General features: G+C 70.9%; 156 protein-coding genes and 1 riboswitch. Of the genes, 81 read left to right on the forward strand and 75 right to left on the reverse strand.

Features of this window, described 5'->3' with window-relative positions; all coding sequences use genetic code 11:
* A partial coding sequence (locus AB0B50_RS37620) for a hypothetical protein (RefSeq protein WP_229863171.1) occupies nt 1–193 on the forward strand: 193 nt, incomplete at its 5' end.
* Nucleotides 194–419: 226 nt separating this feature from the next.
* On the opposite strand, the gene AB0B50_RS37625 is transcribed toward AB0B50_RS37620, so the two are convergent.
* Nucleotides 420–1,427 carry a stage II sporulation protein M gene (locus tag AB0B50_RS37625; protein ID WP_362340409.1) on the reverse strand — a complete coding sequence of 336 codons (1,008 nt, stop codon included), beginning with the start codon at nt 1,425–1,427 and terminating at the stop codon, nt 420–422.
* An 88-nt stretch (nt 1,428–1,515) separates the two neighbouring features.
* On the opposite strand from AB0B50_RS37625, the gene AB0B50_RS37630 reads away from it, so the two are divergent.
* Nucleotides 1,516–2,466 carry an RDD family protein gene (locus tag AB0B50_RS37630; RefSeq protein WP_362340411.1) on the forward strand — a complete coding sequence of 317 codons (951 nt, stop codon included), beginning with the start codon at nt 1,516–1,518 and terminating at the stop codon, nt 2,464–2,466.
* Here the strand turns inward: AB0B50_RS37630 and AB0B50_RS37635 are convergent.
* Together AB0B50_RS37635 and ahcY are read right to left on the reverse strand one after the other, a co-directional pair.
* Nucleotides 2,463–3,077 (reverse strand): hypothetical protein, encoded by a 615-nt coding sequence (locus AB0B50_RS37635; protein WP_362340413.1) that lies wholly within the window; start codon nt 3,075–3,077, stop codon nt 2,463–2,465. The genes AB0B50_RS37630 and AB0B50_RS37635 overlap by 4 nt on opposite strands.
* Before the next feature lie 130 nt (nt 3,078–3,207).
* Nucleotides 3,208–4,662, reverse strand: a complete 1,455-nt coding sequence (ahcY, locus tag AB0B50_RS37640; protein WP_362340415.1) for an adenosylhomocysteinase — start codon at nt 4,660–4,662, stop codon at nt 3,208–3,210.
* 358 nt (nt 4,663–5,020) lie between these two features.
* Here ahcY and AB0B50_RS37645 point away from each other — a divergent pair, with 358 nt between their 5' ends.
* Nucleotides 5,021–7,099: a fructose-specific PTS transporter subunit EIIC gene (locus AB0B50_RS37645; RefSeq protein WP_362340417.1), complete on the forward strand. Its 2,079-nt coding sequence runs from the start codon at nt 5,021–5,023 to the stop codon at nt 7,097–7,099.
* Nucleotides 7,100–7,201: 102 nt separating this feature from the next.
* On the opposite strand, the gene AB0B50_RS37650 is transcribed toward AB0B50_RS37645, so the two are convergent.
* From AB0B50_RS37650 to AB0B50_RS37680, 7 genes are all read right to left on the reverse strand, one after another.
* The gene (locus AB0B50_RS37650) at nt 7,202–8,161 is read right to left on the reverse strand and encodes a cation transporter (RefSeq protein ID WP_362340419.1); all 960 of its coding nucleotides are present in this window, start codon (nt 8,159–8,161) and stop codon (nt 7,202–7,204) included.
* Nucleotides 8,162–8,269: 108 nt separating this feature from the next.
* A complete protein-coding gene (gene manA, locus AB0B50_RS37655) occupies nt 8,270–9,445 on the reverse strand; it encodes a mannose-6-phosphate isomerase, class I (RefSeq protein WP_362340421.1) in 1,176 nt (391 codons plus the stop codon).
* Nucleotides 9,446–9,529: 84 nt separating this feature from the next.
* A complete protein-coding gene (locus AB0B50_RS37660) occupies nt 9,530–10,732 on the reverse strand; it encodes an SIS domain-containing protein (RefSeq protein ID WP_362340423.1) in 1,203 nt (400 codons plus the stop codon).
* Between the two features lie 47 nt (nt 10,733–10,779).
* Nucleotides 10,780–10,956, reverse strand: coding sequence for a Trm112 family protein (locus AB0B50_RS37665; RefSeq protein ID WP_362340425.1), 177 nt, complete (start codon nt 10,954–10,956; stop codon nt 10,780–10,782).
* A 185-nt stretch (nt 10,957–11,141) separates the two neighbouring features.
* Entirely contained in the window at nt 11,142–12,506 is a 1,365-nt protein-coding gene (locus AB0B50_RS37670) for a phosphomannomutase/phosphoglucomutase (protein ID WP_362340427.1), read from the reverse strand.
* Nucleotides 12,507–12,684: 178 nt separating this feature from the next.
* The gene (locus AB0B50_RS37675) at nt 12,685–14,301 is read right to left on the reverse strand and encodes a lactate permease LctP family transporter (protein WP_362340429.1); all 1,617 of its coding nucleotides are present in this window, start codon (nt 14,299–14,301) and stop codon (nt 12,685–12,687) included.
* A gap of 215 nt (nt 14,302–14,516) precedes the next feature.
* On the reverse strand, nt 14,517–14,942 hold the full coding sequence (locus AB0B50_RS37680; protein ID WP_055702413.1) for a DUF3499 domain-containing protein: 426 nt from the start codon (nt 14,940–14,942) through the stop codon (nt 14,517–14,519).
* A gap of 262 nt (nt 14,943–15,204) precedes the next feature.
* Here AB0B50_RS37680 and AB0B50_RS37685 point away from each other — a divergent pair, with 262 nt between their 5' ends.
* Nucleotides 15,205–15,666, forward strand: a complete 462-nt coding sequence (locus AB0B50_RS37685; RefSeq protein ID WP_362340431.1) for a metallopeptidase family protein — start codon at nt 15,205–15,207, stop codon at nt 15,664–15,666.
* Between the two features lie 19 nt (nt 15,667–15,685).
* Here the strand turns inward: AB0B50_RS37685 and AB0B50_RS37690 are convergent, their stop codons facing one another.
* From AB0B50_RS37690 to AB0B50_RS37700, 3 genes are all read right to left on the reverse strand, one after another.
* Nucleotides 15,686–17,179 (reverse strand): DUF5719 family protein, encoded by a 1,494-nt coding sequence (locus tag AB0B50_RS37690; protein ID WP_362340433.1) that lies wholly within the window; start codon nt 17,177–17,179, stop codon nt 15,686–15,688.
* On the reverse strand, nt 17,176–20,853 hold the full coding sequence (locus AB0B50_RS37695) for a glycosyltransferase family 2 protein (RefSeq protein ID WP_362340435.1): 3,678 nt from the start codon (nt 20,851–20,853) through the stop codon (nt 17,176–17,178). The genes AB0B50_RS37690 and AB0B50_RS37695 overlap by 4 nt, the downstream gene beginning before the upstream one ends.
* 285 nt (nt 20,854–21,138) lie before the next feature.
* Entirely contained in the window at nt 21,139–21,402 is a 264-nt protein-coding gene (locus tag AB0B50_RS37700; RefSeq protein ID WP_016642094.1) for a WhiB family transcriptional regulator, read from the reverse strand.
* 665 nt (nt 21,403–22,067) lie between these two features.
* On the opposite strand from AB0B50_RS37700, the gene AB0B50_RS37705 reads away from it, so the two are divergent.
* The 3 genes from AB0B50_RS37705 to AB0B50_RS37715 are packed head-to-tail and all read left to right on the forward strand — an operon-like array spanning nt 22,068 to nt 24,928.
* Complete coding sequence (locus tag AB0B50_RS37705) at nt 22,068–22,583, forward strand: cysteine dioxygenase family protein (RefSeq protein ID WP_362340437.1); 516 nt, start codon at nt 22,068–22,070, stop codon at nt 22,581–22,583.
* Nucleotides 22,584–22,616: 33 nt separating this feature from the next.
* Nucleotides 22,617–23,573: a 2-phospho-L-lactate transferase gene (cofD, locus tag AB0B50_RS37710; protein WP_362340438.1), complete on the forward strand. Its 957-nt coding sequence runs from the start codon at nt 22,617–22,619 to the stop codon at nt 23,571–23,573.
* Nucleotides 23,570–24,928: a coenzyme F420-0:L-glutamate ligase gene (locus AB0B50_RS37715; protein ID WP_362340440.1), complete on the forward strand. Its 1,359-nt coding sequence runs from the start codon at nt 23,570–23,572 to the stop codon at nt 24,926–24,928. The genes cofD and AB0B50_RS37715 overlap by 4 nt, the downstream gene beginning before the upstream one ends.
* Nucleotides 24,929–25,029: 101 nt before the next feature.
* On the opposite strand, the gene AB0B50_RS37720 is transcribed toward AB0B50_RS37715, so the two are convergent.
* The 3 genes from AB0B50_RS37720 to AB0B50_RS37730 form a co-directional block, all read right to left on the reverse strand.
* Nucleotides 25,030–26,028, reverse strand: coding sequence for a DNA-3-methyladenine glycosylase 2 family protein (locus AB0B50_RS37720; RefSeq protein ID WP_362340442.1), 999 nt, complete (start codon nt 26,026–26,028; stop codon nt 25,030–25,032).
* A gap of 103 nt (nt 26,029–26,131) precedes the next feature.
* Nucleotides 26,132–27,214 carry an NDP-sugar synthase gene (locus AB0B50_RS37725; protein ID WP_362340444.1) on the reverse strand — a complete coding sequence of 361 codons (1,083 nt, stop codon included), beginning with the start codon at nt 27,212–27,214 and terminating at the stop codon, nt 26,132–26,134.
* A 105-nt stretch (nt 27,215–27,319) separates the two neighbouring features.
* Nucleotides 27,320–28,732 carry a peptidoglycan recognition protein gene (locus tag AB0B50_RS37730; RefSeq protein ID WP_362340446.1) on the reverse strand — a complete coding sequence of 471 codons (1,413 nt, stop codon included), beginning with the start codon at nt 28,730–28,732 and terminating at the stop codon, nt 27,320–27,322.
* Nucleotides 28,733–28,870: 138 nt separating this feature from the next.
* Here AB0B50_RS37730 and AB0B50_RS37735 point away from each other — a divergent pair, with 138 nt between their 5' ends.
* From AB0B50_RS37735 to AB0B50_RS37750, 4 genes are all read left to right on the forward strand, one after another.
* A complete protein-coding gene (locus AB0B50_RS37735; protein WP_362340448.1) occupies nt 28,871–29,623 on the forward strand; it encodes a TIGR03089 family protein in 753 nt (250 codons plus the stop codon).
* A gap of 213 nt (nt 29,624–29,836) precedes the next feature.
* Complete coding sequence (locus tag AB0B50_RS37740; protein WP_362340449.1) at nt 29,837–31,132, forward strand: LCP family protein; 1,296 nt, start codon at nt 29,837–29,839, stop codon at nt 31,130–31,132.
* A gap of 225 nt (nt 31,133–31,357) precedes the next feature.
* Nucleotides 31,358–33,133 (forward strand): LCP family protein, encoded by a 1,776-nt coding sequence (locus tag AB0B50_RS37745; protein WP_362340451.1) that lies wholly within the window; start codon nt 31,358–31,360, stop codon nt 33,131–33,133.
* A gap of 122 nt (nt 33,134–33,255) precedes the next feature.
* Nucleotides 33,256–34,881, forward strand: coding sequence for an LCP family protein (locus tag AB0B50_RS37750; RefSeq protein ID WP_362340453.1), 1,626 nt, complete (start codon nt 33,256–33,258; stop codon nt 34,879–34,881).
* 112 nt (nt 34,882–34,993) lie between these two features.
* On the opposite strand, the gene AB0B50_RS37755 is transcribed toward AB0B50_RS37750, so the two are convergent.
* Nucleotides 34,994–36,040 carry a glycosyltransferase family 2 protein gene (locus tag AB0B50_RS37755; RefSeq protein WP_362340455.1) on the reverse strand — a complete coding sequence of 349 codons (1,047 nt, stop codon included), beginning with the start codon at nt 36,038–36,040 and terminating at the stop codon, nt 34,994–34,996.
* A 258-nt stretch (nt 36,041–36,298) separates the two neighbouring features.
* On the opposite strand from AB0B50_RS37755, the gene AB0B50_RS37760 reads away from it, so the two are divergent.
* On the forward strand, nt 36,299–37,669 hold the full coding sequence (locus AB0B50_RS37760) for an LCP family protein (protein WP_362340457.1): 1,371 nt from the start codon (nt 36,299–36,301) through the stop codon (nt 37,667–37,669).
* 27 nt (nt 37,670–37,696) lie between these two features.
* Here AB0B50_RS37760 and AB0B50_RS37765 read toward each other — a convergent pair whose 3' ends face one another.
* Complete coding sequence (locus AB0B50_RS37765) at nt 37,697–38,245, reverse strand: acyl-CoA thioesterase (RefSeq protein WP_362340459.1); 549 nt, start codon at nt 38,243–38,245, stop codon at nt 37,697–37,699.
* 129 nt (nt 38,246–38,374) lie between these two features.
* On the opposite strand from AB0B50_RS37765, the gene AB0B50_RS37770 reads away from it, so the two are divergent.
* Together AB0B50_RS37770 and AB0B50_RS37775 are read left to right on the forward strand one after the other, a co-directional pair.
* Nucleotides 38,375–39,727, forward strand: coding sequence for an LCP family protein (locus AB0B50_RS37770; protein ID WP_362340460.1), 1,353 nt, complete (start codon nt 38,375–38,377; stop codon nt 39,725–39,727).
* A 132-nt stretch (nt 39,728–39,859) separates the two neighbouring features.
* Nucleotides 39,860–40,987, forward strand: coding sequence for a dipeptidase (locus AB0B50_RS37775; RefSeq protein WP_362340462.1), 1,128 nt, complete (start codon nt 39,860–39,862; stop codon nt 40,985–40,987).
* Nucleotides 40,988–41,008: 21 nt separating this feature from the next.
* Here the strand turns inward: AB0B50_RS37775 and AB0B50_RS37780 are convergent, their stop codons facing one another.
* A complete protein-coding gene (locus AB0B50_RS37780) occupies nt 41,009–41,425 on the reverse strand; it encodes a VOC family protein (protein ID WP_362340464.1) in 417 nt (138 codons plus the stop codon).
* A gap of 13 nt (nt 41,426–41,438) precedes the next feature.
* Nucleotides 41,439–41,801 (reverse strand): VOC family protein, encoded by a 363-nt coding sequence (locus tag AB0B50_RS37785; RefSeq protein ID WP_362340466.1) that lies wholly within the window; start codon nt 41,799–41,801, stop codon nt 41,439–41,441.
* Nucleotides 41,802–41,888: 87 nt separating this feature from the next.
* On the opposite strand from AB0B50_RS37785, the gene AB0B50_RS37790 reads away from it, so the two are divergent.
* The gene (locus AB0B50_RS37790) at nt 41,889–42,428 is read left to right on the forward strand and encodes a CGNR zinc finger domain-containing protein (RefSeq protein WP_362340467.1); all 540 of its coding nucleotides are present in this window, start codon (nt 41,889–41,891) and stop codon (nt 42,426–42,428) included.
* 182 nt (nt 42,429–42,610) lie between these two features.
* Here AB0B50_RS37790 and AB0B50_RS37795 read toward each other — a convergent pair whose 3' ends face one another.
* Entirely contained in the window at nt 42,611–43,954 is a 1,344-nt protein-coding gene (locus AB0B50_RS37795) for a UDP-glucose/GDP-mannose dehydrogenase family protein (protein WP_362340469.1), read from the reverse strand.
* A 175-nt stretch (nt 43,955–44,129) separates the two neighbouring features.
* On the opposite strand from AB0B50_RS37795, the gene AB0B50_RS37800 reads away from it, so the two are divergent.
* The gene (locus AB0B50_RS37800; protein ID WP_362340471.1) at nt 44,130–45,287 is read left to right on the forward strand and encodes an acyl-CoA dehydrogenase family protein; all 1,158 of its coding nucleotides are present in this window, start codon (nt 44,130–44,132) and stop codon (nt 45,285–45,287) included.
* A gap of 203 nt (nt 45,288–45,490) precedes the next feature.
* Here the strand turns inward: AB0B50_RS37800 and AB0B50_RS37805 are convergent, their stop codons facing one another.
* Genes AB0B50_RS37805 through AB0B50_RS37815 form a run of 3 tightly spaced genes read right to left on the reverse strand, consistent with a single transcriptional unit; the run spans nt 45,491 to nt 48,380 of the window.
* Nucleotides 45,491–46,714, reverse strand: a complete 1,224-nt coding sequence (locus AB0B50_RS37805; RefSeq protein ID WP_362340473.1) for a dipeptidase — start codon at nt 46,712–46,714, stop codon at nt 45,491–45,493.
* Nucleotides 46,715–46,731: 17 nt separating this feature from the next.
* Complete coding sequence (gene purE, locus AB0B50_RS37810; protein ID WP_362340475.1) at nt 46,732–47,265, reverse strand: 5-(carboxyamino)imidazole ribonucleotide mutase; 534 nt, start codon at nt 47,263–47,265, stop codon at nt 46,732–46,734.
* On the reverse strand, nt 47,262–48,380 hold the full coding sequence (locus tag AB0B50_RS37815) for a 5-(carboxyamino)imidazole ribonucleotide synthase (RefSeq protein WP_362340679.1): 1,119 nt from the start codon (nt 48,378–48,380) through the stop codon (nt 47,262–47,264). The genes purE and AB0B50_RS37815 overlap by 4 nt, the downstream gene beginning before the upstream one ends.
* Nucleotides 48,381–48,627: 247 nt before the next feature.
* On the opposite strand from AB0B50_RS37815, the gene AB0B50_RS37820 reads away from it, so the two are divergent.
* Entirely contained in the window at nt 48,628–49,137 is a 510-nt protein-coding gene (locus AB0B50_RS37820) for a GtrA family protein (RefSeq protein WP_362340477.1), read from the forward strand.
* Between the two features lie 39 nt (nt 49,138–49,176).
* Here the strand turns inward: AB0B50_RS37820 and AB0B50_RS37825 are convergent, their stop codons facing one another.
* Together AB0B50_RS37825 and AB0B50_RS37830 are read right to left on the reverse strand one after the other, a co-directional pair.
* Nucleotides 49,177–50,445 (reverse strand): ATP-binding protein, encoded by a 1,269-nt coding sequence (locus AB0B50_RS37825; protein WP_362340479.1) that lies wholly within the window; start codon nt 50,443–50,445, stop codon nt 49,177–49,179.
* Between the two features lie 128 nt (nt 50,446–50,573).
* A complete protein-coding gene (locus AB0B50_RS37830) occupies nt 50,574–51,251 on the reverse strand; it encodes a response regulator transcription factor (protein WP_055544110.1) in 678 nt (225 codons plus the stop codon).
* A 471-nt stretch (nt 51,252–51,722) separates the two neighbouring features.
* Between AB0B50_RS37830 and AB0B50_RS37835 the strand changes: the two genes are divergently transcribed.
* On the forward strand, nt 51,723–53,210 hold the full coding sequence (locus AB0B50_RS37835) for an oligopeptide:H+ symporter (RefSeq protein WP_362340481.1): 1,488 nt from the start codon (nt 51,723–51,725) through the stop codon (nt 53,208–53,210).
* Nucleotides 53,211–53,321: 111 nt separating this feature from the next.
* Nucleotides 53,322–54,149 carry an alpha/beta hydrolase gene (locus tag AB0B50_RS37840; protein WP_362340483.1) on the forward strand — a complete coding sequence of 276 codons (828 nt, stop codon included), beginning with the start codon at nt 53,322–53,324 and terminating at the stop codon, nt 54,147–54,149.
* 134 nt (nt 54,150–54,283) lie between these two features.
* Here AB0B50_RS37840 and AB0B50_RS37845 read toward each other — a convergent pair whose 3' ends face one another.
* The 6 genes from AB0B50_RS37845 to AB0B50_RS37870 all read right to left on the reverse strand — a co-directional run bounded on the left by AB0B50_RS37845 (nt 54,284) and on the right by AB0B50_RS37870 (nt 60,026).
* Nucleotides 54,284–55,654 (reverse strand): hypothetical protein, encoded by a 1,371-nt coding sequence (locus AB0B50_RS37845; RefSeq protein WP_362340681.1) that lies wholly within the window; start codon nt 55,652–55,654, stop codon nt 54,284–54,286.
* Nucleotides 55,654–56,808, reverse strand: coding sequence for a hypothetical protein (locus tag AB0B50_RS37850; protein ID WP_362340485.1), 1,155 nt, complete (start codon nt 56,806–56,808; stop codon nt 55,654–55,656). Before AB0B50_RS37850 ends, AB0B50_RS37845 begins: the two co-directional genes overlap by 1 nt.
* A gap of 50 nt (nt 56,809–56,858) precedes the next feature.
* The gene (locus AB0B50_RS37855; protein WP_362340487.1) at nt 56,859–57,842 is read right to left on the reverse strand and encodes a hypothetical protein; all 984 of its coding nucleotides are present in this window, start codon (nt 57,840–57,842) and stop codon (nt 56,859–56,861) included.
* A 48-nt stretch (nt 57,843–57,890) separates the two neighbouring features.
* Nucleotides 57,891–58,631, reverse strand: coding sequence for an LPXTG cell wall anchor domain-containing protein (locus AB0B50_RS37860; protein WP_362340489.1), 741 nt, complete (start codon nt 58,629–58,631; stop codon nt 57,891–57,893).
* Between the two features lie 266 nt (nt 58,632–58,897).
* Nucleotides 58,898–59,407: an ATP-binding protein gene (locus AB0B50_RS37865; RefSeq protein ID WP_362340491.1), complete on the reverse strand. Its 510-nt coding sequence runs from the start codon at nt 59,405–59,407 to the stop codon at nt 58,898–58,900.
* Between the two features lie 250 nt (nt 59,408–59,657).
* Complete coding sequence (locus AB0B50_RS37870; protein ID WP_362340493.1) at nt 59,658–60,026, reverse strand: STAS domain-containing protein; 369 nt, start codon at nt 60,024–60,026, stop codon at nt 59,658–59,660.
* A gap of 250 nt (nt 60,027–60,276) precedes the next feature.
* Here AB0B50_RS37870 and AB0B50_RS37875 point away from each other — a divergent pair, with 250 nt between their 5' ends.
* Nucleotides 60,277–61,215 carry an RNA polymerase sigma factor SigF gene (locus tag AB0B50_RS37875; RefSeq protein ID WP_362340495.1) on the forward strand — a complete coding sequence of 313 codons (939 nt, stop codon included), beginning with the start codon at nt 60,277–60,279 and terminating at the stop codon, nt 61,213–61,215.
* A 75-nt stretch (nt 61,216–61,290) separates the two neighbouring features.
* On the opposite strand, the gene AB0B50_RS37880 is transcribed toward AB0B50_RS37875, so the two are convergent.
* The gene (locus tag AB0B50_RS37880; RefSeq protein WP_362340497.1) at nt 61,291–61,983 is read right to left on the reverse strand and encodes an aspartate/glutamate racemase family protein; all 693 of its coding nucleotides are present in this window, start codon (nt 61,981–61,983) and stop codon (nt 61,291–61,293) included.
* A 206-nt stretch (nt 61,984–62,189) separates the two neighbouring features.
* On the opposite strand from AB0B50_RS37880, the gene AB0B50_RS37885 reads away from it, so the two are divergent.
* Nucleotides 62,190–65,192, forward strand: coding sequence for a hypothetical protein (locus AB0B50_RS37885; RefSeq protein WP_362340499.1), 3,003 nt, complete (start codon nt 62,190–62,192; stop codon nt 65,190–65,192).
* Here AB0B50_RS37885 and AB0B50_RS37890 read toward each other — a convergent pair.
* Both AB0B50_RS37890 and AB0B50_RS37895 read right to left on the reverse strand, forming a co-directional pair.
* A complete protein-coding gene (locus AB0B50_RS37890; protein ID WP_362340501.1) occupies nt 65,168–65,485 on the reverse strand; it encodes a hypothetical protein in 318 nt (105 codons plus the stop codon). The two genes, AB0B50_RS37885 and AB0B50_RS37890, sit on opposite strands and share 25 nt — an antisense overlap.
* Nucleotides 65,486–65,872, reverse strand: coding sequence for an ATP-binding protein (locus AB0B50_RS37895; RefSeq protein ID WP_362340503.1), 387 nt, complete (start codon nt 65,870–65,872; stop codon nt 65,486–65,488).
* A gap of 114 nt (nt 65,873–65,986) precedes the next feature.
* Here AB0B50_RS37895 and AB0B50_RS37900 point away from each other — a divergent pair, with 114 nt between their 5' ends.
* The 8 genes from AB0B50_RS37900 to AB0B50_RS37935 all read left to right on the forward strand — a co-directional run bounded on the left by AB0B50_RS37900 (nt 65,987) and on the right by AB0B50_RS37935 (nt 70,449).
* Nucleotides 65,987–66,838 carry a helix-turn-helix transcriptional regulator gene (locus tag AB0B50_RS37900; RefSeq protein WP_362340505.1) on the forward strand — a complete coding sequence of 284 codons (852 nt, stop codon included), beginning with the start codon at nt 65,987–65,989 and terminating at the stop codon, nt 66,836–66,838.
* Nucleotides 66,819–67,112, forward strand: a complete 294-nt coding sequence (locus tag AB0B50_RS37905) for a DUF397 domain-containing protein (protein ID WP_362340507.1) — start codon at nt 66,819–66,821, stop codon at nt 67,110–67,112. The genes AB0B50_RS37900 and AB0B50_RS37905 overlap by 20 nt, the downstream gene beginning before the upstream one ends.
* 14 nt (nt 67,113–67,126) lie before the next feature.
* The gene (locus tag AB0B50_RS37910) at nt 67,127–67,678 is read left to right on the forward strand and encodes a DUF6879 family protein (RefSeq protein ID WP_362340509.1); all 552 of its coding nucleotides are present in this window, start codon (nt 67,127–67,129) and stop codon (nt 67,676–67,678) included.
* A 94-nt stretch (nt 67,679–67,772) separates the two neighbouring features.
* The gene (locus AB0B50_RS37915) at nt 67,773–68,000 is read left to right on the forward strand and encodes a hypothetical protein (RefSeq protein ID WP_362340511.1); all 228 of its coding nucleotides are present in this window, start codon (nt 67,773–67,775) and stop codon (nt 67,998–68,000) included.
* Nucleotides 67,978–68,505 (forward strand): DUF6879 family protein, encoded by a 528-nt coding sequence (locus tag AB0B50_RS37920; protein WP_362340513.1) that lies wholly within the window; start codon nt 67,978–67,980, stop codon nt 68,503–68,505. Before AB0B50_RS37915 ends, AB0B50_RS37920 begins: the two co-directional genes overlap by 23 nt.
* A gap of 20 nt (nt 68,506–68,525) precedes the next feature.
* Nucleotides 68,526–69,380: a helix-turn-helix transcriptional regulator gene (locus AB0B50_RS37925; protein ID WP_362340515.1), complete on the forward strand. Its 855-nt coding sequence runs from the start codon at nt 68,526–68,528 to the stop codon at nt 69,378–69,380.
* A gap of 226 nt (nt 69,381–69,606) precedes the next feature.
* Entirely contained in the window at nt 69,607–69,840 is a 234-nt protein-coding gene (locus AB0B50_RS37930; RefSeq protein WP_362340517.1) for a DUF397 domain-containing protein, read from the forward strand.
* Nucleotides 69,841–69,942: 102 nt separating this feature from the next.
* On the forward strand, nt 69,943–70,449 hold the full coding sequence (locus AB0B50_RS37935) for a hypothetical protein (RefSeq protein WP_362340519.1): 507 nt from the start codon (nt 69,943–69,945) through the stop codon (nt 70,447–70,449).
* Here the strand turns inward: AB0B50_RS37935 and hutI are convergent.
* The 4 genes from hutI to hutU form a co-directional block, all read right to left on the reverse strand.
* The gene (gene hutI / locus AB0B50_RS37940; RefSeq protein ID WP_362340521.1) at nt 70,412–71,584 is read right to left on the reverse strand and encodes an imidazolonepropionase; all 1,173 of its coding nucleotides are present in this window, start codon (nt 71,582–71,584) and stop codon (nt 70,412–70,414) included. The two genes, AB0B50_RS37935 and hutI, sit on opposite strands and share 38 nt — an antisense overlap.
* Before the next feature lie 252 nt (nt 71,585–71,836).
* On the reverse strand, nt 71,837–73,189 hold the full coding sequence (locus tag AB0B50_RS37945) for a formimidoylglutamate deiminase (RefSeq protein WP_362340683.1): 1,353 nt from the start codon (nt 73,187–73,189) through the stop codon (nt 71,837–71,839).
* Nucleotides 73,186–74,388 carry an allantoate amidohydrolase gene (locus tag AB0B50_RS37950; RefSeq protein WP_362340684.1) on the reverse strand — a complete coding sequence of 401 codons (1,203 nt, stop codon included), beginning with the start codon at nt 74,386–74,388 and terminating at the stop codon, nt 73,186–73,188. The genes AB0B50_RS37945 and AB0B50_RS37950 overlap by 4 nt, the downstream gene beginning before the upstream one ends.
* 56 nt (nt 74,389–74,444) lie before the next feature.
* Nucleotides 74,445–76,109: a urocanate hydratase gene (gene hutU, locus AB0B50_RS37955; protein ID WP_362340523.1), complete on the reverse strand. Its 1,665-nt coding sequence runs from the start codon at nt 76,107–76,109 to the stop codon at nt 74,445–74,447.
* Nucleotides 76,110–76,239: 130 nt separating this feature from the next.
* Between hutU and AB0B50_RS37960 the strand changes: the two genes are divergently transcribed.
* Nucleotides 76,240–77,751 carry a diaminopimelate decarboxylase gene (locus AB0B50_RS37960; RefSeq protein WP_362340525.1) on the forward strand — a complete coding sequence of 504 codons (1,512 nt, stop codon included), beginning with the start codon at nt 76,240–76,242 and terminating at the stop codon, nt 77,749–77,751.
* Nucleotides 77,752–77,923: 172 nt separating this feature from the next.
* Nucleotides 77,924–79,234, forward strand: a complete 1,311-nt coding sequence (locus tag AB0B50_RS37965; RefSeq protein ID WP_362340686.1) for an APC family permease — start codon at nt 77,924–77,926, stop codon at nt 79,232–79,234.
* Nucleotides 79,235–79,243: 9 nt separating this feature from the next.
* Here AB0B50_RS37965 and AB0B50_RS37970 read toward each other — a convergent pair whose 3' ends face one another.
* From AB0B50_RS37970 to AB0B50_RS37985, 4 genes are all read right to left on the reverse strand, one after another.
* The gene (locus AB0B50_RS37970) at nt 79,244–79,693 is read right to left on the reverse strand and encodes a PIN domain-containing protein (protein WP_362340527.1); all 450 of its coding nucleotides are present in this window, start codon (nt 79,691–79,693) and stop codon (nt 79,244–79,246) included.
* On the reverse strand, nt 79,656–79,898 hold the full coding sequence (locus AB0B50_RS37975; protein WP_362340529.1) for a hypothetical protein: 243 nt from the start codon (nt 79,896–79,898) through the stop codon (nt 79,656–79,658). The genes AB0B50_RS37970 and AB0B50_RS37975 overlap by 38 nt, the downstream gene beginning before the upstream one ends.
* Nucleotides 79,899–79,964: 66 nt before the next feature.
* Nucleotides 79,965–80,798, reverse strand: a complete 834-nt coding sequence (locus AB0B50_RS37980; RefSeq protein ID WP_362340531.1) for a MurR/RpiR family transcriptional regulator — start codon at nt 80,796–80,798, stop codon at nt 79,965–79,967.
* Nucleotides 80,795–82,357, reverse strand: coding sequence for an aromatic amino acid ammonia-lyase (locus AB0B50_RS37985; RefSeq protein WP_362340533.1), 1,563 nt, complete (start codon nt 82,355–82,357; stop codon nt 80,795–80,797). Before AB0B50_RS37985 ends, AB0B50_RS37980 begins: the two co-directional genes overlap by 4 nt.
* 266 nt (nt 82,358–82,623) lie before the next feature.
* On the opposite strand from AB0B50_RS37985, the gene AB0B50_RS37990 reads away from it, so the two are divergent.
* Complete coding sequence (locus tag AB0B50_RS37990) at nt 82,624–84,051, forward strand: cytosine permease (RefSeq protein ID WP_362340535.1); 1,428 nt, start codon at nt 82,624–82,626, stop codon at nt 84,049–84,051.
* A gap of 11 nt (nt 84,052–84,062) precedes the next feature.
* Nucleotides 84,063–84,479 (forward strand): hypothetical protein, encoded by a 417-nt coding sequence (locus AB0B50_RS37995; RefSeq protein ID WP_362340537.1) that lies wholly within the window; start codon nt 84,063–84,065, stop codon nt 84,477–84,479.
* 333 nt (nt 84,480–84,812) lie between these two features.
* On the opposite strand, the gene AB0B50_RS38000 is transcribed toward AB0B50_RS37995, so the two are convergent.
* On the reverse strand, nt 84,813–86,204 hold the full coding sequence (locus tag AB0B50_RS38000; protein WP_362340539.1) for a cystathionine beta-synthase: 1,392 nt from the start codon (nt 86,202–86,204) through the stop codon (nt 84,813–84,815).
* 155 nt (nt 86,205–86,359) lie between these two features.
* Between AB0B50_RS38000 and AB0B50_RS38005 the strand changes: the two genes are divergently transcribed.
* Nucleotides 86,360–87,373 carry an SGNH/GDSL hydrolase family protein gene (locus AB0B50_RS38005; RefSeq protein ID WP_362340541.1) on the forward strand — a complete coding sequence of 338 codons (1,014 nt, stop codon included), beginning with the start codon at nt 86,360–86,362 and terminating at the stop codon, nt 87,371–87,373.
* A gap of 222 nt (nt 87,374–87,595) precedes the next feature.
* Here AB0B50_RS38005 and AB0B50_RS38010 read toward each other — a convergent pair whose 3' ends face one another.
* Nucleotides 87,596–89,392 carry an AMP-dependent synthetase/ligase gene (locus AB0B50_RS38010; RefSeq protein WP_362340543.1) on the reverse strand — a complete coding sequence of 599 codons (1,797 nt, stop codon included), beginning with the start codon at nt 89,390–89,392 and terminating at the stop codon, nt 87,596–87,598.
* 298 nt (nt 89,393–89,690) lie between these two features.
* Between AB0B50_RS38010 and AB0B50_RS38015 the strand changes: the two genes are divergently transcribed.
* The 6 genes from AB0B50_RS38015 (at nt 89,691) to AB0B50_RS38040 (ending at nt 94,719) form a co-directional block, all read left to right on the forward strand.
* A complete protein-coding gene (locus AB0B50_RS38015; protein ID WP_362340545.1) occupies nt 89,691–90,461 on the forward strand; it encodes a metallophosphoesterase in 771 nt (256 codons plus the stop codon).
* An 82-nt stretch (nt 90,462–90,543) separates the two neighbouring features.
* Nucleotides 90,544–90,984, forward strand: coding sequence for an SRPBCC family protein (locus AB0B50_RS38020; protein ID WP_362340547.1), 441 nt, complete (start codon nt 90,544–90,546; stop codon nt 90,982–90,984).
* A 177-nt stretch (nt 90,985–91,161) separates the two neighbouring features.
* Nucleotides 91,162–92,322 (forward strand): ArsA-related P-loop ATPase, encoded by a 1,161-nt coding sequence (locus tag AB0B50_RS38025; protein ID WP_362340549.1) that lies wholly within the window; start codon nt 91,162–91,164, stop codon nt 92,320–92,322.
* Between the two features lie 58 nt (nt 92,323–92,380).
* Nucleotides 92,381–92,845, forward strand: coding sequence for a DUF5304 domain-containing protein (locus AB0B50_RS38030; protein ID WP_362340551.1), 465 nt, complete (start codon nt 92,381–92,383; stop codon nt 92,843–92,845).
* A 52-nt stretch (nt 92,846–92,897) separates the two neighbouring features.
* Entirely contained in the window at nt 92,898–93,851 is a 954-nt protein-coding gene (locus AB0B50_RS38035; protein WP_362340553.1) for an ROK family glucokinase, read from the forward strand.
* A gap of 106 nt (nt 93,852–93,957) precedes the next feature.
* A complete protein-coding gene (locus AB0B50_RS38040) occupies nt 93,958–94,719 on the forward strand; it encodes an endonuclease/exonuclease/phosphatase family protein (protein ID WP_362340555.1) in 762 nt (253 codons plus the stop codon).
* Here the strand turns inward: AB0B50_RS38040 and AB0B50_RS38045 are convergent.
* The 4 genes from AB0B50_RS38045 to AB0B50_RS38060 all read right to left on the reverse strand — a co-directional run bounded on the left by AB0B50_RS38045 (nt 94,716) and on the right by AB0B50_RS38060 (nt 97,945).
* Nucleotides 94,716–95,717: a CU044_5270 family protein gene (locus AB0B50_RS38045; protein WP_362340557.1), complete on the reverse strand. Its 1,002-nt coding sequence runs from the start codon at nt 95,715–95,717 to the stop codon at nt 94,716–94,718. The genes AB0B50_RS38040 and AB0B50_RS38045 overlap by 4 nt on opposite strands.
* Nucleotides 95,710–96,330 (reverse strand): RNA polymerase sigma factor, encoded by a 621-nt coding sequence (locus tag AB0B50_RS38050; RefSeq protein ID WP_362340559.1) that lies wholly within the window; start codon nt 96,328–96,330, stop codon nt 95,710–95,712. The genes AB0B50_RS38045 and AB0B50_RS38050 overlap by 8 nt, the downstream gene beginning before the upstream one ends.
* Before the next feature lie 183 nt (nt 96,331–96,513).
* Nucleotides 96,514–97,173 (reverse strand): hypothetical protein, encoded by a 660-nt coding sequence (locus AB0B50_RS38055; RefSeq protein ID WP_362340561.1) that lies wholly within the window; start codon nt 97,171–97,173, stop codon nt 96,514–96,516.
* Nucleotides 97,166–97,945 (reverse strand): alpha/beta fold hydrolase, encoded by a 780-nt coding sequence (locus AB0B50_RS38060; RefSeq protein WP_362340563.1) that lies wholly within the window; start codon nt 97,943–97,945, stop codon nt 97,166–97,168. Before AB0B50_RS38060 ends, AB0B50_RS38055 begins: the two co-directional genes overlap by 8 nt.
* 170 nt (nt 97,946–98,115) lie before the next feature.
* Here AB0B50_RS38060 and AB0B50_RS38065 point away from each other — a divergent pair, with 170 nt between their 5' ends.
* The 5 genes from AB0B50_RS38065 to AB0B50_RS38085 all read left to right on the forward strand — a co-directional run bounded on the left by AB0B50_RS38065 (nt 98,116) and on the right by AB0B50_RS38085 (nt 103,199).
* Complete coding sequence (locus tag AB0B50_RS38065; protein WP_362340565.1) at nt 98,116–98,859, forward strand: lysophospholipid acyltransferase family protein; 744 nt, start codon at nt 98,116–98,118, stop codon at nt 98,857–98,859.
* A gap of 25 nt (nt 98,860–98,884) precedes the next feature.
* Entirely contained in the window at nt 98,885–100,126 is a 1,242-nt protein-coding gene (locus AB0B50_RS38070; RefSeq protein ID WP_362340567.1) for a DUF5931 domain-containing protein, read from the forward strand.
* A gap of 140 nt (nt 100,127–100,266) precedes the next feature.
* Nucleotides 100,267–100,920, forward strand: a complete 654-nt coding sequence (locus AB0B50_RS38075) for a response regulator transcription factor (protein WP_362340687.1) — start codon at nt 100,267–100,269, stop codon at nt 100,918–100,920.
* A 158-nt stretch (nt 100,921–101,078) separates the two neighbouring features.
* The gene (locus AB0B50_RS38080) at nt 101,079–102,107 is read left to right on the forward strand and encodes a 6-phosphofructokinase (RefSeq protein ID WP_362340568.1); all 1,029 of its coding nucleotides are present in this window, start codon (nt 101,079–101,081) and stop codon (nt 102,105–102,107) included.
* Between the two features lie 87 nt (nt 102,108–102,194).
* Nucleotides 102,195–103,199 (forward strand): 2-hydroxyacid dehydrogenase, encoded by a 1,005-nt coding sequence (locus AB0B50_RS38085; protein ID WP_362340570.1) that lies wholly within the window; start codon nt 102,195–102,197, stop codon nt 103,197–103,199.
* Here AB0B50_RS38085 and AB0B50_RS38090 read toward each other — a convergent pair.
* The 3 genes from AB0B50_RS38090 to AB0B50_RS38100 form a co-directional block, all read right to left on the reverse strand.
* A complete protein-coding gene (locus AB0B50_RS38090; protein WP_362340572.1) occupies nt 103,145–105,088 on the reverse strand; it encodes an anthranilate synthase family protein in 1,944 nt (647 codons plus the stop codon). The genes AB0B50_RS38085 and AB0B50_RS38090 overlap by 55 nt on opposite strands.
* A 108-nt stretch (nt 105,089–105,196) precedes the next feature.
* On the reverse strand, nt 105,197–105,268 hold the full coding sequence (locus AB0B50_RS38095) for a trp operon leader peptide (RefSeq protein ID WP_362340689.1): 72 nt from the start codon (nt 105,266–105,268) through the stop codon (nt 105,197–105,199).
* Nucleotides 105,269–105,278: 10 nt separating this feature from the next.
* Nucleotides 105,279–105,878 carry a TetR/AcrR family transcriptional regulator gene (locus tag AB0B50_RS38100; protein ID WP_362340574.1) on the reverse strand — a complete coding sequence of 200 codons (600 nt, stop codon included), beginning with the start codon at nt 105,876–105,878 and terminating at the stop codon, nt 105,279–105,281.
* Nucleotides 105,879–105,923: 45 nt separating this feature from the next.
* On the opposite strand from AB0B50_RS38100, the gene AB0B50_RS38105 reads away from it, so the two are divergent.
* The 3 genes from AB0B50_RS38105 (at nt 105,924) to AB0B50_RS38115 (ending at nt 108,648) form a co-directional block, all read left to right on the forward strand.
* Nucleotides 105,924–106,874 carry a DUF2867 domain-containing protein gene (locus AB0B50_RS38105; protein ID WP_362340576.1) on the forward strand — a complete coding sequence of 317 codons (951 nt, stop codon included), beginning with the start codon at nt 105,924–105,926 and terminating at the stop codon, nt 106,872–106,874.
* Nucleotides 106,875–106,909: 35 nt separating this feature from the next.
* Complete coding sequence (locus AB0B50_RS38110; protein WP_362340578.1) at nt 106,910–108,262, forward strand: class II 3-deoxy-7-phosphoheptulonate synthase; 1,353 nt, start codon at nt 106,910–106,912, stop codon at nt 108,260–108,262.
* 152 nt (nt 108,263–108,414) lie between these two features.
* On the forward strand, nt 108,415–108,648 hold the full coding sequence (locus AB0B50_RS38115) for a (2Fe-2S)-binding protein (RefSeq protein ID WP_362340580.1): 234 nt from the start codon (nt 108,415–108,417) through the stop codon (nt 108,646–108,648).
* 37 nt (nt 108,649–108,685) lie between these two features.
* Here AB0B50_RS38115 and bfr read toward each other — a convergent pair whose 3' ends face one another.
* Nucleotides 108,686–109,165, reverse strand: coding sequence for a bacterioferritin (bfr, locus tag AB0B50_RS38120; protein WP_362340582.1), 480 nt, complete (start codon nt 109,163–109,165; stop codon nt 108,686–108,688).
* A gap of 165 nt (nt 109,166–109,330) precedes the next feature.
* Between bfr and AB0B50_RS38125 the strand changes: the two genes are divergently transcribed.
* Nucleotides 109,331–109,963, forward strand: a complete 633-nt coding sequence (locus AB0B50_RS38125; protein WP_362340584.1) for a sulfite oxidase-like oxidoreductase — start codon at nt 109,331–109,333, stop codon at nt 109,961–109,963.
* A 47-nt stretch (nt 109,964–110,010) separates the two neighbouring features.
* Here the strand turns inward: AB0B50_RS38125 and AB0B50_RS38130 are convergent, their stop codons facing one another.
* The 6 genes from AB0B50_RS38130 to thiO form a co-directional block, all read right to left on the reverse strand.
* Entirely contained in the window at nt 110,011–110,523 is a 513-nt protein-coding gene (locus tag AB0B50_RS38130) for a DUF4396 domain-containing protein (RefSeq protein ID WP_362340586.1), read from the reverse strand.
* Between the two features lie 91 nt (nt 110,524–110,614).
* Nucleotides 110,615–111,496: a deoxyribonuclease IV gene (locus AB0B50_RS38135; protein WP_362340588.1), complete on the reverse strand. Its 882-nt coding sequence runs from the start codon at nt 111,494–111,496 to the stop codon at nt 110,615–110,617.
* Between the two features lie 289 nt (nt 111,497–111,785).
* A complete protein-coding gene (gene pknB / locus AB0B50_RS38140) occupies nt 111,786–113,741 on the reverse strand; it encodes a Stk1 family PASTA domain-containing Ser/Thr kinase (protein WP_362340590.1) in 1,956 nt (651 codons plus the stop codon).
* 126 nt (nt 113,742–113,867) lie between these two features.
* The gene (locus AB0B50_RS38145; protein ID WP_362340592.1) at nt 113,868–114,662 is read right to left on the reverse strand and encodes a thiazole synthase; all 795 of its coding nucleotides are present in this window, start codon (nt 114,660–114,662) and stop codon (nt 113,868–113,870) included.
* Nucleotides 114,663–114,669: 7 nt separating this feature from the next.
* Complete coding sequence (thiS, locus tag AB0B50_RS38150; protein ID WP_362340691.1) at nt 114,670–114,894, reverse strand: sulfur carrier protein ThiS; 225 nt, start codon at nt 114,892–114,894, stop codon at nt 114,670–114,672.
* A 5-nt stretch (nt 114,895–114,899) separates the two neighbouring features.
* Nucleotides 114,900–116,102 carry a glycine oxidase ThiO gene (gene thiO, locus AB0B50_RS38155; protein WP_362340594.1) on the reverse strand — a complete coding sequence of 401 codons (1,203 nt, stop codon included), beginning with the start codon at nt 116,100–116,102 and terminating at the stop codon, nt 114,900–114,902.
* Nucleotides 116,100–116,213: riboswitch (TPP riboswitch) on the reverse strand. (Overlaps the previous gene by 3 nt.)
* Nucleotides 116,214–116,430: 217 nt before the next feature.
* On the opposite strand from thiO, the gene AB0B50_RS38160 reads away from it, so the two are divergent.
* The 5 genes from AB0B50_RS38160 (at nt 116,431) to AB0B50_RS38180 (ending at nt 120,786) form a co-directional block, all read left to right on the forward strand.
* The gene (locus AB0B50_RS38160) at nt 116,431–117,597 is read left to right on the forward strand and encodes an FAD-dependent oxidoreductase (RefSeq protein WP_362340693.1); all 1,167 of its coding nucleotides are present in this window, start codon (nt 116,431–116,433) and stop codon (nt 117,595–117,597) included.
* 87 nt (nt 117,598–117,684) lie between these two features.
* Nucleotides 117,685–118,050 (forward strand): Rv2175c family DNA-binding protein, encoded by a 366-nt coding sequence (locus tag AB0B50_RS38165; RefSeq protein ID WP_362340596.1) that lies wholly within the window; start codon nt 117,685–117,687, stop codon nt 118,048–118,050.
* 98 nt (nt 118,051–118,148) lie between these two features.
* Complete coding sequence (thiE, locus tag AB0B50_RS38170; protein WP_362340598.1) at nt 118,149–118,796, forward strand: thiamine phosphate synthase; 648 nt, start codon at nt 118,149–118,151, stop codon at nt 118,794–118,796.
* Between the two features lie 141 nt (nt 118,797–118,937).
* On the forward strand, nt 118,938–119,855 hold the full coding sequence (gene metF, locus AB0B50_RS38175) for a methylenetetrahydrofolate reductase [NAD(P)H] (RefSeq protein ID WP_362340600.1): 918 nt from the start codon (nt 118,938–118,940) through the stop codon (nt 119,853–119,855).
* A 46-nt stretch (nt 119,856–119,901) separates the two neighbouring features.
* A complete protein-coding gene (locus AB0B50_RS38180) occupies nt 119,902–120,786 on the forward strand; it encodes a hypothetical protein (RefSeq protein ID WP_362340602.1) in 885 nt (294 codons plus the stop codon).
* Between the two features lie 61 nt (nt 120,787–120,847).
* Here AB0B50_RS38180 and AB0B50_RS38185 read toward each other — a convergent pair whose 3' ends face one another.
* The 5 genes from AB0B50_RS38185 to AB0B50_RS38205 all read right to left on the reverse strand — a co-directional run bounded on the left by AB0B50_RS38185 (nt 120,848) and on the right by AB0B50_RS38205 (nt 126,952).
* Nucleotides 120,848–122,371, reverse strand: coding sequence for an NAD(P)/FAD-dependent oxidoreductase (locus tag AB0B50_RS38185; protein WP_362340604.1), 1,524 nt, complete (start codon nt 122,369–122,371; stop codon nt 120,848–120,850).
* 60 nt (nt 122,372–122,431) lie between these two features.
* Nucleotides 122,432–123,046 (reverse strand): DUF4126 domain-containing protein, encoded by a 615-nt coding sequence (locus tag AB0B50_RS38190; RefSeq protein ID WP_362340606.1) that lies wholly within the window; start codon nt 123,044–123,046, stop codon nt 122,432–122,434.
* 375 nt (nt 123,047–123,421) lie between these two features.
* Nucleotides 123,422–124,042: a TetR/AcrR family transcriptional regulator gene (locus AB0B50_RS38195; RefSeq protein WP_362340608.1), complete on the reverse strand. Its 621-nt coding sequence runs from the start codon at nt 124,040–124,042 to the stop codon at nt 123,422–123,424.
* 56 nt (nt 124,043–124,098) lie between these two features.
* Nucleotides 124,099–126,183: a YhgE/Pip domain-containing protein gene (locus AB0B50_RS38200; RefSeq protein ID WP_362340609.1), complete on the reverse strand. Its 2,085-nt coding sequence runs from the start codon at nt 126,181–126,183 to the stop codon at nt 124,099–124,101.
* Nucleotides 126,155–126,952 carry an ATP-binding cassette domain-containing protein gene (locus tag AB0B50_RS38205; protein ID WP_362340611.1) on the reverse strand — a complete coding sequence of 266 codons (798 nt, stop codon included), beginning with the start codon at nt 126,950–126,952 and terminating at the stop codon, nt 126,155–126,157. Before AB0B50_RS38205 ends, AB0B50_RS38200 begins: the two co-directional genes overlap by 29 nt.
* Nucleotides 126,953–127,123: 171 nt before the next feature.
* Between AB0B50_RS38205 and AB0B50_RS38210 the strand changes: the two genes are divergently transcribed.
* From AB0B50_RS38210 to AB0B50_RS38220, 3 genes are all read left to right on the forward strand, one after another.
* Nucleotides 127,124–127,672, forward strand: a complete 549-nt coding sequence (locus AB0B50_RS38210) for an SAV_6107 family HEPN domain-containing protein (protein ID WP_362340613.1) — start codon at nt 127,124–127,126, stop codon at nt 127,670–127,672.
* A 108-nt stretch (nt 127,673–127,780) separates the two neighbouring features.
* Nucleotides 127,781–128,608 carry a methyltransferase gene (locus tag AB0B50_RS38215; protein WP_362340615.1) on the forward strand — a complete coding sequence of 276 codons (828 nt, stop codon included), beginning with the start codon at nt 127,781–127,783 and terminating at the stop codon, nt 128,606–128,608.
* 275 nt (nt 128,609–128,883) lie between these two features.
* Nucleotides 128,884–129,297 (forward strand): DUF3040 domain-containing protein, encoded by a 414-nt coding sequence (locus AB0B50_RS38220; protein ID WP_362340617.1) that lies wholly within the window; start codon nt 128,884–128,886, stop codon nt 129,295–129,297.
* A 234-nt stretch (nt 129,298–129,531) separates the two neighbouring features.
* On the opposite strand, the gene AB0B50_RS38225 is transcribed toward AB0B50_RS38220, so the two are convergent.
* The 4 genes from AB0B50_RS38225 to AB0B50_RS38240 form a co-directional block, all read right to left on the reverse strand.
* On the reverse strand, nt 129,532–131,955 hold the full coding sequence (locus AB0B50_RS38225) for a DUF3488 and transglutaminase-like domain-containing protein (protein WP_362340619.1): 2,424 nt from the start codon (nt 131,953–131,955) through the stop codon (nt 129,532–129,534).
* A 67-nt stretch (nt 131,956–132,022) separates the two neighbouring features.
* On the reverse strand, nt 132,023–133,390 hold the full coding sequence (locus AB0B50_RS38230; RefSeq protein WP_362340621.1) for a DUF58 domain-containing protein: 1,368 nt from the start codon (nt 133,388–133,390) through the stop codon (nt 132,023–132,025).
* Complete coding sequence (locus AB0B50_RS38235; RefSeq protein ID WP_362340623.1) at nt 133,390–134,412, reverse strand: MoxR family ATPase; 1,023 nt, start codon at nt 134,410–134,412, stop codon at nt 133,390–133,392. Before AB0B50_RS38235 ends, AB0B50_RS38230 begins: the two co-directional genes overlap by 1 nt.
* 189 nt (nt 134,413–134,601) lie before the next feature.
* Entirely contained in the window at nt 134,602–135,159 is a 558-nt protein-coding gene (locus tag AB0B50_RS38240; protein WP_362340625.1) for a carbonic anhydrase, read from the reverse strand.
* A 420-nt stretch (nt 135,160–135,579) separates the two neighbouring features.
* On the opposite strand from AB0B50_RS38240, the gene rsmH reads away from it, so the two are divergent.
* The 16 genes from rsmH to AB0B50_RS38320 all read left to right on the forward strand — a co-directional run bounded on the left by rsmH (nt 135,580) and on the right by AB0B50_RS38320 (nt 153,283).
* Entirely contained in the window at nt 135,580–136,539 is a 960-nt protein-coding gene (gene rsmH, locus AB0B50_RS38245) for a 16S rRNA (cytosine(1402)-N(4))-methyltransferase RsmH (RefSeq protein WP_362340627.1), read from the forward strand.
* An 88-nt stretch (nt 136,540–136,627) separates the two neighbouring features.
* Nucleotides 136,628–137,242: a septum formation initiator family protein gene (locus AB0B50_RS38250; protein ID WP_362340628.1), complete on the forward strand. Its 615-nt coding sequence runs from the start codon at nt 136,628–136,630 to the stop codon at nt 137,240–137,242.
* A 6-nt stretch (nt 137,243–137,248) separates the two neighbouring features.
* A complete protein-coding gene (locus tag AB0B50_RS38255; protein WP_362340630.1) occupies nt 137,249–139,207 on the forward strand; it encodes a penicillin-binding protein 2 in 1,959 nt (652 codons plus the stop codon).
* Between the two features lie 19 nt (nt 139,208–139,226).
* A complete protein-coding gene (locus AB0B50_RS38260; protein WP_362340632.1) occupies nt 139,227–140,879 on the forward strand; it encodes a UDP-N-acetylmuramoyl-L-alanyl-D-glutamate--2,6-diaminopimelate ligase in 1,653 nt (550 codons plus the stop codon).
* Between the two features lie 4 nt (nt 140,880–140,883).
* Complete coding sequence (gene murF, locus AB0B50_RS38265) at nt 140,884–142,299, forward strand: UDP-N-acetylmuramoyl-tripeptide--D-alanyl-D-alanine ligase (RefSeq protein WP_362340634.1); 1,416 nt, start codon at nt 140,884–140,886, stop codon at nt 142,297–142,299.
* On the forward strand, nt 142,296–143,366 hold the full coding sequence (mraY, locus tag AB0B50_RS38270; protein WP_362340636.1) for a phospho-N-acetylmuramoyl-pentapeptide-transferase: 1,071 nt from the start codon (nt 142,296–142,298) through the stop codon (nt 143,364–143,366). Before murF ends, mraY begins: the two co-directional genes overlap by 4 nt.
* Nucleotides 143,348–144,787, forward strand: coding sequence for a UDP-N-acetylmuramoyl-L-alanine--D-glutamate ligase (murD, locus tag AB0B50_RS38275; RefSeq protein WP_362340638.1), 1,440 nt, complete (start codon nt 143,348–143,350; stop codon nt 144,785–144,787). Before mraY ends, murD begins: the two co-directional genes overlap by 19 nt.
* A 49-nt stretch (nt 144,788–144,836) precedes the next feature.
* On the forward strand, nt 144,837–146,147 hold the full coding sequence (ftsW, locus tag AB0B50_RS38280) for a putative lipid II flippase FtsW (protein WP_362340640.1): 1,311 nt from the start codon (nt 144,837–144,839) through the stop codon (nt 146,145–146,147).
* Between the two features lie 6 nt (nt 146,148–146,153).
* Entirely contained in the window at nt 146,154–147,248 is a 1,095-nt protein-coding gene (murG, locus tag AB0B50_RS38285; RefSeq protein WP_362340641.1) for an undecaprenyldiphospho-muramoylpentapeptide beta-N-acetylglucosaminyltransferase, read from the forward strand.
* 14 nt (nt 147,249–147,262) lie between these two features.
* Complete coding sequence (locus tag AB0B50_RS38290) at nt 147,263–148,054, forward strand: FtsQ-type POTRA domain-containing protein (protein ID WP_362340643.1); 792 nt, start codon at nt 147,263–147,265, stop codon at nt 148,052–148,054.
* Between the two features lie 275 nt (nt 148,055–148,329).
* Nucleotides 148,330–149,556: a cell division protein FtsZ gene (gene ftsZ / locus AB0B50_RS38295; protein ID WP_362340645.1), complete on the forward strand. Its 1,227-nt coding sequence runs from the start codon at nt 148,330–148,332 to the stop codon at nt 149,554–149,556.
* Nucleotides 149,553–150,284 carry a peptidoglycan editing factor PgeF gene (pgeF, locus tag AB0B50_RS38300; protein ID WP_362340647.1) on the forward strand — a complete coding sequence of 244 codons (732 nt, stop codon included), beginning with the start codon at nt 149,553–149,555 and terminating at the stop codon, nt 150,282–150,284. Before ftsZ ends, pgeF begins: the two co-directional genes overlap by 4 nt.
* Nucleotides 150,285–150,290: 6 nt before the next feature.
* Nucleotides 150,291–151,010 (forward strand): YggS family pyridoxal phosphate-dependent enzyme, encoded by a 720-nt coding sequence (locus AB0B50_RS38305; RefSeq protein WP_362340649.1) that lies wholly within the window; start codon nt 150,291–150,293, stop codon nt 151,008–151,010.
* 124 nt (nt 151,011–151,134) lie between these two features.
* Nucleotides 151,135–151,770, forward strand: coding sequence for a cell division protein SepF (gene sepF / locus AB0B50_RS38310; RefSeq protein WP_055699897.1), 636 nt, complete (start codon nt 151,135–151,137; stop codon nt 151,768–151,770).
* An 81-nt stretch (nt 151,771–151,851) separates the two neighbouring features.
* On the forward strand, nt 151,852–152,142 hold the full coding sequence (locus AB0B50_RS38315) for a YggT family protein (protein ID WP_362340651.1): 291 nt from the start codon (nt 151,852–151,854) through the stop codon (nt 152,140–152,142).
* A gap of 46 nt (nt 152,143–152,188) precedes the next feature.
* On the forward strand, nt 152,189–153,283 hold the full coding sequence (locus AB0B50_RS38320) for a DivIVA domain-containing protein (protein ID WP_362340652.1): 1,095 nt from the start codon (nt 152,189–152,191) through the stop codon (nt 153,281–153,283).
* 186 nt (nt 153,284–153,469) lie between these two features.
* Here AB0B50_RS38320 and ileS read toward each other — a convergent pair whose 3' ends face one another.
* On the reverse strand, nt 153,470–156,631 hold the full coding sequence (ileS, locus tag AB0B50_RS38325; protein ID WP_362340654.1) for an isoleucine--tRNA ligase: 3,162 nt from the start codon (nt 156,629–156,631) through the stop codon (nt 153,470–153,472).
* 597 nt (nt 156,632–157,228) lie between these two features.
* Between ileS and AB0B50_RS38330 the strand changes: the two genes are divergently transcribed.
* The 6 genes from AB0B50_RS38330 to AB0B50_RS38355 all read left to right on the forward strand — a co-directional run bounded on the left by AB0B50_RS38330 (nt 157,229) and on the right by AB0B50_RS38355 (nt 163,268).
* The gene (locus tag AB0B50_RS38330) at nt 157,229–158,293 is read left to right on the forward strand and encodes a TraR/DksA C4-type zinc finger protein (RefSeq protein WP_362340656.1); all 1,065 of its coding nucleotides are present in this window, start codon (nt 157,229–157,231) and stop codon (nt 158,291–158,293) included.
* A 78-nt stretch (nt 158,294–158,371) separates the two neighbouring features.
* Complete coding sequence (lspA, locus tag AB0B50_RS38335; RefSeq protein ID WP_362340657.1) at nt 158,372–159,115, forward strand: signal peptidase II; 744 nt, start codon at nt 158,372–158,374, stop codon at nt 159,113–159,115.
* Between the two features lie 81 nt (nt 159,116–159,196).
* Complete coding sequence (locus AB0B50_RS38340; protein ID WP_362340658.1) at nt 159,197–160,138, forward strand: RluA family pseudouridine synthase; 942 nt, start codon at nt 159,197–159,199, stop codon at nt 160,136–160,138.
* Nucleotides 160,135–160,602: a GNAT family N-acetyltransferase gene (locus AB0B50_RS38345; protein WP_362340660.1), complete on the forward strand. Its 468-nt coding sequence runs from the start codon at nt 160,135–160,137 to the stop codon at nt 160,600–160,602. The genes AB0B50_RS38340 and AB0B50_RS38345 overlap by 4 nt, the downstream gene beginning before the upstream one ends.
* 225 nt (nt 160,603–160,827) lie before the next feature.
* On the forward strand, nt 160,828–161,583 hold the full coding sequence (locus tag AB0B50_RS38350; protein ID WP_362340662.1) for a heparin lyase I family protein: 756 nt from the start codon (nt 160,828–160,830) through the stop codon (nt 161,581–161,583).
* Nucleotides 161,584–161,681: 98 nt separating this feature from the next.
* Nucleotides 161,682–163,268: a Na+/H+ antiporter gene (locus AB0B50_RS38355; RefSeq protein WP_362340664.1), complete on the forward strand. Its 1,587-nt coding sequence runs from the start codon at nt 161,682–161,684 to the stop codon at nt 163,266–163,268.
* Nucleotides 163,269–163,343: 75 nt separating this feature from the next.
* On the opposite strand, the gene AB0B50_RS38360 is transcribed toward AB0B50_RS38355, so the two are convergent.
* Entirely contained in the window at nt 163,344–164,441 is a 1,098-nt protein-coding gene (locus AB0B50_RS38360; RefSeq protein WP_362340666.1) for a mechanosensitive ion channel domain-containing protein, read from the reverse strand.
* A 44-nt stretch (nt 164,442–164,485) separates the two neighbouring features.
* Here AB0B50_RS38360 and AB0B50_RS38365 point away from each other — a divergent pair, with 44 nt between their 5' ends.
* Complete coding sequence (locus AB0B50_RS38365; RefSeq protein WP_362340668.1) at nt 164,486–165,055, forward strand: dienelactone hydrolase family protein; 570 nt, start codon at nt 164,486–164,488, stop codon at nt 165,053–165,055.
* A 66-nt stretch (nt 165,056–165,121) separates the two neighbouring features.
* On the opposite strand, the gene AB0B50_RS38370 is transcribed toward AB0B50_RS38365, so the two are convergent.
* The 5 genes from AB0B50_RS38370 to AB0B50_RS38390 all read right to left on the reverse strand — a co-directional run bounded on the left by AB0B50_RS38370 (nt 165,122) and on the right by AB0B50_RS38390 (nt 171,497).
* Nucleotides 165,122–166,633 (reverse strand): serine/threonine-protein kinase, encoded by a 1,512-nt coding sequence (locus AB0B50_RS38370; protein WP_362340670.1) that lies wholly within the window; start codon nt 166,631–166,633, stop codon nt 165,122–165,124.
* A gap of 44 nt (nt 166,634–166,677) precedes the next feature.
* Nucleotides 166,678–168,402 carry an alkaline phosphatase D family protein gene (locus AB0B50_RS38375; RefSeq protein ID WP_362340672.1) on the reverse strand — a complete coding sequence of 575 codons (1,725 nt, stop codon included), beginning with the start codon at nt 168,400–168,402 and terminating at the stop codon, nt 166,678–166,680.
* A gap of 143 nt (nt 168,403–168,545) precedes the next feature.
* Nucleotides 168,546–169,364 carry a thioredoxin domain-containing protein gene (locus tag AB0B50_RS38380; protein WP_362340674.1) on the reverse strand — a complete coding sequence of 273 codons (819 nt, stop codon included), beginning with the start codon at nt 169,362–169,364 and terminating at the stop codon, nt 168,546–168,548.
* Between the two features lie 40 nt (nt 169,365–169,404).
* The gene (locus tag AB0B50_RS38385) at nt 169,405–170,091 is read right to left on the reverse strand and encodes a hypothetical protein (protein ID WP_362340695.1); all 687 of its coding nucleotides are present in this window, start codon (nt 170,089–170,091) and stop codon (nt 169,405–169,407) included.
* Between the two features lie 77 nt (nt 170,092–170,168).
* Nucleotides 170,169–171,497, reverse strand: coding sequence for a DUF2252 domain-containing protein (locus tag AB0B50_RS38390; RefSeq protein ID WP_362340676.1), 1,329 nt, complete (start codon nt 171,495–171,497; stop codon nt 170,169–170,171).
* A 202-nt stretch (nt 171,498–171,699) separates the two neighbouring features.
* Between AB0B50_RS38390 and AB0B50_RS38395 the strand changes: the two genes are divergently transcribed.
* The coding region (locus AB0B50_RS38395) for a PHP domain-containing protein (protein WP_362340677.1) at nt 171,700–171,893 on the forward strand (194 nt) is incomplete at its 3' end.

Consider the following 171,893-nt stretch of genomic DNA (forward strand, 5'->3'; position numbering starts at 1 on the left):
GGCGTTGACTTTTGGCACGCTGTTGAGTTCTCAAGGAACGGACGCTTCCTTTGTACTCACCCTCTCGGGCTTTCCTCCGGGCGCTTCCCTTCGGTATTTCGTGTTTCCAACCTTACCAGATCCGTTTTCCGTTCCGTTCCCGGTTCGGATTTCATTTCCGGTGGCCGTTGGAGGGCCTTTGCCTTTCGGCTGATCCGACTTTATCAGAAGTTTTCGACCGGACTGACCGGCTCAAGATTTCCGATTGATCGGGGTGGCTTCTCGATTAATGAAATTCAAGAAGCAGGCAGATGTTAACCGCTGTCGCTGGACTTGTCCAGCTCTAGGCAACTGTTCGAATCTACCTCCCCAGTCCTTCCGTGTCAACGGCTTTCTTGGGGCGGGAAGGAGACTAACAGGTCAGAGGGGCCGTACGCACATCACGCTGCGAGGGGGACGGACGCGCTGCGTTCTGCCTGGTCCAGGTCCCCTGTCTCGCCCTCGCGGGCCGCCCTGCCGCCCAGCACGTAGACGTACGCGAGGAATGCCAGTTCAGCGGCGATACCGATGGCGATGCGGGCCCAGGTCGGCAGGCCCGATGGGGTGACGAAGCCTTCGATGGCGCCCGATACGAAGAGGACCAGGGCCAGGCCGATGGCCATGCCCAGGGCCGAGCGGCCCTCTTCTGCCAGGGCGGTCCTGCGTGTGCGTGGGCCCGGGTCGATGAGGGTCCAGCCGAGGCGCAGGCCTGTGCCGGCGGCTACGAAGACTGCGGTCAGTTCCAGGAGACCGTGTGGCAGGACCAGGCCGAGGAAGGTGTCGAGGCGGTCGGCCGAGGACATCAGGCCGATGCCGACGCCGAGGTTGAGCATGTTCTGGAAGAGGATCCAGATGACGGGGAAGCAGAGGAAAGCGCCCAGGACCAGGCACATCGCGGCGGCCTGGGCGTTGTTCGTCCAGACCTGGGCGGCGAAGGACGCTGCGGGGTGGCTGGAGTAGTACGTCTCGTACTCACCGCCTGGGCGAGTCATCGCTCGGAGCTCGTCGGGGGCCGCGATCGAGGCCTGGACCTCGGGGTGGGTGCCGATCCACCAGCCGATCACTGCTGCCAGGAGTGTGGAGAGCAGGGCCGTGGGGACCCACCAGCGGCGGGATCGGTAGACCGCCGCTGGGAAGCCGTGTGTCAGGAAGCGGGTCACGTCTCTCCAGGAGGCGCGGCGTGTGCCCGTCACGGCACTACGCGCGCGTGCCACCAGGTGCGTGAGGCGTCCGATGAGCTGAGGGTCCGGTGCGCTGGACTGGATCAGGGAGAGGTGGGTGGCGGTGCGTTGGTAGAGGGTGACGAGTTCGTCGGCCTCGGCTCCGGAGAGGCGGCGTTGGCGGCGCAGCAAGGCGTCCAGTCGGTCCCACTCGGCTCGGTGGGCGGACACGAAGACGTCGAGGTCCATCAGGTGGCTGCTCCTCGTACTGCGGCGCGTGACTGTTCAGCTTGGCAGACTGGCCAGTCCTACGGCAGGGCAGGGAAGGGTGGCGGGCGTGAGTGAGCTTGTGACGGGCGAGGCGGTGGCGCTGGAGCTGCGTCCCGCGAAGCTGCCGAGCCGGGCGCTGGCCGTGCTGATCGATTTGGCCGTGGCGTGGGCGGTCTATCTGGCGGTGACCATCGGGGTCATCGCGTCGACGTCTTCGTTGGACGATGCCGCGGCTGCCGCGGTCGCGGTCGCCAGCTTCGTACTCGTCCTGGTCGGTGGTCCCATCGCGGTGGAGACGCTCAGTCGTGGGCGGTCGCTGGGGAAGCTGGCGTGCGGGCTGCGGGTGGTGCGGGACGACGGTGGGCCGATCCGGTTCCGGCACGCGCTGGTGCGGGGGGCCGTGGGGGTCGTCGAGATCCTGATGACGTTCGGGGTCGTCGCGTGCATCGCGTCTCTGGTGTCGGCGCGTGGGCGGCGGCTCGGCGATGTGTTCGCGGGGACGCTGGTCGTACGTGAGCGGGTGCCCGCGGGGCAGGCCGCTTTCGTGCCTCCGCCTCCGCCCTGGATGGTGGGGCGGTTCTCCGGGCTCGATCTGTCCGGGGTTCCCGAGGGGCTGTGGCTGGCCATTCGGCAATACCTGACGCGGATGGGGCAGTTGGATCCGCAGGTGGGCTGGGCGATGGCCGAGCGGCTTGCCGGCGATCTGGCGGAGCGGACCGGGGCTCCGGTGCCGCAGGGTGTTCCACCGGCCGCGTTTTTGGCGGCTGTTGTGCATGAGCGGCAGGCACGGGATGCGCGGCGTGCCTTCGGCGGTGCGGTTGCTGCCGAGAGCCCTGCCGGTTCTGCCGGTTCCACCACTTCTGCCGGTCCCGGTGCCGGTCCGGCGCCGGCTCATGCGCCTTCGCCCGCTGCCCCCGTGGCGGACAACTCCGGCTCGGTGTCCGAGCGTTACGTGGCGCCCGTCGAGCAGGGTACGGAACCCGCGCCTCCGGCCACGGGGTTCGTGCCGCCTGCCTAGGTGAAGGTGGACGGCGGGGTTTCGAGGTGTTCGAGCTCGATGCCGGGGGCCGCGAGGACGACGTCGCCGGCGATGTGCACCGCGTGCTGTTCGCCGGTGTCCAGGGCTGTGACCTGGTATTCGTCCACGATCAACGGGCCGTTGTCAGTGGCGTGTGCTTCGCTTTTCAGCAGGGCCCAGGACTGGTCGAGGGTGCGGGGGGCGAGGACGGGGTCCGTGAAGGCGACCAGGCGGATGCGGGTCGCAGGGGAAGCGGGGGTCAGGCTCAGCAGCCGGGCCGTCGCGACGAGGAAAGCGGGGGAAGTGCCGGTGAAGGCGTGCGCGGGGGCGTTGTCTTCGGTGGCGTGGGCGCCGGTGGAGTCGGTGCGGACCCAGGTGACGCCGTTGAGGGCGCCGGCGCGGACCTGCCAGTCGCCCGCGTGGAGTTCGAGGCGGATGGGGCGGCCCCGGTCGTCGAGCGCGAGGTCGACGGAGCCCGCGGGGGTGCCTGAGGGGGTGGTTCGTTGGGACACGTAGCGCCAGCCGGAGGGGCCGGGCGCGCAGTGGAAGTGTTCTTCACCGAGGGGGGTGTGATCGTGCGGATCATGGAGCGAATATCGGCCGCGGGGCATGGGTCTCGGTCCTCGGTCCTGTTCCTGGCGTGAGTCTCGTCGGCCACGGCTGGTGGGCCGCAAAGGGGCAGGCCCCCGCCGCTGGGGCGAGGGCCTGCTGAAGTGGTGCTGACCGGCGGCCGGTCGGCCGTCAGTAGCGGTAGTGGTCCGGCTTGTACGGGCCCTCGACCTCGACGCCGATGTACGAGGCCTGCTCGGGGCGGAGCGTCGTGAGCTTCACGCCGAGCGAGTCGAGGTGGAGGCGGGCGACCTTCTCGTCCAGGTGCTTGGGGAGGACGTAGACGTCGGTCGGGTACTCCTCCTGCTTAGTGAACAGCTCGATCTGGGCCAGCGTCTGGTCCGCGAACGAGTTGGACATCACGAAGGACGGGTGACCGGTCGCGTTGCCCAGGTTCAGCAGGCGGCCCTCGGACAGCACGATCAGGACCTTGCCGTCGGGGAACGTCCAGGTGTGGACCTGCGGCTTGACCTCGTCCTTGACGATGCCCTCGATCTTCGCGAGGCCGGCCATGTCGATCTCGTTGTCGAAGTGGCCGATGTTGCCCACGATCGCCTGGTGCTTCATCTTGGCCATGTCCGAGGCCATGATGATGTCCTTGTTGCCGGTCGTGGTGACGAAGATGTCGGCCTTGTCGACGACCTCGTCGAGCGTGGTGACCTGGTAGCCGTCCATCGCCGCCTGCAGCGCGCAGATCGGGTCGATCTCGGTGACGATCACTCGGGCGCCCTGGCCGCGCAGGGACTCCGCACAGCCCTTGCCCACGTCGCCGTAGCCGAGGACGACCGCGGTCTTGCCGCCGATGAGGACGTCCGTGGCGCGGTTGATGCCGTCGATCAGGGAGTGGCGGCAGCCGTACTTGTTGTCGAACTTCGACTTCGTGACGGCGTCGTTGACGTTGATCGCCGGGAAGAGGAGCTGGCCGTCACGCTGCATCTCGTAGAGACGGTGGACGCCGGTCGTGGTCTCCTCGGTCACGCCGCGGATCTCCGAGGCGAGCTGGGTCCACTTCTGCGAGCCCTCGGTGATGGTGCGGTTGAGGAGCTGCAGGATGACGCGGTGCTCGTCGTTCTCGGCGGTGTCGACCGAGGGGACCTTGCCGGCCTTCTCGTACTCGACGCCCTTGTGGACGAGGAGGGTGGCGTCGCCGCCGTCGTCCAGGATCATGTTCGGGCCGCCGGTGGGGGTGTTCGGCCAGGTCAGCGCCTGCTCCGTGCACCACCAGTACTCCTCCAGGGTCTCGCCCTTCCAGGCGAAGACCGGGACGCCCTGCGGGTTGTCCGGGGTGCCGTTCGGGCCGACCGCGATGGCGGCGGCCGCGTGGTCCTGGGTGGAGAAGATGTTGCAGGAGACCCAGCGGACCTCGGCGCCGAGGGCGACCAGGGTCTCGATGAGGACGGCGGTCTGCACGGTCATGTGCAGGGAGCCCATGATGCGGGCGCCGGCCAGCGGCTGGGAGGCCGCGAACTCCTTGCGGATCGACATCAGGCCGGGCATCTCGTGCTCGGCGAGGGTGATCTCCTTGCGGCCGAACTCGGCGAGGGAGAGGTCGGCGACCTTGAAGTCCTTGCCGTTGATGAGAGTCATGAGTGAGCTGCTCCTCGTGGATGGATCGAGGGTGGACATGGCTGACCTGCGGCGTTGGGTACACGGGTGCACCGACGCGCGCAGCGCAGTCCGTCGGAGGCCCTCTCTCCCTCGGACGATCCGTGCTTGGACCGCCCGACCGCCATCAGCAGCGACGTCTGGCTCGGTCTCAAAGCTACACCGATTGGCCCAGCAACCCCCAGCCCGCCTCTGGGCACGTCCTGACTGGCGGATAGGCCGTCAGACCCGGACGATATGGGACCTTTGCGCTTTTGATCCTGCGCTTATGTGTTGCAGGATGCCTTGAGATCGGGAACATTTGCGCGATCTTGTTTGGCAAAGGCGTAAGGAGATCCACGTGACCAGTCCGGCCGAGCCCCCCATAGGCGGGGCCAGCAGCGGGCAGCGGAGGTTGAAGCTGCTCGCGGTGACCGCCTGTCCGACCGGCATCGCCCACACGTACATGGCGGCCGAGAAGCTCTCGCAGGCCGCGGAGAGCCTCGGCATCGACATGAAGGTGGAGACGCAGGGCTCCATCGGGGCCGAGAACGTCCTCTCTGACAACGATGTCAGAGACGCCGACGGCATCATCATCGCAGCCGACAAGGACGTCGACCGCAGCCGCTTCGTGGGGAAGCGGGTGCTCTCCGTCGGCGTCTCCGAAGGCATCAGCCACCCGGAGCGGCTGATCGAGCAGGTGCAGAGCGCGCCGGTGCACGGCGGAGGCGGGGGCGGCGGTTCCGCCGAGCCGCTCTCCGGCGGCGGGGGCGGGGGCGGCAGGGAGCGCAGCGTCGCGTACAAGGCGCTGATGAACGGCGTCTCGTACATGATCCCGTTCGTCGTGGTCGGTGGTCTGCTGATCGCGATCTCGCTGTCGCTGGGCGGGCACACCGACCCCAAGGGCGGTCTCGTCATCCCGGACGGCTCGTTCTGGATGCATGTGAACCAGATCGGTGTCATCGGGTTCACGCTGATGGTGCCGATCCTGTCGGGATACATCGCGTACGCCATCGGGGACCGGCCCGCGCTGGTGCCGGGCATGATCGGCGGGTGGATCGCCAACACCGGTGAGCTGTACGACTCCAAGGCGGGCGCGGGCTTCATCGGGGCCATCGTCACCGGCTTCCTGGCCGGCTATCTGGTGCTGTGGATCAAGAAGGTCAAGGTCCCGAAGTTCGTCCAGCCGATCATGCCGATCATCGTGATCCCGATCGTCGCGACCACTGCCCTCGGCTTGTTCTTCATCTACGTCATCGGAAAGCCGATCTCGTGGGTCTTCGAGCATCTGACGGACTGGCTCAGCGGGATGACCGGCACGAGCGCGATCCTGCTCGGCGCGATCCTCGGCCTCATGATCGCCTTCGACATGGGTGGTCCCGTCAACAAGACCGCCTTCCTGTTCGGCGCGGGACTCATCGCCACCGGCAACCAGACCGTCATGGGCATGTGCGCCGCGGCGATCCCGGTCATGCCGCTCGGGCAGGGGCTCGCGACGCTGATCCGCAAGCGGCTCTACACCGAGCAGGAGCGGGAGACCGGTCTCGCCTCGTTGTTCATGGGCTTCTTCGGGATCTCGGAAGGCGCCATTCCGTTCGCCGCCGCGCGGCCCGCGCAGGTCATCCCCGCCAACATGCTCGGCGGCGCCGTCGCCGGTGCCGTCGCCGGCTTGGCGAGCGTGAAGGACGCGGTGCCGCACGGCGGGCCGATCGTGGCGGTGCTCGGTGCCGTGGGCGGCGTGCCGATGTTCTTCGTGGCCATCGCCATCGGTTCGGTCGTCACGGCGCTCACGACCGTGACGCTGGTCGACCTCAGCGAGCGCAAGCGGCGCGGGGCTCCCCTGGTCGACGTGCCGGGCGGGCCCGAGCCGGTGCTCGCCGGGGTGGGTGCCGGTACGGGTGGTGCGGCTGTTGCCGCCGGGGCGCTGCAGAAGACCCCGTCGGCATCCCCTGCCGCCGCCTCCCCCGCCCCCGAGCCTGCGGGCGAGGTTCTTTCCGGCTATCTCAGCGAGCAGACCGTGAAGGTCCGGCTGGCGGCGGGCGAGAAGGAGGCGGCGATTCGCGAGATGGCCGAGCTGCTCGCCACCACCGGCAAGGTCAACGACGTGGAGGAGCTGGTGCGGACGGCGCTGCGGCGCGAGACGCAGGGCACCACCGGGCTCGGCGAGGAGATCGCCATCCCGCACGCCAAGACCGATGCCGTGGACTCGCCGATCGTCGGCTTCGCGCGGTCGGCGGAGGGCATCGAGTGGGGCGCGCTCGACGGCACGAAGGCCAAGCTGATCTTCATGATCTCCGTGCCGGAGGCCGCCGCCGGGGACGAGCACCTGCGGATTCTCGCCCTGCTGTCGCGGAAGTTGATGGACACCGGCTTCCGGGAGCGGCTCGAGGCGGCGCCGGACGACGCCGCGATCCTCGATGTGCTGCGCGAGGTCCGGTAAGTCCGGTCGTCGGTCCAGTGAGCAGTCAGGACCTTCCGGATACGTGGATGGGGCCCCGCACCGAGAAGGTGCGGGGCCCCATCCACGTACGCAGAAGAAACCTCAGTGGCCGCCGGGTGACTTCGCCGGGTTCTCGCCCGCCGCGGCCGCCGACTCGCTGTAGATGTCCGGCTCCAGATAGATCACGCGGGCGATCGGGACCTCCGCGCGGATGCGCTCCTCCGCGGCGTTGATCGCGGCGGCGACCTCGGCGGCCGTGTCGTCGTGCTGGACGGCGACCTTGGCGGCGACGAGGAGCTCCTCGGGGCCGAGGTGCAGCGTGCGCATGTGGATGACCTTGGTGACCGTGTCGCCGTCGACCAGGGCCTTCTCGATCTTGGCGACCTCTTCGGTGCCCGCGGCCTCGCCGAGCAGCAGGGACTTGGTCTCCGCCGCCAGGACGATCGCGATCAGGATGAGCAGGACGCCGATGCAGAGCGTGCCGATGCCGTCCCAGACGCCGTCGCCGGTGGCAAGGGCGAGGCCGACACCGCCGAGGGCGAGGATCAGACCGACGAGCGCGCCGAGGTCCTCCAGGAGGACGACGGGCAGCTCGGGGGCCTTGGCGCGGCGCACGAACTCCTTCCAGGAGAGGTTGCCGCGCAGCGGGTTGGACTCCTTGATGGCGGTCCGGAAGGAGAAGCTCTCCGCGATGATCGCGAACACCAGGACCCCGACGGGCCAGTACCAGTGCTCGAGCTCATGCGGGTGCTTGATCTTCTCGTAGCCCTCGTAGATCGCGAACATGCCGCCGACCGAGAAGAGGACGATCGAGACCAGGAAGGCGTAGATGTAGCGCTCGCGGCCGTAGCCGAACGGGTGCTGCGGGGTCGCCTCGCGCTGGGCCTTCTTGCCGCCGAGGAGCAGCAGTCCCTGGTTGCCCGAGTCGGCGAGCGAGTGGACGCTCTCGGCGAGCATCGAGGACGAGCCGCTGAAGATGAACGCGACGAACTTCGCCACCGCGATCGCGAGGTTCGCGGCAAGTGCCGCGACAATCGCCTTTGTTCCGCCTGACGCGCTCATGAGTGCGGGGTGTCCCTTCGCCTTCGTACGTACCGACCACGGTGCCGGGCACGCTTTGCCCGGCCTTTGCGGTGGGTCATTGTTGCAGCACGGGAGGGCGTTGGTGTGTCAGGCCACCACAGTGGCACGGAAAACCGTGCCCACCCCGGACACTTCGACCTTTTCGCCCGCGGGGACGAACGCGGACTGGCCGGGCGTCAGGGTCAGTTCGCCCGCGCGGACCGAGCCCGCGGCGCAGAGCAGGATCTGCGGGGTCACGGCGGTGAGGTCGTGCGCGGCGGCGCCCTCGGGCAGCACGAAGCGGGAGAGGCGGAACTCGTCGATCGGGGTTTCGTAGACCTCCTCGCCGTCGGGCGAGCCCGCCGCGGCAGCGGCTGATGTCGCGGCGGGGCGCAGGACGCCGGGGTCGGTCGCCTCGAAGCGGACGATGCGCAGGAGTTCGGGTACGTCGACGTGCTTGGGGGTCAGGCCGCAGCGCAGGACGTTGTCGGAGTTGGCCATGATCTCGACGCCGAGGCCGTCGAGGTAGGCGTGCGGGACGCCGGCGCCGAGGAACAGGGCCTCGCCGGGCTGCAGTTGGACGTGGTTGAGGAGCATCGCCGCGATGACACCGGGGTCGCCCGGGTAGTGGTGGGCGATGTCGACGTACGGGGTGTAGGCACCCCCGAGGCGGCGGGCGGCGGCCGTGACCTCGGTGACCGTCTCGGCCATCTGCTCGGGGTCGGCGCTCAGCACGGCCGTCAGGACCTCGCGCAGGGCGGCCTCTTCGGGGTGGGCGCGCAGCAGGTCGACGTACGGCTTGAGGGAGTCCACGCCCAGGGCCTCCAGGAGGTCCGCGGTCTCGGCGGGGTCGCGGAAGCCGCACAGGCCGTCGAACGGCGTGAGGGCGCAGATGAGTTCGGGCTTGTGGTTGGCGTCCTTGTAGTTGCGGTCCGGCGCGTCGATCGGGACGCCGCGGCGCTCCTCGTCCGCGTACCCCTCCTTCGCCTGCGCCAGGTTCGGGTGCACCTGGAGGGAGAGCGGGGCCCCCGCGGCGAGGATCTTGAAAAGGAAGGGCAGGCGCGGGCCGAACTTGGCGACCGCTTCCTTGCCGAGCTCGCGCTCCGGGTCCGCCTCGATGACCTCGTTCAGCGCGCCGCGCTCGGTGCGCGAGGGCGCGCCCGGGTGGGCGCCCATCCACATCTCGGCCTGCGGCTCACCGCTCGGTGCCACGCCGAGGAGCTCCGCGATGGCGGTGGTGGAACCCCAGGCGTAGGGGCGGATGGTGTTGGTGAGGCGGTCCACGGAGGGGATCTCCCTTGCTACGTACGCGAATGCTGAACTGCGGCGGTGACCGGTGCCGTGGTCAAGAGGCGACCCGTGCGGTGGTCATGATCCGTCCCCCGAGGCGAGCGCCAGGTAAACGGCGGCGAAATCCGTGACGGCGATCAGCTCCGCGAGTGCCTCCAACTCGTCGCCGCTCTCCGGCTCGAGCTCGCTGAGCGCGACGTCGTGGCTGTTCGCCAGCTCCCGGGCGGCGGGCGCGGCGCTGAGGCCGCCCGCGTCGACGGGCCGGTCGCGGAGCAGCACCACGCGCGCGCGGAGGGCAGCCGGGTCGTCGACACGGTCGCGGAAGAAGTCGTCGGTGTCGTCGCCGCCACCCGCGAGGCCGCCCGCGAGGAGGGCGCCGTGCGCGGGCAGGGCCTCGGGCAGTTCGGCGGCGAGCGCGGCGTGTCCGGCGAGCTCGGCGAGGGTGGCGGCGAAGCGTCGCCCTGTGGCGCCCGCGGCCTGCCCCTCGGTCCAGATCAGCGGGAGCGCGTCGGCGAGCTCGGCGGCGAGCGTCTTGGCGGGATTGCTGTACGTCGCGATGGCCGGGCCGCAGCGTTCCGCGACGCCGTCCAGGCGGTCGGCGACCTTCTGCAGGGCGTCGACGGGGGCGGCGACCAGGCCGGTGCGGTCGAGGAGCACGAGCAGCGGGACGAGGAGGGCCCACAGGGTGCCGGGGGCGCCGGGGGCGGCTTCGTCCTCGACGCGGCGTGCCTCGTACGACGCGGAGCCGCGGGTCGCCTCGTCGTGCGGGCCTTCGTACGCGCCGTAGGGCGAGGTGGCCATGGGGACCGTGAGGCCGTGGCTGCCCTCCACGCTCTCGGCGATCGGGGTGCGCGCGGGGGCGACCGCGACGACCGTGCAGCCGCGGCGGTACGCCTGCTCGGCGAGGAGCGAGAGGCCCGGTTCGGCGCCGTCCGGGGTGGCGATGAGCAGCAGGTCGACGGGACCGGCCCAGCCGGGCAGCGCCCAGCGCAGGGCTCCCCCGGCGGGTGCGACGCCGGTCGGGGTCAGCCGGACCACGGGGCAGCCCGTGCCCGCGAGGGCGTCGAGGAAGTCGGCGACGCAGACGGCCGCGGTGCCGGGGCCCGCGATCAGGACGGCACGGGGGCGGCCGTCGGGCTTGAGGTCCGTGAGCCCGGCCTCGGTGGCGTGCCGGACCGCGGTGCGGACGCGGGCACCCGCCTCTGCCGCGCCCCTCAGCAGTCCGCGGCGGTCGGCGCGGGCCAACGCCTCGGGGGCGTCGAGCAGCGACTCGTCGAGCATGGGTGTCAGGCCTCCGATCGCGGTGCGCGGCTTCCTGCGTGGGTCCCTCAGGCGGGGCGGCGGGCCTCGTCGACCAGGAGGACGGGGATGCCGTCGCGGACCGGGTAGGCGAGACCGCACTCCTTGGCGTCCGCCGTGCAGACCAGCTCGGTGTCCGTCTCCTTGAGAGGGGCGTGACAGGCCGGGCAGGCGAGGATCTCCAGGAGGCCGGCTTCGAGCGGCATGGGGTGGGTCCCTTCGAACGGATCTGATGGGGTGCGCGCTGCTTCGGTGCGGCGATCGCGCGCGGTGTCCGCCGGGGAACCGCACCGCCACCGCGCAGGATGCGGCCTGGTCAGCCTACCTCCGCGCGGGGCTCGGCGTGGGGGTGCGGGGAGGGTCGTGGCCGGCCCTCCCCGCGGGCGCCGCGTCAGCCGCGGATGATCGCCAGGGCCTCGTCGCGGACGCGCGCCATGGTGGCCTCGTCCCGGGCCTCGACGTTCAGGCGCAGCAGGGGCTCGGTGTTCGAGGCGCGTACGTTGAACCACCAGTCGGCGGCGGTCACGGTGAGGCCGTCGAGCTCGTCCAGGGTCACGCCGTCCTTGCCCTGGTGGGCGGTCCTGATGGCGGCGAGGCGGGCGCTCTGGTCGTCGACCGTGGAGTTGATCTCGCCGGAGCCGGCGTAGCGGTCGTACTGGGCGACGAGGCCGGAGAGCGGGCCGTCCTGGCCGCCGAGGGCCGCCAGGACGTGGAGGGCGGCGAGCATGCCCGTGTCCGCGTTCCAGAAGTCCTTGAAGTAGTAGTGCGCGGAGTGCTCGCCGCCGAAGATCGCGCCGGTCTTGGCCATCTCCTCCTTGATGAAGGAGTGGCCCACGCGCGTGCGGACCGGCGTGCCGCCGTTCTCCTTCACGACCTCCGGGACCGACCAGGAGGTGATGAGGTTGTGGATGACCGTGCCCTTGCCGCCGTGCTTGGCCAGTTCGCGGGAGGCGACCAGGGCGGTGATGGCCGACGGGGAGACCGGGGCGCCGTTCTCGTCGACGACGAAGCAGCGGTCCGCGTCGCCGTCGAAGGCGATGCCGAGGTCGGCGCCCTCGGCGCGCACGCGCTTCTGCAGGTCCACGATGTTGGCCGGGTCCAGGGGGTTGGCCTCGTGGTTGGGGAAGGTGCCGTCCAGCTCGAAGTACATCGGCACGACGTCGAGGGGCAGGCCCTCGAAGACGGTGGGGACGGTGTGCCCGCCCATGCCGTTGCCCGCGTCGACGACGACCTTCAGGGGGCGGATCTTCGTGAGGTCGACCAGGCCGCGCAGGTGCGCGGCGTAGTCACCGAGGGTCTCGCGCTGGGTGAGGGTGCCGGCGGTGGCCGCGGGCTCGGGGGCGCCGGTCGCGCTCCAGCCCTCGACCAGGGCGCGGATCTCCGCGAGGCCGGTGTCCTGGCCGACCGGGGCGGCGCCCGCGCGGCACATCTTGATGCCGTTGTACTGCGCGGGGTTGTGCGAGGCCGTGAACATCGCGCCCGGCAGGTTCAGCGCCCCCGAGGCGTAGTACAGCTGGTCCGTCGAGCACAGACCGATCTCCGTCACGTCCACGCCCCGGGCCGCGGCACCACGCGCGAAGGCCCGCGAAAGACCCGGCGACGAGGGGCGCATGTCGTGCCCGACCACGATCGCGTCGGCCGCCGTGATCTGCGCGAAGGCCGCCCCGAACAGCTCGGCGAGTGACTCGTCCCACTGGTCCGGGACCACCCCACGGACGTCGTACGCCTTCACGATCTGGGACAGATCAGCAGTCACGGCCAACCCTCTCTGCAGGTTCTGCTAGCTCAGCGAGTACGGAGAGCTCTCCGCGGTCACCACAAAGCTACCCGCTGGCGCCGACAGCGGGCCGGGCCCGGGCGGCAGACGTCCTGGGGCCCCGGCGGCAGACGTCCTGCGGCGGCATCCCGACGTCCCACAGTGGCGTCCAGACGTCTCACGGCAGCATCCAGCCGAGGACTGCCGTGCTCTGTCCCACCACGATCAGACACATCACCAGGAGCAGGCCGAGGCTCCACGGCAGGACCTTGCGCAGCAGATCGCCCTCCTTGCCCGCGAGGCCGACGGCCGCGCACGCGATCGTCAGGTTCTGCGGGGAGATCATCTTGCCGAGGACACCGCCCGAGCTGTTGGCGGCCGCGAGGAGTTCCGGCGAGAGCCCCGACTGCTGAGCCGCCGTCACCTGCAGGGCGCCGAACAGCGCGTTGGCGGAGGTGTCGGAGCCTGTCACCGCCACGCCGAACCAGCCGAGCACGGGCGACAGGAAGGCGAGCCCCGCCCCGGCGGCGGCTACGTAGTGTCCGATCGTGGCGGCCTGCCCGGAGAGGTTCATGACGTACGCGAGAGCCAGCACGGACGTCACGGTGAGGATCGCGAAGCGCAACTCGTGGACGGTGGCCGCCCATTCGCGCACCGCCACGCGCGCGTGCACCCCGATGACCGCCGCCGTGCCCACTCCGGCCAGCAGGACGAGGGTTCCGCCGGTGCCGAGCAGTGGAAGCGAGAAGACGTTGCCGCCGACCGGATTCCCCGAAGGATCACCGACGTTCAGGAAGGGCCAGTCGAAGGTGCGCGTCGCCTTCGCGAGCAGGTCCTTGACGGCGGGGATCTGGGCGAGGGAGAAGACGGCGACGATGAGGGCGTACGGGGCGTAGGCGCGCAGCACTTCGGGGCGCGGGTCGTCGTGGTCGAGGTCTTCGCTGCGCGCACCGGTGAGGACCGCGACGCGGACGGGTTCGGTGGCCGGCCTGCGCGCGTGCGGCACGGCCATCAGCGCACCCGCGCCCGCCAGGGCCGCCCCGATGTCGGCGAGTTGGGCGGAGACGTAGTTGGAGGCCGCGAACTGCGCGACGGCGAAGGCGAATCCGCACGCGAGGGCGGGCACCCAGGTCTCGCGCAGACCGCGCCGTCCGTCCACGAGGGTCACCAGGAGCAGCGGTACGACCAGGGCGAGCAGCGGTGTCTGGCGGCCGACGACCGTGGCGACGGTGTCCAGCGGAAGGCCCGTCACCTGGGCCAGCGTCACCACCGGTGTGCCCATGGCCCCGAAGGCGACGGGCGCGGTGTTGGCGACCAGGGCGACGACGGCCGCGCGCACCGGGTCGAAGCCGAGGGCGACGAGCATGACGGCGCTGATCGCGACGGGCGCCCCGAACCCGGCGAGCGCCTCCAGGAGCGCCCCGAAGCAGAAGGCCACGACGAGCGCCTGGATGCGAGGGTCGTCGGAGAGCCGCCCGAAGGAGCGGCGCAGGATGTCGAAGTGCCGGGTGCGGACCGTCATGCGGTACACCCACAGGGCGTTGACGACGATCCACAGGATGGGGAAGAGGCCGAAGAGAGCTCCTTGCGCGGCGCTGGAGACGGTCTGACCGAGCGGCATGCCGTACGCGAGCCAGGCGACGAGGACGGCGACCGCGAGGCCGATGAGCCCTGCCCTGTGCGCCTTCATGCGGACGGCGCCGAGGAGGACGAGGACGGTCAGGAGGGGCAGGGTCGCGACGAGTGCGGACAGGCCGAGCGAGTCGGCCACGGGCTCCAGTTGCTGCGTGAACACAGGCGGCTCCCCGGTTTCCGTGATGTTTCCGTGATGCGGAAAGTGATCTCTCACGAGTGGGGGAATGGTCGTGTCCGCAACAAGCGCACGTCAATGGGGCGTGCGGCAACTGTTGTTCAGCAATGAACGACAGGGCTCTACGGAGCGACTCCGATACCGACAGGCCTCTACGGAGCAGCCCCGTCAATGACAGGCCCCCTACGGAGCGAAGCCGTTCAGGACTCCGGCGACCGCAGCACCCGGAGGTGGCCACGGCGGGCGACCTCCATCGGGTCCGCCGTGCGGGCACCGCCTCCACCGGCCTCGGCGGCGCGCTCCTGCGGACGGGCCGCCTCGCGCACGGCGTTGGCGAGCGCTTCGAGGTCGTCGCCGGAGGGACGGGCGGGACCCGAGGCGTCGGCGAGCCGGACGACCTCCCAGCCGCGCGGGGCGGTGAGGCGCTCGGAGTGCTCGGCGCACAGGTCGTAGCAGTGGGGTTCGGCGTAGGTGGCGAGGGGGCCGAGGACCGCGGTCGAGTCGGCGTAGACGTACGTCAGCGTCGCGACGGCGGGACGGCCGCAAGCGGTGCGCGAACAGCGACGTACAGGGCTCACGACGTTGGACGGTACCGCACTCTTGAGCGGGCCGCGACGACTCTCCACGAGGTCACTCCACCGTGTCGTGCCGTGATCCGCGCGCGAATCCGCCGCGAGGGCAAGGCGTTGACCTGCGCAGACGCCAGTGGCCACGGGGACGGGCGGTGTTGAATCCGGTCACCACATGGCGCGAATCACGTCATTTGGCGCGAGATCGACGGTCTGGGAGAGATACGGAATCGAGTCCAAGCTTGGCCGGAATGGTCAGGAAGTGACATGGCGCGCAGCGTGCGGAAAGGGCGATCTCGGGGACTACGCTTCGTCAGTGATGGACGACCCCGTACAGCCCCGCTCCGCAGACCCGAGGCCCCGCCGCCGCGACCGCCACGGCCGAGGCATGCGTGGCCCCGTGGCACCGCCCCAGGTCCCGCTCTCCGCGAGCCGTGCCGAGGCCTTCACGGACCTCGTGCAGGACTCGGTGGAGCGCCTGGAGCGGCGCTGGCCGCAGCTCACGGAGATCGAGTTCCTGGTCCTCGAGGTGCCGCCCCTGGGCGGTCCCGGAGGGCCCGACGGGGAGTGGCGCGACGAGGTGGTGCCGCTCGGCGGCACGATCACGGCGTCCGAGGGGCGGCCCGCCCGCGTCGTCATCTACCGCCGCCCGGTGGAGATCCGCACCAAGGGGCGCGACGAACGCGCGGCCCTGGTGCACGAGGTGGTCGTCGAGCAGGTCGCCGAACTGCTCGGCCTGTCCCCGGAGTCGGTCGACCCGCGCTACGGGGACGAGGACTGAGCCCACCAAGAGGTCCGCGCTACTTCTGCAGCACCGAAAGATCCCGCTCCGCCTCCGGCACCGCGACCGTCCCCCGGTCGTCGGGCAGCGCCTGGATCGTGAACATGGGAATGCCCTCCTCCGGCAGGGACAGCATCCGCGAGCCGTAGACGGCGCCGCCGGACACCGGCTCCACCGTGAGTGCGTACGCGCCCTTGAGCCCATCGGGCACCGGCGGGTCCGTGATCGCCAGCGTCGTACCGCCCTTGACGGTGTACGTCTTCGAGGCCGGTGAGCCGCCCTCGGTGCCGGCCGACGCCGTGACCTTCACCTTCGCCGACTTGCCCGGGGCTACCAGGGAGAGCGTGGAGCCCTTGGCGCGGTTGTCGGCGACCGTCGCGCGCGTGCCCACCGCGCTCGTCGCCGGGATGAACGCCGTCTCCTGCTTGCTGCCCTTGCCCCGGGTGACGCGCAGCGCCGCCACCACCGGCACCGACTTCTCCGTCGGCGTCAGGAGCAGCGATCCCGCCTCGCCCTTGGTGATGTCGCCGAGGTCGGCGGCGGCGGTCATGCCGGACTTCACGTGCAGGCTCTCGTGCCCGGCCGGGGTGATCGAGCCGGTCCGCGAGACCAGCTGGATCTTCAGGTCCGCGTCGTCGGAACCGGGCGTGAAGGCGACCAGGCGCACCGAGGTGGCGTCCTTGGGGATGCCGGGCAGGACGAGGCTGCTGTCGGGGTCGGTGGACGCGGGCAGCCAGTCGCCGCCCAGCTTCTCGTCGGAGGACTGCACGGCGGCCGCGACCCGGCCGCTGCGCACGATCACGTGCATCGTGAGGTTCTCGGTCTGCTTCTCCGCGAGCGTGGACAGCAGCACCGGGACGCTGGAGTGCGGCTGCACCTGGATCGAGTCGCCCACCGCGGACGTGACCTCGCCGTCGGGGCCGAAGAGCTCCACGTCGACGACGGCGGCGGAGTCGTCCGGGTTCGTCAGGTGGATGTAGTCGCTGCGGTCCTTCACGGTGCTCGCGCCCGGGAACCAGAAGTCCGTGTCGGGCGCGGTGCAGTTGGTGCCCTGGACCCCACGGCCGCTGCCCGCCGCGTACGTCGTGGTCTGCTGCACGGTCCAGCCGGGGGCGAACCGGCCGTCGGCCGTGCCGATGAGCGCGGGCGACTCGGCGCCCGACTCCTCGCCCGCCACCGGCTCGCCCGGCGCCTTCTGCTTCAGGAAGGGCTTGGCGTTCTTCTTGTCCTCCTGCTTGGCCGCGTCCGTCAACGCCCGGCTCACGGGCAGCAGTTCCGCCTTGCCCTTGCTCTCGGCGCCGCTCGACTTGGGAGTGAAGGCGGTGTACGAGGTCTCGGCGAGGTCGGAGGCGCTGGGCACCGGGCAGAGCAGGCTGGTGCGCTCGACGGGCAGCCGCGCCGCGGCCTTCGCCCCGTCGCCGCCGGTGCCGTCAGGGCCGCTGAACGCGGCGAACCCGGTGACGGCGCCGAGCGCGACGACCACGGCGATCAGGGACTGGGTGGTGCGGTTCACTGCTGGCTCCCGTCGGGGCGCTCACTGTCGGTGCCGTGGGGCGGCTGCGGGGGCAACGGCGGCATCGGGGGCTGCTGTTGGTCGTACGAGGTGTCGTAGGACTGCCCGTACTGCTGCTCTCCGTAGGCACCGCCCGCTCCTCCGTAGGAGGCGTACGGGTCGTACTGGCCGCCCTGGTAGGCGTCCGCCTGGTACGGCTGCTGCTCGTAGGACCCGGACGGGTACGCGCCGCCCTGGTGCTGCCGCTCGCCGCCGTACGCGCCGTGCTCGGCGCCCGCGTGGGCCGGTGTCTCCCACTGCTCGTAGGACTGCGCCTGCTGCGGCACCGCGGCAAGGCCCTCCTCCGAAGGAGGAGGTACGTCCTGGCCCGCCTCCTGCCCGGCCTGCTCGCTCTGGGCCCGCAGCCTGCGCGCCCTGCGGCCCTCGCCCTCCATCGCCTGGGCGGGGATGACGGGCTCCTCGGGGAGGTCGTCGTCGACGTCGCGGCGCCGTCCGGGCAGGGCGAGCACCACGAGGACGACGGCGAGCGCGCCCTGCGCCCACAGCCATGCCTTGTGGCCCACCGGGGCGTCGAAGGTGACGTCGAGGTGGCCGCCCGCGGTGGGCAGTTCGAAGCCCTGTGCCCAGCCGTCGACCGTGGTGCGGGTCAGCGGGCGGCCGTCGAGGGTCGCCGTCCAGCCGGGGGCCGCCGAGTCGGCGAGCCGCAGGACGCGGCCCTCGTCGCCGGACTCGATCTTCGTGTGCAGCTCGACGGGTCCTGCCGCGACGGGCTCGGGGTCGCCGGTCTCGGGGACGATCGCGGCGCGCGCCACCTGACGGTCCACGCGCCACAGGGCACTGCCGTCCTCCTGGCTGAGCCGGGTCAGGCCGGGGGTGGCGTCCAGGGTGCGGCTCATCTGGCGGGGCGCCCCGTCGCGTACGAGGACGTAGCGCACCGCGTAGCCGCCGAGCTGGTCGGCCTGGTCGGCGCCGGAGCCCGCGACGAGCCGGGCGACGATCTTGTCGAGCCGGTCGTCCGTGCCCGATGCCGACGCGAGTTCCGCGTCGCCGAGCCTGCCGCCCGATCCCCGTACGAGTGTGTAGGAGACCTTGGCCGCCGAGTCACCGGCGAGGACGAGGGTGCGGGCCTGGTCCTCGGTGCCGCTCTCCTCCGCGACGAACGCGGGCACCTGCACCGGATCACGCCGCTCCAGGGGGCCGTCGGCGCCGCCGATCATCCACCCGGCGGCCACAAGGAGCGGCCCGGCCGCCGCGGCGAACGCGATGAGCGCGGCCACCGGCTGACGCCAGCCGAAGCTCTGCTCGGCGACACGCGCGCGTGCCCCGTCGGCGCCGAGGGTGGCGGCGGCAAGGAGCGCGATGCCGTAGCCGAGGGTGGCGGGTCCTGCCCATGCCGAGCCGTTCGACAGGACGGCGAAGACCAGCGAGACCAGGGCGGCCGCCCAGGCGGTGCGGATCGCCGACTGCCGCTCGCCGCGCAGCAGGGCGCCGAGGGCGGCGAGCACGATGCCGATGAGCAGCAGCCCGTGCACGGTGCCGGGGCCGCCGGGGCTCGCGCCGAGCAGGTCGAGCGCGGTCGCCGAGCCTGAGCCGAACTCCAGGCCCGCTTCCTTGAAGAAGCCGAAGGGCAGCAGCGTCAGGGACCACGGCGCGAGGACGAGCAGCGGTGTGCCGAGCGCGGCGAGGAAGCGCAGGGCGTAGGCCGTGATGTCGCCGCGGCGCACCACGAGGAGGGCGAGGCCGAGCACCAGGGCGATCGGCCAGACGATCGGCGTGAAGGCCGTGGCGAGGGTCAGCAGCAGCGTGTACGCCCATGTCGCGCGCCACGTCCCCCGGGTGCCCTCCGGAGAGGCGAGGCCGCTCGCCGCGATGCCCGCGCGCGCGATGAGCGGCAGCAGGACCGCGAGGACGGCGGTGCCGATGCGGCCGCCCGCGAGCGCGCCCGTGGCGGCGGGCAGGAAGGCGTACGCGACCGACGCCCACGCGCGCAGCAGGCGCGAGGGGACCAGTGGCCGTGAGGCGAAGTACGCGGCGAATCCCGCCAGCGGCACGGAGCCGACGAGCAGCACGGTGACCGCGAGCCCGGTGGAGCCGAAGAGCAGCGAGGACAGCCCCGCGACGAGCGCGAGGTAGGGCGGCGCGGACTGCGTGCCGCCGGTGCCGACGGGATGCCAGCCGTCCAGATAACGGGCCCACAGCTCCGAGGAGTCGCCCGGTGCGGGCAGCAGCGCGCCGCCCGCGAGCGCACCGGTGCCGAGCAGCGCGCGGCAGGCGATGAGCGCGGCGAAGAGCAGCACCACGAAGAGCATCGGTCCCGGCTTGCGGGCGATGCGCTTGAGCCGGGCGAACTGCTCGATCTCCAGGAAGTCCGCGTCGTCGCCGCCGGGTCCGGACTCGACGGCGCCGTGGCGTCCCGCGCCCGCGGGGGCCTCGGGGTCGGAGCGGCCGACGAGGCTGCCCGCCGCCTGTTCGATGGTGGCGCGCACGGTGGCGCCGGGCGGCGGGAAGAGCGGCCGCATCTCGCCCGCGTCGAGGGCGGGCTTGCCGCGCGTCTTGCGTGCGCCGAGGATCCGCCCGGGGCGCAGCAGTGTCGCCAGGAGACCGGCGATCTCGTCGAGGGCCTGGCCGGGCGCCTTGCCGACGAGATAGGCGACGGTGCGCAGGAGCGTGCCGACGACGACCCGGAAGAACACCCAGGGCAGCACGGCCGTACGGGCGTTGACGAGCAGGGTGTAGCTGGCGCCCGCCTTGTCGACGCGGTGCGGCGAGGTCGAGGTGCGGCCGACGCAGTCGACGGTGCGGCGCTCGCGCGAGGAGGCCTCGGCGTGCCGCACGACGGCGTCGGGGGCGACGAGGACGCGGTGCCCCGCGGCGTGCGCGCGCCAGCACAGGTCGACGTCGTCGCGCATCAGCGGCAGCCTGCGGTCGAAGCCGCCCAGCTGTTCGTAGACGTCGCGCCGGATCAGCATGCCCGCGGTGGACACGGAGAGCACGGGCCGTACGTGGTCGTGCTGGCCCTGGTCCTGCTCGCGCCGGTCCAGGCCGGTCCAGCGGCGGCCGCTGTTGGCGATGGAGACGCCGACTTCGAGGAGCTGCCTGCGGTCGTACCAGCCGCGGAGCTTGGGTCCGACGACGGCGACGTCCTTGCCGAGCTCGCGTTCGTTCTCGACGGCGCGCAGGAGTTCGGCGAGGGCGTCGGGGTCGGGCGCGCAGTCGTCGTGCAGCAGCCAGAGCCACTGCACGGGTTCGCCGTGCGGCAGGTCCGGCATGTCGTACGCGTCGTCGCGCCAGGTCCGGCTCACCGGGTCCCAGCCGCTGGGTCGCTTGAGGTACGGCAGCTCTTCGGGGGTCAGCACGCCTGCGGTGCGGACGGCCTCGTCGACGGCGGTGCCGAAGCCGGAGCGCCGGGCGAGGTGCAGCACGCGGTCGGGGCCGAGGGCCTCGGTGACCAGGCGGGCGGAGTCGTCCGCGCTGCCGGTGTCCGCGGCCACGGCGTTCTGCACGGGCCGCTCCTGGCCGAGCAGCCCTGCCAGGGCGTCGGGCAGCCAGCGGGCGCCGTCGTGGGAGACGAGGACGGCGGTCACGACGTGCCGCGGAAACTCGGGCGGGCGGGTTGGGTCGAACCCGGCGGCGGCAGCGTCGTGGTGGGCTGCCGAATGGCTGTGCACGGACATCGAGGTACGGGCCCCGGTTCGATGGACTGCGGTGGACGCCTGCGCCCTGCGGGGGCGCAGGGGCGTCTCGGACGGGGCCCCACACTAACGGCTGGCACAGGTACGGCCCGCCGCCTGTGGATGACCCACGGGCGACGGGCCGTTGGTTGCGCATTGATTGAGGGAGGTGTGTGCCGAATTGGTCGGGCGGCACGCACCGTCGGGGGTCGGCTTGCCGCGTGCCGCTTCACGCACGCGCGTTCTCCTACGTACACGCACGCGTGGTGCGTGCGCGGGCGGTCGGGATCAGACCGCCGCCTTCTTCAGTCGCCGTCGTTCACGCTCCGACAGTCCGCCCCAGATGCCGAAGCGTTCGTCGTTCGCCAGTGCGTACTCAAGGCATTCCGAGCGGACCTCGCAGGCGAGGCAGACCTTCTTGGCCTCGCGCGTGGAGCCGCCCTTCTCGGGGAAGAAGGACTCGGGGTCGGTCTGGGCGCACAGCGCGCGCTCCTGCCAGCCGAGTTCCTCGTCCGCGTCCTCGACCAGCAGTTCCTGAACCAGCTCGGTCATGTGCGCCCCTCGTCTGTCTGTGCGTCCCCGTCGTGCTTGCCGTTACCGATTTCGGCTGAACGACACGAGTGAAATTACAAGTGTGCCGATCCGGGCCAGTCAAGCCGAGATCTGCTATTGGGCCCCTTATTCACTCTGCGGAACCAAGGCTATGCGGAAAGTGTTCAAATCGGCATAAACCGTGACACTCGCGAGGGACCGTTCCGGCACCGCCCCTCCCGTGAGGTCTCGAAGGAGTTTCGAAGAGGTCTCACAAAGAAGGACGTTGATGTTTGAGTGCCGGTTGCTGCGCCATGTGTCCGGTGCGGCGAGTGCACAAACCTTTCGCCTGAGAGAACAACCGGATGAGGTGAAACATATCCCACATTGCGGACATCGAGTTGACACCGAAGGTGTGAGCCGGTGTCCTGGTGGGCATGCTCGCAAACCTGGCTCTTTCGATGACCCGCACCAGCGGGTCCATCGGTGCTGCCCACGCGCGCTGTTGCTGTTCCTGCTCCAGCTGTTGAGTTCCTCCAGCTGTTGAGTCGGCTCCCCGAGCCGCTTCTCCTCGCTCCACCCTTCCCCAAGCTCTCGGCTCCGCTCGAGCAGGGGAGACCCCACTCACCGCGCTCCACCTTCCTTCGCGACACCCCAGCACTCTTACGTTGAGGAACCACCGCACGATGAACAGCGACAGCGACCTCCAGATCGCCGGCGACATCCTCGAAGTCACCCACCTCCTGCAGCCCGCCCGCGAGCACCCCGCCACCGTGGCCGAGTTCGTCGGCCTCGCCCGCTCCATCGCCGCCGACCGCTCCCAGTGGGAACACCTCGTCCGGTACGACGCCACAAGCCGCTGGTACCACCGCCTCAAGACAGGTCCGGGGTACGAGGTCTGGCTGCTCTCCTGGGTGCCCGGACAGGGCAGCGGGCTGCACGACCACGGGCCCTCCTCCGGCGTACTCACCGTTCTGCAGGGCGAGTTGACGGAGCGCACGGAGCGCGGCGCGCGGGCGCTCGGGGCGGGCGCACAGCGCGTCTTCGCCTCCGGGTACGCCCACGACGTCGTCAACGACTCCCTCGAACCGGCCGTCAGCCTGCACATCTACTACCCGGGCCTGACCGAGATGCCGATGCACGCCGCGCAGTGCGCCGCCGCCACCGTCGAAGGCGCCGCGGAGGATGTCGTAACCGCCTGACACGCTGTCGTACCCGCCTGACATGCTGGGGACATGCGCATTGTGGTTCTGGCCGGCGGCATCGGCGGCGCCCGTTTCCTCCGTGGACTCAAGAAGGCCGCGCCCGACGCGGACATCACGGTCATCGGCAACACCGGTGACGACATCCACTTGTTCGGGTTGAAGGTCTGTCCCGACCTGGACACCGTGATGTACACGCTCGGCGGCGGCATCAACGAAGAGCAGGGCTGGGGACGTACGGACGAGACGTTCAAGGTCAAGGAAGAGCTCGCGGCGTACGGCGTCGGGCCCGAGTGGTTCGGGCTCGGCGACCGGGACTTCGCCACGCACATCGTGCGGACGCAGATGCTGGGCGCCGGATATCCGCTGAGCGCCGTCACGCAGGCGCTGTGCGAGCGGTGGCGGCCGGGGGTGCGGCTCATCCCCATGTCCGACGACCGCGTCGAGACGCACGTCGCCGTCACGATCGACGGCGAGCAGAAGGCCGTGCACTTCCAGGAGTACTGGGTACGCCTGCGCGCCTCCGTGGACGCGCACGCCGTCGTGCCCGTCGGCGCCGAGCAGGCCAAGCCCGCGCCCGGCGTCCTGGAGGCCATCGCCGAGGCCGACGTCGTGCTCTTCCCGCCGTCCAACCCCGTGGTGAGCGTCGGCACCATCCTCGCCGTGCCCGGCATCCGCGAGGCCATCGCCGAGGCCGGTGTGCCGGTGGTCGGGCTCTCGCCCATCGTCGGGGACTCCCCCGTGCGCGGCATGGCCGACAAGGTGCTCGCCGCCGTCGGCGTCGAGACCAGCGCCGCCGCCGTCGCCGAGCACTACGGCAGCGGGCTCCTCGACGGCTGGCTCGTCGACAGCGTCGACGCGGGCGTGGTGGAGCGGGTCGAGAGCGCCGGGATCCGGTGCCGGGCCGTGCCGCTGATGATGACCGACGTCGACGCCACCGCCGAGATGGCGCGCGAGGCGCTCGCGCTGGCCTCGGAGGTGCGGGCGTGAGTGCCCCCTCCTTCACGGCGTGGGCCGTGCCCGGACTGCCCGAGGTGCGGGAGGGCGACGACCTCGCCAAGCTGATCGCGGCCGCCGAGCCGGGCCTCGCCGACGGCGACGTACTCCTCGTCACGTCCAAGATCGTCAGCAAGGCGGAGGGGCGTGTCGTCCTGGCCGACGACCGCGAGGCCGCCATCGACGCCGAGACCGTGCGGGTCGTGGCGCGGCGCGGGACCTTGCGCATCGTGGAGAACCGGCAGGGGCTCGTGATGGCCGCCGCCGGTGTCGACGCCTCCAACACGCCTTCCGGGACAGTGCTGTTGCTGCCCGTGGATCCTGACGCCTCGGCCCGTGCCGTGCGGGACGGGGTGCGGGAGGCCCTGGGCGTGGACGTCGGCGTCGTCGTGACCGACACCTTCGGGCGGCCCTGGCGGTCCGGGCTCACCGATGTCGCCATCGGGGCGGCCGGAGTGCGGGTGCTCGACGACCTGCGGGGCGGCGTGGACGCGTACGGGAATCCGCTGAGCGCGACCGTCGTCGCCACCGCGGATGAACTCGCCGCCGCGGGGGACCTCGTGAAGGGGAAGGCCGCGGGGCTGCCCGTCGCGGTGATCCGCGGGCTGGCTCACGTGGTGGGCGGCGCGGAGTCCTCCACGGAGACCTCCCCGGAGAGTTCCACGGAGTCCTCCACGGAGGGCTCCCCGGACGAAGGGGCTCGGGCGTTGGTGCGTGGTGCGCGCGACGACATGTTCCGGCTCGGGACGTCCGAAGCGGTGCGGGAAGCGGTGACGCAGCGGCGGACCGTACGGGAGTTCACCGACGAGGAGGTCGATCCCGGGGCCGTGCGGCGGGCCGTGGCCGCGGCCGTCACGGCGCCCGCGCCGCATCACACGACGCCGTGGCGTTTCGTGCTGCTCGAGTCCGAGGCCTCGCGGGTCGAACTGCTCGACGCCATGCGGGACGCGTGGGTCGCCGATCTTCGGCGGGACGGCAAGTCGGAGGAGTCCATCGCCAAGCGGGTGCGGCGGGGCGATGTGCTGCGCAAGGCGCCGTACTTGGTGGTGCCGTGCCTGGTCATGGACGGCTCCCATACGTACGGGGATGCTCGGCGGGACGGCGCCGAGCGGGAGATGTTCGTCGTCGCGGCGGGGGCGGGGGTCCAGAACTTCCTGGTCGCGTTGGCCGGGGAGCGACTGGGGTCGGCCTGGGTTTCTTCGACGATGTTCTGCCGGGATGTCGTGCGGGAGGTTCTTGGGCTGCCGGGGTCTTGGGATCCGATGGGAGCGGTGGCTGTGGGGCATCCGGCGGGTGAGCCTCCGGCTCGGGGGGAGCGGGCCGTGGAGAGCTTCATCTCCGTACGGTGACGGGCCGGGGCCTGGCAGTTCCCTCTTCGGGTGCGGGTTCGTGGGGGCTGATCGCGCGGTTCCCCGCACCCCCCAACGGGGCGCCTTCCCTGACCTGAGTCTCACAACGCCGCGATGTTGCCCCTCGGCATCCGCGGTTCCCTGCGCGGTGGGGTTCTGCCGCTGAGCAGGATCAGGCGGGCCGCTCTGTGGCGTTGGCCCTGGTAGGGGGCCAGAAGGCGCAGCATCTCGGCGTCGTCCGCCCTGCGGTCGTCCGCCAAGGCGTAGCCGACGATGCCCGGCAGGTGGAGGTCGCCGACCGTCACCGCGTCGGGGGCGCCGTTGCTGCGCTGGACCGTTTCCGCCGAGGTCCAGGGGCCGATGCCCGGGATCAGTTCCAGGCGGGCCTGGGCCTGGGGCGGGTCCATCGACGCCGCTTCCTCCATGCGGGATGCCCTGGCCACCGCCCGCAGGATCGTGGCCGCCCGCTTGTCGTCCACGCCCACCTTGTGCCACTCCCAGGAGGGGATGAGGGACCAGGTGCGGGGGTCCGGCATGACGTGCATGCGGCCCTCAGCAGGGCCTGGGGCCGGCTCGCCGTACTTGCGGACCAGGAGGCGCCAGGCCCGGTACGCCTCGTCCGTCGTGACCTTCTGTTCCAGGATCGACGGGATCAGGGACTCCAGGACCAGGGACGTGCGCGTCAGGCGCAGGCCCTGGCGGCGGCGCTCCGTCGCCGCGACCAGGCGGTGGCGGGGCGAGAAGGCCGTCGGGTCGTCCGACTCGCCCAGGAGGGACGGGAGTTGGTCCAGGAGCCAGGGTCCGCCCGGCCCCCATGCCTCGGCCTCCGCGGTCCCCGCGCGCAGAGCGACCCGAAGCGTGCCGGGGCCCTGCGGTGTGCGGCTCGCGCGCCAGACCGAGCCGTCGGGCGTCGTACGGAAGGTGGGGTCCGCGGGCCCGCGGCGCAGCGGGCCGAGGGTGAGGCCCAGGTCCAGGGGGTAGGGCGGCCGCCAGCTGCGGGTGTGCGCGGCCGTCGAGGGGCGCGGGACACCTGCGGGTACGGCCGCTTCGCCGCCGCGCACGGTGGTGCGAGTGGGGCGCGGGGCGAAACGGGACGACATTCGTACGAGGGTAGGGGACGGCCGACGCCGCCGGGGCGGATACCGCGGCTTCGGGGCGGATACCGGCCCCCACCAGGGCGGATACCGGTCCCCGCCGGGACGGCTACTGGTCGGAGGAGAAGCGGACCGCGCCCGCCGGCAGCGTGGCCTCGCACCAGACGCGTACGCCTTCGCGCAGTTCGTTGTCGGAGCCGATGGTCGCCCGGTCGCCGATCACCGCTCCCGAGAGCGCCGAGCGGGCCCCGATCCGCGCGCCCTCACCGATCAGGGAGTCCGTGATCACCGTGCCCGGCTCGATGACCGCGCCGGACAGGATCGTGCTGCCGGAGATCCGCGCGCCCTCGCCGACGCGTGCGCCCTCGCCGACCACCGTGCCGCCGGTGAGCTTGGCGTCGGCGGCTACGGAGGCGCTGGGAAGGACCAGGCGGTCGCCGCAGCGGCCGGGGACCGCCGGGGAGGGGGCGCGGCCGAGGACCAGGTCCGCCGAGCCGCGCACGAACGCCTGGGGCGTGCCCAGATCCAGCCAGTACGTCGAGTCGACCATGCCCTGGAGATGGGCGCCGGAGGCGAGCAGACCGGGGAACGTCTCGCGCTCGACGGAGACGGGGCGGCCCGCGGGGATCGTGTCGATGACCGAGCGCCGGAAGACGTACGCGCCCGCGTTGATCTGGTCGGTGACGATCTCCTCCGGGGTCTGCGGCTTCTCCAGGAACGCCGTGACCCTGCCGGTCGCGTCGGTGGGGACAAGGCCGTAGGCGCGCGGGTCGTCGACCTTCGTGAGGTGCAGGGAGACGTCCGCGCCCGCCGCCTCGTGGGTGTCGACCAGGGCCCGGATGTCCAGGCCCGTGAGGATGTCGCCGTTGAAGATCAGGACCGGCTCGTCGGGGGCCGAGTGCAGGCGCGATGCCACGTTGCGGATGGCGCCGCCCGTGCCGAGGGGTTCGGTCTCCGTGACGTACTCGATGTGGAGGCCGAGCGCCGAGCCGTCGCCGAAGTACGGCTCGAAGACCTCGGCGAGGTAGGAGGTGGCGAGGACGATGTGTTCCACGCCCGCCGCGCGGGCCCGCGCCAGCTGGTGGGTGAGGAACGGGACGCCCGCCGCCGGGACCATCGGCTTGGGGGTGTGGACCGTGAGCGGTCGCAGCCGGGTTCCCTTGCCGCCGACCAGGAGGATCGCTTCTGTCACCTGTCGTCTCTGCTTCCTGCTGGGGCCGGCCGAACTTGAGTTTCGGCCGGCCAGTGTATGCAGACGGATGTGCAGGCCGTGCAGTTCGTGCGGTGCGACCGGGCCTCAGCGGCCCTGGAAGCGGGCCGAGGTGGACCGGGCCTTGCCGAGCTTCTTGTACAGGCGGCTACCGGGGCACTCGGTGGCGAACCCGTCCCGATGGCCGGAGATCACCCGGAGTCGGACGTTCTCGCCTTTCTTGTACAGGTTGCCACCGCCGGACTTCAGGTATGTCGTTCCGCGCGGATTGGCGCCGTACAGGCCTAGCTTCCACGCGGTCAGCCGGGCGACGGCGTTCACGGCCGCCTTCGGGGGGGTGGAGCTGCTGTACGTGCCGAGGACGGCGATGCCCATGCTGTTCGCGTTGAAACCGAGAGTGTGGGCCCCCAGGACCGGCTTGGCCACACCTCCGGCACGTCCTTCGTAGATGTTTCCGCACCGGTCGACCGCGAAGTTGTAGCCGAAGTCACGCCAGCCGCTGCTCTTGACGTGGTAGCGGTAGATGCTGCGCAGCACGGATCCCGCCTGTGAGCAGCGGTAGTTGTTGCCGGACGCGCTGTGGTGCACGAAGGCGGCCTTCACGGTCTTGGTGTACGCGAAGTCCTTCTCGCGGAGCTTCTCGTCGGCGCCCCAGCCCTTGCGCGTGATGATGCGCGGGCGCGGTCCGACGTAGGGCCGGGCTTTGCCGACCGCCTCGAGGCCGCCGCGGACGGCGATCAGGTCGTCCTCCGTCTGCTGCTTGGTCAGCTCCGGGATCGCGGCGGCGCCGAGCGGGGCGAGGTCCGCGTTCACGGCCGAGGTCGCGGCGGACTCCACGGTCATGGCGGTGGCGCGCGGCGCCTCGGCCTGGCCGCCCTGGGGCGGGGGCTCCTCGCCCGGGTCGACCAGCTCCAGGCGCAGGCCCTTGGGGAGCGGGCCTTCGGTCGCGGCCCGGTTCGCGTACGCGTCCGCTCCCACCTCCACTCCCGCTCCCGCTCCCGCCTCCGCATCCGCGTCTGCTTCCGCGCGTACGCGGATCTCGACGCCGTCCGAGTCGCCGACCCACAGCGGCGCGGTCGAGCCGCGGACCGTGCCGGTGCCGCGCTCGGGGGTGTCCGGGTCCGCGGCGTGCTCGTGGTTGTGCGTCTCCACGTCCTGCCAGCCGGACCAGGTGGTGGTGCCGGTCGCGCGGGTGCGGACCTGGACGGTGCCGTGCAGTTCGGCTTCTGGGTTGTCCCAGACGACGCCGACCAGGGAGAAGGGGCGGACGTCGCGCTGGGCCAGGCCCTGTTCGCGCGCGGCGGCCGAGCCGAGGGAGCGGTCGGAGCCGAAGGGGGTGAGCGGGAGGGACTGAGTGCTGCCGGGGACCGCCTCCGCGGCGGTCCCGGTGGCCGGGGCGGCGGGCGTCGCGGCTCGGGCGCCGGACGACGGCAGGGTGAGGGGCAGGGCCAGGGCGGCCGCGCACGTGACGCCGATCGAGGAAGCAAGAAATCCACGCATACATCTGATCGTTGGCATAACGGAACATATCTGTCCATTGGGGAACTGACGGACCGTCGGCCGGGAGCGGTCCTTCCGGTCGCCCGCACTCCCCCGCCACGCCGAGGGGCGCGTGGGGGCCCGCGTACGCTTGCGCCCGTGAACGCCAACGACCGCACCCCTGCCGACCTGCTGCGATCCGCGCTCGCCTCGGACCCGGGCCGCCCTCTTGTCACCTTCTACGACGACGCCACCGGCGAGCGCGTGGAATTGTCCGTGGCCACCTTCGCCAATTGGGTGGCCAAGACCGCCAATCTGCTCCAGGGCGATCTCGCCGCCGAGCCCGGTGACCGGGCCGTGCTGCTGCTGCCCGCGCACTGGCAGACGGCGGTGTGGCTGCTCGCCTGTTCGTCGGTGGGCGTGGTCGCGGACGTGGGCGGCGACCCGGCGGGCGCCGATCTCGTCGTCAGCGGTCCCGACGCACTGGAGGCGGCGCGCGCCTGTTCCGGGGAGCGGATGGCGCTCGCGTTGCGCCCGCTCGGCGGGCGGTTCCCGCAGACTCCGGACGGCTTCGCCGACTACGCGGTCGAGGTTCCGGGGCAGGGGGATCAGTTCGCTCCGTACGCGCCGGTGGACCCCGACGAGGTCGCCCTCGTGGTCGGCGGGACCGAGCTGACGGGGGCGGAGGTCGTGGAGCGGGCCCGGGACGATGCGGGGCGACTGGGCGTCGGGCCTGGCTCCCGTGTTCTCTCCGGTCTGCCGTACGCGACCTGGGACGGGCTCAGTGCCGGGCTGTACGGGTCGCTTGCCGTGGGCGGGTCCGTGGTGTTGTGCCGGCACCTTGATCAGCTGGCCGAGGGCGGTCTTGAGAAGCGGGTCGAGGACGAGCGGGTGACGGTCACCCTGCGGTGAGCTGACTGCCAGGGCGGTTCGACTCCGGGTGCGGGTCCGTGGGGGCTGGTCGCGCAGTTCCCCGCACCCCTGACGGGGCGCCCCCATCAGGGCTCACCCCTCCCCCGTTCGGCGCACGTCAGCCCCTGGCCCAGAGGCCCCGCACCCCGCGTCGGTCCATGGTCGTAGAGGACGCACCACGCACCGACGCAGCCATGAGGGGTGGACGCACACGTGACCGACACCGAAGGCAGCCCGCCCGAGCCGAAGGCCACGTACGGGCCCGGGGCCGGGGCGAGCCCCACCGGCGCGGGTGCCGTCCGTCGCAGGCGCCGCTGGCTGCGCCGCACCGCGATCGGCGCCGCCGTCCTGGTGCTCGGCGCGGGCGGCGCGGGATGGGCGGCGTACGAGAAGCTCAACGGCAACATCACCAAGGACACCGACGCGGCCGCCGAGCTGGCGCGCTACGAGAAGGAGCGCCCGACGCCGCTGGTGCACGACGCGCAGAACATCCTGCTGCTCGGCTCCGACACCCGCGCGGGCAAGGGCAACCGCAAGTACGGCAGGGACCCCGGCACCCAGCGCTCGGACACCACGATCCTGCTGCACCTGGCCGCCGACCGGCAGAGCGCGACCGCCGTGTCCGTCCCGCGCGACCTGATGGTGGACATTCCCGCCTGCCGCAGGCCCGACGGTTCCCGTACGCGGGCCCAATTCGCCCAGTTCAATTGGGCGTTCGAGTTCGGCGGGACGGCCTGCACGATCCGTACCGTCGAGAAACTCACCGGAATCCGCGTCGACCACCACATGGTCGTGGACTTCACCGGCTTCAAGGACATGGTCGACGCGATCGACGGCGTGCAGGTCTGCGTGAAGGCCCCGATCGACGACGCCGACGCCCACGTGAAGCTCGCCGCGGGCCTGCGGACCCTGAACGGCGAGCAGGCGCTGGGATACGTGCGCGCCCGCAAGAGCCTCGGCAATGGCAGCGACACCGACCGGATGGACCGCCAGCAGGAGTTCCTCGGCGCACTCGTCAACAAGGTGCAGAGCAATGACGTCCTCTTGAATCCGACGAAGCTCTATCCCGTTCTCGACGCGGCGACTTCTTCGCTGACCACCGACCCCGGACTCGCGAGTCTGCGGGGTTTGTACGAACTGGTGCGCGGGATGCGCAATATCCCCACAGAACGGGTGCAGTTCCTCACCGTTCCCCGCAGGTCGTACGCCTACGACGCGAACCGCGACGAACTCGTGGAACCCGCGGCGGAGCAACTCTTCACGCGCCTTCGCACGGACACTCCGGTCGAAGTGGCCCCGCAGACGCCCGAGTCCCAGCAGGAGGAGGCCTCCTACGAAGAGGAGTCCTCGTACGAAGAGGCCTACGAAGAGGGATACGAGGACGGCTACGAGGAGTACGACGACTCCGGCGAGTACTGGAGCGACGAGAAGCCGGACGACCCTTCGCATACGCCGTCTCCCGCGCCGACATTCCGGGGCAACACGGCTGCCGGGTCCACCTGCGAGTAAAGCGATCCCCAAGGGAAGGCCGCGCTCCACAAAGAAATAGGGCGGATTGCCCAGTTGTAGGGGAGTGGAATTTGTCACCGGCGTCGTTCGACGCTGAACTGGGCGGATAGTGTGAGCGATCCGGTGCGCCGGGCCAATCGGCCGCGCATCGCTGGAACGACTGACCGAGCGCCTTCTTGAGGGGGGAAAGGCGCCGCGTGGCCCCGACGGAGGACGCAAACAACCGTGGACGCGCAAGGCCGTGGGCGGGCGGAGAACATCGACCCCGCAGACCAGTGGGTGCTCAACCCGAACACCGGCGACTACGAACTGCGACTGAGCCCCTCCGCAGGGCAGTCGGCGGTGCCTGGACCTCGTAGGAACGCACCCCGTCAGGGCGGCCGCGGCCGCCCCACGCCGGGCCGTGAGCGGCCCCGCCAGGACGAGCGTCGAGACGAACGCAGGGACGAGCGCGACGAGCGCCGCGAGGTGCCCGGGCAGCGCAGGCGCCGCGTCAAGGAGCCGGAGACGGCATCGGGCGGCAGGCGCAAGCAGAGGCCCCGGAAGTCCAAGGGCAAGACCAAGGGCAAGAAGGTCATGGTCTGGACGGGCGGCACGCTCGCCTTCCTGCTGGTGGCGGGCTGCACCGGCGGCTACCTCTACTACCAGCACCTCAACGACAACATCACGTCGATAGACGATGACGGCGCGGGCACCGGCGGCTTCAGCAAGGACCGGGCCATCAACATCCTCGTGATGGGCACCGACAAGCGCAGCGGCAGCGGCAACAAGGGCTACGGCGACGAGGGCAGCGTCGGTCACGCGGACACGACGATCCTGCTGCACGTCTCCAAGGACCGGACGAACGCGACCGCGTTGAGCATCCCGCGCGACATGATCACCGATATCCCGGACTGTCCGACGACGATGAAGGACGGGACCAAGAAGACCATCCCGGGCTCGCAGAACGTCCGCTTCAACGAGAGCCTCGGGCAGTACGAGCGCACACCGAGCTGCACCATGCGCACGGTCACGGAGATCACGGGGATAAAGCTCGACCACTTCATGGTGGCCGACTTCAACGCGGTCAAGACGCTCTCCAGCGCGGTCGGCGGCGTGGACGTCTGTCTCGCCAAGGACATCGACGACCCCAAGTCCCATCTGAAGCTGTCCAAGGGCAAGCACACGATCGAGGGCGAGGAGGCACTCGCCTTCGTGCGCACCCGGCACACCGTGGGCAACGGCGGCGACCTGAGCCGGATCGAGCTGCAGCAGCAGTTCCTCAGTTCGCTGATGCGCAAGCTGAAGTCGAGCGACACGCTCACCGACCCGACGAAGATGATCGACCTCGCGGAGGCGGGCACCAAGGCCCTCACGGTCGACTCCAAGATCGCCGACATAATGAAGCTCAAGGACCTCGGCATGGAGCTCGGCAAGCTCGACATGAAGAACCTGAGCTTCGCCACGCTGCCGGTCAAGGACAACCCCGCGGAGAAGGTCCCCATCACGGTCGTCCTCGACCCGCCCAAGGCCGACCCGCTGTTCGCGATGATGCGCGCCGACGAGTCGCTGACCGAGGTGAAGAAGCAGCAGAAGAAGGAGAAGGCCGCGGTGGCCGCCCGCCTCAAGGGCCCCAAGGCCGACGCCTCCGAGGTCCGCGTCGACATCTACAACGGCAGCGGGAAGACCGGCGCCGCTCAGACAACTCTCACATGGCTGCAGAACAATGAGGGCGTGCTCAAGTCCAGCCAACTGGGGAACGCACCCTCGGACATCAAGAAGACGACGCTCGAGTACGCATCGGACCAGGCTGACCAGGCCCGTCGGCTCGCCGACATCATGGGCCTGCCCGCCGCCGCCCTGAAGCCGGGCAAGAGCGAGAAGAACGCACAGGGCCTCCCGGCCATGAAGCTGACGCTCGGCGGCGACTTCAAGGGCGCGGGGGTGCCCATCGCCGCTCCGTCGAAGGCGCCGGAGGGGATCCAGAAAGTCGAAGCGGATAAGACTGTGTGTGCCAAGTGACCTGAAGCGGTCGTTCTGCGTCTAACAATGCGCCAAGGCGCACGACACCGGGGGGATGTCGTACCGGCGCCAAGTCGACGCGGAGCGACCGCAGTTCAGGACAGGGGCGGGAGGGGCTGGGGATGAAACAGGACAGCGTGCGGAGGGAAGGGACCAAACGGTCCGTGGAGCCTTCGGACGGGGGCGGTGAGCCCCCGGAGGGCGCCGGAGACGGAGGCGGCAGGCATCGGCACCGCAGGCGGCCGGGCGGCGGCGAGCGTCCGCCGCGCCGCAAGCGCAAGGTGCTCCGCTGGTCGGCAACGGTCCTTTCCGTACTGATACTTGGCACGGCCGGCGCCGGTTACCTCTACTACCAGCACCTCAACGGCAACCTGGAGACCGACGTCCTGAACCTGGGCGACCAGCGGGCTCCGGAGCCGACGCCCAACGCCGCGGGCCAGACGCCGCTGAACATCCTGCTCATCGGCTCGGACGCGCGGGACTCCAAGGAGAACCAGAAGCTCGGCGGGGCCAAGAACACCTTCGGCTCGCCGCCGCTCGCCGACGTGCAGATGCTGCTCCACGTCTCGGCGGACCGCACCAACATGTCGGTCGTCAGCATGCCGCGCGACACCCTGCTGCAGATCCCCAAGTGCACGGACCCGGACGACGGAAAGGTCTATCCGCAGACCGGCCCGCGGTACATGACGAACGAGTCCCTCGGCCGCGGCGGCCCCGGTTGCACCGTCGCCACCTGGGAGAAGCTCACCAACATCCACATCAACCACTTCATGATGGTCGACTTCTCGGGTGTGGTCTCCATGGCGGACGCCATCGGCGGCGTACCGGTCTGCGTGGACAAGAACATCCACTCGCGGGACGCCAAGGGACACGGCTCGGGCCTGAAGCTGAAGAAGGGCACCACCGAGGTCAAGGGCGAGCAGGCCCTGCAGTGGCTGCGCACCCGCTACGGATTCGAGGGCGGCACCGACATCAGCCGCGCCAAGGCCCAGCACATGTACATGAACGCGCTGGTCCGCAAGCTCCGCGAGAACACCGGCCTGACCAGCCCCAACCAGCTGCGCAAGCTCGCCGAGGAGGCGACGAACGCGCTCACGGTCGACGACGGCCTCGGCAGCCCCAAGAAGCTGTACGACCTGGGCAACGAGCTCAAGAAGGTCTCGCCGGAACGTACGACGATGACGACCATGCCGTTCGAGTACGTCGGCGAGCGCGTCATCCCGAAGCCCGAGGACGCCGAGCAGCTCTTCCGCCTCGTCCGCGACGACATCCCGCTGGACGGCAAGGGCAGGAAGAAGCCGGCCAAGGAGAAGCTGTCGGACGACCCGGCCGCCGCGGACGACAAGATCGCCGTCCAGGTGCAGAACGGCACGCGCAGCGCGACCGAGCCCCCGGCCGGCGGACGGGCGGGCGCCGTGGCGCAGATCCTGGCGGGCAAGGGCTTCACGAAGGCCGCGCCGGACACGGCGACGACGCTCAGCGAGGAGCGGACCGTCATCCGCTACCCCAGCGTCGACCTGGAGGGCGACGCCCAGCGGGTCGCCAAGTCCCTGGGTCTGCCGCTGAGTTCGGTGAAGAAGTCGACGGACGTCTCCGGGGTCACGCTGGTCGTCGGCGCCGACTGGCGCGAGGGTGACGTGCCGCCCAAGCCGAAGAAGAAGGACGACAGCACGCCGGATTCCGCGGACGCGCTCAGCGGCTCCGACAAGAAGGCGTGCATGAAGGTGGACCCGATCTACACCTGGTAGACGACGTTCACCCGGTAGACGGGACGACCTTCACCAGGTGAACGGCTTCGGGGCACGTGACGCACACGTCACGTGCCCCGAAGTTCCGTACTGAGTACGCCTGTTGGGTCGCTCAGGCCTGCTGGGTCTCCTGGGTCTCCCCCATGACGGCCGGGCGGCGCGAGGCGATGACCTTCTTGGCCAGCGCGCGCGGGCTGGTGAGGAAGCCGAAGCCCCACGACATGTGCATGGTCGCGAGCGCCACCGGGATCTGCAGACGGGCCTTGAGCGGCAGCCCCTTGCCCGCGGGGACGGACCCGGCGACGATCGCCGCGAGGTAGCCGCCGGGGATCACGAAGCCCCACGGCGTGAGGGCCGCGCCCACCACGGCGCCCGCCGCGATGGCGCAGACCGCGGTCGGCGGCGCGAGGTAGCGCAGGTTGATGGAGCCCTCGTGGTAGCGGGCGACGACGTGGCGCCAGCGGCCGTAGTCCTTGTACTGCTTGGCCAGGGCCTTCACGCTCGGGCGCGGGCGGTAGGAGACCTTCAGCTCGGGCGAGAACCAGATCATGCCGCCGGCCTCGCGGATGCGGAAGTTCAGCTCCCAGTCCTGGGCGCGGATGAACTCTTCGTTGTAGCCGCCCTGTTGCTCCAGGGCCTCGCGGCGGAAGACGCCCAGGTAGACCGTCTCGGCCTGCTGGGCGTCGCCGCCGGTGTGGAAGGCGGCGTTGCCCACGCCGATCTTCGAGGTCATGGCGGCGGCCACGGCCTGCTCCCAGGCGTTGGTGCCCTGGGCGTGCATGATGCCGCCGACGTTCATCGCGCCGGTCTCCTCCAGGAGGCGCACGGCGGTCGTGATGTAGCCCGGCGAGAGCGCGGCGTGGCCGTCCACACGCACCACGATCGGGTGACGGGACGCCTTGATGGCGGCGTTCAGCGCCGCGGGGGTGCGGCCCGTCGGATTGGGGACGGTGTGGACCCTCGGGTCTTCGCGGACCAGCTCGGCGGCGATCTCGTCCGTGCGGTCGGTGGAGGGGCCGAGCGCGACCACGACCTCCATCTCGCCCGCGTACTCCTGCTGCAGGATCGCGTGCACCGCCTCGCGCAGATGCCGTTCCTCGTTGAGGACGGGCATGATCACCGATACGGCGGGAGGCTGCACCTCAGACTTCGCGTTCATCACGCGTCACGTTACCGCGAACGGGGGACACGGGCGCGCGCCGTCCGGGTCGCTACCCCGGGCCGCATTTCGTATGGCCTTACGTTTCTCGGGTTCCCGGATCTTCGCCCACCCCCAGCCCGGACCCGTCTCCGCGGAGGTGTCCTCCACGTGCCCACACCGCCCCGCTCCCCCGCCCCCTCCCCGCGCCGCCCCCGTCCGCAGGACCGAAAGCCCGCCCGGAAGTCAGCCGGGCGGGGAAAGCGGCCCCGCTGGGCCATGCGGGTGGCGACCACCTTCTCCGTGACGGTCCTTGCCGCGGCCGGCATCGGGCACGGCGTCGTCACCAGCCTCGACACCGGGATCAAGCGGGTCGACGCCTTCAAGGACATGAAGAACAGGCCCGCGCCGGGCAACGGCATGAACGTCCTGCTCGTCGGCACCGACGGCCGCGACAAGATCAGCGCCGAGGAGAAGGCGAAGTACCGCCTCGGCGGCGCGCCCTGCCACTGCACGGACACGATCATGATCGTGCACATCTCGGAGGACAGGGACCGCGCGAGCGTCGTGAGCCTGCCCAGGGACTCGTACGCGGATCTGCCCGCGCACACCGACCAGACCACCGGCGAGAAGCACCACGAGCACGCCAACAAGATCAACGCGGCGTACGCGGAGGGCGGTCCCAACCTCACGGTGCGCACCGTCGAGCACATGACGAAGGTCAAGATCGACCACTATCTGGAGGTCGACTTCACCAGCTTCATGAAGACCGTGGACGTGCTCGGCGGCGTGGAGATCTGCACGGCACGCCCCCTGAGGGACTCGCACACCGGGCTCGACCTGTCGGTCGGCACGCACGAGCTGAACGGCGGCGAGGCGCTCCAGTACGTGCGCTCGCGGTACGTCGACGGGGCCTCCGACCTGGGGCGCATGCAGCGTCAGCAGCGCTTCCTCGCGGCGCTCATCGCGAAGGCGACGGGCAGCGGCGTCCTGCTGAATCCGGTCAAGTTCCGCGACGTGACGCGCACCCTGCTGGGCTCGGTCCGCGCGGACAAGGGCTTCGGGACGGGCGACATGCTGGACCTCGGGCGGGCGATGCGGAACTTCTCGCCGTCGTCGTCGGAGTTCACGACCGTGCCGCTGAGCGCCAAGGGCAAGAGCGTCCCGGGCATCGGCTCGACGCTGAAGTGGCACAAGACCAAGTCGAAGAAGCTGTTCGAGGCGTTGCGCGAGGACCGCCCGCTGGCCCCGCACCGCAACAAGGCCAGGACGGCGCTCGTGGGCGTCTCGCCCCAGCAGATCCGGGTCCAGGTGGACAACGGCACGGGGACGCCGGGGCTCGGCAAGCGCGTCGACGCGGCGCTTCGGGCGACGGGCTTCCGGACCACGCGGGTGCCGGGGAACGTCCCGGGGGCGAAGAAGAAGCCCGCCGAGCGGACCGTCGTCGCGTACGACCCGCGTTGGGACCGCTCGGCGAAGTCCCTGGCCACGGCGCTTCCGGGGTGCGAGATGCGGAAGGTCAAGGGGCAGGGCGCGACGCTGAAGGTGATCGCGGGCTCGGACTTCAAGGCGGTGCGGCCGGTGCGGGCGGAGGACGCCTACCAGGGCGAGTTCGGCGCGGTCACCGGGGACCAGGTCGTCTGCCCCTGAGCGGCGCTCCTGAGGTGAGCGGACGGCTCAGTCGTCGAAGCCCTCCGCGGCCCGGGACTCGCGCAGTTCCTTGATGGCCCGGCGCCGCGCGAGGCGGTGCGTGCGGCGGATCTGGGCCTCCTGGTAGCGGCGGCGGTCGCGGTCCGTCTCGGGGAGGACCGGGGGGACGGTGCGGGGCTTGCCGTCCGCGTCGACCGCGGCGAAGACGAGGTACGCGGAGCCGACCTGCTGGGCGGGCGTCGACTCGTTCCAGCGCTCGGCGAGGACCCGGACCCCGACCTCCATGGAGCTGCGTCCGGTCCAGTTGACCTGGGCCTTCACATGGACGAGGTCGCCGACGCGGACCGGTTCGAGGAAGGCCATCTCGTCCATGGACGCGGTGACCGCGGGGCCGCCCGAGTGGCGTCCGGCGACGGCTCCCGCCGCGTCGTCGACCAGTTTCATGATCACGCCACCGTGCACCGTCCCGAGGAGGTTGGTGTCGTTGTGGGTCATGATGTGGCTGAGGGTGGTGCGGGACGCCGAGGTCGGCTTGCCCGGAATCTCCGATTCTGGACTGGGAGCCTGATCTGTCATGCGCTCCACCCTATGCCGGACGTATGTCCGAGCCCTCCTCGGTCGCTTTGCATCAGCTCTGCAACAGCCCTGGCCCGAAATCCCGACCGCCCTGTAAGCCTCCCGGCCCGGCACTGCACACTAAGCCACATGAGCGATTGGCCAGACGATCAGGCGGGCGGCCGAGGACACGGCCGCGGCAGCGGGAACGCCCAGCCCGAGGGCGCCCGCGTGATGCGGCACATCCAGCGCGGCCGGCCCTCCCGTCCGGCAGGCCCACCGCCCGGCCAGGTCCCCTCCCAGCCGGCGTACGACGAGTACGGCGACCAGTACGGGAACGGACAGCCCTACGGCGACGCCCGCGACGACGTCTTCGAGCCGCGGACCCCGCGCCAGGACCCGTACGGGCAGAGCCAGGGCTACGACAGCGGCTACAACACCGGCCAGGTCTACGGCCAGCCGAACAGCGGCAACGGCGCGGGCCGGGGCGGCGACGGACACCCGCCGCGCGGCCCGCGCCCCGCGCCGAACTGGCGGCGCCGGATCAAGATCGGGTCGATCACCCTGGTGAGCGTCCTGCTCGTGACGTCCGTCGCCACGTACTTCTGGGCCGACGGCAAGCTCAAGCGCGAGGTCGACCTCTCCAAGGTCATCGAGCGGCCCGAGGGCGGCGCCGGCACGAACTACCTGATCGTGGGCTCCGACAGCCGCAAGGGCATGTCCGACGAGGAGAAGAAGAAGCTCCACACGGGCTCGGCCGAGGGCAAGCGCACCGACTCGATGATGATCCTGCACGTCGCGGACGACGGCGGGAACACGATGATCTCGCTGCCCCGCGACTCGAACGTGACGATCCCGTCCTTCAAGGGCGCCGAGTCCGGCAAGCTCTACCCGAACACCGGCCGCCAGACGAAGCTCAACGCGGCGTACGCGGAGGACGGCCCCGAGCTGCTCGTGCGCACCATCGAGTACAACACCGGCCTGAAGATCGACCACTACGCCGAGATCGGGTTCGGCGGCTTCGCCAAGATCGTGGACTCGGTCGGCGGCGTCGAGATGGACATCCCGAAGGCCTTCAAGGACAAGTGGTCGGGCGCCGACTTCGAGGCGGGCAAGCAGACCCTGAACGGCCAGGAGGCGCTCGCCTTCGTCCGCACCCGGCACGCCTTCGGCAGCGACCTGGAGCGCACGAAGAACCAGCAGAAGTTCCTCTCGGCCCTCGCCAACCAGGTGGCGACGCCCGGCACGATCATGAACCCGTTCAAGCTCTACCCCACGATGGGCGCGGGCCTGGACACGCTGGTCGTCGACAAGGACATGGGCCTGACCGACGTGGCCTCCATGTTCTGGGCGATGAAGGGCATCAGCGGCGGCGACGGCACCTCCATGAACATGCCGGTCGCGGGCTCCGTGGGCAGCAACCTGCTCTGGGACAAGGCCAAGGTCAAGCAGCTGGTGAACGAGCTGAACAACGACGAGAAGGTGACGGTCTCGGGCAGCTGAGACGCTCCCGCGGCGCGGCGGCGGGGCCCTTTGGCGGTACGCGTACCCCCGAACGGTCCGCCCGCCGCGAAGCCGCGGCGGCTCCGTGTCACGGTGGTCCGAACTGCCACCGCCGACGTCCGGAGCCCTGCCATGGCAGACCTGCAGGAGGAACTCAACACCACCGCCGAGGCCGGGGAGCTCGACAAACCCCCCGCCCCGCCCGAGCCCGTTGCCGAGCCGCTTCCCGTGCGGGAGCCCGACCCCCAGCCGGAGACCCGGTGCGCGCGGGCCCACGCCCTGCTCACCGCGCACCCCGTCGCCGACGGGTACAGCGGTCTGCCGCGGAAGCTGCGCGAACTGCCCTGGTACGACTTCGAGACGGGCGACAGCGGCCTGGAGAGCGACATCCCGCGGCTGCGCGAGGGCCGGGTCGGGGCGCAGTTCTGGTCCGTGCACGTGCCCGAGGGGACGAGCCCGGACCGGGCGGTCGGCACGACCCTGGAACAGATCGACCTCGTCAAGCACGTCGTCGACGCCCACCCCGAGGGCCTGCGGCTCGCCCGCAACGCCTCGGAGGCCGCCGACGCGCGCAACTGCGGGCGCATCGCCACGCTGATCGGCCCCGCCCAGGGCGGCGCGCTCGGCGACTCGCTGGGCACGCTGCGGGCGCTGCACAGCCTGGGTCTGTGCGCGGTCACCCTCTCCGGTACGTCGTGGGCGGGCGCGGACGGGCTGACGACGTTCGGCGAGGAGGTCGTGCGGGAGATGAACCGGCTCGGGGTCCTCGCGGACCTCTCCGGCGCGTCCGAGGCGACGGCGCGGCGGGTCCTCGCCGTCTCCAAAGCTCCGGTGATCTTCACCCGCTCCGGGGCTCGTGCTCTGCGCGAGCATCCGGCGAACCTCGGCGACGACCTCCTCGCCGCGGTCGGTGCCGCCAAGGGTCTGTGCCTGGTCCCGCTCGCCGCCGAGCGGACGGGTCCTTCCGTACGTGATGTGGCGGACCACCTCGATCGCGTACGCCGCGTCGCGGGACCGGAGTGCGTCGGCCTGTCGGGGACGTACGACGCCGCCGAGGCGCACCCGGAGGGCCTCGGCGACGCGTCCTGCTATCCGCGCCTGGTGGCCGAGCTGCTCGAACGCGACTGGTCCGAGGCCGAGTTGGCGCTGCTCACCTGGGGCAACGTCCAACGGGCGCTGCGCGGCGCGGACTTCACGGCGCGGGCCGCGCGGGAGCGGCGGGCCGCGTCGACGGCGACGATAGAGCGCCTGGACGGGTAGCCGGGGTCAACGCCTCCCGACTCAAGGGATCTTGCAGAGGCAGAAGGGGTGCCCGGCAGGGTCGGCGTACACGCGGAAGTCGCGCTTGCCGCCGTCGTCGTCCAGGTCGAGCGGGCGCGCGCCGAGGGCGAGCACCTTCTCCTGGGCGGCGTCGATCTCCTCGTCGGTGCGGCCCGCGTCCAGGTCCAGGTGGATCTGCTGGGCGTTGACGTCGGAGCGGGGCCACTCGGGCGGGCGCAGGCCCTCCACCTGCTGGAACGACACCTTGACGCGCCCTTCGGCCACGAGGTCGATCCAGTCGCCGTCGTCCTCGATGGTGCCGCCGATGACCTGGGCGTAGAACTCGGCGAGTTCGCGTGGGCGTGGGCAGTCGAGGACGACGTTGCGCAGGCGGGCGATGGGGGTGGTGGGAGTGGTGGGGTCCTGGGCGTCAGTCATGGCTTCCTCCTGCTCACTCGGCACACAGACAGAACGGGTGCCCCGCGGGATCCGCGTAAACCCGCCAGCTGCGGTTGCGGTCGGCGGCGTCGAGGACGGTGGCGCCGAGCGCGAGGACCTGCTTCTCCGCGGCGTCCATGTCTTCCACCGTGAGGTCCAGGTGGAACTGCTGCGAGCCGTCGGTCGACGGCCACGTCGGCGGCACATGGCCCGGGGACTCCTGGAACGCGAGGGGCGTGCCGTCGTGGCCCTCCAGGTCGACCCAGCCCTCGAAGTGCTGGGCGGGGGTGCCGCCGATGACGGCGGCGTAGAACTCGGCGAGGGCGAAGGGGTCGGGGCAGTCCAGGGCGACGACGCGGAGCTTGGCGAAGGGCATAGCTCTCCTCCCGGAGGAATTACCGGTTAATTGCTTCAGCCGGTAACGGTTACTTCATGCTCCCGCAGAAGGGGTAACGTCGCAACCATGAATGACAGAGCGCCCGCGCCGGGAGGGCTCGCGCTGGTCCAGGAGCTGGTGAACACGCTGAACGTGGAGACGGGCGTGGACGCGCTGGCCACGGAGGAAGGGCTGAGCGCGTTCGGGCTCGCGCCTGGCGAGGCTGCCGCGGCGCGCGAACTCCGGGAGTCGTTGCGGGCGGCGTGCCTCGCGCACGCCGGGCATCCGCCGCACAGGGCGGTCCCCGACCTGACCGGGCTCCTGGCCTCGGCGCCGCTGGTGGTGACGGTGGACGCGGCCTCCGGTGCGGCGTCACTGGCGCCCGCGGACGCGTCGTCGCTGACCGCGCGGGTGGCTTCGGCCATCGCCGAGGCGATCACCGCGGGCACATGGCTCCGCCTCAAGGCCTGCGAGGCGTCGGACTGCCACTGGGCGTACTACGACCGCAGCCCGGCGGGGCGGAGCCGGTGGTGTGACATGGGGGTGTGCGGGGCGCGGGCGAAGATGCGGGCCTATCGGGCACGGGGGCGCGCCGCTGGGGGTGACCGAGTAGAGCGCCGTGGGTAATCAGGTCCGTCGCATGTGCGGGTTTGATTGGGTTACTCGCGCAGTTCCCCGCGCCCCTGAAGGGGCACGCCCCAGGCCGACGGAGGCGCCCCTTCAAGGGGCGCGGGGAACTGCGCGACCAGCCAAGAACCGGCCCGCAGACTCCGAACCACCGAACGAGGCAGCCCCTGTGGAGCGAACCGTTAAGCCGCCGGACGGCCCATCGCTCGGTACGTCCAGCCGGCGGCACGCCAAGCCGCCGGGTCAAGGGCGTTGCGGCCGTCCAGGATGACGGGAGCCGCGGCCACCGCGGCGAGGTCCGCCGGGTCCAGCTCGCGGAACTCGCGCCACTCCGTGAGGTGCAGGACGACATCCGCGCCGCGCACCGCGTCGACCGCCGAGTCCGCGTAGCCGAGGGTGGGGAAGAGACGGCGGGCGTTCACCATGCCCTTGGGGTCGTAGACCGTGACCTGGCCGCCCTGGAGGTGGATCTGCCCGGCGACGTTGAGCGCCGGGGAGTCACGGACGTCGTCCGAGTCCGGCTTGAACGTGGCGCCGAGGACCGCGACCCGCTTGCCGAGGAAGGACCCGCCGCCCAGCGCCTCCCGCGCCATCTCGACCATCTGGCCGCGCCGGCGCATGTTGATGGAGTCGATCTCGCGCAGGAAGGTCAGCGCCTGGTCCGCACCCAGCTCGCCCGCGCGCGCCATGAAGGCGCGGATGTCCTTCGGCAGACAGCCGCCGCCGAAGCCGATCCCGGCCCGCAGGAACTTCTTCCCGATCCGGTCGTCGTGCCCGAGCGCCTCCGCCAGTTTCACGACGTCGCCGCCCGCCGCCTCGCACACCTCGGCCATCGCGTTGATGAACGAGATCTTCGTGGCCAGGAAGGAGTTCGCGGAGGTCTTCACCAGCTCGGCGGTCGGGAAGTCCGTGACGACGAAGGGCGAGCCCTCCTCGATCGGGGTCGCGTACACCTCGCGCAGCAGCTTCTCCGCGCTCTCGCTGCGGACGCCGACCACGATCCGGTCGGGGTGCAGCGTGTCCTGCACGGCGAAGCCCTCCCGCAGGAACTCCGGGTTCCAGGCCAGTTCGGCCTCCGCGCCCGCCGGGGCGAGCTCCAGGAGCCGCGCGGCGAGGCGGTCCGCGCTGCCGACAGGGACGGTGGACTTGCCGACCACCAGGCACGGCCTGGTGAGGTGCGGCGCGATGGACTCGACCGCGGCGTCCACGTACGACATGTCGCACGCGTACTCACCGTGCTTCTGCGGGGTGTTCACGCAGACGAAGTGGATGTCGCCGAACTCCGCGACCTCCGCCGGGTCCATGGTGAAGCGCAACCGACCGCTGGAGCCCTCGATGCCCGCGACGTGCTTGCGCAGCAGTTCCTCGAGGCCGGGCTCGTACATGGGGACCTCGCCCCGCTGGAGCATCTCGACCTTCTCGGGCACGACGTCCAGGCCGAGCACCTCGAAGCCGAGCTCGGCCATGGCCGCGGCGTGCGTGGCGCCGAGATAGCCGGTGCCGATCACGGTGATCTTGAGGGCCATGCGGTGCTCCAGAGGTGCGGGGGCTTCGGTGCGGGTCGAGCATAGTCGCGCGTGCGCAGGCCCCTGAAAGGGCACGATCTCCGCTGTCGCCAAGCTCACGTATCCCTCGCACGGCAGGCGACACTAAAATTTGGGTTACTTAACGGTAGTTAGCGTCCTGGGAGCGTGAGAGACCTTGGCCGGATCGGCTGATTTCGACCTGTACCGCCCGTCCGAGGAGCACGACATGCTCCGCGACGCGATCCGCTCGCTCTCCGAGGCGAAGATCGGTCCGTTCGCCGCCGCGGTGGACGAGGAGGCCCGCTTCCCGCAGGAGGCGCACGACGCGCTGGTCGCCAACGACCTGCACGCCGTCCACGTACCGGAGAGCTACGGCGGCGCGGGCGCCGATGCCCTCGCGACCGTCATCGTCATCGAGGAAGTGGCCCGCGTCTGTGCCAGCTCCTCGCTGATCCCGGCCGTGAACAAGCTCGGCTCGCTGCCCGTCATCCTCTCCGGCTCCGAGGAGCTGAAGAAGAAGTACATGACGCCGCTGGCCAAGGGCGAGGGCATGTTCTCCTACTGCCTCTCCGAGCCGGACGCCGGTTCGGACGCGGCGGGCATGAAGACCAGGGCCGTGCGCGACGGCGACTCCTGGGTGCTCAACGGCGTCAAGCGCTGGATCACCAACGCGGGCGTCTCGGAGTACTACACGGTCATGGCCGTGACCGACCCCGAGAAGCGCTCCAAGGGCATCAGCGCCTTCGTCGTGGAGAAGGGTGACGAGGGCGTCTCCTTCGGCGCCCCGGAGAAGAAGCTCGGCATCAAGGGCTCCCCCACCCGCGAGGTCTACCTCGACAACGTCCGCATCCCCGCCGACCGCATGATCGGCGAGGAGGGCACGGGCTTCGCGACCGCCATGAAGACCCTGGACCACACCCGCATCACGATCGCGGCGCAGGCCCTCGGCATCGCCCAGGGCGCCCTCGACTACGCCAAGGGGTACGTCAAGGAGCGCAAGCAGTTCGGCAAGCCGATCGCCGACTTCCAGGGCATCCAGTTCATGCTCGCGGACATGGCGATGAAGATCTCGGCCGCCCGCGCGCTGACCTACCAGGCCGCCGCGGCCTCCGAGCGCGGTGACGCCGACCTGACCTATCTGGGCGCGGCGGCGAAGTGCTTCGCCTCCGACGTCGCGATGGAGGCCACGACGGACGCCGTCCAGCTCCTCGGCGGTTACGGCTACACCCGTGACTACCCCGTCGAGCGCATGATGCGCGACGCGAAGATCACGCAGATCTACGAGGGCACGAACCAGGTCCAGCGGATCGTGATGGCCCGCAACCTGCCGTAGCCTGCGGCGCTTCAGCGGTGACGGTGCCCTCCCCCTGGCCTCAGGGGGAGGGCACCGTCTCGTGGCCCCTTCAGGGGCGCGGGGAACTGCGCGAGCAACCAAGAACAAAGCCGCACCCGCGGCGACCGCCGTAGGCAGACGCGACTGCGGGTCCTTCGTGGCTGAGCGCGCAGTTCCCCGCGCCCCTTACGGGGCGCCCTGCCTCAGCCGTCCAGTTGGGACAGCGTCGCGATCGACGGGCCCCGTCGGGAGCTGATGTCCCGGGAGACGTCCTCCGCCGCGCCCAGCACCCGTACCGCGTTCCGCCACGTCAGCTTGGCGAGGTCCGGCTTCGACCAGCCGCGGGTGAGGAGCTCCGCGATCAGGTTCGGGTAGCCCGCCACGTCGTCCAGGCCGGACGGGGTGAACGCCGTGCCGTCGAAGTCGCCGCCGATGCCGATGTGGTCGATGCCCGCCACCTCGCGCATGTGGTCGAGGTGGTCGGCGACCGTGGCGGCCGTGGCGACGGGGCGGGGGCTGCGCTCCTCGAAGGCCGCGTGGACCTTCATGGCCTCCGGCGTCGTGTCCAGGTGGTGGAAGCCGTGGGCGCGCATGTTCTCGTCCGCGGCCAGGGTCCAGTCGACCGCCGCCTGGAGGACGAACTTCGGCACGAAGGTCGCCATCGCCACGCCGCCGTTGCCCGGCAGCCGCTCCAGGACGTCGTCCGGGATGTTGCGCGGGTGGTCGCACACCGCGCGCGAGGACGAGTGGGAGAAGATCACCGGCGCCACGGACGTGTCCAGGGCCGCCCGCATCGTCGTCGCCGCCACGTGGGAGAGGTCCACGAGCATGCCGGCGCGGTTCATCTCGCGTACGACCTCGTGGCCGAACGGCGAGAGGCCGCCGACACCGGGCTCGTCCGTCGCCGAGTCCGCCCACGCGATGTTGTCGTTGTGCGTGAGCGTCATGTAGCGGACGCCGAGCGTGTGCAACGCCCGCAGCGTGGCCAGGGAGTTGTTGATGGAGTGGCCGCCCTCGGCGCCCATCAGGGACGCGATGCGCCCCTGGGAGCGGGCCTCCTCCATGTCCGCGGCCGTCAGGGCGCGGGCCAGGTCCGAGGGGTAGCGCGTCAGCAACTGCTCGACGCAGTCGATCTGTTCGAGCGTGGCGCTGACCGCGGCGTCGCCCGCCAGGTCCGTGCGTACGTACACCGACCAGAACTGGGCGCCGACGCCGCCCGCGCGCAGGCGGGCGATGTCGGTGTGGAGGTTGCCCGTCTGATCGGCGGCGATGTCGAGTCGGTCGATGTCGTAACCGGCCTTCTCGCGCAGCGCCCACGGCAGGTCGTTGTGGCCGTCGACCACCGGGAACTCGGCGAGCAGCGAACGCGCTTCTGCCAGCTCCTCGGGATGCGGCTTCTCGGGATGCGTCGTCTCGGGATGCGTCATACCCGTCACTGTGCCGGTCACTTCCCCGGGCCGAAGCCGAATCCGGAACCCGCTCCCTCGACCTTGGCGCGCAGCCGCTTGCCCTTCTCCGTCGCCTGGTCGTTCAGCTCCTGCTGGAACTCCCGCATACGGGACTGGAGTTCGGTGTCGTGCGCCGCGAGGATGCGGGCCGCGAGGAGGCCCGCGTTGCGCGCGCCGCCGACCGAGACCGTCGCCACCGGGACGCCCGCCGGCATCTGCACGATGGAGAGCAGGCTGTCCATGCCGTCGAGGTACTTCAGCGGGACCGGCACGCCGATCACCGGGAGCGGGGTCACCGACGCCAGCATGCCGGGCAGGTGGGCCGCGCCGCCCGCGCCCGCGATGATCGCCTTGAGACCGCGGTCCGCCGCCTGCTCGCCGTACGCGATCATCTCGTGCGGCATGCGGTGCGCGGAGACGACGTCGACCTCGAAGCGGATCTCGAACTCGTCGAGGGCCTTCGCCGCGGCCTCCATGACGGGCCAGTCGGAGTCGGAGCCCATGACGATGCCAACAACGGGGGAAGTCATTCGGTGATCGTTCCTCTGAGGTAGCCGGCTGCGTGACGGGCGCGCTCGAGCACGTCGTCCAGGTCGTCGCCGTAGGTGTTGACGTGACCGACCTTGCGGCCGGGCTTCACGTCCTTTCCGTACATGTGGATCTTGAGCTGCGGATCACGGGCCATGCAGTGCAGATAGGCGCTGTACATGTCCGGGTAGTCGCCGCCGAGGACGTTGACCATCACGGTCCACTCGGCGCGCGGGCGCGGGTCGCCGAGCGGCAGGTCGAGCACGGCGCGGACGTGGTTCGCGAACTGAGAGGTGATCGCGCCGTCCTGCGTCCAGTGACCGGAGTTGTGCGGGCGCATCGCGAGTTCGTTGACGAGGATGCGGCCGTCGCGGGTCTCGAAGAGCTCGACCGCGAGGTGGCCGACCACGCCGAGCTCCTTGGCGATGCGCAGCGCCAGCTCCTGCGCCTCGCCCGCCAGGGCCTCGGCCAGGTCGGGCGCGGGAGCGATCACCGTGTCGCAGACGCCGTCGACCTGACGGGACTCGACGACGGGGTACGAGACGGCCTGGCCGTGCGGCGAGCGGACGACGTTCGCCGCCAGTTCGCGTACGAAGTCGACCTTCTCCTCGGCGAGCACCGGGACGCCGGCCCGGAAGGGGGCTTCGGCGTCCTCGACGGAACGGACGAACCACACCCCCTTCCCGTCATAGCCACCACGCACCGTCTTCAAGATGACCGGGAACCCATCGCCCTCGGCCGCGAAGGCGGCCACGTCGGCCGGGTCCTTCACGATCCGGTGGCGCGGGCACGGCACACCGATCTCCATGAGCTTCGCGCGCATCACACCCTTGTCCTGGGCGTGCACCAACGCGTCGGGCCCCGGACGGACGGGAATGCCGTCCGCCTCCAGGGCCCTGAGGTGCTCGGTGGGTACGTGTTCGTGATCGAAAGTGATCACGTCGCAGCCCCTCGCGAACTCGCGCAGCGTGTCCAGGTCGCGATAGTCGCCGATGACGACATCGCTGACGACCTGCGCCGCGGAATCCTGAGGGGTGTCACTGAGGAGCTTGAATTTCAGGCCGAGGGGGATGCCCGCCTCGTGGGTCATGCGGGCGAGCTGACCGCCGCCGACCATGCCGACTACCGGGAACGTCACACCCCCAGGGTATCGGCCGGTATCGGCCACCCGGGAACGGCCGGAACCGATGGCTCCCGGCCCCTCCTGTCACAGCGGCGCCACAGTGTCCGAGCGCCCACGCGCGCCGATGATGGCCGCTGGTTAGCATGGCTGGGTCGACACGACCGAAACACCAATCCGTCGGCACGTACACGACAGGTACCAAAACGACCGGTACGAATCGACGGGGGCTGGGGCGACCACCATGACGGAACGGGGCGCACTTCGGGTGCGGCTGGATCGGCTCGCACGCGAAGTTGCCAAGTTCGGGGCCGTGGGGGCGGTCGGAACCCTGGTGAACTTCGGCGTCTTCAACCTCGTGCGGCACGTCACGGATCTGCACGTGGTGCGCGCGAGCGTGATCGCCACGGTCGTCGCCATCGTCTTCAATTACGTGGGCTTCCGCTACTTCACGTACAAGGACCGCGACAAGAGCGGCCGCACCAAGGAGCTCACGCTCTTCCTGCTGTTCAGCGCGGTCGGCCTGGTGATCGAGAACGGCGTGCTCTACGCCGCGACGTACTGGTTCGGCTGGGACGGCAGGCTGCAGGCCAACTTCTTCAAGTTCCTCGGCATGGGCATCGCCACGCTCTTCCGCTTCTGGTCGTACCGCACCTGGGTCTTCAAGGCGCTGCCCGCCCGCGAGGCCGTTGCCCATGCCGAATCGTTCCTGGAGGAGTCCGAGGAGCGGCCCGTGGCGCGACGGGCCGGCTGACGCCCCCGGCGTTCCCCTCCGGCGTTCCCCTCCCTGCACTCACCTGACGGTTTCGGCCTCGCCCTCGCCCCTCGAAGGGGGCGTACGCGACAGGAAGAGCCCGAAGACCGGCGGCGTCGTCTGCAGCATTTCCAGTCGGCCACCGTCCGCCTCGGCCAGATCACGGGCCACCGCGAGGCCGATTCCCGTCGAGTTGCGGCCGCTGATCGTCCGCTCGAAGATCCGCGCGCCGAGGTCGGGCGGGACGCCCGGACCCTCGTCCGTGACCTCGATGACCGCCTGGTTGCCGACGACGCGGGTGCGCAGCGCGACCGTGCCGCCACCGTGCATCAGGGAATTCTCGATCAGCGCAGCGAGGACCTGAGCCACCGCGCCCGGCGTGCCCACCGCCTCCAGGTGCCGCTTGCCGGAGCTGACGACGGCGCGGCCCGCGCTGCGGTAGGCCGGGCGCCACTCCTCCAACTGCTGCTTGATGACCTCGTCCAGGTCGAAGGAGACCGCGGATCCCGTGCGCGGGTCGCGGGAGTTGGTCAGGAGCCGCTCCACCACGTCGGTCAGGCGCTCGACCTGGGCCAGCGCGATCGTCGCCTCCTCCTTCACCGTGTCCAGCTCGTCGGTGACGGTGATCTCCTCCAGGCGCATGGAGAGCGCGGTCAGCGGCGTGCGCAGCTGGTGCGAGGCGTCGGCCGCCAGGCGCCGCTCGGCGGTCAACATGCGTCCGATGCGCTCGGCCGAGGAGTCCAGTACGTCGGCCACGCGGTCCAGCTCCGGGACGCCGTACCGCTTGTGGCGGGGCCGGGGGTCGCCCGAGCCGAGGCGCTCCGCGGTCTCGGCGAGGTCGGTGAGGGGCGACGCGAGGCGGTTGGCCTGGCGCACCGCGAGGAGCACCGCCGCGACGATGGCGAGCAGCGCCACGGCCGCGATGATCAGGAGGGTGCGGCCGACCTCCCGGGTGACCGCCGCCTTCGGCTCCTCGACGGTGACCTTCTCGCCCTGCTCGCCGGGGCGGGTGGCGCTGATGACGTCCCCGGTGGGCCGGGTGCCGATCTCGATGGCCTTGCGGCCGGGAATGTCGATGCGGGCGTAGCGGTCGGTGGCGACCTGGTCGCGCAGGATGTCGCCGCTGATCTTCTCCTCGCTGATCAGTCGGCTGTCGACGATGCTGGCGAGGCGCAGCGCCTCGGAATCCACGCGTTCCTGGGCGCTGCTGCTGATGGTTCTCGTCTCCACGATGACGAGGCTTACGCCGAAGACCGCGATGACTACGAGGACTACGGCGAGGGTGCTGTTGATCAGTCTGCGGCGCATTTACTCAGTGTCCCGCGCCGAAGGAGTTGCCTCTGGCGGTTCGGCGGCGGGTGCGGGTTCGTTGTGCTTGCTCGCGCAGTTCCCCGCGCCCCCTCTACGGGGCAGGCCCCCTTACGGGGCGCCGCCGCTCAGCTCTTCTCGAACCTGAACCCCACGCCCCGCACCGTCGCGATGTACCGCGGATTCGCCGCGTCGTCGCCGAGCTTCTTGCGGAGCCAGGAGATGTGCATGTCGAGGGTCTTGGTCGAGGACCACCACGTCGTGTCCCAGACCTCCCGCATCAGCTGGTCCCGGGTGACGACGCGGCCCGCGTCGCGCACCAGGACCCTGAGGAGGTCGAACTCCTTGGCGGTGAGCTGCAGTTCCTCGTCGCCCATCCAGGCGCGGTGCGACTCGACGTCGATCCGGACGCCGTGCGTGGCCGGCGCCTCCTTCGGCTCCGTGGCCCCGCGGCGCAGCAGGGCCCGGACCCTGGCGAGCAGTTCGGCCAGGCGGAAGGGCTTGGTCACGTAGTCGTCGGCGCCCGCGTCCAGGCCGACGACGGTGTCCACCTCGTCGGCACGCGCGGTCAGGATGAGGATCGGCACGGTGAGCCCGTCGGCCCGCAGGCGTCGGGCCACCTCCAGGCCGTCCATGCCGGGCAGCCCCAGGTCGAGCACGACCAGGTCGACGCTGCCCTGCAGTCCGGCGTCGAGAGCGGTGGGGCCGTCCTCACGCACCTCGACCTCGTAACCCTCCCTGCGCAGGGCGCGGGCCAGCGGCTCCGAGATGGACGCGTCGTCCTCGGCGAGCAGTACACGGGTCATGAGGTGATGGTAGTCCGCAGTGGACAACGGTCGTGCGGTGATCGCACAGTGGAGGTCAGGGCCTGCGGCTATGGGAAGCGATTCTGAGAAACACCTTTGATTGTGTGCTGTTGGTTGCAGCGACACCTGTGATCCATCTCTCAAGTCCTTCCATATGCATCCCTGACGTGTCGTATGGTGACCCAACGCCTGATGCACTACTCAAGGACCTATGGCCCGCTGTGCGCGCCTTAGGTCTCTTTTATGTGCGGGCCGGCTTCGGCCAGCCTTGAAAGGAATGACCTGTGGTCGGGCCCTGCGCGCGAGGATGCGCCCAGGGTGTGGATCCCGGAGTCGCCGTCCTTCACCTCCTTATTGCGGCGGTGAACCTCCCCTGGGCGTGGGGTTGGACGTACGACAACGGTGCCGACCGCCCCCCACCGGGCGCGCTCACGCTCCTGTCGCGCGTCCCGAACCCACGAGGATCGACCCATGGCGTCCAGCCTGACGAAGGACTCCGCCAGTACCCCTGGCTCCGAGAAGACCTTCTTCGGCCACCCCCGCGGACTGGCCACTCTGTTCATGACCGAGATGTGGGAGCGTTTCTCCTACTACGGCATGCGCGCCCTCCTCCCGCTCTACCTGGTCGCCCCCGGCGGGCTGAACCTCGACGCGGGCACCGCAGTCGCCATCTACTCCGTCTACATGTCGACGGTGTACCTGCTCTGCCTGCCCGGCGGCTGGTTCGGCGACCGCGTCTGGGGCCCGCGCAAGACGACGGCCATCGCGGCCTCCGTCATCGTGCTCGGCCACCTCATCCTGGCCCTGCCCGCCGACGCGACCTTCTACCTCGGTCTGCTCTTCGTCGCCCTCGGGTCCGGCCTTCTGAAGGCCAACATCTCCACGATGGTCGGCCACCTCTACGACGGCCCGACCGACCCGCGCCGTGACGGCGGTTTCACCGTCTTCTACATCGGCGTGAACCTCGGCGCCTTCTTCGCGCCCCTGACCATCGGCACGATCGGCGAGAGCGTCAACTGGCACCTCGGCTTCGCGCTCGCCGCCCTCGGTATGGCGTTCGGTCTGATCCAGTTCCTGCTGGGCAGCCGCCACCTGTCGGAGAAGTCCGACATCGTGCCGAAGCCGCTGAGCGCCGCCGAGCGTGCCTCCACGCTCAAGAAGGCCATGATCTGGCTGCTCATCGCGGTGGTCTTCTACGCGATCGTCGTGGGCACCGGTCAGTACACGCTGACCTGGGCGACCGTCCCGCTGCTGCTCATCGGTCTGATCGTCCCGATCGTCGTGCTCGGCCGCATCAAGCGCGACAAGGAGCTCACGCCCACCGAGCAGTCCAAGATGTCCGGGTACATCTGGTTCTTCATCGCCGCCGCCGTCTTCTGGATGATCTACGACCAGGGCGCGTCGACCGTGGCGCTCTTCGCCAAGGACCACGCCGACACCAGCGTCTTCGGCTGGGAGTTCCCGGTCTCCTGGTTCCAGTCGATCAACCCGGTCCTCGTCATGGCGCTGGCCCCGATCGCCGCCTGGCTGTGGCTGTACCTCAACCGCAAGGGCAGCGAGCCGAACACCGTCGTCAAGTTCGGCATCGGTCTGGTCCTGACCGGCATCTCCTTCTTCGTCTTCCTGCTGCCGCTGACGTCGGCCGGCGACGGCAAGGTCAGCCCCTGGTGGCTCGTCCTGATCTACTTCTGCCAGACCGTCGGTGAGCTCTGCATCTCCCCGGTCGGCCTGTCGGTCACGACGAAGATGGCCCCGGCCAAGTACGGCTCCCAGATGATGGGTGTCTGGTTCCTCGCCGTGACGGCGGGTGACGCGGTCGCCGGTCTGCTCTCCACGTACGGCGTCGACCTGAACAAGACGGGCGTCGTGGCCGCGGAGGCCGCGCTCGCGGTGTTCGCCGGTATCGCGGTGTACATGTACCGCAAGCGCGTCAAGGAGCTCATGGGCGACGTCCACTGACGTCCCGAGCCGTCACCGATTGACCCGAACTGAGGGCCGCCGCACCACCCGGTGCGGTGGCCCTTGGCGTTTCTGCCGGTGTGCGGACGTCCGCCGGTGGAGCATCTGGCCATGCGCCGTACGCTGCTCACCCTGGCCCTCTGCGGGGCACTGCTGTCGTCCAGTGCCGCCGCCGAGGCAGCCCCCGAACCGACCTCCGGGCGGCTCTTCTCGTACGGGGACCATGCCCGCCAGAACATCACCGTGTACGGCGACGGGGGCCCCGCCCTGGTGATCCTGCACGGCGGCTACTGGTCCAAGGACACCGACTGGAGCGGCTGGGCCCGGTGGTTCGCGGCCCGCGGCTTCACCGTGTACGACACCGACTACCGGCTCACCTCGGACGCGGTCTGGCCCGCGCAGCGTGACGACGTGCGGGCGGCGCTGCGGTGGGTGAAGCGGCGCGAGGGCGGCGAACGGCCGCTGGTGCTCGGCTCATCGGCGGGCGGCCATCTGGCCCTCCAGGCGGGGGCGTACGGGAAGGGGCGCTCGCGGGTACGGGGGGTTGTCGCACTGTCCCCCGTGGCCGTGCCCTACCGCGCGTGGACGGACGGAGCCGCGCCCGGTGCCTCCGCCGAGCGGCGGGCGCTGCGGCGGGCCGCGCAACGGCTCGCGGGGTGTTCCCCCGACCGCGGGGCGTTGCGCTGCTGGGAGCGGTGGGGCGACCTGGCGGTCACGTCCCACGCCTCGGGCGCGGATGACGCGCCCCTCCTGCTCATCCACTCGGCGGGGGACTTCGTACCGCCGGTCCACTCGGCGGAGCTTGCTGCTGCGCAGGGCCGGGCGGGTCTTGGGGACGTGACGGTACGGACGGTGCGGGGTTCGGCCCACGGGGCCCCGCTCCTCAAGGCCCCCGGCATGGCGCAGTCGGTACTTCGCTGGCTTCGGGGCCACGCTTAGCGCCCTGAAGGGGCGCGGGGAACTGCGCGCTCAGCCACCGACGGGCCGCAGACGCGTCTGCCTCCGGCGGTTCGGCGGCGGGTGCGGGTCTTTTGTGGTTGCTCGCGCAGTTCCCCGCGCCCCTGGTGGGGCGCCTAGCGCAGGCCCTTTCGTCGGCTCGGCAAGAACGTGAAGACCGCGCCGCCCAGAAGGATCACGGTCCCCGCCACGAGCCCAAGCGCCCTCAACGCCCCGTTGTCCTCCGCACCGGTATCCGCGAGGCCGCCGCCGGAGGCCGAGCCGCCACCCGTGGCAGCACCGCCGCCCGTGGTGGAGCCGCCCGCCGAACCGCCACCGGAACCGGACGCCCCGCCGGGCTGGGCGGAGGTGTCCAGTTCCAGCGAGACCTCGGCCTTGGTCGGCGTACAAGTCGTCGTCGTACCGAGGGCCTTGACCGTCAGGACGCCGGGCGACAACGTCGACTTCCCGTCCGCCCCCGGCTTGTACGTGCCGGTCAGGTCAGGGATCGTCATCGGGTCGCCGGACTTGATCGGCTCCTTGTTGGTCGGGCCCTCGACATGCACCGTGCCCTTGTCCGAGCCGCCCAGCTTCACCTCCATCGACGGCTTCACGGAGTCCGCCGGGATGTCGGCCGGGCTGTCCATCACGGACTTCTTGAACTGCACGGTCAGGCCGTAACTGCCGCCGTCCTTCTTGGCGTTGATCTGGACCGGCGAGGTCGCTTCCTTGTCGCCGATCGGCGTCTTGCACTGGTAGGGGGTCATGACTTCCTTGCCGGGGAAGTCGGTCTGCCCGTCGCCGCCGCCGGATGTGCCGCCCGAGGTCCCGCCGGTGTCACCGCCGGAGGACCCGCCCGCCGTACCGCCCGTACCACCGGTGCCACCCGTGCCACCGGTGCCGCCCGTGTCACCGCCGGTCGAGCCACCCGACGTACCACCCGTGCCGCCCGAACTGCCGCCGCCCTCCGTCACCTTGATGGTCGCGCCCGCCTTCACCTGCTCCTTGGGCGCGCACTTGGTGTCGGTCGAGATCGGCTTGCTGACGTTGATGTCGTACGCGTCCGGAGTCAGCGTCACCTCGCCCGCGGCGGTCAGCTTCAGCTTGCCCTTCATGTCGGACAGGATCATGGGGCTGTTCTTCTTGATGGGCGGGTTCTTGCGCTCCCCCTCCACCTTCAGGTCGCCGGTCTGGCCGCCGCCCAGCTTGATGGTGCCGGTCGGCCGCACCGTGTTCTCGTCCAGGTCGAGGACGTCCGGGTTCTTGGACGCGGCTCGGGTCGTCTTCCACACGACGTCGACCTCGTCGCCCACCTTCGCCGTGGCCGGCGCCGTGATCTCCACCTCCGTGGTGCCCTGCACGGGCGGCAGGCCGGAGATCGACGGGGGGATGCACTCCGTCTTGTACGACACTTCGGCGGCCTGTGCGGGGCCCGCCGTGAACAGGGTTCCCGCTCCGCCGAGCAGGAGCGCGACCGAGGCCGCGCCCGCTCTCCGTCGATGCGTGATCACGTGTTTCCCTTCGTCGGACTGTTGTCGGACGGTGCGGAGAGCCGGCCTGCGGGTGCGCCGGGGTCTGTGTCGGGGGTGAACCACGGCAGGGCGGTCGTGGCCGTCGGCTCCGTCGTGCCGGAGCCGTCGCCCGTGCCGGAGTCCCCCGAAGATTTCGTACGCGGTGTACGCGGTGTACGCGACGCCCTGGCCCTCTCGTCGGCCTCGACGGCACCCTGCGGCAGCCGCAACTTCGGCAGCCGCTCGGCGAGTTCGGCGATGCGGCCGCCGCGGTGCCGTCCGCCGCGGGAGACCCGGCGGCGGTGGGGGCGCAGGCGGTCGACGACCGCCATGCCGATGCGGAAGACGGCCGCGGGCACGACGACGCAGAGCAGGATCCAGAAGAGGGTCACGCCCCAGGGACGCCCCACGCCCCACGGCTGCTCGGCCAGGACCTTCCCGCCGAACTTCAGCGAGACGAGGTAGTCGCCGTGCGCGCCCGCCGAGAGCTCCACCGGCAGCTTGATCTGCGCCTTCTTGCCGGGCGCGATCGTGCCGCGCCACTGCTGTTCCTCCCACTGCGGGGCGAACACGCCGTGGGAGGTGCCGACTTGGAAGACCGGGTCCTTGACGGGCGCCGAGCCGACGTTGCCGACCGTGAAGACCAGCTTGCGCTGAGCCGGGGCGCCGAACCAGGTCAGGATCCCGCTGGAGCCCTCCAGGCGGGTGTCGGTGAGAACGGAGAGCTTGCCGTCGGCGCCCGGCGCGGGCAGCGCCTTCGCCGGGTGGCCCGCGACCTTCAGCGCGGTGTCGACCTGCGCCTTCTCACCCGTCACCGTGGCGACGTGGACGACGCAGGGGCAGGGCTTGGGCGGTTCGGCCACGGGGAGCTTCTTGCTGAAGGCGCCGTCCTTGTCCGTGGTGACGGCGAGGCCCTCGGAGTTGGCGCAGGAGTTGGTGCCGCCGATGACGCCCCTGCCGGGCGTGGACTGGCCGCAGACGAGCATCATGAGCAGCGCATCGGAGCGCCAGCCCTCACCTTTGACGGTGACCGAACCGCCCTTGCCCGCCTGGGACTTGGAGAGGGTGACGGTGGGCTTGTCGGCCGCGGCCGCCGACCCCTGCGGCAGCAGCGCGAAGCCGATCACGGCCAAGGCGGCCAGGACGGCCACGACGGCCGACGGTACGGAACCGGCCCTCGACCGGCTCCCGCTCTTCCCCTTCACAGTGCCTCTCCCGTCCCCGCTCGGGCCAACTCCCTTGCGCCGCTCTCCCGTTCGCCCTCCGGTTCGGGCACCTCGGGGCCGCGTCTCCGTCTGCGTACGAGATACGTCGCGCCGCCCGCGACGGCGAGCAGCAGGACGCCGCCCGTCACCGCGCCCCACGGCACGAAGCGGCCCGATGCCGTGGCGGTGTCGTGGGCGCCGCCCGACGCCGTGGCCGTGAGCTTCACGTCGACCGCGTCGAGCGCGGGGGCGTCCGGCCACGGCTCGGTCAGCGAGACGCGGCGCCCCGGCAGCAGCTCGACCGGCAGCCTGCGCGCGGGGCGGTCGACGAGCGTGCCGAAGACCCCCTCCGCGTGGACCGCCAGCTCGGGGGTCAGCACGGTGTTGCCGCGGTTAACCAGGTCGTACGCGATGCGCTTGCGGCCACCGTCGATCTTCACGCGCTCCACGGTGAGCGCCGAGAGCGTCGGCCCGCCGACCCTCAGGTGCACGCGCACGCCCACCGTGTGGCCGCCGCCGCTCGCGACGATCGCCCCGGGGTGGTCGCCGGGCAGCGCGTCCTCGGGGACCGTCATGGTGAACGGCACCTCGGCTCGGGTGCGCGGCGGCACCTCGACCTGGCGCTTCGCGAAGGTGATCCAGGCCCCGGTGTCCTTCGGCTTCCCCTTGGCCGGGGTGAGGGAGAACGCTCCGGAGCCCGTGTTGTCCGCGTCCGCGCCCCGCAGCGTGACCGTGCGGGGCTTCGCACCCGGGTTGGTGACGGACAGGGTGTCCTGGAGCACCGTGCCCGGGGTGCCCTCCGCGTAGAAGTAGGGCCGCCCGTCCTTCGCCGGGCGCGTGCCACCGCCCGCGGACGGCGCCGCGGACCACGGGGCGGAGCCGCCGCCGTCCGCGTGCGCGGGGGTCGCGGCGACGGCCAGCAGGACGGCCGCGCACAGCGCTGCGCGCGCGGAGGACAGCTTCGGCGGCTTCGGCGGCATCGGCGGCTCCTGGGGGCCTCGTTCGGTGGGCCGGTCTCTCGGGTCGCGCTACCGCGAGCGCGCCGCCTGGTTCCTGCGGGTCAGCCAGAGCGCGCCGGCCACGCCCGCGAGCAGCACGGTGCCGCCGAGGGTGCCGAGCGCTATCGCGGAGTCCGCGGGGCCGGTCTGCGGGAGCTCTTCGCCGCCGGAGGGTGCGCTGCCGGAGCCGCCGGAGGCGCTGTCGCCGCCGGTCGAGCCGCCCGACGTACCGCCGGATCCCGTGTCGGAGCCGCCGCCCGAGCCCTTGACGTCCAGTTCGAGGGAGGGCTTGGGGTTGTTGGACGGCGTACAGGTGGTGGTCGTGCCGAGCGCCTTGATGGTGAGGACGCCGGCCGTGAAGGTGACCTTGCCGCTCTTCTTGGGCGTGTACGTGCCCGACAAGTCACTGATCTTGATGGGGGTGTTTGCGGGGATCGCCTCGGCGTTCGTGGCGCCGGAGACCGGCACCGTGCCGCTCTCCGCCCCGCCCAGCTTGATCAACGCGCTTGGCTTCATCGCGCCCTTGCCGAGCTCCACCGGGCTGGAGGAGACGCCCTTCTGGAAGGACATCGTGAGCTTGTAGCCGCTGCCGCTCTTGACGCTCTTGATGTCGATCGGCGAGACGGCGCCCTTGTTCCCGATGGGCGTCTTGCACTGGTAGTTGACGTCCTGGACGGTGGCCTGCGCGGCGGGGGCGGCCAGCAGCACCGCTGAGCCGCCGGCCAGGACGGTGGCGAGCGCGAGCGCGGCCGATTTTTTCGTGTGCGACACCTCGTTTGTCCCCTCATGCCGGTCGTGGCGTGCCGCGGTGCGGAGTTGCTCGTGTTACTGACGGCACATCAGATTGGGCGCTCAAGGTACGCCCGGGACCTTGTCGAGGGAAGACAAAGGACGCGCCGGATCCGTAGTGATCCGGCGCGTGTGCGAACCGTGGGTAACAGCCGTGGCCCTGGGCGAGCGCCGGGCAGGCGCTGGACGGGCACCGGGCAGGCGCCAAACAGATGCTGGACGGGCACCAGGCGGGCGCCCGGCAGGCGCTAGGCGGGCGCGCCCAGCTCCGCCCAGACCGTCTTGCCCGTGACCCCTGGGGTCCTGACGACACCCCAGTCCAGGCAGAGTCGCTGGACGATGAACATGCCGTGCCCGCCGGGCCGCCCCGCGCGGTGCGGCGTGCGCGGCGCGGGCTGCCCCGCGCCGCGGTCGGAGACCTCGATGCGCAGGACCTTGCCGTCGCAGGAGAGCCAGAGCTCGTCGGGTCCCTCGGCGTGCAGGCAGGCGTTCGTGACGAGCTCGGACACGACCAGGAGCACGTCCTCGGCGGCGGCCCGCCGGTCGGCCCCGTCCGCAGGCAGCCAGCCCCACGCGTGGAGCGCCTGGCGCGTGTAGTCCCGGGCGAGCGGGACGATGCCGCTCGCGCCGTTCAGGCTCAGCCTGCGGACCTGTCGAGCCGCGGGCACCCCGGAGACCCGGTCCGCGGGAGCGTCCGCGACGGCGGCCTCGGACTCCGGGCCGCGATCGCCCGGCGAGTAAGGCCGGGTGGTGCTCATCAGCGCTTCACCTCACCGACAAGAGGACTGAGGACTCTGGACAAGTAGAGAACTCTGGGCGAGTAGGGGACATCGGCTGCTTGCCGTTCTGACTGTTGACTTGAGAACCGCTGTCGGCGGATCCAGGTCTCTCCTGCCCGGCCGAACCGTGAGAACACCCACTTGTTCGGCACGGTCCGTGTGACGCTGGTAACGCCATGATCACGCAGAGACAACTGACGCGTAACTTTCGCGCGTGACCGGCACGGGCTCAGTCGGCCAAAGCCGCGTCGAGCGTCCGGTGGACGGTGAAGACGGCCTCCGCGCCGGTGATCTCGAAGACCCGGGCCACCACCGGCAGCATCCCGGCCAGATGGACTCCGCCACCCGCGGCCTCGGCCTTGAGCCGGGCCCCGAGCAGCACGTTGAGCCCCGTGGAATCACAGAACTCAAGACGTGAGCAGTCGATGACGAGCCGTGCGAAGCCCTCCGAGAGGCAGTTCTCGAGTGGCTCACGCAACAAATCGGCGGTGTGGTGATCCAACTCACCCGCCGGGGTCACGACGGCACTCGTGCCCTCTTTTCGCACCTCGACCAGAAGGCGGCCCCTGTGTGCGCTGCCGACCGTCCCGCGGTCCATGCCGTCACTCTCTTCCGACCGTCGTGGCTGTTGATGACGCCCCTGAACATTACGCCTTCCGTACGGCCCGGGGTACCCGAACATCCCCCCGAATTCGGACATTTCACCGCAGAACGCACTTGCGACTCACGCACGGAAGCGGGTAGGGGTAGAAGGGACAGCAATCGACACGGACGGCTTTGGAGGCGCCGCACACCGCAGTGCACGTATTGGCATCGGCAGCCATATGCCGAGAACGATGGAGGACACCATGTCACCCCGGCTCGACGAATCGCGTACTGACCAAGCGACGTCGACACCCCCGCCGAACCGCTCCGCAATCGAGATCCCGGGTCCTGCCCACGAGCCGCAGCCGGCTCAGGACGCCCCCGAAGGGCTCCACAGCCTTCCCGAGCTCCCCGAGATCCCGCCGTACGACGAGGTGGGGCCGCTGGATGCGCGGGCCCTGTCCAAGACCCTCTTCGGGCGCCTCGAGTCGCTCGAGGAAGGCACGCACGAATACGCGTACGTCCGCAACACCCTGGTCGAGCTCAACCTCGCCCTGGTGAAGTTCGCGGCGTCCCGGTTCCGCTCCCGCAGCGAACCGATGGAAGACATCATCCAGGTCGGCACGATCGGCCTGATCAAGGCGATCGACCGCTTCGAACTCAGCCGCGGCGTGGAATTCCCCACCTTCGCGATGCCGACGATCGTCGGCGAGATCAAGCGCTTCTTCCGCGACACCAGCTGGTCGGTGCGGGTACCGCGCCGTCTGCAGGAACTCCGACTGGACCTCGCCAAGGCGGGCGACGAACTCGCCCAGCAGTTCGATCGCGCCCCCACGGTGGGCGAGCTCGCCGAGCGCCTGGGCATCTCCAACGACGAGGTCGTCGAGGGGATGGCCGCCTCCAACGCCTACACGGCGAGCTCGCTGGACGCCCAGCCCGAGGAGGACGACTCCGAGGGCGCGCTCGCGGACCGCATCGGCTACGAGGACCACGGACTCGAAGGCATCGAGTACGTCGAGTCGTTGAAGCCGCTGATCGCCGAACTGCCGCAGCGCGACCGGAAGATCCTCGCGCTGCGCTTCGTCGCCAACATGACGCAGTCGGAGATCGGGGACGAGCTCGGCATCTCGCAGATGCACGTCTCGCGCCTGCTCTCACGGACGCTCGTCAGGCTGCGCAAGGGGCTGACGCTGGAGGAATGACGCGGGAGTGATCCGGTCCGGGGGTGCCCCGGGTCCCGGGAGTGACTCCATCGGTGGACGCCGCCCTCACCTGCTTCACATGCTGAGGGCGGCGTCCACTGCCGCTTCCGCGTGCAGGCGGGTCGTCGGGAAGACCGGCACGGGGCTGTGCTCGGCCCCGATGAGCAGCTCGATCTCGGTGCAGCCGAGGATGACGCCTTCGGCGCCCTCGCGCACGAGGTCCGCGATGACCGCCTGGTAGGCGGCACGGGACTCCTCGCGTACGACGCCGAGGCACAGTTCCTCGTAGATCACGCGGTGGACGAGGGCACGCCCGGCCTCGTCCGGCACGAGCGCCTCCAGGCCGTGCCCGGTGAGCCGTTGGCGGTAGAAGTCCTGCTCCATGGTGAACGCGGTGCCGAGCAGCCCCACGCGCCGCACGTCCGCGCGCAGGACCGCCTCGGCGGTGGCGTCCGCGAGGTGCAGCAGCGGCACGGAGAGCGCCGCCTCGACCTGTCCGGCCACCTTGTGCATGGTGTTCGTACAGATGAGCACGAGATCGGCGCCCGCGGCCTCGACTCCCCTGGCGGCAGCGGCGAGTACGTCCCCCGCCCGCTCCCACTCCCCCGCGACCTGCAGCCGCTCGATCTCGGCGAAGTCGACGGAGTACAGCACACAGCGGGCGGAGTGCAGCCCGCCGAGCCGCTCGCGTACGAGTTCGTTGAGCAGCCGGTAGTACTCGGCGCTGGACTCCCAACTCATGCCGCCGATGAGGCCGATGGTCTTCATGGGGTCAGGATGCCGTACGACGGAGAGGGCCTTGGGAGGGGCAGCTCCAAGCCACGGCCGAGGCAACAGAGCCACGGTTCCGTACCGGGCTTCGCGGGCATGTGGCCCCCGAGGGGGTGTGGTGGATGCCAGGGCCGCTGCGTTACACGGATGCCGTGCGACTGCTCGGCGGAAGCGGACCAGCCGTTGAGGCACTGGACCGCGTCGTGGGCGGAGCCTTGACCACCGCCGTCGGCGCCGCGCCCGAGCTGCTCCTGTCACTGGTCGGGGCCGATGCTCAACTGGCCCGGCTCAGCAGCTCGTTGGTTTCGGGGGCTGCCGAGCGGATACATGGCCTGGGCCGGTTCGAGCGCACCGAGCGCCTGGCCGCAGCCCACGCGGTGATCGTGGTGGCCGCCTACGGTGACGCCGTCGCCGCTGCGCGTCTGCCCTTCGACGAGCGGGACCTCGCCGAGACCCGGACCGATTCCGTGCGACTCGCCACCGGCGATGCCCCCGAGTCCCGCCGCCTCACCGCCGTCGCCGATCACCTCCTGCGTTCGCAGCTACCGTTGCCGTCCCCGCACGAGCCGTACGAGGCGACCCTGGCCGCGCTGTCCGGCTTCTACGCCTCCATGTCCAGGCACATGGAGGCGTACGTGTCCGGCCTGGCCCTCTGGGACGAGATGGCGGCCGAGACGCGCGAGGAAGTCTGCGAAGCCCTGCACAGACGCATCCCACCCGCCGCGCTGACCCGTTACGAAGAGCTGTTCCGTCAATTGGCCACGGACTTCCCGGATGTGGGGATCTGGGCCGACCGCGTGGAGCACCGGGCCACCCGGCTCACGGTGCGTCGCCTGGAGGACATGGTCGCGCGGCTTGCGGACGGGGATCTTCCGGCCGGTCGTCTGGCCGCCCTGCGGCGCGCCGGGGCCATGCCCTTCGATGCCCCGGTCCTGGGGGCGGAGGGCGTCGCCGCTGGGATGTCGATCCCGAGCCTGCGAGAGGCGTACATAAGCCCGGACTTCCGAGTGGCGGGGTTCGCGGCAACGGACCCGCTCACCAGTGAGTGGTGGTGGCGGGAGCAAGAGGCGCGCCATGGCCTGGACGCGTTTCTGGAGGGTTTGCTGACCGCACCCACGGCGGTCGGGACGCCGATACTGCTCCTTGGCCTTCCGGGATCGGGAAAGTCGCTCTTGACCAAGGTGCTCGCGGCCCAGCTGCCCGCCGACGACTTCCTGGTGGTGAGGGTCCCCCTGCGGGACGTGCCCGCCGACACAGGGGTACAGGAGCAGATCGAGGCGGCGATGCGGCAGGCCACCGGCGAGCGGGCCATGGGCTGGGCGGATGTCGTCCGCGCGGCCGACGGCGCCCTGCCCGTCGTACTCCTCGACGGGTTCGACGAGCTGCTTCAAGCAACAGGGCTGCATCAGTCCGACTACCTGGAACGCGTGGCGGACTTCCAGCGGCGCGAGGCCGCGCTCGGTCGGCCACTCGCCATTGTCGTCACGAGCCGCACGGTCGTCGCCGACCGTGCCCGGCTGACACCGGGTGGGATCGCGATCCGGCTCGAACCCTTCAACACCGCGCAGACCGAACAGTGGCTGGCGGTGTGGAACGGCAAGAACACCGCCTACTTCGACCGTCACGGCCTGCGTCCGCTCACCGCCGAACAGGCACTCGCCAAGACCGACCTCGCGAGCCAGCCGCTCCTGCTCCTGATGCTGGCGCTGTACGACGCCGAGGACAACGCCTTTCAGCGTGAGGCGGGCACGCTCGCGAGCTACGAGCTGTACGAGCGGCTGCTCGCCCGGTTCGCGCGCAGAGAAGTCCTCAAACACGAGGCACGGCTGACCGACACAGAGGTGGCCCAGTCGGCGGAACACGAACTGCTGCGGCTCTCGGTCGCCGCCTTCGGGATGTTCAACCGGGGTCGGCAATGGGTCACCGAGGACGAACTGGATGCGGATCTAGGGGCGTTGCTGCCACATCAGGCAGCATCGCCGACGGAACTGCGGGCGGTGCTGACCGAGGCGCAGACAACCATCGGGCAGTTCTTCTTCATCCACCGCGCGGAGGCGTTCCGCGACGACATGCGGTTGCGGTCGTACGAGTTCCTGCACGCGACCTTCGGCGAGTTCCTGATCGCGCGGCTCATCACGCACGAGCTCCAGGACCTGCTGGCGGGCGAGCGCGCAGGAGCTCAGCGGCCCCGGCGCTCCCGCACCGACGACTCGTTCCTGTACGCGCTGCTGTCCTTCGCCGCCTGCGCGGGGAGCGGGCCGGTCACGGCATTCCTGACAGAGGCACTGCGATCGCTGCCACCACAGGACCGGGACGACCTGAACCGACTCCTGTTGCCGCTGTTCCACGATTCCCTGGACCAGCGGCACAACTCCTCGTACGCCTCCTACCGGCCAAGCACACGTTCCGCCCCTGCGGCGCATGCCTGCTACCACGCCAACCTGCTCTTCCTTGTTCTCGTCGTGGCGGAAGAGGTGACGGGGCGTGACTTGTTCCCCAACGAGCGGGACCCGGTGACCGGGTGGCGCAGAAGCATGCTCCTGCTCGAATCACAGCTGGGCCCGGAGCAGTGGTCGGCACTGGCGAACCGGCTGCGGTTGGAGCGGGCGTGGGACGGCGAGCGGCGCAGCATCAAGGTCGGACTGGCTGGTGAATCGGCCCCCGGACTGGAGCAGGCCTTCCCGACCGTAGACCCGTTCTGGACCTACGACGGAGTCTTGGGGCCGCCGTACAGCGGCTGGGTGCACACCAGCTCGGACGACGTGTTGTGGCACGCCTACCTGCGGTGCGACCAAGATGCCGACGCCCTGCTGCAGGTGGCCCAGGTCCTGGACGAGCTCGGGATCGGCATAGCGCTCACCAACCATGTCGTCCTCCCCGACGGAGAGTCGGTCTCTGCAGCCCGGTTGTTGCTCGAATTGTGGAGCAAGGCCGGAGACTTCTCGTCCGTACACCGGGATGCCCTGCGGGCGTCGCTGAGATCCCTCTCGCCAGAGGACGGCTTCGCCGAACGCTACTTGTCGGCCGTGCTGCGCCAGTGGGAACTGACGGGACATCCTGTACCGCAGGACTGGGTGGACCGGGCCCGCGCCGTGATCAACACTCCTACGGAGCGGGGAGCACTCGACCGCCTCCTCGACGAATTGCCGCAACCACCGGCCCGCTCCCGGACCTCGCCGCCTCAGGCGGGCAGCGCCACGCCGTGAATGACGGCCGGGCCGTAGTCGACGCCCTCCAGGGCGAGGGCGAGTGCCAGTCGCCGTTCGGCCTGGAGTAGGCGGCGTTCGGCGGCGCGGTAGTAGGGGCGGGTGAGCGGCACTCCGCTGACGTCGATGGGGTGGTCCTCGGCGACCTCACGGGCGTATGGGCTGCGCGGGAGGCGGGCTCGGGCGCGGGGGCCTGGGCGCGGTCGGCACGGTGGCGGCGCCTCCTCCTCCGCGACGTGGGCGCGACGTGTGCCCGTGCCGGGCAGGAGCCGGGCGAGCAATCTGCGCAGCACCTACCCCTCCCCCAGCTCGCACCAGACGGTCTTGCTGTCGGGCCCCTGCTCCACGCCCCAGCGCAGCGAGACCGCGTCGAGCAGGGCCAGGCCGCGCCCCGTCTCGTCGTCGCCGCCCGCCGTGCGGAGCACGGGCCAGACGCGCGGGTCGGGATCGGTGACGGCCACGCGGATCCGGCCGGGGGCGCGGGTGAGGCGGACGGTGACGGGGGTTCCCTCGCCGAGGTGGCGGATCACGTTGCTGAGGAGTTCGCTGACGCAGAGTTGTACGTCGGGGTGGGGCGCGCCGTACGGGTGCCCGCTCAGGGTGCGGCGGAGTTCGGGGACGGCTTTGGGGACGGCGAGGAGGTCGAGTTCGAAGGTCGGGACGGGGTCCAGGTCTTGCATGGGGTACGCCTTCCGTGCGCACTGTGATGGTTCGGTCACACAGTGACGTGGGGCGGCGTAACGTGACAGAGGTTTGGGTTGCGCAGGGCAACTGGCAAATGGCGGTGGTGAGTTGTGCCTCCTCGTAAAGATCCCGACGCGTCGGCGAGCGTTCCGGCCTTCTATGGCGCGGAGCTGCGCTTCAAGAGGGAAGCCGCGGGCCTCACCCTCGAAAGGCTGGCCGAGGGCAGCTATCGGGGCGTCTCCTTCCTCAGCCAGATCGAGCGCGGCGAGCGGCGCATGCCACTCGATCTGGCTCAGCACGTCGACGACAAGCTCCAGACCGACGGCTTTTTCCAACGCCGTTGTGAAGATGCGCGCAAGGCCCGCCAGGGCGGTCACGCCGAGTACTTCGCGGATGTCGCGGAGATGGAGCGGTATGCGGAGTCCATTGAGGAGTGGGCTCCGATGCTGGTTCCTGGGTTGCTGCAGACGCGGGCATACGCGGAGAACGTCGTACGGACCTCATTGCCCTGGCTGCGGCCGGACACCGTAGAAAAGCAGGTCACCGCACGCATGGAGCGTGCGGAACTGTGGGAGCTGGAGGCGCCTCCGGCTTTCTGGGCCATCCTGCACGAGTCGATGATCCGCAAGTCGATTCTTCCGCCGGGGCAGATGGCGGACCAGCTGGAGCGCATCCTGACGGTGGTCCGGTCCGCCCAGGGTGTTTTGCAGATCCTTCCGGAAACGACAGCGGCCCACCCCTTCATGATGGGCATGACCAAGGTCATGACCTTCCCAGACGCCCCTCCCGTGGTGTACACGGAAGGCCTTCACAGCGGCCAACTCATCGACTACCCACGGCTCGTGAAGGACTACCGCAAGTCGTACGATCTGCTCAGGGCCGCCGCACTGCCGCCTGAGGCGTCCCTCGCCATGATCGAGGATGCGGCTGAGGATTACCGAAATGGCAAGCCACGAGATTGACTTGAGCGTCGCAGTCTGGCGCAAGAGCAGCTACAGCAACGGTTCCGGAGGCGACTGCGTCGAGGTGGCTGAGCACTTCCCCGGCGCCGCCCTCTGGCGCAAGAGCAGCCACAGCAACGGCACGGGCGGAGAATGCGTCGAGGTCGCCGACGGCCTCCCCGGCGTCGTCCCCGTCCGCGACTCCAAGGTCACGAACGGCCCCGCCCTCCTGATCCCCGCGACCGCGTGGAGCCCCTTCGTCGACGCTGTCACGAAGGGCGAACTGACCACCTGAAAGGGAGGCCATCCGTGCTCTTGGAGGGTGAGGAATGGCGCCAGTTCTTCGACGCCTTCGAACGGGAGGCCTGGCGATTCGAGGCGCAGCCGACGTACACCATGCCCAAGGAACGGGAGAACGCCGCCCGCTTCCTGCGGGGCGAGGCCAAGCCCTCCGGTCACAACGCCCGCTGGCGTGAACGGGTGCGCGGATACGTCGAGTCCGGCAGGCACATCGGCCGCGTCCGCGTCGTGCGTCGGCCGCTCACCGACTACCAGCGGTACCAGTTCGCGTGGGGCATCCCGGGCAACATCGCAGCGGGTGAGGACATCCGCGTCCTGGACGTGACGCGGGAGGATTACGGCTTGCCGCTCTCGGGGCGCGATTGGTGGATGTTCGACGATTCCCGCATCGCCCACCTGAACTTCCGGACGGACGGCACCCAGATCAATCGCGAATCGTACGAGGGAGATCCAACGCCCTACCGGGAGTGGAAGCGCACAGCCCTGGAGCACGCCGTACCTTTCGAGGACTACGCGGTCGATCACTCTCCGGGAGAGGCGCGACGATTGCGGGAACCTTAACCCCACGCAAGTTCGTGCAAGTTCCGTGCGGAGCAGGGCGAGTTGGGCGCAAGCTCGCACTCAGAGATCGTCTTCCACGAACGAGGTGGTCATCATGGTGCTGCGCATGTTGGGCAAGGACCCAGAGTCTCCCGAAGGCAAGTCCGCGACGATCTACTACGACGACGTGCCGGACCGGTACTTGGTCCAAGGGCTGAAGGTCCTCGACGAGGAACGCCTCTCACAGATGGACCTTCCGGACCATGAGGCGGTCGTGGAGATCCCGAAGTACATGGTGCAGTTCTTCCCGGAGGTGAGCGGTGGCCGTGGAGCCGACGTTTGAGGAGCTGTTCCGGCAGGCCAAGCGCTCTGCTGTGCACCTGGAGATGCGGGACGGTTACATGCGTTCCGACCTGGATTTCGTCTCTTGGTCACGGGCCCCGCAGAGCGTTCCGCCACTGCGGCCGCCTGAGACGAGGCCGTGGCTTTCGCTCATGAAGGAGATCACCAGCCGCGGAGTTGAAGTTCGTCGTGCGCGGATCTTCTCCGAACCGATGAGCGACTACCTGCGCTACGAGCATCACCTGACGCCGAGCAACGTGGCAGCCGGTGAAATCGTGCGTTGGCTGCCGCGCCGCCAGGCATCGGATCTCGCGCTCCCGGGCAACGACTTCTGGCTGTTCGATGACAGCCTCGTCCTCTTCCTCCACTTCACGGGTGAGGGAGAGCTGTCCCCCGAGGGCGACGAGGAACGGTCGCGTGCACCAGCAGTGGTCCGGCTGTGCTCCACGGCCTTCGAGGCCGTATGGAAACGGGCCGTGCCACACGAGGAGTACAGGCCGATCTGAGCCAGCGGAGCCGATATTCCGTGTCCCCGCCTTCGCAGCCATCGAGCGTTCGGCAAGCCAGAGAGGCGCTCGGGAAGCGCCTGCGCGAAGTCCGCAAGGCATCTGGCCTGACAGGCCGCGCTCTGGCGGCGAAGGCTGGTTGGCACGAGTCGAAAAGTTCGCGACTTGAGAACGGCAAGACCCCACCCTCGGATGAGGACATCCGAACCTGGACCCGCATCTGTCACGCACAGCATGAAACTGCGGACCTCATCGCGACGGCTCGCGGCATCGACGGCATGTACGTCGAGTGGCGCCGCGTGGAGAGCGCTGGGCTGAGGCGTGTCCAGGAATCCGTACTGCCGCTGTTCCTGCGAACCCGCTGGTTCCGCTTCTACCAGTCGCAAGTGATCCCCGGCCTGCTCCAGACCGAGCACTACACGCGCGCCATGCTCAGCACGGTCGTTGCGCTGCGGGAGGTCCCTGCCGACATTGACGACGCGGTGACCGCCCGTATAAGCCGCCAGCACATCCTGCACGCCGGGGGACGCCGCTTCGCCTTCCTGATCGAGGAATGGGTTCTGCGGTCAGTCATCGGCTCCTCAGAGACCATGGAGAACCAGCTCGTCCACCTCATCGGTCTGACGGCCACCCCAGCTGTGAGCCTCGGTGTGATCCCCATGGGGGTTGCGCGGGGCAACGCATGGCCCGCCGAGTCATTCGCCATCTACGACGAGAAGCAGGTATCCGCCGAGCTGGTATCCGCCTGCCTCACCGTGACGCAACCACGCGAGATCGCTGATTACGCGAAGAGCTTCACCGAGCTGGCGGGCATTGCCGTTTATGGAGCCGCAGCCAGGCAGCTCATCGCCTCAGCCATCGACGCGCTCGGGTGAAGGGGTGCAAGTACGTAGAAGTTCGTTGATTCCCGGCTTCCACGATCCTTACCTTCGACTGACAGGCCCCACGTAATCGACGGTTGAGGTGACAAGGGTCAAAGAGCAGTAGCGCTCGACAGATTCCGGTGAGTCGGCCGCCCGGAACCAACCGGCAGATGTTGCTCCCCCTCAGGTAAGGATCCGCGATCTCCTTGCCGCCCACTCCCACAACGGAAGGTGAACCATGCCTGGAACCGACATCTACAGCCTCCCCCTCTCCGAAGCCGCCGTCTTCAGCAAGGCCTGCGGCGGCAACACCCACCCCGACGGCGAATCGTGCGTCACCCTCGCCAAGATCGGCGAGGGAGCTTGGGCCGTGGGTGACAGCAAGCGGCCCGATGTCACGCCTCTGCGCTTCACCACGGCCGAGCTGAACGCGGCCGGTATCGACCCGGCGAGGTTCGGGCTCTCGGCCTGACCCTCGCATGCCTCGCACCTCCGGCCGGGCTCCATTCCCTCCGCAGGGCGGGTCCCGGCCGGACGCCACCGTCGCTCCGAACTCCCCTGAAGGGGAAGACCGTTGCACCACCACGGCTACCTGTGGACCGGCCCAAAGCAACGCTTCGACGACGAGGCCCTGCGTCGGCCGCCGCCCCCGCACTCGCCCCCGGACGGCAGCCGGCCCGAGTTGGTCCACCGCCACCGTGAGGTGCGAGCGGAGTTCCCGCTCGTGGATCTGCCACCACTGGAAACCGCGTACTGGCTGATCAAGCCGGAGGAACTGATCCAAGGCACGTGGGACGAGCCGAGGGAGGCGGCGGCATGGTTGGGGGCGCGGCTGGCCGAGTACGCATCCCGGTTCGGCTCCGAGACCGACCGGGACCCTACGCGCCGCTCAATGCTCGTCGATTCCGCCGCCGAACGGCTCGGTCAGGGCGGCGATGTCTCCCATGGCTGCTACCTGGAACGACCCTCGTTCCTGTCCCTGGCCCTGGTGTGCTTCTCCCCGAACCGCGCCATACCCGAACTGGTCTGCCCCACAAGGGCAATCAGCCCTGACGGACGCCCCGCCGCCACACCTCGCTGACCAGCGGAACCCCCGGCCGGTAGGCGAGGTGGACATGGCTCGGGGCGTCGAGCAGGGCCAGGTCCGCGCGGGTGCCCTCGCGGAGGGTGCCGACATCGTCGCGGCGCAGGGCCTTCGCGCCGCCCGCCGTCGCCGACCAGATCGCCTCGTCCGGGGTCATCCCCATGTCCCGTACCGCCAGGGCGATGCAGAAGGGGACCGAGGACGTGAAGGAGGAGCCAGGGTTGCAGTCCGTCGACAAGGCCACCGTGGCGCCCGCGTCCAGGAGGCGGCGGGCGTTCGGCCACTCGGCTCGGGTGGAGAATTCCGCGCCGGGGAGCAGGGTGGCCACCGTGTTGCCCTGCGCCAGGGCGTCGACGTCCGCGTCCGTCAGGTGCGTGCAGTGGTCCGCCGATGCCGCGTCCAGTTCCACCGCCAGTTGCACACCCGGGCCGTACGAGAGCTGGTTCGCGTGGATGCGGGGGTGCAGGCCCTTGGCCTTGCCCGCCGTCAGGATGGCGCGGGCCTGGTCGCCGTCGAAGGCGCCCTTCTCGCAGAAGACGTCCACCCAACGGGCGTGCGGGGCGCAGGCGTCCAGCATCTCGCCCGTGACCAGGTCCACGTACGCCGCCGGGTCCTCGGCGTAGTCGGGGGACACGATGTGCGCGCCCAGGTACGTGACTTCGTCCGTGTGCGCCGCCGCGATGCGCAGGGCGCGGGACTCGTCCTCCGTCGTGAGGCCGTAGCCGGACTTCGTCTCGAACGTCGTCGTGCCCTGGCGGAGGGCCTCGCGGAGGTAGTGGACGACGTTCGCTTCCAACTCGGCGTCCGTCGCCGCGCGGGTCGCCGCCACCGTGGTGCGGATGCCGCCCGCCGAGTACGCGCGGCCCGACATGCGGGCGTTGAACTCCTGGGTGCGGTCGCCGGCGAAGACGAGGTGGGAGTGGGAGTCGACGAAGCCGGGGATGGCGGCCTTGCCTTGCGCGTCGTGGGTGGTGTCGGCGGCGGGGGCCTTCGCCGCCGGGCCCACCCAGGCGACGGTCTCGCCGTCCAGGACGACGGCGGCGTCCGTGAGGAGGCCGAGGGCGGTTCCGTCGCCCTGGGCCGGGTCGTTGGTGACGAGGCTGGAGATGTTGGTGATGAGGGTGGTGGTCATGGGGGTCCTCTGCGGGTGAGTGGGGGCGGGTGTCTCGCCTCCGGCGGCTCTTTCCCCGAGCCCGCCCCTTCCCGAAACTGGGGCTCCGCCCCAGACCCCGCTCCTCAAACGCCGGAGGGGCTGAAAGATTCAGTTCCGGACGGGCTGACTTGTCAGCCCGTCCGGCGATTGAGGACGAGCGCGGAGCTCGATCGACCGAGCCCCGGGCGGCGGAGCCGCGAACTTCGGGAAAGGGCGGGATCGGGGAAAGTGTCAGTCTCTTAGCGCTGCCACCGCCTCCGCCAAGGCTGACGGAACGTTCTCCACCGACGTGTGGGTGCCGTCCCGTACTACATGCCGGCCCCCCACCACCGTGTGCCGGACGTCCGCCGACGTCGCCGCGAAGACCGCCGTCTCCGCGGCCAGGCGCGGCACAGGACCCGCCGTGCGCACCGAGTCCAGGGCGATGGTCGTCAGGTCGGCCAGCGCCCCCGGTTCGAGGACGCCCGCGTCCGCCCAGCCGAGCGCCGCGTGGCCGTCGGCCGTGGCGGCGCGGAGCAGCGCCGCCGCCGTCCAGTGGCCCCGCGTGTGCGAGCGAAGGCGCTCGTTGAGCTCCATCGCCCGCGCCTCCTCCAGGATGTCGATCACCGCGTGGCTGTCGCTGCCCAGGGAGAGCGGGCTGCCCGCCCGCTGGAGGCGGACCGCGGGGCCGATGCCGTCCGCCAGGTCACGTTCCGTCGTCGGGCACATGCACGTGCCCGTCGCCGTACCGCCGAGCAGCGCGATGTCCTCGTCCGTGAGGTGGGTGTTGTGGACGCCCGTGGTGCGCGGGCCGAGGACTCCGTGGTCCGCGAGCAGCCGCGTCGGGGTACGGCCGTGGACCGCCTGGCACGCTTCGTTCTCCGCCGTCTGCTCGGAGAGATGGACGTGAAGGGGGGCCTGCCGGGCGGCCGCCCATTCCGCCACCACGCCCAACTGGCCCGCGGGAACCGCCCGTACGGAGTGGATCGCCGCGCCGATGCGTGCGTGGTCGCGGTCCTTCAGGAGGGACGCGCGCTCCGCCCACGCCTCCGCCGTGCCGTCCGAGAAGCGCAGCTGGTGGCGGTTCGGCGGCTTCCCGCGCTGCTCGTCGAGGAGTCCCGAGGCCACGTACGCCGTGTCGAGAAGCGTGATGCGTACGCCCGCGTCCGACGCCGCCTGGATCAGCGCCTCGCCCATCGCGTTGGGGTCGGAGTACGGCGTGCCACCGGGCCCGTGGTGCAGGTAGTGGAACTCACCCACCGTCGTGATGCCCGCCAGCGCCATCTCCGCGTACACCGCCCGCGCGAGCGCGTGGTACGTCTCGGGGGTGAGGCGGTCCGCCACCGAGTACATGACCTCGCGCCACGTCCAGAAGGTGCCCGAGCCGACCTGGACAGTGCCGCGCAGGGCGCGGTGGAAGGCGTGCGAATGGGCGTTCGCGAGACCCGGGACCGTCAGGCCGCGCAGCACCGTCGCGCCGGGTGGCGGCGCGTCGACGTCCTTGCGGACCGCCGTGATCCGGTCGCCCGTCACCTCCACCGCCACGCCCGGCTCGACGAACGCGTCGAGCCAGGCGTGCTCCAGCCAGTACGTGTCCGTCTTCACCTGCACGCCAGCCCTTCCAGTACGTCGGCGAGTGCGGTCACCCCGGCCAGGCAGTCGTCCTCGGCCGCGTACTCCGCCGGGGAGTGCGAGACGCCCGTGGGGTTCCTCACGAACAGCATGGCGGTGGGGATCGAGCCGGACAAAATACCCGCGTCGTGTCCCGCGCCGGTGCCGAGGACGGGGAGCGGCCGGTCCGCACCGGCGCCCAGGATCGCGCCCAGCTCGTCACGGAGCGCGTCCTCGAACTCCACCACCGGCGTGAAGGACTCGCGTACGACGTCGAGGTCGATGCCGTGCCGCTCCGCGTACTCGCGGGCGGCCTTCTCGATGCCGGTGACGACCGTGTCGAGGGTGGCCTGGTCGGCCGCCCGCGAGTCCAGCCAGCCGCGGACCAGCGACGGGATGGCGTTGACGCCGTTCGGTTCGACCGCGATCTTGCCGAACGTGGCCACCGCGCCTGCCAGTTCGGCCTCGCGGCGGGCCGCGAGGACCGTCTCCGCGTACGAGAGCATCGGGTCCCGGCGGTCCACCAGACGGGTCGTTCCCGCGTGGTTGGCCTCGCCCCGGAAGTCGAAGCGCCAGCGGCCGTGCGGCCAGATCGCGGACGCGATGCCCACGGGGTCGCCCGACAGGTCAAGGGCTCGGCCCTGCTCGACGTGCAGTTCCACGAACGCGCCGATGCGGGCGAGGCGTTCGGGGTCGGGGCCGATGTTGTAGGGGTCGTAGCCCGCGGCTTCCATCGCCTGCGGCAGCGTCACTCCGTCGCCGTCCCGCAGCTTGTGCGCGGCCTCGACGGTGAGCTGTCCCGCGGTGAGGCGGGAGCCCACGCAGGCGAGGCCGAACCGGGCGCCCTCCTCGTCGCCGAAGTTCACGATGGCCAGGGGCCTGGTGAACTCGGCGTTCCTGGCGCGGAGTTCGTCCAGGGCGGCGAAGGAGGAGACGACGCCGAGGGGGCCGTCGAAGGCGCCGCCGTCCGGGACGGAGTCCAGGTGGGAGCCGGTGACCACGGCGTCGCCCGCCGCGGGGTCGCCGAGCCAGGCCCACTGGTTGCCGTTGCGGTCCAGTTCGTAGGTGAGGCCTCGGGATTCGGCCTGGGCCTTGAACCAGGTGCGGCAGTCCGCGTCGGCCGCCGTCCAGGCGTAGCGGCGGTAGCCGCGGCTGTCCTTGTCCCTGCCGATGGGCTTCAGGTCACGCCACATCTCCTGGAAGGACGGGAACTGTGGAGTGGGGTGGACGGGAGCGGCGGCCTGATCACTCACGCGTCGCCACCCTCGCGCATCGGAACCCGTACGCCCTTCTCGTCCGACACCGACTCCGCGATGTCGTACCCCGCGTCCACGTGCCGGATCACGCCCATCCCCGGGTCGTTCGTGAGGACGCGGCGGATCTTCTCGCCCGCCAGCTTCGTGCCGTCGGCGACCGAGACCTGGCCCGCGTGGATGGAGCGGCCCATGCCGACGCCGCCGCCGTGGTGGAGGGAGACCCAGGACGCGCCCGATGCCACGTTCACCATGGCGTTCAGGAGCGGCCAGTCGGCGATCGCGTCGGAGCCGTCGAGCATGGCCTCCGTCTCGCGGTAAGGGGAGGCCACCGAGCCGCAGTCGAGGTGGTCGCGGCCGATCGCGAGCGGCGCCTGCAGCTCCCCGCTCGCCACCATGTCGTTGAAGCGCTCGCCCGCCTTGTCCCGCTCGCCGTAGCCGAGCCAGCAGATGCGCGCCGGGAGGCCCTGGAAGTGGACGCGCTCGCCCGCCATCTTGATCCAGCGGTGCAGGGACTCGTTCTCCGGGAAGAGGTCGAGGATCGCCTTGTCGGTCTTGTGGATGTCGGACGCCTCGCCCGACAGCGCAGCCCAGCGGAACGGGCCCTTGCCCTCGCAGAAGAGGGGGCGGATGTACGCGGGGACGAAGCCGGGGAAGGCGAAGGCGCGGTCGTAGCCCGCGAGTTGGGCCTCGCCGCGGATGGAGTTGCCGTAGTCGAAGACCTCGGCGCCCGCGTCCATGAAGCCGACCATGGCCTCGACGTGCTTGGCCATCGACTCGCGCGCGCGGGTCGTGAAGCCCGCCGGGTCCTTCGTCGCGTACGTCGCCATGTCCTCGAAGGCCACGCCCGTCGGCAGGTAGGAGAGGGGGTCGTGGGCCGAGGTCTGGTCCGTGACGATGTCGATGGGGGCCGATTCGGCGAGCATGCGCGGGAGCAGGTCCGCCGCGTTGCCGAGCAGGCCGATGGAGAGCGGGCGGCGGGCGTCGCGGGCCTCCACCGCCAACTGGAGCGCGTGCTCCAGCGAGTCCGCCTTCACGTCCAGGTACTTGTGCTCGATGCGGCGCTCGATGGCGCGCGGGTCGCAGTCGATACAGATCGCGACGCCGTCGTTCATGGTGACGGCGAGCGGCTGGGCGCCGCCCATGCCGCCGAGGCCGGCCGTGAGGGTGATCGTGCCCGCCAGCGTGCCGTTGAACTTCTTCGCCGCCACCGCCGCGAACGTCTCGTACGTGCCCTGGAGGATGCCCTGCGTGCCGATGTAGATCCAGGAACCGGCCGTCATCTGGCCGTACATCGTGAGGCCGAGCTGCTCCAGGCGGCGGAACTCCTCCCAATTGGCCCAGTCGCCCACGAGGTTGGAGTTGGCGATGAGGACGCGCGGGGCCCACTCGTGGGTCTGCATGACGCCGACGGGGCGGCCCGACTGGACCAGCATCGTCTCGTCCTGCTTGAGGGTCTTCAGCGTACGGACCATGGCGTCGAAGGAGCGCCAGTCGCGGGCCGCCTTGCCGGTGCCGCCGTAGACGACGAGCTTGTCGGGGTGCTCGGCGACCTCGGGGTCGAGGTTGTTCTGGAGCATGCGGAGGGCGGCTTCCTGCTGCCATCCCAGGGCGCTCAGTTCCGTACCGCGCGGTGCCCGTACGGGGCGGGGTCCTGACATGGCAATGCCTCCTCGCATCATGCTGTGACCTTGTTATTCACATCCTGATGGCCTGAATAGAGCTAGTCAATAGCGAACGAATGCCCGGGTCCGCCAGCGCCGCCGCGCCCCGGATGATTGGCTGGATCACATGGGCCACGACGAGGACTACGCCAACGAGCAGACCCAGAACCTTCGGGACGAGCAGCCCCAGGACCTCCGAACCGAGCGGACCCAGGACCTCCGTGACGAGCGGGCCCAGGACCTCCGTGACGAGCAGACCCAGGACCTCCGCGCGGACGGCACCCCCGGTACCCCCGGCGCCGCGACCGGCACCGACTCCGCCGCCCGCCGCGACCAGGCCGTCCGCGCCGCCGTCGAGCAGGGCGTCGTCGGCCCCACCGCCCCAGTCGCCGGTCTGCTCGACGTCGCCGGGATCCGGGCGAGCGCCGCCGCCCTGCGCGCCGCCTTCGAGGCGGTCACCCCGCCCGGCACCCCCGTCCTGCACGCCTTCGCGGTGAAGGCGACGCCGCTCGTGCCGGTCCTGCGGCTGCTGCGCTCGGCCGGGATCGGCGCCGAGGTGGCGAGCCCCGGCGAGCTGGCCCTGGCGCGGGCGGCCGGGGTGCCGCCCGCCGAGACGGTCCTCGACTCGCCCGCCAAGACCCCGGCCGAACTGCGCGAGGCCCTCGCCCTCGGCATCGCCGTGAACGCGGACAACCCGCAGGAGCTTGCGCGCATCGACGCCATGATCCAGTCCGCCCCCACCGGCTCCCCCGTCGGCGTACGCGTGAACCCGCAGATCGGCGGCGGCTCGATCGGCGCCCTGTCGACGGCGACGTCCACCTCCAAGTTCGGCGTGCCGCTGCGCGACGAGGGCGCGCGGGAATGGGTGATCCAGGCCTACCTGGACCGGCCGTGGCTGACCCGGCTGCACGCGCACTCCGGGTCCCAGGGCATGCCCCTGGAGATGATGGTGCGCGGCGTCGGAGCGACGTACGAACTGGCCGAGGAGATCAACGAACGCGTCGGTCGGCGGCAGATCGACACGATCGACATCGGCGGCGGCCTGCCCGTCAACTTCGGTTCGGACGAGGAGAGTCCGACCCACGCGCAGTACGCACGCCGCCTCAAGTCCCGCGTGCCCGGACTGCTCGACGGGCGGTACGGCCTGGTCACCGAGTTCGGCCGCTCCCTGCTCGCCAAGCACGGCACGGTCCTCGCCCGCGTCGAGTACGCGAAGCAGGCGGGCGGCAGGCCCATCGCGGTGACGCACGCGGGCGTGCAGGTGGCGACCCGGACCGTGTACGCACCGGCGTCGTGGCCGCTGCGGATCACCGCGTACGACACCAAGGGGCGCCCCAAGGCGGGACCCGCCGTCGGCCAGGACGTCGCGGGCCCGGCCTGCTTCGCGGGCGACCTGCTCGCCGAGAACCGCCCGCTGCCACTGCTCGAACAGGGCGACTACGTGGCCGCGTTGGACACCGGCGCCTACTACTTCGCGCACCACTACTCGTACAACAGCCTTGCCAGGCCCGGGGTGTACGGCTTCTCGGCCCACGCCGAGGAGGTGCGCTTCGCCGCGGTGCGCGAGCCGCAGACGCTCGACGCGATCGTGGCGGAGGCGGGCGGCGGGGCGGAGCGGGACGCGCTGCGCCACCTGTGACCGCGCCTGCCTCCGGTGCCCCCGTGAGGCTCTGAGCTTCCTCAACTCGCGCATAGTGACGTGGATCACGGGAAGATCCTCCCTCGACCCGTACTCGGTCTCGGGGGAGGCACCTGTGACGACATCCGACACGTCCACCACCACACCACCACCGCCCGCCGAAGACGGCGCCCTGCACCGCGCCATCGGCCCCAAGCTGCTGATCCTGTTCGTGATCGGCGACATCCTCGGCACCGGCATCTACGCCACCACCGGCAAGGTCGCGGGGAAGGTCGGCGGCGCGCTGTGGCTGCCGTTCGCGATCGGCTTCGTCGTGGCGATCCTGACGGCCGCGTCGTACGTCGAACTCGTCGGCAAGTACCCGAAGGCGGCCGGCGCCGCGCTCTACACCCAGAAGGCGTTCAAGACGCCGTTCCTCACCTTCATCATCGCCTTCATGGTGATGTGCTCGGGGCTCTCGTCCGCGAGCGCGGCCGCCCGCGCCTTCAGCGGCGACTACCTCGGCGAGCTGACGGGCGACGCGCTGCCGCCGACGCTGATCGCGATCACCTTCATCGTGCTGCTCGCCGCGCTGAACATGCGGGGCGTCTCGGAGTCGGTCAAGACGAACGTGGTGCTCACGCTCGTCGAGCTGACCGGCCTCATGATCATCCTCGCGATCGGGGCGTACGCGGTCCTGAGCGGTGACGGGGAGCCCTCGCGCCTCACCGAGTTCGAGGCGGACGGCACCGGATACGCCCTGATGACCAGCGTGCTGGGGGCGACGGCGCTCGGCTTCTTCGCCTTCGTCGGGTTCGAGGACTCGGTGAACATGGCCGAGGAGACGAAGGACCCCGTGCGCACCTTCCCGCGCGCGATCTTCGTCGGCGTCGCGGTCACCGGCACGATCTACGTCCTGGTGGCGCTGGTCTCGTCCCTCCTGGTCGACTCCAAGACCTTGGAGGGCTCCAGCGGCCCTCTCCTCGAAGTCGTGAAGGCGGGCGGCGTCGACTTCCCGCACAAACTCTTCGCGCTGATCGCCCTGTTCGCGGTCACCAACTCGGCCCTGATCAACATCATGATGGCCTCGCGGCTCTGCTACGGCATGGCCAACGAACGCATCCTGCCGCGCGCCATGGGCCGCGTCCTCGCGGGGCGCCGCACGCCGGTCGTCGGCATCGTCTTCGTGTCGCTGCTCGCGATCGGCCTGGTGTCGACGGGAGAGATCGAAGGCCTCGGGGACACGACCGCCTTCCTGCTGCTGTGCGTGTTCGCGGTGGTCAACATCGCGGTCCTGGTGCTGCGCCGCGACCCCGTGGACCACGACCACTTCCGTACGCCGACGGTGCTTCCGGTGCTGGGCGCGATCACGGCCCTGATCCTCGCGAGCCCCCTGGCGGACCGCCCGGCGGAGGTCTACATCCGGGCGGGCGTGTTGATCGCGATCGGGGTAGGGCTCTGGGTGGTGAACAAGGTGGTGCTGAAGGCGCGGGGCGAGGAGTGAGGGGGTGCCTCAGGGCAGCAGTGTGAAGGCCTTCACGTGCTCGGGCCTGATCGCGGAGAAGTGGCGGTGGTCGAGGGTCGCGACCTCGGTGAGGCGCAGCCTCCCGGCCACGGCGACGACGGAGGCGTCTACGGCGCCGAGAGGGAAATCGGCGTACTTGCGGATCAGGTCCGCCATGCGGGCCAGGTCCCTTCGCTCCATCGTGACCAGTTCCAGCTGGCCTGCCGCCACCGAGTCCAGAAAGCCCGCCTCCGCTTCGGGGGACAGATAGCGCTCCAGCATCCAGGCCGTCTCGGTCACCACGGTCGGCAGGACTTTGAGGCGCCCCTGGAAGCCTTCGGCAAAAGCCAGACACGCGGCATGGTGAGCGTCCCGCCGGTCGGCGATCGCGATCAGCACACCCGTGTCGGCCAGGACTCCTTCACCGATCGAGCTCGATTCCGTCCTGGACCAGCTCACGGTGGCGCTCCGAGAGGTCCGACCGGCCCGAATCGCCGATGCCCGCGAAGGACAGGCCCCGCGCCGGCGGCTCGGCTCCGGCTTCCTCCGCGTAAGGCGCGGTCTCCGGGTCGGTGTCCACGATGAGCCGGAGGTGCCGGAGCGTGGCCGGTGGCAGCGCATCGAGCACGTGCCGAAGGTGGTCGCAATCCTCTGCTGCGGTCATATTCCGAGCGTACGTCTCCGCACCGGCCCCGGCACGGGGCGTGAACCGTTCACCCGAACGCGCGGCTCACTCCACGAACAGCCCCCGCGCCGCCGCCCGCACGTCGAACTCCTCCAGGCGGGCCTGTGCCTCCGGCAGGTCGTCGCACATGGCCTCCAGCAGGACCCGGCCCAGCAGCATCGGCGCGCACGCCGTGTCGAAGGCCAGGCCCGTGCCGACCGCGGCCGGCAGGAGGAGGTCGGAGTGGGCGGCGACCGGGGCGAACGCGGAGTCCGCGACGGTGACCACCGTGAGGCCCGCCGACCGCGCGTGGACCAGGGCGTCGACGACCTCGCGGGGGTGGCGGGGCAGCGCGAAGCAGAGCAGGGCGGTGGCCCCGGCCCGTACCGCCGCGTCGACGCGGTCGGCCAGCATCGTGCCGCCCTCGTCGAGGAGGCGCACGTCGGGGTGGACCTTGGCGGCGAAGTACGAGAAGCCGTACGCCTGCGAGGCCGCGGCCCGCAGGCCGAGAACGGGCAGCGGACGGGAAGCGGCGAGGAGCCGCCCCGCACGCTCCACGGGCGCCGGATCGGCCAGGAGCTCCGCCAGGTGCCGCAGGTTCTCGATCTCCGCCTCGACTGCCTGCTGGTACTCGTTGAGGGAGTCCCCGAAGGACGCCTCCGGGGGCGCCACGTCCCGCAGGTGCTTGCGCAGCGCGGGGTAGCCGTCGAAGCCGAGCGCCACCGCGAACCGGGTCACCGACGGCTGGCTCACCCCGGCGAGCTCCGCCAGTTCGACGCTGGAGAGGAAGGGGACGTCCGCCGCCCGTCGCACCATGCAGTGCGCGATGCGGCGCTGCGTGGGCGTGAGGCGATGCCCCTCGAAGAGCACTTGCAGCCGTGCCGCAGGACTGTCACTCATACCGTTCCCGTTCCCCTCGCCGCACCCGATCCCTCGGCGGCCGCCGTTCCGTTCCCGCCGCCCCCGCCGCCCGGCCCCGCCCACAGCTCGGTGAACCGGTCGAGCACCCCGGCCGCCGCCGTCACATCATCCGTCAGCGGCCGGTCGGCGGACTCCGCGTCCAGGACGGAGTCCGCGAGCGCGTAGGCCCGTGCCAGTGGAACATGCGGGTCGATCCTCAGTTCACGCTGCCTCAACGCCCTTGCGGCGGCGACCAGTTCGCACCCGACCACCAGGCGGTACGCCGCGCAGGCGCGCAGGGTCTGGCGCGCGGCGAGCGAGGCGAAGCTGGCCTGCTCCTCGACGCCGCGGGAGAGCACCGCGTGGCCGAGGGAGGCGGGCGCGGAGAAGGCGCGCAGGTCACCGAGGGCCGCCCCGGCCGCGTACTCGAGGATCATCACGCCCGACGAGGCCGCCTCGCCGTCGGCGAGGAAGGGCCGCAGCCGGGTGAAGGCCGGTTCGTTCAACGTCGAGAGCCTCGATGTCGACAGCCGGGCCACCTGCGTCATCGCAAGTCTGAAGTGGTCGAGGGCCAGGGCGAGTTGGGCGAGGTAGAAGCCACCGTGGTGGTAGGCGGCGAGGTCCTCGGGGCAGATCAGCGGGTTCTCGGCGGCCGCGTTGATCTCGACGGCGATGACGTTCTCCAGGGCGTCCGCGGCGTCGTGCGCGGGCCCGTGGATCTGCGGCACGCAGCGGAAGCCGTAGGGGTCCTGGATGCGGCCGAGCGGCGGCGTCGGCCGGTCGGGGGCGCCGAGCAGCCGGCGCATGCGTGCGGCGACGGCGTACGAGCCGGGGTGGCGGCGCGCCTCGTGAACGGGCAGGGCATACGCCTCGTACGAACCGTCGACCGCCGTCAGGGACAGCGCGGCGACCACCTGGGTGGCGCCGATCAGGCCGCGCAGCTCGTGCAGGGCGAGCGCGGACTGGCCGAGGGTGAGGGCGTTGCTGCTGATCAGGGCGAGGGCGTCGTTGTTGTCGAGGGGCTGGGGGTCGGGGGCAACGCCGCTGCCCCTCCAGGGGTGTTCGCCCGCGAGCGCGAGGCCCGTCTGGGCGAGGGCGGCGATGTCCCCGGTGCCGACCGAACCGAACTCGTTGACGGTGGGGTACGCACCGGTCTCCAGGGCCCGGCACAGGGCCGTGACGACGGTCGGCCGCAGCCCTGCGCCGCCCGCGAGGAGCTGGTTGGCGCGGACCGCGAGCATCGCGCGCACCTGCCGGGCGGGCAGCTCCTCACCGATGGCACCGGCGTGCGACCTGAGCAGTCTCAGGCCGTGGTCGGCGGCCGCCTCGGTGGGCACGTCCTCGTTGCGGTTGGCGCCGACGCCGGTGGAGCGACCGTAGACGCGGCCCCACGCGGCGATCTCGCGGGCCGCGTTCCAGGAGTCCTCGGCGCGCTTCATGCCGTCGGTCGCCGGTACGGGGCGGGCGGCGGAATCGGCCAGACGCACGACGTCCGCGACGCCCAGGCCCCGGCCGTCGAGGACGACGACCGCTCCCCTGCCGTCGGCCGCCGCGTCCACCGCTGAACCCGCCGGACTCGCTGGACCCGATGGACCCGATGGACCTGCTGAACCTGCTGGACCTGCTGGACCCGAAGCGTCCGCGATACGAGACGACTTCACGCGCTTTTCCTCCTCAACCAGACATCCCGTCTTACCCATCGGCCACTTGTTACCGGCGATTCACGCCAGAGCATTGACAACCTATTCAGACAGCAAGAACTCTGCATGACGATATACAGCCGGGCAAGAACGCCGGTCCCACGAGCAGGGGGGAGCTGGACAACATGGCAGCTGAAGACCTGGTGGAGCGGCGCTCCATCGACGTCGTCCCGGACGACGAACGGCACGGCACGGCGTTCAGCCAGTTCACCCTCTGGCTCGGCGCCAACCTCCAGATCACCGCGGTCGTCACCGGCGCCCTCGCGGTCGTCTTCGGCGGCGACGTGGTCTGGTCGATCGTCGGCCTCGTCGTCGGCAATCTGCTGGGCGGCGCGGTCATGGCGCTGCACTCGGCGCAGGGCCCGAAGCTCGGCCTGCCCCAGATGATCCAGTCACGCGCCCAGTTCGGCGTGAAGGGCGCGGTCGTCCCGCTGCTCCTGGTCATCCTCATGTACGTCGGCTTCTTCGCGAGCGGCAGCGTCCTCGCCGGGCAGGCCACGGCCGAGCTGACGCACACGAACGACACCACCGGAATCGTGCTCTTCGCGCTCGTCACCGCGGTCATGGCGGCGGTCGGCTACCGCGTCATCCACGCGCTCGGCCGGGTGGCGAGCGTGATCTGCGCACTCGCCTTCGTCTACCTCGGCATCCGCCTCCTGGACCGCGTCGACCTCTCGGCGCTCCTGTCCGACGCCCACTTCGACCTGCCGATGTTCCTGCTCGCCGTCTCGCTCTCGGCGTCCTGGCAGCTCGCCTTCGGTCCCTACGTCGCGGACTACTCGCGCTATCTGCCGCGCACGACCTCGGCGAAGGCCACGTTCTGGTGGACCCTGTCGGGCTCGGCGCTCGGCTCGCAGTGGTCGATGACGTTCGGGGTGCTCGTGGCGGCGAGCGCGGGCGAGAAGTTCCTCGCCAACCAGGTCGGCTATGTCGTCGGCCTGGGCGGCACCGGCCTGATCGCCTCGTTCCTGTACTTCGTGATCGCGCTCGGCAAGCTGACCATCAACGTGCTCAACACGTACGGCGGCTTCATGTCGATGGTCACGAGCATCAGCGGCTTCCGGGGGCAGAAGGTGCTCGGACCGCGCGGCCGGGCCGCCTACATCGCCGTGATCATGGTGGCGGGCACGGCGGTCGCCCTGCTCGGCAAGGACAGCTTCCTGACGTCGTTCAAGGACTTCCTGCTGTTCCTGCTGACGTTCTTCACGCCCTGGTCGGCCATCAACCTCGTCGACTACTACCTGATCTCGCGCGAGCGGTACGACATCCCGGCGCTCTCCGACCCCCGCGGCCGCTACGGCGCCTGGCGCTGGGACGCCCTCGTCGTCTACGGCGTCGGGCTCCTCGCCCAACTCCCCTTCCTGGTCACGCACTTCTACACGGGCCCGCTCGTCGAACCGCTCGGCGGCGCGGACATCTCGTGGATCGTCGGGCTCGTGGTGCCCGCGGTGCTGTACTGGGCGCTGGCCCGGCGGAACGCCCCCATATCGGGGGTTGGGCCCCGGTCGGAAAGGGGGGTTAGCCCCACCGCCGCGGAGGCCTCCGCGCCGTAGCGTTGAGCGGTATGGAAGCCCGTGACGCGGAACTCAAGAAGGAGCTCGACGCCACCCTGCACGCCCGCAGGGAACTCGGCGAAGAGTACGACTCCGCCTTGGTCGACTCCTTCCTCGGGAAGGTCGAGCAGCGCCTGGACGGCACGATCGACCGCCGCCTGCGCCGGCACCTGGCCGAGCAGCAGATGGTCGTCGCCCGCGGCGCCCGCACCCCCGGCAGCGCCGTCGACTCCTGGAGCGAGCGCTTCGGCTTCGGGGTGGTCTCGCTGATCCTCGCGGTCCCGCTGTCCGCGATCGGCGCGGTCAACGCGGGCCTGACCGGCCTCGTCGTGACCTGGGCGGGCATCTTCGGCGTGAACGCGGTGCACTCGATCCGCGGCGTCCACTTCGGCCACCGCAGGCACCGCAAGTCGGAGTGGGACGACTGAAACGCCCCTGAAAGGGGCGCGGGGAACTGCGCGACCAGCCACAAAGGCCCCGCAGCGAAAAGCACTGCCCCACCCAGCAGAGCGATACCGCGGGGACCGCCGCACCCCCGGTGACCCAGGGGGCGGGACGACGGCGGTCCCCGCGGGGGACGCGTGCCGGGTCAGGGCCAGGCCGCGTCCGGCGTCCGTGGAGGTCCGGGAGCCGCTCCGGAGTTCCTGACGCCGACGACCACCAATGTGCCGGAGCCGTGTTAAGCGGGTGCTGCGCGGACGTGTCGCGCTCGTACCACTTCCGCGAAGTTCACCCCAAGGCCCCGGCCCACCGCGTTCAGGTCACTGCCCCTGCTGCTCCGCGAGGAACGCCAGCAGGTCCTGGCGGCTGACGACGCCCTTCGGCTTGCCCTCGACCAGGACGATCGCCGCGTCGGCAGCGCCGAGCACCGACATCAGGTCCGCCACCGGCTCACCGGAGCCGACCTGCGGAAGCGGGTCCGACATGTGCTTCTCCAGCGGGTCGGAGAGCGAGGCGCGCTGCGCGAACAGGGCGTCGAGCAGCTCGCGCTCCACGACCGAGCCGATGACCTCCGCGGCCATCACGTCGGGGTGGCCCGCGCCCGGCTTCACGATCGGCATCTGCGAGACGCCGTACTCACGAAGGACCTCGATGGCCTCGCCGACCGTCTCCTCCGGGTGCATGTGGACCAGCGAGGGCAGCTCGCCGCCCTCCTTGCGGCTCAGCACGTCGCCGACCTTCGGCTGGTCCCCGGCCTGCTCCAGGAAGCCGTAGTCGTTCATCCACTCGTCGCTGAAGATCTTGCTCATGTAGCCACGGCCGGAGTCCGGCAGCAGCACGACGACCACGTCGTCCGGGCCGAGCCGCTCGGCGACCCGCAGCGCCGCCACGACGGCCATGCCGCAGGAGCCGCCGACGAGCAGGCCCTCCTCCTTGGCCAGGCGCCGGGTCATCTGGAAGGAGTCCTTGTCGGACACCGCGACGATCTCGTCGGTCACGTTGCGGTCGTACGCCGTCGGCCAGAAGTCCTCACCGACGCCCTCGACGAGGTAGGGCCGCCCGGAGCCGCCGGAGTACACGGACCCCTCGGGGTCGGCACCGACGACGGTGACCTCGCCCTTCGAGATCTCCTTCAGATATCCGCCCGTACCGGAGATCGTGCCGCCGGTCCCGATGCCCGCGACGAAGTGGGTGATCTTCCCCTCCGTCTGCTCCCAGAGCTCGGGGCCCGTGGAGTGGTAGTGCGAGAGCGGGTTGTTCGGGTTGCTGTACTGGTCCGGCTTCCAGGCGCCGGGCGTCTCGCGCACGAGCCGGTCGGAGACGTTGTAGTACGAATCCGGGTGCTCGGGGTCGACGGCCGTGGGGCAGACGACTACGTCCGCGCCGTACGCGCGCAGCACGTTGATCTTGTCGAGGGACACCTTGTCCGGGCAGACGAAGATGCACTTGTAGCCCTTCTGCTGGGCCACGATGGCGAGACCGACTCCGGTGTTGCCGGAGGTGGGCTCGACGATGGTGCCGCCGGGCTTCAGCTCCCCGCTCTGCTCGGCCGCCTCGATCATGCGCAGCGCGATGCGGTCCTTCACGGATCCGCCGGGGTTGAAGTACTCGACCTTGGCCAGGACGGTCGCCTGGATGCCCGCGGTCACGTTGTTGAGCCTCACCAACGGGGTGTTGCCGACGAGGCTGATCATCGAGTCGTGGAATTGCACCGTTGTCTCCGGGCTGCGATGTAGTGCGACGAATTGATGCGGTCAGCCTAAGGGTCCGGCTCATCCGTTCACCTCCGCTTGCGATTGGCCGACCGTGCTTACGGGGCAATGAGTGGATGTACGGCGATTCGGCAACGAGGAGGTGGCTGCGGGGCATGTCGAGGGCGAGGGTGGCACGGCGGATCGCAGCGGGCGCGGCGTACGGCGGCGGAGGCATCGGACTGATCGGAGCCGCCGCGGTGGGCCTTGTGCTCGCCGAGGTCCAGTTGGCGAAGCGGAACGTGGGCGGTGGGGCGCACGGGGATCCACCACGGGCCGACGGCCGCTACGGCCGCGCCTTCGCGGACCGCCCCGCCTCCTTCGAACCGGTGCGGTTCGCGATGCTCGGGGACTCCACGGCCGCGGGACAGGGCGTGCACCGGGCCAGGCAGACCCCGGCGGCACTGCTCGCCTCCGGGCTCGCGGCGGTCGCCGAGCGCCCGGTCGACCTGCGGAACGTGGCGCTGCCCGGCGCCCAGTCGGACGACCTGGACCGGCAGGTCACGCTGATCCTCTCGGATCCGACCTGGGTGCCGGACGTGTGCGTGCTGATGATCGGCGCGAACGACGTGACGCACCGGATGCCCCCGACGCGCTCGGTGCGGTATCTGTCGGCGGCGGTGCGGCGACTGCGGACCGTGGGCGCGGAGGTGGTCGTCGGTACGTGTCCCGACCTCGGCACGGTCGAGAACGTCTACCAGCCGCTGCGGTGGATGGCCCGCCGGGTCTCGCGGCAGCTGGCCGCGGCGCAGACGATCGGCGTGGTCGAGCAGGGCGGGCGCACGGTCTCGCTCGGCGACCTGCTGGGCCCCGAGTTCGCGGCGAACCCCCGGGAGCTGTTCGGCCCCGACAACTACCACCCCTCCGCGGAGGGGTACGCGACCGCGGCGATGGCGGTGCTTCCGACACTGTGCGCCGCGCTCGGGCTGTGGCCGGAGGAGGAGCGCCCCGACGTCTCCCGGCGCGAGGGGTTCCTGCCGGTGGCCCGCGCCGCCGCGCAGGCCGCGGCGGAGGGCGGTACGGAGGTCACCGCCGCGATGCCGACGGGGCCGCGGGGGCCTTGGGCCCTGCTCAAGCGGCGTCGCCGGCGCCGGATCCAGACGCCGGAGCCGTCCCCCTTGCCGAACTGAGGGGTCGGCGGGTCGTTCGTCGTCTGCGGGTGGGTGGGGGCTGCTCGCGCAGTTCCGCGCAGTTCCCCGCGCCCCTGAAAGACGGGCTGCGCCCCGCTTTCCAGGGAAAGCGGGGCGCAGCCCTCATGCTTTAGGGGCGCGGGGAACTGCGCGAGCAACCACACATGACCGAGAGCCGCGACAGAAACACGTCCCCCACGGCGAGTGGGCGCCCCGCAAACGCTACCCGCGGTAAATCGCCTCGATCTCGTCCGCGTAGTCCTTGGCGACAACGTTCCGCTTCAGCTTCAGGGACGGCGTCAGATGGCCCGACTCCTCCGTGAACTGCGAAGCAAGGACACGGAACTTACGCACCGACTCCGCCTTGGACACCGCCGCGTTGCCGTCGTCCACCGCGCTCTGGATCGCGGCGAGGAGATCCGGGTCCTCCCGGAGCGACGCCGCCGTGGAGCCCGCCGGCTTCCCGTGGTCGGAGGCCCAGCGGCCCAGGAACTCGTCGTCGACCGTGACCAGCGCGCCCACGAAGGGACGGCCGTCGCCGACGACCATGCACTCGGCGACGAGCGCGTGCGCGCGGATGCGGTCCTCGATCACCGCCGGGGCGACGTTCTTGCCGCCCGCCGTCACGATGATCTCCTTCTTGCGGCCGGTGATGCGCAGGTAGCCGTCCTCGTCGAGGGTGCCGATGTCACCGGTGTGGAACCAGCCGTCGGCGAGGGCCTCTTCGGTGGCGCCCTCGTTGTTCCAGTACTCCTTGAACAGGTGCTCGCCGTGGAGCAGGACCTCGCCGTCGTCGGCGATCCGGACGACCGAGCCGGGCAGCGGCTGGCCGACCGTGCCGATCTTCTGGCGGTCCCACGGGTTGAAGGCGGTGGCGGCGCAGGACTCGGTCAGGCCGTAGCCCTCCAGGACCGTGAAGCCGATGCCGCGGAAGAAGTGGCCGAGGCGCTCGCCGAGCGGGGCGCCGCCGGAGATCGCGTACTCGCCGCGGCCGCCGAGGACGGCGCGCAGCTTGCTGAAGACCAGCTTGTCGAAGACCTTGTACTTGATCCGCAGGCCGAAGGAGGGGCCCGAAGGGGTGTCGAGCGCGCGGCTGTACGCGATGGCCGTGTCCGCGGCCTTGTCGAAGATCTTCCCCTTGCCGTCGGCCTGGGCCCTGGCGCGCGCGGCGTTGTACACCTTCTCGAAGACGCGCGGGACGCCGAGGATCAACGTCGGCTTGAACGCGGCCAGTTCATCGGTGAGGTGTTTGATGTCCGGGGCGTGGCCGAGTTTGATCGGCGCCATCAGCGCGGCGACCTCGACCAGGCGCCCGAAGACGTGCGCGACGGGCAGGAAGAGCAGGACCGAACACTCGCCCGTACGGAAGAGGGGCTTGAGGCGCTCCACCACGTTGCCGCACTCGGCGAAGAAGCTGCGGTGCGTGAGGACGCAGCCCTTGGGGCGGCCCGTGGTGCCCGAGGTGTAGACGATGGTGGCCGGGTCGTCGGCGCCGGCGACCGCGCTGCGCTCGTCGACGGTCTCGTCGGGGATCTCGGCGCCCGTGCGGTGCAGTTCCTCGACGCCGCCCTTGTCGATCTGCCAGACGTGGGCGAGGGAGGGCAGCCGGTCGCGCACGGACTCGACGGCGGCGGCGTGCGTGTCCAGTTCGACGACGCAGGCCACGGCGCCGGAGTCGCCGAGGATCCACTGGATCTGCTCGGCCGAGCTCGTCTCGTACACCGGCACGGTGACCGCGCCCGCGCTCCAGATGGCGAAGTCGAGGAGCGTCCACTCGTAGCGTGTGCGGGACATCAGGCCGATGCGGTCGCCGGGGCGCACGCCCGCGGCGATCAGCCCCTTGGCGGTGGCACGCACGTCGGCGAGGAAGGCCTTGGCGGTGACGTCCTGCCAGGTGCCGTCGACCTTGCGGCCGATGACGGCGACATCCGGGTGCTGCGCGGCATTGCGGCGGACGATGTCGGTCAGATTGCCGTCCGCTGGGACCTCGTACAGGGCCGGAAGGCTGAACTCGCGCAAGACTGCTGCTCCTACATAGGGCGCCGGCGCCACGACGTTGTGTGCTGCGACGGTGCGGTCCAAGATCGGGCAGGTGCTCGAACAGTGGGGGGCTGAGCACTACTGGACTGCCCGGACGTTACCCATCGGTATGGCTGGTTCGGTAGGGGGGCAGGGCCAGATGTTCGGTGCGTCACACGTCGTTGTGGTCTGAATCGCACAGTACGCCACCGTCTTCCCGACTCGGAAGTAACCGCAGGTCCGGCCGCTGTCCCGAGCCCTCTACCCTCCGTGGGGCGGCCGTCTTAGGGTGATCGGCATGCCAGCTTTCCGGGTCAATGTGGTCAGTGACGTGCACGGCAACGCCGAAGGCCTCGCCCGCGCGGGGGACGGCGCGGACGCGCTCGTCTGCCTCGGCGACCTCGTGCTCTTCCTCGACTACGCCGACCACTCGCGCGGCATCTTCCCCGACCTCTTCGGCGCGCGGAACGCGACCAGGCTGGTGGAGCTGCGCACCGCCCGCCGCTTCGACGAGGCCAGGGAGTTCGGCAGGGGGCTGTGGGCGGGCATCGACCGCGGCCCGGCGATCGAGGCAGCGGTCCGCAAGCAGTACGCCGAGATGTTCGCCGCCTTCCCGACCCCTACGTACGCCACGTACGGCAATGTCGACATGCCGACCCTCTGGCCCGAGTATGCGGGCCCCGGCACCACGGTCCTCGACGGCGAGCGCGTCGAGATCGGCGGCCGCGTCTTCGGGTTCGTCGGCGGCGGCCTGCGCACCCCCATGCGGACGCCCTACGAGATCAGCGACGAGGAGTACGCCGCCAAGATCGAGGCCGTCGGCGAGGTCGACGTCCTGTGCACCCACATCCCGCCGGACGTCCCCGAGCTCCTCTACGACACCGTCGCGCGCCGCTTCGAGCGGGGCAGCAGGGCGCTGCTCGAAGCGATCCGCAGGACCCGTCCGAAGTACGCCCTCTTCGGCCATGTGCACCAGCCGCTGGTCCGGCGCATGCGCGTCGGCGCGACCGAGTGCGTGAACGTCGGGCACTTCGCCGGGTCCGGAAGGCCCTGGGCCCTGGAGTGGTGACTGCTCGGCGCGCGGTAGCCTTCACGCGGTAGACACCACCCCTTACCGGCCTTGTCGGACCGCATCTGGAGGAGCCACAGCGATGGCGGAACACACCAGCTCGAGCATCACGATCGAGGCGGCACCGGCCGAGGTCATGGGGGTGATCGCCGACTTCGCCCGCTACCCGGACTGGACCGGAGAGGTGAAGGAGGCCGAGGTCCTCGCCACCGACGCCCAGGGCCGTGCCGAGCAGGTCCGCCTCGTCATGGACGCGGGCGCGATCAAGGACGACCAGACGCTCGGCTACACCTGGACCGGGGACAACGAAGTCAGCTGGACCCTCGTCAAGTCCCAGATGCTGCGCTCCCTGGACGGCTCCTACCTCCTGAAGCCCGCGGGCTCCGGCACCGAGGTCACCTACCGGCTCACCGTCGACGTCAAGATCCCGATGCTCGGCATGATCAAGCGCAAGGCGGAGAAGGTCATCATCGACCGCGCGCTGGCGGGGCTGAAGAAGCGGGTGGAGTCCGGCGCTGCGTGAGCCGGGGAAAGCGGGGCGCAGCCCCCGCTTTCAGGGGCGCGGTGCTGTGTCGATATGCGGCTCCGCCGCGTGGGCGCGAGCATCCACCGACGACCGGGAGCCGTGAAACAGCACGGCTCCCCACGGCGAGTGGGCGCCCCGGCACCCCCGCACGGCCCTGACGTACCGTTCACCCTTATGCGCACCCTTCTCGTCACTGGTCCCGGTGGCTCCGGGCGGACCACCGTCGCGGCCGCCACCGCGCTGGCCGCGGCGCGCTCCGGCCGCCGGGTCCTCGTGCTGTCCGCCGACCGTGCCGACACCCTCGGCACCGCGCTCGGCGGACCGGACGCGCATCCCGGGCTCACCGCCCGGCACCTCGCCCCCGACGACCGCTTCCGGGACGACCTGCTCGCCCTGCAGGAACGTGCCGCCTCCGCGCTCGACCTGCTCGGCGCCGACCGGGTCGACGGCGAGGAGCTGACCCCGCTGCCCGGGGCCGAGGAACTGGCCCTGCTGCGCGCCCTGCGCGACGCCGCCCACGACGACGCGTACGACACCGTGGTCGTCGACCTGCCGCCCGCCCCGAAGGCCATCGCCACCCTCGCGCTGCCCGAGCAGCTGCGCCGCTATCTGCGCAGGCTGCTCCCGCCCGAGCGGCAGGCGGCCCGCGCCCTGCGCCCCATGCTCGGCCGCCTCGCGGGCGTCCCGATGCCGGCCTCCTGGCTGTACGAGACCGCGGCCCGCTGGGAGGACGAGCTCGCCGCCGCGCAAGCCGTGCTCGAAGCCCCCGGCACCACCGTCCGGCTGGTCGCCGAGCCGGGTCCCGCGGGCGCCGACGCCGTGCGCACCGCCGTCGCGGGCCTCGCCCTGCACGGCCTGCGCACCGACCTCCTGATCGCCAACCGGATCCTCCCGGACGACAGCGCCGACACCTGGCTGGCGGGGCTCTCCGCCCAGCAGCACAAGACGCTCTCCGAGTGGGAGACCACGTACGACCACGTCGTCAGGGCCCCGCACCTCGGCCGTGACCCGCGCGGCACCGACGACCTCGCGGCCCTCCGCCTCGTGGTGCCCACCGCCGCCCCGGACCTCGTGGCCTGGCCCGTCACCGAGGCCCCGGACGGCGACGGGAGCCACGCCTACGTCTGGCACATCCCGCTCCCCGGTGTCGTACGCGACGAACTGGGTCTGATCCGGCGCGGCGACGAACTCGTCGTCACCGCGGGCCCCTTCCGCCGCATCGTCACCCTGCCGTCCGCGCTGCGCCGCTGCACCGTCGCCGGGGCGGGCCTGCGCGAGGGCGAGCTGCGGGTGCGGTTCGCGCCCGATCCGGACCTGTGGCCGCGCGGCCGCTGAATTCCGCCGCCGCGCACACGGTGAACGGGCTACCGCCATTCGGGTAACGTCGAGAGACATGAGCGATGCCACCGAGCGCGAAGCCCCCGAAGTCGACGCCGACGCCTGGGAGAAGGCGTGCGCCGAGGACCTGGAGGCGGAGAAGGCCCGCCGCCGCGCGCAGTACGGCCCGCCGCCAGGGTCGGCAGCCGAGGAGCTGCGCAAGCTCGTCGACGCCGTCTCCGACAAGCTCTCCGGACTCCAGGCGCCGCTGCTCGGCGCGGTCGCGCAGGGCGCCGTCGAGCAGACCCTGAAGCAGGTCGTCAGAGAGGCGAAGGCGGTCGTCGAGCCGGTCATCGAGCGCAACCCCGACGTCTTCGACCACCTCGCGGCGGCCGGATCCGAGCTGCTCGCCGCCTACCGCTCGGCGGTCGAGGGCCAGGAGAGCCGGTGGACCCGCGGCGAGCGCACGGGCGGCGACGCGCCGGGCAAGGACCGCCCGGACGAGGGGCCGTCGGCGGGCGAACACATCGATCTGGACTGACCCCCCTCGGGTACGGTGGGCCTTAGCGGGGCTCGATCGAACTGAGGGATTCATGGGACTCACCATCGGCGTCGACATCGGCGGCACGAAGATCGCGGCCGGAGTGGTCGACGAGGACGGCAACATCCTCTCGACCTTCAAGGTGCCGACCCCTGGTACTTCCGAGGCCATCGTCGACGCGATCGCCTCCGCCGTGGAGGGCGCGCGGGCCGGTCACGAGATCGTCGGCGTCGGCATCGGCGCCGCCGGCTACGTCAACCGCCAGCGCTCCACGGTCTACTTCGCGCCGAACATCGACTGGCGGCAGGAGCCGCTCAAGGACGAGGTCGAAAAGCGCGTCAGCCTGCCGGTCGTCGTGGAGAACGACGCCAACGCCGCGGCCTGGGGCGAGTACAAGTTCGGCGGCGGCAAGGGCCATCGCAACGTCATCTGCATCACGCTCGGCACCGGCCTCGGCGGCGGCATCATCATCGGCAACAAGCTGCGCCGCGGGCACTTCGGCGTGGCCGCCGAGTTCGGCCACATCCGGATGGTGCCGGACGGCCTGCTGTGCGGCTGCGGCTCGCAGGGCTGCTGGGAGCAGTACGCCTCCGGGCGCGCGCTGGTGCGGTATGCGAAGCAGCGCGCCAACGCCACCCCCGAGAACGCCGAGTACCTCCTCTCGCTGGGCGACGGCACCCCCGAGGGCATCGAGGGCAAGCACATCTCGATGGCCGCACGCCAGGGCGACGCGGTCGCGGTCGACTCCTACCGCGAGCTGGCCCGCTGGGCCGGTGCCGGTCTCGCCGACCTGGCCTCGCTCTTCGACCCGTCCGCGTTCATCATCGGCGGCGGCCTCTCGGACGAGGGCGAGCTGGTCCTCGACCCGATCCGCAAGTCCTTCAAGCGCTGGCTCGTCGGCAGCAACTGGCGCCCCGAGGCCCAGGTCATCGCCGCCCAGCTGGGCAACAAGGCGGGGCTCGTCGGCGCGGCGGACCTGGCGCGGGAGCCCGACCCGGTCATGTGAGGCCCCCGTACACACCGCCGAGCGCCCGTCACGTCCTTGGAGGACGCGGCGGGCGCTTGGCGTATCTGAGCCTCGGGGGCCGGGTGCCCGGCGTATCTTGATCGCCATGGCCAGCGATTCGCTTCCCAACTCCCGCACCGAACCCGACGGTTCGGCCGTCGTCCGGGTGCTCAGCTACAACATCCGCTCGATGCGCGACGACACCACCGCGCTCGCCCGGGTCATCGCCGCCTGCGCCCCCGACCTCGTCCTGATCCAGGAGGCGCCGCGGTTCTTCCGCTGGCGCAAGAAGCTGGCCCGCCTCGCGCGCGCCGCCGACCTGGTGATCCTCTCCGGCGGCGGCACCGCGTCCGGGCCCGCGCTGCTCTGCTCGCTGCGGGCCACGGTCGAGCGCACCGAGGACGTGCTCCTGCCGCTCACCCCCGGGCTGCACCGGCGCGGCTTCGCGACCGCCGTCGTCCGCTTCGGCGGGGCCCGACTCGGCGTCCTGAGCTGCCACTTGAGCCTGCAGACGGACGAGCGGTACGAGCAGGGCGGGATGCTGCTCGACCGGCTCGCCGGGATGGGCGTGGAGCACGCGGTCGCGGGCGGTGACCTCAACGAGCGCCCCGGCGGCCGGACGTTCCGCCGGATCGCCGCGGCGCTCCAGGACTGCTGGGCCGCGAAGCCCTGGGGCGGCGAGCAGACCTCGACGCCCATGGACCCGCACCAGCGCATCGACGCGATCTTCGCCACCTCCGGGATCGAAGTCCTGGGCTGCGGTGTGCCGTTGGACCTTCCCCAGGTGACCGGAACAGACCTGAGGGCGGCCACGGACCACCTTCCGGTCCTGGCCGCCCTCAGGGTTCCCCCGTCCCCCGCGCGCTAGCTCTTGGGGCGCTGCTTCGCCCTGTCGGTGATCGCCCAGCTGTCGAGGTACGAGAGCTGGGTGTACGTCTTCATGGTCTTGCCCTCACCCGAGGTGCGGGTGTCGCGGAAGCCCAGGAACTCGTACGTCTCCGGGTCGAAGACGAAGAAGCCGCCGTACGGGTCGGCGTCCTGCGTCGGGTCGTCGTAGGTGATCGCGACACCCGTGCGGCCCTTCGCGTCCTTCTGGCCGGGGACCGCCTTCACGCCGGGGACCTTGCCGAGCGCCTCGTACGCGGCGGGGCGCAGGCCCTCCGGCATCACCGGGACGAGCTTGAGCAGCCCGGCGAGGCTGAAGTGGATGTGCGACCACTCCTGGTCCGTGATGTCGTCCAGGGAGTCGTTCTTGTCGTTCGGTCCCGACTTGAGGAGCAGCGAGAGGATCAGCTTCTCCGGATCGGTCGGCAGCTTCTTGAGGGTGCCCCAGTCCTGCGGAGGCCACGACGTCTCGTTGTCCTTGAGCGGCTCCGACCACCAGCCCTTGCCGATCTCCATGATCCAGGAGCGCTTCGAGCCGTCCACGGAGCGCCAGTTCTCGTCGACGTGCCGCTTGACCTCGCCGGTCCCCTTCTCCGTCTCCTTGATGATCTCCTTCGTGTAGATGAACTGGTCGTCGCGCGGGGCGACGGTCTTCTCGTGCTTGCGCTCGTAGGCGGCCGCGCCGTTGAGCACGGTCTGCGCGCTGACGTTGCGCAGCGGCGGCGTGCTCGCGTGCGGCGCGGCCCGGTGGTTCCCTTCGTCCCCGCCGGTGTTCACGGCCACCACCACCGTGCCCGCCACCGCGGCCGCCACGGCGCCCGCGAGGGCGATGCGCAGCACGGGGCGGCGCCGCACGGGACGTACGGCGGCGGCCGGTTCGTTCATCGCGGCGAAGAGACGGATCCGCCCGCGGTGGCGCGCGTCGTCGTCCAGCGGGGGAGCCCCCGTGTCCCAGTCGCGCAGTGCGTCGAGCTCATTCATGGGCGTGTGCCTCCTGGAAAGCTGTCGGATCGGATCCGCCCAGTGCTTCGCGCAATGTGCTGCGAGCCCGGTGCAGCCGTGATCTGACGGTGCCGACCGGCACCCCCAACGCCTGGGCCGCCTCTTCGTAGTTGAGGTCGGCCCATGCCACCAGGAGGACCACGTCGCGGTTGCGGGCGGAGAGCCCGGCCAGGGCAGCCGCCAGGTCGCTCCGTATCCCCTCGGCACCCGCGCGGGCGACCGCGCGGTCGGCGACCGGCTCGTCGTGCGACACCGGGGCGGGCAGCTGGGCGAGCGCCTTGAAGCGCCGCGCCTCCGCCCTGCGGTGTCTGCCGATGAGGTTGGTCGCGATGCCGAACAGCCAGGGGCGGGCGTCGTCCCGCGTCAGGTCGTAGCGGTGGCGCTGCTTGAAGGCGGTGACGAAGGTGTCCGCCATCAGGTCTTCCGCCGCCTCGGGACCGAGCCGGCGGGCCGCGTACCGATGGACGGCGTCGGCGTGCCGGTCGTAGAGGGCGGCGAACTGCTCGGGCTCGTCCCGGGACCGCTCGATGGACCAGGCGTCACTCTGCGCGTGCTGCCCCGTGCGAAGGGGGACGCCGGGTTCGACGGTCATCGGGGCTCCTTTCGTTCGTCCGAACGCCTCGAAGGCTTGGGCTTGTGCGGATGGTTCACCTCTCCTTCGCCGCTCGGCCGGATCGGGTTCCATCGGCGCCGCCCACGACGCGGAAGGCCCGCCCGGAACACGTCCGGACGGGCCTTCCGCGGTGCGTATGCGGAATCAGGTGCGTATGCGGAATCAGACGACCGCTCCGCGCCCCGGGTCGTCGTCCTCGTCGTCGTCCCCGCTGTTCATCCGCATCACGAGCGTGGCGAAGCCGCCCAGGAAGCCGCCGATGCCGAGCGTGGTCAGCCACCACGTCATCTGCCAGCCGAACAGCACGGCGAGCAGGATCAGCAGCGGGCCGCCGAGCACGGCGAGCCAGGCGAACTTGGCCGTCACGTCGGCCTCGGGCAGGGGCGGCGGCTCCGGAGGCACGAAGTGCCCCTCGTCGTCCGCGTCGAAGTCGTCCTCGGAGGGCTCCGGCGTGGTGTAGTCACGCGGGCCGCCGATGCCCGGCGCGAAGGAGACGGAGCTGCCGAGCGGCTTGTCCTTGCCGGAGCCGGACTTGCCGGGGCCGGACTTGGCGTCGGGGTCCTTGTCGGTGTCCTGGCCCGCGCCGCTCTGCGCGGGGGCGTCCTTGGCCGGGCCGTTCGTCTCCGTCTCCAGGAGCGCCAGGTCCTCGACCGACTTGAAGGGCTTGGCGCCGGGCGGGTCCGCGGGCTCCTCGCCGTACCCCGCGACGATCGCCTGCCAGGCGGCCTCCTCGTCCAGGGGCACCCCGTCGCGGGGAGTCCCGTCCTCGGGGCTCTTCTCCGGGTCGCGGCTCTCGTCGCGGTCCGCCTCGTGCTCAGCCACCGGTGGCCGTCCCTTCCTTACCGACGCTGGGGGCGAGCCGGCTGATGAACGCGTAACTCTCCTCGAAGATCCGGTCCGCGTCGTAATCCAACGTCGCCACGTGGTAGCTCTGTTCCAGCAGGATCTCCTTGACGTCCGTCGAGGAGACGCGGCTGAGGACCCGGACCGAGTCGGCGGGCGAGACGACGTGGTCGCGCGGGCTGTGCAGGACCACCAACGGCTGGGTCACCTGCGGCAGTTCACCGTCGACCAGGCGGTAGAACTTGCGCAGGGAGTTCGCGGCGTGCAGCGGCACGCGGTCGTACCCGAGCTCGTCCTCGCCCTCCTTGGCGATGTCGTTGACGATGCCCTTCGTCGTCCGTACGAGATGACGGGCGACCGGGAGCGCGTACGGCGCCAGGCCGTGCAGTTTGTTGCCCGGGTTGACCACGACGACGCCGCTGATCGCGTCCCCGTGCTTGGCCGCGAGGCGCAGCGTGAGCGTGCCGCCCATGGAGAGGCCGAAGACGAAGACCTTCTTGCAACGCTCCAGGAGGGCGCGCAGTTCGCGCTCCACCTCGGCGTACCAGTCCTGCCAGCCGGTGATCGCCATGTCCTCCCAGCGCGTGCCGTGCCCCGGCAGGAGCGGCAGCGTGACGGTCAGGCCGCGCTCCGCGAGGTACTCGGCCCAGGGGCGCATCGACTGCGGGGATCCGGTGAAGCCGTGGCAGAGGAGGACGCCGACCTCGCCGCCTTCGTGGCGGTACGGCTCGGCTCCGGGGCGGACCGGCACGTTCGGTCTCCTTCGTGAGATGTGGCAAGGGGATGAGCGGGAGTTTCGAGGAGTACTTCACCGTACGCGACCGGACTGACACCGACCAGGGTCGTCGGGCCCATTGCCCGCACCCCGGGTTAAGGTCTGATCCACAGAAACAGGAGGCACTCGGTTTGATCTACGGCGCAATGAAGGTTGCCATCGGAGGGCCGCTGAAGCTCGGCTTCAGGCCCTGGGTGGAGGGCCTTGAGAACGTCCCCGCCGAGGGCCCCGCGATTCTGGCGAGCAATCACCTGTCCTTCTCGGACTCCTTCTTCCTCCCCGCGGTCCTCGACCGCAAGGTCACCTTCATCGCCAAGGCGGAGTACTTCACCTCGCCCGGCGTGAAGGGCAAGCTCACCGCGGCCTTCTTCAAGGGCGTGGGCCAGCTCCCGGTGGACCGCTCCGGCGCGCGCGGCGCGGGCGAGGCGGCCATCAAGAGCGGCATCGAGGTACTGGAGCGCGGCGAGCTCTTCGGCATCTACCCCGAGGGCACGCGCTCGCCCGACGGACGCCTCTACCGCGGCAAGCCGGGCGGCCTCGCGCGCGTGGCGCTGGCGACCGGCGCCCCCGTGCTGCCCGTCGCGATGATCGACACGGAGAAGATCCAGCCGCCCGGCAAGGTGGTGCCGAAGCTGATGCGCCCCGGCATCCGCATCGGCAAGCCCCTCGACTTCACGCGCTACCAGGGCATGGAGCAGGACCGCTTCGTGCTGCGCGCGCTGACCGACGAGGTCATGTACGAGATCATGAAGCTCTCCGGCCAGGAGTACGTCGACATCTACGCGACGGCGGCGAAGCGCCAGATCAGCGAGGCGGCGAAGGCGGCCAAGGCCGGGGAGAAGGCGGGCGAGAAGGACAAGGCGCAGGACGAGGAACGGTCCGGCTCCTAGCCGCGTCCGTTCAGGGGTGGGGGACATGGCCAAGCGCGAGAGAGTCATGAGGATGTCGGTCGAGCAGCCGCTGTGGCGCGCGCTCACCGCCTACCGCGTGCTGACGATGCTGTACGCGATCGGGCTCTTCGTGGCGGCCCACGAGAAGCTCGACCGCCCCTGGGTGGCGATCGGGTACTACGCGGTGCTCGCGCCCTGGACCCTCGTCACCCTGCCCCGCGTCGCCAACGCGGCGAGCTGCACCCGGCGCTTCCTCGTCGCGGACCTGACCATCGCGATCGCCGGCATCCTGCTGACCCCGCTCGCCGACTCGCACCAGCGCATCGTCGACGGCGGCCCGACGCTGCCCTCGATATGGACCGCCGGCGCCGTCCTCGCGTACGCGATCAAGGGCGGCTGGCGCTGGGCGGCCTTCGCGTCGCTCCTGGTGGGCGTCGCCAACGTGGTGCAGCGCGGGGCGTTCAGCCGGGACACCCTGCACAACGTCCTGCTGGTCTGCATCGCCTCCATCGCCATCGGCTACGTCGTGGAGGTGGCCCGCGCCTCCGAGCGCACCCTGGCCCGCGCCCTGGAGATCGAGGCCGCGACCCGCGAGCGCGAGCGGCTGGCCCGCGACATCCACGACAGCGTCCTGCAGGTCCTCGCCATGGTGCAGCGGCGCGGCACGGCCATCGGCGGCGAGGCCGCGGAGCTCGGCAGGCTCGCGGGCGAGCAGGAGGTCGCGCTGCGCACCCTGGTCGCGGGCGGCCTGGTACGCACCTCGTACGCGTCGGAGGACGCCTCGCAGGGCGCCGTCGTCCGCGCCGTCGAGGTGCCGGACGACGAGCCCGACGACACCGCGCCCCTGGACCTGCGCACGCTCCTCGCCCCGCACGCCGGGTCGAAGGTGACCCTCTCCGAGCCGGGCGCGCCGGTGCTCCTCGTGCCGCGCGCCGCGGGGGAACTGGCCGCGGCTGTCAGTGCCGCACTGGACAATGTCCACAGACATGCCGGAGCGGACGCGCGCGCCTGGATCCTCGTCGAGGACGATCCGGACGAGGTGATCGTGACGGTCAGGGACGACGGGCCCGGCATCCCGGAGGGACGGCTCGCGGAGGCCGAGGGGGAGGGGCGCCTCGGCGTCGCCCTGTCGATCCGGGGGCGGCTGCGGGACATCGGGGGCACGGCCGAGCTGATCTCGGTGCCGGGCCAGGGCACGGAAGTGGAATTGAAGGTCCCGCGCGAACAGGCGCGGGACCCACGGGGGAAGGCAGGAAAGGCACGATGAGCGAGCACCAGCAGGAACCGGCTACGCAGGTTACGCAGATCACGCAGGCCACCCAGGCCACGCAGATCACGGAGACCGCGCAGGCCACGGGGGGCACGGAGACCGCCGCGGGGGATGCGGCCGCCGACCCGATCAAGGTCATGGTCGTCGACGACCACCCCATGTGGCGCGACGCGGTCGCCCGCGACCTGGCCGAGGCGGGCCTCGACGTGGTCGCCACCGCGGGCGACGGCGAGCAGGCGGTCCGCCGTGCGCAGGCCGCGGCCCCCGACGTCCTGGTCCTCGACCTGAACCTCCCGCTGAAGCCCGGCGTCCAGGTCTGCAAGGAGCTTGTCGGCGCCAACCCGGCCCTGCGCGTCCTGGTCCTCTCCGCGAGCGGCGAGCACGCCGACGTCCTGGAAGCGGTCAAGTCCGGCGCCACCGGCTATCTCCTGAAGTCGGCCTCCACCGAGGAGCTGATCGACGCGGTGCGCCGCACGGCCGTCGGCGACGCGGTCTTCACCCCGGGCCTCGCGGGCCTGGTCCTCGGCGAGTACCGCCGCCTGGCCACCGAGCCCGCGGCCGGCACCCCGGACGACCCGAAGGCCCCGCAGCTCACCGACCGCGAGACGGAGGTCCTGCGCCTGGTCGCCAAGGGCCTGAGCTACAAGCAGATCGCCGAGCGCCTGGTCATCTCGCACCGCACCGTGCAGAACCACGTCCAGAACACCCTGGGCAAGCTCCAGCTGCACAACAGGGTGGAGCTCGTGCGGTACGCGATAGAGCGAGGCATCGACAAGGCTGACGACGCGTGACCTCGCCAAGGGCGCCGACGCCCGACCCTCTTAAGGGTGAACGCGCGTGATCAACTCCCCTGTACGGCGCAGGAATTGACCGTTCGCCCCGTCCCGAAGTGACCTGGATCACCATTAGCGTGACTCGCATCAGGTCACTGAGGCGAAGGGACTTTTCCATGCGGGTCGGAGTACTGACCGGAGGCGGCGACTGCCCCGGGCTCAACGCCGTCATCCGGGGCATCGTCCGCAAGGGCGTGCAGGAGTACGGCTACGACTTCGTCGGCTTCCGGGACGGCTGGCGCGGTCCACTGGAGGGCGACACCGTCCAGCTCGACATCCCCGCGGTCCGCGGCATCCTGCCGCGCGGCGGCACCATTCTCGGCTCCTCGCGCACCAACCCGTTCAAGGCGGAGAACGGCGTACGTCGCATCAAGGAGCAGCTCGCCAAGAACGAGGTCGACGCCCTGATCGCGATCGGCGGTGAGGACACGCTCGGCGTCGCCGCGCGCCTCACCGACGAGTACGGCGTCCCGGTCGTCGGCGTCCCCAAGACCATCGACAACGACCTCTCCGCAACCGACTACACCTTCGGCTTCGACACGGCCGTCGGCATCGCCACCGAGGCGATCGACCGACTGCACACCACCGCCGAGTCCCACATGCGCGTCCTGGTCGTCGAGGTCATGGGCCGGCACGCGGGCTGGATCGCGCTGCACTCCGGCCTCGCCGGCGGCGCGAACGTCATCCTCATCCCCGAGCAGCGCTTCGACCTCGACCAGGTCTGCGCCTGGGTGACCTCGCGCTTCAAGGCGTCGTACGCCCCCATCGTCGTCGTCGCGGAAGGGGCCATGCCCAAGGACGGCGACATGGTCCTGAAGGACGGCACGCAGGACTCCTTCGGACACGTCAGGCTCTCCGGCGTCGGCGAGTGGCTGGCCAAGGAGATCGAGGGGCGCACCGGCAAGGAGGCGCGCACCACGGTCCTCGGGCACGTCCAGCGCGGCGGCACCCCCAGCGCCTTCGACCGCTGGTTGGCCACGCGTTTCGGGCTGCACGCGATCGAGGCGGTGCGGGACGGCGACTTCGGGAAGATGGTCGCGCTGCGCGGCACGGACGTCGTGCGCGTCCCGATCGCCGAGGCCACGGCGAAGCTGAAGACGGTGGACCCGGCGCTGTACGCCGAGGTCGGCGTCTTCTTCGGCTGACCGGAACGCCCCTCACGCGGGCAGGACACGGCGGGACGGCCCCGGCTCCGGGTGCCGTCCCGCCGGACCGTCCCTAGACTCACGCCCATGGAGATCCTCGCCTTCGGCGTCCAGTCCGACGAGAAGCCGCTGATCGAGAAGGCTTTCGAGGGGCATCACGACGTCCGCTGTCTCGACGTCTTCCTCAACGAGGACACCGCCCCCATCGCCGCCGGCTACGAGGTCATCTCCTCCAGCGTCAACGCCACCCTGGACAACCGCGTCCTGCAGACCCTCGTCGCCGGCGGGACGCAGATGATCGCCCAGCGCTCCACCGGGTTCAACAACATCGACCTGCAGGTCGCCGAGCGCCTGGGCCTGACCGTCGCCCGCGTCTCGTACTACTCGCCGTACTCCGTGGCCGAGTTCGCCTGGACCCTCGCGATGGCCGTCAACCGCCGCATCGTCCGCGCGAGCAACCGCACCCGCGACTTCGACTTCCGTCTCGACGGCCTGATGGGCCGCGACCTGCGCGGCCGCACGGTCGGCGTGCTCGGCACCGGCAAGATCGGCGAGGCGTTCACCCGCATCGCGCACGGCTTCGGCATGCGCCTGCTCGGCTGGGACGTCGCGGAGAACCCCGCCTGCGTCGAGCTCGGCATGAAGTACGTCGACAAGGACCAGCTGTTCACCGAGGCCGACCTGATCAGCCTGCACGTCCCGCTGCTCCCGGCGACGCAGCACATCATCGGCGCCGACGCGCTGCGGGCGATGAAGGACGACGCGATCCTGGTGAACTCCAGCCGCGGCGGCCTGATCGATACCGAGGCGCTGGTCGCGGAGTTGCGCGCGGGACGCTTCACGGGCGTGGGCCTGGACGTGTACGAGGCCGAGGCGGGGCTCTTCTTCCTCGACAAGTCCCTGGAGGTCGTCGAGGACGACACCCTGGCCCGCCTGGTCACGTTCCCGAACGTCGTGGTCACCTCCCACCAGGCGTACTACACCGTGGACGCGGTCGGGCAGATCATCGACACCACGGTGCAGAACGTCCTGGACTATCAGGCGGGCCGCCGCTCGGAGAACGTCCTGGTCCCCGCCGCGGCCACGAGCTGACCGAGCAGCTCCCGCACGATCCGCGACCCGCGCAGCGACAGCACCGACTCCGGGTGGAACTGCACACCCGCGAAGCCGGGGCCGCGCACCGCGTGCACCTCGCCGCTCGCCGCGTCCCTGCTGACCTCGACGCCGTGCGCGGCCAGCTCCGCCGCGGCCTCGTCGTCGCAACGCGCCACGAAGCTGTTGTAAAACCCGACGGTCTCGGTCCGCCCGAACAGCTCGACGTCCGTCTGCGCGCCCTGGTGCGGCACTTCCTTCCGTACGATCTCCAGGCCGAGCTCGGCGGCGATCAGCTCGTGCCCCAGGCAGACGCCGAGCACGCCGTGCCGGTGCTCCCGGATCACCTCCGCCGCCAGGGAGCGCAGCAGCCGCATCTTCGGGTCGGTGAGGTCGGACGGGTCGCCGGGACCCGGGCCGAGCACGACGGGCCCCTCGTGCGCGAGGACGGTCTCCCGCAGCCCCTCCTCGTCGTAGCGCCGCACCGACACCCTCAGGCCCGACGAGCGCAGCACGTGCGCGAGCATCGCGGTGAAGGTGTCCTCGCCGTCCACGACGAGCGCGTGCCCGGTCAGCTCGTGCCCTTGCTCCTGCATCCGCAGCCAGAACGGCGCGAGGGCCGCGCGCCGGCCGTCCAGTGCCGCCCGCACCCGCGGGTCGTCGGCGAGGGCGGGCCGCTCGTCCTCCGCGCGGGGGCGCCCGGGGCGCACGCCCAGCGCGGCAAGGACCCCCGCGGCCTTCGCGTGCGTCTCGGCGACCTCGCCCATCGGGTCGGAGCCGCGCACCAGCGTGGCGCCCACCGGCACCCGCAGCGCCCCGTCCCCGGAGATGTCGGCGGTGCGGATCAGGATGGGGGAGTCCAGGGTCTGCGCGCCGCCCGCGTCCCTGCCGATGAGCGCGAGGGCGCCCGCGTAGTAGCCGCGGCCCCCGGATTCGTGCCGCTCGATGACCCGGCAGGCGTTCTGCACGGGAGAGCCGGTGACGGTCGCCGCGAACATCGTCTCCTTGAGCACCTCGCGCACGTCCAGCGACGACTTGCCCCTCAACTCGTACTCGGTGTGGGCGAGATGGGCCATCTCCTTGAGGCGGGGGCCGACCACGACACCGCCCATGTCGCCCACCGTGCACATCATCTTGAGCTCCTCGTCGACGACCATCGAGAGCTCCTCGATCTCCTTGCCGTCGGAGAGGAAGGCGAGCAGGCCGTCGGCCGTGGGTCCCTCGGCCGGGTAGCGGTAGGTGCCGCTGATGGGGTTCATGACGACGGTCCCGCCGGACATCCGCACATGCACCTCCGGGCTGGCCCCGACCAGGGTCCGCTCCCCGGTGTGCACGACGTACGTCCAGTACGCGCCGCGCTCGCCCACGAGCAGCCGCCGGAAGAGCGCGAGGGCGTCCGCCCTGCCGAAGTCCGGGATCCGCCCCTCGTACGTACGCCGAATGACGAAGTTGGCGCCCTCGCCCCGCCCGATCTCCTCGCGGAGCACCCGCCCCACGATGTCCGCGTACGCCGCGTCGGCCACGTCGAAGTCCCCGTCCTCCACCCGCACGTCGTGCGCGGGCAGTGCCGAAAGGGCCTCGGCGAGCGGGAGTTCGTGGGTCTCCTCGGGGGTCAGGACGGTGAGTGGCGTGCCGTCGTCGCGGACGTCGAAGCCGCGCTCCCTGATCTGCCGGAAGGGGACGAGGGCGAGCCCCTCGGGGATGTCCGCGAGTCGTTCGTACGTATCCGTCGGGCCGATGAGGACCTCGACGGTGTCGTGGTCGCGGCCGGGCGTGCGGCGGCGCAAAAGAGCAAAAGGGGTCTGCTCGTGGAGCAGTCGGTTGAGGGTGGTGGCGGGCGACGGGCGGGAGAACGGGCGGTCGTCGGTCGGGAGGCTGGTGAGCTCCATCGGTTCTGTTCCTTCTCACTCGGAGAGGAACGGCCCGGTCCGGGGAAGTCCGGAAAACACTGAAGGCCGCCCCTCGGGCGGCCTTCGCGAGTCTGTGTGCGCGCAGAGTCAGTGGGCCGCCGGATGAGCGGGCCACCACCAGTTCTGGGTCGTCGTCGAGAACGACGTCTGCGCGAGCATGTCCGGCACCTTACCCGATTCCGGGGCGCAGCAGCGGAGTGATGACGGAGTCGAGATAGGCGTCCAGGTCCTCGCCGGCGGGGAGCGCCGAGGGCACGGCGTGGGCGAGCTGGGTGTGGCCGAGGTAGGCGCTGTAGCTGAGCAGGCCGCGGCGGTGGGCCTCCGCGGGTGCGAAGCCGAGCTCCTCGAAGAGGCTCGCCACGTACGCGACGCGCCGCTCGGTCACCCGGCGCAGCACCGGCGCCACCCGGGGGTCGTCGGCGGTGGCCAGCAGGGAGACCTCCAGGGGGTCGAAGGACGCCGAGCGCACGGCCTCGGTGAGCAGCAGGCGCAGCTTCCGCTCGGCGCCGGGCTCGGCCTCGACCGCCGTGATCATGCCCTCCGTCTCGGTCTCGGCCCAGCGGGCGAGCGCGGCCTCGACGAGGGCGTCACGGTTCGCGAAGTGCCAGTAAAAGCTGCCCTTGGTGGTCTTGAGGCGGGCGGCGAGCGGCTCCACGGCGACGGCCGCGAGCCCTCCCTCGCGCATCGCGGTGAGCGCGGCGTCGGCCCAGTCCTGTGCGCCGAGACGGGGTTTCGCGGGGTTCTTCGGCTGCCGTTGCACCATGACCATACGGTACCGTACGGTGAACCATACGCCAGCGTATGGAGGTGCGTCATGAGTGTGGTGCGCAACGAGCACGAGCGGATCGTCGAGGCCCCGGCGCGGAAGGTCGGGGCCCTGATCGACCGCCTCTCCGCCGAGGACGACCCGGTTTTCCCGGCACCCGCCTGGCCCGCGATCGCCTTCGACCGCCCGCTCGGCGTGGGCGCGGTCGGCGGCCACGGCCCGGTGCGGTACGAGGTCACGGTCCACGAACCGGGCCGCCGCCTCCGCTTCGGCTTCACCGAGCCGGCGAACGGCTTCCACGAGATCGTCGTCGAGCCGCTGGGGGAGGAGAGGTGCCGGGTGCGGCACGTCCTGGAGATGCGGCCGCGCGGCATGGAACGCCTGCTGTGGCCGACCGTCGTACGGCCCGTGCACGACACGATGATCGAGGAGCTGCTCGACAACGTGCAGCGCGCCGCGACCGGCCACCTGCCCCGCCCCACCCGCCGGCCCCGCCGCGTACGGCTCTTCAACCGCCTCGCCTGGGACCGCCCCGAAGCGGTGGACATCCCCGAGGGCGCCCGCCTGATCCGTGATGCCCTCGACCGCCCCGCCTACCGCGACGCGTACCGCATGGAGCTCCCGCCGGGCCTGCCCCGCGACCCCGCCGCCTGGACGGTGGTCCTGCGCGACGCCTTCCCGGTCCTGGCCCGCGAGGGCGGCGAACTGCTCATGGACGTGGACACGGCAGGAGTGACGGCCCGCGCCTCGATCCTCGTCGACGAGCGCCACGTCACGCTCAGCACCGTCGCCCGCGCCGACACCCTGCGCGGCCGCCTGTACTGGGGTGTGGTCAGGCTCGGCCACCCGTTCATGGCGCGCCTCATGTTGCGCCGCACGCATCGCGCGTTCGCCCTGGCGGCGCCGAGCGCGGCCGAGCGCGCGGCGAACGCGCCCGGGGGAGCAACGGGAACCGATCACTCCACTGTGTCTGCTCCGTCTCACTTCGTGAGCGGGTGACTGGACGGCGCGCCGGACCCCTTAATGTTGACCGGGTGACCGTGAACGCTAAGACCACCGCAAGCGGTGGCAACACCTGGCGAAACCTGCCCGCGGCGCAGCAGCCCGAGTACCCCGATGCCGAGGCTCTGCGCGATGTGATCGCGGACCTCGAGTCGTATCCGCCGCTCGTCTTCGCGGGCGAGTGCGACCAGCTGCGCGCCCGACTGGCCTCTGTCGCCAAGGGAGAGGCGTTCCTGCTCCAGGGCGGCGACTGTGCCGAGGCCTTCGACGCCGTGTCGGCCGACCACATCCGGAACAAGCTCAAGACCCTGCTCCAGATGGGCGCCGTCCTCACGTACGCGGCCTCCGTGCCCGTCGTGAAGGTCGGCCGCATCGCGGGGCAGTACTCCAAGCCGCGCTCCAAGCCCACCGAGACCCGCGACGGCGTCACGCTCCCGACCTACCGGGGCGACTCCGTCAACGGCTTCGACTTCACCGAGGCCGCCCGCGTCCCGGACCCCGAGCGCCTGAAGCGGATGTACAACGCCTCCGCCTCCACGCTCAACCTGGTGCGCGCCTTCACCACCGGTGGCTACGCGGACCTGCGCCAGGTGCACGCCTGGAACCAGGACTTCGTGAAGTCCTCCCCCTCCGGCCAGCGGTACGAGCAGCTGGCCCGCGAGATCGACAACGCGCTGAACTTCATGCGGGCCTGCGGCACCGACCCGGAGGAGTTCAAGACCGTCGAGTTCTACGCCTCCCACGAGGCGCTCCTGCTCGACTACGAATCGGCGCTGACCCGCACCGACTCCCGCACCGGCAGGCTGTACGACACCTCGGGCCACATGGTCTGGATCGGTGAGCGCACGCGCCAACTGGACCACGCGCACATCGAGTTCGCCTCCCAGGTGCGCAACCCCATCGGCGTCAAGCTCGGCCCGACCACGACGGCCGAGGAGGCGCTGCAGTACATCGAGCGCCTCGACCCCGACCGCGAGCCCGGCCGGCTGACCTTCATCGTCCGCATGGGCGCCGACAAGGTCCGCGACAAGCTGCCCGAGCTGGTCGAGAAGGTCACCGCGTCCGGCGCGACCGTCGCCTGGATCACCGACCCGATGCACGGCAACACCTACGAGGCGGCCTCCGGCCACAAGACCCGCCGCTTCGACGACGTGCTCGACGAGGTCAAGGGCTTCTTCGAGGTCCACAAGGGCCTCGGCACCCACCCGGGCGGCATCCACGTCGAGCTCACCGGTGACGACGTCACCGAGTGTGTGGGTGGCGGCGACGAGATCTTCGTCGACGACCTCCACCAGCGCTACGAGACGGCCTGCGACCCGCGGCTCAACCGCAGCCAGTCGCTGGACCTGGCGTTCCTGGTGGCGGAGATGTACCGCGACCAGTAGTTCTCTCCTGTACGCACGTGTGGGGCGCGGATCCGTGTGATCCGTGCCCCACCGGCGTATCCGGGGCTTTTGCACGCCCGACGTCGCGGGTAAGGTTAGGTTAGCCTCACCGATCAATCGGGACGGCGCTACCGATAAGTCCTGTCCGGGAGGTGAACCGCGTGTACGTCTGCAACTGCTTCGGGGTCACCGAGGCGCAGGTGAAGAAGCACGCGGAGGACGGTGCCTGCACCCCCCGCCAGATAGCGTCGGCCTGCAAGGCGGGCACGGACTGTGGTTCGTGCGTGCGGCGCATCCAGGCACTGCTCGGCCGGGGCGCGTGCCCCCGCCGTGAGCTCGTGGACCAGGGAGAGCCGGTGCTCTCCGACCTGGACGAGGCGGCCTAGCCCGTCTCCACGAGGCACCCCGTCGCCACGGGGCGGCTCAGCCCTCCGGCTGCTCGATGAGCTGCGCGATGTAGAGCGCCTCGCCCAACTTCTCGACCAGTTCGAGCTGGGTGTCCAGATAGTCGATGTGGTGCTCCTCGTCCTCGAGGATCGACTCGAAGATGTTCGCGGACGTGATGTCCCCCTTGCCGCGCATCACCTCGATACCGCGCTTGAGGCGGTCGATCGCCTCCACCTCGACCTGCCGGTCGGCCTGGAACATCTCGGTGACCGTCTGGCCCACGCGGACGTGGAAGAGCCGCTGGTAGTTGGGCAGGCCGTCGAGGAACAGGATCCGGTCGGTCAGCACCTCCGCGTGCTTCATCTCGTCGATCGACTCGGACCGGGTGTACTTCGCGAGCTTCGTCCAGCCGAAGTTTTCCTGCATCTTGGCGTGGAGAAAGTACTGGTTGATCGCCGTGAGTTCGGCGGTCAGCTGCTCATTGAGAAATTCGATGACCTCGGGGTCGCCCTGCATCGCAGAGGCTCCTTCCGCACGGGTAACTGGGCAGGTAGCGCGCATCCTTGCACCGGTGTTCGGAGGCCGTCCAGTAAGTGCACGCTTAGTAGGAGTTGCCCCGATCCGTGTGCCCGGGGCATTGCCTGGTCACGTCCACCGTCCCGGGTCTGTCAGGATGGAGTCATGGGTCAGCCGGCGGAACGCGCATCTCGACAGGCAGCGGAGCCGGAGCTTCCGCCGGGGCAGCGGCTGCAGCGCGGCTGGCCGGTCACGCACTACGGCCCGGTGCCGAAGTTCCGCCCGGAGCGCTGGGAGTTCAGGGTCTTCGGGGCCACCGCGGACGGCGAGAAGCGCTGCTGGACGCACGAGGAGTTCGCCGCCCTGCCGTATGCCACGGTGGTCGCCGATCTGCACTGCGTCACGAAGTTCAGCATGCTGGGCGCCGAGTGGGGTGGTGTCCCCGCCCGCACCCTCCTGGAGATCGCGCCCCCCGCGCCGAACGCCACCCATGTGATGGTCTGGGCCGAGTACGGCTTCAGCTCGAATCTGCGGATGGACGACTTCGCCTCGGAGCGCACGATTTTCGCCACCCACAAAGGCGGCGAACTGCTCACCGCGGAGCACGGTTTCCCGCTCCGGCTCGTGGTCCCTCATCTGTACGCGTGGAAGGGCCCGAAGTGGGTCCGCGGCATCGAGTACATGACCGCCGACCGCCGCGGCTTCTGGGAGGAGCGCGGCTATCACAACATCGGCGACCCCTGGCGGGAGCAGCGCTACTCCTACCAGGAAGAGCCCGGGGACGGCCCCGAGCTCTAGTCCTGTGTGCCTGATCGACTCCTGACCAGGATCCGATCGGCGCGTGATCAGTGGTGGTACTGGTGCACCACCGCGTGCCCCTTGCCGCGGCCGATCATCCACTTGTTCACCGGAGTCGTGATCACGAACGCGGCGGCCAGGGCGATGGCGAGGATCCACCAGAACATCGGGTCCGACAGGTGTGCGTCCATGGCGCCGGGCCACAGGGCGATCACGCCGTTGTCGATCAGTTCCATCACGGCGATGGACAGGGTGTCCGCGGCGAGCGCGACGCGGAAGGCCGTCTTGAAGTCGACGCCGGCCTTGAGGATGCCGCGCAGCGTGAGGGCGTACCCGAAGGTGAAGGCCAGGGCGATCGCGAGGGCCATCGTCGGCACGTTGCCCCAGCCGAGCGCGGTGCCGATGATCATGCCGAGCACTTCGCCGATGGCGCAGCCGGTGAGGCAGTGGAGGGTGGCCTGAGCGGCCATGCGCCAGCTGACCTTGCCCATGCCGTGGTGCTGGTGTCCGTGGTCACCGTGGTGCGCGTGCTCGGCGTGATCGTGAGTGTCGTGCTGCATGGAATTCCCCCAACGTCGGACAACGGTTCCTGCCGCCTGACAGGAACCGTATACCCCCCAGGGGTATTCCTCAAGGGTTGCCGATCGCTCCTCAGCCCCTCAGCTTCTTGAGTCGTGCCACGTCAGCGGCGTGCCCTTCCTTGCCGCCGGGCGTCTCGATGACCAGCGGTACGCCTTCGGTGGCGGGGTGGGCCATCAGTGCGCGGAAGGGCTCCTCGCCGATGTGGCCGGTGCCGATGTTCTCGTGACGGTCCTTGTGGGCGCCGACGACGTCCTTGGAGTCATTGGCGTGCACGAGCTTCAGGCGGCCCTCGCCGACGGTCTCCACGAGCAGGTCGAGGGTCTGCTTCATGCCGCTGGGCCCCGCCAGGTCGTGGCCCGCCGCGAAGATGTGGCAGGTGTCCAGGCAGACGCCCAGCTTCGGGTGGGCGTCGAGCGCCTCGAAGTACGGCCCGAAGTCCCAGGTGCGGGAGCAGAGCGAGGCCCCCTGGCCCGCGGTCGACTCCAGGAGCAGGAACGGGTCGTCGTCGTGCGTCAGCTCGTCCAGCAGCGGCAGCATGTACTCGCGCACCTGCTTCAGGGCCACCGAGCGGTCCCGGCCGCCGGTCGCCGAGCCGGTGTGCACGACGACGCCGAGCGCGCCGATCTCCCTGCCCCTGCGCAGCGAGTGACGCAGGGACTCCACGGACTTCTCGACGGTCGCCTCGGTGTGCGAGCCGAAGTTGATGAGGTAGGGCGCGTGGACGTACGCGGGAATGTTCTCGGCGGCACAGGCCGCGCGGAACTCCTCGTCCTGCTTCGGATTGCCGGGCGGGGTCGCCCAGCCGCGGGGGTTGGCGACGAAGACCTGGACGGTCTCGGCCCCGAGCTCACGGGCGTACGAGAGCCCGACGGAGGCGAGCCCGCCGGCCACGGGGACGTGGCCGCCGACGGGGTTGCGGGACGCTGGATCAAGGGACTTGTTGCTGCTCACGCGCTCAAGGGTGACACGCGCGCGTGAGCACCCACGAAGCGGTCCCGTACGCCCCACTCCTCCGCGGTCGCGTACGCAGTCGAGGGCACCCCCACTCACCCGCCGTCGCACGCGCGCGTGAGGGGACGTGGGGGTATGTCCGCACGGAGCACTGCGCACAAAGCTCCCCCCAGCCGCAGCGGCCAAGCCCCGCAACAAAGATGGCGCGTACGGACATACCCCCGCGGCCCCGCCCCACAGACGAACCCCAGGTGCAGACGCCCGCCGGGCCAAGCGCAGCGCCCCGCGCTCAGCGGATCTCGATGCTGATCGTCGAGCCCTTCGGGGCCTTGTCGCCGCCCTCCACGGACTGGCTCTTCACGGTGTCCCCGAAGAGGCCGAGCAGACCGCGGTTCTCGTCCACCTCGAAGCCCGCGCCCTCCAGCTTGTCCGTGGCCTCGTCGACCTTCATGCCCGTCACGTCCGGGACCTCGATCATCGGCGGACCCTTGGAGACCGTCAGCTCGATCGTGTCGCCCTTGGCGACGAGCTTGTTCTCGGGGACGGACTGCTTGAGGACGGTGCCCTTGTCCTCGTCGGAGGCGACCGGCTCCCCGATCTCGACCTTGAGCCCGGACTCCTCCAGCTCGGCGGTGGCGTCCTCCTGGGAGTCGCCCGTCACGTCCGGGACCTGGACGGACTCGCCCTTGCTGACGACCAGGGCGACGGCAGAGCCCGCCTTGCGGGTGAAGCCGGCCCGCGGGTCCGTGCTGATCACGGAGCCCTTCTTGACGTCGTCGCTGAAGGTCTTGGTGACCATGCCCGGTTCGAGCCCGGAGTTCTTGAGCTCCTTCTTCGCCGTGGCCAGCGGGATGTTCTTCACGTCCGGGACCTTCACGGTCTCCGGGCCCAGCGAGACGGTCAGCGTCACCTTGCCGTTGTGCCGGATGCGGTCGCCCGCGGCGGGGTCGCTGCCCATGACCGTGCCGCGCTTGTCCGTGTCGCTGTACTCGCGCTTGATGTCCTGCACGTCGAGCCCGGCCTCGTCGAGCCGCTGCTTCGCCTGTGCCTCGGTCTTCGCCAGGAGCGGCGGGACCTTCGTGAACTGGCCGGAGTTGATGTACCAGACGCCGGTGCCGACGCCGAGAACGAGCAGGACGGCGGCTATCAGCGCGACCGTGCGCCGGCGCGGGTCGAAGCGCCGACGGGAGGCCCGGGGCGCGGGAGGCGGTCCGGGCGGCGGGGTCGCGAGGACGCTGGTGCGGTTCAGGGCGTCCTGGCCGCTCTGCCCGCCCTGCTCGCCCTCGGTGGGCAGCGAGAGCTGGACGGAACGCACCGCGCGCGGGATCACGCTCGTGCGGTCCTCGGCGTTGTCGTGCCCGGTCGCGTGCGCCTGCGGAGGCACCGCGTCGAGCTGCGCCTCGGTCAGCGCGGCTCGCGCCTCCCTGAGCTGGGCGAGGAGCGCCACGGCGTCGTAGGGGCGGACGTCCGGGGTGCGCGCGGTGGCGGAGGCGACCAGCTCGTCCAGCTCGAAGGGGAGCCCGGGGACGGCCGCCGACGGGGGCGGCACGTCTTCGTTGAGGTGCTGGTAGAGGACCTGGGCCGGGGAGTCGCCGGAGTGCGGCTTGCCGCCGGTCAGCATCTCGTAGAGGACGACACCGCACGCGTACACGTCCACGCGGGTGTCCGCCGTGCCGTGCTCGATCTGCTCGGGAGCGAGGTAGGAGACGGTGCCGAGGACGGTGCCCGTCGTGTTCGTGACGGTGTCCACCGCGCGCACGAGCCCGAAGTCGGCGACCTTCACCCGGCCGTCGTCCCCTATGAGGACGTTCTCCGGCTTCATGTCGCGGTGCACGAACCCGGCGCGGTGCGCGGCGCCGAGCGCGGCCAGGACCGGCTCCAGGATGTCGAGCGCGGCCCGGGGCTGCAGGGCGCCCCGCTCGCGCAGGACGTCGCGCAGGGTGCAGCCCGCGATGTACTCCATCGCGAGGTAGACGTACGACCCGTCGGTGCCCTGGTCGAAGACGCCGACCACGTTCGGGTGGGAGAGGCGCGCCACCGACTTGGCCTCGCGGATGAAGCGGTCGACGAAGGAGGCGTCGGCCGCGAGCGTCGGGTGCATGACCTTGAGCGCGAGCACGCGGTCGAGGCGGGTGTCCACGGCCCGGTAGACCGTGGCCATCCCGCCGACCGCGATGCGTCCGTCGATCCGGTAACGGCTGTCGAGCAGCTGCCCGACGAGGGGGTCCTGAAGGGTCGTGTCCACGGAGGGGAGTCTACGAGCCGACGCCGACAGCCCATCCCGTCCGGGGGGATTCACAGCCGTACTGCAGCCGAGCTGTAACAGGGCCCCGGGGCAGGCGGGGCAGGCGGGGCCCGGGAGTCGGACCCCTCAGAACGCCGGCCGCTCCGGGTCCAGCCTGGCCAAGCCCTCCGCGGGGGAAGACGCCTCCGCGAAGTGCCGCCGCGGGATCCGCCCGGCCCGGTGCGCGAGGCGCCCCGCCTCGACCCCGTGCCGCATGGCCTCCGCCATCAGGACCGGCTCTTGCGCCCGCGTCACCGCGGAGGCGAGCATCACACCCGCGCACCCCAGCTCCATCGCGAGCACCGCGTCGGACGCCGTGCCCGCGCCCGCGTCCAGGATCACCGGCACGCGCGCGTGCTCCACGATCAGCTGGAAGTTGTGCGGGTTGCGGATGCCGAGCCCGGAGCCGATGGGGGAGCCGAGCGGCATGATCGCCGCGCACCCCACGTCCTCCAGCTTCCGGGCGAGCACCGGGTCGTCGTTCGTGTACGGAAGGACCGTGAACCCGTCGTCGATCAGGGTCTCGGCGGCGTCCAGGAGCTCGATCGGGTCGGGCAGCAGGGTGCGCTCGTCGGCGATCACCTCCAGCTTCACCAGGTCCGTGCCGAGCGCCTCGCGCGCCAGGCGGGCGGTGAGGACGGCCTCGCCCGCGGTGAAGCAGCCCGCCGTGTTGGGCAGCACACGGATGCCGAGCCGGTCCAGGACGGAGAGCACGGAGCCCTGCACACCCGGGTCCAGGCGGCGCATCGCGACCGTCGTCAGCTCCGTGCCGGACGCGACGAGGGAGCGCTCCAGGACGTCGAGGCTCGGCGCCCCGCCCGTACCCATGATCAGGCGCGAGGAGAGGGAGAGCCCGCCGATGAGGAAGGGGTCGTCTGCCATGGTCGGTTCAGCCTCCCTGGACGGCGGTGAGTACTTCGACGCGGTCGCCAGCGGCGAGCGTCGTGGTGGGCCACTGCGCGCGCGGGACGACGGTTTCGTTGAGGGCGGCGGCGACACCGGAGTGGGCCGCGGTGAGGGTGGCCACGAGGGCTTCGAGCGTGGTGCCGAAGGCCACGTCGCGTGCCTCCCCATTGACGGAGACGTTGACGGAAGCGGCGGAGGACGTGCTCATAGTGCTCATACGGGCTGCTCCGTGAGGGACTGCGTGGGGGATACGAGAGAGGCGTCGGCGAAGCGGCGCGGGGTGAACGCAAGCGCCTCGTCCGGCAGTTCGCCCGTGGTCAGCGCGTGCGCCATGACGTCGCCGGTGAGGGGCGTCAGGAGGACGCCGTTGCGGTAGTGCCCGGTGGCCAGCTGGAGCCCGTCGAGCCGGGTCGGGCCGAGCAGCGGCGCGTTGTCGGGGGAGCCGGGGCGCAGACCGGCGCGGGTCTCGGTGAGCGGCAGTTCCGTGATGCCGGGCACGAGTTCATGGGCGTCCCGCAGGAGTTCGTACACGCCGCCCGCGGTGACCGTGGTGTCCCAGCCGAGCTCCTCGCTGGTCGCGCCGACGACGAGCTCGCCGTTCTCGCGCGGCACCAGGTAGACGTGGCTGCCGCGCACGACCGCGCGCACGGTGCGGCTCAGGAACGGCGCGTACGGCTTCGGCACCGTCAGGCGCAGCACCTGTCCCTTCACGGGGCGCACGGGCGGCAGGACGTCGTCGGGGACGCCCGCGAGGCGCCCGCTGAGACTGCCCGCCGCGAGCACGGTCTGCCCCGCGTCCAGCCCGGTGCCGTCCGCGAGAACGATGCCGCGCGCCCGCTCGCGTACGACCGAGAGCCGCTCGGCCCAGGCGCGGTGGAAGACCACGCCCGCCCGCTCGCAGGCGACCAGGAGCGCCGCCGCGAGCCTGCGCGGGTCGATCTGGTGGTCGCCGTCGACCCGGAGCCCGCCGCGCACCCCCGGCGCGAGCATCGGCTCAAGGCGCCGGCACTCGCGCCCGCTCAGCCACTCGGACTCGAGCCCCGAGCGGCGCTGCAGGGCGTGCAGCTCGCGCAGGTGGGCGCGGTCGTCCGCGTCGAGCGCCACCGCGAGCGTGCCGCACGCGCGGTAGCCGAGGTCGCGCCCGCTCGCCTCGGCCAGCTCGGCGGCGAAGGCGGGATAACGGCGGGCGGATTCGAGGTTGATGCCGAGCAGTGTCTGCTCGCCGTAGTGCAGTTCGGTGACGGCGGCCAGCATGCCCGCGGCGACCTGCGCCGCGCCGCCGCCCGGTGCGGGGTCCACGACCGCCACGGAGAGCCCGCGCTGCGCGGCACGCCAGGCCGTGACCAGGCCGATGACGCCGCCTCCGACGACCAGGACGTCAGAGGTGGCGGATGGTGTTGTCGTACGTGGATGCATGGGCGTCCAGCCCCTCCCTTCGCCGGCATGACCCGGATCAGGTTCGTACGGTCGGAGGCCGTCCCAGCCTCCCTCTCAGCCCGGTGCGTCCGGGCTCCCGCGAGTGCTCTGCACCGGCCACCCTAGCCCGTCGCCCCGCGCGGCAGTAGGGGAGCCGTCCCGGCACGGACGGTGACCATGTGTCAGAGATCTCCTCGTCGGCCCCTGAAGGCGTCGGTGCCCGCCGCCCTAAAGTGATCGGGTGAGCGAGCAGCAGAGGCAGAGCGAACAGCGGCCGAACGGCCGGTACAAGCAGCCGGAGCGGCACGTCGTCATCGTCGGCGCGGGGATGGCCGGCGTGCAGACCGCCGTGGCCCTGCGCGAGCAGGGATTCACCGGCGCGGTCACCCTCATCGGGGCGGAGCCCCACCAGCCGTACGACAGGCCGCCGCTGTCCAAGGCGGTGCTGCTCGGCAAGGCGGAGGGTTCCGCCTTCGACATCGACTTCGAGGCGCTCGGCATCGAGCTGAGCCTGGGGCGCGAGGTCACCGGGGTGCGCCCGGCCGACCACGAACTGGACACCGGCGCGGGCCCGGTCGCGTACGACGTCCTGGTCCTCGCGACCGGCGCCGAACCGATCAGGCTGCCCGGTACCGAAGGAGTCCCCGGGGTCCACCTCCTGCGCACCCTGGACGACGCCGAGCGGCTGCGTCCCGTCCTCGCGGAGCAGCGCGACGTCGTGGTCGTCGGGGCGGGCTGGATCGGCGCGGAGTTCGCCACCGCCGCGCGCGAGGCGGGCTGTTCCGTCACCGTGGTCGAGGCCGCCGAACGACCGCTCGCCGGGGCTCTGCCCGCCGAGGTCGCGGCCCCCATGGCGAGTTGGTACGCGGACTCCGGAGCCGTCCTGCGCACCCACGCGCGCGTGGAGCGCGTCGAGCCGGGCACGGTGGTCCTGTCCGACGGGACCCGGCTGCCCGCGGGCGCCGTCGTCGTCGGCATCGGGGCGCGGCCCGCCACGGACTGGCTGGCCGGTTCCGACATCGAGCTCGGCACCCACAAGGAGGTCGTGACCGACGACCGTCTGCGCACGTCGGCGCCGGACGTGTACGCGGTCGGCGACTGCTCCTCCTTCCCTTCGGGAAGGTACGGCGAGCGCCTGCTCGTGCACCACTGGGACAACGCGGTCCAGGGCCCGCGCACGGTGGCGGCGAACATCATCGGCGAGACCCCGGCGCCGTACGACCCCGTGCCCTACTTCTGGTCGGAGCAGTTCGGCCGCTTCGTGCAGTACGCGGGACATCACGCGGCGGCCGACGAGCTGGTCTGGCGCGGCGACCCGGCGGGCATGGCCTGGTCGGTGTGCTGGCTGCGGGAGGGCGCCCTGGTGGCGGTCCTCGCGGTGGGCCGCCCCAGGGACCTGGCCCAGGGCCGCAAGCTCATCGAGGCGGGCACCCGCCTGGACGCGGCCAAGGTCGCGGACCCCTCGATCCCGCTGAAGAAGGCGGAGTACGCGTAAGAGGAGCGCGAAGGCGCAGCGCGGGCGCGGCAGGGGTGAGTGCCCGCGCCCCGGCCCGTGCGCCCGAGCGGCGATACGCTGGACCACGTGACCGAGATTGACGCAAAGACCGATGCTCTCGTCCCTGCCTGGCTCCACCTCCCCGACATCGCGGAAATGCTCGATGTCGAGGTGACGCGCGTGCGCCAGCTGGTTAAGGAGGGCCAGCTGATCGCCGTGCGCCGTGGTGAGAACCGCGCGCTTCAGGTGCCGGCCGCCTTCATCGACGGCGACAAGGTCGTCAAGGGCCTCGCAGGCACCCTGACGCTCCTGAAGGACGACGGTTTCTCCGACGAAGAGATGCTCGAGTGGCTCTTCACCCCCGACCCGACCCTGCCCGGCACCCCCGCGCAGGCACTGAGCGAGAATCGCGGCACGGAGGTGAAGCGCCGCGCCCAGGCGCTCGCCGTCTGAGCAGGCGCTTGGCCGTCTGACCTGAACACAATCGTCCGGCGCGGGGACCGCGTGACACCACGCGGTCCCCGCGCCACCGACAACGGGGGGACTTCTCCATGGCTGCCGACCACCGCGCTCAGCTCGCCGACGCCCGGCTCTATCTGTGCGTGGACGCCCGCAAGCGGCAGGGAGACCTTCCGGAGTTCCTCGACGCCGTCCTCGCGGGCGGTGTCGACATCGTGCAGCTGCGGGACAAGGGCATGGAGGCCGGCGAGGAGCTCGAGCACCTCCAGGTCTTCGCCGACGCCGCACGGCGGCACGGCAAGCTCCTCGCGGTGAACGACCGCGCGGACGTCGCGCACGCCATCGGGGCCGACGTGCTCCACCTCGGCCAGGGCGACCTGCCCGTCCCCGCGGCCCGCGCCGTCCTCGGCGAGGACGTGCTCATCGGCCGCTCCACGCACGCCGAGTCCGAGGCCGCCGCGGCCGCCGTCCAGGACGGCGTGGACTACTTCTGCACCGGGCCTTGCTGGCCCACGCCCACCAAGCCGGGCCGCCACGCCCCCGGCCTCGACCTGGTCCGCTACACCGCCTCGCTCGGCACGGACCGCCCCTGGTTCGCCATCGGCGGCATCGACGCGGGCAACCTCGACGAGGTGCTCGAAGCGGGCGCCCGCCGGGTCGTCGTCGTACGGGCGATCACGGAGGCCGACGACCCGGGTGCCGCGGCTGCGGAGTTCGCGAAGCGGCTCCGCACGGTCTGAGCGCCCCGCGGAGCGCGAGTATGCGTACGCGTGTCTGAGCAACAGCCCGGGAGTGTCCGATACGTGGACAACAAACCGGCAAACCGGCCAAATCTCCCAGGCCTGGTTGGGCGACCGCCGCAGCCTGGCTAACCTGCGGGTATGGCCCTAGGTACAGCTTCCACCAGGACTGACCGCGCACGCACCGTGCGCGACATGCTCGCGACCGGCAAGACGACGTACTCGTTCGAGTTCTCCGCGCCGAAGACTCCGAAGGGCGAGCGGAATCTGTGGAACGCGCTGCGCCGGGTCGAGGCGGTGGCCCCGGACTTCGTCTCCGTGACCTACGGAGCGGGCGGTTCGACCCGCACCGGCACGGTCAAGGAGACCCAGCAGATCGTCGCCGACACGACGCTCACGCCCGTCGCGCACCTGACCGCGGTCGACCACTCGGTGGCCGAACTGCGCAACATCATCGGGCAGTACGCCGACGCGGGCATCAGGAACATGCTCGCGGTCCGCGGCGACCCGCCCGGCGACCCGCTCGGCGACTGGATCGCGCACCCCGAGGGCCTCACCTACGCCGCCGAACTGGTGGAGCTCATCAAGGAGTCCGGCGACTTCTGCGTGGGCGTCGCCGCCTTCCCCGCGATGCACCCCCGGTCGCCCGACTGGGACTCCGACACCCGGCACTTCATCGACAAGTGCAGGGCCGGCGCGGACTACGCGATCACGCAGATGTTCTTCGACCCCGAGGAGTACCTGCGGCTGCGCGACCGCGTCGAGGCGGCGGGCTGCGAGACGCCGATCATCCCCGAGATGATGCCGGTCACCAACGTCCGTCAGCTCGACCGGCTGCCCCAGCTCAGCAACGCCGTGTTCCCGGCCGCGCTGAAAGAGCGGATCCTCTCGGTCAAAGACGATCCCGCCGCTGTACGCTCCATTGGCATCGAGTTCGCGACGGAGTTCTGCGCGCGGCTGCTGGCCGAAGGTGTGCCGGGGCTGCACTTCATCACGCTCAACAACTCCACGGCGACGCTGGAAATCTACGAGAATCTCGGCCTGCACCAGCAGGCCTGAACGGCGCTACCCCCACGGGCGGCAGCCGTAGGGGAGAGGGGCGTACATGGGCTGGACGGTCCTCTATGTCGCGTTTGGCTTCGTCGCGTTGTGGCTGCTCGGCGAGGTCCTGCTGCAGTACAAGGCCCGGCTGCGCTGGCGCCTGCTGGCCTTCGCGGGCTTCCTGGGCGTCGTCCTCGGGGTGCTGATCCCCTCGGTGTGGGTCATCGGGGCGGGCGCCGTCGCCTTCGCCGTCGGCCAGACGTACGTGACGCTGTCGTTCCGCCGGGGCTTCTCCACCGGCTGGGCGCTCGGCGGGCAGCCGGGGTTGAGCAAGCGCCGCAGGGCGTCGCGGCGGGACGCCGCCACGCAGGAACCGACGCTGCAGGTCTCCGACCTGGAGTACGAGCAGGTCTCCGATCTGGAGTACGGGCAGGTCCCGCCGCCGCCCGCCCACGACCCCGGGATCTACGAACCCGAGCCGATGCCCGACGACACTGGGCAGTACGGCGTCTACAACGACTCGGCGTACGCCCCGCCGACCGCGGGCGACGCCTACCGGAACGACGCCTACCAGAGCGACGGGTACGGCTACGACGCCGCGGCCTACACCGATTACGACCAGCAGAACTACGGTTACGACGAGACCGGGCAGCAGCAGTACGCCGCCTACTCCGACCCGTACATCGGCACCCAGACCTACGGCGCCCGGCAGAGCTACGACAGCTACGGCGACCAGCAGAGCTACGCCCCGTACGGCGGCGACACCTACGGCGGGCTCGGCGAGACGTACAACGAGACGCCGCCCGGCGGCGTCTGGGTGCCGCAGCAGCGCACCACCGACGAGCCGTACAGCGGTGAACTGCCGCCGGAGCAGCCGTATCCGTACCAGGGCGGGAACGCCGGGGGGTACGACGGCTCGGGGCACAACGAGCAGCAGTACCGGTACTGATAGCAGCAGTACCGGTACTGATACCGGTACTGCTACCGGAGCGCCGCTACCGGCGCTCCGGTCACTGGGAGCCGCGGAACTCCGGCCCCTCGACGATCAGGCCCGCCACCAGCGTGCCCGACATGCCCGCGTGGGGGAGGCCGCCTCCGGGGTGCGCCCAGCCGCCGACCGCGAAAAGCCCCGGCAGCCGGGTGTCGTTGGACGGGTGCAGCAGCCTGCCGTCGGCCGCGGCGAGCGCCGGCGCGGGGACCGCTCCGCCGTCGGCACCGGTGGCCTCGGCGATGTCGGCCGGGGTGCGGACCTCGTGCCACAGGAGGCGGCTTCGGAGGTCGGGGATCGCGGCTTCGGCGTGCTTGATCATGGCCTCGGCCTGTACGGCGAAGGCATCCCGTGAGGCCCGGTCAGGGGCGTCGTGGTACGCGGGGATCGTAGCTGTCAGAGTCACCGCCTCATGTGCGTCGTCCGGCACTGATGCGGGGTCGTCCGGCCGCGTCACCGTGATGGTGGGGTGTGCCGTCATGGCGAAGTCACCGCCGAACAGGCAGTCCAGTTCCTCCGCGCGGTCAGCGGCGTGCACCACGGTCCGGTGCGGGGCGCCGCCGGGGCGCGCGCCGGACAGGGCGAGCAACACCGTCAGCCGACTGGGCATCCCGGAGCGCGCGGGGACGTCACCCTTCGCCCGTATGTCCACCCCGGGGAGCATCCTGTCCAGGGCGGTGGGCGGGACACCGGCGACCACGAAGTCCGCCTCCGCCGTGGTGCCGTCCGCGAGCTCCACGCCCGCGGCCCGGCCGTCCTTCTCGACGATCCGGGTCACCGCGGCGTCGAAGACGAACTCCACCCGCCGGGCCAGGCACCGCTCGTACACCGCTCGGGCCAGCGCGCGCATGCCGCCGCGCACCGCCCAGACGCCGAAGGTCTGCTCCATGTACGGCAGGACGGCCGCGCTCGCCGGGGTTGCGCGGGGATCCAGGCCGTGCGCGAGCGCGAACTGCTCCAGGAGCGCGACCAGGCGCGGGTCGCCGCCGAGTTCGAGTGCGCCGACCTCACCGAGAGTGGCCGCGCGGCGCTCACGGCGCAGCAGGCGCTTGTGCGGCACCGAGGGGTAGGGCTCGCGGGCGGCGAGCACCTCCCAGTTCGGCCAGAGGGGCTCTTCCAGGAGGGGACGGCGGGTGCGGTCCCAGGCCTCCCGGGCGCGGTTCATGAACGCCGACCAGCGCGCGCCCGCGCCGGCTCCGAGGGCGGCGTCCAGGGCCTCGCCCACACCCGCACGCGAGGCGTTCGGCAGGTCGGCCGTGGTGCCGTCCGAGAAGACGTGGCGCACGGCGGGCTCCACCTGGGAGAGCTCGACGCACTTCTCCAGGGGCTCCTTGCCCGTCTTGACGAACAGGTCGCGGTAGACCGCGGGGAGCTGGAGCAGCCCCGGGCCGGTGTCGAAGGAGAAGCCGTCCCGCTCGACGCGGCCCAGCGCGCCGCCGTACGTCGCGCCGCGTTCGTACACCACCACCCGGTGGCCCGCGACGGCCAGCCGGGCGGCGGCCGTCATCGCGCCCATCCCGGCGCCGATCACCACAATCCGTGCCATGCCAGGGACTTTATCGGCCGCCACTGACAGTCACGACGGAGCCCCGGTCCACCCCGGATCTCAGGGCGGCGGCGCCCCTGTGCGGCCCGCGAGCTGCTTCTCCTCGCGCCGCTGCGCCCTGCGCCGAAGGAACCGCCGGATCCGCGAGACCAGGAAGAACAGCAGGAACAGGCCGAGCAGCAGGAGCACGGCCGCGATGATCGCCGCCGCCTCGGGATAGAACATCGCGAAGGTGATGATCCCGCCGACCCCGAGATCCTCGGCCGTGCTCATCACGAAGTTGCTGAACGGCTCGGGCGAGGTGTTGACCGCCATCCGCGTCCCGGCCTTCACCGCATGGCTGGCCAGCGCGGTCGACCCGCCCACCGCGCCCGCGGCCAGATCCGAGAGGGATCCGCTCTGCCCCGCGAGCAGCGCGCCCACCACGGCACCGGACACCGGCCGGATCACGGTGTGCACCGTGTCCCAGACCGAGTCGACGTACGGGATCTTGTCGGCGACGGCTTCACAGGCGAAGAGCACACCGGCGGCGATCAGGACGTCGGGCCGCTGGAGGGACTCCGGGACCTCGTCGCTGATCCCGGTCGCACCGAAGACGCCGAGCAGCAGGACAACGGCGTACGCGTTGATCCCGCTCGCCCAGCCGCTGGTGAACACCAGGGGGAGTACGGACACGGACGCGATCGTAACCAGTCGGGGGCGAGGCGGCCTGGGGATGAGTGCGTACGTCTGAGTATCCGTACCTAGTGAGTGAGATGAGTACGCGCGCGGATGGGGCCCCACCTGCGGAGACGGAAGAGTGAGGGGCACGGAGAAGGGCGCGGCACCGGTACCGCCGACACGGGGCGGCGGAACGGTGCAGCGCCCTTGACCGCTCCTTCCGCCGCGAGGCGGAAGTGAGGCAACGGGGGTGACTCGGGGGGACGACCACTCGGGGGTCGAACGGGGGTTACGGGGGACACGAAGAAAGCGCCGGTCCGGTGCCGCCTGGTGACAGGGGTACCGGACCGGCGCCGTTGTGTCCCGGTGCGTTCGCGTCCCGGTGCGTCTCTACGCGCGCGTGCCGCTGACCCGGCCCTGGAGCAGCCGCGACAGGGCCGCGTGCACGTCGTCGAGGGAGCGCTCCGGCTGGAAGGCCTGCCAGTCGAGGGCGGCCACCAGCACCATCCCGACGAGCGCGGCGGCCGTCAGCGGGATGTCGATCTCCTCGCTGAGTTCGCCGTTCTCGACGCCCGCCCGCAGGACGTCCTCGACCACCGCGACGGCCTGCTGCCTGACGACCAGGAGGGTGGACTGCCAGGCCCGGTTGGTCCGCCACAGCTCGGCGACGTACAGCTGGGTGAAAGCCGGGTACCGGTGGATGAAGACGAGGCCCGCCCTGATCATCGCGTCCAGGGCGTCGACCTTGCTGCCGCCGCCGCGGCCCACTGCCTCGGCCGCCTCCTTCAGGGAGGCGGTGAGCAGGCCGACGCCGTGCCGCAGCAGCTCTTCGAAGAGGACCGATTTGCTCGCGAAGTTGTAGTAAACGGTGCCCTTCGCGACCCCGGCCCGTTCGGCGATCTCGTCGACCGTCGTGGCGGAGAACCCCTGTTCCGCGATGAGGGTGACGGCGGCCTCGTAGAGCTTCTGCCGGGTGGCCTCGCGCCGGGTGCTGCCTGCACTGCTGTCCATGGCCTTGATTCTCACAGGTCTCGCCGTGCCTTCAGGACCCGCGGCCGCCGGGGCGCTCACAGGCTCAGCTCCGGGTGCAGCCGGTCCAGGGTCCACACCTGCTTGCGGCGCGCGGAGAGCGCGGTCAGCGCGAGGGCGCCCAGGGTGAAGGCCGCGAGGACCGCGCACGCCTGCCAGACGGGGCCGAGTCCACCGCCCGTGATGAGCCTCCGGAGTGCGTCGACGACGTAACTCATCGGCAGGAAGGGGTGGATCCAGTTGAAGAAGCCGGGGCTCGTCTGTACGGGGTACGTGCCGCCCGCCGAGGTCAGCTGCAGCATCAGCACGGCGAGGACGAGGATCCGCCCGGCCGCTCCGAAGCGGGCGTTGAGCCACTGCACGATCGCCGCGAAGCACGCCGTCACCAGGCACAGGAAGCCGGCCGTCCCCGCGGCCCGCGCCATCTGGAGGCCGAGCCCCCAGTGCAGGACCGAGAGCAGGGCCGCGGTCTGGAGCACGCCGAGAGCGGCCACCGGGAGCCATCCCGCGAACGCGATCCGCCAGGCGGAGGCACCCGCGGCGAGCGCACGCCGGTTGAGCGGCTGGATCAGCATGTACGCCACCATCGCGCCGACCCACAGGGACAGCGGGATGAAGTACGGCGCGAAGCCGGTGCCGTAGTTGGGCGCCTTGTGCAGCGACTGGGAGGCGAGCTGCACGGGGTCGGCCATGACTCCGGTGCGCTCGTCGCGGTCCTTCTTGTCGTAGTCGGGGATCTTCTTGACGCCGTCGTGCAGCCCGCCGGACAGCTCCGCGGAGCCGTCGGCCAGCTTGAACATGCCGCCCTTGAGGTCGCTCGCGCCCGTCTCCAGCTTGCCGACGCCGGTGTCCAGGTCGGTCGCGCCGGTCTTGGCGGTGCCGAGGCCCGTGTGCAGCTTCTTGGCGCCCGCCGCGACCTTGCCCGCGCCCTTGTTGAGGTCGTTGATCTGCGTGACCGCCGTCTCCAGATCCTCGTCGAGGTGCGGGGCGCGGTCGGCGAGCGCCTGCGACTTCTTCTGCAGCGCGGCCAGGTTCCTGTCGAGCTTCTTGACGTCGCCGTCCTGGTCCTTGATCAGGGTGTTCAGGTCGTCCGCGATGGTGGACACGTTCGCGGACGCCTCCTTCGCGTCCTTGAGCTTCGGGCAGAAGGGGGCGGCCACCGGGGCCTGTTCGCACTGCTCCGTGTACAGCCCGCTGATGACCTTGTGGCCGTCCTTGGCACCCTTGGCGGCCCCGGGTGCGAGCCTGACCCAGTCGGCCAGGTTGCGGCGCATCGCCTTGGAGGAGTCGGCGACGAGCTGGGCGGTGTCCCCGATGGTCTTGCCGTTGTCCTTGAAGAAGGGCCGCACCTGGTCCGCCGTGCCGTTGACCTTGCCGGCCAGCTTCCGCGTGCCCTCCGCGACCTTCTTCGAGCCGTCCTCCAGGTCGCCCGCGCCCTTGTGGAGCTTCTTGATGCCACCGGCCAGGTCGCCGCTGCCGGCCTTGGCGTCCTTCAGGCCGTTGGCGAGGTCCTTGGAGCCCTTCTTCGCTTTGCCGATGCCGTCGTCGAGCTTGTCGGCTCCGTCGGCGGCCTTCTTCGTCGCGCCGTGGATGTCCGAGAACGAGATGAAGATCTTGTCGAGGAAGGAGCGCGACGCCTTCGTGGACGCGGCGGTGCGCACCTCGGAGAAGACCGTCCGCGAGATCTGCCCGACGATGTAGTTGTTGGCGTCGTTCGTACGGACCTGCAGGGCACCCGTCTCCGGGGAGTCACCCGAACTCGACGCGATGCGCTTGCTGAAGTCCGAGGGCATCGACAGCGACAGGTAGTACGTCCCGTCCTCGACACCCTTGCGGGCCTCGGCCTCGCTCACCTCGTGCCAGTCGAAGGTCTCGCTGTCGCGCAGCTTCTCGACGATGTTGTCGCCCGCCGTGAGCTTCTTGCCCCCGGCGGTGGCCCCCTTGTCGTCGTTGACGAGCGCCACGGGGATGCGGTCCAGGCGGCCGTACGGATCCCAGAAGGAGCACAGGTACAGCGCGCCGTACAGCAGGGGCAGCAGCAGGAGGGCGACGAGCGCCGCGCGCGGCAGCTTCCCCCTGCCGAAGCGCCTGAGCTCAAGCGCGGCCAGCTTCGGCGAGCGCATCCGCCGTCTCCTTGTCGTCGTCGGTGCCTTCGGGGGTGCCCTTTTCGTCTTCCGTGACGTCCTTGGCGCCGGTGCGCACCACGACCGCGCCCTCGGGCGCTTCGCTGCACACCGCCACGACGGTCGTGCCGCGGTCGGCGAGGGACTTCAACAGCCCCCAGGCCTCGGCCCGTTCGGCGTCGGAGAGCTTCAGGTCGGTGTCGTCCACGCCGAGCACGCGCGGCCGGCCGATCAGGGCGAGGGCCACGGAGAGCCGCAGGGCCTCAAGGCGCTCCAGGTCGCGCACGGAGGTGCGCCGTCCCTTGGGCAGCGTCTCCATGTCGAGCCCGGCGGCGGCCAGCGCGGTGTCGATGCGCAGCCGCGTCTCGTTCATCCGCTCGGCGCGCGGCCGCAGGAGCCCGCGCAGCGACCCGCCGAACCGCCGCTCCAGGAGCGCCCGTTCGTGCAGGTGCTCGGCGACGGTCAGGGCCGGGTCGAGGTCGGTGACGCCGGGCACGGGACCGAGCCCGCTGATCCGGCGCACCGAGGCCAGCTGCTTGGGCAGCCCGAAGCGGCCCACGGACGCCTGGCCCTCGGTGGCGCGCATCCGTCCCGTGAGCGCGAGCAGCAGGCAGGTGCGGCCCGATCCGGAGGGGCCTTCCAGCGCGATCAGCGACCCGGGCCCGGCCTGGATGCCGATGCCGCGGAACGCCCAGCCCCGCGGCCCCTTGAGCCCGAAGTTCTCGGCGGTGACGGCGGCTCCACGCACGCCGTCGGTCGGACCGTCCACAGTCCCCCCTGACCCCTCTTTTGAACTGACTGGTCAGTGCAAAAGTAAGCCCGAACCCTCGGTCGAGGCAAAAGCCCAGGTCAGAGCTTGGTCAAGGCCGATTGTCAGTGGCGTACTCCACGATGGGCGCATACGGCCACTGCGCCGTCACACGACGACAGGAGGTTCGTCATGGCCAGCACTTCCGCAGCAGCCGCACACCGGCCCCGCGCCGTCGGCCCTGCCCCCTCACTGACCGGCCCGGCGAGCGATGTCCACCCCGTCCTGCGCCGCGCCACGGCACCGCCGGCCGCCCTCGAACTGCTCGCCCAGGCCCGTGCCGGAATCGACGAGGCCACTCGTCTCGACGCCCCGAACGAGCGCTATGCCACCGCCCACCTCGCCGCCCTGCGCACCGCGGCCGCCGTCCTCGCCGCGCGCGGCCGCCCCGAGACGACACCGCGCCGCAGGCAGCGCATCCGCAGCGCCTGGGAAGTCCTGCCCGAGATAGCCCCCGAACTGACCGAGTGGAGCGCCCTGTTCGCCTCCGGCGCCGCCCGCCGTGCCCGCGCCGAGGCGGGCATCCAGGGCGCCGCCACCGTCCGCGACGCCGACGACCTGCTCCGTGACGTGGCGATGTTCCTGCGCATCGTCGAGCGGATGCTGGTCCTCCAGCCCGTGCTGCCCCAGCCGAGGCAGGAGTCGCAGGACCCGGGCCGGGAGTCGCCGGACGCGGGCTGACCGGCGCGTCCTTGCCGAAAGACGCCGGGAGAGGCATGGCCGGGGCACTGCGCGGCAGGCAATAAGGTGGGGGGTATTCGAACCCCACGCGCCGAGGAGTCAACTGCCGTGTCGGACCCGATGCGCCCGCCCGCCTCCCACCACCGCCCTCAAGCGGCGTCGCTGCGCTCCGACACCCCTCGTCCGCGCGCTTCCCTCCGTACCGCCGTGGTCTGGGACGTCCTGGAGGACGCCCTGGACCGCCGCGTCAAGGCCACGGGCAGGGAGTCACTCGACGTACTCGACACGGGAGGCGGCAGCGGCAACTTCGCGGTGCCGGTCGCCCGCCTCGGTCACCGCGTCACCGTCGTCGACCCCAGTCCGAACGCCCTCTTCGCGCTGGAGCGCCGGGCCGCCGAGGCCGGTGTCGCCGAGCGCGTGCACGGCGTCCAGGGCGATGTGCTCGGCCTCTTCGACGTCGTCGAGCGGGGCGGTTTCGACGCCGTCCTGTGCCACGGCGTACTGGAGTACGTGGACGACCCGGCCGAGGGCGTGCGCCTCGCCGTCGACGCGCTGCGCCCCTTTGGGATCCTCAGCCTGCTCGGCGCGGGCCTCGGCGGGGCCGTGCTCGCGCGGGCCCTCGCCGGGCACTTCAAGGAGGCCCAGGCGGCGCTCACCGACCCGGCGGGCCGCTGGGGCGAGGGCGACCCCGTGCCGCGGCGCTTCACCGCCGACCAGCTCACCGAGCTGGTCGAGGCCGCGGGCGTGAGCGTCGGCGCGGTGCACGGCGTGCGGGTCTTCGCCGACCTGGTCCCCGGCGTCCTCGTCGACACCGAGCCCGGCGCCCTGGAGGCACTCCTCAAGCTGGAGGCCGCCGCCGCCGAGCTGCCCTCGTTCCACTCCGTGGCCACCCAGCTGCACGTGCTCGGTGAGGCGCGAGGCACCGACGAGGCCTGAGGTGCGTGTGCGGCTGCCCCGCTGATCAGCGACGCAGCCGCACATGGAGTACGCCACAGGCCCCCCGAACGGGCTACGGGCGCCGTATGATCGAGGGACACCGTCCTGCATGACGGTTCGGCCGCTGGGGAATGCACGCTTCAGCGAGCCGGAGCGGCGTGAAGGTCCGGTTTGGCGAAGTTGGCGCAGAGGGGCGGGTTTCACGGGGGCGATTCCCTGCCTATCCTGAAGGGGACCCCCGGTCGCCCCGGCGACTGCACGATGAGGAGGACTCCGTGCCGCTCTCGGAGCACGAGCAGCGCATGCTCGAGCAAATGGAGCGAGCGCTGTACGCCGAAGATCCCAAGTTCGCGACAGCGCTTGAGGGAAGCGGGCTGCGTACGTACACCCGGAAGCGGGTCTACCAAGCGGTCGCGGGCTTCCTGGTGGGTATCGCCCTCCTCATGGCCGGAATGGTCGCCCAGCAGATCTGGATCAGCGTGGTGGGCTTCCTCGTCATGCTGGGCTGCGCGGTGCTGGCCGTCACCGGTTGGCGCAAGGCGCCGAAGCCGGGCGAACAGCCCTCGGGCGCGGCAGCCGCGCCGGGCGGGCAGGCGGCCCGTCGGCAGACACGGCAGCGCCGTTCCGTCATGGACCGCATCGAGCAGCGGTGGCAGCGCCGCCGCGACGAACAGCAGGGCGGTCAGTGAGCCAGACCGCTCGGCACTGACCGAACAGACTTCTTCATACATGTGTGAGGGGCGACCACCCACGGGGCGGTCGCCCCTCACACATGTCCTGGCCTCACAACACATGTCCTGGCCTCACACCTGTCCTGGCCGGATTCCCGCCGGCTGGTTTCCCGGAAGTCGGGCAGGCGGTTTCCCGGACGTCGGGACCCCAGCCGTGGTCGGGCCCCCGGCTTCGGGGACCCGACCTGCGACTCAGCCCTCCTGCGGGGTCCGGCGCGGCAGCTTCCGCGTCAGTGCCGTCCACCGCTTGGCGATCCGCTCGCTCCAGCGCGCGGTGAACGCCGCCCACCGGTCCGACACCGCCCACACCACCCGTGCGGCCGAACGCGGCGCGAGCGTCGCCCGCAGCCGGCCGGCGCGGCCGACCGCGGCGTTCAGCCCGTCGTGCACCCGCCGTACGTCATCGGCGAGGCCCGAGACCGGGTGCGGGCGCGGGGCATAGAGCACCTGCTCCACCGCGGCCGCCACCCGATGGACGGCTTCCGCGGGCGCGGCGGTCAGCTCTCCGACGCGGACGATCCGGGCGGCCGCCTTCCGGGGGGTCAGTGACTCGTCCGGCGCAATGCCGTGGTCCCAGGCCGTATCGGTCACTTCGAGCCAGGCCGCGAGGGTCCGCGCCGCCCCGTCCGCCTCGGTACGGCCACCGGATCCCAGCCGCACCGCACGCACCCTGGTGCGCCACAGCATCGGCAGGAAGGGCACCGCGAGGATCAGCAAGGCCGCCAGAGAGACGCCCACGATCATCCCGATGGGTGGCCCGTCGCCGCCCGAACCGGCCGTGACCTGCGGGGCCGCGCTCGTGCAGCCGCCCTGCTGCCGCATGTCGGCCGGGCAGCTGTCGGACGCCGAGGGAGCCGCGGACGGCTCGGAGGAGGTGGAAGGCTCCGGGGTGTCCGGGTCGTTCGCGCCACCGGAGGGGACGTCCGAGCGGGTGTATTCGGGCACGGTGCCGCGGTTCGGCGTCGGCTCGAAACGGGTCCAGCCCACGCCCTCGAAGTACAGCTCGGGCCACGCGTGCGCGTCCCGGAGCCCGACCGACATGCTGCCGTCCGCCTGCGCGGAGCCCGGCGTGAAGCCCACCGCGACGCGGGCCGGGATCCCCAGTGTCCGCGCCATGGAGGCCATTGCGAAGGAGAAGTGGACGCAGAACCCTTCCTTCTGCTCCAGGAACCGGCCGATCGCGGCGGGACCGCTGCCCGCCCGCACCCGGGTGTTGTACGTGAATCCGCCGTCCGAGGCGAAGTAGTCCTGGAGCTTGACCGCCTGCTCGTACGGGTTCGCGGCGCCCTTGGTGACCTGGCGTGCCCTGTCCGCGACCACGTCGGGCAGCGAGTCCGGCACCTTGGTGAACTCGCGCCGCAGAGCGTCGGGCGGCGGGGGCGCGTCGGCCAGCTGCTCGGCCGTGGGCTCCACGACCAGGCTCTTGACCTGGTACTGCTCGCCGCGCGTGGTCTGGCCCCGGTCGCCGACGAGGGCGCGGCCCACCGGCTCGTACCGCCAGCGGCCGTCGATCTTCACGTCGCTGGCCGGGTAGGGCATGGGCAGCCAGTTCTGCGCGTAGCTGTCGGCGGCCGAGATGTTCGTCTGGATCTCGGTCCTGCGGACGTCGGGGCGCAGGCCCTGCGGGGTCGGCAGCGGCGAGGGCACGCCCTCGATGCGCCGGACGGTGGTCTTCCACGTCGTGCCGTCGAACTGGTCGAGCGAGACGATCCGCAGATACAGCTCGTCGGTCTGTTCGGCGTTCGTGCGGTACGAGATGACCTCGCGGTCCTCCGGCTGGTTCAGGCTGTCCTGGAGCGCGACCAGAGGGTTCACCGCGGAGATCGTCCCGCCGCCGCCCGAGCCGCCGCCGGGACCGCCGGAGCCGTCCAGGAGGCCGCCGTCCAGGGCGGGCAGGGCGAGCGGCACCACCAGCGCGACGCCCAGCGCGACCGCGCCGATGCGCCGTCCCGTGCGGACCGGGGCGACCGCTCCCGTGTTGCTCTCCAGGCCGCCGGAGACCCGCCCCGGCGCGCGTGGCGAGCCGCCGAACACCCGGCCCCACTGGGAGAGCCGGTCGCGGCCCTCCGCAAGGAGCAGCAGCAGATAGCCGGCCGCCGCGAGCAGGAACCACAGCCATCCGGCGCCGTCCCCGGAGAGCCCCGCCGCGACCGAGTACAGCGCGAGCAGCGGCAGCCCCGCGGGCGCCGCCGTGCGGAACGTCACCGCGAGCGCGTCCACCGCGAGGCCGATCACCAGGACGCCGCCGACCAGCATCAGCCGGATGCCGTCGCTGAGCGGCGCCGGGATCGCGTACCGCCCGACGTCGTTGCCGCCCGCCTCCAGGAGGACGCCGAACCGCTGGAACACATCGGGTCCCGGCAGGATCCCCGCGATGGCCTGCTCACGGGCGAACACCAGGGTGAGCAGCAACAGTGTCACCAGTGCCTGCACCGCCACGGTGACCGGCCTGGCCAGGGGCATCCGCCGGGCCAGCGCGCCCACCCCGCTCTGCAGGACGAGCAGGATCACCGCCTGCAGGTACCACGTCGCCGGATCGACGAGCGGCAGCAGCGCGCCCGACGCCATCAGCGTGGCCGCGGTGGCACACAGCGCGAGCCGCGCGCGTCCGCTCATGACCGTTCCCCCACTGTCGTGCGTCCCCCCACTGTCGTACGTACTCCCATCGAGCCGTGTCGCCCCCTCATGCCCAGCCTCCGGTGGTCGTTCCGGCGGAGGGCGCGGGGCCCGCGTTCATGCGCGCGTGGTCCGCCTGGCGCCACAGGTCCGCGAGACCCGTGCCCGGCGGCACCACGAGGGCCGTCCAGCCCGCCTCGCGCAGCATCCGCACCCGCGCGTCACCGGCTTCGGACGCCAGGCCTCCGGGGCCCTGCGCCCACGCCGCGCCGTCCAGCACGAAGGCGACCGCGGAGCCGCTGCGCTGGCGCATCTTGGCGACCACCGCGGCCTGCTCCTCGTCGAGGTCGCCGAGGAAGGCGACGAGCAGGCCTTCGTTGCCGCCGCGCAGGACGTCGTAGGCCCTGGACAGCCCGGCGCCGTCCGAGTGGTCGATCACCGCGAGGGTGTCCATCATCAGCCCGGCCGCGTCCGCCGACTCCTGGCTCGCGCCCGCGAAGCCGTCCGAGCCCTCGCCCGGCACGGAGGTGCCGGTGTCGGTCAACAGCCGTACCGAGAAGCCCCGTTCGAGCATGTGCACCAGGGCGGACGCCGTGCCCGACACCGCCCATTCGAAGGCCGAGTCGGGTCCCGCGCCGCGGAAGCCGGCGCCCCGGGTGTCCAGGAGCACCGTGCAGCGGGCCCGCTGCGGCTGCTCCTCCCGGCGCACCATCAGCTCGCCGTAGCGCGCGGTGGAGCGCCAGTGCACCCGGCGCAGGTCGTCGCCGTGGCGGTACCCGCGCGGGATGACGTCGTCCTCGCCGGCCAGCGCCAGCGAGCGGTTGCGCCCGTCGCCGTACCCCTTGGCCTCGCCCGTGAGCCGCACCGGGGGCAGCGCCTCCACGCGCGGGATGACCGTCAGGGTGTCGTACGTCGAGAAGGAGCGCGTCAGTTCGCACATCCCGAACGGGTCCGTCAGGCGCAGCTGCAGCGGCCCCAGCGGATAGCGCCCGCGCAGGTCGGAGCGGACGCGGTAGGAGACCTCGCGGCGTCCGCCCGCCTCGACCCGGTCGAGCACGAACCGGGGCCGCGGCCCGAGCACGTAGGGCACGCGGTCCTGGAGCATCAGCAGCCCCGTGGGCAGCCGCGAGACGTTGTCCATCCGCAGATGGACGCGGGCCTCCGAACCGGCGGGCACGCGCGCGGGGGAGAGCCTGCGGCTGCCCGCGACGCGGTAGCGGGTGCGGAACAGGACGAGGGCGCAGATCAGCGGCAGCACGGCGAGCAGCAGCCCGACGCGCAGCAGGTCGCCCTGGCCGAGCACATAGGCACAGATGGCGGCGGCGACGCCGGCCGCGAGGAAGGAACGCCCGCGGGTGGTCAGGCCCGCGAGAGCCGTGCGAAGCCCGCCTCTGTCGTCCTCGGCGTGGCCCGTCGGCCTCCCCCCGGCCGCCATCACAGCCTCCGGGCGCCGGGCGGCTGCTGGTTGAAGTAGGCGCCGGGAGCGGGCTGCGCGTTGGCGGGCACCGGGGTGCGCTGCAGGATCTCCAGGACGACCGATTCTGCTGTACGGCGGTTCAACTGGGCCTGCGCGGTGGGCAGCAGGCGGTGCGCGAGGACCGCGACGGCCAGCGCCTGCACGTCGTCCGGCAGGGCGAACTCACGGCCGCTGAGCGCGGCGGAGGCCTTGGCGGCGCGCAGCAGGTGCAGCGTCGCGCGCGGGGACGCCCCGAGTCTGAGATCCGGGTGGTTGCGGGTCGCGGCGACCAGGTCCACCGCGTAACGCCGCACGGAGTCGGCCACGTGGACCGTGCGCACGGCGTCGATGAGCTTCACGATGTCGTGCGCGTGCGCCACCGGCTGGAGGTCGTCCAGGGGCGAGACGCCGCCGTGGATGTCGAGCATCTGGAGCTCGGCCTCCGGGTTGGGGTAGCCGATCGAGACCCGTGCCATGAACCGGTCGCGCTGCGCCTCGGGCAGGGGGTAGGTGCCCTCCATCTCGACGGGGTTCTGCGTGGCCACCACCATGAAGGGGCTGGGCAGTTCGTAGGTCTGCCCGTCGATGGTGACCTGGCGCTCCTCCATGGACTCCAGGAGCGCGGACTGCGTCTTCGGAGACGCACGGTTGATCTCGTCGCCGATCACGATCTGCGCGAAGATCGCGCCCGGCTTGAACTCGAAGTCCCTGCGCTGCTGGTCGAAGATGGACACACCCGTGATGTCCGACGGCAGCAGATCCGGAGTGAACTGGATCCGCCGCACGGAGCAGTCGATGGACCGCGCGAGCGCCTTGGCGAGCATGGTCTTGCCGACGCCCGGCACATCCTCGATCAGCAGGTGCCCCTCCGCGAGGAGCACGGTCAGCGAAAGCCGTACGACCTCCGGCTTGCCCTCGATCACACCCTCCACCGACCTGCGGACACGCTCCGCTGTGGTGGTCAGATCTGTGAGGCTCGCTCGATCGTCATAGGTCGTCACCCGGCCCTCCTCGGCCCGTTCTCCGGGCCGACGTTCACACGCGCGACCCGGTCCACCCCGAATTCACCGACACCACGCGTGAATGGACCGCGTGATGTCACCCCCGCATTGTTGTTGGGCATAGCGGGTCGTGTCACTCGCCTGTGGATAACTGGCGCCGATTTGTCGGGTCTTACGACCCTTTGTCAGTCACGCAGGGTCGATCTCCCGCAGCAGACCGGTGGTGACGTCGAACACGAATCCGCGGATGTCGTCGGTGTGCAGGAGGAACGGCGAGGTCCGCACACGCTGCATCGACTGCCGTACGTCCTGGTCGACGTCGCGGAAGGACTCCACCGCCCACGTCGGCCGCTGCCCGACCTCGTTCTCCAGGTCCTGCCGGAACTCCTCGGTGAGGGACTCCAGGCCGCAGCCGGTGTGGTGGATGAGGACGACGCTGCGGGTGCCGAGCGCGCGCTGACTGATGGTCAGGGAGCGGATGACGTCGTCCGTGACCACGCCGCCGGCGTTGCGGATGGTGTGGCAGTCGCCCAGTGCCAGGCCGAGCGCGTCGTGCAGGTCGAGCCGGGCGTCCATGCAGGCCACGACGGCGACGTGCAGCACGGGGCGGGCGTCCATGCCGGGGTCGGCGAATCCGGCGGCGTACGTCTTGTTCGCCTCGACCAGGCGGTCGGTGACGGCGCCGACGGCTATGTCGCCGATCGGCTCTGCGGGGGTGCGGCCCGAAGGGGATGCGGAAGTCGACATGGCTATGACGGTAGTGCGCACTGATCGCCGGGGCCCGCTGTGAGGAAGGACAAAGAACGTCAAAGACTCTTGTTGTGAGGTAACCCACAGGGGTGTTGCCGCTAGGGCCGGATGGGTGACTCCGCCGGTTTTGCACCCTTGCCCCGGACCCGTCTGCGACGCGCAGGCCGGTTGATTGACCGGGAGACAGCGTGGACTAAAGTGACGCGAAGCGGGAGAGGTGACCTGCTCCCTGCGGACTGCACATCACGGAGATTTTCTGAATCCCCCCACGTGCGCGGCGCGTACGTACGGCTCGGCCTCCTCCCGCTCCCGGTCGGCTGACGCCACTTCCCCGGCGCCAGCAGGCCATTCCCCTTCACGGAGCGGGCGGGGACCCGGCAGTGCGTACGAACGCCGCGCCGGACCTGAGAGGGCCCTTTGAGCGACAACAGCCGACACGTCCCGGTGATGCTCCAGCGGTGCCTGGACATGTTGGCCCCCGCCCTCGCCGAACCGGGAGCGGTCGTCGTCGACTGCACCCTCGGCCTCGGCGGCCACAGTGAGGCGCTCCTGTCCACGTTCCCGTCGGCACGGCTCATCGCGCTCGACCGCGACAAGGAAGCGCTGCGCCTGTCCGGCGAACGGCTCGCCCCCTTCGGCGACCGGGCCACCCTGGTCCACGCCGTCTACGACGAACTGCCCGACGTGCTCGACCGCCTCGACGTCCCGCGCGTCCAGGGCGTCCTGTTCGACCTCGGCGTCTCCTCGATGCAACTCGACGAGGCGGACCGGGGGTTCGCGTACGCCCAGGACGCCCCCTTGGACATGCGCATGGACCAGACGACCGGCATCAGCGCGGCCGAGGTCCTCAATACGTACGCACCCGGTGAACTGGTCAGGATCCTGCGGGCGTACGGCGAGGAGAAGCAGGCCAAGCGCATCGTGAGCGCCGTCGTGCGCGAGCGCGAGAAGGAGCCGTTCAGCAACAGCGCGCGGCTCGTCGAGCTCATCCGCGACTCCCTGCCGCAGGCCGCCAAGCGCACCGGAGGCAACCCCGCCAAGCGCACCTTCCAGGCCCTGCGCATCGAGGTCAACGGCGAGCTGAGCGTCCTGGAGCGGGCCGTCCCCGCGGCCGTGAAGGCGCTCGCCGTCGGCGGCAGGATCGCCGTCCTGTCGTACCACTCGCTGGAGGACCGCCTGGTCAAGCAGGTGTTCGCGGCCGGTGCCGCGACGACGGCGCCGCCCGGCCTGCCCGTCGTCCCCGAGCGGTACCAGCCGCGGCTCAAGCTTCTGACGCGCGGTGCCGAACTGCCCACCGAGGAAGAGGTCGCCGAGAACCGCAGGGCGGCACCGGCGCGGCTGCGGGGCGCCCAGCGCGTCCGCGAAGACGTCGAGTGAGCCGTCGGGTGAACCGCCGCCCGCACACCGGCCCCTGAGCATCGTCCGCTGAGCAGAACCCGCTGATCAGAGTCCGCGAGGAGGCTCCATGAGCAAGAAGCCCGAGCTGCGGGGGAGGGCCGCCCGCCTCGCGCGGCTGCTGCCACAGGGGCCGACCCAGGCCGCGCGCACGCCGTTCGTCCTGCTCGTCGTGCTGCTCCTCGGCGGTGGCCTGATCACGCTGCTCATCCTGAACTCCTCCCTGAACGAGGGCTCGTTCCAGCTGAGCGAGCTCAAGAAGGAGACGAAGGAGCTCACCGAGGAGGAGCAGGAGCTCCAGCGCGACGTGGACGGCTATGCCGCACCCGACGCCCTCCAGCGCCGCGCCCGCGAGCTCGGCATGGTCCCCGGCGGCGACCCGGCCTTCCTGAACCCCGACGGCACCGTGCGCGGCGTGCCCGGCGTCGCGGCCCGGCCCTCGTCGCTGCGGCAGCCCGCGCCGCGCCCGCAGGAGGTGGCGTCCCCGGCGCCCGCCGTCTCCGCCGCCGAGCCGCCCCCGGCCGCACCCCGGACCCCCGCTTCGGTGACCTCCGCTTCGGCGACTCCCGCTTCGGCGACCCCCGCCGCCAGGCCGACCGCGCAGCCCGCCCGTACCCCCGCCGCACCGCAGCGCGCCACCGCGCAGCCCATGAAGCCCGGCCCCACGACGACCTCCGGCAGGTGACGTTAAGTGTCCGAAAGGCAACCCCCGCGGCGCCGGGTGCCGGGACCCGCGAGGCCCGCGCGCCCCGCGAGGCCCGGCGCGCCCCGCCGTCCGTCGTCCGGCGGGCGCCCGGCAGGCCGCCGCCCCGCCGCCAAGGGCAAGGCCCGCACCATCCGCCTGGGCAGCCCGCGGCCGCGCCTGCGCATGGTCAGCCTCGGTCTGACCCTGGTGATGCTGGCCTTCGTCGTACGGCTGCTCCAGGTGCAGGCGGTCGACGCGAGCGCGTACGCGGCCAAGGCCGAGAAGAACCGCTACTTCACGCACACCCTGGCCGCCGAGCGCGGGCGCATCACCGACCGCGGCGGCGTCGAACTGGCCGCGAGCGTGGACGCGTACGACATCACGGCCGACCCCACGCTGTTCACGCCGAAGGAGACCAGGACCAAGGACGCGCCCGAGCAGGCGGCCGCGCTCCTCGCGCCGATCCTCGGCAAGGACGCCGCCGAGCTGACGAAGAAGCTCAAGACCCCCGACACCCGCTACGTCCTGCTCGCCCGCCGCCAGACCCCCCAGGTCTGGAAGCAGATCAAGGACCTGCGCGGCGCGCTCGCCGAGAAGGCGGGCACGGACCCGAAGTCCCCGAACGTCCTTGCCGGCGTCCTCGCCGACCCCAGCAGCAAGCGGGTCTACCCGAACGACGACCTGGGCGCCGGGATACTGGGCTGGGTCAACGCCGACGGCAAGGGCGCGGGCGGCCTGGAGCAGCAGCTCGACAAGCAGCTGGCCGGCGAGGACGGCAAGATCCGCTACGCCCAGTCCGGCGGGCGCCGCGTGCCGACCGCAGGCTCCACGGAGACGCCCGCCGTGCCCGGGTCCGACGTCGAGCTCACCATCGACCGCGACATCCAGTGGGCCGCGCAGAACGCCATCAGCGAGCAGGTCAAGAAGTCCAAGGCCGACCGCGGCTACGTGATAGTGCAGGACACGCAGACCGGCGAGATCCTCGCGATGGCCAACGCCCCCGGCTTCGACCCGAACGACCTCTCCCAGGCCAACGGCGCCGCCCTCGGCAACGCCGCGCTCCAGGACGCCTTCGAGCCCGGCTCCACCGCCAAGGTCATGTCGATGGCCGCCGTCCTCGAGGAGAACGCGGCCACGCCCGGCACGCACGTGACGGTGCCCAACCGGCTGCACCGCGGCGACCGTCTCTTCCAGGACGACATCGACCACCCGACCTGGCACCTGACGCTCAACGGCGTGCTCGCCAAGTCCTCCAACATCGGCACGATCCTCGCCACCGGCGAACTGGGCAAGACGCAGAAGGAGGCCAACGAGTCCCTCTACTCGTACCTGCGCAAGTTCGGCATCGGCAAGGAGACCGGGCTCGACTTCCCCGGCGAGACGTCCGGGATCCTCGCGCCCGCCGCCAAGTGGTCGACCTCGCAGCAGTTCACGATCCCGTTCGGCCAGGGCGTCTCGATCAACGCCATGCAGGCGGCCTCGGTCTACTCGACCATCGCCAACGGCGGCGTACGCATCGAGCCCACGCTGGTGCGCGGCACGAAGGGCCCCGACGGCCGCTTCACGCCCGCGCCCAAGCCGAAGAAGACCCGGGTGGTCAGCGACAAGACCGCGAAGACCGTGTCGCAGATGCTCGAATCCGTCGTCGACGACGAAGAGGGCACCGGCACCAAGGCCCGCATCCCGGGCTACCGCGTCGCGGGCAAGACCGGCACGGCCAACCGGGTCGACCCGGTCACCGGCCGCTACAAGGGCTACACCTCGTCCTTCGCCGGCTTCGCGCCCGCCGACAAGCCGCGCGTCACCGTCTACTGCGCCATCCAGAACGCCACCAAGGGCAGCTACTTCGGCGGGCAGATCTGCGGACCCATCTACAAGGAGGTCATGGAGTTCGCCCTCAAGACGCTCCAAGTCCCGCCCACCGGAAGCACCCCGGCCCGCCTTCCGGTGACCTTCAAGCCCTGAGACCCACCAGGAACAGCTCGTGACAACCATCACGCCCGGCACCGGGAACCACCCCTCGCCACACCGCCCGCTTCGCTCTGAGGCGGGTACGCCCGGTACGCTCACCGCCGTGCCACACGCTGATCAGTCCCAAACCACCCAGAAGGGCGTTCCCGTGATCTATCCGGGACCGCCGCGGCCGGACCAGGTCTCCGCGACCTCACTGACGGAGCTCGCGGGCCAGCTGGGCGTCGCCGTCCCGGGCAACGCGGAGATCACGGGCATCACGCACGACTCGCGCGCGGTGCGCCCCGGCGACATCTACGCCGCGCTGCCCGGCGCCCGGCTGCACGGTGCCGACTTCGTCGCGCAGGCCGCCGACCTCGGCGCCGCCGCGGTGCTCACCGACCCGACCGGCGCCGAGCGCGCGGCCGCGACCGGCCTGCCGGTCCTGGTCGTCGACGACCCGCGCGGCCGCATGGGCGAGCTGGCCGCGACGGTCTACGGCCACCCCGGCCGCGACCTCCTCCAGATCGGCATCACCGGCACCTCAGGGAAGACCACGACCGCGTACCTCATCGAGGGCGGTCTCAAGCGCGTCCGCGCGACCGGTCTCATCGGCACGGTCGAGATGCGCATCGGCGACGAGCGCATCAAGTCGGAGCGCACGACCCCCGAAGCCACCGATCTGCAGGCGCTGTTCGCGGTGATGCGCGAGCGCGGCGTCGAGGCGGTCGCGATGGAGGTCTCCAGCCACGCGCTGGTGCTCGGGCGGGTGGACGGCTGCGTCTTCGACGTCGCCGTCTTCAACAACCTCAGCCCGGAGCACATGGAGTTCCACTCCGACATGGAGGACTACTTCCAGGCCAAGGCGCAGCTGTTCACCAAGCAGCGCTCCCGGCTCGGCGTGGTCAACTTCGACGACGAGTACGGGCGTCGGCTCATCACCGAGTCCGAGGTGCCCGTCACGACCTTCTCCGCCGAGGGCCACCCCGACGCCGACTGGCGCGCCGAGGACGTCGAGGTCGGGCCGCTCGACTCGACGTTCGTCGCGGTCGGCCCCGGGGGCGAGCGGATCACCGCCAAGTCGCCGCTCGCGGGTCCCTTCAACGTCGCCAACACCCTCGCCGCGATCGTCTCGCTGGCCGTCGCGGGCATCGACCCGCAGCAGGCCGCCGACGGCGTCGCCGCGGTGCCCGGCGTACCGGGCCGCCTGGAGCGCATCGACGCGGGCCAGCCCTACCTCGCCGTCGTCGACTACGCCCACAAGACCGACGCCGTCGAATCGGTCCTGCGCGCGCTGCGCAAGGTCACCGAGGGCAAGCTGCACATCGTGCTCGGCTGCGGCGGCGACCGCGACAAGACCAAGCGGATGCCGATGGGCGCGGCCGCGGCCCGCCTCGCCGACACCGCCGTACTCACCTCCGACAACCCCCGTGGCGAGGACCCCCTCGCGATCCTCGCCACGATGCTCGCCGGCGCCGCCGACGTGCCGGCCCACGAGCGCGGCGAGGTCGCCGTCTTCGAGGACCGTGCCGCCGCCATCCGCGCGGTCGTCGCCCACGCGGGCCCGGGCGACACCGTCCTGGTCGCGGGCAAGGGCCACGAGCAGGGGCAGGACATCGCCGGGGTGGTGCGTCCCTTCGACGACCGCCAGGTGCTTCGCGAAGCTATCCAGCAAACCCAGGGATGAAGTTGTGATCGCCCTCTCCCTCGCCGAGATCGCCACCGTCGTCGGCGGGCAGACGTACGACATACCGGATCCGGCCGTCCAGGTCACCGGATCCGTCGTCCGGGACTCCCGTGAGGTGGAGCCCGGCAGCCTCTTCGTCGCCTTCGTCGGCGAGCGTGTCGACGGCCACGACTACGCGGCCGACGTGGTCGCCAAGGGCGCGGTCGCCGTGCTCGCGTCGCGGCCCGTCGGGGTGCCCGCCATCGTCGTCGACGACGTGCAGGCGGCGCTCGGCGCCCTTGCGCGCCACGTCGTGGAGCGGCTCGGCGCGACCCTGGTGGCGCTGACCGGCTCCGTCGGCAAGACCAGCTCCAAGGACCTGCTCGCGCAGGTCCTTCGGCGCCACGCGCCCACGGTCTGGACGCCGGGCTCGCTCAACAACGAGATCGGCCTTCCGCTGACCGCGCTCAGCGCCACCGACGAGACGAAGTTCCTCGTACTCGAAATGGGAGCGCGCGGAATCGGCCACATCCGGTACCTCACCGGTCTCACGCCGCCGCGGATCGGCCTCGTCCTGAACGTCGGCACCGCCCACATCGGCGAGTTCGGCGGACGCGAGAAGATCGCGGAAGCGAAGGGCGAGTTGGTGGAGTCGCTGCCCGACGACGGCGCCGCGATCCTCAACGCCGACGACCCGCTCGTACGCGCGATGGCCTCGCGCACGAAGGCACGCGTGCTCCTCTTCGGAGAGGCCGAGGACGCCGACGTACGCGCCGAAAATGTCCGGCTCACAGAGAACGGACAGCCTGCTTTTACGCTGCACACACCCTCCGGGTGCAGCGACGTGACGTTGCGGCTGTACGGTGAGCACCACGTGTCGAACGCGCTTGCCGCGGCCGCCGTCGCCCATGAGCTGGGCATGTCCGTGGACGAGATCGCCCTCGCGCTCTCCGAGGCGGGCACGCTGTCCCGCTGGCGGATGGAGGTCACCGAGCGCCCGGACGGTGTGACGGTCGTCAACGACGCCTACAACGCGAACCCCGAGTCCATGCGAGCGGCGCTGCGCGCGCTCGTGGCCATGGGCAAGGGGCGTCGTACGTGGGCGGTGCTCGGGCACATGGCCGAGCTCGGGGACGAGGGTCTCGCCGAGCACGACGCGGTCGGACGCCTTGCCGTCCGGCTCAACGTGAGCAAGCTCGTGGCAGTCGGGGGCAGGGAAGCGTCCTGGCTCCAACTGGGCGCATACAACGAGGGTTCGTGGGGTGAGGAGTCGGTGCACGTGTCCGACGCACAGGCGGCGATCGACCTGCTGCGCAGCGAGCTGCGCGCGGGAGACGTCGTACTGGTGAAGGCGTCCAGATCGGTCGGTCTCGAGCGGGTCGCCACGGCGCTGCTCGACGACGCCGCGGTGTCTTCTGAGGGGCAGGTCTCCGGCCGATGAGGCAGATCCTCTTCGCGGGCGTGATCGGGCTCTTCCTGACCCTGGTCGGCACCCCGCTGCTGATCAAGCTCCTGGCCCGCAAGGGTTATGGCCAGTTCATCCGGGACGACGGCCCGCGCGAGCACCACAGCAAGCGCGGTACGCCGACCATGGGCGGCATCGCCTTCATCCTGGCCACGCTCATCGCGTACTTCCTCACGAAGATCCTCACCGGCACGGAGACCACGCTCTCCGGTCTCCTGGTGCTCTTCCTGATGGCGGGCATGGGCCTCGTCGGCTTCCTCGACGACTACATCAAGATCGTCAAGCAGCGCTCGCTGGGTCTGCGCGCCAAGGCGAAGATGCTCGGCCAGCTGATCGTCGGCATCGGCTTCGCCGTGATGGCGCTCAACTGGCCGGACAACCGCAACCAGACGCCGGCCTCCACCAAGCTGTCGTTCGTCACGGACTTCGGCTGGTCGATCGGCCCGGTCCTGTTCGTGGTCTGGGCGCTGTTCATGATCCTCGCGATGTCGAACGGCGTGAACCTCACCGACGGCCTGGACGGCCTCGCCACCGGCGCCTCCGTGATGGTCTTCGGCGCGTACACCTTCATCGGTGTCTGGCAGTACCAGGAGTCCTGCGCCAACTCGGCGACGCTGATCAACCCGCAGGCCTGTTACGAGGTCAGGGACCCGCTCGACCTCGCGGTCGTGGCCTCCGCGCTGATGGGCGCCTGTTTCGGCTTCCTGTGGTGGAACACCTCGCCCGCCAAGATCTTCATGGGCGACACCGGTTCGCTCGCCCTCGGCGGCGCGCTCGCCGGCCTCGCGATCTGCTCCCGCACGGAGCTGCTCCTCGCGTTGCTCGGCGGCCTCTTCGTCCTGATCACCATGTCGGTCGTCATCCAGGTCGGCTCGTTCCGCCTCACCGGCAAGCGCGTCTTCCGCATGGCGCCACTGCAGCACCACTTCGAACTCAAGGGGTGGTCCGAGGTCCTTGTGGTGGTCCGCTTCTGGATCATCCAGGGCATGTGCGTGATCGTCGGCCTCGGTCTCTTCTACGCGGGATGGGCAGCCGAAAAGTGACCACAGCGTCCGACTGGCAGGGCAGGAACGTCACCGTCGCCGGTCTCGGCGTGAGCGGCATCAGCGCCGCCCGCGCCCTGGCCGGCCTCGGCGCGTCGGTGACCGTCGTGGACGGCGGCTCCGGCGACGCACACCGGGAGCGCGCCGCCTCTCTGGAGGCCGACGGCATCTCCGTACGTCTGGGAGACGCACAAACGCTTCCCGAGGGCACCGACCTCGTGGTCACCTCGCCCGGCTGGAAGCCGTCGTCGCCGCTCTTCGCAGCGGCCGCCGCCGCGGGCGTGGACGTCGTCGGCGACGTCGAGATCGCCTGGCGGCTGCGCGGCCCGGACGCCGCTCCCTGGCTCGCCGTCACGGGCACCAACGGCAAGACCACGACCACGCAGATGCTCGCCTCGATCCTGACGGCGGAGGGGCTGCGCACGGCTGCCGTCGGCAACATCGGCACCCCGATCGTGGACGTGGTCCTGGAGGGCGACGACGCGTACGACGTGCTGGCCGTCGAGCTCTCCTCGTACCAGCTGCACTGGGCGCCCTCCGTGCGCGCCCACTCCGCGACGGTCCTGAACCTGGCGCCCGACCACCTCGACTGGCACGGCTCCATGGAGGCGTACGCCGCCGACAAGGGCCGCATCTACGAGGGCAACCAGGTCGCCTGCGTCTACAACGTGGCCGACAAGGCGACCGAGGACCTGGTCCGCGAGGCCGACGTCGAAGAGGGCTGCCGCGCCATCGGTTTCACGCTGAACGCGCCCGCGCCCTCGCAACTGGGCGTCGTGGACGGCATCCTGGTCGACCGTGCCTTCGTGCCGGACCGCCAGAAGCAGGCCCAGGAGCTCGCCGAGATCTCCGACGTCCAGCCGCCCGCGCCGCACAACATCGCCAACGCGCTGGCCGCGGCGGCCCTCGCGCGCGCCTTCGGCGTGCGGGCGACGGCCGTGCGCGACGGCCTGCGCGCCTTTTGCCCCGACGCCCACCGCATCGAGCACGTCGCCGACGTGGCCGGTGTCGCGTACGTCGACGACTCCAAGGCCACCAACACCCACGCCGTACAGGCGTCGTTGGCGGCGTACGAGTCGATCGTCTGGATCGCGGGAGGGCTCGCCAAGGGCGCCACCTTCGACGAGCTGGTCACCGGTGCGGCGAAGCGGCTGCGCGGCGCCGTCCTGATCGGCGCCGACCGCGAGCTGATCCGCGAAGCCCTGGCGCGACACGCGCCCGAGGTCCCGGTCGTCGACCTCGACCGCACCGACACTGGTGCGATGTCCGAGGCGGTACGGCGGGCGGCGGAGCTGGCTCAGCCGGGGGACACCGTGCTGATGGCACCGGCCTGTGCGTCGATGGACATGTTCACCAACTACAACAAGCGTGGTGAAGCGTTCGCGGACGCCGTCCGCGAACTCGGCTCCACAAGCGCCTGACCGGGCTTTCTGTCCGGCGGGGCGCCGGGCACACCCTTGGGAGGGGAACGTGGCCAGGTCTTCCGTGCGGGTCGCCAAACGACCGGCTCCGGTACGCGCCAGAGGTGCCTCCCACCCTCCGGGCGAGAGCGGGCCCCGGCGGCTCTACACCAGGGCCCGCCGGGCGTGGGACAGGCCGCTCACCGCGTACTACCTCATCTTTGGCAGCAGCCTGCTGATCACCGTGCTCGGCCTGGTGATGGTCTACTCGGCGTCGATGATCCAGGCGCTGCAGCTGGACCTGCCCGCCTCGTACTTCTTCCGCAAGCAGTTCGTGGCCGCCGTGCTCGGCTCGATCCTGCTGCTCGCCGCCATGCGGATGCCCATCAAGCTGCACCGGGCGCTCGCCTACCCGATGCTCGCGGTGACCGTCTTCCTGATGGTCCTCGTACAGATCCCGGGGATAGGGCGCAGCGTCAACGGCAACCAGAACTGGATCTACCTGGGCGGCCCCTTCCAGCTGCAGCCCAGTGAGTTCGGCAAGCTCGCCCTCGTCCTGTGGGGCGCCGACCTGCTCGCGCGTAAACACGACAAGCGTCTGCTGACCCAGTGGAAACACATGCTGGTGCCGCTCGTCCCGGTCGCCTTCATGCTGCTCGGGCTCATCATGCTCGGCGGCGACATGGGTACGGCGATCATCCTCACGGCGATCCTTTTCGGACTGCTGTGGCTCGCGGGGGCGCCGACCCGGCTCTTCGCCGGCGTGCTCGGCGTCGCGGCCCTGCTCGGTGTGATTCTCATCAAGACCAGCCCCAACCGCATGGCCAGGCTGGCGTGCATCGGCGCCACGGACCCGGGCCCCGGAGACCAGTGCTGGCAGGCCGTGCACGGCATCTATGCCCTGGCCTCCGGCGGATTCTTCGGTTCCGGTCTCGGCGCGAGTGTGGAAAAATGGGGTCAACTGCCTGAACCGCACACCGACTTCATCTTCGCCATCACGGGGGAGGAACTCGGCCTGGCAGGGACACTGTCGGTGCTCGCTCTGTTCGCGGCTCTAGGCTATGCGGGTATCCGCGTGGCCGGACGCACGGAGGACCCCTTCGTGAGGTATGCCGCGGGAGGTGTGACCACCTGGATCACGGCCCAGGCCGTGGTCAACATCGGTGCGGTGCTCGGTCTGCTGCCGATCGCCGGTGTCCCGCTCCCGCTGTTCTCCTACGGGGGTTCGGCCCTGCTGCCGACCATGTTCGCCATCGGACTCCTCATCGCCTTCGCGCGATCGGACCCCGCGGCGAAGGCGGCCCTGGCCATGCGGCAACCTCGGGTGAGATGGAACACGATGCGACGGCGCGTCAAGGCGCGTTCGTCCGGAGAGCGGTGAATTTCGGTGCATGTCGTACTCGCCGGTGGGGGGACCGCCGGCCACATCGAGCCCGCGCTTGCCCTCGCGGACGCCCTGCGCAGGCAGGACCCGACCGTGGGCATCACGGCCCTGGGCACGGAGCGTGGACTCGAGACCCGACTCGTACCCGAGCGGGGCTACGAACTCGCGCTGATCCCGGCCGTACCGCTGCCGCGCAAGCCCACCCCTGAGCTGATCACCGTCCCGGGACGGCTGCGCGGCACCATCAAGGCGGCCGAGCAGATCCTGGAGCGCACGAAGGCGGACTGCGTCGTCGGCTTCGGTGGTTACGTGGCCCTGCCCGGCTACCTCGCGGCCAAGCGGACCGGGACGCCGATCGTCGTGCACGAGGCCAACGCGCGCCCCGGCCTGGCCAACAAGATCGGTTCGCGGTACGCGCACGGGGTGGCCGTCGCCACTCCGGACAGCAAGCTGCGCAACTCCCGCTACATCGGCATTCCGTTGCGCCACACCATCGCCACGCTCGACCGTGCCCGGGTCCGCCCCGAGGCGCGCGCCGCGTTCGGCCTCGACCCGAACCTGCCGACCCTGCTGGTCTCCGGCGGTTCCCAGGGCGCCCGCCGCCTCAACGAGGTCATCCAGCAGGTCGCTCCGGTCCTGCAGCGAGCGGGCATCCAGATCCTGCACGCGGTCGGCCCGAAGAACGAATTGCCGCAGGTGCAGCAGATGCCGGGGATGCCCCCGTACATCCCGGTACCGTACGTGGACCGGATGGACCTCGCGTACGCCGCGGCCGACATGATGCTCTGCCGCGCGGGCGCGATGACCGTCGCCGAACTCTCCGCCGTCGGGCTCCCGGCCGCGTACGTCCCGCTGCCCATCGGCAACGGCGAACAGCGGCTCAACGCCCAGCCGGTGGTCAAGGCGGGCGGCGGACTGCTGGTCGACGACGCGGAACTGACGCCCGAGTGGGTCCAGGGCAACGTCCTGCCCGTGCTCGCCGACCCCCACCGGTTGTACGAGATGTCCCGCGCCGCCTCGGAGTTCGGCCGCAGGGACGCCGACGAGCTGCTCGTCGGCATGGTGTACGAGGCGATTGCGTCACGCCGTAACGCGTGAGAAGGCAGGGGACCGTGGCCGGACCGACCACCGCCGAACGGCAGCAGCAGAAGTCCGGCCCGCCCCGCCCGCAGCGCACCCGCCGCCTCGGGCTGCCCCGTTCGCGCACTCTGATCATCTGTCTGGTCCTCGCGGTGCTGCTCGGCGCGGGCGGCGTCTGGGTGCTCTACGGCTCGCAGTGGCTGCGTCTGGAGCGCGTCACGACGTCCGGCACCCGGGTGCTGACGCCCGAAGAGGTGCGCGAAGCGGCCGACGCCCCCATCGGGGCACCACTGATTTCGGTCGACACTGACGCCCTCGAAGAGCGCCTCCGCTCGAAATTGCCCCGAATTGACTCGATTGACGTCGTGCGGTCCTGGCCGCACGGAATCGGGCTCAAAGTGACGGAACGTGAGCCCGTGCTCCTCATCGAAAAGGGCGGAAAGTTCGTCGAAGTGGACGCCGAGGGAGTGCGATTCGCCACGGTCGAGCGCGCTCCGAAGGGCGTACCGCATCTCGAATTGACGCCGGATCAGGAGAGCGGCGCGGCCAGCCTGCGCCGGTTCGGCACCGACCGACTGCTGCGCGAGGCGGTGCGGGTCGCCGGTGATCTGCCCGAGTCCGTGGCCCACCGGACCAGGAACGTCAAGGTCCGTTCGTACGACTCCATCTCGCTGGAGTTGAGCGACGGACGCACGGTCGCGTGGGGCAGCGGCGAGAAGGGGCGGGCCAAGGCCGATGCCCTCACCGCCCTGATGAAAGCGGCACCCAAGGCGCGGCACTTCGATGTGAGCGTTCCCACCGCCCCTGCGTCAGCGGGGAGTTGACGCATATCGTCGCAGGCCAGCACCCTGGTTCGGCAGCGCTACGGCTGATCACATAGGGTGAAAAGAAAAACGGGAGGTTCGGCGTGTTCGTTGAACGTGCGCCACTTGTCGACTTAGTGTCCTGTTCGGAAGAGTCCAGGGAACAGACACACTGGTAACCCTAAACTTCAGCGTTAGGGTTCGGGTCGGCATTCGGACCGTCCCATTCGGCATCAGTCGTCGCATCGCGTCAGAGCGAAACGGCGACACGTAACTCGAGGCGAGAGGCCTTCGACGTGGCAGCACCGCAGAACTACCTCGCAGTCATCAAAGTCATCGGTGTCGGCGGCGGTGGTGTCAATGCCATCAACCGGATGATCGAGGTCGGTCTCAAGGGCGTCGAGTTCATCGCCATCAACACCGACGCGCAAGCCCTGTTGATGAGCGACGCCGACGTCAAGCTCGACGTCGGCCGTGAACTCACCCGCGGACTCGGCGCCGGCGCCAACCCGGCCGTCGGCCGCAAGGCCGCAGAGGACCACCGCGAGGAGATCGAGGAGGTCCTCAAGGGGGCCGACATGGTCTTCGTCACCGCCGGCGAAGGCGGCGGCACCGGCACCGGCGGCGCACCCGTCGTCGCCAACATCGCTCGCTCGCTCGGCGCCCTCACCATCGGTGTGGTCACGCGGCCGTTCACCTTCGAGGGCCGTCGCCGCGCCAACCAGGCCGAGGACGGCATCGCGGAGCTGCGCGAAGAGGTCGACACCCTCATCGTCATCCCCAACGACCGGCTCCTGTCCATCTCGGACCGCCAGGTCTCCGTCCTCGACGCCTTCAAGTCGGCGGACCAGGTCCTGCTCTCCGGTGTCCAGGGCATCACCGACCTCATCACCACGCCCGGCCTGATCAACCTCGACTTCGCCGACGTCAAGTCGGTCATGTCCGAGGCCGGTTCGGCCCTCATGGGCATCGGCTCGGCCCGCGGCGACGACCGCGCGGTGGCCGCCGCCGAGATGGCGATCTCCTCGCCGCTGCTCGAGGCGTCCATCGACGGCGCCCGCGGTGTGCTGCTCTCCATCTCCGGTGGTTCGGACCTCGGCCTCTTCGAGATCAACGAAGCGGCCCAACTGGTCAGCGAGGCCGCGCACCCCGAGGCCAACATCATCTTCGGCGCGGTCATCGACGACGCGCTCGGCGACGAGGTCAGGGTCACCGTCATCGCGGCGGGCTTCGACGGCGGACAGCCACCGTCCAAGCGGGACAACGTCCTTGGCTCGGCGTCAGGATCGGCCAAGCGCGAGGAGCCCGCGGCGCCCGCGCGCCCTGCCGAATCGTCCCGCCCGGCCTTCGGCGGCCTCGGCAGCGTCACGCCGCGCGAGGAGCCCTCGACGCCGGAGCCCGCCGAGGCGGCCCCGGTGAGCGAGGCCCCGTCCGCGCCCTCGGCGCCGCCGCAGGTTCCGCCGGCCCGTCCGTACCAGGACAGCCAGGCCGAGGAGCTGGACGTGCCGGACTTCTTGAAGTGATAAGCAAGCACAGCACCGTGAGCGGCGCGCACTTCGCCTTCACCGACAGGTGGGGCGGGGTGAGCGCCGTTCCGTACGAAGAGCTCAACCTCGGCGGCGCGGTCGGCGACGACCCGGAGGCCGTGCGGACCAACCGCACGCTGGCCGCCAAGTCCCTCGGCATCGACCCGGTCAGGGTCGTCTGGATGAACCAGGTCCACGGCCGTGATGTGGCCGTGGTCGACGGACCCTGGGGGTCCGACGCCGAGATCCCGGCCGTCGACGCGGTGGTGACCGCCCGCAGGGGCCTCGCCCTCGCAGTCCTCACCGCCGACTGCACGCCCGTCCTGCTCGCCGACCCGGTCGCCAAGGTCGCGGCCGCGGCGCACGCCGGACGCCCCGGGATGGTGGCGGGGGTCGTCCCGGCCGCCGTCGAGGCCATGGTGCAGCTGGGCGCGGACCCGGCCCGCATCATCGCCCGCACCGGGCCCGCCGTCTGCGGGCGTTGCTACGAAGTGCCGCAGGCGATGCGCGCCGATGTGGCCGCCGTCGAGCCGGCGGCGTACGCCGAGACGAGCTGGGGTACGCCCGCGGTCGACGTGACCGCGGGAGTGCACGCCCAGCTCGAGCGGCTCGGCGTGCGCGACCGGGAGCAGTCGCCGGTGTGCACGCTGGAATCCGGTGACCACTTCTCGTACCGCCGCGACCGCACCACCGGTCGTCTCGCGGGCTATGTCTGGCTGGACTGATAGGGCATGACGGAGCGTAAGTCTCAACTCGCCGCAAATCTGGCGCAGGTCGAGGAGCGCATCGCCGCGGCGTGCGCCGCGGCCGGGCGCAAGCGGGAAGAAGTGACCCTGATCGTGGTCACGAAGACCTATCCCGCGAGCGATGTGCGGATCCTGTCGGAGCTCGGTGTGCGTCATGTCGCGGAGAATCGTGACCAGGACGCGGCACCGAAGGCGGCCCAGTGCGCGGACCTTCCCCTTACATGGCACTTCGTTGGTCAGTTGCAGACCAACAAGGTCCGTTCCGTGGTCGGTTATGCCGATCTGGTGCAGTCCGTGGATCGTCCCAAGCTCGTCACGGCTTTGTCGAAGGACGCGGTGCGTGCGGAGCGCGAACTCGGCTGCCTGATCCAGGTCGCGCTCGACGCGGAGGAGAACGGCCGCGGCGAGCGCGGGGGCGTAGGCCCCGGCGGAATCGAAGAGTTGGCCGACCTCGTGGCCGGGGCGCCGGGGTTGCGGCTCGATGGTCTGATGACCGTCGCGCCGCTCACCGGACCGTACGCGGGACGGCAACAGGCGGCGTTCGAGCGGTTGATGGAATTCTCAACCCTCATGCGCGCGGCTCATCCGGCTGCGAACATGGTGTCGGCAGGGATGAGTGCGGACCTCGAACAGGCCGTTGCGGCCGGAGCGACACATGTGCGCGTCGGTACGGCGGTACTCGGAGTCCGACCCGGGCTCGGGTAACGTCGCCAAGAAGTCGGACCACAGCAGAAAATATGGTCATTCTCGCTGTTGGGCGGGGATACCTCGTGGATCGCGGGCAGTTGGTGACGACAGCCGATCCACCACAGAGCGGAGGACTCAGAGCATGGCCGGCGCGATGCGCAAGATGGCGGTCTACCTCGGCCTCGTGGAGGACGATGGGTACGACGGTCCGGGGTTCGACCCCGATGACGAGTTCGAACCCGAGCCGGAGCCCGAGCGCGACCGCAGGCGGCACGAACCGCCGCATCAGTCGCACCAGCCCCATCAGCCTCAACGGGACGAATCGGTACGAGTGGTGCAGCCGCCCGCCCAGCGCGAGCCGGCGGCCCATTCGTCCTCGCTGGCCGCGGAATCCGGACGTCCGGCACGAATCGCCCCCGTGGCATCTATCACACCTGAACGTCAGAGCCTGGAGAAGAACGCACCGGTGATCATGCCCAAGGTCGTGTCCGAGCGGGAGCCCTACCGCATCACCACATTGCACCCCCGGACCTACAACGAGGCCCGTACCATCGGGGAACACTTCCGCGAGGGCACTCCGGTGATCATGAATCTGACCGAGATGGACGACACGGACGCGAAGCGACTTGTCGACTTTGCCGCCGGTCTGGTCTTCGGTCTGCATGGCAGCATTGAGCGCGTGACGCAGAAGGTGTTCCTGTTGTCGCCTGCTAACGTCGATGTAACGGCGGAGGACAAGGCTCGCATCGCAGAGGGCGGGTTCTTCAACCAGAGCTGAGACGCAGTAGACGCAGTAGTTGCTGTAGCCGCAGTATCGGAACGACGAAGTACGAGTAACAGGGGAGAGGGAAGCGCGGAGATGGGCGTTGTTGGACAGGTGCTCTACATCGCGCTGATGTGTTTCCTCATCGTGCTGATCTTCCGGTTGGTCATGGACTACGTCTTCCAGTTCGCCCGCTCATGGCAACCCGGCAAGGCGATGGTGGTGCTTCTGGAGGCCACCTACACTGTCACTGATCCACCGCTCAAGCTTCTGCGGCGGTTCATTCCGCCGCTGCGTCTCGGGGGCGTGGCGCTCGACCTGTCCTTCTTCGTATTGATGATCATCGTCTACATCCTGATCACCATTGTGAGGTCGGTGTTGGTGTGAACGATACGGTCTTGCCGAATGCCGACGACTACGTTGAGGTGAAGAGATGCCGTTGACCCCCGAGGACGTGCGGAACAAGCAGTTCACGACCGTCCGCCTCCGAGAAGGCTATGACGAGGACGAGGTCGATGCCTTCCTCGATGAGGTCGAAGCCGAACTGACCCGCCTGCTCCGCGAGAACGAGGACCTGCGCGCCAAGCTCGCCGCGGCCACCCGTGCCGCCGCGCAGAACCAGCAGCAGGGCGGAATGCGCAAGGGCCCCGACGGGCCGCAGGACCAGCGCGGTCCCGGCGCCCCCGTGCCTGCCGCAATATCGGGCCCGCAGCCGGTCCCGCCGCAGCAGCAGATGGGCGGCCCGATGGGCGGCCCGCCGCAGCTGCCGGGCGGTGCGCCGCAGCTGCCCGCGGGACCCAGTGGGCACGGCCCGCAGGGTGGTCCGCAGGGCCCCGGCCCGATGGGCCAGGGTCCGATGGGTGGCCCCATGGGCGGTCCCATGGGCGGCCACGGTCCGCAGATGCCGCAGCCCGGTCAGGGCCCCGGCGGCGACAGCGCCGCTCGTGTCCTCTCCCTTGCGCAGCAGACCGCCGACCAGGCGATCGCGGAGGCCCGTTCCGAGGCCAACAAGATTGTCGGCGAGGCCCGTTCGCGCGCCGAGGGCCTCGAGCGTGACGCCCGTGCCAAGGCCGACGCCCTGGAGCGGGACGCGCAGGAGAAGCACCGCGTCGCGATGGGCTCCCTGGAGTCCGCTCGCGCCACGCTGGAGCGCAAGGTCGAGGACCTGCGCGGCTTCGAGCGCGAGTACCGCACGCGTCTGAAGTCCTACCTGGAGTCGCAGCTGCGTCAGCTGGAGACCCAGGCCGACGACTCGCTGGCCCCGCCGCGTACCCCGGCCACCGCCTCGCTGCCGCCGTCCCCGGCGCCGTCGATGGCTCCGGCAGGTGCGGGTGCCCCGTCCTACGGCGGCAACCAGTCGATGGGCGGCAACAACCAGCCCGCCGGCGGTCCGTCCTACGGCGGCCAGCAGCAGATGTCCCCGGCGATGACCCAGCCGATGGCGCCGGTGCGGCCGCAGGGTCCCGCGCCGATGCAGCAGGCTCCGTCGCCGATGCGTGGCTTCCTCATCGACGAGGACGACAACTGACGGGCGTGACCACGCCTTAGGCGTCGGCAGCGTTCAGGGCCGGGCCCCCAGAGAGTCTCTGGGGGCCCGGCCCTTTTGCGCGCGGCAGCTGCAGAAACGTTCATCTGTACGTGGGGACGCAACGCCGAAGGCCCGGTCCCGCCAAGATCTTTGGCGGGACCGGGCCTTCGTGCGACTGCTTGCGCCTTACGCCTTGCGGAGGCGGAACTCCAGCTTCAGGGAGTCGTCGGTGAACGGCTGCCCGAAGGTGTCGTCCGCCTCGCCCTGGGCGAAGTCGGTGGCGAGGACCTCGTCCGCGATGAGCTCGGAGTGGTCGGACAGGGCCGTCACGACCGCCGGGTCCGTGGAGGTCCAGTGCAGGGCGATCCGGTCCGCGACGTCCAGGCCGCTGTTCTTGCGGGCCTCCTGGATCAGGCGGATCGCGTCACGGGCCAGGCCCGCGCGGCGCAGCTCCTCGGTGATCTCCAGGTCGAGCGCGACCGTGGCGCCGGACTCGGACGCCACCGACCAGCCCTCGCGCGGGGTCTCGGTGATGATGACCTCGTCCGGGGCCAGCGTCACCTTCTCGCCGTCGACCTCGACGAAGGCCGTGCCCTCGCGCAGGGCCAGGGACAGCGCGGCCGCGTCCGCCTCGGCGACGGCCTTGGCCACCGCCTGGACGCCCTTGCCGAACCGCTTGCCCAGGGCCCGGAAGTTGGCCTTGGCGGTGGTGTCGACCAGGGAGCCGCCGCCCGCTGGACCAGCGGAGGAATCAGAGAGCGAGGCCAGCGAGGAGACGTTGAGCTCCTCGGTGATCTGGGTGTGCAGCTCCGGGTTGAGCGACTCGAAGCCGGTCGCCGCGATCAGCGCGCGGGACAGCGGCTGGCGGGTCTTGACGCCCGACTCCGCGCGCGTGGCACGGCCGAGCTCGACGAGGCGGCGTACGAGCACCATCTGCTTGGACAGCTCCGGGTCGATGGCGGAGAGGTCCGCCTCGGGCCAGGAGGAGAGGTGCACCGACTCCGGGGCGTCCGGGGTGACCGGCACGACCAGGTCCTGCCAGACGCGCTCGGCGATGAACGGCGTCAGCGGGGCCAGCAGCTTCGTGACCGTCTCGACGACCTCGTGCAGGGTGCGCAGGGCCGCCTTGTCGCCCTGCCAGAAGCGGCGACGGGAGCGGCGTACGTACCAGTTGGAGAGGTTGTCGACGAAGACGGACAGGAGCTTGCCGGCCCGCTGGGTGTCGTAGCCCTCCAGGGCCTGGGTGACCTGGTCGGTGAGTGCGTGCAGCTCGCTGAGCAGCCAGCGGTCCAGGAGCGGGCGGTCGGCGGGCGCCGGGTCGGCGTCGCTGGGGGCCCACTTCGACGTACGGGCGTACAGGGCCTGGAAGGCGACCGTGTTCCAGTACGTGAGGAGGGTCTTGCGGACGACTTCCTGGATGGTGCCGTGGCCCACGCGGCGTGCCGCCCACGGGGAGCCGCCGGCCGCCATGAACCAGCGCACGGCGTCGGCGCCGTGGCGGTCCATGAGCGGGATGGGGTCGAGGGTGTTGCCCAGGTGCTTGGACATCTTGCGACCGTCCTCGGCGAGGATGTGGCCGAGGCAGACCACGTTCTCGTAGGACGACTTGTCGAAGACCAGGGTGCCGACGGCCATCAGCGTGTAGAACCAGCCGCGGGTCTGGTCGATGGCCTCCGAGATGAACTGCGCCGGGTAGCGGCTCTCGAAGAGCTCCTTGTTCTTGTACGGGTAGCCCCACTGCGCGAACGGCATCGAGCCCGAGTCGTACCAGGCGTCGATGACCTCGGGCACGCGCACCGCTTCGAGGGAGCAGCCCTCGTGGGTGCAGGTGAAGGTGACGTCGTCGATGAACGGGCGGTGCGGGTCCAGGGCCGACTGGTCGGCGCCGGACAGCTCGGAGAGCTCCGCGCGCGAGCCGACGCAGGTGAGGTGGTTCTCCTCGCAGCGCCAGATGGGCAGCGGAGTGCCCCAGTAGCGGTTGCGGGACAGCGCCCAGTCGACGTTGTTGGTCAGCCAGTCGCCGAAGCGGCCGTGCTTGACCGAGTCCGGGAACCAGTTGGTCTTCTCGTTCTCCTGGAGGAGGCGGTCCTTGATGGCCGTGGTGCGGATGTACCAGGACGGCTGCGCGTAGTAGAGGAGGGCCGTGTGGCAGCGCCAGCAGTGCGGGTAGCTGTGCTCGTACGGGATGTGGCGGAAGAGCAGACCGCGGTCCTTGAGGTCCTCGGTCAGCTGTTCGTCCGCCTTCTTGAAGAAGACACCGCCCACCAGCGGTACGTCCTCTTCGAAGGTGCCGTCGGGACGGACCGGGTTCACGACCGGGAGGCCGTAGGAGCGGCAGACCTTGAGGTCGTCCTCACCGAAGGCGGGGGACTGGTGGACCAGACCGGTGCCGTCCTCCGTGGTGACGTAGTCGGCGTTGACCACGAAGTGGGCCGGAGCCGGGAACTCCACCAGTTCGAAGGGGCGTTGGTAGGTCCAGCGCTCCATGTCGGCGCCGGTGAAGGTCTCGCCGGTCGTCTCCCACTCCTCGCCGAGGGCCTTCTCCACGAGCGGCTGGGCGACGACGAGCTTCTCCTCGCCGTTCGTCGCGACGACGTACGTGACGTCGGGGTGCGCGGCGACGGCCGTGTTGGAGACCAGCGTCCAGGGGGTCGTCGTCCAGACCAGGAGGGCGGCCTCGCCCGCGAGCGGACCGGAGGTGAGGGGGAAACGGACGTACACGGACGGGTCGACGACCGTCTCGTAGCCCTGCGCGAGCTCGTGGTCGGACAGGCCCGTGCCACAGCGCGGGCACCAGGGCGCGACGCGGTGGTCCTGGACGAGGAGGCCCTTCTTGAAGATCTCCTTCAGGGACCACCAGACCGACTCGACGTACTCCGGGTTCATCGTGCGGTACGCGTCGTCGAGGTCGACCCAGTAGCCCATGCGGGTCGTGAGCGCGGCGAAGGCGTCGGTGTGCCGGGTCACGGACTCGCGGCACTTGGCGTTGAAGTCGGCGATGCCGTACGCCTCGATGTCCTTCTTGCCGTTGAACCCGAGTTCCTTCTCGACGGCGAGCTCCACCGGGAGGCCGTGGCAGTCCCAGCCGGCCTTGCGGGCCACGTGGTAGCCGCGCATGGTGCGGAAGCGCGGGAAGACGTCCTTGAAGACGCGGGCCTCGATGTGGTGGGCGCCGGGCATGCCGTTGGCGGTCGGCGGGCCCTCATAGAACACCCATTCGGGGCGACCCTCGGACTGCTCGAGGCTCTTGGCGAAGATCTTCTGCTCGTCCCAGAATTCGAGCACGGCGTGCTCGAGGGCGGGCAGGTCGACCTGGGCGGGCACCTGGCGGTACTGCGGCGGCGTCATCAACGAGCTCCTCCAACGGATGTGCTGCCTTCCGTCGGAGGGACGAGAGCCGATCGCGCCGTGCTGGGGCGCGCTCCCGCGGTACCACCCTCCTTGGCTCTCCGGAACGGGGTCTGTGCCGGTGAGCCCCCTCATTGGGGTCGCGAAACCGGGTCTACTCGCCTGGGCTCGTGGCCTCGGCTTTCTTCCGGCGGCTCCGGGGTGATCTTCACGTCGCGCTGGCCCCCGGGCTCACACCGTCCCCGGGTCGCTCATGGCTGCGTACGCCGCTACTCGTCCCCATCCACGCTTTTCGCTGTGGCCCAGTGTACGGCGCCCGGGGAAGGGCGGCCGACCGGTTTTCCGGCGGCCGTGCGGGGCGTGGGGCCGGGGGCGCGGACTGACCCGAATGGCGACATGGGGTCCGGGCGGATTCGGGCGCGTGTCGGACGGCGGATTACCCGGCAGGGAGTTGGGCACAACGCATGCAGACTCGCCGCGCGGCACCCGCGGGGCGGGCGAATCGGGCGGCGTGCCCCGTTGCCGCGAGCCTGGAGTCGATTTATCGTCCCAGCACGATTCGCGAGCAAGATCACAATATGTGAAGGGGCCGCGGCCATGGTGGCGAAGAAGACCGCCGTACAGCAGTCGGCGTCCGGCAGATCCACAGGCGCGGCCGCGGGGACGGCCAAGGACGTGAACGGCAAGAAGAGCGCGCACGGGGCCAAGGCGTCGTCATCGGGGGAGGTGGAGCCGGGGGCGTCCAAGGCCGCGGCGAAGAAGACCGCGGCCACGAAGAGCACCGCGAAGAAGGCGGTGGCCAAGAAGACGGTGGCCAAGAAGGCCACGGCTGCGAAGGCAGCGGCGACGAAGACGGCGTCTACGGAGGCAGCGTCTACGAAGACGGCGTCTACGGAGGCAGCCTCTACGGAGGGCACCGCGAAGAAGACCGCCGCCAAGAAGGCGGTGGCCAAGAAGACCGTCGCCAAGAAGACGGCGGACAAGGAGGCGGTCGCTCAGGACGCAGGGGCCGACACGGCCTCTGAGAGCGCTGCCAAGAAGGCCGCCCCCGCGAAGAAGGCGGCCGCCAAGAAGAGCACCGCGACAAAGAGCACGGCCAAGAAGAGCACGGCCAAGAAGACGGTCGCGTCCGCGGCCGAGGATGCGGCTGAGGCCGCGGAGACGACGGGAGCCACGACGGTGGTTGCGAAGAAGACTCCGGGCACGGCGACGGCAGCGAAGAAGCCGACGGCGGTGCCCAAGGCGCGTGCCGCCGCGGTGGAGCCCGGCGAGCTCGCGGTACGGCCCGGCGAGGATCCCTGGACTCCGGAGGAGGTCGCGGAGGCCCGTGCGGAGCTCCAGAGCGAGGCGCTGCGGCTGAGCAGCGAGATCGCGTCCTCCGAGGAGTCCCTGGCGGGCCTGATGCGGGACTCCGGTGACGGGGCGGGCGACGACGACGCGGACACCGGCACGAAGAACATCACGCGGGAGCACGAGATGGCGCTCGCCGCCAACGCTCGCGAGATGCTCGTGCAGACCGAGCGCGCCCTCGAGCGCCTCGACGCGGGGACGTACGGACTCTGCGAGAACTGCGGCAATCCCATCGGCAAGGCGCGGATGCAGGCCTTCCCGCGCGCGACGCTGTGCGTGGAGTGCAAGCAGAAGCAGGAACGGCGCTACTGAGCGCGGCCTGGGCGCCTGGGTCCGTACGTGTGTGCCGTACGCTCGTCCCCAGTCAGGTACCTAGGTTGAGGGACTCACGTGGCAGAGGCGGAGCGCATCATCGGTACGCCGGACATCCCTGAGGCGGCTGGGGCCGAGCCGGAGCAGTCCGACTCGGCTCGCGACGAGACGGCGGCGGACGCGTCCGCGTCCGGCGACGCCACGGCGGAGAAGTCCGGCGGCGCGGCGGCGGACAAGTCCGGGGACGCCTCGGCGGAGCAGTCCGCCGAGGCCGGGACCGCGGCCGCCGAGCCTGCCGAGGCCGGGGGCGAGGACGAGGACGGGGAGAAGCCCAAGGGCAAGCGCAAGATCGCCGTGCTGTTCGCGGTGGCCGCCTTCGCGTACGCCCTCGACCTGATCAGCAAGATGATCGTGGTCGCCAAGCTGGAGCACCACGAGCCGATCGACCTCATCGGCGACTGGCTCCGCCTCTCGGCCATCCGGAACGCGGGCGCGGCCTTCGGCTTCGGCGAGGCCTTCACCGTGATCTTCACCTGCATCGCGGCTGCGGTCATCGTGGTGATCGCACGGCTCGCGCGCAAGCTCTACAGCCTGCCCTGGGCCATCGCGCTCGGCATGCTGCTCGGCGGGGCGCTGGGCAACCTCACCGACCGGCTGTTCCGCGCGCCCGGCGTCTTCGAGGGCGCGGTGGTCGACTTCATCGCCCCCAAGGGCTTCGCGGTCTTCAATCTCGCGGACTCGGCGATCGTCTGCGGCGGCATCCTGATCGTGCTGCTGTCCTTCCGCGGCCTGGACCCGGACGGCACCGTCCACAAGGACTGAGGCCTCGGCCGCCGGGGGCCGGGAGCCCTCGGCGGGAGCCTGCGGTGCGGGAGTGTCGGTGGGCTCCTGCATACTCAATGGGTGAGCACGATTCCCGAGATCCGTACCCTGCCCGTGCCGGACGGCCTGGAGGGCGAGCGCGTCGACGCCGCCATCTCGCGCATGTTCGGGTTCTCCCGTACGAAGGCCGCCGAGCTCGCCGCGGCGGGGAAGGTCACGGTCGACGGCTCGGTGGTCGGCAAGTCCGAGCGGGTGCACGGCGGCGCCTGGCTGGAAGTGGAGATGCCGCAGGCGCCCGCTCCGGTGCAGATCGTCGCGGAGCCCGTCGAGGGCATGGAGATCGTGCATGACGACGACGACATCGTCGTGATCGTCAAGCCGGTCGGCGTGGCCGCGCACCCCAGCCCGGGGTGGACCGGGACCACCGTGATCGGCGGCCTCGCGGCTGCCGGGTACCGCATCTCCACCTCCGGCGCCGCCGAGCGCCAGGGCATCGTGCACCGCCTGGACGTCGGCACGTCCGGCCTGATGGTGGTCGCCAAGTCGGAGCGCGCGTACACCTCGCTGAAGCGCCAGTTCAAGGAGCGCACGGTCGACAAGCGCTACAACGCGCTGGTGCAGGGCCACCCCGACCCGATGAGCGGCACCATCGACGCCCCCATCGGCCGCCACCCGAACCACGACTACAAGTGGGCGGTCACGGCCGAGGGCAAGCCCTCCGTGACGCACTACGACCTCATCGAGGCCTTCCGCGCGGCCTCCCTGCTCGACATCAAGCTGGAGACGGGGCGCACGCACCAGATCCGCGTCCACATGTCGGCACATCGACACCCGTGCGTGGGCGACCTGACGTACGGCGCGGACCCGACGCTCGCCAAGCGCCTCGGCCTCACGCGCCAGTGGCTGCACGCCGTCCGGCTCGGCTTCGAGCACCCCGGCGACGGCCAGTGGGTGGAGTTCGAGAGCCAGTACCCCGACGACCTGCAGCAGGCGCTCGACCGGGTGCGGGCGGAGAGCTCGTGACCGGTGTGACGGTCCGGGTCGCCGACGACCCGGACGACCTGGAGGCCTGCTTCGCGGTCCGCAAGGAGGTCTTCGTGGTCGAGCAGCAGGTGCCGGAGGACCTCGAGTACGACACGTACGACGCCGGGGCGGTGCACGTCCTCGCCCTGCGTGAGGACGGCGTTCCGCTGGGCACGGGCAGGCTCCTGACCGGCGCCGCGGCGGCCGCCAAGAACGGCGGGGAGTCCGGCATCGGCGCGCTCGGCCGGCTCGCGGTGACGCGGGCCGCGCGCGGGCTCGGCGTGGGCGCCTCCCTGGTCGGGGCCATCGAGGACGCGGCACGCGCGCGTGGCCTGACGGCGGTGGACCTGCACGCACAGACCCACGCCCTCGGGTTCTACGAGCGCCTCGGGTACGAGGCGTACGGGCCCGAGTTCCCGGACGCGGGGATTCCGCACCGGGCGATGCGGAAGTCGCTGCGCTAGCCGGGCAGCAGGACAGCCGGGCAGCAGGTGGGCTGTCGGGCAGTAGTTGGGCTGCTGGGCAATGAGTGGGTGTTGCGCAGTCGGCTGTTAGGAAACCTTCCAGTCGGTCTTGACGGGGGTCCGCGGGGGGTCTTAGGTTCGCGCCGTCCCCACCCCCCACTCACGGAGCTCGCCATGCGTAGCGCACCGTCCCGGAAGCACCGCAGGAATCGCACTGTCATGGGCATGGCTTCGGCGGTGGTCGCCGTGGGAGTGCTCGGTCTCGCGGGGACCTGGCACGCCTCCGCGGGAGAGACCGCAGCCGTGCTGTGGCAGGCCGACCCCGCGAAGGGCACCTCCGTCTTCGAGGGCACCGAGACCAAGCCCGGCACGATCGGCGTCGTCGACGACCCCAAGGGGCGGTACGGCAGGACGTACGAGCTCCACACCTCGGGTGACAAGGTCTCGCCCGACGAGCGCGTCCGCGTGGAGGTGCGCGGGCACAAGAAGCCCGACGGTTCCCGGCTGCGCTTCGAGGAGGGCGACACCGTCTACGTGGGGTGGCGTTCGATGTGGGAGCCGCTGCCCACGCGTGCCGGCGACTGGGTCGTCCTGTGGCAGCTCAAGGACTACGGCAGCGGGGCGTCGACGCCGCCGCTGTCGATCAGGGCGCGCGGCAACGGCACCGTCGACCTCGAGTACGCCGACCCCGACCTGAAGACCACCCAGCTCTGGAACGCGCCGCTGCGGACCGGGGAGTGGCACGACTTCGTCGTCGGGATCAAGGTGTCCGACGATCCCTCGAAGGGTTCCGTCCAGTTCTGGTACGACGGCCGCCGGCAGGACCTGAAGGGGGCGTCGACCTACAAGGCCGCCACGTTGCGGGCCGACTGGGTCACCGACAAGTGGGGCGTGTACCGCTCCGACGGGGTCAAGGGCGCGGCCACGGCGTATCTGAACGGCGCCAAGGTGGGGCGTGGCTATGAGGATGTCGCCCCCTGAGCCGAATCCGAACGGAGGGCATTGGTCCGGTTCGCGGTGATTGCGTGGCAGGGTTGAGGTCTTGATCGTCCGAGTCTCGACCGTCCGGAGGGCGCACCGTGGATCAACTGGCGCTGGTGCTCATCTTGTTGCTCGGTGCCGTGGTCACCGTGCCCCTGGGGGACCGGCTCGGGCTTCCCGCGCCGGTCCTGATGACGCTGGCGGGGATCGGCATGGCGCTGCTGCCGTTCGTGCCCAATGTCGAGATCCCGCCGGACTACATCCTTCCGCTGGTCCTGCCGCCGCTGCTCTACGCCTCCGTGCAGCGCACCTCCTGGCGGCAGTTCACGGCCAACGTACGACCGATCTTCCTGCTCGCCGTGGCCCTGGTGTTCGTCACGACGGCGGCGGTCGCCGCGGTGGCCAACGCCGTCGTGCCGGGGCTGCCGATCGCGGCGGCCGTGGCGCTGGGAGCGCTCGTCGCGCCGCCCGACCCCGTCGCCGCGACCGCGGTGGCCGGGTCGCTCGGGCTGCCCCGCAGGCTCGTCTCGATCCTGGAGGGCGAGGGGCTCTTCAACGACGTCACGGCGATCGTGCTGTACCACGTGGCGATCGCGGCGGCGATGAGCGGTACCTTCTCGTGGCCGTCCGCCGTGGGCCTGTTGGTGCTGTCGGCCGTGGTCGCCGTCGCCGTCGGCCTCGTGCTCGGCTGGCTCACCAACAAGCTCATGGGGCTGCTCGGCGACGCCACCCTGCAGACCGGCCTGACGCTGCTCGTGCCCTTCGTCAGCTATGTGCTGGCCGAGGAGCTGCTCGGCTCCGGGGTGCTCGCCGTCCTCACCACCGCGCTCTACCTCGCGGAGAACGCCGTGGACGCCGACGACGTGCTCGGGCGGATCACCGGGCAGACCTTCTGGCAGATCGTCGACACCCTGGTCACCGGCATCGCGTTCGGGCTCATCGGTCTCGAACTGCACAACGTCTTCGGCATCGCGAGCGGCCGCGCGTGGGAGATGTTCGGCTGGGGCGCCGCGATCGTCGCGGTCGTCGTCGGCGTACGCCTGCTGTGGCTGCTGCCCGCGACCTGGCTCGCCAAGAGGCTGCACAAGCGGCGTGACGTCGACGAGGAGATCCCGACCAGCTGGCGCGAGACCGTCGTCATGTGGTGGTCGGGGATGCGGGGCGTGGCGTCCGTGGCGCTCGCGCTCGCCATTCCGCTCAAGACGGACGACGGGTCGCCGTTCCCGGCCCGCGAAGAGATCATCTTCATCGCGTTCTGCGTGATCATGGCGACGCTCGTCGCCCAGGGGCTCACCCTGCCCTGGCTGGTCAAGAAGCTCGGGGTGCGCGCCGACGCGGACGCCGAGCGGGAGCTGGAGCGCGAACTCGCGCTGCGCGCCGCCAAGGCCGCCAAGCGCCGCCTCAAGGAGATCGAGGAGGTCGAGGAGCTCCCGGAGGACGTCGCCGAGCGGCTGCAGCGCGGCGCGTTCGACATCGGGGCGAGGATCAGCCCCGACCTGGTCGACGACGAGCGGCGCGAGCGCTACGCCAAGCGCGTCGACCGGCTGAAGGCGGTCCAGCGCATCCAGCGCGAGATGATGTCGGCCGCCCGCCACGAGGTGCTCGCCGCGCGCAGCGAGCCCGGGGCCGATCCGGAGATCGTCGACCGGGTCCTGCACCACCTCGACGTACGCAGTCTGAGGTAGTCGGTGTCGAGGGGGTGGGCGGCGTCGAGGGGCGGGCGGCGTCGAGAGGTACGGGCAGTGTCGAGGGGAACGGGCTCAGCCGCGGCCGGTCCGCGGCACGTCCGGCGAGAACGGCTCGGGCTGCGGGCGGTGGCCGTTGGACATCGGCTCGGCCGCGGCCGTGGTGACCTTCGGCAGCGCGTATCGATGGTGCTCGGCCAGCCAGCGGACCAGCTGCTCGCGCACCGTGACCCGCACCGTCCAGATGTCGTCCGCGTCCTTCGCGGTGACCAGGGCGCGGACCTGGATGGTGGTCGGTGTGGTGTCGGTGACCGCGAGGCCCCAGTCCCTGCCGTCCCACGCGGCGCACTCGCGCAGGATGTCGTGGAGTTTGTCGCGCATCTGCGCGATCGGCGCGGAGTGGTCCAGCTGGAAGAAGACCGTGCCGGTCATCTGGGCGCCGCCCCGCGACCAGTTCTCGAAGGGCTTCGACGTGAAGTACGAGACGGGCATCGTGATCCGGCGCTCGTCCCAGGTGCGGACGGTCAGGAAGGTGAGCGTGATCTCGTCGATGGTGCCCCACTCACCGTCCACCACCACCGTGTCCCCGAGCCGCACCATGTCGCCGAAGGCGATCTGCAGGCCCGCGAAGAGGTTGCCGAGGGTGGACTGGGCGGCGACACCGGCGACGATGCCGAGGATGCCGGCGGAGGCGAGCAGCGAGGCCCCCGCGGCCTGCATCGCGGGGAAGGTCAGGAGCATCGCGGCGACTGCCACCACGCCGACGATCGCGGTGACCACCCGCTGGATGAGTGTCACCTGCGTACGGACCCTGCGGACCCGGGCCGGGTCGCGGTGGGCGGCCGCATAGCGCGCGTACGACGACTCGACGACGGCCGCGGCGATCCGCACGACGAGCCAGGCGGTGGAACCGATGAGGACGAGCGAGAGGGCGCGGCCGATGCCGGCCTGGTGGTCCTCGAATATCTTGGTCTGGCGGTAGGAGCCTCTCAGCAGGGCGGTGCACAGGACGACCTGCAGCGGGATGCGGCTGCGGCGCAGCAGCCCCCACAGCGGGGTCTCGCGGTGCCGTTCGTCGGCCCGGCGCAACAGCACGTCGACCAGCCAGCCGACGACCACCGTGAGCACGACCGAGCCGCCGACCACGATCAACGGACGCAGTACGTTCTCCATGCCTCCGAGGGTAGGGGTCAGGGGACGGATGGCACGATGGCCCCATGAACATCGTGCTTTTCCATTCGACGTACGGTCTGCGGCCCGCGGTGCACGCGGCGGCCGACCGGCTCCGTGCCGCGGGGCACGAGGTGTGGACCCCCGACCTCTTCGAGGGCCGCGTCTTCGACGACGTCGAGGAGGGCAGGGCCTTTCAGAGCGAGCTCGGCAAGGACGAGCTCCTGAAGCGGGCGATCCTCGCCGCCGCCCCCTACTCCGAGCGGGGACTCGTGTACGCCGGCTTCTCGCTCGGTGCCGCGACCGCGCAGACCCTCGCCCTCGGCGACGAGAAGGCGCGCGGCCTGCTGCTCCTGCACGGCACGTCCGACATCGCGGAGAACGCGTCCGTGGACGAGCTGCCGGTGCAACTGCACGTCGCCGAGCCCGACCCGTTCGAGCCCGACGACTGGCTGAGTGCCTGGTACCTCCGGATGGGGCGGGCCGGGGCCGACGTGGAGGTCTATCGCTACGCGGGCGCCGGGCACCTCTACACCGACCCGGACCTCGACGACTACGACGAGGAGGCGGCGGAGGCGACGTGGCGCACGGCGCTCGGCTTCCTGGAGACGCTCTGAGGGCTCCGAGGACTCTGAGGACTCTGGGAGCTTCGAGGGCTCTGAGCGATGTGAGGGCTTGGGCCTCTACGCGCGCGTGCACCTGCCCACCGGGTTGCTCGCGGGCGGTTTGCACTGCAGGGAGTAGTCCGCGCTGTCGCGGCTGAGATAGCGCCCGACGCAGGTGTTTCCGGTGGTCCTGCCGCGCTCGGCGCAGAAGCGCAGGGCCGCGCGGCCGTCCGCGAAGGGCCCGGGGGCGTAGATCACCCAGAAGCCGGGGCGCAGTGAGGCGTAGTCGTCGCTGTGCAGGTACCGGGCCTCCGGCACGTCCTTGCGCACGGCCGCGAGGCGGCGGTCGCGGGTGGCGGTGCCCGAGGTGTCCGGCTCGGAGAAGAGCTGGGCGATCCACGTGCCCGAAGCGGGCGGCTCGGTGGGGGTGGGCGACGTCGGGGACGTGCTCTTGGCGGGTGTCGTCGTGGCGGAGGTCTCGGGGCTCTTCGACGGCTTCTCCGGAGACGTACGACTCGCGGACGCGGGCACGGAATCCGCTTCAGTGCTCCCCTTCTCCCCGCCCTTGCCTTCCGTCCCCGAACCGTCCCGCAGGGCGAACACCAGCGCCGCGCCCGCCACCAGCGCGAGGGCCACGGCCACCGCCGCGGCGACCACGGGCATACGTCTACGGGGCTCGGGAGACGGGGGAGGTGAGGGTGGCGGCGGCCCCACCGTGACCGCCGGGCGCTCCGCGGTCTCGGTCGGCTGCCGGGCGATGCCCTGGGCCACGGCAGCGAGCATCGCGTCGAGCCGGTCGGCGTCCGGGCGCAGCGCCGGGTCCCGCACCAGGAGCGCGGCGAGGACCGGCGCGAGCGGGCCCGAGCGCACCGGAGGCGGCAGCGGGTCGTCGAGGACCGCCGCGAGGGTGGCCAGGGTCGTGGCGCGGCGCAGCGGACTGACGCCTTCCACCGCGACGTACAGGACCAGGCCGAGCGACCACAGGTCGGCCGCGGGGCCCTCTCCGGTGCCGCGGATGCGCTCGGGCGCGATGTACTCCGGCGAGCCGATGAGGTCGCCGGTGGCGGTGAGGCGGGTGGCGCCGCTCAGGGAGGCGATGCCGAAGTCGGTGAGGACCACGGAGGGAGCGTCCTCGGGGCCCCGCAGCAGGACGTTGGCCGGTTTGATGTCGCGGTGCAGGATGCCGGCGGCGTGTGCGACGCGCAGGGCCGAGAGCAGCTCACGGCCGATGCGGGCCGCTTCCTGGGGCGGCAGGGTGCGCTCCTCCAGGAGGTCCTGGAGGGTGCGGCCCGGCAGCAGCTCCATCACCAGCCAGGGGTGGGAGTCCGCGGCCGTGTCGATGATCTGGTGGATCGTCACCACATGGGGGTGGTTGAGCCGGGCAAGGGCGCGGGCCTCGCGCAGCACCCTCTCGCGCAGGACCGCGGAGTCCTCGGCGGCCGGATCGGGGCCGGCCGACCTGACCTCCTTGAGGGCCACTTCGCGGTGGAGCACGGTGTCGCGGGCCCGCCACACCGTGCCCATGCCGCCGCTGCCGAGCCGCTCGAGCAACTCGAAGCGTCCGTCCACCACATCCCCCGGGCCGCTCATGGGACAAGCGTAGAGGGCGGGTGTGACAGTGCGTACGCGCTCGGTCAGCGCACGGGTGCGTGCACCCGCTCGACCTTCTGGGTGCCGCTGAGCGTGCGGTACGAACGGGCCCAGGACGAGGTCGCCTCGGGGTCGGTCCGGTCGGAGACGACGTAGTAGTCCATCTGCGAGCGCTCGGCGGTGACGTCCAGGACGCCGTAGCCGTGCGAGTCCATGTCCAGCCATTTCACATGGCGGTTGGCCGCCTTGATGGCGCCCGCGGCCACGAGGGAGAGCGTGTGCGGGGCGACGTGGAGCATGTCGTCGACGTTGTCGGAGGTCACCGAGGTGACCACGAACTCCGTCGCGGCCGACGCGGACACGGGGTACGTGGCCGCCTTGACCGGCACGTCGTTCGCCCAGGCCATGTGGATGTCGCCGGTCAGGAAGACGGTGTTGCGGATGTTGTTGTCGCGCAGGTGGGATATGAGCTCCTTGCGGTCGTCCGTGTAGCCGTCCCACTGGTCGGCGTTGATGGCCAGGCCCTCCTTGGGCAGGCCGAGCAACTCCGCGAGAGGCTTCAGGAGATGGGCCGGCAGGGAGCCGAAGGCGACCGGCGAGATCATCACCGAGGTGCCGACCAGTTTCCACGCCGCGTCCGAGGAGGCGAGGCCCGACTTCAGCCAGTCGAGCTGGGCGCGGCCCGTGATCGTGCGGTCCGGGTCGTCGACGTCACCGCTGCCGAAGCCGACCTGCTCGGAGCGGAAGGAGCGCAGGTCGAGCAGGTGCAGGTCGGCCAACTTGCCGTAGCGGACGCGGCGGTAGACGGTGCCCTCGGTGGAGGGGCGCACGGGCATCCACTCGAAGTAGGCCTGTTTGGCCGCCGCCACGCGCCGCGACCAGTCGCCCTCGGTCCCGGGGGTGTGGTTCCCCGCGCCGCCCGACCAGGTGTTGTCGGCGAACTCGTGGTCGTCCCAGATCGCGACGACCGGGTGCGTGGCGTGCATGGCCCGCGCGTCGGCGTCGGTCTTGTGGACGCCGTGCCGCTTGCGGTAGTCGGCGAGCGTGAGGATCTCGTGCTTCGGCTCGTGCTCGCGTACGACGTACTTCGCGGCGGGGTACTCGCCGGTCGGGTACTCGTAGATGTAGTCCCCGAGGTGCAGGACCGCGTCGAGTTCGGTGCGGGCAGCGAGATGGCGGTACGCGGAGAAGTAGCCCGACTCCCAGTTGGCGCAGGAGACGACGCCGAAGCGGACGCCGTGCGCGGACGCGTCGTGCGCGGGGGTGGTGCGGGTGCGGCCCACGGGGGAGTGCACCGGGGAGCCGTCCGCGGAGCCGTCTTCCACGGAGAAGCGGAAGTAATAGGTGGTCGCCGGGCGCAAGCCCCTTACGTCGGCCTTGACCGTGTGGTCCGATGCCGCCCGTGCGGTGGTGCTGCCGTGGCCGACGACCCGGGTGAAGCCCTTGTCCTCGGCTATCTCCCAACGCACCTCGGTGTCGGGCCCCTTGCCCGAGCCCGGCACGGCGTCCGGTGTGGGTGTCACGCGGGTCCACAGCAGGACGCCGTCCGGCAGTGGGTCCCCCGAGGCGACTCCGTGGTGGAAGGCTGGTCTCTCCGCGGCGTGTGCCGGGAGCGAAGCGAGCGGGGCGGCGAAGGCGGCGGTGGCGGCCGCGGCCTTGACGACGGTACGGCGGCGCGGGGCGCGGAAGCCGAGCTTCTTGGCGTCGAGCTCCTGGGAGTTGAGCGGCTGGGCATCGAGCGACGACTGAACATCATTTCGACTGGTCACGGGCGATCACCTTACTGAGCGGTAATCGCAAAGAGCGGGCCAACTCCAGGAGTTCGCCCGCTCTTTTGCCACGCGCCTTGTCAGCGCGCGGTGTTGTGCGTCAGTTCAGCCCGTCGTATCCGATACGTCCGGGTCGGCCCGGCTCAGCCCTTGAGGGCCTTGTCGATCGCGGTCTTGTAGTCCTCGACCGTGCTGGGCGCGTTCTTGGAGCCGGGACCGGTCAGCTGCTTGCCGTCCATGACGAAGGAGGGGGTGCCCTCGACGCCGTCCTTGTTCTCGTCGAACGTCTTCGACATCTCCAGGGCCCACCGGTCGTAGGTCCCGCCCTTGACGTCCTTCTTGAAGGACGCGCTCTTCTTCAGCTCGGGCACCTCGTTGGCGGCCTTGAGGAGGTAGGAGTCGTCCTTGAACTTGTCCTCCTGCTCCGAGGGGTGGAACTTGGCGGAGAACAGCACCTTCTTGTACTCGAGGAACGCGTCGTCGCTGACGTTCAGAGCCGCACCCATCGCGCTGAGCGCGTTGCGGGAGCCCTCGCCCGGGATGTTCCGGTCGAGGAAGGTGGCGCCGATGAACTGGACCTTGTACTTGCCGTCCTTCAGGTCCTTCTCGACCGTCGGGCCGACCGTCTGCTCGAAGCTGGCGCAGATCGGGCAGCGCGGGTCCTCGTAGACCTTGAGGGTCTTCTTCGCGGAGTCCTTGCCGATGACGACGGTCGTGCCGTTCTTGCCCGTGGTGTTCGCGGGCTTGACCAGCTTGTCGTCCTTGGCGGCGTCCCAGTAGCCGGGCTTGTTGGACTGCATGACGGCGTAGCCGACGCCGCCGGCTATCGCGAGGACGCCGACGATCGAGACGCCGACGATCGCGGCGCGCTTCCGCTTCTCCCGCTTCCGCTCGGCTTCCTGCTGTGCGCGGATCCGCTCGCGGGCGGCGGACTTGGCGGCCTGGCTGTTGCGCTTGCTCATGATGGTTTCTCCGTGTGGGTGACTGCGTGGGGGGCCGTGCTCAGGCGAAGGCGGCCGAGCACGGCGGTCCACGCCGCCCCACGAAGTGCACGAGCAGTCGCGTGCGCGCCGTCCGCACCCGGCGTGCGGGACGCGGGGCGCGGCGTACGGGCATGCGGGACGTCGTCACGGCGGCGACCGCGATCAGCAGCGGCCGGAACGTGGCGGCGGCGACCGCGCGAAGGAGCTGCCCCAGGGCACGCTCGCCGCGCCGGAGCCAGGCCGCGGCGAACAGGCCCACGCCGACGTGCGCGCCGAGCAGCAGCCAGGCGGCGCCCGGGTCGGCCTCGGCGAGCAGCGCCGCGGCGCCGCCGTGCCCCTCGGCCGTCATCCGGGCCAGTGGGGTCCCGATGGGCGCCCCGCCGCACAGCACGTCGAAGCCGACCGAGCGCAGTGGACCCGCGACCGGGCCGCCCGCCTCGCCGTAACAGACGTGCTGGCCCGCGGTGAACACCGTGTCGGCGGCCAGCTCGAGCGGGATCAGCAGGGCCGCGATCCGGCCGTAGCCCCGCTCGCGTCCCGCCAGGACGTACGCGATGACGAAGACGGCGGCGGCGATCGCCGCGACCGTGGTCAGCGGCAGGGGGACGCGGGACAGCAGCACGTGCGACGCGGCGGAGAGCGTCACGACGATCGCCGTGAACAGCGCCGCGCGCACGGCTCTGAGCTGGGTCCCTGATATGTCCATCGCGGAGGAGTGTGCCATGCGTTCCTGTGGGAGGTCCCAAAAGGGTGCCCAAGAGTTCCACATTGGCCTGTGGATGCCTACAGACCTGGAATCCGGCCGTTGCGGAACAGGTCGACGAAGATCTGGTGGTCCGCACGCGCGCGTGCGCCGTACGCGTGCGCGAAGTCCACGAGCAGGTCCGCGAAGCCGCCCTCGTCGGCCGCGATGGCCGCGTCGATGGCGCGCTCCGTGGAGAACGGCACCAGGTCCGAGTGACCGCTCTCGTCGTCCGCCGCGGCGTGCATCGTGGCCGTGGCGCGGCCCAGGTCGGCGACGACCGAGGAGATCTCCTCCAGGTCGTCGATGTCGGACCAGTCCAGGTCCACCGCGTACGGCGAGACCTCGGCGACCAGCTGGCCGGCGCCGTCCAGCTCGGTCCAGCCGAGCCACGGGTCGGCGTGCGCCTGGAGGGCGCGCTGCGAGATGACCGTGCGGTGCCCCTCGTGCTGGAAGTAGCCGCGGATCGCCGGGTCCGTGATGTGGCGCGAGACGGCCGGGGTCTGGGCCTGCTTGAGGTAGATCACGACGTCGTTCTCCAGGGCGTCGCTGTTGCCCTCGAGGAGGATGTTGTACGAGGGCAGGCCCGCGGAGCCGATGCCGATGCCGCGGCGGCCGACGACGTCCTTCACGCGGTACGAGTCGGGGCGGGTGAGCGAGGACTCCGGGAGCGTCTCCAGATAGCCGTCGAAGGCCGCGAGGACCTTGTAGCGCGTGGCGGCGTCGAGCTCGATGGAGCCGCCGCCCGGCGCGAAGCGGCGCTCGAAGTCGCGGATCTCCGTCATCGAGTCGAGCAGGGAGAAGCGGGTCAGGGAGCGGGCGTCGCGCAGCGCGTCCAGGAGCGGGCCCTGGGCGGTGTCCAGCGTGAAGGGCGGCACCTCGTCGCTCTTGGCGCCCGTCGCCAGGTCGTGGATCCGCTCGCGGTAGGCCGCGGCGTAGATCCGCACGAGGTCGGTGATCTGCTCGTCGCTGAGCGCCTTCGTGTAGCCGATCAGGGCCACGGAAGCGGCGAAGCGCTTGAGGTCCCAGGTGAAGGGGCCGACGTACGCCTCGTCGAAGTCGTTCACGTTGAAGATCAGGCGGCCCTGGGCGTCCATGTACGTGCCGAAGTTCTCGGCGTGCAGGTCGCCGTGGATCCACACGCGGCCGGTGCGGTCGTCCAGGTAAGGGCCGCCGTGCTGCTCGCGCTCCTGGTCGGCGTAGAAGAGGCAGGCCGTGCCGCGGTAGAACGCGAAGGCGGAGGAGGCCATCTTCCGGAACTTCACCCGGAACGCGGCGGGGTCCGCGGCAAGCAGCTCGCCGAACGCGGTGTCGAAGACGGCGAGGATCTGCTCGCCGCGCTGCTCAGCCGTGGGCTGCGGGACCGACATCGCTGGGTGCCTCCTGGTGCAGGGTGGTGCGTGACATGGGGGACGGGCGGGCCGCCACCGTGGGACAGATGTTCCGCCCCTTCCAACGCTCGACCGTACTCCCGAGTGCCCGCCGACTGTCAGTGCTCCGGATTAGACTTCCACGCTGTCCCCCCAGACTGTCCGCAGCCTGTCGCCCAGCGTTCTCCGGAGGCCTTCCGCCGTGACCAAGCCGCCCTTCACGCACCTGCACGTGCACACTCAGTACTCGCTGCTCGACGGTGCCGCCCGGCTGAAGGACATGTTCAACGCGGCGAATGAAATGGGCATGACGCATATCGCGATGTCCGACCACGGCAATCTGCACGGTGCGTACGACTTCTTCCATTCGGCGCAGAAGGCGGGCGTGACGCCGAT

This window comes from Streptomyces sp. NPDC041068 (assembly GCF_040647455.1).
Taxonomy (GTDB): Bacteria; Actinomycetota; Actinomycetes; order Streptomycetales; family Streptomycetaceae; genus Streptomyces.

Bases quoted from the DNA above. Each gene is read 5' to 3' on its own strand.
- AB0B50_RS37625 (WP_362340409.1), bottom strand. From the start codon at position 1,427: ATGGACCTCGACGTCTTCGTGTCCGCCCACCGAGCCGAGTGGGACCGA.
- AB0B50_RS37635 (WP_362340413.1), bottom strand. From the start codon at position 3,077: ATGCCCCGCGGCCGATATTCGCTCCATGATCCGCACGATCACACCCCC.
- ahcY (WP_362340415.1), bottom strand. From the start codon at position 4,662: ATGACTCTCATCAACGGCAAGGACTTCAAGGTCGCCGACCTCTCCCTC.
- AB0B50_RS37650 (WP_362340419.1), bottom strand. From the start codon at position 8,161: ATGAGCGCGTCAGGCGGAACAAAGGCGATTGTCGCGGCACTTGCCGCG.
- AB0B50_RS37660 (WP_362340423.1), bottom strand. From the start codon at position 10,732: ATGCTCGACGAGTCGCTGCTCGACGCCCCCGAGGCGTTGGCCCGCGCC.
- AB0B50_RS37665 (WP_362340425.1), bottom strand. From the start codon at position 10,956: ATGCCGCTCGAAGCCGGCCTCCTGGAGATCCTCGCCTGCCCGGCCTGT.
- AB0B50_RS37685 (WP_362340431.1), top strand. From the start codon at position 15,205: ATGGACGACCCCGTACAGCCCCGCTCCGCAGACCCGAGGCCCCGCCGC.
- AB0B50_RS37695 (WP_362340435.1), bottom strand. From the start codon at position 20,853: ATGTCCGTGCACAGCCATTCGGCAGCCCACCACGACGCTGCCGCCGCC.
- AB0B50_RS37700 (WP_016642094.1), bottom strand. From the start codon at position 21,402: ATGACCGAGCTGGTTCAGGAACTGCTGGTCGAGGACGCGGACGAGGAA.
- AB0B50_RS37705 (WP_362340437.1), top strand. From the start codon at position 22,068: ATGAACAGCGACAGCGACCTCCAGATCGCCGGCGACATCCTCGAAGTC.
- cofD (WP_362340438.1), top strand. From the start codon at position 22,617: ATGCGCATTGTGGTTCTGGCCGGCGGCATCGGCGGCGCCCGTTTCCTC.
- AB0B50_RS37720 (WP_362340442.1), bottom strand. From the start codon at position 26,028: ATGTCGTCCCGTTTCGCCCCGCGCCCCACTCGCACCACCGTGCGCGGC.
- AB0B50_RS37730 (WP_362340446.1), bottom strand. From the start codon at position 28,732: ATGCGTGGATTTCTTGCTTCCTCGATCGGCGTCACGTGCGCGGCCGCC.
- AB0B50_RS37750 (WP_362340453.1), top strand. From the start codon at position 33,256: ATGAAACAGGACAGCGTGCGGAGGGAAGGGACCAAACGGTCCGTGGAG.
- AB0B50_RS37755 (WP_362340455.1), bottom strand. From the start codon at position 36,040: ATGAACGCGAAGTCTGAGGTGCAGCCTCCCGCCGTATCGGTGATCATG.
- AB0B50_RS37760 (WP_362340457.1), top strand. From the start codon at position 36,299: ATGCGGGTGGCGACCACCTTCTCCGTGACGGTCCTTGCCGCGGCCGGC.
- AB0B50_RS37765 (WP_362340459.1), bottom strand. From the start codon at position 38,245: ATGACAGATCAGGCTCCCAGTCCAGAATCGGAGATTCCGGGCAAGCCG.
- AB0B50_RS37770 (WP_362340460.1), top strand. From the start codon at position 38,375: ATGAGCGATTGGCCAGACGATCAGGCGGGCGGCCGAGGACACGGCCGC.
- AB0B50_RS37775 (WP_362340462.1), top strand. From the start codon at position 39,860: ATGGCAGACCTGCAGGAGGAACTCAACACCACCGCCGAGGCCGGGGAG.
- AB0B50_RS37780 (WP_362340464.1), bottom strand. From the start codon at position 41,425: ATGACTGACGCCCAGGACCCCACCACTCCCACCACCCCCATCGCCCGC.
- AB0B50_RS37785 (WP_362340466.1), bottom strand. From the start codon at position 41,801: ATGCCCTTCGCCAAGCTCCGCGTCGTCGCCCTGGACTGCCCCGACCCC.
- AB0B50_RS37790 (WP_362340467.1), top strand. From the start codon at position 41,889: ATGAATGACAGAGCGCCCGCGCCGGGAGGGCTCGCGCTGGTCCAGGAG.
- AB0B50_RS37795 (WP_362340469.1), bottom strand. From the start codon at position 43,954: ATGGCCCTCAAGATCACCGTGATCGGCACCGGCTATCTCGGCGCCACG.
- AB0B50_RS37805 (WP_362340473.1), bottom strand. From the start codon at position 46,714: ATGACGCATCCCGAGACGACGCATCCCGAGAAGCCGCATCCCGAGGAG.
- purE (WP_362340475.1), bottom strand. From the start codon at position 47,265: ATGACTTCCCCCGTTGTTGGCATCGTCATGGGCTCCGACTCCGACTGG.
- AB0B50_RS37815 (WP_362340679.1), bottom strand. From the start codon at position 48,380: ATGGTCGGCGGCGGTCAGCTCGCCCGCATGACCCACGAGGCGGGCATC.
- AB0B50_RS37820 (WP_362340477.1), top strand. From the start codon at position 48,628: ATGACGGAACGGGGCGCACTTCGGGTGCGGCTGGATCGGCTCGCACGC.
- AB0B50_RS37825 (WP_362340479.1), bottom strand. From the start codon at position 50,445: ATGCGCCGCAGACTGATCAACAGCACCCTCGCCGTAGTCCTCGTAGTC.
- AB0B50_RS37830 (WP_055544110.1), bottom strand. From the start codon at position 51,251: ATGACCCGTGTACTGCTCGCCGAGGACGACGCGTCCATCTCGGAGCCG.
- AB0B50_RS37835 (WP_362340481.1), top strand. From the start codon at position 51,723: ATGGCGTCCAGCCTGACGAAGGACTCCGCCAGTACCCCTGGCTCCGAG.
- AB0B50_RS37840 (WP_362340483.1), top strand. From the start codon at position 53,322: ATGCGCCGTACGCTGCTCACCCTGGCCCTCTGCGGGGCACTGCTGTCG.
- AB0B50_RS37855 (WP_362340487.1), bottom strand. From the start codon at position 57,842: ATGCCGCCGAAGCCGCCGAAGCTGTCCTCCGCGCGCGCAGCGCTGTGC.
- AB0B50_RS37865 (WP_362340491.1), bottom strand. From the start codon at position 59,407: ATGAGCACCACCCGGCCTTACTCGCCGGGCGATCGCGGCCCGGAGTCC.
- AB0B50_RS37870 (WP_362340493.1), bottom strand. From the start codon at position 60,026: ATGGACCGCGGGACGGTCGGCAGCGCACACAGGGGCCGCCTTCTGGTC.
- AB0B50_RS37875 (WP_362340495.1), top strand. From the start codon at position 60,277: ATGTCACCCCGGCTCGACGAATCGCGTACTGACCAAGCGACGTCGACA.
- AB0B50_RS37880 (WP_362340497.1), bottom strand. From the start codon at position 61,983: ATGAAGACCATCGGCCTCATCGGCGGCATGAGTTGGGAGTCCAGCGCC.
- AB0B50_RS37895 (WP_362340503.1), bottom strand. From the start codon at position 65,872: ATGCAAGACCTGGACCCCGTCCCGACCTTCGAACTCGACCTCCTCGCC.
- AB0B50_RS37905 (WP_362340507.1), top strand. From the start codon at position 66,819: ATGGCAAGCCACGAGATTGACTTGAGCGTCGCAGTCTGGCGCAAGAGC.
- AB0B50_RS37915 (WP_362340511.1), top strand. From the start codon at position 67,773: ATGGTGCTGCGCATGTTGGGCAAGGACCCAGAGTCTCCCGAAGGCAAG.
- AB0B50_RS37930 (WP_362340517.1), top strand. From the start codon at position 69,607: ATGCCTGGAACCGACATCTACAGCCTCCCCCTCTCCGAAGCCGCCGTC.
- hutI (WP_362340521.1), bottom strand. From the start codon at position 71,584: ATGACCACCACCCTCATCACCAACATCTCCAGCCTCGTCACCAACGAC.
- AB0B50_RS37950 (WP_362340684.1), bottom strand. From the start codon at position 74,388: ATGTGGCGTGACCTGAAGCCCATCGGCAGGGACAAGGACAGCCGCGGC.
- hutU (WP_362340523.1), bottom strand. From the start codon at position 76,109: ATGTCAGGACCCCGCCCCGTACGGGCACCGCGCGGTACGGAACTGAGC.
- AB0B50_RS37960 (WP_362340525.1), top strand. From the start codon at position 76,240: ATGGGCCACGACGAGGACTACGCCAACGAGCAGACCCAGAACCTTCGG.
- AB0B50_RS37975 (WP_362340529.1), bottom strand. From the start codon at position 79,898: ATGACCGCAGCAGAGGATTGCGACCACCTTCGGCACGTGCTCGATGCG.
- AB0B50_RS37980 (WP_362340531.1), bottom strand. From the start codon at position 80,798: ATGAGTGACAGTCCTGCGGCACGGCTGCAAGTGCTCTTCGAGGGGCAT.
- AB0B50_RS37990 (WP_362340535.1), top strand. From the start codon at position 82,624: ATGGCAGCTGAAGACCTGGTGGAGCGGCGCTCCATCGACGTCGTCCCG.
- AB0B50_RS37995 (WP_362340537.1), top strand. From the start codon at position 84,063: ATGGAAGCCCGTGACGCGGAACTCAAGAAGGAGCTCGACGCCACCCTG.
- AB0B50_RS38005 (WP_362340541.1), top strand. From the start codon at position 86,360: ATGTCGAGGGCGAGGGTGGCACGGCGGATCGCAGCGGGCGCGGCGTAC.
- AB0B50_RS38015 (WP_362340545.1), top strand. From the start codon at position 89,691: ATGCCAGCTTTCCGGGTCAATGTGGTCAGTGACGTGCACGGCAACGCC.
- AB0B50_RS38020 (WP_362340547.1), top strand. From the start codon at position 90,544: ATGGCGGAACACACCAGCTCGAGCATCACGATCGAGGCGGCACCGGCC.
- AB0B50_RS38025 (WP_362340549.1), top strand. From the start codon at position 91,162: ATGCGCACCCTTCTCGTCACTGGTCCCGGTGGCTCCGGGCGGACCACC.
- AB0B50_RS38030 (WP_362340551.1), top strand. From the start codon at position 92,381: ATGAGCGATGCCACCGAGCGCGAAGCCCCCGAAGTCGACGCCGACGCC.
- AB0B50_RS38035 (WP_362340553.1), top strand. From the start codon at position 92,898: ATGGGACTCACCATCGGCGTCGACATCGGCGGCACGAAGATCGCGGCC.
- AB0B50_RS38040 (WP_362340555.1), top strand. From the start codon at position 93,958: ATGGCCAGCGATTCGCTTCCCAACTCCCGCACCGAACCCGACGGTTCG.
- AB0B50_RS38045 (WP_362340557.1), bottom strand. From the start codon at position 95,717: ATGAATGAGCTCGACGCACTGCGCGACTGGGACACGGGGGCTCCCCCG.
- AB0B50_RS38050 (WP_362340559.1), bottom strand. From the start codon at position 96,330: ATGACCGTCGAACCCGGCGTCCCCCTTCGCACGGGGCAGCACGCGCAG.
- AB0B50_RS38065 (WP_362340565.1), top strand. From the start codon at position 98,116: ATGAAGGTTGCCATCGGAGGGCCGCTGAAGCTCGGCTTCAGGCCCTGG.
- AB0B50_RS38070 (WP_362340567.1), top strand. From the start codon at position 98,885: ATGGCCAAGCGCGAGAGAGTCATGAGGATGTCGGTCGAGCAGCCGCTG.
- AB0B50_RS38075 (WP_362340687.1), top strand. From the start codon at position 100,267: ATGGTCGTCGACGACCACCCCATGTGGCGCGACGCGGTCGCCCGCGAC.
- AB0B50_RS38080 (WP_362340568.1), top strand. From the start codon at position 101,079: ATGCGGGTCGGAGTACTGACCGGAGGCGGCGACTGCCCCGGGCTCAAC.
- AB0B50_RS38085 (WP_362340570.1), top strand. From the start codon at position 102,195: ATGGAGATCCTCGCCTTCGGCGTCCAGTCCGACGAGAAGCCGCTGATC.
- AB0B50_RS38090 (WP_362340572.1), bottom strand. From the start codon at position 105,088: ATGGAGCTCACCAGCCTCCCGACCGACGACCGCCCGTTCTCCCGCCCG.
- AB0B50_RS38100 (WP_362340574.1), bottom strand. From the start codon at position 105,878: ATGGTCATGGTGCAACGGCAGCCGAAGAACCCCGCGAAACCCCGTCTC.
- AB0B50_RS38105 (WP_362340576.1), top strand. From the start codon at position 105,924: ATGAGTGTGGTGCGCAACGAGCACGAGCGGATCGTCGAGGCCCCGGCG.
- bfr (WP_362340582.1), bottom strand. From the start codon at position 109,165: ATGCAGGGCGACCCCGAGGTCATCGAATTTCTCAATGAGCAGCTGACC.
- AB0B50_RS38125 (WP_362340584.1), top strand. From the start codon at position 109,331: ATGGGTCAGCCGGCGGAACGCGCATCTCGACAGGCAGCGGAGCCGGAG.
- AB0B50_RS38130 (WP_362340586.1), bottom strand. From the start codon at position 110,523: ATGCAGCACGACACTCACGATCACGCCGAGCACGCGCACCACGGTGAC.
- AB0B50_RS38145 (WP_362340592.1), bottom strand. From the start codon at position 114,662: ATGGCAGACGACCCCTTCCTCATCGGCGGGCTCTCCCTCTCCTCGCGC.
- thiS (WP_362340691.1), bottom strand. From the start codon at position 114,894: ATGAGCACGTCCTCCGCCGCTTCCGTCAACGTCTCCGTCAATGGGGAG.
- thiO (WP_362340594.1), bottom strand. From the start codon at position 116,102: ATGCATCCACGTACGACAACACCATCCGCCACCTCTGACGTCCTGGTC.
- AB0B50_RS38160 (WP_362340693.1), top strand. From the start codon at position 116,431: ATGGCCGGCGTGCAGACCGCCGTGGCCCTGCGCGAGCAGGGATTCACC.
- thiE (WP_362340598.1), top strand. From the start codon at position 118,149: ATGGCTGCCGACCACCGCGCTCAGCTCGCCGACGCCCGGCTCTATCTG.
- metF (WP_362340600.1), top strand. From the start codon at position 118,938: ATGGCCCTAGGTACAGCTTCCACCAGGACTGACCGCGCACGCACCGTG.
- AB0B50_RS38180 (WP_362340602.1), top strand. From the start codon at position 119,902: ATGGGCTGGACGGTCCTCTATGTCGCGTTTGGCTTCGTCGCGTTGTGG.
- AB0B50_RS38185 (WP_362340604.1), bottom strand. From the start codon at position 122,371: ATGGCACGGATTGTGGTGATCGGCGCCGGGATGGGCGCGATGACGGCC.
- AB0B50_RS38195 (WP_362340608.1), bottom strand. From the start codon at position 124,042: ATGGACAGCAGTGCAGGCAGCACCCGGCGCGAGGCCACCCGGCAGAAG.
- AB0B50_RS38200 (WP_362340609.1), bottom strand. From the start codon at position 126,183: ATGCGCTCGCCGAAGCTGGCCGCGCTTGAGCTCAGGCGCTTCGGCAGG.
- AB0B50_RS38210 (WP_362340613.1), top strand. From the start codon at position 127,124: ATGGCCAGCACTTCCGCAGCAGCCGCACACCGGCCCCGCGCCGTCGGC.
- AB0B50_RS38225 (WP_362340619.1), bottom strand. From the start codon at position 131,955: ATGAGCGGACGCGCGCGGCTCGCGCTGTGTGCCACCGCGGCCACGCTG.
- AB0B50_RS38230 (WP_362340621.1), bottom strand. From the start codon at position 133,390: ATGGCGGCCGGGGGGAGGCCGACGGGCCACGCCGAGGACGACAGAGGC.
- AB0B50_RS38240 (WP_362340625.1), bottom strand. From the start codon at position 135,159: ATGTCGACTTCCGCATCCCCTTCGGGCCGCACCCCCGCAGAGCCGATC.
- AB0B50_RS38250 (WP_362340628.1), top strand. From the start codon at position 136,628: ATGAGCAAGAAGCCCGAGCTGCGGGGGAGGGCCGCCCGCCTCGCGCGG.
- mraY (WP_362340636.1), top strand. From the start codon at position 142,296: ATGAGGCAGATCCTCTTCGCGGGCGTGATCGGGCTCTTCCTGACCCTG.
- murD (WP_362340638.1), top strand. From the start codon at position 143,348: ATGGGCAGCCGAAAAGTGACCACAGCGTCCGACTGGCAGGGCAGGAAC.
- AB0B50_RS38305 (WP_362340649.1), top strand. From the start codon at position 150,291: ATGACGGAGCGTAAGTCTCAACTCGCCGCAAATCTGGCGCAGGTCGAG.
- sepF (WP_055699897.1), top strand. From the start codon at position 151,135: ATGGCCGGCGCGATGCGCAAGATGGCGGTCTACCTCGGCCTCGTGGAG.
- AB0B50_RS38315 (WP_362340651.1), top strand. From the start codon at position 151,852: ATGGGCGTTGTTGGACAGGTGCTCTACATCGCGCTGATGTGTTTCCTC.
- AB0B50_RS38320 (WP_362340652.1), top strand. From the start codon at position 152,189: ATGCCGTTGACCCCCGAGGACGTGCGGAACAAGCAGTTCACGACCGTC.
- ileS (WP_362340654.1), bottom strand. From the start codon at position 156,631: ATGACGCCGCCGCAGTACCGCCAGGTGCCCGCCCAGGTCGACCTGCCC.
- AB0B50_RS38330 (WP_362340656.1), top strand. From the start codon at position 157,229: ATGGTGGCGAAGAAGACCGCCGTACAGCAGTCGGCGTCCGGCAGATCC.
- AB0B50_RS38350 (WP_362340662.1), top strand. From the start codon at position 160,828: ATGGCTTCGGCGGTGGTCGCCGTGGGAGTGCTCGGTCTCGCGGGGACC.
- AB0B50_RS38360 (WP_362340666.1), bottom strand. From the start codon at position 164,441: ATGGAGAACGTACTGCGTCCGTTGATCGTGGTCGGCGGCTCGGTCGTG.
- AB0B50_RS38365 (WP_362340668.1), top strand. From the start codon at position 164,486: ATGAACATCGTGCTTTTCCATTCGACGTACGGTCTGCGGCCCGCGGTG.
- AB0B50_RS38370 (WP_362340670.1), bottom strand. From the start codon at position 166,633: ATGAGCGGCCCGGGGGATGTGGTGGACGGACGCTTCGAGTTGCTCGAG.
- AB0B50_RS38380 (WP_362340674.1), bottom strand. From the start codon at position 169,364: ATGAGCAAGCGCAACAGCCAGGCCGCCAAGTCCGCCGCCCGCGAGCGG.
- AB0B50_RS38385 (WP_362340695.1), bottom strand. From the start codon at position 170,091: ATGGACATATCAGGGACCCAGCTCAGAGCCGTGCGCGCGGCGCTGTTC.
- AB0B50_RS38390 (WP_362340676.1), bottom strand. From the start codon at position 171,497: ATGTCGGTCCCGCAGCCCACGGCTGAGCAGCGCGGCGAGCAGATCCTC.